General features: G+C 69.8%; 193 protein-coding genes, 1 tRNA gene, 5 pseudogenes and 2 riboswitches (1 of these 201 running past the window's edge). Of the genes and pseudogenes, 114 read left to right on the top strand and 85 right to left on the bottom strand.

Going from position 1 to position 197817, the window contains the following annotated elements:
* Positions 1–147 precede the first annotated feature (147 nt).
* Together aspS and V1460_RS36185 are read left to right on the top strand one after the other, a co-directional pair.
* Complete coding sequence (gene aspS, locus V1460_RS36190; RefSeq protein ID WP_338677826.1) at positions 148–1920, top strand: aspartate--tRNA ligase; 1773 nt, start codon at positions 148–150, stop codon at positions 1918–1920.
* A gap of 356 nt (positions 1921–2276) precedes the next feature.
* The gene (locus V1460_RS36185; RefSeq protein WP_338677825.1) at positions 2277–3059 is read left to right on the top strand and encodes a L,D-transpeptidase family protein; all 783 of its coding nucleotides are present in this window, start codon (positions 2277–2279) and stop codon (positions 3057–3059) included.
* 33 nt (positions 3060–3092) lie between these two features.
* Here the strand turns inward: V1460_RS36185 and metG are convergent, their stop codons facing one another.
* Positions 3093–4766: a methionine--tRNA ligase gene (metG, locus tag V1460_RS36180; RefSeq protein ID WP_338677824.1), complete on the bottom strand. Its 1674-nt coding sequence runs from the start codon at positions 4764–4766 to the stop codon at positions 3093–3095.
* 97 nt (positions 4767–4863) lie between these two features.
* Here metG and V1460_RS36175 point away from each other — a divergent pair.
* Positions 4864–5100: pseudogene (locus V1460_RS36175) on the top strand (winged helix-turn-helix domain-containing protein); the annotation flags it as partial.
* Positions 5101–5238: 138 nt separating this feature from the next.
* Here V1460_RS36175 and V1460_RS36170 read toward each other — a convergent pair.
* Positions 5239–6930 (bottom strand): VWA domain-containing protein, encoded by a 1692-nt coding sequence (locus V1460_RS36170; protein WP_338677823.1) that lies wholly within the window; start codon positions 6928–6930, stop codon positions 5239–5241.
* 273 nt (positions 6931–7203) lie between these two features.
* On the opposite strand from V1460_RS36170, the gene V1460_RS36165 reads away from it, so the two are divergent.
* The gene (locus V1460_RS36165) at positions 7204–9261 is read left to right on the top strand and encodes a PhoX family protein (RefSeq protein WP_338678372.1); all 2058 of its coding nucleotides are present in this window, start codon (positions 7204–7206) and stop codon (positions 9259–9261) included.
* Positions 9258–9740, top strand: coding sequence for an RNA-binding S4 domain-containing protein (locus V1460_RS36160; protein WP_407077656.1), 483 nt, complete (start codon positions 9258–9260; stop codon positions 9738–9740). Before V1460_RS36165 ends, V1460_RS36160 begins: the two co-directional genes overlap by 4 nt.
* Before the next feature lie 256 nt (positions 9741–9996).
* Here the strand turns inward: V1460_RS36160 and V1460_RS36155 are convergent, their stop codons facing one another.
* From V1460_RS36155 to V1460_RS36145, 3 genes are all read right to left on the bottom strand, one after another.
* Positions 9997–11991: an FUSC family protein gene (locus tag V1460_RS36155; protein WP_338677822.1), complete on the bottom strand. Its 1995-nt coding sequence runs from the start codon at positions 11989–11991 to the stop codon at positions 9997–9999.
* Between the two features lie 45 nt (positions 11992–12036).
* Positions 12037–12516 carry an FxLYD domain-containing protein gene (locus V1460_RS36150; protein WP_338677821.1) on the bottom strand — a complete coding sequence of 160 codons (480 nt, stop codon included), beginning with the start codon at positions 12514–12516 and terminating at the stop codon, positions 12037–12039.
* 479 nt (positions 12517–12995) lie between these two features.
* The gene (locus V1460_RS36145) at positions 12996–13664 is read right to left on the bottom strand and encodes a TetR/AcrR family transcriptional regulator C-terminal domain-containing protein (RefSeq protein ID WP_338677820.1); all 669 of its coding nucleotides are present in this window, start codon (positions 13662–13664) and stop codon (positions 12996–12998) included.
* Between the two features lie 265 nt (positions 13665–13929).
* Between V1460_RS36145 and V1460_RS36140 the strand changes: the two genes are divergently transcribed.
* Positions 13930–14757, top strand: coding sequence for an MBL fold metallo-hydrolase (locus tag V1460_RS36140; RefSeq protein WP_338677819.1), 828 nt, complete (start codon positions 13930–13932; stop codon positions 14755–14757).
* Between the two features lie 66 nt (positions 14758–14823).
* Here the strand turns inward: V1460_RS36140 and V1460_RS36135 are convergent, their stop codons facing one another.
* Complete coding sequence (locus V1460_RS36135) at positions 14824–15273, bottom strand: hypothetical protein (protein ID WP_338677818.1); 450 nt, start codon at positions 15271–15273, stop codon at positions 14824–14826.
* 186 nt (positions 15274–15459) lie between these two features.
* Here V1460_RS36135 and V1460_RS36130 point away from each other — a divergent pair, with 186 nt between their 5' ends.
* The gene (locus tag V1460_RS36130; protein WP_338677817.1) at positions 15460–15840 is read left to right on the top strand and encodes a hypothetical protein; all 381 of its coding nucleotides are present in this window, start codon (positions 15460–15462) and stop codon (positions 15838–15840) included.
* A gap of 259 nt (positions 15841–16099) precedes the next feature.
* On the opposite strand, the gene V1460_RS36125 is transcribed toward V1460_RS36130, so the two are convergent.
* Positions 16100–16306 carry a hypothetical protein gene (locus V1460_RS36125; protein ID WP_338677816.1) on the bottom strand — a complete coding sequence of 69 codons (207 nt, stop codon included), beginning with the start codon at positions 16304–16306 and terminating at the stop codon, positions 16100–16102.
* A gap of 170 nt (positions 16307–16476) precedes the next feature.
* Here V1460_RS36125 and V1460_RS36120 point away from each other — a divergent pair, with 170 nt between their 5' ends.
* The 7 genes from V1460_RS36120 (at position 16477) to V1460_RS36090 (ending at position 21554) form a co-directional block, all read left to right on the top strand.
* Positions 16477–17727: a helix-turn-helix transcriptional regulator gene (locus V1460_RS36120; RefSeq protein ID WP_338677815.1), complete on the top strand. Its 1251-nt coding sequence runs from the start codon at positions 16477–16479 to the stop codon at positions 17725–17727.
* A 56-nt stretch (positions 17728–17783) separates the two neighbouring features.
* Complete coding sequence (locus V1460_RS36115) at positions 17784–18137, top strand: DUF6415 family natural product biosynthesis protein (RefSeq protein WP_338677814.1); 354 nt, start codon at positions 17784–17786, stop codon at positions 18135–18137.
* A 125-nt stretch (positions 18138–18262) separates the two neighbouring features.
* Complete coding sequence (locus V1460_RS36110; protein WP_338678410.1) at positions 18263–18445, top strand: hypothetical protein; 183 nt, start codon at positions 18263–18265, stop codon at positions 18443–18445.
* 71 nt (positions 18446–18516) lie between these two features.
* Positions 18517–18897: a hypothetical protein gene (locus V1460_RS36105; protein ID WP_407077582.1), complete on the top strand. Its 381-nt coding sequence runs from the start codon at positions 18517–18519 to the stop codon at positions 18895–18897.
* Positions 18898–19177: 280 nt separating this feature from the next.
* Complete coding sequence (locus V1460_RS36100; protein ID WP_338677812.1) at positions 19178–20164, top strand: ATP-binding cassette domain-containing protein; 987 nt, start codon at positions 19178–19180, stop codon at positions 20162–20164.
* Positions 20161–21024 (top strand): ABC transporter permease, encoded by an 864-nt coding sequence (locus V1460_RS36095; RefSeq protein ID WP_338677811.1) that lies wholly within the window; start codon positions 20161–20163, stop codon positions 21022–21024. The genes V1460_RS36100 and V1460_RS36095 overlap by 4 nt, the downstream gene beginning before the upstream one ends.
* 401 nt (positions 21025–21425) lie before the next feature.
* Positions 21426–21554 (top strand): DUF6126 family protein, encoded by a 129-nt coding sequence (locus V1460_RS36090; RefSeq protein ID WP_338677810.1) that lies wholly within the window; start codon positions 21426–21428, stop codon positions 21552–21554.
* A gap of 13 nt (positions 21555–21567) precedes the next feature.
* Here V1460_RS36090 and V1460_RS36085 read toward each other — a convergent pair whose 3' ends face one another.
* Positions 21568–22125, bottom strand: a complete 558-nt coding sequence (locus V1460_RS36085; RefSeq protein WP_338677809.1) for a Uma2 family endonuclease — start codon at positions 22123–22125, stop codon at positions 21568–21570.
* A gap of 153 nt (positions 22126–22278) precedes the next feature.
* Between V1460_RS36085 and cbiE the strand changes: the two genes are divergently transcribed.
* Both cbiE and cobM read left to right on the top strand, forming a co-directional pair.
* Positions 22279–23550, top strand: a complete 1272-nt coding sequence (gene cbiE / locus V1460_RS36080; protein ID WP_338677808.1) for a precorrin-6y C5,15-methyltransferase (decarboxylating) subunit CbiE — start codon at positions 22279–22281, stop codon at positions 23548–23550.
* Positions 23547–24296, top strand: a complete 750-nt coding sequence (gene cobM, locus V1460_RS36075) for a precorrin-4 C(11)-methyltransferase (RefSeq protein WP_338677806.1) — start codon at positions 23547–23549, stop codon at positions 24294–24296. The genes cbiE and cobM overlap by 4 nt, the downstream gene beginning before the upstream one ends.
* Before the next feature lie 117 nt (positions 24297–24413).
* On the opposite strand, the gene V1460_RS36070 is transcribed toward cobM, so the two are convergent.
* On the bottom strand, positions 24414–25154 hold the full coding sequence (locus tag V1460_RS36070) for a cobalt-precorrin-6A reductase (protein WP_338677805.1): 741 nt from the start codon (positions 25152–25154) through the stop codon (positions 24414–24416).
* Positions 25155–25165: 11 nt separating this feature from the next.
* Here V1460_RS36070 and V1460_RS36065 point away from each other — a divergent pair, with 11 nt between their 5' ends.
* A complete protein-coding gene (locus V1460_RS36065; protein ID WP_338677804.1) occupies positions 25166–26302 on the top strand; it encodes a cobalt-precorrin-5B (C(1))-methyltransferase in 1137 nt (378 codons plus the stop codon).
* A gap of 8 nt (positions 26303–26310) precedes the next feature.
* Here V1460_RS36065 and V1460_RS36060 read toward each other — a convergent pair whose 3' ends face one another.
* The 4 genes from V1460_RS36060 to V1460_RS36045 form a co-directional block, all read right to left on the bottom strand.
* Positions 26311–26724: a VOC family protein gene (locus V1460_RS36060; protein ID WP_338677803.1), complete on the bottom strand. Its 414-nt coding sequence runs from the start codon at positions 26722–26724 to the stop codon at positions 26311–26313.
* Positions 26725–26850: 126 nt separating this feature from the next.
* Positions 26851–28371: a precorrin-2 C(20)-methyltransferase gene (locus tag V1460_RS36055; RefSeq protein ID WP_338677802.1), complete on the bottom strand. Its 1521-nt coding sequence runs from the start codon at positions 28369–28371 to the stop codon at positions 26851–26853.
* Positions 28368–29012: a precorrin-8X methylmutase gene (locus tag V1460_RS36050; RefSeq protein ID WP_338677801.1), complete on the bottom strand. Its 645-nt coding sequence runs from the start codon at positions 29010–29012 to the stop codon at positions 28368–28370. The genes V1460_RS36055 and V1460_RS36050 overlap by 4 nt, the downstream gene beginning before the upstream one ends.
* Complete coding sequence (locus V1460_RS36045) at positions 29009–30337, bottom strand: cobalamin biosynthesis protein CobG (protein WP_407077581.1); 1329 nt, start codon at positions 30335–30337, stop codon at positions 29009–29011. Before V1460_RS36045 ends, V1460_RS36050 begins: the two co-directional genes overlap by 4 nt.
* Before the next feature lie 46 nt (positions 30338–30383).
* A riboswitch (cobalamin riboswitch) is annotated at positions 30384–30522 on the top strand.
* 36 nt (positions 30523–30558) lie between these two features.
* Between V1460_RS36045 and cobN the strand changes: the two genes are divergently transcribed.
* The 6 genes from cobN (at position 30559) to V1460_RS36015 (ending at position 37845) form a co-directional block, all read left to right on the top strand.
* On the top strand, positions 30559–34335 hold the full coding sequence (gene cobN, locus V1460_RS36040; protein WP_338677799.1) for a cobaltochelatase subunit CobN: 3777 nt from the start codon (positions 30559–30561) through the stop codon (positions 34333–34335).
* A gap of 104 nt (positions 34336–34439) precedes the next feature.
* Complete coding sequence (locus V1460_RS36035; RefSeq protein ID WP_338677797.1) at positions 34440–35006, top strand: DM13 domain-containing protein; 567 nt, start codon at positions 34440–34442, stop codon at positions 35004–35006.
* 11 nt (positions 35007–35017) lie between these two features.
* A complete protein-coding gene (locus V1460_RS36030) occupies positions 35018–36244 on the top strand; it encodes a methyltransferase (protein WP_338677796.1) in 1227 nt (408 codons plus the stop codon).
* Positions 36245–36284: 40 nt separating this feature from the next.
* Positions 36285–36533 (top strand): hypothetical protein, encoded by a 249-nt coding sequence (locus V1460_RS36025; protein WP_338677795.1) that lies wholly within the window; start codon positions 36285–36287, stop codon positions 36531–36533.
* A gap of 298 nt (positions 36534–36831) precedes the next feature.
* Positions 36832–37065 carry a chaplin gene (locus V1460_RS36020; protein ID WP_338677794.1) on the top strand — a complete coding sequence of 78 codons (234 nt, stop codon included), beginning with the start codon at positions 36832–36834 and terminating at the stop codon, positions 37063–37065.
* Between the two features lie 120 nt (positions 37066–37185).
* Positions 37186–37845, top strand: coding sequence for a chaplin (locus V1460_RS36015; RefSeq protein WP_338677793.1), 660 nt, complete (start codon positions 37186–37188; stop codon positions 37843–37845).
* Between the two features lie 230 nt (positions 37846–38075).
* Here V1460_RS36015 and V1460_RS36010 read toward each other — a convergent pair whose 3' ends face one another.
* Complete coding sequence (locus V1460_RS36010; protein WP_338677792.1) at positions 38076–39173, bottom strand: glycosyltransferase; 1098 nt, start codon at positions 39171–39173, stop codon at positions 38076–38078.
* 332 nt (positions 39174–39505) lie between these two features.
* Here V1460_RS36010 and V1460_RS36005 point away from each other — a divergent pair, with 332 nt between their 5' ends.
* The 4 genes from V1460_RS36005 (at position 39506) to V1460_RS35990 (ending at position 41503) form a co-directional block, all read left to right on the top strand.
* On the top strand, positions 39506–39745 hold the full coding sequence (locus V1460_RS36005; RefSeq protein WP_338677791.1) for a chaplin: 240 nt from the start codon (positions 39506–39508) through the stop codon (positions 39743–39745).
* A 202-nt stretch (positions 39746–39947) separates the two neighbouring features.
* Positions 39948–40187 (top strand): chaplin, encoded by a 240-nt coding sequence (locus V1460_RS36000; RefSeq protein WP_338677790.1) that lies wholly within the window; start codon positions 39948–39950, stop codon positions 40185–40187.
* A 357-nt stretch (positions 40188–40544) separates the two neighbouring features.
* Positions 40545–40835, top strand: coding sequence for a hypothetical protein (locus V1460_RS35995; protein ID WP_338677789.1), 291 nt, complete (start codon positions 40545–40547; stop codon positions 40833–40835).
* A 149-nt stretch (positions 40836–40984) separates the two neighbouring features.
* Positions 40985–41503 carry a DUF5949 family protein gene (locus tag V1460_RS35990; RefSeq protein ID WP_338677788.1) on the top strand — a complete coding sequence of 173 codons (519 nt, stop codon included), beginning with the start codon at positions 40985–40987 and terminating at the stop codon, positions 41501–41503.
* An 89-nt stretch (positions 41504–41592) separates the two neighbouring features.
* On the opposite strand, the gene V1460_RS35985 is transcribed toward V1460_RS35990, so the two are convergent.
* Positions 41593–41730, bottom strand: a complete 138-nt coding sequence (locus tag V1460_RS35985) for a hypothetical protein (protein WP_338677787.1) — start codon at positions 41728–41730, stop codon at positions 41593–41595.
* Between the two features lie 211 nt (positions 41731–41941).
* On the opposite strand from V1460_RS35985, the gene V1460_RS35980 reads away from it, so the two are divergent.
* Together V1460_RS35980 and V1460_RS35975 are read left to right on the top strand one after the other, a co-directional pair.
* Complete coding sequence (locus tag V1460_RS35980) at positions 41942–42643, top strand: vitamin K epoxide reductase family protein (protein WP_407077580.1); 702 nt, start codon at positions 41942–41944, stop codon at positions 42641–42643.
* A 161-nt stretch (positions 42644–42804) separates the two neighbouring features.
* Positions 42805–44001, top strand: coding sequence for a thiolase family protein (locus tag V1460_RS35975; RefSeq protein ID WP_338677786.1), 1197 nt, complete (start codon positions 42805–42807; stop codon positions 43999–44001).
* Positions 44002–44031: 30 nt separating this feature from the next.
* Here the strand turns inward: V1460_RS35975 and V1460_RS35970 are convergent, their stop codons facing one another.
* Together V1460_RS35970 and V1460_RS35965 are read right to left on the bottom strand one after the other, a co-directional pair.
* Positions 44032–45360 (bottom strand): phosphoribosyltransferase, encoded by a 1329-nt coding sequence (locus V1460_RS35970; protein WP_338677785.1) that lies wholly within the window; start codon positions 45358–45360, stop codon positions 44032–44034.
* 5 nt (positions 45361–45365) lie between these two features.
* Complete coding sequence (locus V1460_RS35965) at positions 45366–46163, bottom strand: protein phosphatase 2C domain-containing protein (protein WP_338677784.1); 798 nt, start codon at positions 46161–46163, stop codon at positions 45366–45368.
* 186 nt (positions 46164–46349) lie between these two features.
* Here V1460_RS35965 and V1460_RS35960 point away from each other — a divergent pair, with 186 nt between their 5' ends.
* A complete protein-coding gene (locus V1460_RS35960; protein WP_407077579.1) occupies positions 46350–49490 on the top strand; it encodes a glycoside hydrolase family 3 protein in 3141 nt (1046 codons plus the stop codon).
* A gap of 175 nt (positions 49491–49665) precedes the next feature.
* On the opposite strand, the gene V1460_RS35955 is transcribed toward V1460_RS35960, so the two are convergent.
* Entirely contained in the window at positions 49666–50223 is a 558-nt protein-coding gene (locus V1460_RS35955; protein ID WP_338677782.1) for a DoxX family protein, read from the bottom strand.
* A 179-nt stretch (positions 50224–50402) separates the two neighbouring features.
* On the opposite strand from V1460_RS35955, the gene V1460_RS35950 reads away from it, so the two are divergent.
* Both V1460_RS35950 and V1460_RS35945 read left to right on the top strand, forming a co-directional pair.
* Positions 50403–51713, top strand: a complete 1311-nt coding sequence (locus V1460_RS35950; RefSeq protein ID WP_338677781.1) for a phytase — start codon at positions 50403–50405, stop codon at positions 51711–51713.
* A gap of 369 nt (positions 51714–52082) precedes the next feature.
* Positions 52083–52736 (top strand): hypothetical protein, encoded by a 654-nt coding sequence (locus tag V1460_RS35945; RefSeq protein ID WP_338677780.1) that lies wholly within the window; start codon positions 52083–52085, stop codon positions 52734–52736.
* Positions 52737–52740: 4 nt separating this feature from the next.
* Here V1460_RS35945 and V1460_RS35940 read toward each other — a convergent pair whose 3' ends face one another.
* The 3 genes and pseudogenes from V1460_RS35940 to ribA form a co-directional block, all read right to left on the bottom strand.
* The gene (locus tag V1460_RS35940; protein ID WP_338677779.1) at positions 52741–53700 is read right to left on the bottom strand and encodes a D-2-hydroxyacid dehydrogenase family protein; all 960 of its coding nucleotides are present in this window, start codon (positions 53698–53700) and stop codon (positions 52741–52743) included.
* Between the two features lie 136 nt (positions 53701–53836).
* Positions 53837–53950 (bottom strand): annotated as a pseudogene (locus V1460_RS35935) (sterol-binding protein); the annotation flags it as partial.
* Positions 53951–54187: 237 nt separating this feature from the next.
* Positions 54188–54865, bottom strand: coding sequence for a GTP cyclohydrolase II (gene ribA / locus V1460_RS35930; RefSeq protein WP_338677778.1), 678 nt, complete (start codon positions 54863–54865; stop codon positions 54188–54190).
* 111 nt (positions 54866–54976) lie between these two features.
* Here ribA and V1460_RS35925 point away from each other — a divergent pair, with 111 nt between their 5' ends.
* Positions 54977–55711: a creatininase family protein gene (locus V1460_RS35925; RefSeq protein WP_338677777.1), complete on the top strand. Its 735-nt coding sequence runs from the start codon at positions 54977–54979 to the stop codon at positions 55709–55711.
* Complete coding sequence (locus V1460_RS35920) at positions 55708–56622, top strand: RibD family protein (RefSeq protein ID WP_338678370.1); 915 nt, start codon at positions 55708–55710, stop codon at positions 56620–56622. Before V1460_RS35925 ends, V1460_RS35920 begins: the two co-directional genes overlap by 4 nt.
* Here V1460_RS35920 and V1460_RS35915 read toward each other — a convergent pair.
* From V1460_RS35915 to V1460_RS35895, 5 genes and pseudogenes are all read right to left on the bottom strand, one after another.
* A pseudogene (locus V1460_RS35915) lies at positions 56521–57465 on the bottom strand (YbhN family protein); the annotation flags it as partial. The gene V1460_RS35920 and the pseudogene V1460_RS35915 overlap by 102 nt on opposite strands.
* A complete protein-coding gene (locus tag V1460_RS35910; protein WP_407077578.1) occupies positions 57462–58502 on the bottom strand; it encodes a methyltransferase domain-containing protein in 1041 nt (346 codons plus the stop codon). The pseudogene V1460_RS35915 and the gene V1460_RS35910, both read right to left, overlap by 4 nt.
* Positions 58499–59593: a glycosyltransferase family 4 protein gene (locus V1460_RS35905; RefSeq protein ID WP_338678368.1), complete on the bottom strand. Its 1095-nt coding sequence runs from the start codon at positions 59591–59593 to the stop codon at positions 58499–58501. Before V1460_RS35905 ends, V1460_RS35910 begins: the two co-directional genes overlap by 4 nt.
* Before the next feature lie 32 nt (positions 59594–59625).
* Positions 59626–60024, bottom strand: coding sequence for a 6-carboxytetrahydropterin synthase (locus V1460_RS35900; protein ID WP_338678367.1), 399 nt, complete (start codon positions 60022–60024; stop codon positions 59626–59628).
* A gap of 123 nt (positions 60025–60147) precedes the next feature.
* A complete protein-coding gene (locus V1460_RS35895) occupies positions 60148–61200 on the bottom strand; it encodes a dehydrogenase (RefSeq protein ID WP_338677776.1) in 1053 nt (350 codons plus the stop codon).
* A 128-nt stretch (positions 61201–61328) separates the two neighbouring features.
* Between V1460_RS35895 and V1460_RS35890 the strand changes: the two genes are divergently transcribed.
* Complete coding sequence (locus V1460_RS35890; protein WP_338677775.1) at positions 61329–62162, top strand: CDP-alcohol phosphatidyltransferase family protein; 834 nt, start codon at positions 61329–61331, stop codon at positions 62160–62162.
* 112 nt (positions 62163–62274) lie between these two features.
* Here V1460_RS35890 and V1460_RS35885 read toward each other — a convergent pair whose 3' ends face one another.
* On the bottom strand, positions 62275–64017 hold the full coding sequence (locus tag V1460_RS35885; protein ID WP_338677774.1) for a sulfatase: 1743 nt from the start codon (positions 64015–64017) through the stop codon (positions 62275–62277).
* Positions 64018–64319: 302 nt separating this feature from the next.
* Between V1460_RS35885 and V1460_RS35880 the strand changes: the two genes are divergently transcribed.
* Complete coding sequence (locus tag V1460_RS35880; RefSeq protein ID WP_338677773.1) at positions 64320–65096, top strand: DUF1775 domain-containing protein; 777 nt, start codon at positions 64320–64322, stop codon at positions 65094–65096.
* A gap of 2 nt (positions 65097–65098) precedes the next feature.
* Here the strand turns inward: V1460_RS35880 and V1460_RS35875 are convergent, their stop codons facing one another.
* On the bottom strand, positions 65099–65701 hold the full coding sequence (locus tag V1460_RS35875) for a histidine phosphatase family protein (protein WP_338677772.1): 603 nt from the start codon (positions 65699–65701) through the stop codon (positions 65099–65101).
* 42 nt (positions 65702–65743) lie between these two features.
* A riboswitch (cobalamin riboswitch) is annotated at positions 65744–65913 on the top strand.
* 39 nt (positions 65914–65952) lie between these two features.
* Here V1460_RS35875 and V1460_RS35870 point away from each other — a divergent pair.
* Together V1460_RS35870 and V1460_RS35865 are read left to right on the top strand one after the other, a co-directional pair.
* A complete protein-coding gene (locus V1460_RS35870; RefSeq protein ID WP_338677771.1) occupies positions 65953–66180 on the top strand; it encodes a CbtB-domain containing protein in 228 nt (75 codons plus the stop codon).
* Positions 66181–66223: 43 nt separating this feature from the next.
* Positions 66224–67012, top strand: a complete 789-nt coding sequence (locus tag V1460_RS35865; protein WP_338677769.1) for a CbtA family protein — start codon at positions 66224–66226, stop codon at positions 67010–67012.
* Positions 67013–67166: 154 nt separating this feature from the next.
* On the opposite strand, the gene V1460_RS35860 is transcribed toward V1460_RS35865, so the two are convergent.
* Positions 67167–67742: an alpha/beta hydrolase gene (locus tag V1460_RS35860; protein WP_338677768.1), complete on the bottom strand. Its 576-nt coding sequence runs from the start codon at positions 67740–67742 to the stop codon at positions 67167–67169.
* Positions 67743–68010: 268 nt separating this feature from the next.
* Between V1460_RS35860 and V1460_RS35855 the strand changes: the two genes are divergently transcribed.
* The 5 genes from V1460_RS35855 (at position 68011) to V1460_RS35835 (ending at position 72896) form a co-directional block, all read left to right on the top strand.
* Complete coding sequence (locus V1460_RS35855; protein ID WP_338677767.1) at positions 68011–68730, top strand: response regulator transcription factor; 720 nt, start codon at positions 68011–68013, stop codon at positions 68728–68730.
* 14 nt (positions 68731–68744) lie between these two features.
* On the top strand, positions 68745–69893 hold the full coding sequence (locus V1460_RS35850; protein ID WP_338678366.1) for a histidine kinase: 1149 nt from the start codon (positions 68745–68747) through the stop codon (positions 69891–69893).
* Between the two features lie 235 nt (positions 69894–70128).
* Complete coding sequence (locus V1460_RS35845; RefSeq protein ID WP_338677766.1) at positions 70129–71205, top strand: NAD(+)/NADH kinase; 1077 nt, start codon at positions 70129–70131, stop codon at positions 71203–71205.
* A 440-nt stretch (positions 71206–71645) separates the two neighbouring features.
* Positions 71646–72584, top strand: a complete 939-nt coding sequence (locus V1460_RS35840) for a serine hydrolase (protein WP_338677765.1) — start codon at positions 71646–71648, stop codon at positions 72582–72584.
* A gap of 96 nt (positions 72585–72680) precedes the next feature.
* A complete protein-coding gene (locus V1460_RS35835; RefSeq protein ID WP_338677764.1) occupies positions 72681–72896 on the top strand; it encodes a hypothetical protein in 216 nt (71 codons plus the stop codon).
* A 49-nt stretch (positions 72897–72945) separates the two neighbouring features.
* On the opposite strand, the gene V1460_RS35830 is transcribed toward V1460_RS35835, so the two are convergent.
* The 4 genes from V1460_RS35830 to V1460_RS35815 form a co-directional block, all read right to left on the bottom strand.
* Entirely contained in the window at positions 72946–73221 is a 276-nt protein-coding gene (locus V1460_RS35830) for a DUF6223 family protein (protein WP_338677763.1), read from the bottom strand.
* A gap of 14 nt (positions 73222–73235) precedes the next feature.
* Positions 73236–73646 (bottom strand): hypothetical protein, encoded by a 411-nt coding sequence (locus V1460_RS35825; RefSeq protein ID WP_338677762.1) that lies wholly within the window; start codon positions 73644–73646, stop codon positions 73236–73238.
* 232 nt (positions 73647–73878) lie between these two features.
* Entirely contained in the window at positions 73879–74772 is an 894-nt protein-coding gene (locus V1460_RS35820; protein WP_338677761.1) for an RNA polymerase sigma-70 factor, read from the bottom strand.
* A 37-nt stretch (positions 74773–74809) separates the two neighbouring features.
* The gene (locus tag V1460_RS35815; protein ID WP_338677760.1) at positions 74810–76057 is read right to left on the bottom strand and encodes an FAD-dependent oxidoreductase; all 1248 of its coding nucleotides are present in this window, start codon (positions 76055–76057) and stop codon (positions 74810–74812) included.
* 66 nt (positions 76058–76123) lie between these two features.
* Here V1460_RS35815 and V1460_RS35810 point away from each other — a divergent pair, with 66 nt between their 5' ends.
* Positions 76124–76309: a hypothetical protein gene (locus V1460_RS35810; protein ID WP_338677759.1), complete on the top strand. Its 186-nt coding sequence runs from the start codon at positions 76124–76126 to the stop codon at positions 76307–76309.
* Between the two features lie 329 nt (positions 76310–76638).
* Here the strand turns inward: V1460_RS35810 and V1460_RS35805 are convergent, their stop codons facing one another.
* The 4 genes from V1460_RS35805 to V1460_RS35790 form a co-directional block, all read right to left on the bottom strand.
* Entirely contained in the window at positions 76639–77334 is a 696-nt protein-coding gene (locus V1460_RS35805; protein ID WP_338677758.1) for a response regulator transcription factor, read from the bottom strand.
* 4 nt (positions 77335–77338) lie between these two features.
* Complete coding sequence (locus V1460_RS35800) at positions 77339–78574, bottom strand: histidine kinase (protein ID WP_338677757.1); 1236 nt, start codon at positions 78572–78574, stop codon at positions 77339–77341.
* A gap of 17 nt (positions 78575–78591) precedes the next feature.
* Entirely contained in the window at positions 78592–79461 is an 870-nt protein-coding gene (locus tag V1460_RS35795; RefSeq protein WP_338677755.1) for a CPBP family intramembrane glutamic endopeptidase, read from the bottom strand.
* Positions 79462–80100: 639 nt separating this feature from the next.
* Positions 80101–80688, bottom strand: coding sequence for a TetR/AcrR family transcriptional regulator (locus V1460_RS35790; RefSeq protein WP_338677753.1), 588 nt, complete (start codon positions 80686–80688; stop codon positions 80101–80103).
* Between the two features lie 156 nt (positions 80689–80844).
* On the opposite strand from V1460_RS35790, the gene V1460_RS35785 reads away from it, so the two are divergent.
* Together V1460_RS35785 and V1460_RS35780 are read left to right on the top strand one after the other, a co-directional pair.
* A complete protein-coding gene (locus V1460_RS35785; protein ID WP_338677752.1) occupies positions 80845–81804 on the top strand; it encodes a chlorophyllase/cutinase-like alpha/beta fold protein in 960 nt (319 codons plus the stop codon).
* Between the two features lie 419 nt (positions 81805–82223).
* A complete protein-coding gene (locus V1460_RS35780; RefSeq protein ID WP_338677751.1) occupies positions 82224–82799 on the top strand; it encodes an SAM-dependent methyltransferase in 576 nt (191 codons plus the stop codon).
* Between the two features lie 673 nt (positions 82800–83472).
* On the opposite strand, the gene V1460_RS35775 is transcribed toward V1460_RS35780, so the two are convergent.
* From V1460_RS35775 to V1460_RS35765, 3 genes are all read right to left on the bottom strand, one after another.
* A complete protein-coding gene (locus V1460_RS35775; protein WP_338677749.1) occupies positions 83473–83973 on the bottom strand; it encodes a hypothetical protein in 501 nt (166 codons plus the stop codon).
* Between the two features lie 200 nt (positions 83974–84173).
* The gene (locus V1460_RS35770; protein WP_338677748.1) at positions 84174–84836 is read right to left on the bottom strand and encodes a response regulator transcription factor; all 663 of its coding nucleotides are present in this window, start codon (positions 84834–84836) and stop codon (positions 84174–84176) included.
* Complete coding sequence (locus V1460_RS35765) at positions 84833–85984, bottom strand: sensor histidine kinase (RefSeq protein ID WP_338677747.1); 1152 nt, start codon at positions 85982–85984, stop codon at positions 84833–84835. Before V1460_RS35765 ends, V1460_RS35770 begins: the two co-directional genes overlap by 4 nt.
* Positions 85985–86179: 195 nt before the next feature.
* On the opposite strand from V1460_RS35765, the gene V1460_RS35760 reads away from it, so the two are divergent.
* The gene (locus V1460_RS35760) at positions 86180–86518 is read left to right on the top strand and encodes a DUF6223 family protein (protein ID WP_338677746.1); all 339 of its coding nucleotides are present in this window, start codon (positions 86180–86182) and stop codon (positions 86516–86518) included.
* Between the two features lie 543 nt (positions 86519–87061).
* Here V1460_RS35760 and V1460_RS35755 read toward each other — a convergent pair.
* The 5 genes from V1460_RS35755 to V1460_RS35735 form a co-directional block, all read right to left on the bottom strand.
* Positions 87062–88411 carry an IS110 family transposase gene (locus V1460_RS35755; RefSeq protein ID WP_338671540.1) on the bottom strand — a complete coding sequence of 450 codons (1350 nt, stop codon included), beginning with the start codon at positions 88409–88411 and terminating at the stop codon, positions 87062–87064.
* A 325-nt stretch (positions 88412–88736) separates the two neighbouring features.
* Entirely contained in the window at positions 88737–90086 is a 1350-nt protein-coding gene (locus V1460_RS35750) for an IS110 family transposase (RefSeq protein WP_338671540.1), read from the bottom strand.
* 564 nt (positions 90087–90650) lie between these two features.
* Positions 90651–90971: a hypothetical protein gene (locus V1460_RS35745; RefSeq protein ID WP_338677745.1), complete on the bottom strand. Its 321-nt coding sequence runs from the start codon at positions 90969–90971 to the stop codon at positions 90651–90653.
* Positions 90968–91309, bottom strand: a complete 342-nt coding sequence (locus tag V1460_RS35740; RefSeq protein ID WP_338677744.1) for a hypothetical protein — start codon at positions 91307–91309, stop codon at positions 90968–90970. The genes V1460_RS35745 and V1460_RS35740 overlap by 4 nt, the downstream gene beginning before the upstream one ends.
* Positions 91306–91575, bottom strand: coding sequence for a hypothetical protein (locus V1460_RS35735; RefSeq protein WP_338677743.1), 270 nt, complete (start codon positions 91573–91575; stop codon positions 91306–91308). Before V1460_RS35735 ends, V1460_RS35740 begins: the two co-directional genes overlap by 4 nt.
* 1302 nt (positions 91576–92877) lie before the next feature.
* Between V1460_RS35735 and V1460_RS35730 the strand changes: the two genes are divergently transcribed.
* The 6 genes from V1460_RS35730 to V1460_RS35705 all read left to right on the top strand — a co-directional run bounded on the left by V1460_RS35730 (position 92878) and on the right by V1460_RS35705 (position 97268).
* The gene (locus V1460_RS35730; protein ID WP_338677741.1) at positions 92878–93363 is read left to right on the top strand and encodes a hypothetical protein; all 486 of its coding nucleotides are present in this window, start codon (positions 92878–92880) and stop codon (positions 93361–93363) included.
* A 192-nt stretch (positions 93364–93555) separates the two neighbouring features.
* Entirely contained in the window at positions 93556–93774 is a 219-nt protein-coding gene (locus V1460_RS35725; protein WP_338677740.1) for a hypothetical protein, read from the top strand.
* A 64-nt stretch (positions 93775–93838) separates the two neighbouring features.
* Positions 93839–94201: a hypothetical protein gene (locus V1460_RS35720; protein ID WP_338677739.1), complete on the top strand. Its 363-nt coding sequence runs from the start codon at positions 93839–93841 to the stop codon at positions 94199–94201.
* Between the two features lie 53 nt (positions 94202–94254).
* On the top strand, positions 94255–94818 hold the full coding sequence (locus tag V1460_RS35715) for an IS630 family transposase (protein WP_338677738.1): 564 nt from the start codon (positions 94255–94257) through the stop codon (positions 94816–94818).
* Positions 94819–95373: 555 nt separating this feature from the next.
* Positions 95374–96624, top strand: a complete 1251-nt coding sequence (gene ltrA, locus V1460_RS35710; protein WP_338677737.1) for a group II intron reverse transcriptase/maturase — start codon at positions 95374–95376, stop codon at positions 96622–96624.
* A 119-nt stretch (positions 96625–96743) separates the two neighbouring features.
* On the top strand, positions 96744–97268 hold the full coding sequence (locus tag V1460_RS35705) for an IS630 family transposase (RefSeq protein WP_338677736.1): 525 nt from the start codon (positions 96744–96746) through the stop codon (positions 97266–97268).
* 138 nt (positions 97269–97406) lie between these two features.
* Here the strand turns inward: V1460_RS35705 and V1460_RS35700 are convergent, their stop codons facing one another.
* A complete protein-coding gene (locus V1460_RS35700) occupies positions 97407–98231 on the bottom strand; it encodes a transposase family protein (RefSeq protein WP_338677735.1) in 825 nt (274 codons plus the stop codon).
* Positions 98232–98405: 174 nt separating this feature from the next.
* Here V1460_RS35700 and V1460_RS35695 point away from each other — a divergent pair, with 174 nt between their 5' ends.
* The 4 genes from V1460_RS35695 to V1460_RS35680 all read left to right on the top strand — a co-directional run bounded on the left by V1460_RS35695 (position 98406) and on the right by V1460_RS35680 (position 101065).
* Complete coding sequence (locus V1460_RS35695; protein ID WP_338677734.1) at positions 98406–98801, top strand: VOC family protein; 396 nt, start codon at positions 98406–98408, stop codon at positions 98799–98801.
* Between the two features lie 100 nt (positions 98802–98901).
* On the top strand, positions 98902–99066 hold the full coding sequence (locus V1460_RS35690; protein ID WP_338677733.1) for a hypothetical protein: 165 nt from the start codon (positions 98902–98904) through the stop codon (positions 99064–99066).
* 482 nt (positions 99067–99548) lie between these two features.
* Complete coding sequence (locus V1460_RS35685; protein ID WP_338677732.1) at positions 99549–100295, top strand: helix-turn-helix domain-containing protein; 747 nt, start codon at positions 99549–99551, stop codon at positions 100293–100295.
* Between the two features lie 2 nt (positions 100296–100297).
* Positions 100298–101065, top strand: a complete 768-nt coding sequence (locus V1460_RS35680; protein ID WP_338677731.1) for a hypothetical protein — start codon at positions 100298–100300, stop codon at positions 101063–101065.
* A gap of 296 nt (positions 101066–101361) precedes the next feature.
* Here V1460_RS35680 and V1460_RS35675 read toward each other — a convergent pair whose 3' ends face one another.
* The 3 genes from V1460_RS35675 to V1460_RS35665 all read right to left on the bottom strand — a co-directional run bounded on the left by V1460_RS35675 (position 101362) and on the right by V1460_RS35665 (position 104139).
* Positions 101362–102564: a PP2C family protein-serine/threonine phosphatase gene (locus tag V1460_RS35675; protein WP_338677730.1), complete on the bottom strand. Its 1203-nt coding sequence runs from the start codon at positions 102562–102564 to the stop codon at positions 101362–101364.
* A gap of 389 nt (positions 102565–102953) precedes the next feature.
* A complete protein-coding gene (locus tag V1460_RS35670; RefSeq protein WP_338678365.1) occupies positions 102954–103220 on the bottom strand; it encodes a hypothetical protein in 267 nt (88 codons plus the stop codon).
* A 307-nt stretch (positions 103221–103527) separates the two neighbouring features.
* On the bottom strand, positions 103528–104139 hold the full coding sequence (locus tag V1460_RS35665) for a DUF5994 family protein (RefSeq protein WP_338677729.1): 612 nt from the start codon (positions 104137–104139) through the stop codon (positions 103528–103530).
* Between the two features lie 285 nt (positions 104140–104424).
* Between V1460_RS35665 and V1460_RS35660 the strand changes: the two genes are divergently transcribed.
* The gene (locus V1460_RS35660; RefSeq protein WP_338677728.1) at positions 104425–104922 is read left to right on the top strand and encodes a DUF5994 family protein; all 498 of its coding nucleotides are present in this window, start codon (positions 104425–104427) and stop codon (positions 104920–104922) included.
* 29 nt (positions 104923–104951) lie between these two features.
* Here V1460_RS35660 and V1460_RS35655 read toward each other — a convergent pair whose 3' ends face one another.
* The 6 genes and pseudogenes from V1460_RS35655 to V1460_RS35625 all read right to left on the bottom strand — a co-directional run bounded on the left by V1460_RS35655 (position 104952) and on the right by V1460_RS35625 (position 110146).
* The gene (locus V1460_RS35655; protein ID WP_338677726.1) at positions 104952–105290 is read right to left on the bottom strand and encodes a MerR family transcriptional regulator; all 339 of its coding nucleotides are present in this window, start codon (positions 105288–105290) and stop codon (positions 104952–104954) included.
* A 614-nt stretch (positions 105291–105904) separates the two neighbouring features.
* The gene (locus V1460_RS35650; protein WP_338677725.1) at positions 105905–106213 is read right to left on the bottom strand and encodes an SCO5918 family protein; all 309 of its coding nucleotides are present in this window, start codon (positions 106211–106213) and stop codon (positions 105905–105907) included.
* Between the two features lie 155 nt (positions 106214–106368).
* Positions 106369–106659 carry a CBS domain-containing protein gene (locus tag V1460_RS35645; RefSeq protein ID WP_338677724.1) on the bottom strand — a complete coding sequence of 97 codons (291 nt, stop codon included), beginning with the start codon at positions 106657–106659 and terminating at the stop codon, positions 106369–106371.
* A pseudogene (locus V1460_RS35640) lies at positions 106656–107992 on the bottom strand (DEAD/DEAH box helicase). The gene V1460_RS35645 and the pseudogene V1460_RS35640 overlap by 4 nt, the downstream one beginning before the upstream one ends.
* A gap of 284 nt (positions 107993–108276) precedes the next feature.
* On the bottom strand, positions 108277–108480 hold the full coding sequence (locus V1460_RS35635) for a cold-shock protein (protein WP_338677723.1): 204 nt from the start codon (positions 108478–108480) through the stop codon (positions 108277–108279).
* Between the two features lie 940 nt (positions 108481–109420).
* Positions 109421–110146 (bottom strand): transposase, encoded by a 726-nt coding sequence (locus V1460_RS35625; protein WP_338677722.1) that lies wholly within the window; start codon positions 110144–110146, stop codon positions 109421–109423.
* Between the two features lie 295 nt (positions 110147–110441).
* Between V1460_RS35625 and V1460_RS35620 the strand changes: the two are divergent.
* Positions 110442–110978: pseudogene (locus V1460_RS35620) on the top strand (IS110 family transposase).
* Here V1460_RS35620 and V1460_RS35615 read toward each other — a convergent pair.
* The 9 genes from V1460_RS35615 to V1460_RS35575 all read right to left on the bottom strand — a co-directional run bounded on the left by V1460_RS35615 (position 110944) and on the right by V1460_RS35575 (position 119654).
* Positions 110944–111501 carry a hypothetical protein gene (locus V1460_RS35615; protein WP_338677721.1) on the bottom strand — a complete coding sequence of 186 codons (558 nt, stop codon included), beginning with the start codon at positions 111499–111501 and terminating at the stop codon, positions 110944–110946. The pseudogene V1460_RS35620 and the gene V1460_RS35615 sit on opposite strands and share 35 nt — an antisense overlap.
* Positions 111502–111616: 115 nt before the next feature.
* Positions 111617–111832: a hypothetical protein gene (locus V1460_RS35610; protein WP_338677720.1), complete on the bottom strand. Its 216-nt coding sequence runs from the start codon at positions 111830–111832 to the stop codon at positions 111617–111619.
* Positions 111829–112275, bottom strand: coding sequence for a hypothetical protein (locus tag V1460_RS35605; RefSeq protein WP_338677719.1), 447 nt, complete (start codon positions 112273–112275; stop codon positions 111829–111831). The genes V1460_RS35610 and V1460_RS35605 overlap by 4 nt, the downstream gene beginning before the upstream one ends.
* Positions 112276–112330: 55 nt before the next feature.
* Positions 112331–113560: a helix-turn-helix transcriptional regulator gene (locus tag V1460_RS35600; RefSeq protein WP_338677718.1), complete on the bottom strand. Its 1230-nt coding sequence runs from the start codon at positions 113558–113560 to the stop codon at positions 112331–112333.
* Positions 113561–113860: 300 nt separating this feature from the next.
* Positions 113861–114763, bottom strand: coding sequence for a ParB/RepB/Spo0J family partition protein (locus tag V1460_RS35595; protein WP_338677717.1), 903 nt, complete (start codon positions 114761–114763; stop codon positions 113861–113863).
* A 23-nt stretch (positions 114764–114786) separates the two neighbouring features.
* A complete protein-coding gene (locus V1460_RS35590) occupies positions 114787–116442 on the bottom strand; it encodes a relaxase/mobilization nuclease domain-containing protein (protein ID WP_338677715.1) in 1656 nt (551 codons plus the stop codon).
* Positions 116443–117060 (bottom strand): MobC family plasmid mobilization relaxosome protein, encoded by a 618-nt coding sequence (locus V1460_RS35585; protein WP_338677714.1) that lies wholly within the window; start codon positions 117058–117060, stop codon positions 116443–116445. It abuts the gene before it with no gap.
* A gap of 109 nt (positions 117061–117169) precedes the next feature.
* Positions 117170–118090, bottom strand: a complete 921-nt coding sequence (locus V1460_RS35580; RefSeq protein WP_338677713.1) for a DUF2637 domain-containing protein — start codon at positions 118088–118090, stop codon at positions 117170–117172.
* Positions 118091–118451: 361 nt separating this feature from the next.
* On the bottom strand, positions 118452–119654 hold the full coding sequence (locus V1460_RS35575; protein ID WP_338678364.1) for a DUF3631 domain-containing protein: 1203 nt from the start codon (positions 119652–119654) through the stop codon (positions 118452–118454).
* 272 nt (positions 119655–119926) lie between these two features.
* Between V1460_RS35575 and V1460_RS35570 the strand changes: the two genes are divergently transcribed.
* From V1460_RS35570 to V1460_RS35560, 3 genes are all read left to right on the top strand, one after another.
* Positions 119927–120421, top strand: coding sequence for a helix-turn-helix transcriptional regulator (locus V1460_RS35570; RefSeq protein ID WP_338677712.1), 495 nt, complete (start codon positions 119927–119929; stop codon positions 120419–120421).
* A gap of 183 nt (positions 120422–120604) precedes the next feature.
* Positions 120605–120820: a helix-turn-helix domain-containing protein gene (locus V1460_RS35565; RefSeq protein ID WP_338678362.1), complete on the top strand. Its 216-nt coding sequence runs from the start codon at positions 120605–120607 to the stop codon at positions 120818–120820.
* Position 120821: 1 nt separating this feature from the next.
* Positions 120822–122018, top strand: coding sequence for a site-specific integrase (locus tag V1460_RS35560; RefSeq protein ID WP_338677711.1), 1197 nt, complete (start codon positions 120822–120824; stop codon positions 122016–122018).
* Between the two features lie 235 nt (positions 122019–122253).
* Here the strand turns inward: V1460_RS35560 and V1460_RS35555 are convergent.
* A tRNA-Gly gene (locus V1460_RS35555) sits at positions 122254–122327 on the bottom strand.
* Positions 122328–122534: 207 nt separating this feature from the next.
* Here V1460_RS35555 and V1460_RS35550 point away from each other — a divergent pair.
* From V1460_RS35550 to V1460_RS35540, 3 genes are all read left to right on the top strand, one after another.
* On the top strand, positions 122535–122738 hold the full coding sequence (locus V1460_RS35550) for a hypothetical protein (RefSeq protein WP_338677710.1): 204 nt from the start codon (positions 122535–122537) through the stop codon (positions 122736–122738).
* Between the two features lie 72 nt (positions 122739–122810).
* Positions 122811–123386: a dCTP deaminase gene (gene dcd / locus V1460_RS35545; RefSeq protein WP_338678361.1), complete on the top strand. Its 576-nt coding sequence runs from the start codon at positions 122811–122813 to the stop codon at positions 123384–123386.
* Between the two features lie 5 nt (positions 123387–123391).
* Positions 123392–123901 carry a phosphoribosyltransferase gene (locus tag V1460_RS35540; RefSeq protein ID WP_338677709.1) on the top strand — a complete coding sequence of 170 codons (510 nt, stop codon included), beginning with the start codon at positions 123392–123394 and terminating at the stop codon, positions 123899–123901.
* Positions 123902–124025: 124 nt separating this feature from the next.
* On the opposite strand, the gene V1460_RS35535 is transcribed toward V1460_RS35540, so the two are convergent.
* Positions 124026–125132: a helix-turn-helix transcriptional regulator gene (locus V1460_RS35535; RefSeq protein WP_338677708.1), complete on the bottom strand. Its 1107-nt coding sequence runs from the start codon at positions 125130–125132 to the stop codon at positions 124026–124028.
* Between the two features lie 149 nt (positions 125133–125281).
* Here V1460_RS35535 and V1460_RS35530 point away from each other — a divergent pair, with 149 nt between their 5' ends.
* From V1460_RS35530 to V1460_RS35510, 5 genes are all read left to right on the top strand, one after another.
* The gene (locus V1460_RS35530) at positions 125282–125539 is read left to right on the top strand and encodes a hypothetical protein (RefSeq protein ID WP_338677707.1); all 258 of its coding nucleotides are present in this window, start codon (positions 125282–125284) and stop codon (positions 125537–125539) included.
* Positions 125540–125780: 241 nt separating this feature from the next.
* On the top strand, positions 125781–125990 hold the full coding sequence (tgmA, locus tag V1460_RS35525; RefSeq protein WP_338677706.1) for a putative ATP-grasp-modified RiPP: 210 nt from the start codon (positions 125781–125783) through the stop codon (positions 125988–125990).
* Positions 125991–125999: 9 nt separating this feature from the next.
* Positions 126000–126929, top strand: coding sequence for an ATP-grasp ribosomal peptide maturase (gene tgmB / locus V1460_RS35520; protein WP_338677705.1), 930 nt, complete (start codon positions 126000–126002; stop codon positions 126927–126929).
* A 614-nt stretch (positions 126930–127543) separates the two neighbouring features.
* The gene (ltrA, locus tag V1460_RS35515; RefSeq protein ID WP_338674673.1) at positions 127544–129328 is read left to right on the top strand and encodes a group II intron reverse transcriptase/maturase; all 1785 of its coding nucleotides are present in this window, start codon (positions 127544–127546) and stop codon (positions 129326–129328) included.
* Positions 129329–129462: 134 nt separating this feature from the next.
* Complete coding sequence (locus V1460_RS35510) at positions 129463–130653, top strand: methyltransferase (RefSeq protein ID WP_338677704.1); 1191 nt, start codon at positions 129463–129465, stop codon at positions 130651–130653.
* Here V1460_RS35510 and V1460_RS35505 read toward each other — a convergent pair.
* The 4 genes from V1460_RS35505 to V1460_RS35490 form a co-directional block, all read right to left on the bottom strand.
* A complete protein-coding gene (locus tag V1460_RS35505; RefSeq protein WP_338677703.1) occupies positions 130569–131459 on the bottom strand; it encodes a recombinase family protein in 891 nt (296 codons plus the stop codon). The two genes, V1460_RS35510 and V1460_RS35505, sit on opposite strands and share 85 nt — an antisense overlap.
* 195 nt (positions 131460–131654) lie before the next feature.
* Complete coding sequence (locus V1460_RS35500; protein WP_338677701.1) at positions 131655–132539, bottom strand: Yip1 family protein; 885 nt, start codon at positions 132537–132539, stop codon at positions 131655–131657.
* A 322-nt stretch (positions 132540–132861) separates the two neighbouring features.
* Positions 132862–135129, bottom strand: coding sequence for a (Fe-S)-binding protein (locus V1460_RS35495; RefSeq protein ID WP_338677700.1), 2268 nt, complete (start codon positions 135127–135129; stop codon positions 132862–132864).
* Positions 135130–135277: 148 nt separating this feature from the next.
* Positions 135278–135817, bottom strand: a complete 540-nt coding sequence (locus V1460_RS35490) for a sugar transferase (RefSeq protein WP_338677699.1) — start codon at positions 135815–135817, stop codon at positions 135278–135280.
* A gap of 376 nt (positions 135818–136193) precedes the next feature.
* On the opposite strand from V1460_RS35490, the gene dnaK reads away from it, so the two are divergent.
* Genes dnaK through V1460_RS35470 form a run of 4 tightly spaced genes read left to right on the top strand, consistent with a single transcriptional unit; the run spans position 136194 to position 140414 of the window.
* Positions 136194–138047 carry a molecular chaperone DnaK gene (gene dnaK, locus V1460_RS35485; protein ID WP_338677698.1) on the top strand — a complete coding sequence of 618 codons (1854 nt, stop codon included), beginning with the start codon at positions 136194–136196 and terminating at the stop codon, positions 138045–138047.
* Positions 138047–138712 (top strand): nucleotide exchange factor GrpE, encoded by a 666-nt coding sequence (gene grpE / locus V1460_RS35480; RefSeq protein ID WP_338677696.1) that lies wholly within the window; start codon positions 138047–138049, stop codon positions 138710–138712. Before dnaK ends, grpE begins: the two co-directional genes overlap by 1 nt.
* Before the next feature lie 45 nt (positions 138713–138757).
* Complete coding sequence (gene dnaJ / locus V1460_RS35475; protein WP_338677695.1) at positions 138758–139951, top strand: molecular chaperone DnaJ; 1194 nt, start codon at positions 138758–138760, stop codon at positions 139949–139951.
* Between the two features lie 4 nt (positions 139952–139955).
* Positions 139956–140414: a heat shock protein transcriptional repressor HspR gene (locus tag V1460_RS35470; RefSeq protein ID WP_338677694.1), complete on the top strand. Its 459-nt coding sequence runs from the start codon at positions 139956–139958 to the stop codon at positions 140412–140414.
* A 112-nt stretch (positions 140415–140526) separates the two neighbouring features.
* On the opposite strand, the gene V1460_RS35465 is transcribed toward V1460_RS35470, so the two are convergent.
* Positions 140527–140667: a hypothetical protein gene (locus tag V1460_RS35465; protein ID WP_338677693.1), complete on the bottom strand. Its 141-nt coding sequence runs from the start codon at positions 140665–140667 to the stop codon at positions 140527–140529.
* Positions 140668–140681: 14 nt separating this feature from the next.
* Positions 140682–141704: a helix-turn-helix transcriptional regulator gene (locus V1460_RS35460; protein ID WP_338677692.1), complete on the bottom strand. Its 1023-nt coding sequence runs from the start codon at positions 141702–141704 to the stop codon at positions 140682–140684.
* 128 nt (positions 141705–141832) lie between these two features.
* Here V1460_RS35460 and V1460_RS35455 point away from each other — a divergent pair, with 128 nt between their 5' ends.
* From V1460_RS35455 to V1460_RS35440, 4 genes are all read left to right on the top strand, one after another.
* A complete protein-coding gene (locus tag V1460_RS35455) occupies positions 141833–142150 on the top strand; it encodes a hypothetical protein (RefSeq protein ID WP_338677690.1) in 318 nt (105 codons plus the stop codon).
* A complete protein-coding gene (locus tag V1460_RS35450; RefSeq protein ID WP_338677689.1) occupies positions 142147–142464 on the top strand; it encodes a (2Fe-2S)-binding protein in 318 nt (105 codons plus the stop codon). The genes V1460_RS35455 and V1460_RS35450 overlap by 4 nt, the downstream gene beginning before the upstream one ends.
* A gap of 208 nt (positions 142465–142672) precedes the next feature.
* A complete protein-coding gene (gene clpB / locus V1460_RS35445) occupies positions 142673–145261 on the top strand; it encodes an ATP-dependent chaperone ClpB (RefSeq protein ID WP_338677688.1) in 2589 nt (862 codons plus the stop codon).
* Between the two features lie 220 nt (positions 145262–145481).
* On the top strand, positions 145482–146051 hold the full coding sequence (locus tag V1460_RS35440; RefSeq protein ID WP_338677687.1) for a YbjN domain-containing protein: 570 nt from the start codon (positions 145482–145484) through the stop codon (positions 146049–146051).
* A gap of 15 nt (positions 146052–146066) precedes the next feature.
* Here the strand turns inward: V1460_RS35440 and V1460_RS35435 are convergent, their stop codons facing one another.
* Entirely contained in the window at positions 146067–147149 is a 1083-nt protein-coding gene (locus tag V1460_RS35435) for a hypothetical protein (RefSeq protein ID WP_338677686.1), read from the bottom strand.
* Between the two features lie 375 nt (positions 147150–147524).
* On the opposite strand from V1460_RS35435, the gene V1460_RS35430 reads away from it, so the two are divergent.
* The 18 genes from V1460_RS35430 to V1460_RS35345 all read left to right on the top strand — a co-directional run bounded on the left by V1460_RS35430 (position 147525) and on the right by V1460_RS35345 (position 167977).
* Positions 147525–148682 carry an aminotransferase class I/II-fold pyridoxal phosphate-dependent enzyme gene (locus V1460_RS35430; protein WP_338677685.1) on the top strand — a complete coding sequence of 386 codons (1158 nt, stop codon included), beginning with the start codon at positions 147525–147527 and terminating at the stop codon, positions 148680–148682.
* Between the two features lie 750 nt (positions 148683–149432).
* The gene (locus tag V1460_RS35425) at positions 149433–149951 is read left to right on the top strand and encodes a DUF2617 family protein (protein WP_338677684.1); all 519 of its coding nucleotides are present in this window, start codon (positions 149433–149435) and stop codon (positions 149949–149951) included.
* Between the two features lie 85 nt (positions 149952–150036).
* Positions 150037–151773, top strand: a complete 1737-nt coding sequence (locus V1460_RS35420) for a fused MFS/spermidine synthase (RefSeq protein WP_338677683.1) — start codon at positions 150037–150039, stop codon at positions 151771–151773.
* A 50-nt stretch (positions 151774–151823) separates the two neighbouring features.
* On the top strand, positions 151824–152846 hold the full coding sequence (locus V1460_RS35415) for an SRPBCC family protein (RefSeq protein ID WP_338677682.1): 1023 nt from the start codon (positions 151824–151826) through the stop codon (positions 152844–152846).
* Between the two features lie 20 nt (positions 152847–152866).
* Positions 152867–153670, top strand: a complete 804-nt coding sequence (locus V1460_RS35410) for an aldose 1-epimerase (RefSeq protein WP_338677680.1) — start codon at positions 152867–152869, stop codon at positions 153668–153670.
* Positions 153671–153722: 52 nt separating this feature from the next.
* Positions 153723–154262 carry an orotate phosphoribosyltransferase gene (pyrE, locus tag V1460_RS35405; RefSeq protein ID WP_338677679.1) on the top strand — a complete coding sequence of 180 codons (540 nt, stop codon included), beginning with the start codon at positions 153723–153725 and terminating at the stop codon, positions 154260–154262.
* Positions 154263–154496: 234 nt separating this feature from the next.
* Positions 154497–155528, top strand: coding sequence for a class II fructose-bisphosphate aldolase (gene fbaA, locus V1460_RS35400; protein ID WP_338677678.1), 1032 nt, complete (start codon positions 154497–154499; stop codon positions 155526–155528).
* A gap of 91 nt (positions 155529–155619) precedes the next feature.
* Positions 155620–156777 carry a MalY/PatB family protein gene (locus V1460_RS35395; protein ID WP_338678360.1) on the top strand — a complete coding sequence of 386 codons (1158 nt, stop codon included), beginning with the start codon at positions 155620–155622 and terminating at the stop codon, positions 156775–156777.
* Positions 156778–156927: 150 nt separating this feature from the next.
* Positions 156928–158406 (top strand): MFS transporter, encoded by a 1479-nt coding sequence (locus tag V1460_RS35390; protein WP_338677677.1) that lies wholly within the window; start codon positions 156928–156930, stop codon positions 158404–158406.
* Between the two features lie 106 nt (positions 158407–158512).
* On the top strand, positions 158513–158926 hold the full coding sequence (locus V1460_RS35385; protein WP_338677676.1) for a DUF3151 domain-containing protein: 414 nt from the start codon (positions 158513–158515) through the stop codon (positions 158924–158926).
* Between the two features lie 204 nt (positions 158927–159130).
* Positions 159131–159976, top strand: coding sequence for a tryptophan 2,3-dioxygenase family protein (locus V1460_RS35380; RefSeq protein WP_338677675.1), 846 nt, complete (start codon positions 159131–159133; stop codon positions 159974–159976).
* Positions 159969–161189: a kynureninase gene (gene kynU / locus V1460_RS35375; RefSeq protein WP_338677673.1), complete on the top strand. Its 1221-nt coding sequence runs from the start codon at positions 159969–159971 to the stop codon at positions 161187–161189. The genes V1460_RS35380 and kynU overlap by 8 nt, the downstream gene beginning before the upstream one ends.
* Positions 161190–161623: 434 nt before the next feature.
* The gene (locus V1460_RS35370; protein WP_338677672.1) at positions 161624–162571 is read left to right on the top strand and encodes an alpha/beta hydrolase; all 948 of its coding nucleotides are present in this window, start codon (positions 161624–161626) and stop codon (positions 162569–162571) included.
* A gap of 169 nt (positions 162572–162740) precedes the next feature.
* Positions 162741–164108 carry a sensor histidine kinase gene (locus tag V1460_RS35365; protein WP_407077655.1) on the top strand — a complete coding sequence of 456 codons (1368 nt, stop codon included), beginning with the start codon at positions 162741–162743 and terminating at the stop codon, positions 164106–164108.
* Entirely contained in the window at positions 164105–164785 is a 681-nt protein-coding gene (locus V1460_RS35360; protein WP_338677670.1) for a response regulator transcription factor, read from the top strand. The genes V1460_RS35365 and V1460_RS35360 overlap by 4 nt, the downstream gene beginning before the upstream one ends.
* 96 nt (positions 164786–164881) lie before the next feature.
* The gene (locus V1460_RS35355; RefSeq protein ID WP_338677669.1) at positions 164882–166114 is read left to right on the top strand and encodes a cytochrome P450; all 1233 of its coding nucleotides are present in this window, start codon (positions 164882–164884) and stop codon (positions 166112–166114) included.
* 143 nt (positions 166115–166257) lie between these two features.
* On the top strand, positions 166258–166764 hold the full coding sequence (locus V1460_RS35350; protein ID WP_338677668.1) for a MarR family transcriptional regulator: 507 nt from the start codon (positions 166258–166260) through the stop codon (positions 166762–166764).
* A 61-nt stretch (positions 166765–166825) separates the two neighbouring features.
* Entirely contained in the window at positions 166826–167977 is a 1152-nt protein-coding gene (locus tag V1460_RS35345; protein ID WP_338677667.1) for a MerR family transcriptional regulator, read from the top strand.
* Positions 167978–168059: 82 nt separating this feature from the next.
* On the opposite strand, the gene V1460_RS35340 is transcribed toward V1460_RS35345, so the two are convergent.
* On the bottom strand, positions 168060–168887 hold the full coding sequence (locus V1460_RS35340) for a diacylglycerol kinase (protein WP_338677666.1): 828 nt from the start codon (positions 168885–168887) through the stop codon (positions 168060–168062).
* A 143-nt stretch (positions 168888–169030) separates the two neighbouring features.
* On the opposite strand from V1460_RS35340, the gene V1460_RS35335 reads away from it, so the two are divergent.
* The 6 genes from V1460_RS35335 to V1460_RS35310 all read left to right on the top strand — a co-directional run bounded on the left by V1460_RS35335 (position 169031) and on the right by V1460_RS35310 (position 175328).
* On the top strand, positions 169031–170314 hold the full coding sequence (locus V1460_RS35335; RefSeq protein ID WP_338677665.1) for an adenylosuccinate synthase: 1284 nt from the start codon (positions 169031–169033) through the stop codon (positions 170312–170314).
* A gap of 239 nt (positions 170315–170553) precedes the next feature.
* Positions 170554–170928, top strand: coding sequence for a hypothetical protein (locus V1460_RS35330; RefSeq protein ID WP_338677663.1), 375 nt, complete (start codon positions 170554–170556; stop codon positions 170926–170928).
* A 159-nt stretch (positions 170929–171087) separates the two neighbouring features.
* Positions 171088–171441, top strand: a complete 354-nt coding sequence (locus V1460_RS35325; protein ID WP_338677662.1) for a metalloregulator ArsR/SmtB family transcription factor — start codon at positions 171088–171090, stop codon at positions 171439–171441.
* A 286-nt stretch (positions 171442–171727) separates the two neighbouring features.
* Complete coding sequence (locus V1460_RS35320) at positions 171728–172153, top strand: hypothetical protein (protein WP_338677661.1); 426 nt, start codon at positions 171728–171730, stop codon at positions 172151–172153.
* A 31-nt stretch (positions 172154–172184) separates the two neighbouring features.
* Positions 172185–173612, top strand: a complete 1428-nt coding sequence (locus tag V1460_RS35315) for a right-handed parallel beta-helix repeat-containing protein (RefSeq protein ID WP_338677660.1) — start codon at positions 172185–172187, stop codon at positions 173610–173612.
* A 216-nt stretch (positions 173613–173828) separates the two neighbouring features.
* Entirely contained in the window at positions 173829–175328 is a 1500-nt protein-coding gene (locus tag V1460_RS35310) for a right-handed parallel beta-helix repeat-containing protein (RefSeq protein WP_338677659.1), read from the top strand.
* Positions 175329–175427: 99 nt separating this feature from the next.
* On the opposite strand, the gene V1460_RS35305 is transcribed toward V1460_RS35310, so the two are convergent.
* The 3 genes from V1460_RS35305 to V1460_RS35295 all read right to left on the bottom strand — a co-directional run bounded on the left by V1460_RS35305 (position 175428) and on the right by V1460_RS35295 (position 177488).
* Complete coding sequence (locus V1460_RS35305; protein ID WP_338677658.1) at positions 175428–176324, bottom strand: sigma-70 family RNA polymerase sigma factor; 897 nt, start codon at positions 176322–176324, stop codon at positions 175428–175430.
* A 94-nt stretch (positions 176325–176418) separates the two neighbouring features.
* Positions 176419–176655, bottom strand: coding sequence for a DUF397 domain-containing protein (locus tag V1460_RS35300; protein ID WP_338677657.1), 237 nt, complete (start codon positions 176653–176655; stop codon positions 176419–176421).
* On the bottom strand, positions 176652–177488 hold the full coding sequence (locus V1460_RS35295; RefSeq protein ID WP_338677656.1) for a helix-turn-helix transcriptional regulator: 837 nt from the start codon (positions 177486–177488) through the stop codon (positions 176652–176654). Before V1460_RS35295 ends, V1460_RS35300 begins: the two co-directional genes overlap by 4 nt.
* Positions 177489–177642: 154 nt before the next feature.
* Here V1460_RS35295 and V1460_RS35290 point away from each other — a divergent pair, with 154 nt between their 5' ends.
* Entirely contained in the window at positions 177643–178059 is a 417-nt protein-coding gene (locus V1460_RS35290) for a hypothetical protein (protein ID WP_338677655.1), read from the top strand.
* 60 nt (positions 178060–178119) lie between these two features.
* Complete coding sequence (locus tag V1460_RS35285) at positions 178120–179250, top strand: CapA family protein (protein WP_338677654.1); 1131 nt, start codon at positions 178120–178122, stop codon at positions 179248–179250.
* Between the two features lie 10 nt (positions 179251–179260).
* On the opposite strand, the gene V1460_RS35280 is transcribed toward V1460_RS35285, so the two are convergent.
* Positions 179261–179923: a GPP34 family phosphoprotein gene (locus tag V1460_RS35280; protein WP_338677652.1), complete on the bottom strand. Its 663-nt coding sequence runs from the start codon at positions 179921–179923 to the stop codon at positions 179261–179263.
* 104 nt (positions 179924–180027) lie between these two features.
* Here V1460_RS35280 and V1460_RS35275 point away from each other — a divergent pair, with 104 nt between their 5' ends.
* Positions 180028–180393: a hypothetical protein gene (locus V1460_RS35275; protein WP_338677651.1), complete on the top strand. Its 366-nt coding sequence runs from the start codon at positions 180028–180030 to the stop codon at positions 180391–180393.
* A 94-nt stretch (positions 180394–180487) separates the two neighbouring features.
* Here the strand turns inward: V1460_RS35275 and V1460_RS35270 are convergent, their stop codons facing one another.
* The 6 genes from V1460_RS35270 to V1460_RS35245 all read right to left on the bottom strand — a co-directional run bounded on the left by V1460_RS35270 (position 180488) and on the right by V1460_RS35245 (position 188772).
* Positions 180488–181954, bottom strand: coding sequence for a right-handed parallel beta-helix repeat-containing protein (locus V1460_RS35270; protein WP_338677650.1), 1467 nt, complete (start codon positions 181952–181954; stop codon positions 180488–180490).
* A 195-nt stretch (positions 181955–182149) separates the two neighbouring features.
* Positions 182150–183631, bottom strand: a complete 1482-nt coding sequence (locus V1460_RS35265) for a right-handed parallel beta-helix repeat-containing protein (protein ID WP_338677649.1) — start codon at positions 183629–183631, stop codon at positions 182150–182152.
* Between the two features lie 195 nt (positions 183632–183826).
* Positions 183827–185287: a right-handed parallel beta-helix repeat-containing protein gene (locus V1460_RS35260; protein ID WP_338677648.1), complete on the bottom strand. Its 1461-nt coding sequence runs from the start codon at positions 185285–185287 to the stop codon at positions 183827–183829.
* A gap of 220 nt (positions 185288–185507) precedes the next feature.
* On the bottom strand, positions 185508–187562 hold the full coding sequence (locus tag V1460_RS35255; RefSeq protein ID WP_338677647.1) for a right-handed parallel beta-helix repeat-containing protein: 2055 nt from the start codon (positions 187560–187562) through the stop codon (positions 185508–185510).
* A gap of 128 nt (positions 187563–187690) precedes the next feature.
* Positions 187691–188167: a MarR family winged helix-turn-helix transcriptional regulator gene (locus tag V1460_RS35250; RefSeq protein ID WP_338677646.1), complete on the bottom strand. Its 477-nt coding sequence runs from the start codon at positions 188165–188167 to the stop codon at positions 187691–187693.
* Positions 188164–188772 (bottom strand): DJ-1/PfpI family protein, encoded by a 609-nt coding sequence (locus tag V1460_RS35245; RefSeq protein WP_338677645.1) that lies wholly within the window; start codon positions 188770–188772, stop codon positions 188164–188166. Before V1460_RS35245 ends, V1460_RS35250 begins: the two co-directional genes overlap by 4 nt.
* A gap of 148 nt (positions 188773–188920) precedes the next feature.
* Between V1460_RS35245 and V1460_RS35240 the strand changes: the two genes are divergently transcribed.
* From V1460_RS35240 to V1460_RS35225, 4 genes are all read left to right on the top strand, one after another.
* The gene (locus V1460_RS35240) at positions 188921–190276 is read left to right on the top strand and encodes an aspartate aminotransferase family protein (RefSeq protein WP_338677644.1); all 1356 of its coding nucleotides are present in this window, start codon (positions 188921–188923) and stop codon (positions 190274–190276) included.
* A 306-nt stretch (positions 190277–190582) separates the two neighbouring features.
* Positions 190583–191401, top strand: a complete 819-nt coding sequence (locus V1460_RS35235) for a GntR family transcriptional regulator (RefSeq protein ID WP_338678359.1) — start codon at positions 190583–190585, stop codon at positions 191399–191401.
* Positions 191402–191545: 144 nt separating this feature from the next.
* Positions 191546–192196 (top strand): hypothetical protein, encoded by a 651-nt coding sequence (locus V1460_RS35230; RefSeq protein WP_338678358.1) that lies wholly within the window; start codon positions 191546–191548, stop codon positions 192194–192196.
* Between the two features lie 13 nt (positions 192197–192209).
* Positions 192210–192581, top strand: coding sequence for a hypothetical protein (locus V1460_RS35225; protein WP_338677643.1), 372 nt, complete (start codon positions 192210–192212; stop codon positions 192579–192581).
* On the opposite strand, the gene V1460_RS35220 is transcribed toward V1460_RS35225, so the two are convergent.
* Complete coding sequence (locus V1460_RS35220) at positions 192518–193222, bottom strand: SLATT domain-containing protein (protein WP_407077577.1); 705 nt, start codon at positions 193220–193222, stop codon at positions 192518–192520. The genes V1460_RS35225 and V1460_RS35220 overlap by 64 nt on opposite strands.
* Before the next feature lie 373 nt (positions 193223–193595).
* Between V1460_RS35220 and V1460_RS35215 the strand changes: the two genes are divergently transcribed.
* The 5 genes from V1460_RS35215 to V1460_RS35195 form a co-directional block, all read left to right on the top strand.
* A complete protein-coding gene (locus tag V1460_RS35215) occupies positions 193596–193940 on the top strand; it encodes a YbaB/EbfC family nucleoid-associated protein (RefSeq protein WP_338677642.1) in 345 nt (114 codons plus the stop codon).
* Between the two features lie 97 nt (positions 193941–194037).
* Complete coding sequence (recR, locus tag V1460_RS35210; protein ID WP_338677641.1) at positions 194038–194637, top strand: recombination mediator RecR; 600 nt, start codon at positions 194038–194040, stop codon at positions 194635–194637.
* The gene (locus tag V1460_RS35205) at positions 194630–195289 is read left to right on the top strand and encodes a DUF5063 domain-containing protein (protein WP_338677640.1); all 660 of its coding nucleotides are present in this window, start codon (positions 194630–194632) and stop codon (positions 195287–195289) included. The genes recR and V1460_RS35205 overlap by 8 nt, the downstream gene beginning before the upstream one ends.
* Positions 195290–195731: 442 nt before the next feature.
* The gene (locus tag V1460_RS35200; protein WP_338677639.1) at positions 195732–197012 is read left to right on the top strand and encodes an aspartate kinase; all 1281 of its coding nucleotides are present in this window, start codon (positions 195732–195734) and stop codon (positions 197010–197012) included.
* Between the two features lie 25 nt (positions 197013–197037).
* On the top strand, positions 197038–197817 hold the 5' portion of the coding sequence (locus tag V1460_RS35195; protein ID WP_338677638.1) for an aspartate-semialdehyde dehydrogenase. The gene runs 267 nt beyond the window's last position; only the first 780 of its 1047 coding nucleotides appear in the window; the start codon lies at positions 197038–197040; its stop codon lies off the right edge, out of view.

Below are 197817 nucleotides of genomic sequence, written 5' to 3'. Positions count from 1 at the left end.
TTTCCTACTGTATTCACGTTATGCGTGGAGTGGCCTGTGCTGATCCCGCATGGGCCGGTGCTGATCCCTCATGGGGGAGCACGGGCCGGACGGTAACCTGGGTGGGTCTGCCCACACCCCCTCGCGACGAAGACTGGATGAACGACGATGCATCGGTACAGGTCCCACACCTGCGGCGAGCTCCGCGCCTCTGACGTCGGCACCGACGTCCGGCTGAGCGGCTGGCTGCACAATCGCCGAGACCTGGGCGGCATCCTGTTCATCGATCTCCGTGACCACTACGGCATCACGCAGCTCGTCGCCCGCCCCGGCACCCCGGCCAACGAGGCCCTGAGCCACCTGACCAAGGAGTCGGTCGTCCGCGTCGACGGCAGGGTCTCCGCCCGCGGCGCCGAGAACGTCAACCCGGACCTGCCGACCGGTGAGGTCGAGATCGAGGTCACCGGTGTCGAGGTGCTCGGCGCTTCCGCCCAGGTGCCGTTCACGATCAACACGGATGACGGCGTCAACGAGGAGCGGCGCCTTGAGTACCGCTTCCTGGACCTGCGCCGCGAGCGGATGCACCGCAACATCATGCTGCGCACCGCCGTCATCGCCGCCATCCGGCAGAAGATGACCGCCCTCGGCTTCAACGAGATGGCCACCCCGATCCTCACCGCGACCTCGCCCGAGGGCGCCCGTGACTTCCTGGTGCCGTCCCGGCTGAACCCGGGCAAGTTCTACGCGCTGCCGCAGGCTCCGCAGCAGTTCAAGCAGCTGCTGATGATCGCGGGCTTCGACCGCTACTTCCAGATCGCGCCCTGCTTCCGCGACGAGGACGCCCGCGCGGACCGCTCGCCCGGCGAGTTCTACCAGCTCGACGTGGAGATGAGCTTCGTCGAGCAGGAGGACGTCTTCCAGCCGATCGAGCGGCTGATGACGGAGCTGTTCGAGGAGTTCGGCGGCGGCCGCCATGTCACGTCGCCGTTCCAGCGGATCCCGTTCCGCGAGTCGATGCTGAAGTACGGCAACGACAAGCCGGACCTGCGGGCCCAGCTGGAGCTGGTCGACATCACCGATGTCTTCGACGGCTCCGAGTTCAAGGCCTTCGCGGGCAAGCACGTACGCGCGCTGCCCGTCCCCGCCGTCCAGGACCAGCCCCGCAAGTTCTTCGACCAGCTGGGCGACTACGCGGTCGAGCAGGGCGCCAAGGGCCTGGCCTGGGTGCGCGTCGGCGAGGACGGGTCGCTGTCCGGTCCGATCGCCAAGTTCCTCACCGAGGAGAACGTCAAGGTCCTCACCGAGCGTCTGGGCCTTGCCCCGGGGCACGCGGTGTTCTTCGGCGCGGGCGAGTTCGACGAAGTCTCCAGGATCATGGGCGCGGTGCGGGTCGAGGCCGCGCGCCGCTCGGGCCACTTCGAGGAGAACGTCTTCCGGTTCTGCTGGATCGTGGACTTCCCGATGTACGAGAAGGACCCGGACACGGGAAAGATCGACTTCTCGCACAACCCGTTCTCCATGCCGCAGGGCGGCCTCGAGGCCCTGGAGAACCAGGACCCGCTGGACATCCTCGGCTGGCAGTACGACATCGTCTGCAACGGCGTCGAGCTGTCCTCCGGCGCGATCCGCAACCATGAGCCCGACATCATGTTCAAGGCCTTCGAGATCGCCGGCTACGACCGGGAGACCGTGGAGCGCGAGTTCGCCGGAATGCTGCGCGCCTTCCAGTACGGCGCCCCGCCGCACGGCGGCATCGCGCCGGGCGTCGACCGCATCGTGATGCTGCTGGCCGACGAGCCCAACATCCGCGAGACCATCGCCTTCCCGCTCAACCAGAACGCCCAGGACCTGCTGATGGGAGCGCCCGCCGAGGTCGAGGAGGCGCGGCTGCGCGAGCTGAACATCGCGCTGCGCAAGCCCCCGGCTAAGTCGGGCGAGTGACACGCGAAGTGCCGCGCGACTAGCGGCTGATACGGCAGGGGCCCGGAACCGACACGGTTCCGGGCCCCTGCCACGTTCCGACACACGCGCAAGTCCTGCGCCGCCTTCTCGCCTAATTCACGTACCTTCCGTGTCGTTCGCGGCATGGCGTCCGGCGCCCGCGCGCCGAACGGGAAGAGAGGGCCAGGGAAGGCAGGGCCGGTGACGCACCACCGGTGACGCAGCACCGGAGAGGACACCGCGTCGTGCTCAGCACCGTACGGACGAGACTGACGACCAGAACGACCACATCGGTCAGCACGACCGCGCCGGCCGCGTCGGCCGGGGAGGCGGCCCCGACCGGGAGGGCCCCGGCCGTGACCGGGCCCGTCGCAGCCCGGGCGGCCCTCCCGGCGCTCCTCGCCGGATTCCTCGCCGTACTGCTCGTCGCCGTGCTCGGAGGCTGCACGCGGGCCGCGCCCCCGACCCAGGCCGTGGCCGCCCCGCCCCGCCCGGCGGGCGGACCGGGCGGCAGTGTGGCGGCCGATGTGGCACCGCCCGCGGACATCCCCGGGATCGGCACGCAGACCCGCGAGCTCATCCCGCAGGACGCCACCCAGGCCGTGGTGGTCGCCGGCGAGGACCGGAACGCCCCGTACTCCACGGTCAAGCTGTATGAGTGGTCCGCGGCCAAGGGCTGGCAGAGCGTCTCCGACACCTGGCCCTCCCACAACGGTCTGAAGGGCTGGACCGACGAGCACTGGGCGGGGGACAAGCGCTCACCGATCGGGGTCTTCGGACTCACCGACTCGGGCGGCCGACTGCCCGATCCGGGCACCAGACTGCCGTACCACCGCAGCCCCCTGTTCAACGCGCCAGGCCGCGGCTTCCTCGGGGAGCCGCTCGCCGGGTCCTTCGACTACGTGGTCGCGATCAACTACAACCGCCACGAGGGCCGCAGTCCGCTGGAGGACGGGGTGGTCCAGCGGCCCATGGGCTCGGAGCGGGGCGGCGGGGTCTGGTTCCACGTCGACCACGGCGGCCCCACCCAGGCATGCGTGTCGCTGGACCAGCAGCACATGCGGGAGCTGCTGCGCTGGCTGGACCCGGAGCGGAAGCCGGTGGTGGTGATGGGGGACATCGACGCGCTGGCGCGCTGAACACCCCCCCGTCGGGGCCGCCGGACCCTGGAGCTACTGCCCGGGCTTCTCCGCCCTGCCGTCGTCCAGCCTCGGGAACAGCACCGCTCCCTTGGTGACCGTGGAGCCGGCCGGGAGCCCGCCCCACCGCGCCGCATCCCGCACCCGCTGCTCCGCCAGCGCCCCGAGCGACGCCTCGGCGCCCAGCGAGTCCCACAGCATCCGCGAGGTGTCCGGCATCACCGGGTTCAACAGCACCGCGACGGCGCGCAGCGACTCGGCGGCCGTGTAGAGGATGGTCGCGAGCCTGGCTCTGCCCTCCTCGCGCACCACCGCGTCCGCGTCGTCGTCGAACGCGGTCTTGGCGACCTTCCACGGCTCCTGTTCCGTGATGTAGCCGTTGACCTGCTTCACGAAGTCGAAGACCGCCAGGATGCCGCCCTGGAAGTCCAGTTCGTCACCGATCCGGCGGTCCGCCTCGGCCACCGCCTTCGCCAGTCCGTCCCGGACCGCCTGCTCGGCCGTGCCGTTCGCCGCCGCCTCGGGCAGGGACCCGCCGAAGTACTTGCCGACCATCGCGGCGACCCGGGACGCCAGATTGCCGTAGTCGTTCGCGAGCTCGCTGGTGTAGCGGGCGGTGAAGTCCTCCCAGGAGAACGAGCCGTCCTGGCCGAACGCGATCGCCCGCAGGAAGTACCAGCGGTACGCGTCCACACCGAACTGCGAGGTCAGGTCCTGGGGCTTGATACCGGTCAGATTGGACTTCGACATCTTCTCGCCGCCGACCATCAGCCAGCCGTTGGCCGCGACCCGCCCCGGGACCGGAAGACCCTGGGCCATCAGCATCGCGGGCCAGATGACAGCGTGGAAACGCAGGATGTCCTTGCCGATCAGATGCACGTCCGCCGGGAAGGTCGAGTCGAACTTCGCCGGGTTCTCGTTGTAGCCGACGGCCGTCGCGTAGTTCAGCAGGGCGTCGATCCACACGTAGATCACGTGCTTCTCGTCCCAGGGCACCTTGACGCCCCAGTCGAACGTGGAGCGTGAGATGGAAAGGTCCTGCATGCCCTGCCTGACGAAGTTCACGACTTCGTTGCGGGCAGACGCGGGCTGGATGAAGCCGGGGTGGGCCTCGTAGAAGTCGAGCAGCCGCGGGCCGTACTCACTGAGCTTGAAGAAGTAGTTCTCCTCCTTGAGGATCTCCACCGGCTTCTTGTGCACAGGACACAGCTTCTGGCCCGCGTACGGTCCCTGGGCCTCTCCGTCGATCAGCTCGCCGGGGAGCTTGAACTCCTCGCAGCCCACGCAGTACGGGCCCTCGTACCCACCCTTGTAGATCTCGCCCTTGTCGTACAGGTCCTGCACGAACTCCTGGACTCGGTCGGTGTGCCGCTTCTCCGTCGTACGGATGAAGTCGTCGTTGGCGATCCCCAGGTGCTCCCAGAGGGGCTTCCACGCCTCCTCCACGAGCTTGTCGCACCACTGCTGCGGGGTGACGCCGTTCGCCTCGGCGGTGCGCATGACCTTCTGGCCGTGCTCGTCCGTGCCGGTGAGGAACCACACCCTCTCGCCGCGCTGGCGGTGCCAGCGGGTGAGCACGTCGCCCGCGACGGTCGTGTAGGCGTGGCCCAGGTGAGGAGCGTCGTTGACGTAGTAGATGGGGGTCGTGACGTAGTAGGCCCGCGCGCCTTCGCCCGTCCCGTGCTTCTCGGATCCAGTGGCCGCCATGGCCGGAATCCTATCGACCTGCCGAAGATCGACAGACCGCCGTCGGTGATGCTGGAGGGGGTCTGAAGGCAGCCTGGCAGGAGGGGAACGGGCCGTGCGGGTACTGGAACTGTCCCCGAAGGAGTTCACGGTGCTCCAGGTGCTCCAGGTGCTCCAGGTGCTCCTTGAGGCGGACGGGGCGGTGGTCTCGGCGGAGGAACTCCTGGAGCGCGCGTGGGACGCGCACGCCGACCCGTTCACCGGGGCGGTTCGGGTGTGCATGAGCAAGCTGCGGGCCAAGCTGGGGGGGCCGGGGCTGATCCGTACGGTGCAGGGTGTGGGGTACGTGCTGTGACGGCGGCCCTCATCGGACCGGGCTCGACCTCCGCACCCGTATCGCGATGGTCCACGGCGACGGCCGAAGCGGGCCCGGAGGGCGGGCTCGTGGTGCTGGTGAGCCTGCCCTCCGGGCCCGCGTACCGCTGATCGTCGATCAGCCCTGGCGGTTCTTCAGCCACTCGGGGAAGCGGCCGAGCAGACCCTGGTAGAGCTCGCCGTCGGTGAGCTCGCGGGGGTCGGGACCGGCGTGGAAGAAGCCGGCGTCGTCCACCGACTCGTCCGCGTCCAGCTTGCGCAGGAAGTCAAAGCCCTTGGACTCGTACTCGCCGAACGCCACGAACTGCCAGAAGAACGGCTTCCCCGCGACCTCGGCCAGCGCCTGCTTGGCGGGCTGCCTGGCGTCCGGGGGACCGTCGGTCTGGAACACCACGAGCGCCGGGAGGCCTGCTTCCTCGGACTTCTCGTGGTGCGCCACGACCTCTTCGACGGCCCGGTGGTAGCTGGTGCGGCCCATGCGTCCGAGCCCGGCGTGGAGGTCGTCCACCCGGCCCTCGTACTCGCTGAGCGTCAGCTCCCCGGTGCCGTCGATGTCGGTCGAGAAGAACACGACATGGACGGAGGCCGCCTCGTCGAGGTGCGCTGCGAGCGCGAGCGTCTGCTCGCCGAGATGCTGGGCGCTGCCGTCCTTGTAGTACGGCCGCATCGACCCGGACCGGTCGAGCACCAGGTACACCTTGGCCCGCGCCCCGGTGGCCCCGGCGCTCCTGAGCGCGGATCCGGCCGCCTTGTAGGCGCCCGCGAGATCTGCGGCCTGCGACTTGAGGCGGGCGATGGAGACGGCGGGAGCGGCCTTGCCGGAGCCGGTGGCGCCGGTGGCGCTGGTGGCGGGGGCTGCGGCGGGCACTTCGGCAGTGGCGGCGACGATCGCGGGTTCGGGCTCGGGCTCGGCTTCCGCCTCGGTCGCGGCGGTCTCCTCGGCGGTGACCGCCGCGGTCTCCTCGGCGAGGTTCTCCCGAACAGGAGCCGCCTCCGTGCGCTCGGCGTCGGTGGCGTCTTCGGCCTCCGTGGTGCCTTCGGCCTCGGCGGTCGCGGCGGCCTCCTCGGCGGGGACCACGTCGGCCGCGGGCGAACCGGTGGCATCGGCGCGGCTCTGGGCGGTGGCCTGCGCGGGGATCACGGCGTTGGCCGCGGGGGCCTCTGCCTCGGGGGCCGCGTCCGCATCAGCGGCGACCGTCTCGTCCGCGACGGCTCCAGTCCCGGGGCCGTCGGCGTCGTCCGCCACACTGGCGACGGCCGGCTCCGCACCGCTCTCCGGTGCGGCCGGTGCCGGCACGGGGGATTCGGTGCCCGAGGCGGTCTCGGCAGGAGCCTCGGATGCCGGCTTCGTGCCGGCTTCGGCGGGCTCGGTGGTTTCGGTGGTTTCGGTGGGCTCGTCGGCTTTAGCGGCAGGAGCTACGTCCGCGGCCGTCTCGGGTGCCGCGGCGACGGCCTCGACGGCCCCGGGGGCCACGTCGGTACCGACGGCCTCGGCGGTTTCCGCGGCCTCGGTGGTCTCGGTGGCCGCTGCGGTCCCGGGTTCCGCCGCCTCCGCCCCGTCCGTGTTGGTACGGGCCGACGGGATCGTCGGCCGCGGCGCCGGTGCGACGCCGTCGAAGGACGCCGCCACCAGATCGGCGGCGCGTTCGTCGGGAGTCGCCGATCCGGCAGGGGGTTCGGCCTGGGCCGGCACGCCGCTCGGGGTGGTGGCCGGGGCAATCGTGGCCGACGGGGCCGACAGGGGTGATGGGTACGACGATTCCGTGCGTTCGCGTCCAAACACCTTGCGCAGCAAGCTCCGAATGCCCATGGGCGAGGCCTTTCGCGTGAATTGGGGCGATCCATTCCCGACCAGGCGGCGCGGCAGCCCGCATCCCTGGCCATGGCGGACACGTAAGGTTAGCCCCCGCCCGATTCGCAAGTGGGCAACCCCCTCCGGTGTCAAGAGCGCCTCAGTCCGTCCCCATTCATCCCCTGTTCACCTCGACGCCGCCCGCGTGAACGCGTGTACGCCTAGCGTCACGGCCGGACACATTCCGACACGATGTCGGCGCAGGATGCGCCGAAGGGGATTGGGGAAGAAGTGCGCAAACTGCTGCCGCTGCTGAGCTCGGGTCACGCGGGCGGCCGGTCCGCTCTCACCTGTCGTTACCGCTGTGGTGACGCCTGCTTCCAAGAAGTGCCGAACACCAGCGACAACGAGTACGCCGGTGACATCATCGCGGGCGCGCTCTCCCGCCGTTCCGTGATGCGCACCGCCGCGGTCGTGACCGTGGCCACCGCCACGGCCGGTGCCGTCGTCGCACAGGGCGCCACCGAGGCCCACGCGGCCACCGCTGGTGCGACGCCCAAGGGGCGGGGCGCTGCCCGCGGCGGTGCGGCGCGCGGTCTCCGTTTCACGCCCGTCGAGCCCAACACCGTCGACCAGGTGACGGTTCCCTCCGGATATGCCCAGAACGTCGTCATCCGCTGGGGTGAGCCCATTCTGCGCGGCGCACCCGTCTTCGACCCCGATCGCCAGAGCGCGCGGGCGCAGGCCGGCCAGTTCGGCTACAACAACGACTTCCTGAGCCTGCTGCCGCTGCGCGAGCACGGCCGCCAGGTGCTCGTGGCCAACCACGAGTACACCGACGAAGTCCTGATGTTCAAGGGCTACGACCCGGCCAACCCCACCCGCGAACAGGTCGAGATCGCCTGGGCCGCGCACGGCCTGTCCGTCGTCGTGGTCCAGGAGGAGCGCAGGAGCGGCAAGCTCACGCCCGTCACCCGGCACCACCTCAACCGCCGTCTCACCGCGACCTCGGAATTCCGCCTGACCGGCCCGGCCGCCGGCAGCGACCTGCTGAAGACCTCCGCCGACCCGACCGGCACCAAGGTGCTCGGCACCCTCAACAACTGCGCGGGCGGCACCACCCCCTGGGGCACCACGCTGCACGGCGAGGAGAACTTCAACCAGTACTTCGCCAACGGCTCCAGCGCGACCGACAAACGCTACGGCATCGGCGCCTCCGCCACCGAGCGCAAGTGGGAGCGGTTCGACAAGCGTTTCGACGTAGCCCAGGAGCCCAACGAGTCCCATCGATTCGGCTGGGTCGTGGAACTCGACCCGTACGACCCGGACTCGACGCCCCGCAAGCGCACCGCGCTCGGCCGCTTCAAGCACGAGGCCGCCCAGCCGCGCCTCACCCGCGACGGCCGCCCCGTCGTCTACATGGGCGATGACGAGCGCTTCGACTACTTCTACAAGTTCGTCTCCTCGAAGCGGATGAGGAAGGGCGGTTCACGGGCCGCCCACCGGCACAACCTGACGCTGCTGGACGAGGGCACCCTGTATGTGGCCAAGCTCAGCGGCGACAGCCCGGCCGCTGAGATCGACGGCACCGGAAAGCTCCCGAACGACGGCGAGTTCGACGGCAGCGGCGTGTGGATCCCGCTGGCCACCGGGGATGTCTCGCATGTCGAGGGCATGACCGCGGAAGAGGTCTACGTCTTCACCCGGCTCGCCGCCGACAAGGTCGGCGCGACCAAGATGGACCGCCCCGAGGACGTGGAGCCCAGCCCCCGCACCGGCCGGGTCTACGTGGCGCTCACCAACAACTCCGACCGCGGCAAGACGGGCAAGCCGGGCGCGGACGAGGCCAACCCGCGCAACCTCAACAAGCACGGCCAGATCCTGGAACTCGCCGAGCACTGGGACGACCCGGCGGGCGACGGCTTCGCCTGGCGCCTCTTCCTGGTCGCGGGCGACCCGGAGGACCCGGCCACGTACTTCGCGGGCTACCCGAAGGACGCGGTCAGCCCGATCTCCTGCCCGGACAACGTGGCCTTCGACCCGCACGGCAACCTGTGGATCTCCACCGACGGCAACCAACTCGGCTCCCACGACGGCCTGTTCGGCGTGGCCACGAGGGGCGAGCGGCGCGGTGAGCTGAAGCAGTTCCTCACGGTGCCGAGGGGCGCGGAGACCTGCGGCCCGATCATCCAGGACCGCCGTGTCATCGTCGCCGTCCAGCACCCCGGCGAGATCGACGGCGCGACGGTCGAGAAGCCCGGGTCGGTGTGGCCGGACGGACCGGGCAAGCTGGTCCGCCCGGCGGTCGTCGCGGTGTACCGCAGGGACGGCCGCGACATCGGCGTCTGACCCCACCACCCCAAGGACCCAGGGGCCCGGCAGCTCCCGCCGGGCCCCTGGCCCACGCCTTCCGACGGCGTAGAGTCGGACGCATGGCTGACGACGACGGGACCGGTGGCGGCGGCGCGGTACGGGTGGACAGCTGGATCTGGTCCGTACGGCTCACCAAGACCCGTTCACAGGCGGCGACCGCCTGCCGCGGTGGCCATGTCCGGGTGAACGGCGAACGCGTCAAACCGGCGCAGAGCCTGCGGCCCGGCGACGAGGTGCGGCTGTTCCACGCCGGCCACGAGCGGATCGTGGTCGTCTCCCGACTGATCCGCAAGCGCGTCGGCGCTCCGGCGGCGGTGCAGTGCTACGTGGACAACACCCCGCCGCCCCCGCCGCGCGAGTTCGCGGCCCCGACGGGCGTACGGGACCGGGGCGCGGGCCGCCCGACGAAGCGGGACCGGCGCGAGATGGACCGGTTGCAGGGCCGCCAGGGGTAGGTGCCGTCAGACACTGAGACGGGTTGCCTGTTCCAGGAGTTCTCGGGCTCCGCCATGCCGTCGAAGCGCACTGGCCATGGGGCGCGCCGACGCGGTGAGCGAATGCCGGTACACCGGGGACGGCGCGTTCATGCCGACCAGGTTGGCCGCCATCGTCTGGACCGAGCCGCGACGGGTCCGGTGCCGCGATGCCATCCGCCCTCCGGGGCGGCCACCGACCTCCCGACGGAGGGCCACTGATGCCCACCCAGGTGGATCAGGTCCGCGGCGAGGTGATGGCGCGGGCCGCCGTCACCTCGTGCCTGAGCGGCGAGAGCACGCTCTGCTCGCAGCCGCGCAGATTGGCCCTGACCTCGTGCAGTTCGTCGCTGGCCCGCAGGCCCGCCGCCAGTTCCCGCAGCTCGTGCACGATGGGCGTGACCTCGTCGGGCGCCGGGGCCGTGGCGCCGTGGCGCACCCGTACCCTGGCGGCCGTCGTCGCGTCGGCGACCCGCTCCACGGCGACCGCAAGCGGCCACCAGGCGGCGGCGCGGGTGCCGGTCGGCGGGGGTTCGGTGAGGGCGCGTTGGAACTCGCAGCGGACATCCGACAGATCGCGGTACAGGCAGCGCCGTGAGCGTTCCTGCGCGCCCGGATCGGCTGCGGGCGCGAACGACTGCTCCACATAGTGCGCCGCTTGGTCGACCGCGTCCGCGAGCCGGTCGCCGACCCGGGTGTGCCAGCTCTCCGGCCACAGCAGGTATCCCGCCAGCAGCGCTATCGCGCAGCCGATCAGGCTGTCCACCAGGCGGGGCACCAGCAGACGGGTGCCTTCGTGGTTGAGCAGGTCGGACACCAGCAGGATGGCGGGGGTGATCGCCGCGGTCTGGAAGGCGTAGCCCTTGACCGTGAACGCGGGGATCAGCGCGGCCAGCACCATCATCACCGGCACATACGCCCAGCCGCGAGGTACCTCGGCGAGCACCAGCGTCGCGACCACGAGGCCTGCCGCGGTGCCCACCGCGCGCAGCACCGCGCGCGAGAAGACCGAGCCGAAGTCCGGTTTGAGGACGAAGGTGACGGTGAGCGCCACCCAGTACGAGCGGTCCAGCGCCACCAGGGAGACCAGGGCCTGGGCCAGGCCGATGCAGAGCGCGAGCCGCAGACCGTAGCGCCAGGAGGCATCCGACAGCAGCATGTAGCGGGTGGCACGCCTGGCCCGGACCCCGAGGGCGGCGGGACGGCCCAGCCGGTCGAGGTTCCCGAGGTGCTGCTCGGCCCGGGACGGATCGATGTCGGCCTCGTGCACGACCACGGCCGCGTGCCGTACGGCGTCGTCGACGGCACGCTCGGACGGGGTGTGCGGAGGCGGCAGTTCAAGGGGCAGGGCGCCGGTCCGGCGGCCCCGTTCGACGTCGTCCGCGAGGGAGCGTACGGCGGCGGGTACCTCGGCGGGCAACGGGTGCCCCGCGAAACGGGCCGCCGGGGCGGCTTCGACCACCGGGATCAGCGCGTTGAGCTGGGCTAGCAGCCGCACCAGCGACGGATTGTGCCCGTGGTCGCGCGTACGGCGGCCGAGCACGAGGTCGTACGAGGTGTTGAGCGCGTTGGTCACCGCGTGCCGCCGGGCGTCGTATGCGTCGTCGCCCGCGGGGTCGCCCGAGGCGGCGAGCTGGTCGGCCGCGGCGCGATAGGCACCGGCCACCGCGGCGCGCTCCGGCACCCCGCCGCGCAGCGGCCAGCCGAGCAGGGCGAGTGCGAGGACGAACAGACCGCCGACGCTCAGCAGCAGCGGCGCCGTCCACCACGGGCTGGGCAGCGGGAGCCCGGCGCCGATCACGGCGTCGAGCAGGAGCAGCAGTCCGGATACGGAGGCGACCGCGCCGATCGAGGAGACCATCCCGGACACCAACGCGACCAGGGTGAGCACGCCGACCGCGAGCCAGCCCCGGCCGTACACCAGGGTGCCGACGGTGACGCCGACCGCGCCGAACACCTGCGGCACGGCGATGTTGAACACCCGCATCCGGTACGCGTCGGCGGTGTCGCCGATCACCCCGGACAGCGCGCCCATCGCCACCAGCGCCCCGTACGCCACCTGCCCGGTGGCGAAACCGATCGCGAGCGGGGCGGACATCCCGATGGAGGCGCGCCCCACGGCGGCCCAGGGGATGGGCGTGGGCTGCGGTCGCAGGCTGCGCACCAGCCAAGGGGGCGGGGCCAGCCGCCGTGGGGTCGGACGCGGGCTCGGTCGCTTGTGGGGCGCCACCATCGGTCAGCTGCCGTGGTGTTGCGGGCCTGGGCCTGGGATCCGGCGTCAGTGCCGCACGGCGCGGGCGATCTCGGCCACCGGGGTGCCCGACAGATCGCGGTTGCTGCGCGCGTCGGCCGACTTGGTGCCGCCTGCCGGGACATCGTCGATGTTCACGACCACGGCGTCGAGCAGATTGCCGTCGGAGTCCCTGAAGTTCACCTGGACCGTGAAGTCCGCGGTACTGCTGGAGCTGTTGGTCGCGGTGATCTCGGCGACGGCCCGGCCGCCCTCGTTCTTGGTGCTGCCGGCCTTCACATCGCCCGTGACGTCGAAGCCGCCCTGGATGTCGGACAGCTTGGCGGTGGCGGACGCGATGAGGTCGCTCGCCTTGGATGCCGCTGACGCGGGGGTCTCACCGTTGTCTGACGAGCAGCCGGTGAGCACGCCGGCGATGAGGGCGGCGGCGACGAGTGCGTTGCGGATGAGTGCGTTGCGGGGGCTACGGGTGTCTTGGGGGTCACGAGTGCCACGAGACGTTCTCATACGGCCCAGAGTGCGCCGGTGCCGTGCATTCGGCCACTTGGCGCATTGGCGCGGACCTGGCAGGGCTCTGTGAGGCCGGCTGGCAAAGCACCGCCAGGACTGCCTGACCACGCCCTAGGAGCGGGTGGCGGTCCTGCAGCCGTTGCCCGCGGCCGTCGCCTCGTCGCCCGTTTCGATCGGCTTGCTGCGGTCGTACGGCGGGTGCCGACGCCGACGACAGCTCGTGGCCCGACGTCCCTGGCCGCTCGGCTGCACGCCGACGTCCCCAGAGCCGTCCGCGTGATCGCATGAGCGGACGACAGGCTTGTCGCTCCGCCGCTGTCGAATCCCCGCCGAGGGCGGGGTACTTCGCCGTTGAGGCGGAGTGGGCCAGGGCCTGTCCGGCATGATCCGCCGGCACCTCGTCGCCTGGACCGGCACTGTCCGCCCCGCAGGCGAACGGTGCCCTGGCGTAACCGCGTACCGCAGTCTGCGGAGCCCTACCGGGAGGTGTGCGCGCCCGCCGTGCCCTGGGCGGGTGCCAGCCTCCGCAGGGCGTCGATCAGTAGTTCGACTCCGAACGCGAACTCCGCGTCGTGGTCGTTGACCGCGAGGATCGGCGCGACCTTGGCGACCGCGGGGAACCCGGCCTCCGCGAAGTAGGCGGTCCTTGCTCGCTCGACCTCGGCGAGGTCGCGGTCCTGGCCGGGGCTCTGGGCGGGGGGCGCCGTATGGATCTCCCGCAGCAGTGAGCCGACCTGGAACGAGACGAACAGCCGCAGTACATGCACGGCGGTGCCCTCGTCGAAGCCGTGGTCGAGCAGCATCGCGAGCATGGTGTCGACCGGTGCCAGCGCGGTAGGGGTGGAGAGCTGGCGGGTCAGGGCCAGCTCGCCGGCGCGCGGGTGGCGCATCGCCGCCTTGCGGAACGCGTGCGAGAGGGTGCGCACGCCCTCCTCCCAGCCGCCGCTCATCCGGGTCGGCATACGCATCCGGTCCGTGATGTATTCGGTGACGCCGTCGAGGATGTCGGCCTTGCCCTGCACATGGTTGTAGAGCGACATCGCCTGTACCCCGAGCCTGGCCGCGATGCGCCGCATGGACAGACCGTCCACGCCCTCCTCGTCGATGATCACCAGCGCGGCCGCGACGATTCTCTCCCGTGTCAACGGTTCTCGGTGGGGCGGGAGTTCACGTCGAGGTTCCTGCGCCATGGCGGTCACTCTCTTTCGGGTGGCTACGCGCGGTAACGCTTGACGGCTTACAGCGTAGGTGCTTCGCTCCTGTCACGTACTTACGGTGTAAGCCGCCGTAGCGGTTCACCCGCACGTCGTATCCGTACGGTCACCATCCTCCCTTCCCGCCGTCGCCTCCCCGCCGTTTTCTCCCAGCCCGGCCCCTCGCCGGGTCTCCCCCTGGCCGCAGGAGACCCATATGTCCGTGAGCACCACCACCCTTCGGCAGCGGCGCTCGTCCCTGACCGTGCACCATCTCGACTGCGGACCCATGCGCCCCATCGGCGGCATCCCCCTCGTCTCGCACTGCCTGCTGATAGCCACCGGCAGCGGTCTGGTGCTGGTCGACACCGGCCTCGGCGCGGCCGAGGTGTCGGACCCACGGCGGCTCGGCGGGCTGTTCCGCCACACGATGCGTCCCGAGCTCGACCTGTCGCGCACGGCGGTCCACCAGGTGCGGGCGCTCGGCTACGACCCGTACGACGTCCAGGACATCGTGCTGACCCACCTCGATCCGGACCACGCCGGGGGGCTCGCCGACTTCCCGCACGCCAGGGTGCACGTCATGGCCGACGAGTACCGCTCGGCGATGCGCCGCGACACCAGGCTTGAGGCCGGGCGGTACGTTCCGGACCAGTGGGCCCATGGCGTCGACTGGGTCATCCACGACACCGCCGACTCGATGTGGTTCGGCTTCCCCGCGTCCAGGGTGATGCGTGCCCCGGACATCCTGCTGGTGCCGCTGCCCGGCCACACCCGCGGCCACTGCGCCGTGGCGGTCCAGCAGCAGAACCGCTGGCTGCTGCACGCGGGCGATGCTTACGCCTTCCACGGCGAGATCGACCTCAGGCGCCGGCGCTGCCCGCGCCCGCTGGCTCTGCATCAGCGGATGATGGCGGACGACCATCGGCTGAGGCTCGACCAGATGGATCGGCTGATCGCGTTGCGCAGGGCGCATCCGCGGCAGATCCGTATCTTCTCGTCCCGTGACGCACAGGAGTTCGATCTGCTGTCGGATCGGGCATAGGGCACGCGCCCGCCCCGGCCGTACGGGGGTACGACCGGGGCGGGTGTGGTGTTCACGGCAGCGGGGTCAGGTGGTTGCCGTCGTGTGCGACCTTTCGTGTGCCAGCGCCCAGATCACGAAGACCGAGATGGCCATGGAGACGATCGCCCAGACCGGCTGGTACGGCAGGAACAGGAACTGCGCGATGATGTTCAGCGACGCCAGAGCGATGCCGGTGACCTTGGCCCACTCGGCGTTCTTGAGGATTCCCCAGCCCGTCACGGCGAGGATGATTCCGAGGATCAGATGGATCCAGCCCCAGCCCGTGAGGTTGAAGGAGTAGATGTAGCCGCCGACGCGGGCGTAGACGGTGTCCTCGGCTATCGCGGCGATGCCCTCGATGATGCCGATGATGCCGAGCACCGAGAGCAGCACGCCGGCGAACAGTGTGCCGCCGCCTGACCAGGCTTCCTTGGTGGTGCCCGGCCTGGGGTTCCGGGGGGAGGTCTCGTTCTGGGGTGCAGTGTTCTGGCTCATGGCGCCAGCATGCGGCGAAAGGGGTATATCTGCGACATGCGGGGCATTCAGGTTGAGCCATTCGGGGGATGCGCTGTTCCACTTGCCGCTCCGGTCGTGCGGGCAGACGGTAGTGGGGACAAGGGGATACGGCGGGAATCGAACAAGAGACCGGGGGCGGGACCGGGGAGCGGAAGGAGTTCGGCCATGGCCGCACACGCAGCGGTGCCGGCGCGGCACCACCACAGCACTCTCGGATGGGCGCTGCCTCTCACTCTCGGCGTCGCCTACGGCTTCTACACGTCCTTCATGGCGCGCGAGGCGGGTGAGTCCGTCGGCGGCCAGCTGGTGATCGGCTTCGTCTCGGGCGCGGTGTTCGCCGCACTGTGCTTCCTGCTGGGCCGCTACCAGTCCGCCCTGCCGCGCGAGCTCCGCGCGGCTGCGTACGCGGCACTCGTGGGGATCTCGGTCGGCTATCTGTACAGCCTGAGCGGGCGCAGCGTCCTCACCGTGACGGTGCTGTCCCTGGCGCTGGCGGTCGGCACGCTCATCGTCACGTTCTACTTCTTCTACACGCACGAGGACTGAGCCCGCACCGCGCCGATGCCCCCTCGCCCGGATCCGGGCGCCTTCGGCAGGGACGGGCCCGGCGTGAAGACGGCCGTGCGACCCCGGTGGGTTGTGCAGGCCGTCATCGTGCTGCTGGGCTCACCGGGCGGATTCGACCAACACGAAAGCCTTCAGAGAACAGGTCGGTCGGGAATCCTTGTTGGCGTCGGCGGGTACTGCGCTCTCCGCGAGTGTGCCGTTTGTCGATCGGTAGTCCGTCTGTGTGCTGTTGTTGGTGTCAGACGTCGCTGTCAGAGATCTCGGCAGCCTTGGCTTGGGCCCGCTTCGCCATCTCCCACCCGTACTGGAAGGCTCCGAGTGCGAGCGCCGAAGCCAGAAGCCCGCGAATGATCGCGTCGTCTTCCACGACCACATAGATCAACAACGGAACGACAAGGAGCAGACGCCATCGCGGGTCATTCCATCCGTCGGGCTTTTTCGTCATCGCGCCCCCTCGGTCCGCAGACTAGCGCGCATCCCGGGCAAGCTGGTCACGCACCTGGCCTTCGGTCGGAGGGCCATTCCGTCATGCCCGTGAGGATGGTGAACCCACTCACATGACAAGGGCCTCGCCCATACCCTGTCAGTGACAAGCTGCAAGGAAGGGGCAAGGCCGTGTCACCCGACGCTACCCCGGACCCGTACGCCGACCCGATTCGCTTCGGGCAAAGGGCCAAGATCCTTCGGTCCCGACGCGGCATGACCCGCGAGGCTTTCGGCGGGCTCATGGGCAAGTCGGCATCGTGGGTCCGCGCAATCGAGGAAGGCCGACTGAAAGTTCCGCGCCTTGAGGTCGTGTTGCGGATGGCCGAGATCCTGCGTGTCCGGGACCTTGCCGACCTCACGGGGGACCAGTCCGCGCACGTCAGCCTCTTCACCGGCCCTGGACACCCGCGGCTCGCCGCTGTCCAGGACGCTGTGAACACATTCCCTCTGACCGGGGTGCGGGAGGCTCCGTCGGCGGAGCACCTCCAGGCGCGTCTGGCCCGAGCATGGGCGGCCCGGCACTCCGCGCCGAACCACAGGGAAGTGGTCGGCGCGCTGCTGCCTGATCTGATCCGGGACGCGCAGCTCGCCGTACGGCAGGCTGACAGTGCGGGCGACCGCCGTGCTTCGCAGTCCGCGCTCGCCGAGGTGTACTCGCTGTCGCAGTTCTTCGTGGCCTACCAACCGGACGCGGCGCTGCTGTGGCGCGTCGCCGAGCGGGGCATGGTCGCCGCGCAGGAGTCCGAGGACCCGCATGCCATCGGCGTGGCCGCGTGGCTGGTGACGCAGGCTCACCGTGACTCTGGGCCTGCGCGCTTCGACGCTGCCGACGCCGTCAACCTGGAGACCCTTGCGTATCTTGAGCCGCTACTGCCCGAAGCGAGCGACGATGTCCTCGCCGTTGCCGGCGCGCTCACCTTCGAGGCCGGGTACACGGCCGCCCGCCGAGGAGACACAGGGGCGGCGTGGCGTTACTGGGACACCGCCGGGGATATGGCCGGACGGTTGCCCGTGGACTACTACCACCCGATCACGAGCTTCTCACGGGCCATCATCGGCGCCCACGCGGTGACGGTGGCTGTGGAACTGCATGCGGGTGGGGAGTCGGTGCGACAGGCTGCGCGGGCGGACGCGTCGACTATCCCGTCCCGGCCGCGCCGTGCCCGGCACCGGATCGAAGAGGCGCGCGGTTATCAGCTGGACGGGCAGCCGGACGTGGCGCTGGCGACGCTCGCGCAGGCGCATGAGGCGGCCCCGGAGACCATCAAGTACAACGGGTACGCGAAGCGCATCGTGCTGGAGGAGACGCAGGCGAAGAGCCCCGCACGGCGCCGCCGGGCGTCTGACCTGGCAGTGAAACTGGGGCTACTCGCCGCCTGACGAGGCTGCACATTTTGTGCGCCCGACCCTCTTCCATTCCTTCTACCGTCGGTGACATGGAAGTCACCACGAGTGCAGAGTCTGCGCCGCCGGACCTCGTCACCATGCGGGACATCGCCCGCCAGGTGATGGCCGACGAGGAGACCACATCCGCGGAACTCGTCCCTGCGATGTGCGGGTTCGTGTATCTCATGGTCCCCGAGGTGCAGGCGTTGATCCGCCGTGCCCCATTGGGTGACGTGCCCGCGCAGGTGGCGCAAACCGCCGTGGACGGGGCGTGCGTGCGGGTGACCACGCCGCCCGGGATCGGGCCCGCGGCTGTGCGTCGGCACGCGCGGAAGGTCGCGACGTCCGTGCTGGCGCTGTGCGACCACTACGAGAGCCTCTGCGCCGCCGCGGACGGGACATGAGCGGCGTCGGCAACCCCTGAGATTCCCGCCTGCCGCCCACCGACGGCGGGAGCGGCGGCAGACGGGCCACAGACGCCGCCCCGGTCGGGCATCCAGCCAGAGACCGACCGGGACGGAGCGGGCCAGTGAGCCCGCGAGTGCATGACGGCACGGGGGTCGGCACGCGCACCCACGGCCTGATGGCCGACGTCACCAGGCGGATCCGCGACGCCGGGTTCGAGGTCGACGAGCGCCTCTGGGGTACGGCCGCCGACTGCAACGGCGCCCCCAACCCGCCGACATGCTGCGGTGACGGCCCCTGCTGCTGACCGAACCACCCAGGGCGGGCCGTCCTCGTCCGGGCGGCCCGCCCACACCACACCGAACGGGAGACATGCCGGTGCCCACCACACAGCTCAAGGCCCGCAGCCGGGTCACGCTCTTCCCCCTCGAAGACCTCACCGTCGCGTACACCACCCAGTCCGGCGACCCTCGCGGCCTCGGGGACATCGCCGTCATCGCCGTCACCGGCTCGGACAGCGCCCGGGGCGACGACCTGTGGATCCTGGCCCGGAGTATGTGGGGCCGCGTGTCGAACGGGCAGGAGCAGGCCCGGTGGATCCTCACCCAGGCCGTCCGGGCGCGTCTCGTCGGATGCGACGCGTACGCGGATCTCCCGGATGCCGAGTGGGCTGCCGACCTGGACCGCACGGTCCGGCTGGAAGGGCTGTTCGCCAACCACGAGACGCTGTGCACCGGTCGGTTCCTGCTGCTGGCGTAGAGACGGCCCCGGCCGGCGCCCGTACGCCTCGTCGCGCCGGGGCGCACCTTCGTACAAGCTCGGCGCGGCGTGTGGCCACTCGCTCCCCCCATGATCATTTGTAACGTTATGTGAGAGACATGGTTCCGGCGTGTCTCTCGTGATGGAGTGTCGGCATTCGTCCGCTCCCCGTCGCTCCCCTGCCCACCGGCGATGAGTTTTCGGGGCGGCACCGGTCTGTATCCGGCACACGCGAGCCACCGCAGGGATCGCAGGGACGGCAATGACAAAGGAACGACGAATGACCACAGATCTGGCGATCGAGACGACGGGCCTGGTGAAGACGTTCGGGGAGAACCGGGCCGTCGACGGTGTCGACCTCCGGGTGCCCGCCGGGACGGTCTACGGACTGCTCGGGCCGAACGGCGCGGGCAAGACCACCACCGTGAAGGTGCTGGCCACCCTGCTCAGACCGGACGGGGGGCAGGCCCGGGTGTTCGGCAGGGACGTGCTGACGGAAGCGGACGCGGTACGCAGCCGGGTCAGCCTCACCGGGCAGTACGCTTCCGTGGACGAGGACCTCACCGGCACCGAGAACCTGCTGCTGCTCGGCAGGCTGCTGGGACACGGCAAGGCCGCCGCCCGTGAGCGGGCCGCGCAGCTGCTGGAGGCATTCGGGCTCGCCGAGGCGGCGGGACGGCAGGTGAAGCAGTACTCGGGCGGTATGCGGCGCAGGATCGACATCGCCGCGTCCCTCCTCAACACCCCGGACCTGCTGTTCCTCGACGAGCCGACCACCGGCCTCGACCCCCGCAGCCGCAACCAGGTGTGGGACATCGTCAGGGCCGTCGTCTCGCAGGGCACCACGGTGCTGTTGACCACGCAGTACCTGGACGAGGCCGACCATCTGGCGTCCAGGATCGCCGTCATCGACCATGGCAGGGTGATCGCCGAAGGCACCAAGGGGGAGCTCAAGGCGTCCGTCGGCTCCGGCGCCGTGCACCTGCGACTGCGCGACGCCGGCCAGCGCGGGGATGCCGGGCGCATCCTCGCTCTCGCGCTCGACGCGCCCGTACAGCTCGATCCGGACCCGCTCGCCCTCACGGCAAGAGTCGCCGGGCACGGTACGGAGCAGGGCGCGGCGGAGCAGGCGGCCCGAGCGCTTTCGGAGCTGGCCAGGGCGGGGATCACGGTGGACACCTTCGCGCTGGGCCAGCCCAGCCTGGACGAGGTCTTCCTCGCCCTCACCGGCACGGACAGCACCGGCAGCAAGGAGGCCGTCGCATGAGTACCGTCGCCGCCAAGGCCCCCAAGGACTCCGACGACCTCACCTTCGCCGCCCCCAGGACCGAGGACCTTGCCGCCCTCCTCGTAGGCAGGGAGCGTCCCGCTCGGCCGAGCGCGCTCTCGGCCTCGCTCACCTTCGGCTGGCGAGCCATGCTCAAGATCAAGCATGTCCCTGAGCAGCTGTTCGACGTCACCGCGTTCCCGATCATGATGGTGCTGATGTACACATACCTCTTCGGAGGGGCGCTGGCCGGTTCGGCGGATGCGTACATCCAGTTCCTGCTGCCGGGAATCCTGGTGATGAGCGTCGTGATGATCACGATGTACACCGGCGTCGCGGTCAACGCCGACATCGAGAAGGGTGTCTTCGACCGCTTCCGCACCCTGCCGATCTGGCGGCCGGCCCCCATGGTCGGCTATCTGCTGGGCGATCTCGTGCGCTACTTCATCGCCTCGGTGGTGATGCTCAGTGTCGGCATGCTCATCGGCTACCGGCCGGACGGCGGTCCGGTGGGAGTGCTGCTCGGCGTCGCGCTGCTGATGCTGTTCTCGTTCGCCTTCTCCTGGATCTGGACGATGTTCGGGCTGCTGCTGCGCACCGAGAAGTCGGTGATGGGCGTCAGCATGATGGTGATCTTCCCGCTGACGTTCCTCAGCAATGTGTTCGTGGACCCGCGGACCATGCCGGGCTGGTTGCAGGCGTTCGTCAACAACAGCCCGGTCACGCACCTCGCCACTGCGGTACGGGAGCTGATGGCGGGTGAGTGGCCGGCGGCGGAGATCGGCTGGACGCTGGGCTGGTCGGCGGTGTTCGTGACCGTCTTCGGTGCGGTCACGATGCGTCTGTACAACCGCAAGTAGCCGGGAGCGGGCGGCTGGTCGGTCGAGGCGGCCGGTCAGCCGAAGCGCAGTCCGGCGATCTGCCGCTCGAACTCGGCCAGTTCGGCGTCGGCGTGGGATTCCGACGCCGAGGGCGCTGCCGCGTCGTCGGCGTCCCGGGGCGGGCGGGCGGCCGGCAGCCCGGCCGGCTCACTGCCCGGTCACCGTCGCCTTGATCCGCTCGTGCTCGCTCGGGGTGCGGCCGTTGGTGGGATCGGTGGTGACGTCACCGACGGTGAAGATCCCGAACTGCATCGCGTTCGCCTCCAGTGGTCCGGCATCGACAGTTTGTTGAATTTTAAACTGTCGGCTAGGGTGGCAGGGCCCCGGTTCTGTTCCGCCGTATTCTGAAGCGTCCCGTCTCTTGCCTTGAGGAGGCCCCGATGAGCGACATCGAACGCTGGAAGGAGCGCGGTGTCGCCCTGCGCGTCTTCGTCTACGTCTTCGCGACGCACCTCTTCGCCGGGTTCGTGTGGCTCCTCTTCTACGTCGGGGAGCACGCGAGGAAGTGAGCGCGGGCGAGGGTCAGAGACCGTCGGTGTCCAGTTCCAGATCGAAGGGCGCGGGCAGACGCAACGGTGTGCCGAAAGGGTGCGGTCCCTCGACCCGGGTGTAGCCGAGGCGTCCGGGCTCCGAGAAGAGGGTCACGCTGTGCTCGACCCGGTCGACGAGGAGGTAGAGCGGCGCGCCGTATTCGGCATACCGGCGGCGCTTGACGACACGGTCGGTCTCGGCGTTCGACTTCGAGGTGATCTCGACAATCAGCAGCGTTTGGTCGGGCACGAGCGCGCCGCCACTCTTGGCGAGCTCTTCCGGCACCACGGCGATGTCGGGGATGTACCAGTTCTGCGAACCCGGCAGGTCCAGATTCCCGGAGCCCTCGACGCAGCCGAGTTCGTCGACGCGGTCCTCGATCTGCCGGCGTACGAGCTTCGCGACTCGTTCGTGGTCCCAGCTGGGTGACACGTGCTCGATGATCCCTTCGATGATCTGCGCGCGGTCGCCTTTGAGCTTCTGGATGGCGTACTTCAGGGCGCGCTCGGGATCGATGCCGTCGGTGTAGTCAGCAGGCGCGGCGGTCATGCGCCACGCTCCCTCCGGGTCGGGGCTCCCTCATACCCTCACATTCCCATACCCGGTCCCGGTGCGGGCCTGTCAGCCGGCAAAGGCCTTCGCCCGAGTGTGGGTGGGAACACCCGTACGGAGCCCCGAGCCCGGAACAGTAGAGTCCCGTCCGTGAGCTCCGACCCCGGCCCCCGCCTTCACCAGCGCCGCCCCACCGCCGAAGTCGCGGTCGCCGGTATCGGCGCCGACGGCTGGGGCGGGCTTCCCGAGGCGACCCGGGCGGCCCTGCGTGAAGCCGAGGTGCTGATCGGGGGCGAGCGCCAGCTCGCGCTGCTGCCCGCCGAGTGCGGCGGGGAGCGCGTGCCGTGGCCTTCGCCGCTGCGCCCCGCCGTGCCTGGACTGCTCGCCGCGCACGCCGGGCGCCGGATCACGGTGCTCGCCAGCGGCGACCCGATGTTCTACGGGATCGGCCGGGCGCTCGCCGAAGAGCTCGGCGCGGACGCCCTGCGCGTACTGCCGCATCCTTCATCCGTGTCGTACGCCTGCGCCCGGCTCGGCTGGCCGCTGGAAGACACCGAGACCGTGACCCTGGTCGGCCGACCCCTGGCCTCGCTCGCCGCCGCACTGCACCACGGGCGGCGGCTGCTGGTGCTCAGCGCAGGGGCCGCGACTCCCGCCGACGTCGCCGGGCTGCTGCGCGAACGCGGCTACGGACCCAGCCGGATGCGGGTGCTGGAACAACTGGGTTCCCCGCGCGAGGCCCAGGTCAGCGGCTCCGCCGACGGCTGGGAACACCCGCCGGGCGACCCGCTCAACATCGTCGCCGTCGAGTGCGTACGCGCGCCCGGCGTGCTGCGGCTGTCGGCCGCGCCCGGACTGCCGGACGAGGCGTATGAGAACGACGGTCAGCTCACCAAGCGCCATGTGCGCGCCGCGACCCTGGCGGCGCTCGCGCCCGCGCCAGGGGAGCTGCTCTGGGACATCGGCGGCGGCTCCGGCTCGATCGCCGTCGAGTGGATGCGTACGCACCGCGGCTGCCGGGCGATCACGGTCGAACGCGACCCGGTGCGGGCCACCCGTATCGGCCGCAACGCCGAGGCGCTCGGCGTGCCGGGACTGCGGGTGGTCAACGCCTCCGCGCCCTCCGGGCTGGCCGGGCTGCCGGCCCCCGACGCGGTGTTCATCGGCGGCGGGCTCACCGCCCCCGGGCTGCTGGAAGCCTGCTGGGACGCGCTCCCGGCGGGCGGCAGGCTGGTCGCCAACACCGTGACGCTGGAGTCCGAGGCGCTGCTCGCCGACTGGTACCGGCGCCACGGGGGCGAGTTGGTGCGACTCGCTGTGGCGCACGCCGTGCCCGTCGGCACGTTCACCGGCTGGCGCCAGGCGATGCCCGTCACCCAGTGGTCCGTCACCGTCACCAAGCCAGGAGCTGAACCCTCATGACCGTCCACTTCATCGGCGCGGGCCCCGGCGCGGCCGACCTGATCACGCTCCGCGGCGCACGGACACTCGCCGCCTGCCGGGTCTGCCTGTACGCCGGCTCCCTGGTGCCCGGCGAGCTGCTGGCCGAGTGCCCCCCGGACGCCCGCCTGGTCGACACCGCCCAGCTCGACCTGGACCGGATCATCGCCGAGATCGTCCGCGCCCACGAGCAGGGCCACGACGTGGCGCGACTGCACTCGGGAGACCCCTCGGTCTTCAGCGCCGTCGCCGAACAGATGCGCCGGCTCGACGCACTGGGCATCCCGTACGAGGTCGTCCCCGGCGTCCCCGCCTTCGCCGCGGCCGCCGCCGCGCTGAAGCGCGAACTGACCGTGCCGACCGTCGGCCAGACCGTGATCCTTACCCGCATCGCCCAGCAGGCCACGCCCATGCCTCCGGGCGAGGACCTCGCCACCCTCGGCCGCAGCGGCGCCCTCCTCGTGCTGCACCTGGCGGCCCGCTATGTCGACCGGGTCGTGGCGGAGCTGCTGCCGCACTACGGCGCCGACTGCCCCGCGGCGGTCGTCGCGATGGCGAGCCGCCCCGACGAGGTGGTGCTGCGCGGCACGCTGGAGGACATCGCGGAGCAGACGAAGGAGGCGGGCATCACCAAGACGGCGGTGATCATCGTGGGCCGCACCCTGGGGGCTTCCCAGTTCCGCGACAGCCACCTGTACGACCCGGCCCGCGAACGCCACGTCTGCTGAGGTCCGGTGCCGGGTGCGGCGACGCCGCGTTCAGGCGCTCCGGCCGGGACTGGCCGGGCCGGGACTCGTACGGCCAGGACCTGTAGCGACATGACCGGTCGCACGACCGGCGCCCTCTCACCCGAGCCCGCCCGAACACACCCGGCTCACCGCCTCCTCCACCGTCGTCGCCACCGGCACCCCATCGGGGGCCGGTGGACGGCGGACCAGCACCACCGGGATGCCCGCCGCGCGGGCCGCGGTCAGCTTGGGGGCCGTCGCCGCCGCGCCGCTGTCCTTGGTGACCAGGACGTCGATGCCGTGGCGGTCCAGCAGCTCCCGCTCGGACTCCAGGGTGAACGGGCCCCGGTCCAGCAGCACCTCCATCCGGGCGGGGAACGGGGGCTCAGGGGCGTCCACCGAGCGCATCAGGAACCACAAGGTGTCCAGGTGGGCGAAGGAGGCGAGGCCCATACGCCCCGTGGTGAGGAAGACCCGCTCACCCAGTCCGGGCAGCGCGTCCGCTGCCTGCGTGAGCGAGTCCACCGGGTGCCAGTCGTCGCCCTCGCCGGGGACCCAGCCGGGGCGGCGCAGCGCGAGCAGGGGAACATGGGCCTGGCCGGCGGCTCGCGCCGCGTTGAAACTGATGGTCCCGGCGAAAGGATGGGTGGCGTCGATGAGCACCTCCACCCGCTGCTGCCGCAGCCACGCGGCGAGGCCCTCCGCCCCGCCGAATCCGCCGATCCGCACCTCGCCCCTGGGCAGCCGGGGAGCCGCGACACGGCCCGCGAGCGAGGTGGTCACCCGCTCCCCGCGCGCGTGCAGCGACTCGGCGAGGGCACGCGCCTCCGTCGTACCGCCGAGGATCAGGACGTGCACGGGGGACCTCCATGAGTGAACCCGCGCCCGTGGGAGGGCGCAGCGCCCAACTCAAGCACACCGGTCTGCGGCCCGGCTGGACCACCGGTGCCTGTGCGACCGCCGCCACGACCGCCGCGTACTCCGCGCTGCTGACCGGTGACTTCCCCGACCCGGTGACGATCACGCTGCCGAAGGGCCAGTCCCCGGCGTTCGCACTCGCCGCCGAGGAGCTCGTGGACGGGCGCGCCATGGCGGGAGTCGTGAAGGACGCGGGGGACGACCCCGACGTCACCCACGGCGCCCTGGTCCGCGCGACCGTGCGCGTCCTGCCGCCGGGCTCCGGGGTGGTCTTCCGCGCCGGACCCGGCGTGGGCACCGTCACCCGCCCCGGGTTGCCCCTCGATGTCGGTGAGCCCGCGATCAACCCCGTGCCACGTCGGATGATGCGCGAGCACATCGCGCTCGTCGCCGCCCGGTACGGCGGCACCGGTGACGTCGAGGTCACCGTCTCCGTCGACCACGGCGAGGAGATCGCCCGCTCCACCTGGAACCCGCGCCTCGGCATCCTGGGCGGGCTGTCCATCCTGGGCACCACGGGGATCGTCGTGCCGTACTCCTGCTCGGCGTGGATCGACTCGATCCGCCGTGGTGTGGACGTGGCGCGAGCGGCGGGCCGCACGCACCTGGCGGGCTGCACGGGCTCCACGTCCGAGAAGACCGTGGTCTCGCTGTACGACCTCCCCGAGGACGCCCTGCTCGACATGGGGGACTTCGCGGGCGCCGTGCTCAAGTACGTACGCCGTCACCCTGTCGAACGGCTGACCGTCTGCGGGGGCTTCGCCAAGCTGTCGAAGCTGGCGGCAGGCCATCTCGATCTGCACTCCGCCCGCTCCCAGGTCGACAAGGCATTCCTGGCCGAGCTGGCCGGGGCCGCCGGAGCCGACGAGGAGCTCGCGGCGCGGGTGGCGTCCGCCAACACCGGACTCGCCGCGCTCCAACTGTGCGCGGCGCAGGGTGTCCCGCTGGGCGACCTGGTGGCGGCGACCGCCCGTGACCAGGCCCTCGGGGTGCTGCGGGGCGCCCCGGTCACGGTCGACGTGGTGTGCATCGACCGCGCCGGGACGGTGGTGGGGCGTTGCTCCCCCAAGGGCCCGCGAGATGTCTGACGGGTGCGTCAGCCCTCGCTGATGTTGACCATCCACGGGATGCCGAACCGGTCCGTGCACATGCCGAACACATCGCCCCACATCTGCTTCTCCAGCGGTACCGCCACCGAGCCGGCGCCGGACAGCTTCTCCCAGTAGCCGCGCAGCTCGGCGGCGTCGTCGCCGCTCAGGCTCACCGAGAAGTTGTTGCCCGCCGTGTGCGGCATCCCGGGCGGGGCGTCGGCGCCCATCAGTGTGAAGCCGCTCGGGGTCTCGAGCATGGCGTGCATGATGTTGTCGCCCTGCGGTGTGCCGGGCTCGCCGCCTCCGGACTCACCATAGGTGTGCATCACCAGCGTGCCGCCGAGCACCTCCTTGTAGAACTCCATCGCCTGCCGGGCGTCGCCGTTGAAGCTGAGATACGGATTGAGGCGCGAGGCCATCGGAACCAACCTCCGGAAGTGGAGCACCAGTCGATGTCGGCAGACTAGCCGCAGGCACTGACAACGCCCCGGACCCCGCGCCGCGCCCCTGGGGTGCCCGTACCGCAACCCCTGGTGGGGCGGCCGCTACCCGGGGTAGGTGCGCGGCGTCCAGGCGATCCGCCCGCCCGAGCCCGGTACGGCCCGCTCCACCACCTTCGTCTGCGAGGAACCCACCAGCAGCAGCGTCCGCATGTCGACCACCGCCGGATCCAGGTCCACCAGCCGTACGATCGTCACGCTCTCCTCCGGTCCGCCCACATCGCGTGCCACGACCACAGGGGTGTCCGGCGCCCGGTGCCCGAGCAGCAGTTCACGGGCCTTCGCCACCTGCCATGTGCGGCTGCGCGAACCCGGGTTGTACAGGGCCAGTACGAGGTCCGCGTCCGCCGCTGCGCGCAGCCGCCCCGCGATGACCTCCCAGGGCTTGAGCCGGTCGGACAGCGAGATGGTCGCGTAGTCGTGCCCCAGCGGCGCGCCCGCCAGAGCCGCAGCCGCGTTGGCCGCGGTCACCCCGGGCAGCACCCGGACCGGCACGTCCGCGTACGCCTCCTGGGACGCCGCCTCCAGCACCGCTGTGGCCATGGCGAAGACCCCCGGGTCGCCGCCCGAGACCACCGCCACCCGGCGCCCGCGCCGGGCGAGGTCCAGCGCGAACTCGGCCCGCTCGGCCTCCACCTTGTTGTCGGAGCCGTGCCGCCGCTGGCCGGGGCGCACCGGCACCCGGTCCAGATAGGTCGTGTAGCCCACCAGGTCGTCGGCCGACGCCAGCGCCCCCCGGCTCTCCGGCGTCAGCCACAGCGGTCCGGCGGGACCAGTGCCCACCACCACGACCTCGCCCTCGCCCCGCGGCCGGTCCTCCGGAGGCCGCTGGTCGATACGGCTCGGCAGCACCGCCACCGAGAAGTACGGCACCGTCTCCGGGTCCACGTCGGCCAGCCGCTCCGTGCGCTCGCCCTCCATGGTGGCCCGCTCGACATACCGCGCGTCGTCGAGGCGCCCCGCGCGCCGCAGCGCCCGCCGCACCGCAGGGAACGTACGTCCCAGCTTCATCACCACCGCGGAGTCGGTGGCGGCGAGCCGGGCCGTCAGCTCCTCCTCGGGCAGCGTGCCCGGGATGATCGTCAGGACTTCCTCGGCTTCGCACAGCGGCTCCCCGAGCCGGGCCGCCGCCGCGCTCACCGAGGTGATGCCGGGGACGACCTCGGTCGGATAGCGGTGCGCGAGCCGCTTGTGCATGTGCTGGTACGAGCCGTAGAACAGCGGGTCGCCCTCGGCGAGCACGGCCACGGTGCGGCCGGCGTCGAGATGGGCCGCCAGCCGCGCCGCCGCCTCCTCGTAGAAGTCGTCCAGTGCGCCCCGGTAGCCGCCGGGGTGGTCGGTGGTCTCCGTGGTGATCGGGTACATCAGGCGCTCCTCGACATGGTCGGAGCGCAGGTGCTTCGCCACGATCGAGCGGGCGATGGAGCGCCCGTGCCGGGCGCAGTGGTACGCGACGACATCCGCCTCCGCGATGACCTCGACGGCCCGGAGGGTCATCAGCGAGGGGTCGCCGGGGCCGAGCCCGACCCCGTACAGCCGCCCGGTGCCCTGTGTCTGCGCGCTCACTCCGCCTCACTCGCCATCGCGTTGATCGCCGCGGCGGCCATGGCGCTGCCGCCCCGCCGCCCGCGTACCACCAGATGTTCCAGCCCCGAAGGATGCGCGGCAAGCGCGTCCTTGGACTCGGCCGCGCCTATGAAGCCCACCGGGATGCCGATCACGGCGGCCGGGCGGGGCGTCCCCTCCTCGATCATCTCCAGGAGCCGGAACAGCGCGGTGGGCGCGTTGCCGACGGCGACGACCGCGCCGTCCAGGCGGTCGCGCCACAGTTCGAGCGCGGCCGCGCTGCGGGTGGTGCCGAGCTCGGCGGCGAGCGCCGGGACCTTCGGGTCGGAGAGTGTGCAGACCACGTCGTTGCCGGCGGGCAGCCGCTTGCGGGTGACGCCGCTGGCGACCATCTGCGCGTCGCACAGGATCGGCGCACCGGCGCGCAGCGCCTCGCGGGCGCGGGCCACCACGCCGGGTGAGTAGGCGAGATCGCGGACGAGGTCGACCATGCCGCAGGCGTGGATCATCCGCACCGCGACCTGGCTGACGTCGGCGGGGAGCGCGGCGAGGTCGGCCTCGGCGCGGATGGTGGCAAAGGACTGGCGGTAGATCTCCGCCCCGTCCTTCTCGTAGTCGAACACGGTCTTCTTCTCGCTCATCTCGGTGGACAGGTACGGGAATCGGTACGGGCTGCGGCGACGGCGCCGGCGAGCCGCGCACCGGGCGATACGGATACGGATACGGGGCTGCCGTGGACGCTCACCCGGTAGGTGCCGTCCGGGGAGGCCAGGACATCCACGTAGTCCCCCCGCGGATGGCCGCAGCGGCGCTCGCAGCCGGACCAGTACACGGGGATGCCCTGGCCGTCGACCGGGGTGGCCTCGGCGTCGGCCCTGACGTCGGCGAGGGACTTGGCGCATCCGGGCCGCCCGGTGCAGGCGCCGACCCCGTACCGGGGCGAGTCGGTGCCGACGACGAACCCGGCCCGCCCGAGTGCGTCCAGCCGCGCTCGGGCGGCGGCGGCATCCGTGAACCCCGGCACCACGACCCCGCGCCACGGAGTGAGCCGGACGCCCTCGGCGGGCGCGGGCAGCAGCGCCCGCGCCTGGGCGGAGCTGAGCCGCCCGAGCGGCGCGACCGCGGACACCGCCCAGCCGCGCGGGCCCGCCACGATCCCGGGCAACGGACCTGGGACGTACCCGGGCAACGGACCCGGGTACGAGGGCCCGGCCGGAGGGACCGGCAGAGCTTCCGCCGCCACCCCCGCCCGCTCAAGCCGCTCGCCCACCGCGAGGTGCAGCCCGGCCGGCAACTCGCGTACGCGCCAGGCGCCCGTACCCGCTTCGGCCGACGCCGCCAGGAATGCCCGCGCCGCCGCGAGCGCCGCGCGCGGCGCGTCGGAGCCGGCCACACGGAAGGCGTGGCGGGCGATCCGCAGCACCGCTGCGCCGCCTTCGCCTGCGAGCAACGTCACATCGGCGCCGAGCCCCGCCACATCGCCCCGCCCGTCGTCCAGGGCGAACAGGAAACGGCCCGAAAGAGCCGCCGTCCACTCGCTGCCGCACAGCAGTGCGTCCAGTTCGCGGGTCCACAACTGCACGTCGGCGAAGCCCAGTCCGTCCAGTCCGGCAAGCGGCGATGCCACCACGTTGCGAACCCGCTCATGCGTTTCGGACGGCAGCAGTCCGGCATCCCGCAGCAGGGCCGCGAGCGGTGCCCCGCAGGCGTCCGAGAGCCCGCGCAGCTCCAGATTGCCCCGGGAGGTGATGCTGAGCGATCCATCGCCCAGCCCATCCGAAGCCGCGGCCAGCACAGTAAGCTGATGTTCCGTCAAAAAGCCGCCAGGTAGGCGCAGTCGGGCCAGCCGTCCATCATCGGCCGAGTGCAGCCGCAACGCTCCGGGGCAGGCGTCGCCCCGGTCCCGTATGCGAGGTTCGCCCGGGTCCGCGGGGCTTGTGGGTGTGGGCGGCATGGCGGCGAGCATACCCACGTCGTTCCGGGCAGCCGCTGTGTGTTCCGGGGGCAGCCTCTACTATTCAGGCGGCATGGGGTCTCAGGGCCCCGGGGAGGAAGCCCGGTGTGATTCCGGCGCGGTCCCGCCACTGTGAGCCGGGCCGGTGACGAACGGCGGCCTGGTGAGTCAGGAACTCCCGCCGACCACGACCACCCGGGGCGCGGAAACCCCGAGGAAGGCCTGCGCACGCGATGACGCAAGCGAAGACGACTACGCACGCGAACCCGGCGGACGCGCCGACGATCCTGCTGCTGTCGACCTCCGACACCGACCTGCTCAGCGCCCGCGCCTCGGAAGGCCCGGTCGCGTATCGCTTCGCGAACCCCTCCCGGCTCCCGGTCGGGGGCACCTCCCAGGCCGAAGGCTCCGGGGGAGGCATACTCGGCATGCTGCTGGAGGGCACCAGCCTGGTCGTCGTACGGCTGCTCGGCGGTATCCGCGCCTGGCAGGAGGGTCTGGACGTGCTGCTCGCACAGGACCGGCCGGTGGTCGTCCTCAGCGGTGAACAGGCCCCCGACGCACAGCTGATGGAGACCTCGACCGTTCCGATCGGCATCGCCGCCGAGGCCCACGCCTACCTCGCCCACGGCGGCCCGGACAACCTGGCGCAGCTCGCCCGCTTCCTGTCCGACACCGTGCTGCTCACCGGCCACGGTTTCGAGCCCCCGGCACCCGCGCCCACCTGGGGCCCGCTGGAGCGCGAGGCGAAGGCCGCAGGCAGCGCCGACGGCCCCACCGTCGCCGTGCTCTACTACCGCGCCCACCACATGAGCGGCAACACCGCCTTCGTCGGCACCCTCTGCGACGCCATCGAGGACGCGGGCGGCCGAGCGCTGCCCCTGTATGTGGCGTCCCTGCGTGCTCCCGAGACCGAGCTGCTCGACCGGCTGCGCGGCGCGGACGCCATCGTCACCACGGTGCTCGCCGCGGGCGGCACCAAGCCCGCCGAGGCCCAGGCGGCTGAAATGAATCTCGCGGCGCGAAGTGCCTCGGACAAGGGTGGTGGTGGGCTACGGGCGGGCGACGAGGCCTGGGACGCGGGCGCGCTCGCCGCGCTCGACGTGCCGGTGCTCCAGGCGCTGTGCCTGACCGGTTCGCGCAGTGCCTGGGAGGAGAACGACGAGGGCCTGTCTCCGCTGGACGCCGCGAGCCAGGTCGCGGTCCCCGAGTTCGACGGGCGCCTGATCACCGTCCCGTTCTCCTTCAAGGAGATCGACCAGGACGGCCTCCCGGCCTATGTCGCCGACCCCGAGCGCGCCGCCCGTGTCGCCGGGATCGCCGTACGCCACGCACGGCTGCGCCACATCCCCAACGCCGACAAGCGCCTCGCGCTCGTCCTCTCCGCCTACCCCACCAAGCACTCCCGCATCGGCAACGCGGTGGGCCTCGACACCCCGGCGTCGGCCGTCGCCCTGCTGCGCCGACTCGCCGCCGAGGGCTACGACTTCGGTGCGGAGGACATCCCGGGCCTCGAGTCGGGCGACGGCGACGAGCTGATCCGCGCGCTGATCGAGGCCGGTGGCCACGACCAGGACTGGCTCACCGAGGAGCAGCTGGCCCGCAATCCGGTCCGCATCCCGGCCGCCGACTACAAGCGCTGGTACGCCACCCTCCCCGCCGAGCTCCGCGAGCAGGTCGAGCGGCACTGGGGCCCGGCGCCCGGCGCGATGTTCCTCGACCGCAGCCGCAACCCCGAAGGCGACATCGTGCTCGCCGCGCTGCGCCGCGGGAACCTGCTGATCGTCATCCAGCCGCCGCGCGGCTTCGGTGAGAACCCGATCGCGATCTACCACGACCCCGATCTGCCGCCCTCGCACCACTACCTGGCCGCCTACCGCTGGATCGCCGCCCGCCAGACGACTGGGGGTGCCTCCCAGGCCGAAGGCTCTGGGGGAGGCTTCGGCGCCGACGCGATGATCCACCTCGGCAAGCACGGCAACCTGGAATGGCTGCCCGGCAAGAACGCGGGCCTGTCAGCCGCCTGCGCCCCCGACGCCGCACTCGGCGACCTGCCGCTGGTCTACCCCTTCCTGGTCAACGACCCGGGCGAGGGCACCCAGGCCAAGCGCCGCGTCCACGCCACACTCGTCGACCACCTCGTGCCGCCGATGGCCCGTGCCGACTCGTACGGCGACATCGCGCGCCTGGAGCAGTTGCTGGACGAGTACGCGCAGATCTCCTCCATGGACCCGGCGAAGCTCCCCGCCATCCGCGCCCAGATCTGGACGTTGATCCAGGCCGCCAAGCTCGACCACGACCTGGGCATGGAGGAGCGGCCGGACGACGACGGCTTCGACGACTTCCTGCTGCATGTCGACGGCTGGCTGTGCGAGGTCAAGGACGCGCAGATCCGCGACGGTCTGCATGTACTCGGCGGCGCGCCCACCGGCCCCGAGCGGGTCAACCTGGTGCTGTCGATCCTGCGCGCCCGGCAGATCTGGGGCGGTACCACCGCTCTGCCCGGACTGCGGGAAGCGCTGGGCCTGGACGAGTCCGCCGCCACCCGCAGGACCGCCGACGAGGCCGAGGCCGCGGCCCGCGCCTTGGTCGAGGCCATGGAGGAGGCCGGCTGGGACCCGGCAGCCGTCGCATCCGTCGCCGATGGCCACGGCCGGGCGGTGGCCGACATCCTCGACTTCGCCGCCCGCGAGGTCGTGCCGCGCCTCGACGCCACCACCGACGAACTCGACCACACCGTCCACGCCCTGAACGGCGGCTTCGTCCCGGCGGGCCCGTCCGGATCCCCGCTGCGCGGCCTGGTCAACGTGCTGCCGACCGGCCGCAACTTCTACTCCGTCGACCCCAAGGCCGTGCCCTCCCGCCTCGCCTGGGAGACCGGCCAGGCCCTCGCCGACTCGCTGCTCACCCGCTACCGCACCGACAACGGCGAATGGCCCACATCGGTCGGCCTCTCCCTCTGGGGCACGAGCGCGATGCGCACCGCGGGCGACGATGTCGCCGAGGCCCTGGCGCTGCTCGGGGTGCGCCCCCTCTGGGACGAGGCATCGCGCCGGGTCAACGGCATCGAGCCGATCCCGGCCGCCGAGCTCGGCCGCCCCAGGGTCGATGTCACCCTGCGTATCTCCGGGTTCTTCCGGGACGCCTTCCCGCACGTCATCGGGCTGCTCGACGACGCGGTACGGCTGGTCGCCTCGCTGGACGAGCCCGCCGACGTCAACTACGTCCGGGCACACACCCAGGCGGACCTGGCCGAACACGGTGACGAGCGTCGCGCCACCACCCGTATCTTCGGCTCCCGGCCCGGCACCTACGGCGCCGGTCTGCTCCAGCTGATCGACTCACGAGACTGGCGCACCGACGCCGACCTCGCGGAGGTGTACACGGTGTGGGGCGGTTACGCGTACGGGCGGGGGCTCGAAGGGCGCGCGGCGCGCGAGGAGATGGAGACGGCGTACCAGCGGATCGCGGTCGCGGCCAAGAACACCGACACCCGCGAGCACGACATCGCCGACTCCGACGACTACTTCCAGTACCACGGCGGCATGGTGGCCACCGTCCGAGCCCTGCGCGGCACGGCCCCCGAGGCGTACATCGGCGACTCGACCCGACCCGAGACGGTCCGCACCCGCACCCTGGTGGAGGAGACCTCGCGGGTGTTCCGCGCACGGGTCGTCAATCCCAAGTGGATCGAGGCGATGCGCCGCCACGGATACAAGGGTGCGTTCGAGCTCGCGGCGACGGTGGACTACCTGTTCGGGTACGACGCCACCACCGGGGTCGTCGCCGACTGGATGTACGACAAGCTCACCGAGACCTATGTGCTGGACCCGGAGAACCGGGAGTTCCTCCAGCAGGCCAACCCCTGGGCGCTGCACGGCATCGCCGAGCGGCTGCTGGAGGCGGAGTCCCGGGGCATGTGGGAGAAGCCCGACCCGGCGGTCATCGAGGCGCTGCGCCAGGTGTTCCTGGAGACGGAGAGCGACCTGGAAGGCGAGAACGACGAGTAGCCTCACGCACGCTCCCGACCGGGCACAGGCTCTCGACCGGACGTAAGGGTTTCGTCATCGGCTGACACCCCCATTGCCGCCCCGCACCAGGCTTCAATAGGGGCATGAGAACGTCTGTGCTGAAGAAGCCGGTGGTCAGGGTCGTACTGGTGGTCGTCGCCGTGGCTCTGGCCGTCGGGGTGTACTGGTTCCAGCCGTGGAAGCTGTTCGTCGACGAGACCGTACGGGAAGAGCTCCCGCAGGCCGTGCCGTCGGCGCCGGCGTCGGCGGACGGGACGACCGGGTCCGGCATGCCGTCCGAGCCCGCCCAGCCCCGGGTGCTCGCCACGGGCACCTTCATCAGTCATGAGCACGCCACCGAGGGCAAGGTGAAGATCGTCGGACTCGCCGACGGCAGCCGGGTGCTCCGCATCGAGGGACTGAACACCAGCAACGGCCCCGATCTGAGGGTCTGGCTGACCGACGCTCCGGTCAAGGAGGGCACCGCGGGCTGGCGGGTCTTCGATGACGGCGCGCATGTCAGCCTCGGCAAGCTCAAGGGCAACAAGGGCGACCAGAACTACAACGTGCCAGCCGATGTCGATCTGTCGAAGTACACGAGCGTGAGCATCTGGTGCGACCGCTTCGATGTCTCCTTCGGCGCCGCGGAGCTCGCCCGACAGGCCGCGTAGCCTGGAGGACGATGAACACGTTCACCACGTCATGGGGCGACCTCGGGCTCACCCGCTACCCCGAGGACCCCCGTGACCAGCTCCGTGCCTGGGACGCTGCCGACGAGTACCTGCTGCGGCACCTCGGCGAACTCGCGGAACGCGCCGGCCCCGCCGCCATCGGCGGCACCGTTGTCGTCCTCGGCGACCGATGGGGCGCCCTCACCACCGCGCTCGCCGGGCACGGACCGGCGCAGATCACCGACTCGTACCTCACCCAGCAGGCCACCCGAGCCAATCTCGCCCGCAACCGGCCCGCCGCGCGGCTTGCGGGGGTACGGCTGCTGACGACGCAGGACGCGCCACCGGACCGTGTCGACGTGCTGCTCGTGCGGGTACCGAAGAGCCTCGCCCTTCTGGAGGACCAGCTCCAGCGGCTCGCCCCGCGGCTGCACGCGCAGACCCTCGTGGTCGGTACGGGCATGGTGACCGAGATCCACACCTCCACGCTGAAGCTGTTCGAACGGATCATCGGACCGACCAGGACCTCGCTCGCGGTGAAGAAGGCGCGGCTGATCTTCACCACTCCCGATCCGGCCCTGCTCGCCTCCGCGGCCCCGATCCCGGGTGCGGACCCGGATTCGGACCCGGGTTCGGACCCGGCGGCCGGCCTGTCCTGGCCGCGCCGCTACGAGCTGCCCCCTGACATCGGCGTCATGTCCGGCCGCCCCGTCACCAACCATGCGGGCATCTTCTGCGCCGACCGCCTCGACATCGGCACCCGGTTCTTCCTCCAGCACCTTCCGGAACGCCGGGGGCCGGTCCGTGTCGTGGACCTGGGCTGCGGAAACGGCGTGGTGGGCACGGCGGTGGCGGTCGCCAACCCCGAGGCCCGTGTGGTGTTCACGGACGAGTCGTTCCAGGCCGTGGCATCCGCCGAGGCCACCTTCCGGGCGAACACCGGCCCGGGCGCGAAGGCCGAGTTCCTCGTGGGCGACGGGCTCGCGGACATCGAGCGCGCCTCGGCCGACCTGGTGCTGAACAACCCGCCGTTCCACACCCACCGAGCCCTCACTGACAGCACGTCCTGGCGCATGTTCACCGGCGCGCGGGCCGCGCTGCGCCCCGGCGGTGAACTGTGGGTGGTCGGCAATCGCCACCTCGGCTACCACACCAGGCTGCGCCGGCTCTTCGGCAACTGCGAGGCCGTCGCCGGGAATCCCAAGTTCGTCGTACTGCGTGCGGTGAAACGCCGCTGATTTCACTCCACCGAATCTTCCGGTACGGGATATTGGGTGCATGACGGAGCAGAAGGGCCGTTGGGAACGGCAAGGGCTGATTCCGGCGAGCCGCAGGGAACCGGGGGCGGGAGCGGGGGCGGCGAGAGCAGGCGTGAGACCGGGCACGGGACCGGGCGTGGCGGAGCGGGGCGAGGAGCCCATCTACGCGTCGCTGCTGGCCCAGTGGTCCGCCCAGGGCAAGACCGTCCCAGGACCCGACCATGAGTGGACGGCGATCGTCTCGCGCTCCTGCTGGCCGCGCTGGTAGCGGTTCCCGTACGGCCGTCGCGCCCGTGCTCCATGCCGCGCCTTCCGGCCATTCGGGTGAATTCAGGAAACCTGAACCCGAATGCGCGCGTTGATTCAGTACGCGGAACAAGTTCATGGGTAGCGGAGGATGGAGCTCCTGGCGTCAATCAGCCGAGCGGAAGTATTACCGCCGGGGCAGACGTGTGGAATCGATGGGTCGAGGGTTTCTTCACCGGTAGCCGCTCGTTGGCATTGCGTTGACGGCTTGACCGTCGGTTTTCGCTCGATCCATTGGCTGAGAATCCAAAGGAATCCACATGAAGTACATGAAGACGGCCGCACTCTTCGCCGGTGCTGTGCTGGCCATGGGAATGGCTTCGCCCGCCATCGCCGACTCGGGTGCGACCGGAGTCTCCTCCGCCTCCCCGGGTGTGCTGTCCGGGAACGTGCTCCAGGTGCCCGTGCACGTGCCGGTCGGCGTGTGTGGCAACTCGGTGGGCCTCGTCGGCCTGATGAACCAGGCCGCGGGCAACGCCTGCATGAACGGCTGACGAAAGAGCTCGTCACGCGGACAAGCGGCCCTGAAGGGCCCTGATCCGCCGGTCCTGGGGCGCACCAGCCCGGTGCGTCCCAGGACCGGCCTTCGAACCAACAGCGGGAAAGACAACGAGATGCGACAGCGACAGGTCATCACCAAGGGAATCCTGACGGCCGCGGCGGCCACCAGCATTCTGTCCCTGAACAGCGCGTACGCCAGCGCCTCCCAGGCCGACGGGGACGCCCAGGGCTCTCCAGGGGTGCTGTCGGGCAACAACGTCCAGGTGCCCGTGGACGTCCCCGTCAATGTCTGCGGCAACTCCGTGAGCGTCATCGGCGCCCTCAACCCGGCCTTCGGCAGCGCCTGCGCCAACCGCTCGGCGCGGGGGCTGTCCGGTTCCGAGGCATCGGGCGACACCGTGGGCTCCCCGGGAGTGCTGTCGGGCAACAACGTCAAGGCCCCGGTACACGCCCCCGTCAACGTCTGCGGCAACACCATCGATGTCGTCGGATTGCTGAACCCGGTGACCGGCGGGTCCTGCGCCAACGGCGCGGAGCCGGGCGCTGTGCCTCCCGGCGAGGTCCCGAACACACCGCTGACGCCGGTGGTCGCAGTCCTGCCGCAGCCCGGTGGGCCGGCGGACCACAGTGAGGTGGCGGGTGCCGTCCACTCCCCGCAGCTGGCCGAGACCGGCATGGGCGCGGGTTCGCTCGCCGCCGGGGCCGCCGCCATGGCCCTGCTGGTCGGCGGTGGTGTGCTGTACCGGCGCGGCGTGGTCGGCGCCCGCCGCTGAGCCGGGACCGGGCCCAGGTCCTCGTGACCGCCTGCTCTCCCCGCTTCCTCCATCCCGCCCCACTCCGTTCGTCCTCTTCACTCGCCTTCCTCCTCGTGTGACTCCCGGCCGGGAGAGTCCCCCTCGACTCTCCCGGCCGGTGATCGTTCCAGGGACTGAAGGGAGTCAAGGGCCTCAAGGGCGCGAGAGCGGCAGGGCGTCAGGGCGGCGCGGGGACATCGTGCCGGCGGTCAGGGCACCAGCTCGCGGTAGACGTCCGTGACGGCCTCCGCGGTGACTTTGGCGTTGTGGCTGGACAGGACGTGCAGATGGCCCTGGCGCCCCAGGGTGGTCCGCAACGGTGTGTTCAGCAGCAGGTCAGCCACCGCGGTGGCCAGTGCGTAAGGATCCTGGGGCGGTGTCAGACAGAACAGCGCGTGGCCCGGTGGCAGGCTCTCGCGCGCTCCGCCGACGTCCGTGACGACCACGGGACGGGCACAGGCCATCGCCTCCAGCGGGGTCAGCGCCATGTCGTCCCGGCGGGACGGCACCACGACCAGATCGGCCGCCCGGTACCAGGGCACCGGGTCCGCCACGGCACCGGCGAAGCGCACCGACGCGGGGGCGGACAGCCGCAGCCACTCGGCCTCAGGGCCGTCGCCGACCAGGACCAGACAGGCGTTGGGCAGCCTGCGCAGCACCTGCTGCCAGGCCGTGAGCAGCACGTCCTGGCCCTTCTGAAGGCACAGCCTGCCCACACACACCACCAGCGGTGCCGACGCTGGCAGGTCCGAGACCAGCGGGGGCAGCACCCGCGGTCTGCCGTCGGGTGTGGGCCGGAAGTGCTCGGTGTCCACCCCGTTGGGAATCACGGTCCAGCTGGCCCGTACGCCGGCACGCTCCGCGGTGCGCAGCTCCGCTTCGCTGCCGCACACCACACGGTCCGTCCAGCGGGTTCCGTACCGCTCCCAGCGCCGGGCGAGACCTGCCGTTACGCCGTCGGCCGCCTCGAACGACCAGGCGTGGGGCTGGAAGACGGTGGGGATACGGCCCCGTACCGCGAGCCGCGTGGCCAGTCCCGCCTTTCCGCTGTGCGCGTGCACGATGTGCGGGCGTACCCGAGCCACCAGCCGTGCCAGCCGGCCGACTTCAGGCAGCAGCAGCGGACCGGGCCCGCTGCCCGCCCGCCAGCGGTGGACCTCGGCTCCGAGCCCGCGCGCGGCGCGGGCGAGCCCGTCGCCGTCGGGGCAAGCCACAGCCACTTGCATGCCACTGCGGACCTGGTCGGCCACCAGCCCCGCGACCACCCGCGCGGCTCCACCGTCGGCGGCCTGCACGACATGGAGCACGGCCGCCGGTCCGCGGCCGGGCCGACCCGGTGGAGGTGATGACGACAGCACGGGATCTCCGATCCGAGCATATGACCAATGTCGGATGGTGAATGCCGGATGTCCCGAAAGGGCGGCCCGGTATTTCACGTATTTACGTATTCACGCTCGGGCCGGTTGTCGGGCGCATGGGTGATTCTAACGGAATTCTCACTCCGAACGGCGCAGGAAGCGCTGCGCCGCATGGGGAAGGTCGACCAGATTAGCCCATTCGTGGCTCTCCCGTATCCGTCAGAAGATGCCGTCGTTGAGTGAATTGCCCTCATCGGTTACCCCGAAAGGAAATCAGGAAAATGAAGCGAATCGCCACGTCGGTCATGCTGGCAGGCACCGGGGCCGCGCTGGTCTTCGGTGGCGCGGGAGTGGCCTCCGCCGACAGCGGTGCGACCGGCGCCGCCGAGGGTTCGCCCGGCGTCCTGTCCGGCAACACGGCCCAGGTTCCGGTGCACGTTCCGGTCGGTGTCTGCGGCAACACCGTGAGCGTCGTCGGCCTGCTCAACCCGGTCTCCGGCGCCGTCTGCCAGAACGCCTGACGCGGTTTCAGCGGTCCCGGCAGCCGTCCCTCGGCCCCTGCGGGCCTGGGGAGGCCCCATAGCTGCCGGGCGCTGAATTCGTATCGGCCCACCGGTTTTCACTCTCATGGCCGCACAACCTGGCGGCCATCGCTTCCGTTGAAGCAACTGGTCGGGCAGTCACGTCCGACCACTGAAACACCTGATCAAGGAGTGCTTCTCCATGTCGCGTACCGCGAAGGCTCTTGTCCTCTCCACCGTTGCTGCCGCCGCCGTTGCGGGTTCTGCCGGTATCGCCGCCGCCGACAGCGGTGCGCAGGGTGCCGCCGCCGGTTCGCCCGGCATCCTGTCCGGCAACGTGGCCCAGGTCCCGGTGCACGTTCCGGTCGGCGCCTGCGGCAACACCGCGAGCGTTATCGGTCTGCTGAACCCGGCCATGGGCAGCGTCTGTGTGAACGGCTGATCGCCTTTCACCGTCTTCCCAAGGGACCGCCCTTCCTGGCATGGCGTCACATCGCCATGACCGGAGGGGCGGTCGCTTTGTCTGCGGTCGCCTCGTTCTCGACGTGCGTATCCGTTTCCCTTGCTTCCGGTCGCAGGGCGCCCGAGCACACGCGTCCGACCGGCCCGTGCATCCGTTCCCATGCGTCGCGCTTGTGTTCCGAGAATTCCTCGGCTGCGGAGTTTCCCTGGCAGCAGGGGCTCGTTACACAACACGGAGCACTACGGCAGGCGTACGGCGGCCGTAAACAACCGCAATATGCCCGAATCCGTATGACACTTGCGCCGCGACACGCGTGGCCGAAGGAGAGATTCACTGATGAAGCCCATGAAGGTCGTCGCCATCGTCGCCGGTTCCCTGGTGGCCGCGGGGGCCGCCTCGCCGGCGTTCGCCATCGACTACCCGCCCGCGACCAGCCTCGGCGGCGGTATCAACACCCTCACCACCCAGTCCAAGTCCGCCGCGGAGCCGCTGACGGGCGAGACCCTGGACTCGGAGAAGGCGGGAACGCTGCTCAACGAGGTCAAGGGTGCGACCACCGAGTTGAACAAGGCCAAGCAGGCCGCTCCCGCCAAGCTGATCGGCGGGCTCCCGGTCAACGGCCACTGAGCCGCGGGGGTCGTACCAGCTTCCTGGCGCGCCCCGGGGCGGGCGACGCCCCCGGGGTCGACTACCCCTTCGGAGTAATCGACCCCGGGGGCGCCCGCTCCGGTGGGGCGACTGCCCGAGAAATCCCGATACATCGCTAAGGTCCGAGAGTGACCTCAACCTTCAGCGCCCTAAGCGCGCTCTGCCCGGCCCAGTTGGGCACGCTCGTCGTCATCGCCTGGAAGGGCGACCACCCCGACGACGAACGCGACATGCCGTTTCTGCTGGCGTACTCGCTCGGGGACGGCGAAGGCGGCCCCGAAGCGGCGACGGTCGCGGCCCGGCAGCTCATCGAGGAGTCGGGCCTGCCGATCGGCAGCGAGTACGTGGATGTGGTGGAAGCGGTGCGGGACGGCGAGTCGTCGGTCGCTCTGACCATCGAGGACTCCGGCCGGACAGCTGTACTGACGATGCCTCATCTCAGTGCTCGGTGCGCCGTTTCGCCCGAGTGGCTGACCGCGGTGCGAGGGCAGGAGCATGTGTACTTCCTCTTCGCCACTCGCCCCTGGCCGAAGGCGGCGCCCGGGGTACCGGTCAGTGAGGGGGAGCTGCGGGACTTCGTGGGCGACGAGGCGGTGCTGTCGACCGCAGCCCACTGCCTGCTGCCGGTGCGTCAGCTCCAGGTCTGAGGCAGGGGGAGCGGAAGCGGCCGGAGCACGTCAAAGGGCCCGGAGGCGGTGGAATGCCCGCCTGCCGGGCCGGGATTAGGCCATGCGGATTACAGATGGCGATCGGTCGAGCTCGCCGGGCAGGTGACTGCGTGGGGTACGCGCACCCGGGTGACCCCGGCGAGCCCGAGTGGTATCTCGCCGGCAGGGGCGGCTTGGGCCCCCGTACGGCGAAGCGTCAGCTTCATGATCGAGCTCCTTGTCACAAGGGTCTGGACACTTGCGACGCTAATCGGAATCTGACGATCCGTCGCGTCGAGCGGGGCAGTGACTACTGCGTGCGCGCATCGGCCCAGGTGGGGGAGTGCGGGAAGGCGAGGCGTGGGCGAGCGTCGGGGGCTCGGGGCACGGGGACACCGGATTTTCAGGACTGCCAGGACCGTCAGGACTTCGGACATCATGCGGACAACGGACTCAGCCAACTCAGCCACGTCGGCCAACCCGGAAGGCGCACAAGTGCGCACGCACAGACGCATCCCGCGTCCTGCCGGCGGCTACGGCGACGATCCGTCAGATTCCACGGGCGCTTCCGGCGCCTCCCGTGGCCTCGCCTGGCTGCTGGTGGTGACGGGCGCGGCGGGACTGCTGGCGTCCTGGGTGATCACGATCGACAAGTTCCACCTCCTGGAGGACCCCGGCTTCACCCCCGGATGCAGCCTCAACCCGGTTGTCTCCTGTGGCAGTGTCATGGAGAGCGAACAGGCGGCGGCCTTCGGCTTCCCCAATCCGATGCTGGGACTCGTCAGCTACGCTGCCGTGATCGCGATCGGTGCCGGTCTGCTCGCCGGAGCCCGCTACCACCGCTGGTTCTGGCTGGGGCTCAACGCGGGCGCCCTGTTCGGGGTGGGCTTTTGCACCTGGCTCCAGTTCCAGTCGCTGTACCGGATCAGCGCGCTGTGCCTGTGGTGCTCACTGGCCTGGGTCGCGACCATCGTGCTCTTCTGCGCCGTCACCCGGCACACCGTCGTCCACCGGATGCTTCCGGCCCCACCCGGGGTGCGGACCGTGCTGCGCGAGTTCGGCTGGATGCCGCCGGTGCTGTGGACGGGTGTCATCGGGATGCTGATCCTGACCCGCTGGTGGACGTTCTGGGCCGGCTGAGCGCTGCGCGCCGTCGACGCTGGGGCGTGGCGTGCGGAGGCGTGTGCGCAGGGGCGGCATGGCGTTGACATGGGTGTCGGGTACACGCAGACTCGTCACGCGCTGCCGGGACGGCGCCCTGGGTGGGACACGGCCACCGCCACGGCCATGAAGGAGCTGACATGACCGATCGCCTGCGTGACGTGTACATCGTTGATGCCGTCCGCACGCCCATCGGCAAATACGGCGGCGCGCTGTCCGGCGTCCGCCCGGACGACCTTGCCGCCGGTGTGCTGAGCGCCCTTGTCTCCCGTACGCCCGAGCTCGACCCTGCCCGTATCGACGACGTCTTCTTCGGGGACACCAACGGTGCGGGCGAGGACAACCGCGATGTCGCGCGCATGGCCGTGCTGCTCGCGGGCCTTCCGGTCACCGTGCCCGGCACCACAGTGAACCGGCTCTGCGGCTCCGGGATGGAAGCGGTCATCCAGGCGGCTCGTGCCATCGCCGTCGGCGATGCGTCGATCGCGGTCGCCGGCGGTGTCGAGTCGATGAGTCGTGCTCCCTGGGTGATGGGGAAGCCGGAGCGCGGCTTCCCGGTGGGCCACCAGCAGATGTACTCGACCACGCTGGGCTGGCGGATGGTCAATCCGCGGATGCCCGGTGAATGGACCGTCGGCCTCGGCGAGGGCGCCGAGCTGCTGGCCGAGAAGTACGGCATCGGGCGGGCCGAACAGGACGCGTTCGCGCTGGCCAGCCACCGCAACGCGGCCCGGGCGTGGGCGGAGGGCCTGTACGACGGAGAGGTCGTGCCCGTCGAAGGAGTCGAGCTCACACGTGACGAGTGCGTCCGCGACAGCACGTCGACGGAGGCGCTGGCCAAGCTGAAGCCGGTCTTCCGCAAGGACGGCAACGGGACCGTGACCGCCGGCAACTCCTCCCCGCTCAACGACGGGGCCGCAGCGCTGCTGCTGGTGGACGAGGACGGCCTGCGCGCCACCGGCCGCGAGCCGTTGGCCCGCGTCGGCGCGTCCGCCGTCACCGGGATCGAGCCCCAGTACTTCGGCTCGGGTCCGGTCGAAGCCGTGCGCCGTGCCCTGAAGAAGGCGGGCCGTGAGTTCGCCGATCTGCGTACGGTCGAACTCAACGAGGCCTTCGCCGCGCAGTCGCTGGCCTGTCTGCGGCAGTGGCCGGGACTCGATCCGGAGATCGTCAACCCGCGCGGCGGCGCCATCGCCATCGGGCATCCACTGGGTGCGTCCGGCGCCCGGCTCACCGGCGCCGTCGCCCACCAGCTCGCGGCGGCGGGGTCCGGTACGGGCCTGGCCACGCTGTGCATCGGCGTGGGGCAAGGGCTGGCACTGGTCCTGGAGCGCTGAACGTCCGCAGCTCCCCCCGCCCCGGCATGGTCACTCGGTCAGCTGCCGGATGAACCAGTCCTCGGCGAGAGCGGCGACCTCGTCCAGCGCGCCCGGCTCCTCGAACAGGTGCGTTGCCCCGGGCACGATCTCCAGCCGGTTCTCGCAGCGCAGCTCGCTCTGGGCCTGCCGGTTGAGCTCGATCACGGTGGTGTCCAGGCCCCCGACGATCAGCAGCGTCGGCGCCCGTACCCCCGCCAGCCGGGAACCGGCCAGGTCCGGACGCCCACCCCGGGACACCACGGCGCCCACGTCCGTGCCCGCCGTCGCGGCGGCCCACAGTGCCGCCGCGGCTCCGGTGGATGCCCCGAAGTAGCCGATCGGCGCCGGGGTGCGGGTGCGCAGCCAGTGGGTGGCGTCCGTGAGCCTGCGGGCGAGGATCTCGATGTCGAAGACATTGGCGCGGTCTGCCGCTTCGGGCTCGGTGAGCAGGTCGAACAGCAGGGTGCCGAGACCGACCCGGTTCAGTGCCCGCGCCACTGAGCGGTTGCGGGGGCTGTGCCTGCTGCTCCCCGAACCATGGGCGAACACCACCACGCCGGCCGTGTCGCCGGGCAGGGTGAGCTCACCGGCCAGCCGCACGACTCCGGCGTCCACCTCCACCTCGCCGGTCTCCTCGGCCTTCTCCGCTGTCTCGGGCTTCGCCTCCTCAGCCTTGTCAGCGTCCTGGGCGTTCTCGGTAGGTGCGGTCGCCGCCCGTTTCAGCAGCGCGACGACCTCCTCGTCAGGGGTCTGCGAGAAGTCCTCGTACCACTCGCCGACCGCCGTGAAGGCGCGCGGCGTCGACAGGCACACCACCTCGTCCGCGGCCCCCTGCAGCCAGGCCACCGCGTCCGGCGGTGCCACCGGCGCGGCCAGCACCACCCGGGCCGCGCCCTGCGCCCGTACGACCTCGCAGGCCGCCGCCGCCGTGGCTCCGGTGGCGATGCCGTCGTCCACCAGGACCACGGTCCGCCCCGCGATGCCGACGCGTTCCCGGTCGGCTCTGAACGCGCGTGCCTGCCGGTTCAGTTCGGCCTTCTCCGCGTGCTCGACCGACTCGATCTCCTGCCGGGACACATGGCCGCGGGCCACGATGTCGTCATTGACGATCCGTACCCCGCCCTCCCCGATCGCCCCGAACGCGAGCTCCCGGTGGTACGGCACCCCCAGTTTCCGCACCACGATCACATCCAGCGGCGCTCCGAGCGCCCGCGCCACCTCGTATGCCACCGGCACCCCGCCGCGCGGCAGCCCGAGTACGACCGGATCGGCGGCCCGCACGTGCTGCAGCGCTTCGGCGAGCTGCCGGCCCGCGTCGGTGCGACCGGTGAAGTGCATGCCACTCACCCCGTTCCCGCTCCGATTCGGATCAGCGCCAACGTGATGTTGTCGGGGCCGCCGGATTCGATCGCGGCCTTCCACAGCTCGTACGCGGCCCGGCCACCGTCGTGCCCGCTCAGGAGGTCGTCGAGCTCCTCGTCCGGCACCGGGTCGGTCAGCCCGTCCGAGCAGATCAGCCATCGGTCGCCGACCGCGAGCGGCGAGCGGGACACATGCGCGATGATCGGGCTGCGGGAGAGCGAGCCGCCCAGGGTCTGGGTCACCGCCGATGTGGTGCGCCTGCCGGGTGCGGGCAATGGGCTGTCGTCCACGCTCACCTGCCGCAGCCGGCGCTCCCCGGCGTCTCCTCGCTCGCCCCGCGGGCCCGGCTCCCCGTCTGCCGCGCCTACCTCGTACACCTTGCTGTCGCCCACGTTGAAGACCAGAACGGAATCCGGGAGCACGACCGCGCCCGCGATCGTCGTCCCCATGGCGGTCAGCTTCGGGTCCGCTTCCGCCGCCGCGTACACCGAGTGGTTGCACAGGTCCAGTGCGTCACGTACCGCCTGCTCCCCACCGAGTCCCGGGCCGAGTGCGGCGAGCCTGTGTACCACCAGCGCACTGGCCACCTCACCGGCCGGCTGTCCGCCGAGTCCGTCGGCGACCGCGACGACCAGCGGGGTGCCGAGAGGGAACAGCAGGGTCTGGGGGTTCTCGGTCACGGTCGCGCACAAGGTCCAGGGTCCGGCCACGAGGCTGTCCTCGTTGTGCTCGCGGACCAGGCCGATATCGCTCAGGGCGGTCACCGCTATGTACGGCACGTCTCCATTGTCACGCGGTCGGCCGACTCCTGCCCGTGTTCAGAGGGTGAACGCACAACTGCCTCACAAAGCAGCAGAGTTGGCTGCCGCCCAGGTTTGGTGTGAAGTCTTGACGGCAACGGTCTGCGGCAGTTGACTCACGGCCGGTGAACCACAGCCGGCGCCGTCGTCAGCGGAGGAAGCCTTATGCACCAGGCAAGATCCCGGCTCAGCAGTCCGAGAGGACTTTCCGGATTCACAACTCGTACGGCACTCGGCAGAACCGCCGCGCTCGTGTCCGCGTGTCTGCTCAGTGCCCTGCTCCCCCTCAGCTCCGCCACCGCCACCAGTGCCGTGGTGAAGGACTTCCCGTCTGTCCTGATCGACCGGTTCGAAGGCGAGGTGCCCTTCGCCGGTCCGCCCGCCGACGGCATCTTCGCCTGGGGCAGCGATGCGGACGACCATCCGCGGCTCGCTCTCGTGGCGCGCTCCGACGCCCCCGAGGGCGGCAAGGTGCTCCAGGGCTCGTACGACATCAGCGGGTGGGGCGGTTTCACGCACAACTTCGCCTTCGACGACCCCGCACAGGACTGGACCGTGCACCGGGGTGTCCGCTTCTGGTGGTACGGCCAGAACTCCGCCCCCCTGCCCGCCGGTACGGGAAAGCGCATCCGCTTCGAGATCAAGGACGGCGGGGCCGACGGCGAGGCGTCCGAGCTCTGGACGGCGTCCTTCACCGACGACTGGCAGGGCTGGCACCAGGTCGAGATTCCCTTCTCCCAGCTGGAGTACCGCACCGACTACCAGCCCGTCGGGGGCATCGACCGCGTACTCGGACTGACCGAGATGTGGGGCTACGCCTTTACCTTCCCGGTCGGTGTGCGGGGCGACTTCGCCATCGACGGACTGGAGTTGTACGGCAGTCCCGACCCGTCGCGCACCGCGCAGCTCGCCGTGGACAGTCCGCTGGTCCAGGTGCGGGAAGGCGGTTCGGCCGCGTACCGGGTGACTCTCAGGACGTCAGGGAACGTGCCGATCGAGCAACCGGTGACCGTCGCCTACGCCACCGAGGGCGGTGATGCGAGCGCCGGTACGGACTACACGCCGGTTTCCGGCACGGTCGTGTTCCCCGCGGGCACCGCTTCGGGTGCCTCCCGCACGATCGCCGTGCCCACCCGTTCGGACGGGGTGGCCGAGACCGCCGAGACCGTGGGCATGAAGCTGACCGTCACCGGAGCGAAGGCGCCCGCCGAGGTGCCGAAGATCGTGATCGACGCGCATGGGATGCCGTATCTCGACGCCGGCCTTCCCGTGCGCACCCGGGTCGCCGACCTGGTCTCGCGGATGACCCTGGAGGAGAAGGCCGGTCAGATGACCCAGGCCGAGCGGGGCGCGCTCGCGACGCAGGAAGACATCACGACGTACGTCCTCGGCTCGCTGCTCTCCGGCGGTGGCTCGGGGCCCACCCCCAACACCCCCGCGGCCTGGGCGAAGATGGTGGACTCCTACCAGGCACGTGCCATGGCGGGCCGCTTCCAGATTCCACTGATCTACGGTGCCGACGCCGTGCACGGGCACAACAACGTCTCCGGCGCCACGATCATGCCGCACAACATCGGCATCGGCGCGGGGCGGGACACGGCCCTCGCGGAGCGCACCGGAGAGGTCACGGCTGCCGAGGTGCGGTCCACCGGGATCCCGTGGGACTTCGCACCGTGCCTGTGTGTGACCCGCGACGAGCGCTGGGGGCGGTCGTACGAGGCGTTCGGTGAGGACCCGGCGCTGGTGACGGCCATGGAGACGGTGATCCGCGGCATGCAGGGCGCGGCGGACGGCAGCGATCTCGACCGCTCGGACAAGGTGTTGGCCACCGCCAAGCACTTCGTGGGCGACGGCGGGACCGGCTACGGCACGTCCACGACGGGCACGTACACCATCGACCAGGGTGTCACCCGGGTCACGCCCGCCGAGTTGGAGGCGGTGCATCTGGCTCCGTTCACGGAGGCGGTGAAGTACGGGGTCGGCACGGTCATGCCGTCGTACTCGTCCGTCGACCACATCGGCGACGGCCTGGGCGCGGTGAAGATGCACGCGAGCACCGAGCTGATCAGCACGGTGCTCAAGGGTCGGATGGGCTTCAAGGGCTTTGTGATCAGTGACTGGCAGGCCATCGACCAGATCCCGGGCGACTATGCGAGTGATGTGCGCACCTCGGTCAACGCCGGAGTTGACATGATCATGGTGCCCTATGCGTACCAGGACTTCCGGCGCACCCTGGTCCAGGAGGTCCAGGCGGGGCGGATCTCCCAGTCCCGGGTGGACGACGCCGTCTCGCGCATCCTGGAGCAGAAGTTCCGCCTCGGGCTGTTCGAGAAGCCGTTCGCCGACACCGCCGGCCTCGCACAGGTCGGTTCGGCCGCCCACCGGGCCGTGGCGAGGGAGGCCGCGGCCAAGTCCCAGGTGCTGCTGAAGAACGCGGACGGCGTGCTCCCGCTGCGCACCTCACAGAAGGTGTATCTGGCCGGGTCCAACGCGGATGACCTGGGCAACCAGGCGGGCGGCTGGACCATCAGCTGGCAGGGCTCGTCGGGCGCCGTCACCACGGGCACCACGATCCGCCAGGCGATGGAGAATGCGGCGCCCGGCACCGTCACCTACTCCAAGGACGCGTCAGCGCCGACGACGGGCCATGACGTGGGCGTCGTGGTGGTCGGCGAGACTCCGTACGCGGAAGGCGTCGGGGATGTCGGCAACGGCCATGACCTGGAGCTCTCGACCGCCGACAGGAGCGCCGTCGACCGGGTGTGCGGGGCGATGGAGTGCGCCGTCCTGATCGTCTCGGGCCGCCCGCAGCTCATCGGCGACCGGCTCGGCGGTATCGAGGCGCTGGTGGCCTCCTGGCTGCCGGGCACGGAAGGCGACGGTGTGGCGGACGTGCTGTACGGGAAGCGGGCGTTCAGCGGGCAACTGCCCGTCACCTGGCCGAAGTCGCAGGCGCAGCTGCCGATCAACGTCGGCGACGCGGTATACGATCCGCAGTTCCCGTACGGCTGGGGTCTGACGACGTTGAGCGCGGTGCCGGCGGGCGGTGAGGTCACGCTGAAGGCGCTGGCGGCCGCGGCGCAGGCGCTGCAGAGCGCGCAGGGCCCGGCAGCCGCGAAGTCGGCCGGGGGCCGAGCCATCGCGGCGAAGGCCCGGGCGATCGTGCAGCAGCGGATCGGGCAGCAGATGACCGCGGCGGTGGCGAAGCCGTTCGCCTGGGCCGACCATCTGCTGCTGGCCGGGGATCTGAAGGGCGCGGTCACGGCGCTGACCACGTCCTACCGGGCGGTGAGCGGCACGGGCTGACGGCCCGGGAGTACATGCGCAGGCCCGAGCCCGCTTCGGTGGCGCCCGGGCCTGTGCCATGCGGGCCCTGCTGGTGCGGCCGCCGTCATGGCGGTCTCGGGTGCCGGTCGTGTCACGGCTGGTCGTGTCTCGGGTGCCGGTCGTGTCTCGTGTGCGGTGCCGGTCGTACCGGCCGTCACACCGGGCTGCCCTTGAGCGCGAGCACGAGCACCGCCCCGATCCCGCCCGCGAGCAGGGCGAAGGCGAAGGCTCCCCAGCCGCCGTCACGCCACGGGAAGAACCGGTCGACCGCCAGGCTGCCGGGGCCCACGGCGGCCACCGTGACTGCGGCCACGGCGATGATCATCGGGAAGGCGATGCCCGTGGCAGCCCACAGGTCCAGCTTCTCGGCGACGGAGATCGCGTTGATCATCACGCCGACGGCGGCGGCGGCGGCGAGCGGGGTGAGCAGCCCGATGGCCAGCCCGATCCCGCCCAGGAACTCGGACGTCCCCGCCAGGCCCGCGTAGACGGAGCCGGGCCGGTAGCCGAGATCGGCGAACCACTTTCCGGTGCCGTCGATGCCGGATCCGCCCAGCACCCCGAACAGCTTCTGGGCGCCGAAACCGGCCAGGATCACACCCGTGGCCAGCCGCAGGAGCAGCAGTCCGGCGTCGGCGGCGCCGACAGCGAACGGGGCCGGTCCTGCACCATGGGCAGGGGAGTGCCTGGCACCCTCGGTGGACGTGTTCATAGTGGAGTCACCTCCGTATCGATAGTGCGCCCTCGCCGACGGGACCGTCCAGGAGAGTCCCGGAGCGGCCCTGTTCATGACGTGCACATGCGGGCAATTTGCGGAGGTCGCCGGGATGTCACCTCCCGCTCCGAGCCTCAGCGGGTAGCCGTTCCGTCACTGCGACAGAGGAGTACGACGTGAGCTTGAGGACGACCACCGCGGCCGCTCTGGGTACGGTCCTCGCGGCGCTCGCCGCAGCAGCCCCCTCCGCAGCAGCCCCCTCCCCGTCGGCGCTGCCCGCCGTCACCCCGCGCGCCGAGACGCCCACGCTGTACGACGACGAGGCGGGCGGCAACGCCGACGCGGACGACCCGGCGATCTGGCGCAACGCCGCCGACCCGGACCGCAGTCTGGTGATCGCCACGGCCAAGGAGGGCGGGCTTCGGGTCTACGACCTGGATGCACGGCAGATCCAGTCGATCGCGGCGCCTGCCGCGGAGCGCCCGGACGACGCCCCTGGCCGGTTCAACAACGTTGACCTGGTGCAGGGGCTGCGCCTGACGGACGGCAGCCGGGCGGATCTCGCCGTGACCACGGACCGCGGCCACGACCGGCTGCGCTTCTACCGCATCAGCGGTGACAGTCGCCGCTCCGGACACCGCTCTGGCCCACTGACCGACGTCACCGACCCCGCGGCGCCCCCGGTCTTCTCCAAGGACCGGGACGAGATCAACGACCAGCGGACCGCATACGGGCTCGCCACCTGGACCGACCGGACGAGCGGCCGGTCCTACGCCCTGGTGAGCCGGCGCAACCACACCGGCGTCGCCCTGCTCGAAATAGGTCCCACCGCCGCGGGTACGGTCACCTACCGCATGATCCGCAGCCTGACACTGCCTTCCGCCTTCCGCCTTCCGAACGGGACTTCCTGGACCCCGTGCGCCGAGCCGGGCGAACTGCCCCAGGTCGAGGGCATGGTGGTGGACCCTGCCAGCGGGATGCTCTACGCGGGCCAGGAGGACGTGGGTATCTGGCGGGTCCGGGCGGACCTGAAGGGCACCCCGAAGCTCATCGACAAGGTCCGTGAGTACGGTGTCCCCGGCACGTACGACGAGCAGACCGAGGAGTGCGTCCCCGGCGCCGACCCCGGCTACGGCGGCTCCCGGCTGGCGGCCGATGTCGAGGGCATGACGCTGCTGACCGAGCCGGACGGCGACGGATACCTGCTTGCGTCCAGCCAGGGCGACAACACCTTCGCCCTGTACGACCGGGAGTTGGGCGACCACAACGAGTACGAGGGCGGCTTCCGCGTCACCGCCGCATCGGCTGCCCTGGACGGCGCCGAGGAGTGCGACGGTGCAGCCGTACTCAACGCGCCCTTGGGCAGGCGCTATCCGCGCGGGCTGCTGGTGGTCCAGGACGGCCGTGCCACCCCGGTGGAAGGCGACCGTGAGGCGACCGGCTTCAAGTTCGTGGATCTCGGCCAGGTGATGAAGCGGCTCCGGTAGGGCTTGGTCCTCGTTCGGGCCGGTGGCCCCGGACCTGTGATCCCGGACCCGTGCCCCGGACCTGTGCCCCCGGTCCACCCGCCCTTCACGAAAGGGCGGTTGCCCTTTCGTGAAAGCGGTTGCCCGCGGGCCTGCCCCGACAACTCCTCCGGAGGCGAACGCACGCCGTCAGAACGGGCATCGAGCGGTGGGACTGCCGGGCTCGGCCGAGTCCTGTCCGACCCCGGCCACGGAGACCACGGGGACGGAGCCGGTCGCGTGCGCGCACACCACCCAGGCCCTGCGGCGGGTCACCGCGGTGCCTGGGTGGCGGCCCCTTTCGTCCTGATGGATGCTGAATATCCAGGGGAGCCGAGAGGGAGGCGCGCCATGACCCGTACCGCTGAGGCACCCCGCCACATCAGTGGCCTGAGGGGGACGCGCTACGGCGAGATCCTGCTGATCTCGCCCGACGGGCCCGACGGGCTCAAGGCGGCCGTGTACAACACGCTCGGGCTCAACGACTGCCCGGAGAGCTGGTGGAACGGGCTCGACCCCGGCTCGCTGGCGGCGGAGTTCAAGGTGCCCATGGTGCTGCTCAACGGTCCGCGCTACTGGGCGATCGACGAGCTCACGGCCTTCGCGGTCGGCGGGGTGAGCACCTTCGACGGTGTCGAGGCGCGGCTGGTGGCCGAGGTGAACATCCCCCCGGAGACCGACCCGACCGGGGCCACCCCGAGGAAGCCCTACGTCGACATCACGGTCAAGCGGGACACGGAGTACATCCTGGCCCGGGGCAAGCCGATCCACATGCTGCACGACAGCGATGGCCGCGCCTACGTCCTCCAGGCCTACGCGCACATCGTGGACGACAGCCTGACGCTGGACTCACTCCCCGAGCTCGGCGGTCGGCTGAGCCTGCCGGACGGCTGGTCGTTCGAGGTGCGGACACCCCAGGATGATCTGCACGTGCGGACGGTGGACGGCGAGGCGCATGTGGTCCAGGACGAGCTCCAGAACACGTACATGTACCTCCCCCGCTGATCGGCTATCCGAGCCGGCGGACCGGTGCCCCGTCCAGATACGCCCGGATGTCCTCGACGGCCTGCCCGTAGTACGTCTCGTAGTTGGCCCGTGAGACATAGCCGAGGTGCGGGGTGGCCAGCAGACGCGGTGTGCTGCGCATCGGGTGGTCGGCCGGGAGCGGCTCGATGTCGAAGACATCGACGCCCGCGCCGGCGATGGCACCCGCCCGCAGGGCGGCGATCAGTGCGTCCTGGTCCACGATCGCGGCCCGCGAGGTGTTGACCAGATAGCTTCCGGGCCGCATCAGCGACAGTTCCGACGCACCCACCAGACCCCGGGTGCGGTCGCTGAGAGCCAGGTGCACGGAGACGAAGTCGCTGCTCTCCAGGAGCTGTTCCTTGGACGCGGCAAGGGTGACGCCGACCTCGTCGGCGCGTTCCCCGGTGAGGTTCCGGCTCCATGCCATGACCTCCATCCCGAAGGCGAGCCCGACCCGTGCCACCCGGCTCCCGATCTTGCCCAGTCCCAGCAGCCCGAGCCGCCGCCCGTGCAGGTCCGCCCCGAGTGTGGACTGCCAGGGCCCGCCATCGCGCAGGGCGGTCGCCTCGTCCACGATGCCCCGCGCGAGGCCAAGGAGCAGTGCCCAGGTGAGTTCCACCGGCGGGGTCGATGAGCTGGCGGTGCCGCAGACGGTGACACCGTGCCGCTCCGCGGCCGCGAAGTCGATGGCGGAGTTGCGCATACCGGAGGCGATCAGCAGCTTCAGCTGAGGGAGTCGGCCGATCAGGGCGGCCGGGAAGAAGACCCGCTCGCGCAGGGTCACGACGATGTCGAAGTCACGCAGCGCGGTGACGAGTTCGTCCTCCGAGGCGAAGTGCTCGCCGAAGCAGACGACTTCCACCTCGTCGGTGACGGAAGACCAGTCGGTGATCGTGGTCGCGACGGACTGGAAGTCATCGAGCACTGCGCAGCGCAGCTTCATGTCAGCGGTCTCCCCTGGGCGTTCTGTGGTGCGGGACTGCGTCCATCATCGCTGTACGGGGGATCTCACCGCTGTCGGCCTGATCCGCGGCGACAGGCCCTACCGCGTGCGCGGACTCGTTGGCCGGACCGTGCCCTCAGGGCGCCGTGAACAGGGTCGGGAAGCGCGGCGCGAGCCAGGGCTTCCGGCCCCAGGCGATTACGCCACCGCGTGCCATGGCCCCCCAGGGGCCATGACGGCCCAGGGCCACGCCGCGCCCTCCCCTGCCCCGCCGTGTGTCCGCGTACCCAGTCAGGCAGCGGAGCCGGCGGTAAGGGGCAGGCGGCCGGGAGCGCCGGGTCCGGCCGTGGACCGGTGGCGTCGACCATGGTCCGGCCGGACCATGGTGGCTCTTCAGCCCTCTCGGCTCAGCCTGTTCCCGCTCGGCTGTCCCGGCTCGGCGGCCTCGGCCCGGTCGTTTCAGCCCAGCCCGATCAGCCGAGTCGTTTCAGCCCTGGCCCGAGGCCTGGTCCAGGCGGTCCAGGTGGGGCAGCAGATGCCCCATCCGCTCCCGCTTGGTCCGCAGGTAGGCGATGTTCTCCTCGCGCGGTGCCGTCAGCAGCGGTACCTGCTCGGCGATCTCGATGCCGTGCTTGAGGAGGTCCTCGCGCTTTCTCGGGTTGTTGGACATCAGGCGCACGGATCGCACCCCGAGGTCGTGCAGCATGTCCGCCGCGACCTGGAAGTCCCGTGCGTCGGCCGGGAGTCCGAGCGCGAGATTCGCCTCGACGGTGTCCAGGCCCTCGGCCTGGAGCTGCATCGCCTGGAGCTTGGCCAGCAGACCGATCCCGCGGCCCTCGTGACCCGTGAGGTACAGAAGCACCCCGCGTCCCTCGCGCACGATCGCGCGCAGCGCGGCGTCCAGTTGGTCGCCGCACTCGCAGTGCTTGGAGCCGAAGGCGTCTCCGGTCAGGCACTCCGAATGCACACGGGTGAGGGCGCCCTCACCCTCGATGTCGCCGTAAACCAAAGCGATTTGTTCGTCGCCGCGAATGCGGTCCAGGTAGCCGACGGCGAGGAAATCGCCGTGTACGGTCGACAGTCGGACATTTGCCCTGCGTTCGACGCAGGATGCACGTACCGTGTCCACCTTCGAGCCGACGTGTGAGCCATCGGTATCTATCATGGCCAGATCATATCGGGTAACCTCAAGCGATGGGCCAGGAATCGGCGAGAAGTTTTCAACTGATCGCTGAAACGGCCGGTATGAAGAGGAAGAGTGAAAGGGTCGGGAAAGATGAGTGGCCCGCTGGACACGACAACGGACGACGTAAGGGATGGACGGGCCACCGTGGCCCTTCTGCCCATCGGCAGTTTTGAACAACACGGGCCGTTCCTGCCGCTGATGACGGACACGGTGGTGGCCTGCGCCATCGCCGCGGAGATCGCCGCCGCCTACCCTGTCCACTGCCTCCCACCTGTGACGATCTCTTGCTCACACGAGCATGCGGACTGGCCGGGGACCGTCAGCATCTCCGCTGCCACGCTCTACGCGGTCGTACGGGACATCGCCGAATCGCTCCGCCGCTCCGGTATCAGGGACCTCGTGCTGGTCAATGGGCACGGCGGAAACTATGTGTTGCGCAACGTCGTTCAGGAGTCGGCCGGCACGGGTACGCGTATGGCGTTGTTCCCCGGCTCCGCCGACTGGAGTGCGGCGCGGGAGCGTGCGGGGGTGCGCACATCGTCGCACAGCGATATGCATGCGGGTGAAGTCGAGACCTCGATCCTGCTGCACGATCATCCCGAACTTGTCCGGCCCGGTTATGAGACATCCGATTTCGTTGCCGACGACCGGCGGCATCTGCTCACTCTCGGCATGAATGCCTATACGGAATCGGGTGTCGTGGGACGGCCTTCAATGGCATCTGCGGAAAAGGGAAAACAATTGCTTGCCGGTCTCGTCGAATCGTTCGGTGACTATTTCTCACTTCTCACCGAGCCCGTCGACACTCTGGGGGAGACGCGATGAACGGACCGCTTGACGCGGCCGGAGCCTGGCAGCGGCTGCTCACCGTGCGCACCGGGGCGGACGCGTCCGCCGCCGGGCTTGTCAGCGACGAGCACGGGCGGTGGCACTGGGCGGTACCCGCCCTGCCCGAGGCGGATGACCTCGCCGACCGCTATCTGTCGCTGTGCCTGGCCGGACCCCGCTTCACCTTCGCCCAACTCGGGCAGAGCCTCGACGGGTTCATCGCCAGCCGCACCGGCGACGCCGACTATGTCACCGGCGAGGAGGACCGCTGCCATCTGCACCGGCTGCGCGCCCTCGCCGACGCGGTGCTCGTCGGAGCCGGTACCGCCGTCGCAGACGATCCCCAGCTCACGGTGCGCGCCTGCGCCGGTGCCAACCCGGTGCGCGTCGTGCTCGACCCGCACGGCCGAGTGCCGCTGGGCCACAGGCTGTTCACCGACGGAGCCGCCCCGACCGTGTGGGTGCTGGGTGCCGGCAGCGAGCACGTCGCGTCCCGGCGAGTCGAGGGCGTCGACACCCTCGTGCTGCCTGACCGTGCCGCGTTCAGCCCGCGCAGTCTGGTGCACGAGCTCGCGGGCCGCGGTCTCGGCCGACTGCTCGTGGAGGGCGGTGGCGTCACAGTCTCCCGCTTCCTCCACACTGGCGCGCTCGACCGGCTGTATGTGACCGTGGCGCCCGTGCTGCTCGGTGACGGTGTACCCGGGCTCGCCTTCCCCGGCCCCGCGCGGATGCGCGATGCCCTGCGGCCCCCCGTACGACGGGCGACCCTCGGGGAGGACACCCTCTTCGAGCTCGATCTTCGGGCGGCGCGGTCCGGTGAGCCACTGGACGGCGAGGACGGCGAAACCGGGCAGGCTGGCGACAAAGGCCAGCAGCCCGTAGACCACGGCGACGCTCAGCCCCTGTGAGGCGCTGAGTCCGGCGGTGCCGAAGGCCCAGGCGGTGACACCCTCCCTGGGCCCCCAGCCGCCGATGTTCAGCGGGAGGGCCATCGCCAGCAGCGCGAGCACCATCAGCGGCAGCAGTTCGGCCGCCGGGGCGGTCGCCCCGGCGGCCCTGGCGGCGACCAGGAACATGCCGAGGTGGCCGGCGAGTACGGTGACCGACGAGAACAGCACCCCCGGCCAGCTGCCGCGGGCGAACAGACCGCTGCGCGCCTCGGCCAGCGTGGTCCGCAGGGTACGCCCCCAGCGTGAGGCCGGCCTGGCCCTCACACTGCGCAGGGCGAGGGCCACCGACCCGCAGCCCAAGGCGAGTACGGCCAGCACACCGGGCGAGGTGATCAGGTCGCCGACGGCCCGGCCCGCTTCGCCCAGCGCGAGGGTGGGGCGTCCGACCAGCAGCAGCACGCCGACCGTGATCAGCACCGCCTGACCGGCGACGCGTTCCAGGACCACCGCCCGTACACCCCGGCCGATGTCTCCCTCGCTGCGCCCGTGCCGCACCGCGCGGTGCACATCGCCGAGCACCCCGCCGGGCAGCGCCGCGTTCAGGAACAGGGCACGGTAGTAGTCGGCGACCGCCCGCCCGAGCGGCAGCCGGATGCCGAGCCCTCGAGCCACCAGGCACCAACGCCAGGCGCTGAGCACGGTGGTGAGCAGACCGAGACCGAGGGCGGCCAGCACGACAGGGAGGTCGACTCCGCGCAGGCCCGCGACGAACGCGCCGGTGCCCTGCCACCACACCATCCCCACCAGGATGGCCGCCCCGGCGAGTATCCCGGCGCGTGCCCTGACCGCCCGCAGGATCATGAGGCGCCGGCCCCCGCTCCACCGCCCGTACCGCCACACACCGTCCCGGGCAGTGCCAGTACGTCGCTGTGGTGCAGCGTCACGCTCAACTCACCCGCCGCACAGGCCGTCAGGCGGCGGTTCAGATAGGCGCCGGCCTCCGCCGCGAGGTCCGGCCGCTGCTCGCAGGCGGCGCCGACCCAGCCGCGCAGCCACTCGGCGGCGAGCGGACCGGTCCCCGTACTGTCGCCCAACCGCCATGGACTCGGCTGCACCCGCACCGTCATCCCGTAGCGGGCGAAGGCCACCGACGCCGCCGCGACCGCGTCCGGGCCGAGCAGCCGGCGTCCGTCGTCCAGCCGGCGCTGATGCGCGTTGAATGCCTCGGTGATCTCGGCGTCCAGTGCATCGGCCGGTTCGATGTCCACCCGGCCCACCACCGACAGCGCCAGCAGAACCGGGCTGCGGGCTTCGGCACACGCCGCCGCGAGGGCGTCGAGCTCCTCGCGGGTGAGCAGGTCGAGCAGGGCGGAAGCCGTCACCAGAGAGGTGCCGTCGAGGGCCGCCGTGTCCAGCAGGGCGATGTCGCCGCACCGGGTCGACACGGTGACGGAGCTGCCGTCGGCGGCCGTGCGCGGCAGCCGGGAGGCGGCGAGCGCCAGCAGATCGGGGTCGTGGTCGTGCAGGATCCAGTGCTGGGGGCCGTTGAGCCGAGGTGCCAGCCAGCGCCCCATCGAACCGGTACCGCAGCCGAGGTCGCGGATCACCAGCGGGGCATCCGTCCTCGTCGCCGCCATGTACCGGCTCAGTGGATCGAGGAGTTCGGGCGCGCGGGCGGCGGCGTCCGCGCTCTCGCGCAGCGTCAGCCACTCGGGGGCGAAGCGTGGGCGGTCCATGGTGTCTGCCGCACCTGCCCTGTCCGTGGTGTCCATCGCGTTCCTCGCGTTCGCCGTGTCCGCTGTACCCGCCGTGTCTGCCCTGTTCGGTGTGACTGCCGTGTCCGCTGTGTCCGCGGTATCGCTCGTGGCCGCCGCGGCCATCGTGTTCACCGTGGTCATGCGGCCTCCCGGGAGTCTTCGCCGAGCCGGTCCAGCGCCGCGGCCACTCCGCGAGCCGTGGCGTCCCAGCCGGTCAGCGCGGCTCGTCGGCCGTGTGCGGCGGACCTGGCGCGGTGGCGTTCACCGGGGTCGCCGAGCCAGTGGCGCAGCGCCGCTGTCAGAGCGGTCCGGTCGTCCGGCGGTACGAGAACCCCCGGTACGTCACCGTCGGGCGCCCGTCCGACGGCTTCCGGCAGTCCGCCGACCGCGGTGGCCAGCACCGGGATACCGCGGGCCAGAGCCTCGGTGGCGACCATGCCGTAGGTCTCCGCGTGCGAGGCGAGCACCAGCAGGTCGGCGCTGTCGTAGTACGCGTCCAGTTCGGGTCCGGGAGGACGCGGGCCCACCAGCCGGACCCGGTCGGTGAGTCCGAGCTCCGCGATCAGCGCCCTGAGCCGGGAGACATACGCCGGATCCTGGCCAAGACCGCCGACACAGTCGCAGCCCCATGGCAGATCGGCGACCGCCGCGAGCGCCTCCACCAGTTCGTACTGGCCCTTGCGCGGGGTCACCGACGCCACGCACACCAGGCGCGGAGCGGCTTCCGTCGCCGTGCCCGCGCTGCCTCGGGACGGCGGAGCCGGATCGGCCCCGGGCGTCGCGACATGGACTCGCCGGCGGTCGAGACCGTGGTGTCCCACCAGTCGTTCCGCCGCCCAGCCACTGGTGGCCACCACTGCGGGGACCGCCCGCAGTGTCCTGCGTTCGGCGGCGTCGAGGGCGGCGGCATCGGCCGGGTCGAGACCCGTCTCGTCGGCCAGCGGCAGATGGACCAGCACCGCGAGGCGCAGCCGCCCGGATTCGGCTTCCGGGACGATCACCTCGGGCGCGGCGCAGGCGACCAGACCGTCCATCAGCACGAGGCTTCCATCCGGCGACTCCCGAAGGACCCGGGCCAGCTCCGCCAGTGCGGCGGCGTCCGGCCGCGGCCAGTCGCCGGCCACGGTCCGCTCGTCCACCCGCAGGCCGAGCCGGGGCAGCTCGGCGCACACCCGGCGGTCGTAGGCGTTTCCGCCGCTCGGAGTGGCGGGATCGTGGACGCCGGCCGGCATCACGATCCGCACCGGGGAGGTGGGAGCGCCGGTCACAGGGCCCGCTCGTAGCTCGCCCAGGCGATGTGCGACTCGTGCAGCGTGACGCCGATCCCGGTCAGCCCGCGAGCGCCCTCGCCGAGCGCTCCGGCCTGCACGAGGTCGGCCAGCCGGTCGGCGATCACCTTGGCGAGGAACTCGGTGGAGGTGTTGACCCCGGCGAACCGGGGCTCGTCGTCCAGATTGCGGTAGTTGTACTCGCCGACGATCTTGCCCAGCTCGGTGGTGGCGAGGCCGATGTCCACGACGATGTTGTCCTCGTCCAGCTCAGGCCTGCGGAAGGTGGCGTCGACCAGGAAGGTCGCGCCGTGCAGACGCTGTGCCGGTCCGAAGACCTCCCCGCGGAAGCTGTGGGCGATCATGAGGTGTTCGCGGACTGTGACGCTGAACAACGGCTGTGCCTCCGGTCGGTGCTCCTGGCCGCTGCGGCGGCCCCTGTCCTTCAGTACGGCCGGAGCGTACGCCGCGTTCAAGGGCCCGTTTCGTGCCGGTCGAACCGGCCATCGGGCCAGGTGTCACTCGTAGCGCACCCGGAGGCACATCCCCGGCATTTCCCCGGACGTGATGCGGGCCAGCACCGACGGCAGCTCGGTGAAGGCGCACTCGCCGGTGACGAGCGCGTCGAAGGCCGGATCGGCGAGCAGTTCCAGCGAGAGCGCGAGCCGGTCGGCGTACGTACGGCTGGAGCGCCGCGCCGGGGACACGCGTCCCACCTGGCTGCCGCGCAGCACCAGACGCCCCGAGTGGAAGGCCTCTCCGAGCGGCAGGCTGATCCGCCGGTCGCCGTACCAGCTCAGCTCCAGGACCGTGCCCTCCGGGGCGAGCAGTTCGAGCGAGCGGGCCAGCCCGGCTTCAGTGGCGCTGGCGTGTACGACGAGGTCGCAGCCGCCGATGCCGTCGGCGGGCAGCGCGAAGTCGACGCCGAGTGCCTCGGCGACGGCGGCACGCGCCGGGTCGGCGTCGACCAGCTGGACCCGTACGCCGGGGAAGCGTGCCAGCAGCCGGGCCACGGAACAGCCGATCATGCCCGCGCCGACGACGGCGATACGGTCGCCGACGAGAGGCGCGGCGTCCCACAGGGCGTTGACGGCGGTCTCCACCGTCCCGGCCAGGATCGCCCGTTCGGCGGGCACGCCGTCCGGCACCGGGGTCACGGCGCTCGCCGGGACGACAAAGCGGGTCTGGTGCGGGTAGAGCGAGAAGACCGTGCGGCCGACGAGGTCCCGGGGGCCCTCTTCCACCACGCCGACGTTCAGATAGCCGTACTTGACCGGCCCGGGGAAGTCCCCTTCCTGGAAGGGCGCCCGCATCTCGGCGTACTGGCTTTCGGGGACGCCACCGCGGAACACCAGGCTTTCCGTGCCCCGGCTGACCCCGGAGTACAGCGTCCGGACCAGGACTTCCCCGTCGGCAGGGGCCGGCAGTGTGGATTCGCGTATCTCGCCGCTACCTGGGGAGACGAGCCAGAAAGCGAGCGCGGCGTGCTTCGCCGACTCGGCCGAAGGGGCGGCCCGGTGACCGGCCGGTGCCTGGGCCGATGTGCCGGCCGACGGTTCTGCGGATTCCATCGCGAACTCCATTGAGGACCTCCCGCTGAACACTCGGGTTCCGGTTTACGTTCTGAAAATCATGAGGGCCGCTCACACGGAATGCGGCGTTCATCGACTCTGTCACACAGCCGGAGGGTGGTTGCGCAGTGGCCCTGAGCGGCACTTTCGACACGAGACTGGTGCGCCCCGAGACGACGGCGGGGGTGGGCGCCCAGGCTCTTCTGCTCGTCCTGCTCGGCACCGTGCTCGGCCTGGGGCCGGCCGGCTGGCTGGCGGGCCTCGTCTTCACTTTCGCCACCTGGGCGGTGCTCACGCGGGCACTGCGCCGGTCCTGGCCCGGGCGGATGTCCTTCGGGCCGGCCAACGGTGTGACCCTGGCGCGGACGGTACTGGTCGGGGGCGTGACCGCGCTCGTCGCGGACTCGTTCGTCAACGGGACTCCGCTGTCCGGCGTCTCTCTCGTCAGCGAGCCACCGCTGGCGGTCATGGTCGCGCTGACCGCGGTGGCGCTGGTCCTGGACTGCGTGGACGGCCAGGTGGCCCGGCGCACCGGTTCGGAGTCGCCCCTCGGTGCGCGCTTCGACATGGAGGTGGACGCGTTCCTCATCCTGGTGCTCAGCATCCATGTGGCGACGTTCCTGGGGCCGTGGGTGCTGCTGATCGGTGCGATGCGGTACGCCTTCGTCGGGGCGGCACGGTTTCTGCCGTGGCTGAACGGCCCGCTGCCCCCGAGCATGGCGCGCAAGACCGTCGCCGCGCTCCAGGGGATCGTGCTTCTGGTCGCGGGCGCCGGGATCATGCCGCTCGCTGTCGCCGCGGTCATGGTCGCGGCGGCGCTGGCGGCGCTGGTCTGGTCCTTCGCGCGGGACATCGGGGGGCTTTGGCGTTCGGGGAGCCGAGTGGGCGACGGCGGCAACGGCGGCAGCAGCGGTGCCGACGGCGCGGTCGTGGTGCGCGAGACCTCCCATGCCGGTGTGTGAAAGCCCGGGGAACCAGGGGAACCAGGTAGACACTGATGGCGGCGCCCCGCACATGGTGCGGGGCGCCGCCATCAGTGTCCGTGCCGTCCGTGCCGTCCGTGCCGTGGGTGCCTCAGCGGGACGAGGGGGCCGGGGAAGCGGAGGAGAATGTGCCGAGGAAGCGGTCCCGGAAGCTGTCCATCCGCCAGACCGGCGCCTTGGGGCCGGGGCTCAGCCCCTCCTCCCAGCCCCAGCCGGAGATCCGGTCCAGCACCGACTGATCGTGGGCGACGATCGCCACGGGGACGTCGCGCCCCAGATCGCCCCGGGTGACGGTCGTGACGGGCTGGTGGTCACCGAGGAAGACCAGCACCGTGTCCTTGCCGGCGTACTTCTCGACGTACGAGATCAGACTGCCGAGGGAGTACTCGACGGCGCGCCGGTACTCGTTGCGCACCTGGTCGGGGTCCTTCCAGACCTCCTGGGGGCTCTTGCCCTCCTCCTTGATGGAGTTGTAGACCGAGCCGTCGCCGACCTCGTCCCAGCCGATCATCCTGGGTATCGGCGCCCAGGGGTTGTGGCTGGAGGCGAGGATGATCTCCGCCATCATCGGCTCACGGCCGGCCTTGCCGTGTTCGAGTCGCTCGAACGCCGCCAGGCTGTACTGGTCGGGCACGGGCGTCCAGCTGAACTTCGGGCCCTGGTAGCCGAGCCTGGTCGAGTCGTACACATGGTCGAGCCCGTAGAACTTCCCTTCGGGCCAGGCCCGCGTGACACCCGGCATGATGCCGACCGTGCGCCAGGCCCCCGTACGCCGGAAAGCGCTGGTGAGGGTCATCCGGTCGCCGCTGGTGAGGCTGAGGTAGCGCTGCTGGTTCTTGATCCACAGGCCCGAGTTGAACGTCGAGTGCGCCAGCCAGCTCCCCCCGCCGTACGTCGGAGAGGTGAGGAAGGCGCTGCGCGAGGCGAAGCCCGCGGCCCGCAGCCGCTTCGTACCGTCCGCGAGCACGGCGTCGACCTGCGCGGCCATCGCCGGGTCCTGCACGGCGCTGCGGCCGTAGCTCTCGATGAAGGTGAAGATGACGTCCTTGCCGCGCAGCGCGCTCAGCAGCTGGTCGGGGGGCGTGGCACGGAAGGCGTCGACGCGGGACTCCCTGGCGAACCGGCCCTCGTCACCGAGCCCGGCACGCACCTGGTGCACCCGCTGCTGAGCGAGATCGGCCGTGGTCCCGGAAGCGAACGGAAGTCCCGCCGACGTCTGCGGCCCGAGCAGTGCCAGCACCATCCACAGGGAACCGAGCGCGAAGGTGCCCTGGGTGGCCACGGCGCTGTGCCGCACCACCAGGTGGCTCACCCGGACGACCGCCAGGGATGTGAGCACCAGCAGGGCGAGTACGAGAAGCACCACGCCGACCTCGGCGGCGATGGCGCCGCCCGGGCCGATGGAGTCTTCCAGGAACGACGCGGCGTCGTCGAACAGGATCCAGTCCAGTACGAGGTCGAACGGCCGGTCGAGTGTCGAGAAGAACCCCATGTCGAGGAACTTCAGGATCGTCAGCAGCCCCAGCAGGGCCCCGCCGACCGCCGCTGCGACCCACCTCGCCCGCGCCCGCAGCGCCTGGAGTGCGAGCAGGAGCGCAACGCCGAACAGCCCTTCCACCGGTATGCGGACGAATGCCGCGGGTGTGAGGTGGTCGGGTTTGTTCGGTGCGAGGAGAGCCAGGAACACGAGCAGTACGGCGAGGCCGGTGGTGGTACGCCGGACGGCGCGCGCCGCACCTGGACGCCGTCCGCGCCAGCCGCGAGCGGCGCTGGTGGCGACGGGAGTTTCGGGAGCGGCTTCCGTCGTGCCGGGGATGTCCGCGACACCCGGCATGTCGGGCTGGGTTGTGGCCTGTCTCGGCAGCCGGCCCCTTGTCGGCTGCTCTGCCTGGTCCCGCTGCTCCTGCGGTTCTTTCGGTTCCTGCGGTTCTTTCAGTTGCTGCGGTTGCTGCGGTTCTTGGCGAGAGCGCGTCCAGAGCGGCACCCGAACATCCTTCCGTGCTGGCCCGGTGAGCACGACGGCCCGGACCCGGGAGGCCCGGGGTCGCCGATATCAGTACGGTTCGGCGATGCCATCAGTTCAAGCCGCTGCCCGTGCCCCATGATGGGGCAGCACATTCACTCCGGGAGCCACCCGTGTCTCACATCACCAAGGCGCGCACCGCACGCCGCCTTTCCGTACTCGCCGGCCTCAGCGGTGCCTCGCTCGCGGCCTCGCTCGCCTTCGCCGTCCCCGCGGCGGCGCATGTGGAGGTCGAGGCGGAGGGCGCCGCGGCCCTCGCCCAGAACGTCACGCTGGACTTCAGCGCCGAGTCCGAGTCCGACAGCGCGGGCATCAGCAGGATGGAGGTCATCCTCCCCGAGGGCATCCTCCCGTCCGATGTCACCTTCAAGCAGGGACCGGACGGCTGGAAGTTCGCGACCACCCCGCGCGGTTACACCGTCTCCGGCCCCGCGGTCGGCGTCGGTGACGACGTGGAGTACTCGGTGACCGTGCGGCAGTTGCCCGATGCCGAGTCGCTGGCATTCAAGACCCTCCAGACGTACGGCGACGGGCGCGTCGACCGCTGGATCGAGCTGGAGGAGTCCGGCGGCGGGGAGGGCGACGGCCACAGCCATGGGCACGGCAATCCGGCACCACAACTCGCCCTGAAGCCCGCCGCTCCCGGGGCGAAGCCGGTGGCGCCCAGCCCGAGCGCCGTCGCACCGGAGCAATCTCCGGCGAAGTCGCCGGAGAAGTCCACGGGGAACGCGTCCGGCAAACCCGCGACCGGTAACCAGGGGCCTGAGAGCGCCCAGGACGCCGGGGAAGGCGGCTCGTCGCCCGTACCCGCGCTGGTCATCGGTGCGGTGGTGCTCGCTGCCGTCGCCGGGGGCGGCTACTGGTGGAAGCGCCGGGGCGCCGCTTCCTGAGGTCAGGCGGTGGGCGCCGTGGCGACCAGCCGCAGATTCCACCTTCCGCCGTGCCAGGTGAGGCCGATACCGGACAGCGGTGGCACGTCGAGCCGCCAGAACGCGGGCAGCGGCGCGCCGAGCGCGTACACGCCCGCCGCCCGTACGACCGAGGGCTCGACCACGGCCAGTACGCGCCGTCCGGTGTCCTGGGGCAGATCCCCTGGAAGGGAGTCCAGCCAGCCGCCGATCCGCAGGCACAGTTCCCGCACGGACTCACCGCCATGCGGTGCGGCCGCCGGGTCGGTGGTCCACTGCCGGACCGCTTCGGGGCCCGCTTCGGGCCCCACGCCGGCCAGCACTTCGGTGAGTGAACGGCCCTGCCAGGAGCCGTGGTCCAGGTCGCGCAGCCGGGGTTCGACCGATGCGTCGAGCCCCAGCGCGTCCGCCGTCTGCCCGCACCGTACGGACGGCGCCCGGAGTACGACCGGGGCGGCGGGGAGTGCGGACCGCGCAGCTTCTGCCTCGTGTACGGCCCGTTCGTCGAGCGAACCGCCGCCGAAGCGAGCCTCGCCGCGTACCGAGGGACCCGCTGCGGCGCACAGCAGCGTCAGTCTGACCGACATGCGGACTTCCTTCCGTGTGATGAAGATCGCTGGTCACAGGCCCTATTGGCGGCGGGTTCACGGACCGCTACCCTCTCATCCGAAAGGATGACGGCAGACACGGAAGACCGGTGAGAAACCGGCACGGTCGCGCCACTGTGTGCCAGGCGGTCAGAGTCCCCCCAGGGACGGGGCCGTCGGGTGAGTCAGACCCGTGACCGTCATCGCGTGCACCACCGAAAGCGGGACGCGTGTTCCCGAGGAGGTCCGGTATGGCCCAGTCCGCCATCACACCCGTCGAAATCCCCGTTGGCCAGCCCGTGCTGGTGAAGCTCCCGGTCCGCGTCGTCGCACCCTGGGCCGCCTTCTTCGGGCTGCTGATGCTCGTCATGCTGTACTTCGTCGGCGCCGAACAGGGTGCGTTCTCCGTGTTCTCCGGTGAGGGCGTGCACGAGTGGGTCCACGACGGCCGTCATCTGCTCGGCTTCCCGTGCCACTGACCCGTACTGCTGAACCCATACGTACGGGACAGGACAACCGCACATGAATTCCGCAACTGTAAGGGCCCTGCTCGTCCGCGGCATGCTCGCGGGCGTGCTCGCCGGGCTGCTCTCCTACGGACTGGCCTACCTCATCGGTGAACCGCAGATCGACGCCGCCATCGCGGTCGAGGAGGCGGGCGCGGCCCACCACGGCCACGGCGGTGGCGGTGGCGAGCCGGAGGAGGAACTGGTCAGCCGCGCGGTGCAGGCGACCGCCGGTCTGAGCACGGCTGTTCTGGTCTACGGCACGGCGCTCGGTGGCATCACCGCGCTGGCGCTGTGCTTCGCGCTCGGCCGGTTGGGGGCCTTCGGCGCCCGTGCCACGGCCGCGCTCGTCGCGGCGGGCGGCTTCGTCGCCGTCGCGTTCGTACCGTTCCTCAAGTACCCGGCCAACCCGCCGGCCGTCGGTGACCCGGGGACACTCAACCAGCGCACCGCGATGTTCTTCCTGATGATCGTGTTCAGCGTGCTGCTGCTGATCGGTGCGGTGCTGATCGGCAAGAAGCTGGCACCACGCTGGGGCAACTGGAACGCGACGGTCGCCGCGGGCGCCGTCTTCACCGTGGTGGTGGGTGTCGCGCTGGCCTTTCTGCCGGCGGGCGACGCGACCCCGGAGCACTTCCCGGCCGATGTCCTGTGGCAGTTCAGGCTGGCGTCGCTCGGCGTCCAGGCGCTGCTCTGGGCAGCGCTCGGGCTGATCCTCGGCGAGTTCGCCCAGCGGGTGCTCGAGCCCAAGGCCGCCGCGTCGCAGGGGCCGCGCGAGTCGGCAGCCCCGGTGGCCGTGAACTGACGGTACCGGCAGGCGATCACGACGATGGACCCCGCCCGGGGGCGCGCCGGGGCGGGGTCCTTCTCGTTGGTCATGTCATTCGTCGGACGTCGGTCGAGTCATATGAGAGGACCCGTCATATGAGAGGACCCGCGCGCCGTACGAGGACCGCGTGTCACACGAGGACCCGCGCGGGCCGCCGTGTGAGATGCGTGGTGAGGAAGGCCCATACCGCGGGTGCCATCCACTGGGCCGGGTCCTCGTCGCCGCACGGACTCAGGTTCGCGAGCTTCCCCTGAGGGAGTGCGCGGGCCAGCTCCCCGGCGGTGCCCGGGATGACAAGGGTGGGTACGCGGACGGTGGAGAGGTCGATGCCGTCGGGGGCGTCGATGCCCTCACCGACGGCGCCGAGCACCTCGTCGGCGTCGATGACGACCGCGGCCCCGAACGGCTCGGGATGGTCGGCCGCCGCTCGCAGCGCGACGACGGCTCCCCTGCCGGTGCCGCCGACGGCGGCGTTGCCCAGCCCCAGATGCTCGGCGAGCGCGGCGGCATCGTCGGCGTCCCGCGCCTCGGACACGATGACGGTGTAGCTGTCGGTGAGCCGCCGGGCCAGTGGGAGCAGACCACCGCCGTGGTCGTGGCCCGCGCCTGAGCCCGATTCGTGCAGGAGGACCAGGGTTGGTCCGGTGCCGAGCCGGGTGGCCCGCAGCGGGCGACCGTCACCGGCGGGATAGCTGAACGTGTCCATGCCTCGCCCTCCGTTGCACGTCTTGCGTCGTATGCTCAAGAGTCGAGGAAGTCGCCCGTCGTAACCATCCGGCAGTCGTCCGGAATCGCCCCGCCGAGTGGCTGACGTCTCCCCGCCGTCCGGCCAGGACGCCGCCTGTGTGGCACGTGAGCCTGCCATCGCCGACCGCGCCGATGTCGCTCGGCGTGGTCGCTGTAGGTCGGCATCACCTGGAATGGTACGAAACGGTGCTGATCGGGTAAGTGCTCGGAAGGCGAGTGGAGCACACGTGATCCGGGTACTGGTGGTCGATGACGAAGCCCTGATCCGTACGGGCTTCCAGCACATCCTCGACGCGGCGGACGACATCGAGGTCGTCGCGGCGGTCCCAGGCGGCGATGCGGTCAGGACCGCCCAGGAACTGCGCCCCGACGTGGTTCTGCTCGACATCCGGATGCCGGACGTGGACGGGCTCACCGTACTGGCAGCGCTGCGCAGACTCCCGCAGCCACCGGTGGTAGCCATGCTCACGACCTTCGACATGGACGAGTACGTGGCCACGGCACTGCGCTCCGGCGCCGCCGGGTTCCTGCTCAAGGACACCGACCCCGAGGCGTTGCCGTACCTGGTGCGGACTCTGGCCGACGGGGGTGCCGTGCTGTCGTCCAAGATCACCCGCACGGTCGTGGACCGCTACCTCGAAACGGGCGCGGGCTGCCGGGAGAGCGCGGCACGAGGCCTCGGGCTGCTGACCGAGCGGGAGCGGGATGTGCTCGTCCTGGTCGCCGACGGGCTGTCCAACGGAGAGATCGCGGCGCGCATGCATCTGAGCACCGGCACGGTCAAGGACCATGTCAGCGCGATCCTCACCAAGCTGGACGTCGCCAGCCGGGTCCAGGCGGCGCTGCTCGCCGAGCGGGCCGGAATGCTCAGGCCGCCGACGCGTACGGCGGACGACCGCCCGGCGGGTGAGCACGCAGGCGATCACACAGGGGAGGCGGCGCCGTGATCCCGCGCGGAATCATGCACGGCACGGTGGTCGACCACACGGTGGCCGACCACGGCACCCTGCCCCGGCGGCTGCCCACCCCCCTGGTCAACGCCGCCCTCGTCGCGTTCTCGATCCTCGACGCCTGGATCCAGGTCGGCAGCCATGACCCCGTGCTGCTGGCCTTCGCGCTGGTCGCCGCCGTGTCACTGCTGCTGCGCCATCGGCTGCCGCTGCTCACCTTCATCGTCACGCTGCCCGCCGTCATGGTCTCCGACGCCATCTTCGCCGCACTGGTCGCGCTGTACACGCTGGCCTCGCTCACCCGCCACCGGATGCTGCTGGGCGTCTGCGCGCTGGCCTTCACCGTCTGCGACAGCATCAAGTGGCCGTCCGCCTCCATCGACCTGTCCAGCACCCAGGGCTTCGTCTCACTCGGCTACTCCGCGGCCACCGCGGCCGCCCCCGTCTTCCTCGGCCAGCTCGTCCAGACCCGGCGCGATCTGTCGCTGCGCCTCGCCGAGATCTCAGAGGCGCGCGACCACGAGCGTCTGCTGACCGCCCAGAGCATGCTGTCCCAGGAGCGCGCCCAGCTCGCCCGCGAGATGCACGACGTGGTCTCCCACCAGGTGAGCCTGATCGCCGTACGGGCCGGGGCGCTTCAGGTGGGCACCCGCGACGCCGAGGTACGGGAGGCCGCCGCCACCATCCGGCGCCTCAGCGTGCAGACGCTGGACGAGCTGCGGCACATGGTCAGCGTGCTGCGCGCCTCCGGGGGCCGCCCGACGGAGCTCACGCCGCAGCCGTCCGTGGCCGACCTTCGCCGGCTGGTCGACAGCAGCGGCATCGACGTGGAGATGCGCACGGAACTGCCCGACGGCCTCCCAGCGACCGTGCAACGCGCGATCTACCGCACCGTCCAGGAAGCACTGACCAATGTGCGCAAGCACGCGCCGGGTGCCACGGCGACCGTACGGATCCGCCACGCGGAGGGCGCGGTACGCGTCACCGTCACCAACACCGCACCGACTCGCCCGGCCCTCCCTCTGCCCAGCGCGCATTACGGTCTCGTCGGTCTGCGCCAGCGCGCCGCGCTGCTCGGTGGCACGGTCACGTCGGGGCCCACGGCGGACGGCGGCTACGAACTGCGCCTCGTACTACCGGCAGCGGACGGTGTGAACTGACCGCCCGCGTCGAGCGCCCGGAGGCACGGCAGCACACCGCGGGTGCCCTGGGCGGTCGACCGCGTCGGCTACTCGGCGCGCGAGGTCCACCCGGGATCCCGGTTCCACCCGCAGCGGCTTGATGAAGTCGGCGACGTCCATCGCCCCGTTCTGGTGCACGGTCCCCGGCACGGCTGGCGATCAGGAGCACCCCGGTGTGAGCTGAGTCTGTGTGCGGACGGCCGAGGAGGAAGACATGGCAGTGGCACGAGTCGGACTCGTCGTCCACAGCGGGCGCCCTGAGGCGGTCGCCGCCGCCCGCGTCGTCCGCGACTGGTGCCGAGGCCACGGCATCCGCTGCACGGACATCGACGTCTGGGATGACGGTGAACCACGTCACAGCACGCGCGAGGAGCTCGCAGCGGCGGGGGATCCCGACCTCATCGTCACCCTGGGCGGCGACGGCACCTTCCTGCGCGGCGCCCGGCTGGCCGCCGAGAACGACGCGCTCGTACTCGGTGTCGACCTCGGACGGGTGGGTTTCCTGACCGAGGTGCCCGTCGAGGACGTGTCCATGGCACTGGACGCGGTCCACGAGGAGCGGGTCACCGCCGAGCCGCGGATGATGCTCGCGATGCGCGCCTCCTGCTCCCTGGAACTGCCCGATGGCATGGAGTTCCTGCTCCGTTACGGCCGAGGCCCGCTGCTGCCCCCGACTTGCGCCCGCCCGGACTGCGCGGTCGGCGGCGGCTGGGGCATCGCCCTGGAGGCGACCGCGCTCAACGACGTCGTGCTGGAGAAACTGGCCAGGGACCACCAGGTGTCCGCCGGGGTCTATGTCGCCGGCCGACTGCTGGCCTCCTACTCCGCCGACGCCCTCATGGTCGCCACCCCCACGGGCTCGACCGCGTACAGCTTCGCCGCCGGAGGCCCGGTCATCTCGCCCCGCGCCGAAGCACTGGTCTTCACTCCGGTCGCCCCCCACATGGCCTTCAACCGGTCCGTCATCGCCGCCCCCGACGAACCCATCGCGCTGCGCCTGCTCGAACGCTCAGGTCTCGCTGTGGTGAGTATCGACGGCCAGGTGCGCGGCATCCTCCACCCAGGCGAATGGATCGGCGTCTACGCGGCGCCACGTCCGCTGCGGGCCGTACGCCTCGGGCCCACCGACTTCTACGGCCGCCTGCGGGAACGCATGCGCCTGACCGACGCCCCCGCCGCGACCGCCGACGGCGAGGCCGCCCCGCTCTGGCCCCTGTCCACCCCGGCGCCGCCGGACCTGGCGCATCTGAGCCTGCCACCGGTGCGGACGGACGCCTATCCGCTGCGCTGAGCCTGACTCCCCGCCCGGTCGGCGGGCCGCGTCGGCTCCCGTACGGGCGACGGGCAGAGGTCGGCGGTGGCGGGTCGTGCTCGTCGGCGCGCCGAGGTCGCAGACCAAGGCCCGGGATCCGACCCGATGGCGCCCACCACGTCTTCGACCGCTTCCGCCGCGCCACGGTGCTGGGCACACTCGTAGAACCGGGGCCCGGCCCCTGGACTCGCTGTCGCCTATCGGGGTGGATCCCGGCGCCGCCGCGCACGGTTGACCGCCTCGGACTCGACGACCGTCCGGGACGAGGCCGCACGTTCCGCCTCGTCCCGAGGGAAGGAACGCCGTGCGTACGGAGGGTCGGGCGACGAGAACGGAGGCGAGGTGTATCCGGGCACCTTCACAGCAGATCCTGAGGTGCCGCAAACGCCATTCCCACGCGGGGTTCCTAGCTTCGCCCCATGGCACGCCACAGGCACCACTCCGCGTCCCGGACGCCCCGCTACCTCGCGATCGGAGCGGTGGCCGCGCTCAGCGGCGCGTTCGGCGTCATCTACGCCGGTTCGGAGCCGCAGGGGAGCCGGGGGCCGGCGTCGGCCGTCTCCGCGGTGACCGCGTTGCCCGGCACTCCGGCGACAGCCTCCGCCCAGGCTGACGTCGAGGCCGCCGTACAAGAGGTCGTGGCGGAAGCCGACGGCAACGCGGCCGTGGCGGTGTTGGACCTGTCCTCCGGCGCGAGCGCGTCCGCGGGCACCGCTGCCGCGGACGGCCACGGGTTCGCCACCGCCAGCATCGTCAAGGTCGGTATTCTCGCGGCCCTGCTGCTGCAGGCGAACGACGAGGGACGCTCCCTGACCGCGCAGGAACGGCAGTGGGCCACTGCCATGATCGAGAGCAGCGACAACGCCGCGGCGAACGCTCTCTGGGACGTCATCGGCGGCGGACAGGGGCTGACGAACGCCAACTCCCGCCTGGGCCTTACGGAGACGGTCTCCGGCGAAGGGGGCTACTGGGGACTCACCCGGACCACACCGGAGGACCAACTGCGCCTTCTCCGAGCGGTGTTCAGCGACGAATCAGCCCTCTCCGAAGAGGCCAGGGCTTATCTGCGCGGCCTCATGGGCTCGGTGGCAGCCGACCAGGACTGGGGCATATCGGCGGCCGCGGACGATCCCGGGTCCGCACAGCTCAAGAACGGCTGGCTCGCGCGCAGCGGAACGGGGCTGTGGGTGACCAACAGCATCGGCCGGGTGGAGGCCTCCGGGCACACACTGCTGCTGGCCGTGCTGTGCGACGACCAGCCGTCGAAGGAGACCGGCGTCGCCCTCATAGAAGACCTGGCGGTGGCGGCCGTCCGGCCGTTCACCGCGACAGCGGAAGGTGCCCGCGCCGGCGAGTGACAGGGCCGGTTGAACGGCCCGGCATGCCGTGTCGCCCGGATGAACATTAAGCTGAGAAACGTCCCAAACCGAGGCAATCCGTGAAAGGCGGACCAAATGCGCATTCGACGAATCCTCACCGCCGTCATCGCCACGGCAGCCCTCGCCGGACTCGGCCTCACAGGCGCAGCCGCCGCCACCGCCGCCACCACCCCGACCGCCGCCACCGTCGCCGCCCCCACCCCGGGTGAGTGCGAGCGGGGCGGCGGAATGGTCGATTGGGAGACCAACCTCTGCATGGGCGGTATGCACCACGGGCGGATGGTCGACTGAACCCCACCAGGCGTCCGCAGTACGCGCTACGGGGCTCTCCCGCACGAGTTCATGGGCGGGACTGGCCGTTGTGGCGTTCCCTGCCGTTCTGGTCCTGTTGGGCTTCGCTCTCACACGGCAGGAGCAGGGCGAAGCAGGCTCCGCCGAGTCCGCTGCCGGTGCCGAGGCCGCCCTTGGCGATGGCCGTGACCGTGGCGCGGACGGCCGTGGCGATCGGGCACGTCACGAGGGCGGTGACCGCTCCGTTCCACCTGACCCAGGTAGCGCGCGACCCCTGCCCGCGGCGCCCAGGTCGGGCCTGCCAGGCGAGTTCGCCGCAGTTCACGTCTCCTCGGGCGGCTACGAACCGGTGGCCGGGCGGCGTAGCGGCGAGCGGGGGGAGAGCGCGTGGACGAGGGCGAGGGTGCTGAGGGCGAACATCAGCACGCCCAGGGGGACGTGCAGCGATGCCACGTGGGCGATGCCGAGTGCGACCTGTGCTGAGGCGAGGAGGAGGAAGCCGGTGGAGTACAGGATGGGACGGGGGGATCCGCCGCCCGGGCGCCAGGCCAGGATCGTGGCGAGCACGTACAGCATGGCGGCCCCGTACATCACCTTCGATCCGTAGTCGTGCAACGCGTAGGCGTGGGACGAGGTCAGCAGCAGGCCGGCGGTGGATGCCTGGAAGAACAGGGCCAGGGTCTGCAGGACTGCCGCGGCTCTGAGCAAGGTGCCGCCGCGAGCCGTGGTGGTGGTCGCCCGTCTGGGCATGTGCGGCTTTCCTTTCGTCGTGTGCTGCGGTCGGCGAGGCGCCGGGGTGTTCGTTCTAGGGCGTGTTGCGAAAGTAGCTCCGTCCGCCCGCAGGGCGGGGCCTGCGGCGTCTGGTGCGTGCGATCGCAAGGCGGAGGATCATCCTCGTACTGGACGTACTTGGATGACTCCGGCAACGCAGCGAGCGTGCGTGCCAGGCGTCGCGGGTCAGGAGGGACTTTCGCAACCCGCCCTAGCGGGTGAGCGTGGTCTCGGAGTCGAGGTGGGTGAGCTTTTCGGGGTTGCGGACGAAGTACAGGCCGGTGATGCGCGTGCTCTCTACGCGGACGGCCATGACGCCGTCGAGTGCTCCGTCCACGTAGGCGGCGAGCGCGGGGCTGCCGTTGACGACGGTGGGTTCCCAGGTGACGGCGGCCTGGAGCTTGGTGGTGCCGGCGAGGTAGAAGCGGACGATCTTCTCGGCGCCGACGATCGGGTGCAGGGCCGCCCTCTTGAGGCCGCCCCCGTCGCTGAGCAGTACGACGTCGGGGGCGAGGACGTCGAGTAGGTCCTGTGGGTTGCCGGTCTCGATGGCGCGCCGGAACGACTCCAAGGCTGCCTGGGCCTCGCTGAGCGATGCCGTGGCGCGGGGGCGGCGGGCTCTGACGTGCTTGCGGGCGCGGTGCGCGATCTGGCGGACCGTGGCGGGGCTCTTGTCGACGGCCTCCGCGATCTCGTCATAGCCGATCTCGAAGACCTCGCGCAGCACGAACACCGCCCGCTCGGTCGGAGCAAGGCTTTCCAGGACGAGCATCATCGCCATCGACATGCTCTCGGCGAGTTCGACGTCCTCGGTCACGTCCGATGTGGTGATCAGCGGCTCGGGCAGCCACTGGCCGACGTAGGCCTCGCGGCGTCGCTTCACGGTGCGCAGCCGGTTGAGCGCCTGCCGCGTCGTGATCCGTACCAGGTACGCCCGCTGGTCGCTCACCCGCCCGAGGTCTACGGTGGCCCAGCGCAGCCAGGTCTCTTGAAGTACGTCCTCGGCATCGGCCGCGGAGCCGAGCATCTCGTAGGCGACGGTGAACAGCAGGTTCCGGTGGGCGATGAACGCCTCCGTCGCCAGGCCGGTGGTGTCGTCGGTCATCTCAGGGCCTCACTTCTGGCATGGACGGCAGGACGGCTCAGCCACGGGCGGCTTCTCCGCTTCCGACCGGGCGGGTCGCTGTCTCGTTGCCCGATTCCGGTGTGTCGGTCAGGCGTTGCCTTCGAGTGGGCAGGCCGAAGGTGGGGTGGGAGGTGGTCCACAGCGACATGCTGAGGATGCCGGCCTTGATCCGCGCGGCTTTCCGGCCACCCAGGTACTTCGGCTTCGCCTGGGCGTCATGGCCGACCATCTGCAGGATGCCGTCGCGCCGCCCGAGGCTGATGTGGTTGCCCACGTACTCCAGCCCGGTCTGCTTGATCTTGCCGCCGGTCAGGCGGGCCACGATCGCGGCCGTCGCCTGTCGTCCGGTGTAGCCGGCCGAGGCGCAGGACATCGGCAGGGGAAGGCCGTTGTCGCCGAGGGTGTGGGCGCTGTCGCCGACGGCGTACACGTTCGGGTGTGATACCGAGCGCATGGTGCGGTCGACGACGATCCGGCCGCCGTCGGTGACCTCGAGGCCGGCGTCGGCGGCGATCGGGGCGACCGCGAACCCGGCCGTCCACACGGTCGCGTCGGACGGCAGGGCGGTGCCGTCCGCGCAGAGCACCCGCTTCGCTTCGACGCTTTCCACGCCGGCGTGCTCCAGGACGGTGATGCCGAACCGGTCGCAGGCCTGACGCAGGTGGTCGCGGGCCCCGGCGGAGAGCGGAGTGGCCAATGCGCCTCGGGCGATCAGCGTCACCGACAAGCCGGGCCGGGACTCGGCGACCTCGGCGGCGGTCTCGATCCCGGTCAGCCCGTCGCCGACGACCACCACCTTCCCGCCCTCGCCCCGCGCCTCCAGATCGTCCAGGCGGTCACGCAGCCGCAGTGCGGAGGGACGGCCTGCGACGTCGAAGGCGTGCTCGGCGACACCGGGGACACCGCGGTCGTCGCCGTGGCTGCCCAACGCGTAGACGAGCGTGTCGTAGCCGACCTCACCGCCACCGTCGGTGCCGGCTACGGCGACGACCCGGCGCTCGGGTTCGATGTCGGTGACCTGGGCCAGCCGCAGCCGGATCCCGGTTCCCGTGAAGACGTCGGCGAGCCGTGGGGCCTCGATCTCCTGGCCGGCTGCGAGCTGGTGCAGCCGCAGCCGCTGTACGAAGTCCGGCTCGGCGTTCACCACGGTGATCTCGGCATCCGACGGGGCCAGCCGCCGAGCCAGGGTCCCGGCGACGTAGGCACCGGCGTAACCGGCGCCGAGTACGACGATGCGGTGCTTCGTGCCGTTCCTGTCAGACATGGCTTCCTCCTCTGTCTGGGGGTGGTCGGACACAAGACACCGGACCATCGCCCCCTGTGACAGGAAGTGACCCGGATCACCTTCCGGAGGGGCCAGGCGAGGCGCGGAAGCGAGGGCAAGCGCTTCCAGGAGATCGACGCTGTGCCCGCTGCCCCGACCGCTGTCACCGAACTCGTCTCCTCCCACTCGCCGTTCCCGTCACGGCCCTCCGAGCTCGCCGACCTGATCGCCAAGGCGGCCGCCGGAGCGTAGTGCATCCGCGCCGCGGCGATGCCCACGGCATCGGGTTCGGTTCGTGCCCGGTGCCCGATGGCGTACTGACATGCCACCGTGGTGGCATCCGCGTGATGAGCGGGCAGGCGCCCGGGAATGCCGCCCGGCGGGCGACGGCAGGACGAACGGACCGGTGATGCGGCTACCGGTTCACCCGTGTTCCGAGGTGTCGCGGCCGGGCGTGCCCCGCGGTCCTCGCGGTGGAGCGCCGGAACCGGCCCGGACCCGGGCTGGTCGGGACAGGCCGCGGTGGCACACCGGTCACCGGCGGGCCGCGCAGCGGGTCAAGCCGTGGGTCAAGCCGTGGGTCAATCCGTGCCGGACGCCAGGCCGACGCGGTAGGCGAGGACGACGGCCTGGACCCGGTCGCGCAGGCCCAGTTTGGCCAGGATGCGGGAGACGTAGGTCTTGACCGTCTCGGGGGTGATGAACAGCTCCGCGGCGATCTCCGCGTTCGACAGGCCCCCGGCGATCTGCCGAAGCACCTCCAGTTCGCGCGGGGTCAGGGCCTTGACGACCTCCTCGCGGGCCGGACGGGCGCTGTCGGTGGGGCGGAGATGTCCGGCGAAGTGGCCGATGAGGTGGCGGGTGACGGCGGGCGCGAGCAGCGCCTCGCCCCGGGCGACCGTGCGGATACCGGCCACCAGCTGGGCGGGCGGGGTGTCCTTGAGGAGGAAGCCGCTGGCGCCGGCCTTGAGGGCGTCGTACACGTACGCGTCGACGTTGAAGGTGGTGACGACCAGTACCTTCGGTGGGTCCTCGGCATCGGGACCGGCCAGTTGCCGGGTGGCTTGGATGCCGTCGAGCAGCGGCATGCGGATGTCCATCACGACCACGTCGGGGCGCAGCCGCCGCGCGGTCTGGACCGCCTCGTGCCCGTTCTCGGCCTCGCCTACGACCTCCATGTCGGGCTGAGAGGAGAAGATGGTGACGTAGCCGGTCCGCACCAGTGCCTGGTCGTCACAGACGAGGACACGGATGTGCCTCGGGTCAACGTAGCTCACTTGCTCACTCCTGGAATTCCTTTACCGGCTTGGGCGGGATGCTCGCACGGACCTCGAACCCGCCGTCGGGCCGGGGTCCGGCCTCCAGGTCACCATCGAGCATCCGTACCCGTGCGCGCAGCCCGGCCAGCCCCCTGCCGCCGCCCGTGGCCGGTTCCCGTACCGCCGCCGGGGGGCTGTCGGATCCGGCGGTGGTCACGGTGAGCTCGATGCGCTCCTCTCCGTACCGGACCCGGACCCGGGTCGGCTGCCCGGCCGCGTACTTCATGGCGTTGGTGAGTGCTTCCTGCACCACGCGGTAGGCGGCGAGTTCCACGTCCACGGCCTGCGGGCGCCGTTCGCCCTCTTCGGCGAACTCGACGTGCTGGCCCGACCTGCGGGCCTGGGCCACCAGGTCCCCCAGCCGTCCCAGGGTGGGCACCCGGTCCGCGTCGCGCGTCGATCCGGTGGACGGGGAATCGCCGGTTGCCTCCAGTACGCCGAGGAGGTAGCGCAGTTCGGTCAGGGCTCGTCGGCCGGTGTCGCTGACCGCCACCAGTCCCTCGCCGGCCCGGTCCGGCGCGGAAGTGAGCAGGAACTGCGCGGCGTCGGCCTGGACCACCATGGCCGTGACGTGGTGGGTGACCACGTCGTGCAGCTCGCGGGCGATCCGGGCTCGCTCGGCCGCTGTGGCCACCTCGGCGGCCAGCCTCCGCCGCTTCGCTTCTTCCGCCCGCCGCATGCGTACCGTGCTGCCCACCAGCCAGACCGCGGCCAGCGTCAGATAGAAGGTGGAAAAGACCGTGACGCCCTGCGGTGAGCCGAGATGGTGCAGGACGACGGCCAGGGCGGCGTAGCCCGCGCTCGCCGCAGCCACCAGGGCGGGGCGGAAGCGGATCTGGTGGGCCCCGGCCGAGTACAGGGCCGCGTACAGGCCCAGGCTGGCGAACGTGGTGGCATAGCCCAGCGCCTGGTGCGTGGCGAACGCGCCCGCGACGACGGCCAGGGTGGCGGCGGGCCATCGGCGGCGGAAGGCCAGTGGCAGGGTCTGGGCCAGGATCAGCAGGACGCCGACCGCGTCCGCCGGCCGCTGGGGCAGATCGCCGATCTGTGCCCCGAGGTTCGACAGGGCCGACACGAAGGCGAGCAAGGCCAGCGCCAGGGCGAGGACACCGTCCTTGAAGGAGGCGCCCCGCCCCTTCCACCAACCGATCGGCGCCCGGAGTCGCGGAAGGCTCCAGGTCACCTGACGGGACATCATTTGCGTATTCTCCGGTCTCAGCGCCGGGCTCGCCGCCGGGGGAACAGGCCGCCGGCCCGGCGGGCGAGGACGAACATCGGGATGGTGATCAGCACGCTGAGGAGCACGGGTACCATCGACGCCTCAAGTCCGAAGATACCGCCGGTCAGCAGCGTGGAGCCGTGGGCCTCGACCGTGAACAGGCCGTCGGGGGTGTGCCCGGACAGCGGAATGCCGGCGAGCTGCTGAACGGTGTTCCAGGCGAAGTGCAGGCCCGCGACGAACCAGATGCTGCGCCTCCACATGTACGCGAAACCGAGCATCACGCCCGCCTGGAGGGCTATCGCCAGCGCGCTCCACAGGCTCGCCCCCGCCCCGCCCAGGTGAGCGGCGCCGAAGAACACCGCGGTGACCGCGATCGCGATCCGGCTGCCCCACCGCTGCTCCAGGCCCTGCAGGAGAAGACCGCGGAACATCAGCTCCTCAGTGACCGCGGTGCCGATCTGCACCATCACCGCGGAGCCGGCCACCGCGAACAGTCCCCTCCCGGCCCAGGAGATGGAATAGCCCCCCAACAGGGCGATCAGTACCAGGGATGTGAGGATGAAGCCCAGGCCGATCGCCCCGCCCCGCAGCGCCTCGCGCACGGCACCGGGCCGGGCGATCTCCGAGGTGTCACGCCCCGCGAGCCGGCGCATCACCAGCGCGTACACCGCCACCGCGGCGGCAGCACCCAGTACCGGCACCGGACCCGGACCCGTAGCGGTGAGACTCGCCACCAGACCGACCCCGACCAGCCCGGTCGCCGTCCAGCCGAGCGGGGAGCGCAGGAACCGGCCGCCCCGGCCGACCGGCCCGGTGCCCGGAGCGGGTTCCGCTTCGTGCCGGGCAGTGAATGTCGTGCTCATGGCGACCTCCCCTTGTGGCGGTGGTCGCACCGGCGGCGACCTGACAACCACGCTAGGAATCCGCCGACGTCCGCGGATCACCCGCCGATGGACAGCCCGGTTCGCTCTCACGGGGGATGCGCCACTCCTGCCCGCCCGCTCCGGCCCATGTCGCTACGGCGCGCAGCCGCGGCACGAACAGGTTCAAGCGTCCCAGGAAGGTCAGGCACCACAGCCGCTTGCGTCGCGCGCCCAGCTTCGCGTGGTCAGTGTGCCGATTCGGGCGCCGTACGGGAATGAGCTGTGCCGCGTCCTCGGGTGATTGCGTGCCGACTCACGATGCGTTCCGCATCCCGGCTGCGGCCCTCGTGTTGAGCGGGGCTCAGTTGCCCAGGTGGGCGGAGACGGGGTTGGGGGTCCCTGGCGGTGAGGTAAGCGGCGCTCGGGATGTGGTCGGTGTTGCCGTGCAGCGCGATGGAGGTTGGGCCCTGGAGGCCGTCGGCGGCGGTCAGGACGGTGGTGCGGGTGCCGTCGGGCCGGATCAGGGCGATCCGGTTGACGGCGCGTCCGCGGGTTCGGGCAGGGTGGCCGGGATCCGTACCGCTTCCGGCGCGGGAGACTGCGGCAACCTGGCGAGCCTTGGCAAGGGTGCCGGTTCGTTCATGAGGGCCGCAACCCCTGAAGGAGCGGCTCGATCAGCCTTCGAGGGTCGTAGCGCGGGTCGCTGTCGCGTCCGATGCAGAGGTTGCCGATGCCGCGCATGAGTTCGTAGGGCTGTATGCCGGGACTGATCTCGCCGGCGGCGACGGCGGCGTCGAGCAGCTGGGCGCAGACGGGCATCAGCCGGTCGAGGAAGTGGGTGTGCAGCGTGGCGAAGCGGTCACGGTCGGACTGGAGGGCGTCGGCGAGTCCGTGCTTGGTGACCAGGAAGTCGGTGAAGAGGTCGACCCACTGGCGCAGCGCGTCGAACGGGGAGACGGCGTCGGCCAGCAGCTTCGGGCCGGCTTCGGCGCATGCCTCGATCTGGTGGTGATATACGGCGGTGACCAGGTCCGCCCGAGTGGGAAAGTGGCGGTAGAGCGTCCCCAGCCCGACGCCCGCCCGGGCGGCGATTTGGCGGATCGGTGCGTCGATCCCCGAAGTGACGAACACCTCCGCTGCGGCGTCGAGAAGCGTCTGCTGGTTGCGTACCGCGTCCGCTCGCTTGCTGCGGGCTGACGCTCCTCCGGCCGGGCCTGCTGTGGGCACCACGCTCTCCTTCCGGCGACCATTGACGAAACGGATCAGCGTTCCATATCTTAAATGGAACAACGATCCGCTTTCAGGCTAGCTGACTGCGGGCACTCCGCCACACCCGCCGCCGTCCGCAGACGGCGGCAGGCGTCATCGAAGGGCATGCTCCTCATGAGCGAATCCGCTCACACAGCCGACACCCTCCACTCACCCACCCCTGTGTTTTCGGTCAGCCCGGTGGTGCTGCCGGCCCCCGGCCGCGCCGTGGACCTCCAGGTGCGCATCTCCGCGCCGGTGACCGGGAGCGAGCTGCCGGTCATCCTCCTCTCGCACGGTCTCGGCTTCTCCAACAACCTCTCCTCGCTGAACGGCTACGCCCCGCTCGCGAACTTCTGGGCTGCCCGCGGCTTCGTCGTGATCCAGCCCACCCACCTGGACTCCAGGACGCTGAGCCTGGAGCCCGACGCCCTCGGGGCCGTCGCACACTGGCGTACCCGGGCCCAGGACATGACGCGTGTCCTCGACCAGCTCGACATGATCGAGGATGCCGTCCCGCAGCTCGCCGGCCGCCTCGACCGGAGCCGGGTCGCCGTCGCCGGACACTCCATGGGCGGGCACACCGCGAGCCTGCTTCTCGGCGCCCGCCTCACCGATCCCCACGACGGAACGACGGTGAACCTGGCCGACCCCCGGATCAGGGCGGGCATCTTGCTTGCCGCGCCCGGCCGGGGCGGCGACGCCCTCACCCAGTTCACCGTCGAGAACTACTCCTTCTTCCTGACCACCGACTTCTCCACGATGACAACGCCCGCGCTCGTGGTCGCCGGAGACAAGGACGACTCCGCCTTCCTGACGGTCAAAGGCCCGGACTGGCACACCGACCCCTACGTCCTCTCCCCCGGCCCCAAGTCCCTGCTCACCCTGTTCGACGCGGAGCACGGGCTCGGAGGGGTCTCCGGATACGACGTCGCCGAAACAACGGACGAGAACCCCGAGCGGGTCGCCGCCCTCGCCACGCTCGCCTGGGCCTACCTGCGCAGCGAGCTCTACCCCGGGGACTCCGCCTGGCAGGCAGTCTGCGACGAAGTGACGGCCGGTCCCAACCCGCTCGGACGGGTCGAATCCAAGTAGGTCCGTGCAGGCCGGCTCCATGAGACGGCTCCGCATTCGGGTTCCCCGTGAGGTCTGGGACGGGCTGCCGCCCGCCTCGCCTGATCAGGCGGCTTGGCCGTAGCCGACCGGGGCGGGTGAGACTGAGGCACGCGCCAGGCATGCCGGAACTCCGCAGCGCGGACAGTCACGACCCCGGCACGTGGCGGCGCATCCGCTGTGTCAGCGGCGAAACTCAGCAGGCGCTGGGTTTCGGAAACGGCCACGGCGATGGGGTGGCTCTTACGCCCGGCAGCAGGGTTTCCGGATCATCCAGCCGCGGACCTCAGCGACCTGATCAACCAGCCGGACATCGCGGATTCAACCTGAGTGATGCCCGACGCGTATACGGAATTGCGGTACGGGCCGTGGTTTTTCGCGCAGGGTGTTAGCGTGTTTATATGACCGCCTCGCTCTTGTTTCTTCGTGAGTTCATCAGGTCGCCTCTGATGACGGGAGCGGTGATGCCCAGTTCTCCGGAACTCGCCAGGCAGATGACTCTTTCCGTGCCCGAGCGTGGCAACCCTGTTGTCGTTGAACTCGGGCCAGGCACGGGCCCCGTCACCGACGCTATCCAGCGGCGGTTGTCCGGGCGGGGAAAACACCTGGCCATCGAGATGAACCCGCACCTCGCCGAGGTCGTCGCGCGACGGTTCCCAGAGGTGGACGTTATTCTGGGAGACGCGACCTCGCTGCCCCGCCAACTCGCTGTGCGGGGGTTGACCGCCGCCGACGTGATCGTGAGTTCGCTGCCCTGGACGGCCTGCAGAGGGAAATTTCTCTCCGCGGTCTGCCAATCGCTTGATTCTGCTGGGGTGTTCACTCAATTTTCGTACGTCTGGACTTGGTGGGCTGCACCGTCAAAGCGCAGGCTGAACGATATACAGAACGCATTCGAAGAGGTTGTGGTCAGTCGCACTGTCTGGAGAAATGTGCCTCCAGCTTTGATCTACATAGCTCGCCGAAAGCGAATGTGATAAGCGGCAAATGGTAGGCGGGGCGGAAAAAGACGAGTGTCAGTCGGCTGAGACCGGAATCCGCCGGTCCGGATCAGGTTGACGGTGGGAGGGGTGGCTTGGTTCTCCATCATCCAGATGCCTGTGACCGACCTGATCGTTCGGCTGTGCTGGTCTTCCCAGGGACGAGCACGGGCGGCGCTTCGTGCGGGACGCTCGCCTTGCCGTCGCCGGGCAGGCCACCGGCCAACCGGCGGGCCGAGAAGCAGCTGGCGCAGGGTGAGCATGCGGTTGCCGCGGGCGGCGGTGGTGCACTGGCCGCAGCAACAGAGGCGGCGGCGGCCGCCAAAGCAGCCCGCCGGAGGTGATGCACAGCGGACACGGCACCGCCACGTGTCGGGTCCGGGCCGAGACCACCACCACCGCGTCGCCGCCGTCCGCCATGTCCTCGATGACCAGCGCCGATAGCCCAAAAAACACCTTCCCCATAAGGGAGTTGACATCCATCACGAGATCATGACCAATGGAGGCCACTCGGCGTCACCACCGACTACGGGCCAGAGCCGATCGTTTGACAGACCCCATCCTGGACATCACCAGCAACCCGGACACTCACGGAACTTGATCAAGCCCTGACGGAGACCACGGCCGGGCAGGACGTCCTGCCCGGCCGTGGCGGCTACCCTCAAAGTCGTCAGTACTTCACGTTCCGCAGGTGGAAAACCACGCGGTAGGACGAGTCGTTCAACCGGCTGAAATCGGCGTAGCCCGTCACATAGGCGTAGAGGCCCGTGCCGCCGGTGACCGCTTCCGTGAATTCGTCCGGCTGCTGATTCTCCGGGTCCGTCTTGATCCCCTGCACGGTGATCTGCCCACGCGGCGTGTCGAAGGTCTCGATGCACTGCGATACGGAGTCCGGCGTTTCGACGGCCATGATCAGGCACTGCACCCCGAAGGTCCCGAACGGCTTCCCCGTGCCGTAGAGGGAGTTCTTGCCCGTGAATCCGAACTGTGTGCCGGCCACAGCGTCCGGTGGTACACCGAACGTCCCGGTTGTCTCGCTCACGATGTCCAGAACCTTCCCGCCGCGGGGGGTGGCTTCCTTGGTAGCCATGGCGGTGGTAGTCGTCAGCATCGCGGCGGACAGTGCCAGCGCGCCCACTGCGAGCGTGCCCTTGGGCCTCAAGAGGTTCATGTGCGTCCTTCCAGTAGAGAGAGACCTAGACCTAGCCCAACCTGCAACGTGGGCTTGGGTGGCGCCAGCGCAGATCCCTGCCCCTGGTCTGTCCGGGTCTGCAATGCCGCGCAATGGCGTAGTCGAGCGTGGGCTGTGTCGCTGCGCGAGCCGTAGCGTTGGCGAGACGGCTCACTCCTCGCCGTGCTGCTGAGTGAAAGTCAGGCGTTGCGTGGAGTCACCAGACCGGACTCGTAGGCCAGGATCACGAGTTGGGCGCGGTCGCGGGAGTGGAGCTTGGTCATGGCCCGGTTGATGTGGGTCTTCGCGGTCATCCGGGTGATCACCATCCGGTCGGCGATCTCGTCGTTGGACAGGCCCTGCGCGACCAGGGCGACGGCCTCGCGTTCCCGGTTGGTCAGCTCCTCCAGCCCCGTGCAGGTAGGGGTGTCGAGGGGCTGGGCGACGTACCGGTTGATCAGCTTGCGGGTGATCGACGGCGCGAGCAGGGCGTCGCCGCGCGCGGCGACGCGTACGGCGTGGAGGAAGTCTTCCGGCAGGACGTCCTTGACGAGGAATCCGGTCGCTCCCGCGCGCAGTGCGTCGAAGACGTACTCGTCGAAGCCGTAGTTGGTGAGGATGACGACGTGCACTCCGGCCAGGGCCGGGTCGGCGGCGATGCGCCGCGTCGTCTCGATGCCGTCCATGACGGGCATCTGGACGTCGATGAGCGCGATATCGGGCAGGTGTTCCTCGACCAGCGCCAGGCCGTCCCTCCCGTCGCCGGCCTCGGCCACCACCTCGATGTCCTTCTCCAGGTCGAGGAGGGCGCGGAATCCGCTGCGGATGAGCGGCTGGTCGTCCACCAGCACGACACGGATCACGAGGTTCGCTCCACGGGGAGTTCGGCCTGGACGGTGAAGCCGCCTCCTGGGCGCGGTTCGGCGCGCAGCCGGCCGCCGAGGGCGGTGACCCGCTCACGCATGCCGAGCAGCCCGAAGCCAGGGGTGGGGACCGTGTCCGGCGAGGCCGTGCCGTCGTCGTCAACGCGTATCGCGACGGCGTCCGGGCGCAAGTCGATTCCGACCGATGCCGTGGCGGCGTGGGCGTGCCGGGCGATGTTGGTGAGTGCCTCCTGAACGACCCGGTAGACGGTCCGGTCCACCGCGGCCGGCACATCGTGCGGCCGTCCCTCGACCTTCAGCGCGACGTTCAAGCCGATCTTGCGCGCCTGTGCCACGAGGTCCGGGACGTCGTCGAGCCCGCGTGGCGGGGCGGTTCCATCGTCGCGCAGAGCCTCCAGGGTCGCGTGCAGTTCCCGGCTCGCCTCGCGTCCGGCCGTCTGGATCGCCAGCAGGGCCTCCGGTACCTGTTCACCCCTCTTGCGGGCCACGTGCACGGCGACTTCGGCCTGCACCTTGATGACCGAGATCTGGTGGGTGAGCGAATCGTGGAGCTCTCGCGCTATGCGTAGCCGCTCCTCGTCGGCACGCCGCCGCGCGGTCTCCTCCCGGGTGCGTTCGGCCTCGTCCGCGCGCCGCTCGGCCTGCCGCAGTGCCTCGCCGGCGGCCCCGGCGGCGATCAGCCAGGCGATCTCCAGGGCGCCCCGTGACTGCGCGAGCGCGCCGCCCAGGTCGCTCATGCCGGAGACCAGGGCGGCGAGGGGGAGGGCGGCGAGCATGGCGACGCCGGCTGCGATCGTGAGCGTACGGTGGCCGGCCCGTACGGCCGCGTACACGGCGAACAGGTAGGCGACGGCGGGCACGTCGAAGCCGGCCGCCTGGTACCCGACCGCGCACAGGCCGGTGACGGCCAGGACGGTGACCGGGGCACGGCGGCGCGCGACGAGAACGAGGCCGCCGACGGCGAGGAGCGCGTAGCCAAGCAGGCTGACCGGGTCGAGGCCGGTGGTGAAGCGTTGCCTGGAGAGGCCCGTGATCAGCAGCGCCGCACCTACGCCGATGGCGATCGCGATGTCCACGATGGCCGCTCGTGACTCGGCTCGCGGACCGGACCGTGCTGTGCTGCTCATGCGCGCAACCTACCCAAGTAGCGCTTCTGGCGAGTCCGTCCGACGGACGAGAGGACGGCTACCGCGCGCGCAGTACCTCCGCTTTGCCTGCCGCGTCCGTGGCAGTGCGAAGTGTCTGCGTCTGTCGGACGACCAGAGGCAGGCCCGGCGGACATGCTCGGAAGGCATTCATCGCAGGAGGAGAAGGAGCACGTCATGTCCGTCCGATACGCGCTTGCCGAGGTCCAGCCGGTCGCTGCCAGTGTCTTCCATGTGAGCGCCGGGCGGGCGGGCGCCACCACGGCCGCGGTGCTCGGGCTGATCGGTGTGGCCGCCGGCTGGCGGGCTCTCCGCCGCTCCTGGCGGCCCGGGGCAGCCGTGGCTCTCTCGGCTGGGCTGATCGCCATGGCTCTTGGCGGGCTCGTCGCGGCCACCGCGTCCGGTGGCCTCGGTACTGGCAACGGCCTGGGCGGAGCCTATGTCGGCCTGTTGGTGGGGCTGATCGCGACCGCCCTGGGTGGGCGGGCTCTGGCTCGCTTCCGGACGACCGGCTGACCGCTGGGCCCGGCTGACCGCTGCGCCTGGGAAGGGGGGCCAACCCCGCTTTGGGAAGGCGAACTCGCCCTGCAGGCGGTCGTGTCCCGCGACGTGGTGTAGGGGATCAAGATCTGTGCGTTCCGGTACGCGGCCCGTGGTGATCTCCATCGGCGCAGCAGCCCACCAAGCCTGCCGGTGAGGCAGGTTGGGCGCCCGGCAGGGCGGAGCCGCCGTCCCTGGCCTGCGGATTCCGGCGCCTTGATCCTCTACACCACTTGGCGGGACGCCATCCTGCAGGCGGCAACTGTATGCCAGGTCATGCGAAAAGGGTCTCGTGATGTGAGACGTCGCCCCGCACGGGTGTTGCTGGCCGCACTGGAAAGGCCCTCTGGTCAGGGTATTCCTGCGAGTTGGAGCACGGGGAGGGCACGGCAAGGGCTGAGAGGTCTAGACAGCAAACAAGCCCCAGGTCGCTGACCGGAAAACTCGGGGGTTCGACGGGCATGGCGATGTGGCCCCTGGGGCTGTGCCGACGGGGTTGAGGGGCGGTGCGGTGGTGTGTCAGGCGCCTGCCGGGGTGAGGGTGACGTCGTGGCCGAGGGCGGTGAGCTGGCGGACGAGGTCGCGGGTCTTGCGGGCGGGATCGAGGTTCTTGGTGTGCCAGTCGGGGCCGAGGTCGCGGTAGCGGGCGGTGGGGTCGTTCAGGAGGTGCCAGACCGTGACCAGGATGGAGCGGGCGACGGCGACCAGTGCTTTGAGGTGGCCTCGGCGTTTGACGATGCGGCGGTAGCGGGCGCCGAGGAAGGTGTCGGTGCGGGCGGCGGAGATGGCGGCTTCGCCGAGTGCTCCGCGCAGCCAGGGGTTGCCTTTGCCGGCGGGTCCGGAGGTGTTCTTCGGGCCGGACTGGAAGGTGCGTGGGGATAGGCGGGCCCAGGAGGCCAGGTGGTCGGCGGTGGGGAACACGCTCATGTCGGTGCCGATCTCGGCGAGGATGACCTGGGCGGTGGCCGGTCCCACCCCGGGGATCTCGTCCAGGCGCTCGACGTCGGTCAGCGGCATCAGCATGCCCTGACCGGGCCGGTCGTCGTCCCTGTCACCGTCCCTGTCGTCGTGGGTCGTGGACAGCTCGGTGAGACGGGTGGTGATGCGGGCGGTGAGCTTGTCGATCTGCATGGTGAGGTAGTCGACGGTGTCCAGCAGCATCCGCAGCATGAACGCGTGGTGTTCCTCGAACCCGCCCGCCAGTGCCTCTTGAAGGGCCTGGGGGCTGGCTTTGATGGTGCCGTGTGCCAGGTCGGCCAGGGCCCTGGGGCTGCGTTCGCCCGCGATCAGCGCCTCGAGCATCGCGCGGCCGGAGACGCCGAAGATGTCGGAGATCACCGAGGACAGCTTGATCTGCGCGTCCTCCAGGAGCTTCTCCGCGCGCTGCTTGTGCCGGGTGCGCTCGTGGGTGAGGACCGCGCGGGAACGGGTCAGGTCCCGCAGCTCCCGCACCGGCTTTGGCGGCACGAACGAGGCTCTGAGCATGCCGCGTTCGGCGAGCTTGGCCAGCCACACCGCATCGAGCCTGTCGGTCTTCGGGCGGCCAGGCACGTTCTTCACGTCACGCGCGTTGACCAGCCAGCATTCAAGCCCCCGCGCCTCCAGGAGAAAGAAGAACGGCTTCCAGTACGTCGAGGTCGCTTCCATGACCACCCGGGTGACGCCCTGGCATATCAGGTGGTCCGCGAGATCCAGGATGGCGCCGCTGGTCGCGGCCACGTGCCACACACGCTGTACTCTCCGGCCGGGCTTGTCCTCGTGCGGCACCCGGGTGCACACCATCCCGGATGCCTTGGCGATATCGATCGCCGCGACCCGCTCCACCAGCTCCGGTCCCTGCTCGCTCTCCTCGGCATCCGTCTCCGCCACGGGCGCGTGCCCCTTCCCCCTCGTTCCGTTCGTACAGGCGGCGCCCGCCCCAAGGGGCCACGGGGAAGACGAAATCTGACCGGCGTGCTCTACGGCAACAAGGCAAGGCCCCGCAGCGGCCCCTGCACCAGACTGACCTACGGGCTTGGTGTCCCAACGAGCAACCGGAGTCGGCGAGCGGGCGCCGCGATCATGTTTTCACGCCGGCAAGGCGTTCCCCGACAGGGACCAGAAGGGCTGACCGGAAAACTCGGGGGTTCGACGGGCATGGCGATGTGGCCCCTGGGGCTGTGCCGACGGGGTTGAGGGGCGGTGCGGTGGTGTGTCAGGCGCCTGCCGGGGTGAGGGTGACGTCGTGGCCGAGGGCGGTGAGCTGGCGGACGAGGTCGCGGGTCTTGCGGGCGGGATCGAGGTTCTTGGTGTGCCAGTCGGGGCCGAGGTCGCGGTAGCGGGCGGTGGGGTCGTTCAGGAGGTGCCAGACCGTGACCAGGATGGAGCGGGCGACGGCGACCAGTGCTTTGAGGTGGCCTCGGCGTTTGACGATGCGGCGGTAGCGGGCGCCGAGGAAGGTGTCGGTGCGGGCGGCGGAGATGGCGGCTTCGCCGAGTGCTCCGCGCAGCCAGGGGTTGCCTTTGCCGGCGGGTCCGGAGGTGTTCTTCGGGCCGGACTGGAAGGTGCGTGGGGATAGGCGGGCCCAGGAGGCCAGGTGGTCGGCGGTGGGGAACACGCTCATGTCGGTGCCGATCTCGGCGAGGATGACCTGGGCGGTGGCCGGTCCCACCCCGGGGATCTCGTCCAGGCGCTCGACGTCGGTCAGCGGCATCAGCATGCCCTGACCGGGCCGGTCGTCGTCCCTGTCACCGTCCCTGTCGTCGTGGGTCGTGGACAGCTCGGTGAGACGGGTGGTGATGCGGGCGGTGAGCTTGTCGATCTGCATGGTGAGGTAGTCGACGGTGTCCAGCAGCATCCGCAGCATGAACGCGTGGTGTTCCTCGAACCCGCCCGCCAGTGCCTCTTGAAGGGCCTGGGGGCTGGCTTTGATGGTGCCGTGTGCCAGGTCGGCCAGGGCCCTGGGGCTGCGTTCGCCCGCGATCAGCGCCTCGAGCATCGCGCGGCCGGAGACGCCGAAGATGTCGGAGATCACCGAGGACAGCTTGATCTGCGCGTCCTCCAGGAGCTTCTCCGCGCGCTGCTTGTGCCGGGTGCGCTCGTGGGTGAGGACCGCGCGGGAACGGGTCAGGTCCCGCAGCTCCCGCACCGGCTTTGGCGGCACGAACGAGGCTCTGAGCATGCCGCGTTCGGCGAGCTTGGCCAGCCACACCGCATCGAGCCTGTCGGTCTTCGGGCGGCCAGGCACGTTCTTCACGTCACGCGCGTTGACCAGCCAGCATTCAAGCCCCCGCGCCTCCAGGAGAAAGAAGAACGGCTTCCAGTACGTCGAGGTCGCTTCCATGACCACCCGGGTGACGCCCTGGCATATCAGGTGGTCCGCGAGATCCAGGATGGCGCCGCTGGTCGCGGCCACGTGCCACACACGCTGTACTCTCCGGCCGGGCTTGTCCTCGTGCGGCACCCGGGTGCACACCATCCCGGATGCCTTGGCGATATCGATCGCCGCGACCCGCTCCACCAGCTCCGGTCCCTGCTCGCTCTCCTCGGCATCCGTCTCCGCCACGGGCGCGTGCCCCTTCCCCCTCGTTCCGTTCGTACAGGCGGCGCCCGCCCCAAGGGGCCACGGGGAAGACGAAATCTGACCGGCGTGCTCTACGGCAACAAGGCAAGGCCCCGCAGCGGCCCCTGCACCAGACTGACCTACGGGCTTGGTGTCCCAACGAGCAACCGGAGTCGGCGAGCGGGCGCCGCGATCATGTTTTCACGCCGGCAAGGCGTTCCCCGACAGGGACCAGAAGGGCTGACCTGCATAAACGTGCGACGATGGTTGCGGCTTGGTTGCTTCCGCGCCCCCTTGTTGACCGCTGTTTACCGCCCCTACTGGCACGTTATGGCGCGCGCCTCCCGGCGGGAGCGTCGAGGTGGACGCCTCCGTGTGCGGGGTTGAGGGGTGCCGGGGCCAAGCCCCGAAGGCGGTCACGACGATCCAGGGCTCGGCGTGTCGGCGTGTGAGGGTGTCGACAAGTCGGGTTCGTCCGTCGGACTCGTCCATGTTGTGCGGGTCATGCTCGGCGTGCACACCGAAGGGTGACGCCCGTGGCAAGCAGGTGCACGGGTAGGTGGCGGGTCACTGCCAGAACACCTCCTCGACGATGATCTGCGGGTCGGCGGTGCGGCGGGTGAACGTGTAGTGGATCCAGCCTCGGCCGTGATCGAAGTAGCAGACGTACAGCCCGTTCGGCGCCGTCGACCGAAGCGGCGCGATACGGCAGCCGGGAGGGAGGTCCGGAACGTTGTCGATGCCGCGGAAATAAGGGTCCTCGGCGGTGACAAGTTCGGCTCGGATGCCGTCGATCAGGTCGCGTACCGGCTTGGGTAGGGAGTCGCGCGTGGTCCGGGCAGTATCGACCCAGTCCATCTGCCAGGGCGGCCCCATGAAGTCGCTCACTGGCCGGGCTCCGCCTTCCCCGCCTCGCGCCGAAGGTGAGCGGCCTGCGTGAGCAGCTGCGTGGCTTCGGCGTTCGTCGTCGCGTCGGTTGCCCGATGCTCCAGGTCGTGGATGTGCCGGTCGAGCGCAGGATCGCGGGCGATGGCGAACTCGGCCCACCACTGGGCGAGGAACGCCGGAACCGGGGCGATGTCGTGTGCGTCGCCGATGGCCCACTTCCAGTGGGCGTCGAAGTCGGCGAGGAGCTGCGGTGTGTGCTCGGCGATCGCGGCGCGCAGCGCCTTCGTGTTCCGCTCGGGCATCGGCGGGATGCCGGACGGCCTGGGGGCGGTCGTCATGCCGCCACCTCCTCCGTCTCGCTGCCCTCGGCGGCCTGCTTGGCCTTGTAGGCGGCGGCGAGGGTGGACGCGTACTGGGGTGTCCACTCCATGTGCCTGGCGACGGCCGGCGCTCCGCCGCGGCCGAGGTCTACGGCGATACGCCCCGCGGTCTCACGGAAGTGTGCGACGGCGTCGTCGGCAGCCTTCCTCGCCCGGTCCAGTTCGTGCTTCTGCGCGTCGGTCAGGGCGGCCTGCGGGGCTCGGGTGCGGGGCTTATGGGTCATGGGAGGAGTGTGTACCCCACGCCGGTAAACCGCAATGAAGGCTTGATGTTAAGAGAGTCGCTCGAAAGAGCCGATCTTGGATCGCTGCATAAACAACAGCAGGCCGGGCGGGGCGTGAGCCGCCTCTCTGGGCGCCTCGCGCTGATCGTGAGAGCAGTTGTCGGCCGACCGGTGCTGATCGCCGGCTGCCTCGTCGAGGACGACACCACTCCCGCCTGCTGGCGCGCGCTGCCTGCCGATCCTTCCACTCCGGCGAGGTCAAGCGACACTCGGAGCAGAGGAGTTGGTGGCATGCGAAAGGCACTCTGGGCGGGGCATTCCTGCGAGTTGGGGCACGCGGAGGGCGCGGCGGGCCCGAAGAGATCTAGACGACAGCGAAGGCCCTGGTCTGCGACCAGGGCCTTCGCTCAAGAGCGGGTGACGAGAATCGAACTCGCGCTCTGAGCTTGGGAATCACCCGGCACCTGGACCGTATATGTCGCCTGACCTGCAGGAACGTGCGATGACGGCTACGGCGTGGTTGCTTCGACGGCCCCCTTGTTGACCGCTGTTTACCGCCCCTACTGGCACGTTGTGGCACGCGCTCTCGTGGGGCATCAGGCGGCGATGCCGATGGGGTGGATCCCCGGTCGTTCGGTTGTCGACTCGGCGTGCCGCCGCCTGCGCATACGTTTCGAGGGATCTCGCCGGACCGGTGGCCGGCAGAGCAGCGGCGTGCGACGGCCTCGCTCCAGCAAGGGCGAGGTCAAGGCCCTGCGCATGTCGGCCTCGATCCGTCGGGCCCATTTGGATCGCCTGAGCCTCCTCGCCGCCCTGGCTCCCTGAATCACTCAGCTGTCGGACCAGGCGCGACGGGCCATGAGCTGCTTTAGGGCGAGGTCATCGGCATCGCGCGGAGGGCTGTAACCGTCAAGCTGTCGGCACTCTGCACATTCACCGCTGCCGCGCCGGTGTGTTCGCCCGGGTCTCTGCAAGCGGTCCCGAGTGAAACACGAAATAGACGATGGAGTTCTGGCGGCCGGACGCCACTTGTCGAATTCGCGGTTCCGCTTTGCGTAGCAGCGAATATATCGCTGCCCACAACTCGTTATCGATGCCTCAAGGCTTAGGCTGGGCCGTCCACATTTACCGGAACAAGAGGCTCCAGCCGCCTTGTCCTACTGTGCGAGTCTGTCTGAAAACCTCTCACGCCTAACGGCAGCTCATGAGTAGCATTCTTGCTGTCCTGATCGCGATGAAAGGACGTCGATGAAAGATTCTAAGAAAGTGGGTGTGAATTGGGCTAGTAGGGCAGGAGGAGCCTTGCTCGCCCTGCTAGCCGCGATGCTGCTCATGGTTGCAACCGCGACCAGCGCACAGGCGCACGTCGTCTACGAGCGTGACGAGGTCTGGGCCAACACCGACTCGACGAAGTGCCTCTATACCTACGCCGAGGTGTCTCACGGCGGCAGAGGGGGCTACGTCAAGTCCGAGGGGCTGTCCTCCTCCGGAATCCCGGCGGCCCAAGCGTGCATCCTGGTGTGGAACCGTCCAGCCGGTTACCTTGCGACGGGCTACAGGTACTGGAAGTGGAACGGCTCGCAATGGACCGTGTGTAGGGAGTACATGTCGGGCATCTACAACACCACGACGACCTCACGGGTGACTGGTTCGTACAACTTCGGGGTCGTCCCGCCATGCGGCGGCGGATACTACGCAACCACGGGCTACAGCGGGGTACTCTACGGCGGTCAATGGCTCGGAAAGAACGTCGGCGTGTGGTCTGGCCAGCACTTCATCGAACCGTAGAGCATCTCGATCAACGGGAGGAAGCGAATGGCGAGAAGAAGCAAAGCGGCGGCCGTCGCGGCTGCTGCGGCTTTACTGCTCGGTGGGATTATGTCGATCTCAGCGGCGGCATCAGGGCCGGATTCAGGGACCTCCGAACCTCCGCCCCGTCCACCGTGGGTCAACGCCGACGGAACCGTCGACGACAGCAAGATGCCCGACACCGTGCCCGTCGTGGGGCCGGACGGGAAGCCGCTCAAGGACGCCAAGGGCAAGGCGGTGCGCGTCGACCCGCGTTCCTTCGAGCCGGGGAAGGCTCCTTCGGAAAGGCGGGCCGCTCCCGGTGAGAGGCGCTGGACCGAGACAGACAAGAACGGGCGAATGGTTGAGCACGTAGAGGTCGAACCGACCGTGCCGGCCGCTGTCAACTGATCCGATCGGCGCGTGTCCGGTACAACGTTCGTTGTACCGGACACGCGCGTGGGGAGATTTCGCGATGTTCGTGGTGCCGTTGCTCGCAGGTGTCTGGATTCTCTTGATAGCAGTCGGCGTGATTGTCGATGCGGTTTACAGCAGCGTGTTCACCGTTGTTCTGTCTTTCGTGGGGATCGCGCTGATCGTCGCGGGAGTCCGAATGGCAGCGGGCAAGGCGTCAGCGGTGCGGTTGGCGCGTCGCAGTGCGGTACTGGGGCTGGCCGTTGTGGCGTTCCCTGCCGTTCTGGTCCTGTTGGGCTTCGCTTTTACGCGGGATGTGCAACGTCTGTTGCTTGCTTCCGACGTCCTGTGGTGGAGCGCTGCTGGAACGGTCCCGGCTCTGGTCGTCTTGCTGATGTGCCGGGAGAGGCGGGCGAGCGACTAGTGTCTCGTGATTCCGTTAGCATTACTTGATCTTGTGTGGCAGGGTGGCTTGGTATGGAGCTCTCCGTGGAACAGGTCGCCGAGTTGCGGGAGTTGGTGAACAGCAGGGACGTGCCTGCGGATGTCGCCACGCGGGGCCGGATCGTGCTGTGGTCGGGTGAGGGGCGCCGACGCAAGGACATTGCCGAGTTGCTCGGGGTGTCGCTGCCCACCGTGGACCGCTGGAAGACCCGTTATGCCGAGCAGGGCCTGGCGGGGCTGGACGGGGAGCGTCCCGGTGGTGCATGGGAGCAGGTACCGGCCCGGGTACGGGCCCGCGTGATCGCGCTGACGCGTATGACACCGCCGGACGGCACGGGGCTTTCGCACTGGTCCACACGGGAGTTGGCGAAGTACCTGGAGCGGACCGAGAACGTCACCGTGTCCTGGCACTACATCGCGCGCGTCTGGCGCGAGGAGAGCCTCAAGCCGCACCGCAGCGGCACCTTCAAGATTTCGAAGGACCCGGCGTTCGCGGAGAAGGTGGCCGACGTGATCGGCCTCTACCTCGCCCCGCCGGGCGGCGCGGTGGTCCTCTCGATCGACGAGAAGACGCAGATCGTGTGCCACGAACGCTGAAGGAGGCGTTGAGGTAGCTGCTTCTGGAAGCGGTGCTGTGTGAGAGATGGAGGTAGGTCCTCCGGGGTCGCCCTGCAGGGGGAGATCCCAAACCACCGCAGGCTGCGCCGGTTAAGTGCCGGGGTGGTGAGCGCTGCGGCAAAAGGCGCGACAGCGATCGCGTCAGGTATGGGTCAGAAAGGCGAGCGTGAGCGAACCGCTGATGACGTGTCGTAAATTTTCTCAGTGGCGTCGAAACCGGGGCATGATCTGGGCTCTGGGACAAGTCCGGGGGGAGCCTGCTGACTGCCCGGATGGCGTCCGGCATGGAGGCGGCGCGAGTCTGGCCCGGGCTCTTGCATGGAACGTGGGAACCTGTCGCCCCGATACTGCCGCCGGCCCGTTGGGCCGGAGGCGAGAGGGAGAACCCCAAGCGGACAAAACCGCGAGGAGTCGAGTACCGATGCGGGGCACGGGGGCGGACCGTCTCGTAGTAGCGATGAGGCCCGGTAATGCGGGCGGAGCGAAGGGGACGGATCGTCCGGATCTGCTTGGTGGCCAACCGGAGTGCCCGGGATGAACCAGACGAGCGGATCGAAGTCGTTCGAGATCTCGAAACACCTGGTGCTCGAGGCGTACTTGAGGGTCAAGGCCAACAAGGGCGCGGCGGGCGTCGACGGCGAGTCGATCGAGCAGTTCGAGGCTGACCTGCGGGGCAACCTCTACAAGCTGTGGAATCGCATGTCGTCGGGCTGCTACTTCCCGCCGCCGGTACGGATGGTGGAGATCGACAAGCCGGGAGGACGCGGGGTCAGGGTCCTCGGCGTGCCGACGGTCGCGGACAGAATCGCGCAGACGGTGGTGGCGATGGTGCTGGAGCCGCTGGTGGAGCCTGTGTTCCACCCGGATTCCTATGGCTATCGACCCCGGCGTAGCGCACTGGACGCGGTCGAGGCGTGCCGGGAACGGTGCTGGAGAACGGACTGGGTGATCGATATGGACATCCGGGGCTTCTTCGACAACCTCGATCATGATCTCGTCCTCAAGGCGGTCGCCCACCACACCGACCAGCGGTGGGTCCTGCTGTATGTGGAGCGGTGGCTGAAGGCCCCGCTCCAGCGGCCGGACGGCAGCCTGCTCGCCCGGGACCGCGGCAGCCCGCAGGGCTCAGCGGTCTCACCCGTGTTGTCCAACCTGTTCATGCACTACACGTTCGATGCCTGGATGGCCCGGGAGCACCCGGGCATCCAGTTCGAGCGGTACTGCGATGACGTGGTGGTCCACTGCCGCAACGAGGTCCAGGCGCATCGGGTGCGTCAGGCCATCGCCGAGCGGCTGGCCGAATGCGGGGGTCTGGAGCTGCATCCCCAGAAGACCCGCATTGTGTACTGCAAGGACAGGAACAGGCGTGGCTCAGCTGAGCACACCTCGTTCACGTTCCTGGGGTACGGGTTTCGCGTGCGCAGGCTCCGGACGAAGCGCGGGGAATACTTCTTCGGCTTCAATCCGGGGGTCAGTGACGAGGCCGCCAAGCTGATCCGGGTGCAGATCCGCCGTTGGCGGCTGCACCTGCGCAGTGACACGACCCTGGAGCAGCTCGCCCGGGAGATCAACCCGGTCGTGCGGGGCTGGATCAACTACTTCGGCCGGTTCCATCCGACCGCGTTGCGTTCCAGCCTCAACCGCATCAACGACTATCTGGTGCGGTGGCTCGTCCGCAAGTACAAGCGGTTCCGGCACAAGCGAGCGCGGGCGCGAGAGGCGCTGGGCCGTCACGCGCGACGGTTCCCAGGACTCTTTGCCCACTGGAAGCTCGTCACGCCGTAACCGTGCACGACTGGACGATGGGAGCCGTGTAAGCCGAGAGGTTTACGCACGGTTCTGAGAGCGGCGGCGGGTGAAATCCCCGCCGCCGACTCACCCAGGCGCTGGACCGAACCCAGCCGGTGCTGCCCGTCGCGTTCGCGGCGAGCGAGAAGCGCACCGCCGACTACGTCCGGCACGGCACCACGAACCTGTTCGCCGCCCTGAACGTGACCACCGGCGAAGTGCTCGGCGAGTGCAGGCCGACCCGGAACGGCAAGGACTTCCTGACCTTCTTGAAGAAGGCGGTGAAACCACACGCCGGAAAGGACATCCACGTCGTCCTGGACAACCTCTCCACGCACACCACCCCAGAGGTCAAGGAGTGGCTGGCCAAGAACCCGCACGTCCACTTCCATTTCACTCCCGTCGGCTCCTCGTGGCTGAACCAGATCGAGATCTGGTTTGGAATCCTGACCCGGCAGTCCATCCGCCGCGGCACGTTCTCCAGCGTCAACGTCCTGATCAAGCAGATCCGCGACTACATCGACTCCTGGAACGAGAACGCGAAACCGTTCACCTGGACCGCGACCGCCGGCGAGGTCCTCGCCAAAGTCCGACTCGTCGCGACCAACGTGAAGAAACTCGTCAATAACAACTCGAACTGACATGAACAGGATCACGAGACACTAGCCTCGGCGCTCCGGTTGAGGGTTTACACCGAAGCACCAGGTAGGCCACCAAAGCCACCGAGGTGGCCATTGAACCCTTCTCGGTAACGTCTCGTGACGGTTCGTGATCTTCGGTCAGGTGGTGCACCCGTGTTCCATCTGGAGCAGGACGAGGGCGGCTCGGGCGATCCGGGTGATGCCGCTGGGGTCGAGGCTGACCCGGCGCAGGGCCTTGAAGGTGACCTTGAGTAGGGCGTTGGCCCGCTCGGCGACCGCGTGGACGCCTCGGATGACTGAGTTGAACGCCTGCTGCCCGTCGTCGAGTTCGCCGCCTTTGGGCTTCTTGACCGGATGGCGGAAGCCGTCGCCGGCGCTTTCGTAGCCGAGGTCGGTCAGGGTGGGAATGTCAAGGGTGGAGGCGAGCCGGTTGAGGGCGTCGACCAGGCCGTGGGTGCGGGAGCAGGTGGTGTCATGTTCGCGGCCGGGGCGGACCGGGGAGACCCAGATCGGCCAGCCGTCGGGGGCGGAGATGACCTGGACGTTGCCGCCGTGGTGCTTGTGCTTCCCGGACCACCAGAGGTCGGCGCCGTTGGGGCCGGGGGCGGCGACGCGGTCGGTACGGATGACGGTGCCGTCCAGGTTGAGATGGGTGTAGCCGGCGGCCGCCGCCCGTTCCAGCGCGGTGGACAGATCCGGGGCGTGGTCGGCGAGCACGGTCAGCCCTTCGTGCGAGTAGCGGTACGCGGTGGGCACCGAAACCCCGTTGTCCCGGGCGAGTTGGGCCAGCCGCGTCCCGTCGACGAACCACCGCGGCACCAGGACACCCTGCTTGAGGACGCCCAGAGCGCGGGTCCCGTTGCGAGTGCCGAGCCGTTCGCGGTGCTCGCGCAAGAGTCGGGTGAGAGACTCGGCGGTCTCCCTACCGACGTCGAGTGTTGCGGTATAGGTGATACTGGTCAACGCGTGAAGCCTCTGGGTTCCGGAACGTGATCTTCGCAGACCTGTTCCTACCAGGGGCTTCTCGCATACCTGATGCCGGGTCAGTCCGTCTGGGCCAGTCAGGAAGATCGCGGATCTGTCGGACGGGCGACCTGGCCAGTACTCTGAGCCCCGTCCGCACTATCTGGGAGAGTCATGACAAGTAGGTTCACCGAGTTGGTCGTTGACTGCCGTGATCCGGAGAGGCTCGCGGCCTTCTGGTGCGAGGTCCTGGACTTCAAGGTGATCGACCGGAGCGCGGGCAGGGTCGAGATCGGTTCCTGGGTGCCGACCGTCGAGGATGTTCGGGGTCGTCAGATGCCACCCACCCTGCTGTTCATCCAGGTACCCGAGGGCAAGGCCGTGAAGAACCGGCTTCACCTCGACGTCAGCCCGATCGACGGCAGCACCGAGGACGAGGTGACCAGATTGATCGGCCTCGGCGCTACCAAGACGGATGTGGGCCAGGGTTCAGACCGAAACTGGGTGGTCATGGCAGACCCCGAGGGCAACGAGTTCGACGTCCTACGCACCCTGGCACCGCAGAGCTAGGCTGCGAGCGGGCACCCGCACCCGTCACACACCGCAACCGTCACGTTGCCGAGAAGACCTCATTGCCCGGCATCCGGAGACCGCTGCCCGACCTCACGCCTTGGAGACCCGCGCCGGAGAGGTCACCGATCTCGCCGAGGCTCGCGCCATCGCCGCTGAGACCAGCCGCATCCGCAACGTCGCCACGGGCCGAGGAGGGCATCCGTACCGTCGGCAGCGCACCTCGGTGACCGGCGAGCGTTGGGTACCGCCGCACTTTCTCTGACACGGGAGATCGCTGCCACCAGGCACGCAACGGGCATGCGATGCCTGATCCGGTCTGGACAACAACAAAGCCCCGGGCCTTTGGCCTGGGGCTTTCTACTGGAGCGGGTGACGAGAATCGAACTCGCGCTCTGAGCTTGGGAATCGCTCCGCACTTGGGTGCCTGTATAGCCGCTGACCTGTGGGAACGTCCTTGCGGGGAATCGTTCGGCGGGTCGCCGGGGGAGCCCCTGTTGACCGCTGTTCACCGCCGCTACTGGCACGTTGTGGCACGCGCTACGGGATGGTCGGGGTGAGGGTGAAATCCCCGCCTGCGAGTCCGCTGACTTCCCTGGCTGAGGCGCTTGCCCCGCTCAGTGCCTGGATTGCCCGATAGACGATTGCGCCTTGCCTCCCGATATCGTGAGGGTTGACGCAAGAAGATCGGGGCTGCATACTGAATTGCGGGTTCTCTCCTGGCATCGGGAGAGGAGGCGCAAGGGGATGATCATGGAATTGCTGTCGGTGAAGCAGGCTGCAGCCCTGCTCGGGGTGGACGACTCCCGTGTTCGCCAGCTGCTGTATGACGGAACGCTCCAAGGGCAGAGAGTCGGTGGTCGTTGGCTGGTTGTCGGGGGCAGTGTCCGGGATCGTAAGGACCGTGGCACGCGCTCGCGGAGACCGCTGTCGCCCCGTAACGCGTGGGGCGTTCTCGCGCTGCTGGATGGCCGTCCGCCGGTGGATCTGTCCGACGCCGAGAAGTCCAGGGTGAGAGCGCGGCTGCGGAGCCTCATCGCCCACGAGCGGTTGGCCCCGGCGCTGCTCCGGGAACTTCTTGCCGCCCGGGCTGAGGTGCGCTCGTACCGCGTTCATTCAGGCGTCCTGCCGACGTTGCTGGCCGCTCCGGATGTGGTGAGGGGTGGTGCGAGCGCCGCAGCGCACGTGGGGGCGGACTACGTCGCTCTCGGGCGTGCAGAGATCTACGTGCATCCCGAGAAGGTGCAGGAGTTGGAAGCCGAGTTCGGGTTGGTCCGTGACGAGGAGCGGGGCAATGTCTTGCTTCGCATCCCACCGGCGGAACTCTGGTCGTTCCTGACTCAGTCGCCCGGAACGGCCGGGCAGGGCCACGACGCTCCGGCCTCGGTAGTGGCGGCCGACTTGCTGGACCTCCACGAGGGTCGAGCCGACGCCGCGGCGTCCAGGTTGCTTGCGTCCCTCCTGGCTCGCCACGTACAACCACGGAGGGCGTGATCATGGAGGCTGAGGCGCCCGGCGTGCGACTGGAGTCGGACCTGTTCTCCGGTCCGCTGGTGGAGCTGTGGGGCGTGCTCTTCGACCTGTCGGAGCAGGTGCCGGATGCCTGGTCGCTGATCGGTGGGCAGATGGTGCTTCTGCACGGTCTGGAGTACGGCCGGACGCCACCGGCGGCGAGCGCCGACCTTGATGTCCTCGCCGATGTGCAATCGGACCAGCGGAGCTTGCGCCGATTGGTTGCAGCGCTGGAACGGTTCGGATTCTCCCCCGCCGGCATGTCGCCACAGGGCAACCTGTTGCACCGCTACCAGCGCGGGGTTGAGCCGCGGCGGCTGGTGGTGGATCTGCTGGCCCCCGACAACCTCGGCCCCCGTGCAGACCTCACAACGACGCCGCCCGGCCGCACTCTGGAGGTTCCAGGCGGCCGGCAGGCTGCGCAGCGAACCGAGGCTGTGATCGTTCAATTGGGGCAGCGAACGGGCCGCATCCGCCGCCCCAGTCTGCTTGGGGCGATCGTGGCGAAGGCTGCAGCGGTCGGCATCAAGACTGCTTCACCGGAGAGGCACTACCGAGATCTGGCGTTCCTGCTCTCGCTGCCCGCCAATCCGCTGCGACTGAGGGCCGAGCTTGACAAGGGTGACCGCAAGAAGCTCGCGTTGGCGAAGGCTCTGCACGATCCTCAGCATGCCGCTTGGCGCCAACTGGCCGACGAGGGTGCCCGGGTGGACGGTCGGGCGATGTATGCGTTCTTGTCTCCGTCTGCGTGACGTGAGGACGGCCAACGGCCCGTGCTCTGATCGCCGTCGAGGTGGTGCGCAGGTGGTGCGCGACGCCCAGATAGTTCTAGACAACAAGAAAGCCCCGAGCCGATGGCCTGGGGCTTCTGTCTGGAGCGGGTGACGAGAATCGACTCGCGCTCCAGGCTTGGGAATCACCTGGCAATCGGGCCGAAAGCGGTCTGACCTGGGAGAACGACGTCTTGAGACCCCGTGCGATGGTCTCCTTCGCACCCTTGTTCGTCGCTGCGCACCAGCCCTTCTGGCACGTTGTGGTACGACGGAGGTCAGCCACGCCACTCGGCCAAGAGGAGTGTGGCGTCGTCGGAGGTGGTCTCGCCGCGAGCCCGCCTGAGTGTGTGGGACAGGTCGCGTGCCACCGCGCGAACTCCTCGTTCGACCGGGTCCAGCTGCTGGATCCAGGCGATCAACTGGTCCTCTCCGAACTGTTCCCGGCCGCTCTCGTGCTCCTCCACCAGGCCGTCGGTGAAGCAGAGAATGCGATCCCCTTGAAGGAGTGTCACTTCGCTGACCTGCGGCTGCGCTCCTCCGAAGCCGACGGGCAGGGTGGTGGGGCTGTCCAAGCGGCCCACCACGCGGTGCCCGCGGATCAGCATGGGCGCGGGGTGCCCGGCGTTGACCCACTGGAGGCGGCCGGTGTTCGTGTCCAGCCGCATCATCTGTGCGGTGACGAAGTGGTCGGGGGCGAACTGCTCGGACACGGCACGGTCCATGAACAGGTAGATCTCGGACAGCTCGACGCTGATTCGACGGGCGTGCCGGTAGGCGCCGATGGCTACGGTGGCCATGGTGGCCGCGTTCAGGCCGTGGCCCATGGCATCGATCATGCAGAGGTGGAGCGCGTCTCCGTTCAGGGCGTAGTCGAAGCTGTCGCCGGCCACGTCGTAGGCGGGCTCCAGAACTCCGGCGACAGCGACGCGGGGCATGGTCATGGCCAGTGGTGGCAGGAGAGACCACTGGACCTCGGCGGCGACGCTCATGGGTTCCCTACGTCGGGTGCGGAAGAAGAGGTCGGTGTAGCTGTTCTTGGACTGCAGCAACTGGGCGGTCAGGCCGGCGATTCTGCGCAGGAGGCGGCGGTCGTCGTCGTCGACCGCGTCCAGGGTGACGGCGAGGACCCCGGCCTGCTCCCCTCCGTCCAGCAGAGGGACATGGACGCGCACCCCGCCTGCCGGCACGTCCTCCTCGACGCGGTACGAGGTGAGGAAACACCGGCCCGCCGCTGAGCGGTCGATGGGGTGTGGTCCGCCGTCCGTCAGACCTTCGCCGACCAGGGGAACCAGCTTCTGCTGACCGTAGTCCTGGAGAAGGATCTGCGGGTCACGGCCCCCCAGACGGGCCACGGTGCCGGCGACGACGGACCCGACCAGATGGGGCGGCAGCTCGTGCGCGCGGTCCAGGAACGTGCCGAGGAGCCCCTCGCCGAAGCTCTCCGACCGATCCGGATCACCGAGCTGTCCCACGGGCATCCGTTGCCTCCAACCGGAAGACGCGGGCCTCGCCCGTCGTTGCCGCGCGGGTCGGCCTCCGGGGCCCTGCGGCGGCAGGTACCGGCGTGGCCCACCAGCGGTGTGGCCTCCAGGATGCTCCTCGGAGCGAGACCACGCCACACAGCCGCCACCGGCGCAGGGGGACCGGATGACCGGTGACCAGGCCCTCGGTCATGAGGTGGCGGTCGCGGGCGGAGGCGGGGTGCTGCACCGGGATGCGGCGGTCGGGCCCGTATGCCGCCCCGGTGACGCCGGCCGCCTGCCCGGCGCCTCGGGGAACCCGCGACCTGTCGGCGGTACCGCCCCTGCCGGTGCGGGTCGCCCCGGCCCGTGTCGTTCACGCCCCGCGCGGTGTCGTTCGCAGCCGGTCAGGGCTCCTCGGCGTGCGGGCCGGTACCGGTGGGCGGTCGGCTGGTGGCCAGCCAGGAGCGGGCGGGGCCGGCGGCGGTCTCCGTGTCGACGGTGAGGTGGAGCCGCGTGCCGCCGCCCGGCGCCGGGTAGCTGCGCTGTTCCGTCCCGGCGAAGCACCGGCGGATCACTTCGGCGACCATGCGGGCGGCATCGGGGGTGGCGGCGACGATACGGATCTCCGCGAGCCCTGACTGTGGCAGAGGCTCGTTTTCGGCGGGACTCAGAACGGGGCGCAAGACGGCGTGTTCCCTTCGGAGCGAAGCGAGAGGTCGGCGGGTGGGGTTCTCCGGGATGCCGGGTCGCCCCACCCCGCCGCCCTTCGAGCGGAGGAATGGTCCGGGGTCAGGATCGGGTGTCCGTGGGCGGCCGTTCGCCCGGCGGGCCCGGGACGGCTGCGTCCGGGTGGACGGCGGAGGGCGGGGAAGCGGTCGCTGAGGTGGTGGGCGGCGATGCGCGCGTCGCGCGCGGCATTGAGTCGGTGGATCAGAAGCACGCCGAGCGCGACCAGGAGGGCGCCCACCGCGAGCGTGATCAGGAACTCCATGGCGTCAACTCCGCATGTACCTCGGCAGGGTGGATCATCCGCGCGCCGACGACGGCGTGCGCCACCGGGCCTCGGAGGCGCCCGAGGACGGCCCCGCCGTCGGCCTCCCAGAGCTCCTCGCCGCTTCGGTCCTCCCGCTCGCGGTGGGCGGTCGCGGCCTCGTCGGACAGCAGCACACCCGGAGTGAGGACGCTGCCGGGGACAGCGGCGGCGGACATCAGGCGGGCCGCGGAGGCGGGTTGGGCCTCGGGCGGAACCACGAGCAGGTCGCAGCGGCTGACCGCGTAGGACAGCAGGATGATCTTGTCCGGATCCAGCTCGGTGAACCAGCCCACGTGCAGGGCGTGGCCGGAAGAGGAGACCCGGCGCGGCACGGCGCGCCAGCGACCCGGGTTCACCGCGATCCGGGTGATGCGGCCCCAGCGGGCTTCGAGGGCGTCGGTCAGCGACGGCAGCTCGGCCGCCAGGTCACGGGAACGGGGCCACCAGGCGCCGTCGAGCGCGCTCGCGGCCGACCCGGTCTTCGGGGTGAGCGACAGCCGGCTTGCACGTCCTGGGATGGGGGCGCGGTTCGCCGTCCTGTCGAGGATGGTGGTCATGGTGCGAACCTGCCCCCGAGCCGCCGTCGGCAGCCCGGTTTCTCGTGTTCCCCGGGAATGACACCTGCACGGGTGCCGGTGTGCGAAGTACTCCCGGTCCCTCCAGGGTACGTCCGAGCACCTCGTACGTGAGACGACACAGAGGAGGCTTTCCGTTCGCGGACAGCGTGGGTGGCGGCCGGGGACGCGAGAGCCTGAGTTACCGTGAAGTGACGGCACACTCCACCCGTCCGCGGCCCGTCACACGCGACGGCCACGTCCCCTCCTTGAGACGGGCGGACCCCCATGGCCGACTCGGACATCCCGCACTCGCCCCCGTTGGTCCTACCGGACGCGATCCACGAGAGGGTGCGTCCCGGCACGGCCCTGCTCCGGCTGGAGACGACGCATTCACGGCAGGGCGTCCTCGACGGTGCGTGGTGGCCGCGCACCCGGGACGTGGCGCGGGAGATCCCCGCGCTCGTATCCGCCCTGGCCGAGCATCTCGGACCCATCACCCGGGTCGGGCTGGATGCCGTGGCGTGGAACGCCATCCCGACCCGACTGGTCGTGGACGACCGGGTCGTCCACCTCGACTCGTTCCCCGTCGGCGACGACACCGTCCTGATCACTCGCGGTGAGCGGGACCACTTCGCGCTGATGGTGGTGCCCCCGGACACGGAGCCCGATGCCGCGCGTACGGCCATGGCCCGCGCGGTCCGGGCCGACAACGTCACGCAGGCCGCCGAGATCCTCGTCACCGCAGTGGCCGCACCGGTGCCCGGGACGGAGGAACCTGGATGAGCGGGACCGCGTAGCACCGCAGGCCCTGCTCAGTCCCCGTCCCGAGGGCGTGGTTCGGACGCCGCGCGGCGGTACTCGGCGTTGATGCGCCGTGCCTCCTCGAGCTGGTCCTCGAGGATGATGATGCGGCAGGCGGCCTCGATGGGAGTGCCCTGGTCGACGAGTTCCCGGGCGCGGGCGGCGATGCGCAGCTGGTAGCGGGAGTAGCGTCGGTGGCCGCCCTCGGAGCGGAGCGGAGTGATCAGCCGGGCTTCCCCGAGGGCGCGCAGGAACCCGGGAGTCGTGCCCAGCATGTCGGCCGCCCGTCCCATGGTGTAGGCGGGGTAGTCGTCATCGTCGAGACGACCAGTCGAATCGTCTGCTGTCATTCTCACCTCTCTGGGGACGGGGCCGAAGAGCGTCGTGTCTGGTGTCCTCGGACGTCAGGGAACCGGAGGTGTACGCGAGTCGCGCCGGCTCGCGTACCGCGCAACGCGCGTCGGCAGGCGCTCCAGCCCGTGCCACACCTGCTCGGCTCGGAACCTCTCCGTCGAACCTCCCAGTCCGCGCGCCGGCGGTCCGGCGCGTTCGCTGAGCGTCATGCTCCCATCCCCCCTGCCGGTCCGGCGTCACCGTGCCGTTGTCCCCGGGGTGGCCTGTGGCGCGGAAGTCGTCCGTCCGTCTTCCGCGGGGTGCACGACGCTCACCGCGACGGAGCCCCGAAGCACTGTGGGGCGAAGGAGGGAGGTCCTGCCCGGTCGACCTGCGTGGGCGAGCTCGACGACGTCTTCCACGGGGCGTCCCCGGACGGAGTGCCGCTGCCGGATCATTCAGGGCACGCGGAGGGTCCCGCAGAAGGGCGGTACGGACCGCGCGTCGACCGGCGGCCGGTGACCGGACAGAGCGGGAGGCGTCGACGGCTGAGCCGCCGCGCGACGCGGTGGTGCCCGACCGGTGCGCACCGGCCGGGCACCACCTTCAGGCGAGACATGCGCCTGTCAAGTCAGAGCGCCGTGGGCGTCCCGAGCCGGGCAGACGCCTGCTGGAGCGGGTTGAGGGCGGCCGGGGGCTCAGCCTCCGGGCGGGTACGGCAGACGAAGCCGAGCCGGACCATGGCCCGGACGACCTCGCCGGCGCTGAAATCGCGACGGTCCTGGCGCGTGATGACCGCGCCGACCTGCTTGGCGGGGTACTCACGGCGTCCGATGACCACGGACTCGCCGGCGACGGGTTCGGGCTTGACGCCCTTCATCGCTTCCAGGACACCGTTCCTCGTCAACTCGAAGGGGAAGCGGGCGATGACGCAACGCATGGGACCTCGCAGAGGACGGCGGGAAACGGACCGGGCCGCCATGTGGCAGCGCGGCGGCGGACTCGGGAGGTCCGGATGCGGCGGCGTCTGTCGGAGTCCAGGCCGTGTGGTGGGCCTGTCGATGGGCATCGTGCGCTCGGCGGTGGCTCTCGTGGTCACGAGCGGGACGGAGAGCCCGCGGTGCGCAAGTCGCGAAGCTGTACCCGGTCGGTGTAGTCGGGAGTGGCACGGAAGCCGATGAGCTGGGCCAGGGTCACCAGGCCGGTGCGCCGGCCGTCTGCGTCACGGACGATCAGGCGCTCGGTGCGGGCGCCGCGCATGACCGCCATAGCCACCTCGACGGTCATGTCGGCCCAGGCATGCGGTTCTGTCTCGTCGGCGTGGGATACGGGCCGGTCGGTGGGGGCGGGCCGCGCGGTGTGCGTCGGCGTCTGGATCGGTGTCATACGCGACTCCTACGGGGAGTTTGAAGGGGCGTAGGCCCCGGGGCGGAAGGCTCCAGGAGGCCCGGACGGGCGGGGAGCGCCACGGAGCGGTCCGGCGTTCCATCGGTGAGGGGTGGCCGCGCCGGGTGGGCGGGGCCGTACCCGCGTGCGGGGCGGTCGCGCGGCTCCGTGCCGTGGACGGGGATGCCCGCCGGGGTCCGTGCACCGGTGATCCGGTGCAGCTCGGGCGCGCCGGGGCGGATGCGGGTGGTCCGCGGGTGGTTCCCCGCCTCGGCCATGAGGCGGGTCGTCGAGCGGCGCTGGTTCGGGGTGACGACGATGACGACGCTGCCGGTCCCTCCCGCCCGGGCGTTACGGCCGCCGTGGTGCAGGTATTCCTTTTGGCAGGCGGGCTGGCCGACGTTGACGACGAGGTCGAGCCCATCGACGTGGATACCGCGGGCGGCGACGCTCGTGGCGACGAGCACGGGTGTCCGCCCGCTCCTGAACCGCGCCGGCGCCCTGCGGCTGGTCAGCCGGTCGGCTGCATGCTTGGTGACCAGGAACATGATCACACGGCCGTCGCGGCCTGTTTGTCGTCGGAGTGTACGTGCAGCATCGACACGGCGCCGCTCGCCGGATCCGCGCAGTGGACGACGGGGTCGGACAGGTAGCGGCTGACCAGCCGCCCGATCGTGCGGTCCAGCGTGGCCGAGAAGAGCATCCGCTGTCCCCCGGGGCCCACCTGGTCGAGCAACTCGGTGATCTGGGGGGCGAAACCCATGTCGGTCATCTGGTCGGCCTCGTCCAGGACGGTGACGGCGACCCGGTCCAGTCGGCAGCTGCCGCGGGCGACGAGGTCCCTGAGCCGGATCGGAGTGGCGACGACGATCTCGGCGCCCCCGCGGAGGACGTCGGCCTGCCTGCCGATGGGCCTCCCGCCGACGACCGTCGCGAGGCGCAGTTCGACGGCGCGGGCGTACGGCGTGAGGGCGTCGGCCACCCGGTCCGCCATCTCACGTGTGGGGACCAGGACCAGGGCGAGCGGCTGACGGGGCTCGGCTCGCGCCCCCGCCGTACGGGCGACCAGGGCGAGGCCGAAGGCCAGCGTCTTACCGGAGCCCGTACGGCCACGGCCCAGGACGTCACGGCCGGCAAGCGTGTTCGGCAGGGTCGCGCTCTGGATCGGGAAGGGGACGGTGACGCCCTCGGCGACGAGCGCGGCGAGCAGCCGCTCCGGCATGCCGAGATCGGCGAACGCCTCCACTGCGGGGAGCGCGGGGGTGACCGACGCGGGCAGGGCGAACTCCCCTCGGGTGTCCGGAAGATGATCGGTCGTGTGCGTGCCGTTCATGTGCAACCTTCCTCGATGCAGTGCCCATCACGGAATTCACCCCGGCGTTGTGCCGGTCGGAGATTTTCGAGACGACCTCGAATGGGGAGTAAAATCCGTGCTGGCGGAATCCGGAACTGCCGATCGTCGGCGGAGAATGAGGGCCGGAAATGATTATGTGACCCAGGTCGTCCGTCACGTGGGTCGCGGAGGCGGATCCGGTGGAGTTGTGCTGCGGAAAACGCATGCAGCTGGGGCCCGCACCCCGAAGGATGCGGGCCCCAGCTACGTCGTACGCGCCGCTGTCAGGCAGGAACGATGTTCTCGGCCGTCGGGCCCTTCTGGCCCTGCGCGATGTCGAAGTTCACCTTCTGGCCCTCCTGCAGCTCACGGAAGCCCTGTGCGGAGATGTTCGAGTAGTGGGCGAACACGTCGGGGCCGCCGCCGTCCTGCTCGATGAAGCCGAAGCCCTTTTCCGCGTTGAACCACTTCACGATACCAGTGGACATGACATATCTCCTTCGGGAATCATCGGCATCCGCACTGTGCGGATGCCGTGTCGCCGCGATGATTACCCCGCCGGAGAAGAACCGGAGGTGAAAAGTGACCCCGGAGGCCCCTCTGGGCGACTGGATGCACGTGAATTTCTGGAACCACTACTGCAACTGAATCCGAGGCTAGCACGCCGTCAAGCTCGATGCGGCTGAATTGCCGCTGCTCCTTTTATGCGGTAGAAATCCTTACGCCACGAACCCGCACATTCTCATCTCGCCGACGCAGATGACGACGGGCCCGGGTGTGCCTCCCGAGGTGCCGGCGCCGAGGCACACGCCGACGAGGTGGTGGAGACACGGCCGTGGCCCGCCTCGGGCGCGGGGCGGCCTGACGGAAGGGCAGGCTCACCACCCGGCGCGGACGGATCTGGTCCAAGGGTGAGCCTGTGATGCGGGTCCCCCTGCTCTCCTCCACCGATCCACGGACTGCTCGCTGACCCGCAGCGCGGCAGCGATCTCCGGGTCTTTCCGTTCTGTGGTTGTTTTCGTCGTGGGGTGCGTCGTTGTCGGGCCTTCCCGAGGCCGCTCTCGTGGCGCTGCTCCCTTGGTCGTGATTGGGGGCGGTAATCGCGGTCAACGGAGGGAAGGTTCCTACGCCAGGTCAGCTGTTGACCGACTTGATCATCCCCCGCGCCTACCTGCTCGGCTGCGCGAGTCGTCAGGTCTGAGAGAGGGACACCCCTGTGGCCGACCGCGCGGTACCGTCCCCCAAGAGACCAATCGCGTAAGGGCGGATGCCGGATGTCGGACAGTACTGCCACGCCGGACGGGCACGAGCAGCGCGGCCTGATCCTCGACTTTGCCGGGGTGCTACCGCCAGTCCCAACGCCGTACACCGCGCCTGGTGTGCGTCCGAGGGGCTGGAACCGGGGGCGTGGCGCAGCACCCTCAACGATCATCCCGAAGGGAGGCGTCTGTACGCGCGCTGGAGATCGGAGAGATCCCCACAGGGGCAGGACGGCACGGCAGCCCCATTCCAGCGTCGCCGGATCGTCGTGGGCATCCGATGCGACAAGAGACGCGGCGGAGTCATGAGGGCGGCGGCTTTCTCCGCGGACAGGTGGGTGGGGGCACCGCCGGGCAGCAGGTCTCGCAGCACGGCATGGAGGCGGTTGATGATGCGGGTGCGTTCGTTTACCAGATCATCGTGCCGCTCGGTCAGCAGCCGCAGGATCATCGACTGGTCTTCCGGCTCGACCTTGCGCAGGTCGTGCCGGAAGAGGGCGACCTGAGCGACGTGCAGGGCGTCGGCCGCATCGGTCTTGCGGTCCCCGCCGGTGGCCAGGAGCCGGGCCCGGGCGGAGAGGGTGGAGGGCACGTCCACCACATGCTCGCCGGCGGAGGCCAGCTGCTGGGCGAGGCTGCGGCCGAGTCCTTTGGCGCCCTCGACGGCGAAGCGGCGCTCGGGCCACCGCTCGCACCAGCGCATCAGCTGCCGGACGGTCCCTGCGTTGACGACGAAGCGCCGCTGGGCGAGCTGGTGTCCTGCGGCGTCGACGGCGACAGCGGTGTGGGACAACTTGTGGGGATCGATACCGATAGTGATCACGTGCACATTGCCCAGGTCGAACGGGATGGGAGGGGTGCGGTGGGCACTCTGACTTGAAGTCTCAGCGTCCATTGGTCACGCCTCTGTCGAGCCACACCGCGCGGGTGCCGACCGGCGGCGGCAAACTCATCATGAGCCAGCCCGAGTTGGGGCGGCATGAGGTCACGCGAGCCCGTACCGGTCGGCACCCTGGGCGCTACGGCTGCATACCGTGCGTCTGGGTCCGATTCAACAAGTCAGAGGTCCGACCACCACCTGACCGGGCGCAATGCCCGGCCGTTGGCGGGCGGCAGGTCTGCATAACGTGGATACGTGAGAACGGCCCCGACACCCAGGCCAGCACCGGTATCGAGCAAGTGGGGGCACAGTGATCGACACCAGCGGCGTGGGCGTCTTCCTCGTCCTGGACGTCGGCAAGAGCACACACCACGGCCACGGACTCACCCCGGCCGGAAAGAAGGTCTTCGACAAACCGCTGCCCAACAGCGAGCCCAAGCTGCGGGCCGTCTTCGACAAGTTGCGCGACAAGTTCGGCACCGTGCTGGTGGTCGTGGACCAGCCTGCCTCCATCGGCGCCCTGCCGCTGACCGTCGCCCGCGATGCGGGCTGCCAGGTCGCCTAACTGCCCGGACTCGCGATGCGACGGATTGCCGACCTCTACCCCGGCGAGGCCAAGACCGACGCGAAAGACGCGGCGGTCGTCGCGGACGCCGCCCGCACCATGCCGCACACCCTGCGCTCGCTGGAGCTGACCGACGAGATCACCGCCGAGCTCACTGTCAGGTGGGCGGCACGGGCGGTGGCGGCGGCCTGCGTGGCCCAGCCCCTGACCCTGCGGACTCCGTCGGGGCCGAGCGGCCCAGGGCCGGTCACCGTGCCTCTCCCTGCTCGTCGGCCGGGGTGAGCCGCCCCAGCTGCCGTACGAAGTGGGTGGCGACCATCCACGGCATCCGCGGGTCGCTGAAGCGCAGCATCCGCTCGACCGGGGAGGCCAGGAGCCTCGGCGCCGGGTGGAGCGTTCCGTGGACTCCGACGATCTCGGCCTCGGCGGCGAAGAAGGCCCGGTATCCGATGCCCGACCGGGGCGGGGCGGAGTGCCGGAGGCACACGGGCGGCTCGGTGGCCATGGCGCCCTCGGGCCAGCTGTCCCACCGGTGATCGCTCGTCGGGAGCGGCAGTCGCCACAGGACGCCCGCACCGGTCCGCACGGCCGGTGCCGAGCAGACCTGGCACAGCAGCCGCTCCATCGCTGTCCGTTGGGATACGGCCCCGGCGTCGGCCCGGCTCAGGAGTACGCCCTCGACCGAGCGGTCCTCGTCGCGCTCGTCGGCGTAGGCGAGACCGCGCGGGGTGCGCAGGAGGAGTGGCTGCGCCAGGCGCCTGTCCGGCCCTCGGCCGGTAGTGGTCGGTTCTAGGGAAGTGGTCACTACCTTCACCGTTCGCGTGTCGGAGGTACGAGGACGAGTGCGGGGCTGGTCGCCCTCCGCCGAGTGGTGCGGGAGCGGTGCGGGGAGGCTCCGGGTCTCCTCGGCGGAGGGCCGTTCAGTGGCCGGTGGCGAGGGACGGCGGCACGGCGTCCGGCGTGGTCACGGCCACTCGGTGGCCAGCGGTGTCGAGAAGCTGGTCGGCGTGGGTACGCAGTGCCCAGGCGGGACCGACCAGACCGGCGAAGGTGAGGAACGTCAGGGCGATCCGGCCGCTGCGGTCCGCCCGTACGAAGGGCGTGGGGCGCGGGAAGCGATGGCGGGCCTTGCTCACGAGTCCTCGCCGAGGACGTTCTCGTGCCTGTCGAGGAGGCGGCAGGTCTGCGCGTACAGCCGCTCGAGGTCGACCGCGGTGAGGACGAGCGCCCCCTCGCGGGTGGATCCGTCCTCCAGGTGGAACTCCACGGGCACCGAGCCCTGGCGGGCGCGCGGGTCGTAGACCGCGTCCCGGCCGGGCAGCAGCGTGGCGTGGGTGACCTGCGCCGGCACCGGGCGCAGTGTCGTGCCGTCCGCCGGCGCGGACCAGGCGGGGCCGCCGCCGGGCGGTCGCAGGTGATAGGTGGTGGCGGAGTCCTCGCCGGGGAGGGTGACCACGACGCCGACCCGGCCGCTGCGGGCGGTGTCGGCGGCGAGGTCCCCGAGCTGAGGAAAGAAGGGAGCCGCAGTTCCTAACTCGGCTCCCTGGGAGGGGAGATGGGGAAGGCGTCGTCCGGTCATGCTCCGAAGTTAGGGACGGCCGTGCCTCTGAATATGAGCCGGAGGAATACGACCCCTATCCGTCCAGGTGGAAGCGGTCGGACATGCGCCGCAACTTCTCACGTGTGGCTGCCCGTTCGGCGTAGACGATGCTGCGGAGCGTGGAGCGGGCGATGGGGTGATTCCTTACGAGCTGGGGTGCGATCCGCTCGGCGGTCTCCAGCTCGACGAGAGCCTGGCCCCGGTTGCCGTCCCACAGCCACGCCCGCGCGATGTCCATGTGGTGGTGCCCCTGACGGGAGTTGGGCAAGGCGCCGACCAGCTCCGGGCTCGTGCGGCGGTTTATCTCCAGAGCCTTGCTCTGCTGGCCCATCTCCAGGGCCACGCTGATCGCGTGGATCTGCACGTTCCCGGCGGAGAACGTCAGTGAGTGCCGGTCGTACACCGGAGCCCCGACGTAGGCGTCCATCCGCTCGGCGGCATCCTTCGCGTACCCGATCCGGTCCTCAGCCTCGGACGCACGGCTCGCGCGGGCGGCCGAGACCGCTGCCCGTAGCTGGAGCGTGCCCCAGGCCCGTACAGCCAGCGGGTCACCGTCCTCGTACGCCTGCTGCACCGACCCGATCGCCTTGTCCGAGAGCGTCAGCGCGTCTGCCCAGTCCGCCGTGGCCCACATGTCCCACACCCGCATCCAGTCCGCGACCGCCGGCAGCACCGGGTCCCCGGACAGACGGGCCGACCACGCCGCCCGCTCGCAGGCCATCGTGACCAGCTCGGGGTGGCCGAGCGAGTGGGCGGCGGTGTGGGCGAACTTGCAGCACACGGCGTAGGTCGCGTACGCCTCCTCCCGCTCGTGCCCCTCCGAGACCTCCGCCAGCGCCCGCGCCTCGCGGAACAGGTCCGGCAGGACGCGGAGGATCGCCACGTTGGCGGCGGTGTCCCGGAGGCGGTGGAGCCGGGTCACCTCTCGCCACAACTGAGAGGCCGGCCGCGGCGTCCCGTCGAAGACCGGGGTGAGGTCGTAGCGGCGCAGTTCGCGCAGGATCGACGAGGCGGCGACCTGCCACTGGTTGTCATCGGGCGAGCTGCTGTACGGGCGCCCGATCAGGTCGTTCGGGTGGACGTGGAGCTCGGCGGCGACCTGGTTGAGCAGCCCGACCCGGTCCAGCTCGATCAGACCCCGCTCCATCTTCGACACCCAGCCTTGCGACTTGCCCAGCGCCGTCGCGAGGTCCGCCTGTGGCATCCCGAGGCGCAGCCTCGCCCTGCGGACACGTCGGCCGATCTCCTCGGCTTCCTCCAGCATCAGGACACCTCCCCAACCATCGGACTTCCGCGCGGGGTGCGCCGGTCTGTCCGTACAGAGTTCGACATGAGCACGGTACCCAGGACACCGCGTACGCGTGCGCGAGTTGCCAGGCGGGCCGCGCTTCCGACTCACCGGTGCGGCCTTGTTCCCTCGGGGAACGAGGCAGATGTCCAGTGAGGGAATGCCGTCGCTGTTCACTCTCGGGACACGACGTGCGGCGGAGCTCTCCTCCGCAGGCTGATGACTACGCGGATCGGGCCCAGACCTCCTGGACCTGGGCCCGAGGGGCGCTTCGTGTCAGCTGAGTGGGGTGAGGTGGGCGGTCAGTTCCTGGGCTTCGGGTGAGAGGCCGGCGTGGACTTCGCGGGCGAAGGCTGTGTCAGGGCGGGTGATGGGGGGCCGGATCGTGGTCCAGTGCTGGGCGGCCTGTTCGATGGCCTGCTGGGTGTGGTGGATCGCGGACCGGCGGTGGGTGACGTACTGCTCGGCCTGCTGATGAGCCTTGTGCCAGGTGATGTCTCCCTGCTTCGCAAGCTGGGTCAGAGGCGGGGTGGTGTGGCCGTCGGCGAGACGGAGTTCGTCGGCCTCGGCGATCTGATTGCGGATCCGCTCCTGTTCCTGTCGTTCCTCCAGCGTGGCGATGGCGTCGTCGAGGGTGAGGTGGCTTTCGGAGACCTGCTTGACGAGGTCGGGGGCGTGCTCGCTGAGGCGGTCGAGCTTCTCCAGTTCGGCTGCGGTCTTTGCCTTGTGTTCGAGGGCGATCTCGTAGGCGGCGTCGAGGGGGAAGGCCCCGACGCGGACCTGTTCGGCAAGGTCGGCGGCGTACGTGAGGACGACGTTGGCGGCGGAGAGGCGGGTGCGGCTGAGGCCGTGCGTCTTGGCCAGGCCGCGCGGTGAGTGTCCCGAAACGGAACAGGCCATGGCGGTGATCATGGCCTGCTGGCCCTTGCTGATGTGCAGGCGGACGACGTTGTGGGAGAAGATCAGCGCCCGGGGGTTGTCGCCGGTGTAGGTGGTGAAGCGGGGTTCGACGCCGGCTATCTCGCAGGCGGCGAGGCGGTTGCGGCCGTCGAGGAGGACACCGTCCGTGTCGAGGACGATCTCCTCGTACAGGCCGTCGGTCTTGATCGACTCGGCGAGGTCGAGCAGCTCGTCAGGGTCGAGCATCGGGAAGGCGTCGGCGAAGGGGTGGATCTTCACGGGGTGCTCCTTGAGGGTGGGGTTCAGCGCGTGCGGCGCTGCTGGCTGGGGGCGGTGTTGGTCGGGCGGTAGGCGGCCGAGGTGGGCACTGGGGCACTGCTGGTGGTGCTGGTGGTCAGGTCGGCGATGCGGTGGAGTCGCCATGTGAGGACTTCGCTGACGCTGGTTGCGGTGTCGGTTTCGCGTCGGGCGGTGGCCTCGGTGAGGAGGGCGGCGGGGTTGTGGCCGACGGCTTCGGCTCGGTCGAGGGTGGCAGCGAGAGCGGGCCAGCCGGGCTCCGCGAGGATCTGCGCGGCCATCTCGGGAAGAGCCCGGCGCAGGGCGAACTCCTGACGGCGGCGCAGTGAGTCGGCCAGCCGTGTCCCTCGCTGCCGGAGCACGGACAGTGGCTCGGTGGCCGCGGCCTGGTAGGCGGCGCGAAGGTGGTCGGCGGTCTGCCGGGCGGCCTCCGCCTGTTGGGTGTGGCCGCGGGTGCGGTGCCAGTGCTGCGCGGCTACGGCCGCCAGCAGAACGGCGTCGAGGAGGACTGCGAGGAGGGCTCCGTCCTTCGGGGCGGGTTCACGCAGGATCGCCTTGACTGCCCGGCGTGTGGCCTGAGCCTGTTGGTGCTGGGCGCGGATGCGTGAGCGGCTGGCCCGCTCGAAGGCGGTGGCTGCCTGCAGGAGTTCGGTCCGCAGACCCGGAGGGGCGGCGAGGGGCAGGACGTCGAGGGTTTCCGCGAGGACGGCGATGTGTGCCTGCCCGGCTTCGTCCTCGCTGTGGTCGAGGAGGTCGGGCACCCGGTCGGTGGCACGGGCGAGGCGATGCCAGGCACGGGGCTCCGGCGGTGCCGCTGGACTGGTGTCGGTGGCGGCGAGGCGTTCGTTGATCTTGGGGTAGGAGAGGTCGGGGGCGAGGGTGGAGCCGGAGAACCAGACGGGTTGGCCGTCCTTGTTGGTGTCGTCGGCAAGGGCGACCTTGTAGCCGCGGATGTCGCCTGAGGGGAATCGCTGGATCTCCACGAGTACCCCGGAGCCGTCGAGGAGGCGGAAAAACTCCTCTGGTGTTGTGGCTGCTGCGAGGAGGGTGCGGGCGGTGGTGCGCAGGCGTTCGCGGGCGGTTGTGGCTCGGCCGGTGCGCTGGGCCTTCTCCTGTTCGGCTCGGGTGGGGCGCTTGGCGGCGGTGCGATCTCCACGCGGGACCTGCCGGAGCCCGTATTCCTTCTCGATGGCGACGAGTTCCTTGTCCGCGCGCAGGAAGTCGTTCCAGTTGCGGGGCGGGCGGAGGTCACCTCGGACCTTGGTGGCGACGATGTGGATGTGGTCGTCGGCGTGGCGGACGGCGACCCAGCGGCAGGCGTCGGCGTCGCCGGCCGGAGCGATGCCGGTGGCGTCGAGGACGCGGCGGGCGATGGCGGCCCACTCGTCGTCGGTCAGGTGGCGGTCCTTGGGTGCGGCACGGATCGAGCAGTGCCAGACGTGGTTCTTCGGCGCCTTGCGGCCGGCCTGCTTGACCCGGAGGTCGAGGACGGCGGCGAGCTGGGCGAGGGTGACTGTGGGGTTGCGGCCGGGGTCGGGCACGAAGTCGTCGAAGGAGGCGACGAGGTGCGGGTCGGTGTGCTCGTTGGCGCGGCCGGGCCCGTATAGGTAGTTCAGAACGCCCCTGGTCTTGTGGCCGGCCTTGACGATGTTGGCGATCAATCAGGCCGCCCTGGGGGTTGTGGCGGCCACATCGGCGACGGTGTCGACAGCCGTGACCGTTTGTTCCACCGCTGCCACAAGCTGGCGGGCCTCGGCGAGTACCGCGGTGTCCACAGGGTGTGTATCGCCGCCGGCGTTGAGGCGGTGGGCGATCTGGTTCGCGTTCGTGCCGATCCTGGAGAGCTGGGTACGTAGCGCGGCGTACTCGTCGATCAGGTCGTCGGTGGCGGTTCGCTGGCCGGGCAGGGCGAGGTCGCCGTTCAGGTGTGCCATGACGAGGGCGCCGACGAGATGGGCGCCAGCCAGACCGAGTCGGCGAGCTGCGGCGAGGATCTCGGTCTTCTCGTCGGTGCTGTAGCGGACGTCGACGCGCTCCTTGCGCTGCACCTTCTGGCGGGCGCGGCGGCGGGCGACGCGGTGCAGCGTGGCCTCGTCGGCGGCGCGTACACCCCCTGTTCCCGGTGCGCCCTCGCGCCGGGGTTCTGCCTCCGCCACCCCCGGGGCGGAGGCTGCGTTGGACCGGCCCTTGGACGGTCCAACGTCATACCTTGCTGGGCTGTTGAGGCCGGTGGTCATCTTCTGCTGAAGGGTGGGGAGTTCGTGGTTCGGGCCGTGCATGGATCGGTTCTCCGGGGGGTGCTGGGTGCTTGGCTGTGCGCGGCCCCCGTGTCCCCGTGCACGGGGACACGGGATGCGCCGGAAGGACGGGGCGGTGCCTTTGCGGGGGTCAGACGGCGCCGGCGAGGGAGGCGGCTTCGTCGAATTCCTCGGGTGGCCCGACCTCGAAGCGGTCGTCCGCGACAGGCTGGGCCTGGCTGGCGCGCTCGGCCTGCAGTTGGTCGCGCAGGATGCGGGCCGGTTTCTGGCCGATCCGCAGTTCGGTGCGCAGACGCACGGCGGTGAGCTGGTCGTCGCTCCAGTCGGCGGTCAGGAGTCGGGCCTTGTCGAGGACTTCGGCGTCTGTGCGGGTGCGGTCGGCGGTCGACTTGGCGGCGGCGGGGACCCGACCGGTCGCCCGCCGAGGGGCGGCTCCGGTCGTCTTCGCCACTGTGGCCGATTGGGGCGGTCGGGTGGTGGGGGCCGCTTCGGGTGCCTCGGTGACCTTCACGGGAGTCGACTCGGTCAGCTGCTCGGGAGTTGCTTCGGCCCGGTCAGGCGTCGACTGTGGGACCTGCCCGCCAGCCGACTGGGCAGAGGCCATTGCGGGGGAGTCGGTCAGCTCGGGATTGTGGTGCAGCACCTTCGCCACGAGGTCCGACCCGAAGTAGATCGACCCGACCGGGAGCGAGGTCGCCAGCAGTACAAGAGCCCAGTTCGCGTAGTCCAAGTCGGTCAGTCGACCCCACTGGATCGAGTCGGTGTGCAGGGCCGGTACGAGGCCGTGCACGTAGTTCAGCAGGAGGCTGGCGACCGTGTAGGTCGCCAGGACCCGCAGAGCGAACTTCCGGTCGGCGCCGGGCAGCACGAGCGTGGCGATCAGCGCGAGGGCCATCAGCCCGTCGACCACGATCGGGTAGAGCAGGGCTGCGGTGGAGTCGGCGCCGATGGCGCGGGCAACGTCGGACAGCGCGTTCCACGAGACCCGGAAGGCCATGAGGACGACGGCCACCAGGCCGATCACGAGGACGATGCGTCCCGTGCGGTTCACGCGACGACTCCCAGCGGATGTGGGGGGTCGGCGAGCGTCGCCAGAGCCACCACGCTGGTTGAGTCCCTTCTTCTTGGCGTCGGAGGTGAGATGTGAGGTTCCAGCGCGGATGGCTGCTGGTGTGCTTGGGGCAGGGGAGCGCAAGGAAGTCTCCATGGTGGGGAAAGCGGAGCTTGTGGCAGGGCCGCATGCAGCCGCCGTGGCGTGGGCGGCTGCGGGGCCGCTGGGACTCGTCCCACTCGTCCCGCCGCTGGTCAGGGCAGGTACGGGTGGGGCGGTGATGTCGAGTCGACTCGTTGCGGGTCGGTGACTCGTCCCTGCGCTGACCTGCGCGGGGACGAGTGGGACGACTCGGGGAGGGTCAGGCGCCGGGCTCGACGGGTAGGGTGGCGGCTGCCTCGGGCGTGCAGTAGCGGGTCCAGGCGTCGGTGAACTGGGCGCGGGTGAAGCCCTTGGCCTGGTGGCCGCCGGGGAAGCGGCGGTTGGCCGACTTGATGCCGTAGTCCTGGAGCAGGATCTGCAGGCCGCGCGGGGTGAGCCCGTTGGGGCTGTGCTCGGCCCAAGGCGCCTCGGTATCCGCGTTGAGGATGTCCAGGAGGCGGCCGGTGCGGAGTGCCGGCTGGTCGCCTTCGGAGGCGAAGGCGCGGCGGATGTCGGTGAGGATGCGGATCCTGAGTCCGCCGTCCTCGTCGCGCCCGGCCTCGTAGTCGGTCATAGCGGTGCACGCGGTGCGGGCAAGGACGGGCCAGTGTCCGCCCGCGATGTCGGCGACGCTGATCAGCGGTGCCCAGGTGTCGGCGGCGCGGTCGTCGACCGGCAGCTTCGGCTCCAGCGCGAGAGCCTCCTCGCGTACGGAGGTCAGCCAGGCTGACAGTCGTGTGCGGAGCTCGCGTACCGCCAGGTCGTCGCGGCCGTAGCGCCAGGCGCTGACCTTCTCGGTCTCGGATCGGCGGCGCATGCGGATGACAACCGACCGGTCCATGATCGTGTCGGGGAGGTCGCCGATGCCGGCGAGGGCGGCCATGGCGAAGGTGGGGAACTTGACCACCTCGTGGTTGGGGCCGGAGACGCGAAGGGTGGGCCGGTTGCGCTGGTGGCCTGCGTTGAGCAGGCCGCGCATCTCCTCGTTCTTCTCCGCGACCTTCGCGCTGCCGAAGATCGTGTCGACCTCGTCCACCAAGAGCGTGGGCGGGTCTGCCTCGCCGATCGACCGGAAGATCGCGGCGGCGGAGGCGTTGACCGTGATCAGCGGCTCATGGACCGCCTCGATCAGTACTTCAAGGAGCCGCGACTTCCCGCACCGTTTAGCCGGTCCGACCACTGCGAGGCGCGGCGCGTGCTGCCACACCGTCTGCAGGTGGGTCGCCGCAGCCCACAGCGTGGTCGCGGTCAGGGCCTCCTCGCTCGGCATCACGACGTAGCGACGGATCGTGTCCCGGAGCAGGTCCAGGACCTCTACGCCCTCGGGGTCCGCGGCGGGCGACGGGGCGGTCGGCTGGCCAGGGATCGCTGTCGGCGGCCACTCGACGGGAAGCGATGGCGTGTTCGGGGTGGCTTCGTCCATACTGGACATCGAGCTCCTCAATCTGCGGGCCATACGGGACGGCAATCCCGGCCTTGCAGCTAGTCGTTCAGGGATGGGCGGCGTGAGGTTTGCGCTTTGAGCCCCTCGGTGTCGCAAGCACTGGGGGGCTTTTTGCATGCCGGATCGCAGGGACCCGGCGCATCTATCACTATGCCTCATGTATAGCTGCTTTGCAAGGGGCAGAGAATGATGTACTGTTTTAACTGGCCCTGCGGACTGCAGCGGCATGCTGCGACAGGAAGGAGGGTCTGATGTCGGACGACGAGCGAGACGAGGCACCAGAGGGCGTCCTGCTCAAGGGCGAGGAGAACGCCGCCAAGCGGATCAAGGTCGAGCGCGAGCAGCGGGGCTGGAGCACCACCACGCTCTCTGACCGCCTCAACGAGGCTGGCTACGAGATGAACCCGTCGGGGGTGTGGCGGATCGAGAACGGCAAGCGCCGCATCAACCTGGACGAGGCCATCGGCTTCGCCGAGGTGTTCGGGGTGTCCCTGTCCAACCTCGTTGGCCCGCCGGCCCTGGCCGCTGCCGGCCGCGCAATGGAGCTGATCGACACCGTCGTGGCCGCCAACCTGGCCGCCCAGCGCGCCCAGCACGCGTGGCGCCGGGCGACCAACGATCTGACCGCCTACCTCGACGAGCACCCGGACATCCGCGAGGAAGCCGACGTGATGGTCAGCAACGCCATCGCCGAGAACACCATGAAGATCAACCAGGAGGAGTTCGGGCCCCCGCCCCAGCCGTAGCCCGCTCCTCCGGTCGCCCCTGGACCGCAAACCCCAGGGCCCGGCCACACCGCCTGCCCATCCCATCCTGAACGACACCGGCCCGGCCGGGGTTGCCGCCCCACCAGCCGAGCCACGAGAGGACCCCGCTTGCGCCACACGGCGATACCCCACGCCTCTGCCCAGCCCCGCACGGCGAAGGAGGTGAACAACAACGACCGCCTGCTCACGGTCGCCGAGGCCGCCGAACGCCTCGGCACCGGCGTGCGCTTCATCCGACGCCTCATCTCCGAGCGCCGCATCCGCTACGTCAAGCTCGGCAAGCACGTCCGGATCTCGGAGAGCGTGCTGGCCGCCTATGTCGAGGAGCGGACAGTCGAACCCGTCCGCAGCCGACGCCACTTGGGGCTGGCGGCCTGAAATGACGCGATCTCGCAGGAAGGCCCCGCGTCGCAGCTTCGGCGCGATCCGCAAGCTGCCCTCGGGCCGCTACCAGGCCCGCTTTCCCGGAGCCGACGGCATACTGCGCGCGGCGCCGCAGACGTACGAGACCAAGCGTGAAGCCGAGCTGTTCCTCGCCCAGATCCAAGCCGACCAGGCCCGCGGCGACTGGATCGACCCGACTGCGGGCGAGGTGCTGTTCGCCGAGTACGCCACGCGCTGGATCGACGAGCGCGGCGTCGCGGCCACGACCGACGAGCTGTACCGGCGGCTGCTCCGCCTCCACCTGGAGTCGACCTTCGGCGACCAGTACGTCAACGCCATCAGCCCCGCCAAGGTCAGGACCTGGCGCGCGGAACGGCGGAAGGCGACCGGCGCCACCACGACCGCCAAGTCCTACCGTCTGTTGAAGGCCATCATGCAGACGGCGGTTGAGGATGACCTGATCCGGCGGAACCCCTGCTCCATCCGTGGTGCGGGGCGCGAGGACGCGGACGAGCGACCGGTGGCCACCGTCGAGCAGGTCTTCGCGCTCGCCGAGGCCATCGGGATCCGCTGGCGGCTGATGGTCCTCCTCGGTGCCTTCGCCTCCATGCGGCCGGAGGAACTGGCCGAATTGCGCCAAGCCGACATCGACCTCGACACCGGCTCGGTCCGGGTACGCCGTGCGGCCCCGGAACTGAACACCGGCCGCAGGGTAATCGGGGACCTCAAGTCCCGCGCTGGTAAACGGGAGATCATGCTGCCCGGCTTCGTCCTCCTCGACGTTCGTCGGCACCTGGAATGGTTCGCCAAGGACGGGCCCGACGGGCTCGTCTTCGTCGGGGAGAGGGGAGCCGCCCTGCGCGGCACCACCTTCGGCCGGAAGTGGCGTAAGGCCCGCGACGCGGTCGGCATGCCGAAGGAGTTCCGCTTCTACGACCTCCGGCACACCGGCAACACCCTCGCCGCCGACACCGGTGCCAAGCTGAAGGATCTGATGGTCCGCGCCGGCCAGTCCTCGGAGCGCGCCCAGCTCATTTACCAGCACTCCACCAAGGCGCACCAGCGCAAGCTCGCCGACGACATCGACGCCAATGTCCGCAGCCAGAGCACGTCGGTGGACCGGGGGTCGGGTGCCGCGCCCAGGATCGTTCCTTCGCTCGCGCCTCCTGCCCGAGCGGCTCGGCGCAAGTGACGTACAGGGGTGCGGCCCCGGTAGCCAGCCGAGGCCGCACCCCTGCTGCGTGTGGTGCAGGTCACTCGAAATGGATCTCGGGATTCGAGACGACTCGGTGCCCGGTGGCCACGGGTGATGAATCCCCGCCCAATCTGACGCCCCGTTACGGCACTTATGGCACGCGAATGGCACGCGGGCCCCGATAGGTCTAGACAACAAAGAAGCCCCAGGTCGTTGACCTAGGGCTTTGTCGTGGAGCGGGTGACGGGAATCGAACCCGCGCTCTGAGCTTGGGAAGCTCATGTTCTACCATTAAACTACACCCGCGAATCGGACCGATTGATCGGCCTTCGCATCGTTGCACACTGTACCCCATGCGAGCCCCTCGGTGCATGGAGCCGGGGTGCTTTCATGTGAGAGGCGGCCGCGGAGGGCGTACCTTTGGGTAGCGGTGCGGCGCGTGGAGCGGTGTCCTGTTGATCCCCTAATGTGGCTATTTCGTCCACGTGTTGGGGAAGGGACTTGATGGACCCGATGGACTCGATCGATCGCACCGTCGTCCGCTGTGCCGAGGGGCATGTGTTCACTACCTCGTCGTTCCCGATGCAGCAGCTCGGCGCCGACCGGATCGGGCCCGGTCGGCTCATCCGGTGTCCCCGGTGTGCTCGGCTGCGGCATGCGGTGCCGGTCGAGCTGCGCGGGCCGCTGGGGCTTGTGGAGCAGCGCCGGGCGCAGTGAGGCGGTGACGGCGGGAGCGCGCGGTTGCCGCCCGGTTGGGGTGGGGCCGTGCGCTCTGCGTATCCTCGGGGGGTGCTTCTCTCAGACAAGGATATTCGGGCCGAGATCGACGCCGGTCGGGTACGCATTGACCCGTTCGATGAATCGATGGTTCAGCCTTCGAGTATCGACGTGCGGCTCGACCGCTATTTCCGGGTGTTCGAGAACCACCGCTATCCGCACATCGACCCCGCGGCCGAGCAGGCGGATCTGACGCGGCTGGTCGAGCCGGAGGGCGACGAGGCGTTCATCCTGCATCCCGGTGAGTTCGTGCTGGCGTCGACGTACGAGGTCATCACGCTGCCGGACGATCTGGCGTCCCGGCTGGAAGGCAAGAGCTCGCTCGGGCGGCTCGGTCTGGTCACGCATTCGACAGCGGGCTTCATCGACCCCGGGTTCTCGGGGCATGTGACGCTTGAGCTGTCGAACCTGGCCACGCTGCCCATCAAGCTGTGGCCGGGCATGAAGATCGGCCAGCTGTGCATGTTCCGGCTGAGCTCGCCCGCGGAGCACTCCTACGGTTCCGAGAAGTACGGGTCCCGCTATCAGGGGCAGCGGGGGCCGACGGCCTCCCGGTCGTTTGTGAATTTCCATCGGACACAAGTGTGACGGGCATGACGCAGATACGGGAAAACCTGACGTACGAGAAGTTCGGCGGAGCGATTCGCGAGCTGGCGCAGACCATCGCCGATGACGGTTACGAGCCGGATGTCGTGCTGTCGATCGCCCGTGGCGGTGTGTTCGTCGCCGGTGGTCTGGCATACGCGCTGGACTGCAAGAACATCCACCTCGTGAACGTGGAGTTCTACACCGGTGTGGGCACCACGCTTGAGATGCCCGTGATGCTGGCGCCGGTGCCGAACGCGATCGACTTCTCGAACAAGAAGGTCCTGATCGCGGATGACGTCGCCGACACCGGCAAGACGCTGAAGCTGGTGCACGACTTCTGCCTCGAGCACGTGGCCGAGGTGCGCAGCGCTGTGATCTACGAGAAGTCGCACAGCCTCGTGAAGTGCGAGTACGTCTGGAAGCGCACCGACGACTGGATCAACTTCCCCTGGTCTGTGTTGCCTCCATGTCGTAAGTCTGGCACACCGATCACTCCGTCGAAGGACGCCCTGTAAGAGGCCGCCTGACCTGCGGAAGCTGTGCACCATGGGCGTAAGCCCGGACGGCAGATTGTTCATCGTCCGCCAGCGAGCGGGGAGAGCAGAAGGGCTGCGCCCCAGGGCGGTCGCAGCCCTTCTCTCACGTCTGCTCGATCTCTGCCATCAGGAGTCGGAGGGTGAGCGAGTGCTTCTCCGCAGGTAGGGCCGCCATCGCGGTTCGGGCGTATGCGACTCCTCCACGTGGGTCACCGCTGCGGGCGATCATCAAGCCCCGATGCATTTCAAGGTGCGTCGCAAATCGAGGCAGGGTCTCGGGCAGCTCTCGTACGGCCTGATCCTGGGCCTCCACCGCGCCCTTCTCGTCTCCGAGTCGTGCGAGCAGAAGGGAGAGAAACACGTTCATGCGCCACCACGGGACGGCATAGTCCGACATCTGCTCATGTGAGCCTGCGTGATCAAAGACGCGACGCCCTTCCTCGGCCAGGGACAAGGCTGTGGCGCGGTCGCCGCGGATCGCGGCTGCGTGCGCCTTCCCCATGATCGCGTTCAACAGGCCAAGAGACGGCTTTCTGCTGATCGCGATGGCTTGGTCGGCGAGAACGTCTGCGATGCCGAGCGATGCACCTTCGTACCCGAGAGCGATTGCTGCCCTTCCTCGGACCCAGACGCGGGCGTCGTCGTCGCCCGATTGGTCGGCGGCCTGGGCGGCCATCCGGTACCAGTGCACGGCCTTGGCCCCATCTGAGCCGGGGAAGGTCTTGGCGTACAAGGTCATCAGGCGGGCCGCGACGGACCAGAGTCGAGGCTGTTCTAGCTGCTGCTGGATGACGACCAGTTCGCCGGCAACTCGGCGCTGAATGTCTGCTGCGCCCATGGACATGTACTGAGTGCCGTAGGTGGCGAGCTTTGCTCCCCAAGCGTCCGTGGTCGGGCCGCCTTGGAGGCGGGCGGAGAAGCCCATGGACAGCAGGTCGGAGGCGACGACTGGAGCCACTGCGGCTCCGGCAACGTCGGTCAGAAAGGTTCTGCGCTTCACATCGTCCTCAAGTACGGCTAGGGGCACATCCAGCACGGCGGAGAGGGCGCGGAGGTAGAAACCTCCTGGCTGGATCTTGGAACACTCCCAGTTACTGACGTACTCCCGAGACAGGGCGGAGCCGTAAGCGTCGTTGATCTCTGACGCCAACCGTCCCTGCGACCATCCCCGTGCTTTACGCAGTTCTCTGATCAGCTCGCCGATCCTCATGCCGCCCATCCTCCTCCCGAAAGTGCCATGCCGGGATCCAAGTGCCCAAGCCCTGAGAGAACTTCACACTAGGGATCACACTAGTTCGATCCTGTGATCGCCCCGATACTTTCTGTGATGACAATGGCTTACCAGGCAGGGGCATAGCGATGACCACACGCAAAGCAGCGCCCTTATCGGGCGTAGAACATCCCGAGTCGCGACCCGGCATCGGTGACGTGGCGGAGGACGCCGACACCGGACGGGTCGGGCTCGTGATGGGGCAGCTGGGGGGACGTGTGCAGATGCGGCCGATCCATGGCGGCGTCGAGTGGGACGCCATGCCCGAGAAGGTCACGACACCCACGGCCCGGGAGGAACTGAGCGTGCTCCCGGCCGTGAACAGCAACAGCCGGGCCCGCCTGTGATGCGCGTCGTCGGCCGGTACGCCGGGGTCCTGTTCATCATCTGCATCAGCGGCTCGTGCGGGTTGGCGCTCGGGATGGCCGTCGGTACCAGCCGGTAGACCGACTGGCCCTGGACGGGTGTCGACTACGGCTACCCCGTCCCCGTCCGGGCTGGTCATCCAAGCCCGCTCCCCGGCCGTCTATGCGCCGAGCTCGGCGGCCTCATACGGGCGACCACCCAAGCAATCGAGAGGAGCACGACATGAGCGCTGTCGAGAAGATCCCGTTCGGTATGCGGTTCGCCGCTGGTCAGACCAGCGCCCCGGCTGACCCCACCGGTGTCGTCTACAGCACTGAGTTGCAGATCGCTGTCACGGTGGACGGCAATCCGTGGGCGTCCATGGTCGGCAACGACACCAGCACGAACACCAACTCCGACAGTCAGAACGACGAGGGCACCGACCTCTGGTAGGGAGTGGTAGTGACGGAACTTGACGGCGGGGCGGTGCTGGTTCTGACGAACCGGCTCGACCCCACGGCGGACCTGGTGGTGACGCACCTGAACACGCGGGGTGTCCCGGTGTTCAGGTGCGATACCGCCGACTTCCCGACGGAAGTGACGATGACCGCCACTCTCACTGACGGGTGGGGCGGGGTGCTCGATGACGGGCATCGCCGACTCAGCCTGTCCGAGGTGCGATCTGTGTACTTTCGCAGGCCCGAAGAGTTCCTGTTACCCGATGGCATGTCCGAGGCTGGGCGGCGGTTCGCTGCCGCCCAGTCCCGGGCTGGCTTCCTCGGCGTGACCGCTTCTCTGCCCTGCCTGTGGATCAACCATCCCGCGCGGGACGCGAATGCCAACTACAAACCGTGGCAACTGGCGGTCGCGCACCGGCTGGGACTGAACCCACCACGCACGCTCATCACCAACGATCCCTACGCCGCACGCAAGTTCGCCGCTGATCTCGGCGCTCCGATGATCACCAAGAGCCTCGGGGCTCCTGTCGAGACCGTGATCGTTGATCCTGCCGACCTGGACGGTTCCGTCGAGCTGTGCGCGCACCTCTTCCAAGAGTGGATGGACAAGGCGTACGAGGTGCGGCTGACAGTGGTCGGGGACCAGTTCTTCCCTGTGGAGATCCACGCGGGATCGGATGCCGCGCGGATCGACTGGCGCACGGACTACGCGTCGCTGACCTACAAGCCGACCACCGCGCCGCGAGAGGTGCGCGAACGGCTGACCGCGTTCATGAGGCATTTCGGGCTCGTCTTCGCGGCGTTCGACTTCATCGTGACACCGGACGGCGAGTGGCGGTTCCTGGAAGTGAATCCGAACGGCCAATGGTCGTGGATCGGTGCGACACGAAGTCGCGCATTACGAGTGAACTCGCAGATTGGAGGCCGGTTATAGACCGGATGCGAAGTTCCTGATCAGTGTTCGAGATCAGTCCCCGCCCTGGCGTGCGCTCGCAGGTCCTGCCTGTGAGGGTGCGAAGCCCAGGGAAGAAGCTCAAGGGCCCCCGCTCCGTCTGGGGGAGCAACCGGGCGAGGGGAAGGCCGGACGGGCGAACGCAAGTGAACCCCCGATGATGCCTCGTTAGCCCAAGCCTTGGGAGACGGGACGAGGACCAGGGTGCAGGGCCTGGCCGCTGGAGGAGGCGGCGAGCGGCGGCTGGTGACGATCTACCGGCCGTGGGAACACCGCTGGCCCCGGGGTGTAGGGGGCGCCCACCCCGGCCGTATCTCGTATGCGCGGAACGTGGAAACCCCGTCGGGGTCCGAGCCCTTCGGCTCGGTAGGCCGATCGTAAGAGGGGCGGAACCCCTCGGCGGGACAGGAAGCCCAAGAAGCGGATGCCGGCGGCCGAAAGGCAGCGGGACTCGGGACATGTGGCCGCCCCTCCAGGCGGCTGTCACGGGGAACCGGCCGGATGCCGGTCCTGGCGACCGGTTCCGAAAGGGAGCTGACGTGGGCTGGTGAGCCTTTGAAATCCGAGGCCGAGGGCCTCCCGAACCGAGGGACAAGTTGGACACCACGGTGAACGGACCCAAGGACGCTTCCGACTGGGAGGACGTCGCGTGGCGTCACCACGAGGACAACGTAGCGAGGCTGCGGCAGAGGATCTTCAAGGCGACGCGGGAACAGGACTGGGCTGTGGTCCGGTCCTTGCAGAAGTTGATGCTGAGGTCATGGTCGAACACGCTGATCAGCGTGCGGCAGGTGACCCAGCGCAACGCGGGGCGTCGGACGGCCGGGATCGACGGGGAGACTGCCCTGTCACCCGAGGCCAGGATGAATGTGGCGGTGCGTGTGCACCGCACGCGCTCGTCCTGGAATCCGCTGCCGGTCCGGCGCGTGTACATTCCGAAAGCCAATGGAAAGCAAAGGCCGCTTGGTATCCCCGTGATTATGGACCGGTGCCATCAGGCGCGTGTCCGCAACGCGTTGGAGCCCGAGTGGGAAGCGCGGTTCGAGCCGAGATCCTACGGGTTTCGACCGGGCCGCAGTTGCGCGGACGCCATCGGCGCTCTCTTTTCCGCGCTGAATGGCTCCCGGGCCAGGAGGCTATGGATTCTGGACGCCGACTTGTCCGCCGCGTTCGACAGGATCGGCCACGAACCACTGCTGGAAGCAATCGGGTCATTCCCCGCCAGGGAAATGATTCGGGGATGGCTGAAATCGGGAGTGGTCGAGAACGGCCTGCTCACGCCGACCGAAGAGGGTTCCCCTCAAGGCGGTGTGATCAGTCCGTTGCTGATGAACGTCGCGCTCCATGGGCTGGAGGAAGCTGGCGGAGTCCGTTACCTGACAACTGGCCGTAGTGCCGGGGAGACGGTGCGAGGGGCTCCGGTACTGGTGCGATACGCCGACGACATGGTCGCCTGCTGCCATTCCCGGCAGCAGGCCGAGCAGGTCAAGGCGCAGCTTGCGGAGTGGCTGGCACCCAGGGGCCTGACCTTCAACGAGGAGAAGACGCGCATTGTGCGTCTCTCCGAAGGTTTCGACTTCCTGGGGTTCACTCTCCGCCGTTTTCACGACTCCAAGCTGATCATCACGCCGAGCAAGAAGGCGGTCATGCGGTTACGGAAGAGGCTCACGGACGAGATGCGGAACCTTCGTGGATCGAACGTGGTGGCGGTCATCGCCAAGCTCAACCCGATTATTCGTGGATGGGCGGCCTACTACCGCGGGGTGGTGTCCAGCCGGATCTTCTCGAGTCTGGACTCTCACGTATGGCGGCTCACCTACAAGTGGGCCAGACGCTCGCACCCCAACAAGCCGAAGAAGTGGATCGTGCGCCGCTACTACGGCAAATTCAACAAGTTCAGGAACGACTACTGGGTGTTCGGCGATCGTAGCTGTATCAGCGAAAGCGGCGGCACTTATCACGTGGTCAAGTTCTCCTGGACGAATATCGTCCGGCACCAACTGGTCACTGGCAGGGCATCACCTGACGATCCCGACCTACGTGATTACTGGGCCAAAAGGCGGAGGAAGGTCAAACCCCCGCTGGACAACTACAACCTGAACCTGCTCGCCAGGCAGGAAGGCCGATGTCCACTCTGCGGGGACTACATCCTCACCACCCATCAGCCACCGCAATCCCCGCACGAATGGGAGCGCTGGTGGCTGAACACCGTCCGCCGAGCGGTAGCCGCCAGCTACCTCACTCACCACGGGCGGCATGGCGCGCCGGACGGACCGCAGACACGTCTCGTACACGCCTCCTGCCAACGCAGCCTTCGGGCCAGAACGCGCAGGAGGACCGCAGTTTTTGCATCACCGCGAACGCCCTTGGGGCTTGCTTGAGCCGTGTGCTTGGAAAGCGGGCACGCACGGTTCTGAGGGGGCGGGGACGCAGCAATGCGTCCCCGCTACCCGACAGCACGAGACAGGCGTGCCCATCTCACGTGCCATCGCGGACCTGCTGGAGAAGGGCGAGCATGTCTGACCTGATCGAAGAGCGGGCCCGTGTGCTGCGGGCGCGCCTGGCGGACGAGCTGGAACGTGACGGTTCGCTGCGCTCGCCTGAGTGGCGGCGGGCAGTGGAGCGGGTGCCTCGGCATCCCTTCCTTCCCCGCTTCTACCGGGATGCTCCCGGCCCTGACGGTGTCACCCGCTATACGCCCGTCAGCCCTGAGCGCGACGCCGATGAGTGGCTGACGCTGATCTACCGCAACAAGACCTGGGTGACCCAGCTCGACAACGGCGCCACATCGACGGACGGCGCACCCGTCACGGGAATCCCCACGAGTTCGTCCACGCTGCCCGGTGCCGTGGTGAGGATGCTGGAGGACCTCGACGTTCCCGGCAAGGCACCCACGTTCCAGGCCGGTGGGGGCAGCGACTACTCGACGGGCTTGATGTGCGAACGGCTCGGGGACGAGTTCGTGACCCGCTCCGAGTACGACCCGGTGCTGTCCGCCGAAGGGCGCGAGCGGCTGGCCTCGCTCGGCTACCGGCCACGTCTGGTGACCGGAGACGCGGCGCAGGGCTGCCCGGAAGGCGCACCGTACAGCCGGATCATCGCCACCTACTCACCTGCACGTGTACCGGCCGCATGGCTGGAGCAGTCGGCCCCCGGTGGGCTCATCCTCGTGTCGCTCGTGGGCAGCCTCGACGCCTACGGCTACATCAAGCTGGAGAAGAGCTCCGCCACGGAAGCCCGCGGCCGGTTCATCAACGGCGACGTGTCCTTCATGCCGTCCCGCGAGATCGCACGGCCCGAGCTCGGCCCTCTCATGCGGGCGGCCCTCGACGGCCGGAAGCACTCACAGGCTGTGGACACCGTTCTTCATCCGCAGATGCTGGACGACCAAGGGCTGATGTGGGCGGCCCAACTCGCACTGCCCGGCACCAAACGCGTCGGCCTGACCGTGGACGACTGTTCCGGGCGCTGGTTTCTCCACCCTGACGGCTCCTGGGCGGTGCTGGAGACCCACCCTGACGGCTCCGTCCGGGCCTTCGAGGGCGGCACCCGACCGCTGTGGTCGGAGCTGGAGAAGGCCGCCACACGATGGCTGTCGGCCGACCGCCCCGGCCTGGAGCGCTACGGCCTGATCGCGACCGCCAACGCGAACCTGGTCTGGCTCGACCACCCCGACAACATCGTGGCCACCCTCACGGACGCCTGATCCCACGAACCTCCGCCTGCGGCCCGTACCTCACCGGCACGGGCCGCTTCTCCGTGCTCGGCTCCCTGTCCGCACGGCCTGCCGGAGTGGCTTTGGTCGGTGTCCTGTTCGGGTTGGGGTCGGGCATGTTCAGGGGGCCGTACGCTGCCGGGCAACTCGGGCGGGCTTGCCTCCTGCCCGCGCTCAGCGATGGCGGCGCAAACGGCCTCCCACTCCTCGACGGTGTTGATCACCTCCCACTCGCCCATGACCGGCTCCCCGTTCGCGCCGTACAACACGACACCGTGATAGGTGCGGTACCCGACGAGCCTGGGATTGGTGAGGATGTGTTCCACGCGGTGGTGCGCCATGCGCTTCGTACCTTCGCGGGGGTTGCCGTGACCCTCCTCCTGCCACTTCGTGCGGATGGTGCCGATGCGCACTCCGGCGAGAACGTCTTTCTGCGCGGCGCGGATGACGCCGGCTGCGTCGGGATCGACCTTGTTCCGGTCGTCCTTGCACCACCCGTAGGGCGCCGGACCGCCGTTGCTCTTGCCCTGCTGGGCCAACTCAAGGTGCTTGCGCTTGATTCGGCGTGACGTGTCGTGGGACGACTTGTCGGCGAACGCCACCATGACGCGCGCTATGGTCCGGCCATCGGCGCTGCCGAGATTCACGTCGTTGGTGACGGTGGCGAACTCCAGCTTCGGCCGCTCGTCGAAGATCTCGATCAGGCGCTCACAGTCGGTGCGCTGACGCGCTACGCCGAGCGCTTCGCCCTCGTCGTCCCGGGAGATCCGGGTGTAAATCCCCACCTTGCGTGCCATGATCGAGCCCTACCCGGCCGGTGCATTGCCCCGGCGATGCCAGAAGAGGCTACTACTGTCATCGGGTCCACTTCCTGTGGAGTGCCGAGCCGCCCCTCGTGCGGCGTGAGGGCCAGGTTCTCGACGCCTGAGCGTCACGCGTACATGGGTGCGAACAGGTGTGAGGGCCCCGCTTCGGCGGGGCCCTCGTGTCTTTCAGATCGTGCCCAGCTTGATGATCGCCAGCAGTGCGATCAGCTGGATGGCCGACGCTCCCAGCGCCTTCGTCCATGGCAGGTCATGAGACTTGCTCACCATGGATGTGAACAGCGCACCCGCCGCCAGCCAGGTCGCCCAGCCCACCACCTGCACCAGCGGGTTGTCACCGCCCAGGAACATCGCGAAGACCAGCCGCGGGGCGTCCGTCAGGGACATGATCAGCATGGAGAGGCCGACCGTCGGCTGCCAGGCGCCGTCGCCGCCGAGCTGGCGGGCCAGGGTGTGGGTGACCGCGCCCAGGATCAGGCCGCCGATGACGAAGAACACGCCCGTGATGAGCACGGAGGTGAGCGCCGTCGTGAACGGCGCCTTGATGGCTTCCTCGCGGGACTGGTCGAAGCCGAAGATCGCGAGCAGCCCGTAGAGGAACGAGACGGTGAGCGCCGGGCCCCACACCGGGTAGTCCCGCATCTGGTGGAAGGTCGAGCCTGGGCGCAGCACGATGCCGCGGAGCAGTTCCTTCCAGTGCAGGCGCGGGCCCGCGGGCGCGGAGCCGGCGTGATAGGTGGCCGCGTCCCCGTAGGGGTCGTCGTTGATGCTGAAAGCCCTCGTGTGGCCGGGGTTGTTGGCGTACGGGTCATCGGCGGGGTGAGGGTCGCCGAAGTACTCCGGTTCGCCGTGCGGGGCCCGCCCCTGCTGAGGGTGGCCGCCGCCCTGCTGGGGCCACTGCTGCCGCGGGGGGTAGGCGGGCGCGCCCTGGGAGCCTCCGTACTGGCCCTGCGGCGGGCCGTACGGCGGCGGGGGCGCCTGCTGCGGGCGCTGCTGCTGTTGCTGAGGGCGGTTGTCGCTGCCCCGTCCTCGTCCGATCCTGAATCCAGCCACGTATTCGAACGTACCTGGTCCTGCGTGGTCCGGTGGCCTTGGTCGGGGTACGGAGGGTGTTTGCTGCGGAGCTGTGACATCCCCTACGTGGTGTCCCTGAGGGGCCCTTGGAGGAAGACTGCTGTGCTGAACGTGGCCGCGGGATGTGAGCCGTCACCGCTCGCCGGGTAGAACGCGATCACATCCGCGCTCTCGCCCCGGTGAGCGCGCGTCACCACGTCGGGCCGCTTGTCGCCGGCGAACGCGGAAGCGGCCGGTCCTGCCCCCGAGGCAGGTCCGGCCGCTTCCGTGCTGCGGCGCTACGGGACGTAGGACGCCGTGGTCACTTCACCGGTTCCGGCTCGGGCGCGTTCTCCGTCTCGTCTGCGCCGGCCGGGTCCACCGGCGTCCTGACGGAGTCGAGGAGCAGCTGTGCCACATCCACGACCTGGAGGCTCTCCTTGGCCTTGCCGTCGTTCTTCTTGCCGTTCACCGAGTCCGTGAGCATGACGAGGCAGAACGGGCAGGCGGTGGACACGATGTCCGGGTTCAGCGACAGCGCCTCGTCCACCCGCTCGGTGTTGATGCGCTTGCCGATCCGCTCCTCCATCCACATCCGGGCACCGCCGGCGCCACAGCAGAAGCCGCGCTCCTTGTGGCGGTGCATCTCCTCGTTCCGCAGGCCGGGCACCTTGGCGATGATCTCGCGCGGCGGGGTGTAGACCTTGTTGTGGCGGCCCAGGTAGCAGGGGTCGTGATACGTGATCAGACCCTGGACCGGGGTGACCGGGATCAGCTTGCCCTCGTCGATGAGGTGCTGGAGCAGCTGCGTGTGGTGGATGACCTCGTACTCGCCGCCGAGCTGCGGGTACTCGTTCGCGATGGTGTTGAAGCAGTGCGGGCAGGTCGCGACGATCTTCTTCGCCGACTTCGGCTTCTTCGTCGACTCGTCCTCGTCGTCCTCGCCGAACGCCATGTTCAGCATGGCGACGTTCTCCGCGCCGAGCTGCTGGAACAGGAACTCGTTGCCGAGGCGGCGCGGCGAGTCGCCGGTGCACTTCTCCTCGCCGCCCATGATCGCGAACTTGACGCCCGCGATGTGCAGGAGTTCGGCGAAGGCCTTGGTGGTCTTCTTGGCGCGGTCCTCCAGGGCGCCGGCGCAGCCGACCCAGTACAGGTAGTCGACCTCGGTGAGGTCCTCGACGTCCTTGCCCACGACCGGGACCTCGAAGTCGACCTCCTTGGTCCACTCAAGGCGCTGCTTCTTGGCCAGACCCCAGGGGTTGCCCTTCTTCTCCAGGTTCTTGAGCATCGTGCCCGCCTCGGACGGGAAGGCGCTCTCGATCATCACCTGGTAGCGGCGCATGTCGACGATGTGGTCGATGTGCTCGATGTCGACCGGGCACTGCTCCACGCACGCACCGCAGGTGGTGCAGGACCACAGTACGTCCGGGTCGATGACGCCGTTCTCTTCGGCCGTTCCGATCAGCGGGCGTTCGGCCTCGGCCAGCGCCGCGGCGGGCACCGACGCGAGCTGCTCATCGGTGGCCTTCTCCTCGCCCTCCATGGTCTTGCCGCCGCCCGCGCGCAGATACGGGGCCTTGGCGTGCGCGTGGTCGCGCAGCGACATGATGAGCAGCTTCGGGGAGAGCGGCTTGCCGGTGTTCCAGGCGGGGCACTGCGACTGGCAGCGACCGCACTCGGTGCAGGTCGAGAAGTCGAGGATGCCCTTCCAGGAGAACTGCTCCACCTGGCTGACGCCGAAGGTGTCGTCCTCGCCCGGATCCTCGAAGTCGATCGGCTTGCCGCCCGAGGTCATCGGCAGCAGCGCGCCCAGGGAGGTCTCACCGGTGGCGTTGCGCTTGAACCAGATGTTCGGGAAGCCGAGGAAGCGGTGCCAGGCCACGCCCATGTCGGTCTTCAGGGAGACCGTGATCATCCAGATGAAGGAGGTCGCGATCTTCAGGCCCGCGAAGAAGTAGGTGAGGTTCTGGAGCGTGGAGACGTCCATGCCCTCCAGCCACGCCACCACCGGGTACGAGATGAAGAACGATGCCTCGTAGCTGTCCACATGGTGCTGGGCGCCCTCGAGCGCGTGCAGCATGAAGATGCAGACGCCGACGATGAGGATGACCGTCTCGACGAAGTACGCCTGGCCGAAGTTGGAGCCGGCGAAGCGGGACTTGCGGCCCGGCTTGTCCGGCCTGCTCAGCTGCCGGACCACGATCAGTACGAGGATGCCGAGCACCGTCATGGTGCCCATGAACTCGACGTAGACGTTGTACGGCGCCCATTCGCCGATGATCGGCAGGAGCCAGTCGGCCTGGAAGAGCTGGCCGATGGCGTTGACGATCGTCAGCAGCAGAGTGAGGAAGCCCACCGCCACGAACCAGTGCGCGACACCGACGACGCCCCAGCGGTTCATCCGGGTGTGGCCGACGAACTCACGGACCAGCGTGACGGTGCGCTGGTAGGGGTTGTCGGTGCGGGTGCCCGCGGGCACGTTCTGGCCGAGCCGCAGGAATGTGTAGATCTGGAGGATGGCGCGGCCGAACAGGGCCACGCCTACCACGATCAGAACCAGCGACACGATGATCGCGGCGAGTTGCATGTGGGGCTCCTCGGGCCTGCGAGGTGGGGAATCCGGCGCTTACCAGACAGCGATGCCTACTAAGCGGTAACTTATTCAGTCCGTGCTGAGACTACCCACATATTCCGCCGCACTGTAGTTGCACAAGCGGTGATCTGCGTCGCTCAGGTCACCCTGAGCGGGTGGCGGCGGAGCGTGGGCGTGAGCGCCGCCGGAGACGCCGACGCCGTCCAGGATGCACCCGCCCGCGTCGGCGCATCGCGCCAGGGGTGCGCAACAGGATCGCCAGGTCCAGCCGCAGTCCGTGGTGCTCCACATAGTGCTGGTCCAGTAGTGCCGCCTCGTACCAGGGCATCGTGGAATGCCTGGCGAGCTGTGCGAGTCCCGTCAGGCCCGGTTTGACGCTCTGCCGCCAGGGTGCCGCCGCCCGCGGGTCGTCCGGCGCCAATGCGGCGGGGCCGACCAGGGACAGTTCTCCGCGCACCACGTGCGGCAGCCGGGACAGCAGGTCGAGGCGGAGACGGCGGGTGCGCAGGGAGCGGATGACGACGGCCTGCCCGTGCAGTCCCGTCCTGGTCTCCCGGGTGTACGCGCCGCCGTGGCGTCGTGCCTTCACCGCCGACCAGGTCGCGGCGGTGGCCAGCAGGGGTGCGGTGACGAGCAGCAGGGCGGTGCCGGCGACCAGGTCGAGCAGGCGCTTCGCTCGCATGGGCCACCCTGCTCGCATGGGCCGCGGCGCAGGTGTGGATCGCGGCGCGGGCACGGACCGCGCCGCCGGCGGCATGGGACGCACGCGGCGTGTCGGCTTTCGTGTCGGCTGCACCGGGCGCCTGAGCTGCACCGCGCGCATGGCTCTCACCTGGCTCACCTGTCCGTTCTGTCATCTTTTCGGGTGCTTTTGTGAGAACCATGGCACGGTGAAGGGGGAGGTGCGCGCAGGCCGCGCCCGGGGTGGTCGGAGAGGGTCATGCGCAGCTGCGGTGCGCGCACCATAGTTGAGTCAGGTCGACTCAGGTCTGTTGACTCTCCAGGGGGAGTGGTGCATCCTTGAGTCAGTTGCACTCAAGTCCTATGGAGGAATCGAAATGGCACGTGCGGTCGGCATCGACCTGGGCACGACTAACTCCGTCGTCAGCGTTCTGGAGGGCGGCGAGCCCACCGTCATCACCAACGCAGAGGGCGCCAGGACCACGCCGTCCGTCGTCGCCTTCGCCAAGAACGGCGAGGTGCTGGTCGGCGAGGTCGCGAAGCGCCAGGCGGTCACCAACGTGGACCGGACCATCAGGTCCGTGAAGCGCCACATGGGCACGGACTGGAAGATCGAGCTCGACGGGAAGAACTTCAACCCGCAGCAGATGTCCGCGTTCATCCTGCAGAAGCTGAAGCGCGACGCCGAGTCCTACCTGGGCGAGAAGGTCACCGACGCGGTGATCACCGTCCCGGCGTACTTCAACGACTCCGAGCGCCAGGCCACCAAGGAGGCCGGTGAGATCGCGGGCCTCAACGTCCTGCGCATCGTCAACGAGCCGACCGCCGCCGCGCTCGCCTACGGCCTCGACAAGGACGACCAGACCATCCTGGTCTTCGACCTCGGTGGCGGTACCTTCGACGTCTCGCTGCTGGAGATCGGCGACGGTGTCGTCGAGGTGAAGGCCACCAACGGTGACAATCACCTCGGTGGTGACGACTGGGACCAGCGCGTCGTCGACTACCTGGTGAAGCAGTTCGCCAACGGCCACGGAGTCGACCTGTCCAAGGACAAGATGGCGCTCCAGCGTCTGCGCGAGGCTGCCGAGAAGGCGAAGATCGAGCTGTCGTCCTCCACCGAGACGACGATCAACCTGCCCTACATCACGGCGTCCGCCGAGGGCCCGCTGCACCTGGACGAGAAGCTCACGCGCGCCCAGTTCCAGCAGCTCACCGCCGACCTCCTGGAGCGCTGCAAGACCCCGTTCCACAACGTGATCAAGGACGCCGGCATCCAGCTCTCCGAGATCGACCACGTGGTCCTCGTCGGTGGCTCCACCCGTATGCCGGCCGTCGCCGAGCTCGTGAAGGAGCTGACCGGCGGCAAGGAGGCCAACAAGGGCGTGAACCCGGACGAGGTCGTCGCCATCGGCGCCACCCTCCAGGCCGGTGTCCTCAAGGGTGAGGTCAAGGACGTCCTGCTCCTCGACGTGACCCCGCTGTCCCTCGGCATCGAGACCAAGGGCGGCATCATGACCAAGCTGATCGAGCGCAACACCACGATCCCGACCAAGCGCTCCGAGATCTTCACCACGGCCGAGGACAACCAGCCGTCCGTGCAGATCCAGGTCTACCAGGGCGAGCGCGAGATCGCGGCGTACAACAAGAAGCTCGGCATGTTCGAGCTCACCGGCCTCCCGCCGGCCCCGCGCAGCGTCCCGCAGATCGAGGTCTCCTTCGACATCGACGCCAACGGCATCATGCACGTGACCGCGAAGGACCTGGGCACGGGCAAGGAGCAGAAGATGACCGTCACCGGCGGCTCCTCGCTCGCCAAGGACGAGGTCGACCGGATGCGCCAGGAGGCCGAGCAGTACGCGGAGGAGGACCACCGCCGCCGCGAGGCCGCCGAGACCCGCAACCAGGCCGAGCAGCTCGTCTACCAGACCGAGAAGTTCCTCAAGGACAACGAGGAGAAGGTCCCGGGCGAGGTCAAGACCGAGGTCGAGACCGCGCTCACCGAGCTCAAGGACAAGCTCAAGGGCGAGGACACCGCGGAGATCCGCACCGCCACCGAGAAGGTCGCGGCCGTCTCCCAGAAGCTGGGCCAGGCCATGTACGCCGACGCGCAGGCGGCGGGCGCTGCAGGTGACGCCGGTGCCGGACAGGCGAAGTCCGACGCCGACGCCGATGACGTGGTCGACGCCGAGATCGTCGACGACGAGAAGGACCGGAAGGGCGGCGCTGCCTGATGTCTGAGGAGACCCCGGGTTTCGAGGAGAAGCCCGACGTCCCCTCCGGCGCCAATCCCGAAGACGCGGCGCAGGCCGCCGCCCCCTCCACCGCGGAGGAGGGGGCGGCCCCGGCCGGGGACGCAGCACAGAACAGCACCGCCCAGGCAGGCCTGACGGCCCAGCTGGACCAGGTCCGCACCGCGCTCAACGAGCGCACCCTGGACCTCCAGCGGCTCCAGGCCGAATACCAGAACTACCGCCGCCGGGTGGAGCGGGACCGGATCACCGTCAAGGAGATCGCCGTCGCGCAGCTGCTCACCGAGCTGCTGCCGGTGCTCGACGACATCGGCCGCGCCCGTGAGCACAGCGAGCTGGTCGGCGGCTTCAAGTCGGTGGCCGAGTCCCTGGAGACGGTCGCCGCCAAGATGGGGCTCCAGCAGTTCGGCAAGGAGGGCGAGCCCTTCGACCCGACGGTCCACGAGGCGCTGATGCACTCGTACGCACCGGACGTCACCGAGACGACCTGTGTGGCGATCCTGCAGCCGGGTTACCGGATCGGGGAGCGGACCATCCGTCCGGCCCGGGTCGCGGTGGCCGAGCCCCAGCCGGGTGCGGCGCCGGCGGCGGGAGCGAAGGAAGAGCAGTCGGCCGACGAGGAGAGCGGTGGCCCGGACGAGGGCTGACGTGGTCGATGACGCACGAGGACGGGTCCGGAAGGAGGGACGTCGATGAGCACGAAGGACTTCGTGGAGAAGGACTACTACAAGGTTCTCGGCGTCCCCAAGGACGCCACCGATGCCGAGATCAAGAAGGCGTACCGGAAGCTCGCCCGCGAGTTCCACCCGGACGCCAACAAGGGCGACGCCAAGGCGGAGGAGCGCTTCAAGGAGATCTCCGAGGCCAATGACGTGCTCGGCGACGCCAAGCGGCGCAAGGAGTACGACGAGGCCCGCGCCCTCTTCGGCAACGGTGGCTTCCGGGCCGGCGGCCCTGGCGCCGGCGGCACCTTCAACTTCGACCTGAGCGACCTCTTCGGGGGTGCCCAGGGCGGGGGCGGCGGTGCCGCGGGCGGCTTCGGCGGCGGAGGCGGCGGCGGGCTCGGCGATGTCTTCGGCGGTCTCTTCAACCGCGGCGCGGGCGCGGGCACGCGTACCCAGCCGCGCCGCGGCCAGGACATCGAGTCCGAGGTGACGCTCAGCTTCACCGAGGCCGTGGACGGGGCCACGGTCCCGCTGCGGATGTCCAGCCAGCAGCCCTGCAAGGCGTGCTCGGGCACCGGCGACAAGAACGGCACCCCCAGGGTGTGCCCGACCTGCGTCGGCACCGGGCAGGTCTCGCGCGGCGGCAGCGGCTCGTTCTCGCTGACCGACCCCTGTGTGGACTGCAAGGGCCGCGGCCTGATCGCCGAGAACCCGTGCGAGATCTGCCACGGCAGTGGTCGCGCCAAGTCCTCGCGCACCATGCAGGTCCGCATCCCGGCGGGGGTGTCAGACGGGCAGCGCATCCGGCTGCGCGGCAAGGGCACCCCGGGCGAGCGCGGCGGGCCGGCCGGCGACCTGTACGTCGTCGTCCATGTCGACGCTCACCCGGTGTTCGGCCGCAAGGGCGACAACCTCACCGTCACCGTGCCGGTCAGTTTCCCGGAAGCGGCCATCGGCGGAGAGGTGAAGGTCCCGACGCTCGGAGGCCCCCCGGTCACGCTGAAACTGCCCGCCGGTACGCCCAACGGACGTACGATGCGGGCCCGCGGCAAGGGCGCCGTACGCAAGGACGGCACCCGCGGCGATCTGCTGGTCACCGTGGAGGTCGCGGTGCCGACGGAGCTCGGTGACGAGGCACGGGAGGCCCTGGAGGCCTACCGGAAGGCGACTGCGGACGAGGACCCGCGGGCAGAACTGTTCCAGGCTGCGAAGGGAGCGTGACCTCATGGAGAGGGACGGCCGACGCCGTAATCCGTACCAGCTGACGGACGAGACACCGGTGTACGTCATCTCGGTGGCGGCCCAGCTCTCCGGTCTGCACCCGCAGACCCTGCGACAGTACGACCGGCTCGGCCTGGTCTCCCCGGACCGCACGGCGGGCCGGGGCAGGCGCTACTCGGCACGTGACATCGAACTGCTCCGCCAGGTGCAGGCGCTGTCCCAGGACGAGGGCATCAACCTCGCCGGGATCAAGCGCATCATCGAGCTGGAGCACCAGGTCGCGGCGCTCCAGGCGAGGGTCGCCGAGCTGGCGGCGGCGGTCGACGGCGCGGCGGCGGCTATGCGGCAGCGTGAGGCGCAGGTGCACGCGTCCTACCGGCGCGACCTGGTGCCGTACCAGGACGTGCAGCAGACGAGCGCGTTGGTGGTGTGGCGGCCGAAGCAGCCGAAGCGGGACACCTGAGCCCCGGGTCTGAGGGCAGAGCCTACGAGGGCGGAGTCCCCGGGGACAGGGGACATGCGAAGGGGCCGGGAGGGCCGCAAGGTCCTCCCGGCCCCTTCGCGCTGTCGTGCCGTCAGGGCGCGGCATGCTCGATCGTGAGGCGTCGGTCGCTGCCGACGCCGTCGTGCGCCGCCTCGGGTACGGACTTGCCGCCTCGTGCGGACTCGGTGCCGTCGGCCGGCACCTGGAAGCCCGCCGCGCGATGACCGCACACCGGTGTGATCGCTGTCAGGCGTGGTCGACTTGCTGTTCGGCGGGCTCCACGGATTCGGTCTGCTCCAGGATCCCCGAGCGGGCGATGAGGAAGCCGAGTTGCGCGCGCGAACCACTGCCGAGTGTGGACGCCAGCTTCGCGATATGGGCGCGGCAGGTGCGGACGTTCATCCCGAGGCGACGGGCGATGGCCTCGTCGACATGCCCCTCGACGAGGAGCTTGGCTATGGAGTGCTGCACACCGCTGATGCCGTCCAGCTTCCGGACGTACGAGGCGACCTGGTCGTTCCAGGGGGTGCCGTGCAGCCAGAACTGCTCGAAGACACCGACGAGATACTGCACCAGGCCCTCGTGGCGCAGTTCCAGGGCGACCCGGCGGTCGCTGCGTGCCGGAATGAACGCGACTTTCCGGTCCACGATGATGAGCCGGTCGATGATCTCCTCAAGGGTGCGGACCTCGGCGCCGTACGGGGCGACCAGCTCGACATAGGCCATCGTGGAGGGGTTGTGGCGCGATGTGTGCTGGTAGAGCGTACGCATCCGGACGCCTCTGTCGATGATCGTCTCGACTCGCCGCAGCCCCTCCCGGAGCGTCGCGGGAGGCCGGCCACTGCCGGGTTGTACGGTCAGCAGTTCATCGGTGCATTCGTCGATGGCGCGGTCAAGCGCGGTATTGATCACACTCAGGCCGTCGAGCACCGTGATGGCGTGTGTGGTCGACGCGTCGTTCGGGCTCAGTGTCATGAATGGCTCGAAGGCGTCCGTCAGTGACATCGTGAGGCGTCTTCGCTCTTGGATCTCCCGCTCGATGGGGTGTATGAGCTGGTGCAGAGCGACGGACGGCGGAATCGGACGGAGCCATTTCGCGTCGTCCGGGTCCGGGCGCAGCATGGCGAGTTCGATGAGACAGGGCGTGTCGATCACTTCGGAGCGGGCTATGCGGCCGTTGCGCAGAGCGGACGCATAGAGACTTCTCCCCGCCTCACACAGCTCGTTGTGACTGTGCCCGTCTCCCGATTCGCCCCTTTTCGCATCCATGTGCACCCCCCTCAGGGTCCTGAATTACAGGAACATGATGCCTGCACTCGCTGGTGGAAGGGTTCGGACTGAGCCATCGTCGTAGTCGCGGGGGAGGAGGTAATGATTGAAAGAGGTGGAGATCGGCGATGACCAGGATGGTTCGTGCACTTTGCGCTATAGCCGTTGCGGCCGCACTCGGTGGTCTCGCGGCCAGCGGCGAGCCCACGTGGGATACCGCGCCGGTGTCCGTCGTCGCGGTCAAGGGTGAGCCCACCTGGGATACCGCGCCCGTGTCGGTCAAGGGTGAGCCCACCTGGGACGCCGCGCCCGTGTCGGTCAAGGGTGAGCCCACCTGGGATACCGCGCCCGTGTCGGTCAAGGGTGAGCCCACCTGGGATACCGCGCCCGTGTCGGCAGAGGGTGAGCCGACCTGGGACAGCGCCCCGGCAGGCGTCGACGCATGAGTATTTCTCCGGACGATCGCGTCTTCCGCCGTGAGATGGCGACCGCGTACCGATCAGGCTGGCACTTCATCGATCTGGTCACGGCAGTACCAGGCCGTGGTGACTCGTTGAAGGTCACGCTCTTCGGAGAGCCGATCGTGGTTGCCCGCGGCGACGACGAGGATGTCCGAGCCTACCGTTGCCTGCGGCGGCCCCGAGGGGCTCCGCAACCCGTTCGCTGTGCCATCCGGTACGGCATGATTTTCGTCAATCTCGATCAGCGCGACCACCAGCTGGTCGGATCGCAGACCACCGCCACCCCCCGCAGTGCCTGAGCGGTTCCCCCGTCGTTCAAAGATCGCTCAGGTGCTCCCCCACACAGCGGCGCCATCGTGGACCTGAAACACGATGGCGCCGCTGTGCTTTTCGCGTTTCCCGCACTCTCCGAGCCGCATCCTGTCATCCTTGAGTGGAATCGACTCAACTTTGTGTACCCTGGACAAGTCATAGGTATCAGGGTCGCCAAAGGAGGAGAAACCGCACGTGGACGCCGAGCTGACCAACAGGAGCCGGGACGCGCTCAATGCCGCTTCCAGCCGAGCCGTGTCCGAGGGCCACCCCGATCTGACCCCTGCGCATCTCCTGCTCGCACTCCTCGCGGGTCAGGACAACGAGAACATCACCGATCTGCTCGCCGCCGTGGACGCGGACCAGGCAGCCGTACGGGCCGGGGCCGAGCGGGTGCTCGCCGATCTGCCCAGCGTCACCGGGTCCACCGTCGCACCGCCGCAGCCCAACCGCGAGCTGCTCGCGGTCATCGCCGACGCGGACCGCCGCGCCAAGGAACTCGGCGACGAGTACCTGTCGACCGAGCACCTGCTGATCGGCATCGCCGACAAGGGCGGCCGCAGCGCCGAGGTGCTGAACGGGCAGGGCGCCACGGCGAAGAAGCTGCTGGCCGCCTTCCAGGAGTCCCGGGGTTCGCGGCGCGTGACCACCGCCGACCCGGAGGGCCAGTACAAGGCGCTGGAGAAGTTCGGTACGGACTTCACGGCCGCGGCCCGCGAGGGCAAGCTCGACCCGGTCATCGGGCGTGACCATGAGATCCGCCGGGTCGTGCAGGTGCTGTCCCGCCGCACCAAGAACAACCCCGTGCTGATCGGTGAGCCCGGCGTCGGCAAGACCGCCGTGGTGGAGGGCCTGGCCCAGCGCATCGTCAAGGGCGACGTGCCCGAGTCGCTGCGCGACAAGCGGCTGGTCTCCCTGGACCTGGGCGCGATGGTCGCGGGTGCGAAGTACCGAGGCGAGTTCGAGGAGCGGCTGAAGACCGTGCTCTCCGAGATCAAGGAGAGCGACGGCCAGATCATCACCTTCATCGATGAGCTGCACACCGTCGTCGGCGCGGGCGCAGGCGGCGACTCCGCGATGGACGCGGGCAACATGCTGAAGCCCATGCTGGCGCGTGGCGAGCTGCGCATGGTCGGCGCCACCACGCTGGACGAGTACCGCGAGCGGATCGAGAAGGACCCGGCACTGGAGCGGCGCTTCCAGCAGGTGCTGGTCGCCGAGCCGACCGTCGAGGACACCATCGCGATCCTGCGCGGGCTCAAGGGCCGCTACGAGGCCCACCACAAGGTGCAGATCGCGGACAGTGCCCTCGTCGCCGCCGCGACCCTCTCCGACCGCTACATCACGTCCCGCTTCCTGCCCGACAAGGCCATCGACCTGGTGGACGAGTCGGCGTCCCGGCTGCGGATGGAGATCGACTCGTCCCCGGTCGAGATCGACGAGCTCCAGCGCTCCGTCGACCGGCTGCGGATGGAGGAGCTGGCGCTCAAGAACGAGACCGACGAGGCGAGCAAGCAACGTCTGGAGAAGCTGCGCCGCGACCTTGCCGACCGCGAGGAGGAGCTGCGCGGTCTCACCGCACGCTGGGAGAAGGAGAAGGAGTCCCTCAACCGGGTCGGTGAATTGAAGGAGCGGCTCGACAGTCTGCGCGGGCAGGCCGAGCGCGCCCAGCGCGACGGTGACTTCGACAGCGCCTCCAAGCTGCTCTACGGAGAGATCCCGGCACTGGAGCGCGAGCTGGAGGAGGCCACAGAGGCGGAGGCACAGGCGGAGGCCGCCAAGGACACCATGGTCAAGGAGGAGGTCGGCCCCGACGACATCGCGGACGTGGTGTCCGCGTGGACCGGCATCCCGGCCGGACGGCTGCTCGAAGGGGAGACCCAGAAGCTGCTGCGCATGGAGGACGAGCTGGGCCGGCGTCTGATCGGTCAGACCGAGGCGGTGCGGGCGGTCTCCGACGCGGTACGCCGCTCGCGGGCGGGCATCGCGGACCCGGACCGGCCCGCCGGGTCGTTCCTCTTCCTCGGTCCGACCGGTGTCGGCAAGACCGAGCTGGCGAAGGCGCTCGCGGACTTCCTGTTCGACGACGAGCGAGCCATGGTCCGTATCGACATGTCCGAATACAGCGAGAAGCACTCCGTCGCCCGGCTGGTCGGGGCGCCTCCCGGTTATGTCGGCTACGAGGAGGGCGGGCAGCTCACCGAGGCGGTGCGGCGCCGTCCGTACACCGTGGTCCTGCTGGACGAGGTGGAGAAGGCGCACCCGGAGGTCTTCGACATCCTGCTCCAGGTCCTGGACGACGGTCGGCTCACGGACGGGCAGGGCCGTACGGTCGACTTCCGCAACACCATCCTGATCCTCACCTCCAACCTGGGCAGCCAGTACCTGATGGAGCCGCTGACCAGCGAGGAGGAGAAGAAGCAGCAGGTCCTGGAGGTCGTGCGGGCCTCGTTCAAGCCGGAGTTCCTCAACCGGCTGGACGATCTGGTGGTGTTCTCCGCCCTGTCGAAGGACGAGTTGGCGAGGATCGCCGAACTCCAGATCGACGGGCTCGCCAGGCGCCTCGCCGAGCGCAGGCTCACCCTTGAGGTCACCCCGGCGGCGCTCGAGTGGCTGGCGGAGGAGGGTAACGACCCCGCGTACGGCGCCCGGCCGCTGCGCAGGCTCGTCCAGACCGCTATCGGAGACCGGCTGGCCAGGCAGATCCTCGCGGGCGAGATCAAGGACGGGGACAGTGTCCGCGTCGACCTGGTCGGGGACGGGCTGGTCGTCGGCACGGCGTGACGGTGCCGTGGCCGGGTGGCCGGGTGGCCGGGTGGCCGGGTGGCCGGGTGGCCGGGTGGCCGGGTGGTCGGGCGGCGTCGTGGCCGGGTGGTCGGGCCATGGGCGGCCCGGCTGTCCGGACATGGGACAGGACACGAATGGATCAAGCCCCGGTAGGGGTTGCCAGCCACCGCCCGGCATGAGGGAGGATGGCCGTTATCCGTATGAAGGGAATCACCCCGTGAGCATCGACCCGTCCTCGATTCCGAATTTCGGGGGCCAGCCCCAGCCGCAGCCCGGACCGGCGCCGGGCCCCGTGGTGCCCGACCAGGACCTGGTCAAGCAGCTTCTGGACCAGATGGAGCTGAAGTACGTCACGGACGACGAGGGTGACCTCGCGGCGCCGTGGGAGGACTTCCGCACGTACTTCATGTTCCGCGGCGAGGACGAGCAGCAGGTCTTCTCGGTACGCACGTTCTACGACCGCCCGTTCGACGTCGCGGACCGGGCGACGATCCTGGACGCGATCGACGACTGGAACCGCCGCACGCTGTGGCCGAAGGTCTACACGCACACGCACGAGGGCGACGAAGGCGGTGAGGGCGCGGAGGCGGACAAGCCGACGCTCCGTCTCATCGGTGAGGCGCAGATGCTGATCGGCACCGGCGTCAGCCTGGAGCACTTCGTGTCGTCCACGGTCAGCTGGGTGCGGGCCTCGATCGAGTTCGACAAGTGGCTCGTGGAGCAGCTCGGGCTGGAGCCCGCGGCGGCGGACGGCGGCGAGGACGAGAAGCCGGCCGACGAGAGCTGACCTCGGAGCACCGCGTCACAGCGCCAGTGGGGCCAGCGTCAGCAGATAGGTCCCATAGGCGAACGACATGCCGGCAAGGGCGGCGATCACCGTGATCGCCGCCCTTGGCCGTGCCCGGGTCAGGGCCAGTGCCAGCGGGAGCAGCAGCGGGAACGCGGGCAGCAGGAAACGCGGTTTGGACTCGAAGAAGCCCGAGCCGCCGACCGTGATCAGCACCAGCACCGCGGTGTAGACGACCAGCGGCAGCGCGGGCCGCTCCAGCAGGAACAGCACCAACAGCAGTACCCCGGCGCAGGTGATGACCAGTGCCATCGGGAAGCCGAAGAACGTGGGTGCGGTCACCATCGACCGCACCACCTGCAGCGCCCCTGCCCCCAGGTCGAAGCGCGACGTCCAGCCGCTCTGCACGGTGAAGTAGCCGCCGACCGGGTCGCCCGTGCGCAGTCCCACCCACAGCAGATAGCCCATCCAGCCGGCCGGGGCCAGTGCCGCCCCGGCCCACAGCCGCCAGACAGCCCCCCCACCCATGCCGCTGCTTCCGCCGTCCGCGCGCCTTCCGTGGGTGAACAGCCGGTACGCGACCACCGCGCACACCGCCGCCCCGACCGCGATTCCGTTCGGGCGGGTCAGCCCAGCCAGCGCGGCCAGCGAGCCCGCCCACAGCGGACGCCCCGTCACCAGGGCGTAGAGCGACCAGGCGGCGAACGCGGCAAGCAGCGGCTCGGTGTACGCCATGGTCAGCACGATCGAGTGCGGCAGCAGGCCCCACAGCACCACGACCAGGGTCGCCAGCCGTCGGTCGTAGAGCCGTTCGATCAGGGCGTACACACCCCAGGCCGCGGCTCCGGCAGCCGTCCAGGACAGCATCAGCCCCGCCGTGCCCCCGGACACCGGCAGCACGGCGGTCAGGGACCGAATCAGCCCGGGATAGAGCGGGAAGAACGCCAGATCGGACTGCACGGCGCCGTCTGGCCAGTGCAGCGTGCGGCCATAGCCGTGGGCGGCGATCCTGCTGTACCAGTCGGAGTCCCAGGAGGTGGCCAGCAACAACCTCGGAGACTTGCCGATGTGCCACGCCCACAGGGCCATCAGACCCATGCCCGTCAGTCGTGCCGCCGCGAACAGCCCCAGCGCGGGAGCGGCCCTGTGCAGCGCCGCGCGTCGGCGGGGAGCAGTCCGGGCGGTGGCACGGGCAGGCGCCGCGGGCTGGGCATCGACTGACGCGTCTGACGCCTCGTCGAACGTCTCGGCGGACAGGGGACACCTCCGTGCGCGCGTGATCGGCCAGTCACCCCGACCCTCAGCGGCGCAGGGGCTGTGCGCGAGCCCGGAGCACCCATCCGGGTGGCGGCCCGGTGACGTCTTACGGGACAGCCCTTAGGCTGGTGGGCCGCTGGACTCGGCCGGCCTTACTGGTCTTGATCGACGGGGGTGCGTACGGTGCGTGGGGATCCCGCGGCGCGGGTGCGGGGCATGGGGACGTCGGTCTTCACCGAGATGACGGAGCTGGCGCGGCGCACCGGCGCCGTGAACCTCGGCCAGGGGGTCCCGGAGCTGGACAGCCCCGCCGAACTGCTCAAGGACGTGTCGGACGCGGTGCTGGCGGGCAGCAACCAGTACCCGCCCGCCGTCGGTTTCCCGGCCCTGCGCGAGGCCGTAGCCACCCATCAGCTGCGGCGTTACGGTCTCGACTACCGGCCCGACGGCGAGGTGCTCGTGACGACCGGTGCCACCGAAGCACTCGCCGCCGCGCTGCTCGCGCTGTGCGACCCGGGAGACGAGGTCATTGCCTTCGACCCCTGCTACGACGCCTACGCGGCGGACGCGCGGCTGGCCGGCGCCAGGCTGGTCCCTGTCCCGCTGACCCTGGACGGAGGCGGGGACGGGGGCGGTTTCGCGCTCGACCCGGATGCCCTGCGCGCCGCCGTGACGGACCGGACCAGGGTGCTGCTGCTGAACAGCCCGCACAACCCGACGGGCAAGGTGTTCACGGACGACGAGTTGGAGGCGATCGCCGCGCTGTGCGTCGAGCGCTCGCTGACCGTCGTCACGGACGAGGTGTACGAGCACTTGGTGTACGCCGATGGGGCGCGGCATCGGCCCATCGCGGCGCTGCCCGGTATGCGCGAGCGCACGCTGGTGGTCTCGTCCGCGGGCAAGACGTTCAACGTGACCGGTTGGAAGGTCGGTTGGGTCTGCGGGCCGGCGCCCCTGGTCACGGCGGTGAATTCGGCCAAGCAGTTCCTGACGTACGCCTCGGGCACCCCGTACCAGGAGGCCATCGCGAGGGCGCTGGGCTCGGTGGAGGGCTGGGCGGCGGGCCTGCGCGAGTCCCTGCGGGGGAACCGCGATCTGCTCGGCGCCGGTCTGACCCGCGCCGGGTTGCGTCCGCTGCGCGCGGAGGCCGGCTACTTCGTGCAGGCGGACGTGCGGCCGTGGGGCTACGACGACGGTGTCCGCTTCTGCCGGGAACTGCCGGAGCGCGCCGGAGTGGTGGCTATCCCGACCTCGGCGTTCTATGTCGGAGCCGATGCCCCGTCATGGCTGGTGCGGTTCTCGTTCTGCAGAAGCGAGACGTCGATCCGGCAGGCCGTGGAACGGCTGGTGGAGGCGGGCGGCCGACTCCGCTGAGACGCGCTCGGACCTGTTCTGAGACGTCTGAGACGTGCTGAGGCGCGCCGTGTGCCTGAGGAACTGCTGAGAGCTGCTGAGACGGGGAACCTCTGGACTTCCTCAAGTCTGCTTTGGCTGCCTGGGGCCGGGGGCATCCCCCTGTCACGTACAGAGCAAGCAGGAGCGAGGAAGCAACGGGGAGGTGACGATGTTGACGGTAGTCATCGTTCTCATCGGGATTTTCGTGGTGTTCGTCGTCGTGGCGGCATCCCGCTCGAGGGCGGGCCGTGGTGGGAGCGGCGCGCGTCGTGGCCGCGGTGGCGGCAGCGGCTCCGGTTCCTGGTGGGCGTCGAGCGACGGTGGTGGCTCTTCGTGCGGCGGGGGTTCGTCCTGCGGTTCCTCGTCGTCCTGTGGCGGTGGCGGTGGCTGCGGCGGAGGCGGCAGCTGAGCGGCACATGCGGATGACATGGATGCGCGGAACATGCGTCCGGGTGAGGTTCAATCCCACCCGGGCGTCGTCACATTGACGTTCGGGATGCAATTCGGTTGAACAGTTGAACAGTAAGGCCCCCGGGGGGATGGAATCCGGGCCCGGTTGGGTAAAAGCCCTGTGACCGGCGCGCACCTCATGCTTCCCTCGCTGTGGAGAACCTCCAGCCCTCGAGCCCTGAAGCGGGGCGCCGAGCAGGCGGTCCCTTACCCCTGTGCCTGCTCCGGGGCGTCCAGGACCGCCCGTCAACCCGTTACGCGTGTCTGCGGAGCCGACCCATGCTCACGACCCTGAAGACGTCCTACACCGACACCCGCGCAGCCGATCTGGCGTGGGCGCTGGGTCGGGAACCGCTGCCCGCCCTCGCCGTGCTGGATCTCGAACTGGCGGGTGCGAAGATGCAGTTACGGCTGCTCGGTGCCTCGCACCAGGTGCTGCTCGAAGAGGAGCAGGGTGTCTGCTCCGAGACCGTGGCCTGCATCCCCGGCAGCAGCACCCCGCTGCCGCTCGGCGTGGCCAAACGGATCGGCGGGTGGGAGTACCAGTTCGCGGCACATGTCGAGACCCTGTCGCAGGGCTCGTTCGCGGGCCGCGCACAGGAGTTGCTTTCGCTGGTCGCCGACCATCCGAACGGTCTTGCGGGTACGTTCCCCGGCTCACCGCACGCCTTCACCGCGATGGTGGCGCAGCGGCTCGACGGGCAGGTGCGATGGCGTACCTGGCACGCATATCCCCAGGAGGGGCAGTTGGTGGTGACGCGTACCAGGGTGGGCGCACGCGTGCCCGCCGCACTCTGATTTCACCCACCGGAGCGGCATTTTGCGGCAATTGCATCCGTGTGGGTGACAAGATGTACATATCGATGTGACGTAGCGTTACGCCATGACCGACCCGCCGTCGCCAGCGCCGCCCGCCGTACTGCCGCACAGCGGCGAGCGATCGCTCGGGGGCGGGGCGGGACCGCCGCTCGGTGGGCCGCTGAAGCCGCACGGCGCGGCGCCGGCACGCGGGTCCGTCCGTACCGGTCCCGGCCGGTTCCCGGTTCTCCTCGTGGTCTTCGTCTGCGCCGCCTGCGGGCTGGTGTACGAACTCGAACTGGTCGCGCTCGCCTCGTATGTGGGCGGTGACTCGGTCACCCAGGCATCCGTGGTCCTGTCCGTGATGGTCTTCGCGATGGGCCTCGGTTCGCTGCTCGCCAAGCGGCTGCGCTGCCATGCGGCGGTCGGCTTCGCCCTGGTGGAGGCGGCGCTGGCGTTGATCGGCGGCAGCTCTGCCCTGGTGCTGTACGGGGCGTTCGCCTGGTTCGGTGAGGCACGGCCCGCGCTGGTGGTTTTCTCGCTGGCGATCGGGGTGCTGATCGGGGCCGAGATCCCGCTGCTGATGTCGCTGATCCAGCGGGCTTCCCGGCACGCCACCTGCCATGACCGACACGACCGACACGACCGACACGAGCAGCACGCACAGCAGGAGCGGGCCGAGCGGGCAGAACAGGCCGACCAGGATGCGGTGGGCACGGTCGCCGACCTGTTCGCCGCCGACTATGTGGGCGCCCTGGTCGGCGGTCTCGCCTTCCCCTTCCTCCTCCTGCCCTGGCTCGGGCAGCTCACCGGCGCCCTGCTGACCGGCGCGGTCAACGTGGTGGCGGGCGGGGTGCTGGTGCTGTGGCTGTTCCGAAACGACCTGTCGGTACGCGCCCGCGGCTGGGTGCTGGTGACCAATGCGACGGTGCTGGTGCTGCTCGCCACGACCACCGCGCTCGCCGGGGAGTTCGAGTCGGCTGCACGCCGGGCGTTCTACGGGGAGCCGGTGCGGGTCGCCGTGCGCACCGGTATGCAGGAGGTCGTGCTGACCGGCACGCCCAAGGGCCCGCCGGACCTGTTCCTGGACGGGCATCTGCGGGCGAGCGGCCGGGACGCGGGGCGCTATCAGCAGGCTCTGGTGCGCGAGGCGATGCGTGGCCCGCACGCGCGGGTGCTGGTCCTCGGCGGCGGCGACGGGCTGGTGGCCCGCGAACTGCTGCGGTACGCGGGGGTGCGCACGGTGACCCTGGTGGAGCGGGACCCCGGGATGATCCGGCTGGCCCGTACGAATCCGGCGCTCAGTGCGCTGAACGGGCACGTGTACCGCGATCAGCGGCTGCGGGTGGCGTGTGCGGACGCCTTCGACTGGCTGCGTACCGCGCGGACCGGTGCGTACGACGTGGTCGTCGCGGACCTGCCGGCGCCGCTGACCACAGTCGGCACGAAGCTGTATTCGCAGGAGTTCTACGGGCTCGCGTCCGCAGCGCTGGCCGCGGGCGGGCGGATGGCGGTGAACGCCGGACCGCTCGCGGACGGCTCCCGTACGTACTGGACGGTGGAGGCCACCATGCGCTCGGCGGGTCTCGCGACGGTGCCGTACCGGGTGCGGGGGCTGCCGGGACGCGGTCTTGTGCTGGCGGCGGCGACCGATGCTCCGCCTACGGCGTCGGCGTCGGCGCTGGCGTCGGCGGGGGACGGTGCGGCGGGGAGCCCGGTGGCGGGGCGGCCGGTGCTCGGGCCGGGCACGGTGAGCCTGGTCGGGGAGCGGCCTGACGGCGTCCTGCCGTCGACACTGCTGCACCCCCGCTACACGGATTGACGACGCGAGAACGGCGACCTGCGGGCCAGGGCTGAGTAGGCTCGGTTTCCATGGAGCATGAGGTGTTCGTACCGGTTCCGGCAGAGGCCCTCCGTCAGACGCTGGCCGACCCGGCACGCGTCGCGCGCTGTGTGCCCGGTCTGCAACGTGACGCCGACGCTTCGGCGGGCCCCCTCACGGGCCGTCTGCGGGTCCGGGTGGGCAGCCACACGATCACCTATCGCGGGGAGTTGCGGATCGCCGAGCGGTCGGGCGGCGACTTCGCCATCGAGGGCGAGGGTATCGAGGCACGCGGCTCCGGTGCCGTGAAGCTCGTGCTCACCCTGCGGCTCACCCCGGTCGAGGGCGGTACGACCCTCGGCTTCAGTGGCACCTCGCACGCGGAGGGCCGCCTGGCCGGGTTGCCGCGGGAGGCGACCGCGCAGACGGCGATTCGTCTGCTGGAGCGTTTCGCCTCGGGGCTCACGCTGCTGGCGCGCGGCGGCCCGTCTTCCGCGGCGGCCGATGCGGCGGCGGAACCTACCGGGCCGACGGACGGGGACGGGGCCCAGGACACCGCCGATGAGGGCCTGTGGGCCGAGGGCGCGGCCGGCGCCGACGAGGCGAGTGGCGCCGAGAACGGCGTGAACGGCGTGAACGGGGCGAAGGGCGGCAGCGGTGCGAGCGACGGCAGCGATACGAATGGCGGCACCGGTACGAACGGCGTGAACGGGGCGAAGGGCGGCAGCGGTGCGAGCGACGGCAGCGATACGAATGGCGGCACCGGTACGAACGGCGTGAACGGCAGTTCCCTCTTCGACGCCGAGGTACCTCCCTCGGCCCTGGACCCCCTGGCGCAGGACGAGTTCGCGGTCGTCGGTGAACCCCCCGCAGAGGCGGCCCACGCCCGGCGCACGATGATCGGGCGCAGCGCGGAGGAGGTCGACCACGCACCCCCGCGCGGCCGTTACGCGCCCATGCCCCCGCCCCAGTCCGCGGCATCGGCCGGGGCGCTGCGCTGGATCGCACCCGCGGCGGCAATCGCCATCGCATCGGCGGTGGTTGTCGGACGCGCCCTGCGGCGCAGGCGGTAGCAGGCCAGTAGTGTCGGGGTGTGAGTAGTGAAGAGCACGTCCGGCTCAGCGCCGGAGATGTCGAGCTGACCGTGGCCCCCCTGAACGGCTGCCGGATCAGCAGTCTGCGGATCGCGGGGACCGAGCTTCTCCGGCAGGGCGAGCGCTATGGCTGCTTCCCCATGGTGCCGTTCTGCGGCAGGACGAGGGACGGCCGGTTCCGCAACGGTGCGACCGTCCATCAGTTGCCGCTGAATTCCCCGCCGCACGCCATCCACGGCACCGGCCGCGACTCGGTCTGGCGCCTCGCGCCGGGAGTGACGCCCACCACCGCCGCGTTCACCTACGACCTCGCCGAGCCCTGGCCGTACACCGGACGGGTCACCCAGATCTTCGAGCTGGCCGAGGACTCCCTCACGCTTCGGCTCGGTGTGGAGACCTACGACGACTCGTTCCCCGCCCAGGCCGGCTGGCACCCCTGGTTCCTGCGCAACCCGTTTCCCGACGGCAAGGACGCGCAGCTCACGTTCACCCCCGATTGGCAGGAGGAGCGTGGCGACGACCATCTGCCCACCGGCCGCAGGATCGGACCCGCCCCCGGGCCGTGGGACGACTGCTTCGGTATGACCGACGGCGTCGATGTCACGATCACCTGGCCCGAGCGCCTTGAACTCAAGGTCACCAGCAGGTCGCCGTGGGTCGTGGTCTACGACGAGCAGCCTGAGGCCGTCTGTGTGGAGCCCCAGTCCGGCCCCCCGAACGGGCTGAACACCGATCCCCGTCTCGTCACGCCCGTCGACCCGCTGGAGATGTCCGCGACCTGGGCATGGCGGAGGCTCGGGTAGGCCTCCGACGGAGCCCGGCAAGATCCAAACGAGAGGCCCTAAGCTCGTGACCATGACTGACGTACGTGCTGAGCTGCTCCGGCAGATCAAGGACAAGGCCGTGGTGCACGGCAAGGTGACCCTTTCGTCGGGTCGTGAGGCCGACTACTACATCGACCTTCGCCGGATCACGCTGGACGGCGAGGCCGCGCCGATGGTCGGTCAGGTGATGCTCGATCTGACCAAGGAGCTGGACTACGACTGTGTCGGCGGTCTGACCCTGGGCGCCGACCCGGTGGCGACCTCGATGCTGCACGCCTCGGCCGCGCGCGGTGGGCGGCTGGACGCCTTCGTCGTACGGAAGGCCCAGAAGACCCACGGTATGCAGCGCCGTATCGAGGGCGCCGACGTCAAGGGCCGCCGCTGCCTGGTGGTCGAGGACACCTCCACCACCGGTGGCTCCCCGCTCACCGCCGTCGAGGCTGTCCGTGAGGCAGGTGGCGAGGTGGTCGCGGTGGCCACGATCGTGGACCGGGGTGCGGCCGGAGCCATCGCGGAGGCCGGGCTGCCCTATCTGACCGGTTTCCAGCTGACTGACCTCGGCCTGGGCTGATGTGCCGATGGGCGGGCGCTTCACGGGGCTCCGCGCGGTTCCGCATGGTTCCGCGGGATTCCGCATGGTTCCGCGAGGTCCATCGGTTCCGGGAGGTTTCACGTGAAACGCCTGCCCCTTCTCCGCAGGACCCTGGGACTCCCCGTGGGCGTCTGGAAAGATAGGTGCGACGATGACGTCGCCCCCCAGGTCAGGGCCTAGCAACGCACACCGCACATCACAAGGAGCGGACAGATGCCCATCGCAACCCCCGAGGTCTACAACGAGATGCTCGACCGGGCGAAGGCAGGCAAGTTCGCCTACCCGGCCATCAACGTCACCTCGTCCCAGACCCTGCACGCTGCGCTGCGCGGTTTCGCTGAGGCCGAGAGCGACGGCATCGTCCAGATTTCCACCGGTGGCGCGGAGTTCCTCGGCGGCCAGCACAACAAGGACATGGTGACCGGCGCCGTCGCCCTCGCCGAGTTCGCCCACATCGTCGCCGCGAAGTACGACGTCAACATCGCGCTGCACACCGACCACTGCCCCAAGGACAAGCTGGACAGCTATGTCCGTCCGCTGCTTGCCATCTCCGAGCAGCGCGTCGCCAACGGGCAGGCTCCGCTGTTCCAGTCCCACATGTGGGACGGTTCCGCCGAGACCCTGGCCGACAACCTGGCCATCGCCCAGGAGCTGCTGCCCCGGGCGGCAGCCGCCAAGATCATCCTTGAGGTCGAGATCACCCCGACCGGCGGAGAGGAGGACGGCGTCACCCACGAGATCAACGACGAGCTCTACACCACCGTCGAGGACGCCATCCGCACCGCCGAAGCCCTGGGTCTGGGTGAGCAGGGCCGCTACCTGCTGGCCGCGTCCTTCGGAAACGTCCACGGTGTCTACAAGCCGGGCAACGTGGTGCTCCGCCCCGAGCTGCTCAAGGACCTCCAGGCCGGTGTGGCGGCGAAGTTCGGCAAGCCGGCCGACTCTGCCCCGTTCGACTTCGTCTTCCACGGCGGCTCCGGCTCCACGGTCGAGGAGATCGCCACCGCGCTGGAGAACGGTGTGGTGAAGATGAACCTGGACACCGACACCCAGTACGCCTTCACCCGTCCCGTCGCTGACCACATGTTCAAGAACTACGACGGTGTGCTGAAGGTCGACGGCGAGGTCGGCTCGAAGAAGACCTACGACCCGCGCAGCTGGGGCAAGGCGGCCGAGGCCGGCATGGCCGCGCGTGTCGTGGAGGCCTGCCAGGCGCTGCGCTCCGCGGGCACGAAGCTCAAGTAGGCAGTGGGAGAGGCCCGGCACCGTTCGCAGGGACGGTGCCGGGCCTTCGCCCTGTCCGGGGAAGACGGGGAATCAGGGAGGGGCCATGACGATGGCGACGACATACGACTTCGACACGCCGATCGACCGCCGGGGCACCGCATGCGTCCAGTGGGACGGCGTCGCCGACCGCTTCGGTGCGGACGGGTTGCTGCCGTTCACGATCTCCGACATGGACTTTCCGTCAGCGCCGCCCGTGCTGGACGCACTGAGGGAACGGCTCGCGCACGGGGTGTTCGGCTACACGGACTGGCGTCTCAGCGAGTTCCGCGAGGCGATACGGGACTGGTACGAGATCCGCCACGGCACCGTGATCGACCCGGAGCGGATCGTGTACGGGCCCTCCGTGCTCAACCAGCTGTCCCAGTTGCTGCGGATGTGGACGCGACCCGGCGACGGGGTGGTCGTGCACACCCCGACATATGACGGCTTCCGCAAGGCGGTGACAGGGCTCGGCCGGGAGCTCCGCGGGGTGCCGCTGGGGGATGCCGTGGCGCTGGAGCGGGAACTGGGACGCCCCGACACGAAAGTGCTGGTCCTGTGCTCGCCCCACAATCCGACCGGCCTGGTGTGGACGGAGTCCGAGCTGGTGGAGACGGCCCGGCTGGCGGCGGCCCACGGAGTCGCCGTGATCAGCGACGAGATCCACGCCGACTTCGTCCATGACGGGCACCGGCATCTGCCATGGACGCGGTTCGCCGGGGGCGACGGGCGCTGGGCGCTGATCAGCTCCGCCTCCAAGGCGTTCAACTTCCCGGCACTGAACGGCTCGTACGGGGTCATCGGCGACCCCGGGGAGCGCGCGGCGTTCACCAGCCGCATGGAGGGCGGGGAGGGGCTGGCCTCCCCGTCGGTGCTCTCGCTCACGGCGCATGTCGCGGCCTACCGGCAGGGCGGGCCGTGGCTGGACGCGGCACGCGACTATGTCGCCGGGAACCTGAGCCTGCTCGCCGAGCGGCTGAGCGATGCCTTCCCGGTGCTGCGCTGGACTCCGCCGCAGGCCGGCTATCTGGCGTGGATCGACCTGCGGGCGCTGGGAGTGAGCGATGAGATCCTCCAACGCGAGCTGATAGAGCGAGAGGGCGTGGCGATGATGCGGGGGGCGGTGTACGGGGCGGACGGCTTCCTCCGCATCAATGTGGGATGCCCGCGGAGCAAGGTGGAGTCCGGCGCGGACGCGCTGGTCAGGGCTCTGACCAGGCTGACCTGAGGCTTCCGGGCGCTCTGTGGCGGCGGCACCGCGGGTGCGGCACACGGGGGACTCGTATCCGCCGCGGTACCCGGGTTCGCATTGGGGGCGCGTGCCGTGTGCGGGTACCTCTGCCCGAGGCCCATCGTGCCGGGCCCTTAGGCTTGCCACATGGACATCCGGCTCAGCACGGCCACCGGCCGCTGGGTGGTCCTGACGACCGTCCTCGGGTCCAGCATGGCGATGCTGGACTCCACCGTCGTGAATGTCGCGCTCCCGCACATCGGTGACGACCTCGGTGCCGACCTGGCCGGGCTCCAGTGGACGGTCAACGCCTACATGCTGACCCTCGCCGGACTGATCCTGCTGGGCGGGGCGCTCGGGGACCGCTACGGCAGGCGGCGGGTGTTCGTGATCGGCGTGGCGTGGTTCGCGCTCGCCTCGCTGATGTGCGGGCTCGCGCCGAACGCCACGCTGCTGATCGTCGCGCGGGCCCTCCAGGGCGTCGGCGGCGCTCTGCTCACCCCGGGGTCGCTGGCGCTGATCCAGGCCAGTTTCCACCCGGACGACCGGGCCCGCGCCGTCGGCCTGTGGTCAGGTTTCGGCGGGGTCGGCGCGGCCGTGGGGCCGTTCGTCGGCGGCTGGCTGGTCGACGGCCCCGGCTGGCGCTGGGTGTTCCTGCTGAACGTCCCGCTGGCCGCCGTATGCCTGCCCGTCGCGCTGCGGCATGTCCCCGAGTCGAGGGACCCGGGAGCCCACGGCCGGTTCGATGTGCTCGGGGCGGTGCTCGGTGCGCTCAGCCTCGCGCTGGTGACGTACGGGCTCATCGACATGTCCTGGTGGGCGGGTGCGGCCGGAGTGATGGCCGGGGTCGCCTTCGTGGCCGTGGAGCGGCGCCGTGCCGAGCCGATGCTGCCGCTGTCGATCTTCTCCTCGCGTCAGTTCACCGCAGTCAACCTGGTCACCCTGTGCGTGTACGCGGCCTTCAGCGGCTTCTTCTTCCTGGCGGCCCTCCAGCTTCAGGTCGTCGCGGGTTACTCGGCACTCGCCGCCGGTACCGCGCTGCTCCCCACCACCCTGCTGATGCTCACCCTCTCCGCCCGCTCGGGCGCGCTGGGCGAACGCATCGGCCCCCGTATTCCGCTCACGGTCGGCCCGCTGGTCTGCGCTGCCGGCGTGCTGCTGATGCTGCGGGTCGGCCCGGCCGCCTCGTATCCCACGGACGTGCTGCCGGCCACGCTGGTGCTGGGCCTCGGCATGGTCACCCTGGTGGCTCCGCTGACCGCGACGGTGCTGGCTTCCGTGGACACCGCACGCGCCGGGATCGCGAGTGGCATCAACAACGCCGCCGCCCGCGCCGCGGGCCTGCTGGCGGTGGCCGCGCTGCCACTGCTGGTCGGCATGGGGCCGGAGGCGTACCGCGTACCGGAGGAGTTCGCGGCGACCTTCCGCCGGGCGATGCCGTTGTGCGCGGGTGTGCTGGTGCTGGGCGCGCTGCTCGCCTTCACGCTGGTGCGCCGCCCGGCACTGCCGTGCTGCCATCCCGAGTGCCGGGTGCAGTGCGGGGTCGGGGCGCCCACTCTGGAGAGCCCTGTGGTGGGTCCGGTGGAGCGCGGCCGGGTGCGGGGGACCGCTGACGAGCAGGACTGACGCGGGCTGCCGACGAGCAGGGCTGACGCGGCCGCCGACGAGCAGGGCTGGGGGCTGCTGAGCAGGGCCGGCGCGGACCGGTCCCCGGTTCTGTGACACTGAAGCCATGTCCATCCACGAAAACCTGCTCGGGGGACCGCCCCCCACCCTGCTTCCCGACGACCCGGAGCCCAGGGAGCTGCTCGCCGCGGGCACCGCGCCCACCGATGTCGCCGCGAAGTACCCGGCGTCCTCGCTCGCCTGGGCGCAGCTCGCCGATGACGCGTTCGAGGCGGGGCGGCCCGTCGAGTCCTACGCCTATGCCCGCACCGGCTACCACCGGGGTCTCGACGCCCTGCGCCGCAACGGCTGGAAGGGGCACGGCCCTGTGCCGTGGGAGCACGATCCGAACCGCGGGTTCCTGCGTGCCCTGCACGCGCTTGCCCGTGCCGCCCAGGCCGTAGGCGAGCAGGAGGAGTACGAGCGCTGCTCCACGTTCCTGCGTGAGTCCTCCGAGACCGCGGCGCAGACGCTGGGCTGACCCGGGACCGGCCTGTCGGCGAGGCCACCTGGCTGACCAGCGGGTTCGTACCAGCGGGTAGTGAACGGGGCGGGCACCTTCGAGGTGCTCGCCCCTCGCGTTACCCCTGGGACCCGTGTTTATGATGCCCGCAGGGGACCGGGGCTCCGAGACCACCGAGGAAGGGGCGGACCGCTACCCGGACACATGTGTCAGGAGACAGCGATGTCGCAGTATCCCGATGCCTCCGGAGCCGGTTCGGTCACCCCGAATCTCGACTTCGCGGGCACCACCCCCTATGAGGACTACGTCCAGGCCGATGTCCTCACCCACCTCCAGCACCTTCGGTCCGACGACCCGGGCGAGATGGTCTTCCTGGTTACCACGCAGGTGATGGAGTTGTGGTTCACCGTCATCGTCCACGAGTGGGAGACCGCGACCCACGCCCTGCGTCGCGACGACCTGCCCGTCGCGATGGACGCGCTCAAGCGGTCCGTGCGCGAGTTGGACGCGCTGAACGCGTCCTGGCGCCCGCTCGCCCAGCTCACCCCCGTGCAGTTCAACGCCTACCGCAGCGCCCTCGGCGAGGGTTCGGGCTTCCAGTCGGCGATGTACCGGCGCATGGAGTTCCTGCTCGGCGAGAAGTCGGCCTCGATGCTGGTCCCGCACCGCGGCGCCCCGCGTGTGCACGCCGAGCTGGAGAAGGCACTGCACGAGCCGAGCCTGTATGACGAGGTGCTGCGGCTGCTGGCGCGCCGCGGACTGCCCGTGCCGCGGGATGTGCTCGACCGGGACCTCGCGCTGCGCTACGAGTCGTCGCCCGAGGTCGAGCGGGTGTGGGCGTCCGTGTACGAAGGCGCGGACCAGAACGACGAGCTGGTACGCCTCGGTGAGGCGCTGACCGATGTCGGCGAGCTGGTGTGGCGATGGCGCAACGACCACCTCGTGGCCACGCGCAGGGCCATGGGTGCCAAGGCGGGGACCGGTGGTTCTGCCGGGGTCGCCTGGCTGGAGAAGCGCGCGGCCAAGAGTGTGTTCCCTGAGCTGTGGACGGCGCGCAGCCATGTCTGAGGCGACGTTCATGGACAAGGCCGCCGAGCTGGACGCGGCGGACGAACTGGCCGAGCGGCGAAAGCTGTTCGCCCTCGACGACGGCACGGTCTACCTGGACGGGAACTCGTTGGGCGCCCTGCCCCGTCATGTACCCGCCCGGCTGGCCGATGTCATCAGCCGCGAGTGGGGAGAGCTGCGCATCCGCTCCTGGGAAGAGAGCGGCTGGTGGACGGCGCCCGAGCGGATCGGCGACCGGATCGCCCCGCTCGTCGGCGCGGCGCCAGGCCGGATCGTGGTGGGTGACTCCACCAGCGTCAACGTCTTCAAGGCCGTGGTCGCGGCGGTGCGGATGGTCGCGGACGACGCCCGCGACGAGATCGTGGTCGATGCCACCACCTTCCCCACGGACGGCTATATCGCCGAGTCCGCCGCCCGGCTGACCGGGCGTCGGCTGGTACCGGTGTCCCCGACCGAGCTGCCCGCCGCGCTCGGGCCCCGTACGGCGGCGGCGCTCATCAACCACGTGGACTTCCGCACCGGCCGGCTGCACGATCTGCCGTCCCTCACGGCAGCCGTCCACGACGCGGGCGCGCTGGCGGTCTGGGATCTGTGCCACAGCGCGGGCGCGCTGCCCGTCGGGCTGGACGAGCACGGCGTGGACCTCGCGGTCGGCTGCACCTACAAGTACCTCAACGGCGGGCCCGGCTCGCCCGCGTATCTGTATGTCGCCGAGCGGCACCAGGCGCGCTTCGACTCCCCGCTGCCCGGCTGGAACTCGCACGCCGACCCGTTCGCCATGGCCGCCGGCTACACGGCGGCTGACGGCGCGCCGCGCGGCCGGGTCGGCACGCCGGACATCCTCTCGATGCTGGCGCTGGAGTCGGCGCTCGACGTCTGGGACGGGGTCCGGGTGGCGGCGGTGCGGGCCAAGTCGCTGGCCCTGACCGACTTCTTCCTGGAGTGCGTCGAGGCGTACGCGCCCGATGGCAGGGTCACTTCGCTGACTCCGCGCGCCCATGCGGAGCGGGGCAGCCAGGTCGCGCTGTCCTGTGCGGAGGCCCCCGCCGTGATGAAGGCACTGATCGAACGCGGCGTGGTCGGCGATCTGCGCCGTCCTGATGTGCTGCGCTTCGGCTTCACCCCGCTGTACGTCGGCTTCGCGGACGTCGAGCGGGCGGCGCGGGTGCTGGCGGACGTGCTGGCGGAGGTCCCGGCGGCGCCGCGCGACTGAGGGGTGCGGGCTCGCACCGTTCGAGCGGTGCGGGCCCGCCCTGCCCGGCGCGGCCGGTGCGGGGTGAGCCCGTATCGGGGTGGGCCATGTGCTGGTGGGCCATGCGCTGGGGGCCGTGTACAGGGGCCTGCCCCGGTACACGGTCGGCCACGTACCGGGGCAGGCAACGTACCGCGGCCCGTGCGGCGCACTCCCCGGCCTGGTGTGTCGCCGCGGGCTTCGCCGGCGGTGCCGCGTCGGTGCCCGGGCGACGGCGTTGCCTGAGCCCTCCGAACACGCCGGTGACGAGGGCCGAACCCCGCCGTTGGGCGACCACGTGTCCGGTGGGGGCACGGACCCCGCGAAGATCGCCGGGACGGGACCCCGGTCCGGCGGACTGGTACCGTCCCGGCTGGCCGACTCGGTTCGGCCCCGTACCGAAAGGTTGGAGCGCCATGCCGGACCCCGCCCCGGACGACGCCGGACGCGACGCGACTCCCCGCGACAAGGCCGCCCGTGAGGCCGCCGCCCGTGACGCCGCCGAGGAGAGCTCGGCCCTGTCGCATCCGGCCGTCGCTCCCGACGCCACCGCCGCGTACGGCGAGCACCCGGACCAGAAGGTCGACTTCTACTCCCCCCGCGACGGCCGGGATCTGGCGCCCCTGGTCGTGGTGCTGCACGGTGGGGCGTGGCGGGCGCCGTACGACCGGCAGCATGCGACCCCGTTCGCCGACTTCCTCGCCCGGCGCGGCTTCGCCGTCGCCAACGTCGAGTACCGCAGAGGCGCCGCCCTGCCCCAGCAGCGCGATGTCGACGCCGCCGCCGGCGGGCCGGTGGCCGGACGCTGGCCGGACACGTTCGGCGACATCGCCGCGGCGCTGGATGCGCTGCCCCGCATGGTCGCCGCCGCGCTGCCGCAGGCGGACCCGCGGCGGACCGTCATCACCGGCCACTCCGCGGGCGGCCATCTGGCGCTGTGGGCCGCCGCTCGGCATGTGCTGCCCGGCGGAGCACCGGCCGGCTGGCGGCTCGCGGGGCCGCCCGAACTGCGCGGAGTCGTTGCGCTCGCGCCCATCGCGGATCTGCGGCGGGCGGCCGAGCTCGACGTCTGCGGCGGGGCCGTGCAGCAGCTCCTGGGCCCGGGCGAGCACTTCGAAGAGCGGCTGACCTGCGCGGATCCGGCAGCACTGCTGCCCACCGGGATCGCGACGACCATCGTCCAGGGCCGTACGGACACCGTCGTCCCACCTGCCGTCGCCGAGGCGTATGCCGACGCCGCGGCGAAGGCAGGCGAGACGGTCGGCTTCACGCTCCTCGAAGAGGTCGGGCACTTCCCGCTGATCGACCCGGCGTCGGACGCGTGCGCCGTGGTCGCGGAGGAGATCGCCCAGCTCGCGTGGTAGTCCGCCCATCGGCACGCCTCCCGGGGCACTGGTGGAACGGCCCGGTGGGGCGCCGGTGGAACGGCCTGGTGGACGGTTCGTGATCCGGTCGGTCCGCCGCGTAGTACCTGGGACGGACGCGAAAGGATCCGCATCGCAGGTGACGACCCCGCCCGCGTGTCCCCGTACCTTGGCGGACGTGACCGATTCGCAGACCACCCAGCGCCTCCCGCGCCCCGAGGCCGAGAGCGCCGGAGACCGCAGCCCCGAGATACGCCTGGCCAAGGGCCTGCTCCAGGGGCTGCGCGAGGACCTCGCCCATGACGTCCTCGCCTACCGGCCCCTGCCACCGCTCGGCAGGAACGGCCCGGTGATCCGCCGCCTCCCCGGTAAGCGGTTGGGCGACTGGGCGGTCTGGATCAGGCACGCCCTGGTGGCCTTCGCCGCGTTCCTCGTGGTGACCGGCGGCTACGGCGTGGCCGCGGACCCGTACGAGGACCGCGGTGACCTGAACGTACTCGTGCTCCTCATACCCGCGGCAGCCGTGCTGCTGACGCTGATCAGGCCGGTGGCCGCCTTCTGGCTGTCGCTCGCCTCCACCCCGTTCGTCTCCCTGGTCGTCTCGGGCTGGGGCGACTGGCCCTGGTCGATACCGTCGTTCATCGCTCATCTGACGGTGATCACGGTCGTCGCCTTCAGGACCCGGCCGCGCACCGCCGCCTGGATGTGGTTGCTCACGGGTGTGTACGGCACGTTCGCCAGTGCGGTGCTGAGCCCGGGCGGCTACTACGGGGCCAACACCGTGCCGATGATGTTCGTCTCCGCGATGTCCCTGCTCGTCGTGACCTTGTGGCACGTGCGGCGTCAGGCCCGCGAGGAGGTCGCCGTACAGCAGAGCGTGACCGCCGTCGAACGTGACCGGCGCACCCTGCTGGAGGAGCGCACCACCATCGCCCGCGAGCTGCACGACGTGGTGGCGCACCATATGTCGGTGGTCGCCATCCAGGCGGAGGCGGCGCCCTACCGGGTGGAGAACCCGCCCCCGGAGCTTGAGCAGGCTTTCGCCACCATTCGCGAGAACGCGGTGGCCGCGCTCACCGAGCTGCGCCGCGTACTCGGCGTCGTACGGGCCGAGGACTACGAGGCTCCGGACGCCCCGCAGCCGACGCTCGCCGACCTCGGTGGTCTGATCGGCAACGTCCGTGAAGCGGGCCTCGAAGTGGGGCTCGCGATCACCGGCGCGGTGCGCGAGCTGCCGCAGGGCGTGGAGCTCTCCGCGTACCGGATCATCCAGGAGGCGCTGAGCAACGTGCTCCGGCACGCGCCCGGTGCCTCGGCCAAGGTCGAGGTCTCGTATGTGCTGGGAGGTCTGGGCGTGCGCGTCGTCAACGGCCCCGCCGACCGGCTGGGCAAGCCCTCGCCTGGCTCGGGCCACGGTCTCACCGGGATGCGGGAGCGGGTCACGATGCTGAACGGCGAGATGACCGCAGGTCCCGCCGACGACGGCGGCTACGAAGTCGCTGCGTACCTCCCCGTCGCGAAGGACGAGTCCGCATGAACAGCACCACTGCCGGGACAGGGATCCGCGTACTGATCGTGGACGACCAGGCGATGGTCCGCGAGGGCTTCTCGGTGCTGCTGAACGCGATGCCGGACATCGAGGTCATCGGCGAGGCGGTCAACGGCCGCGAGGCGGTCGCACAGGTCGCGGCCCTGCGCCCGGACGTCGTTCTGATGGACATCCGTATGCCGGAGCTCAACGGCATCGAGGCCACCCGCGAGATCGTGGCGGCGGACTCCGACGCGAAGGTGCTGGTCCTCACCACATTCGACCTGGACGAGTACGTCTACCAGGCCCTGCGTGCCGGAGCCTCCGGTTTCCTGCTCAAGGACGCGTCGGCACGGCAGCTCGCGGACGGGGTACGGGTCGTGGCGGCGGGTGAGGCACTGCTCGCGCCGACCGTCACCCGCCGTCTGATCACGGAGTTCTCCCGGATCTCCACCTCGCCCCGGCTTCCGGCGATGGCTCGGATCGGCGATCTGACGGAGCGCGAGACGGAGGTGCTGGTGCTGATCGCCCAGGGCCTGTCGAACGCCGAGATCGCCTCGCACCTGGTGGTCGCCGAGTCCACGATCAAGACGCATGTCAGCCGGATCCTGGTGAAGCTGGGGCTCCGGGACCGCACACAGGCGGCGGTGTTCGCGTACGAGGCGAGGCTGGTCACGCCGGGGTAAGGGCTGTCCCGTAATCCTTGCGCACCTCGCCCGGTGGGCAGCACGCTCGACACCGAGGTCTTGAAGAACCACGTCCGCTGACCCTAGCGTCCCTCCATGGACGCCCCCGCCTCTTCACCGCACGCCACCTCCGGCTTCGCCCCCTGGTCCCCCGCCTTCGCGGCCGACCCCTACCCGGCGTACGCGGAGCTTCGAGCCGCCGGGCGGGTGCACTGGTTCGAGCCGACACGGCAGTGGCTGGTGCCGCACTACGCGGACGTCTCGGCGCTGCTGCGTGACCGGCGCCTCGGGCGGACGTATCTGCACCGCTTCACCCACGAGGAGTTCGGTCGTCCCGTTCCGCCGGCCGCCCATGAGCCGTTCCATACGCTGAACGACCACGGGCTGCTGGATCTGGAGGCCCCCGACCACACCCGGATCCGACGTCTGGTGACCAAGGCGTTCACACCCAGGACGGTGCAGGCGCTGGAGCCCACGGTGCGGCGGCTCGCCGCCGAGTTGGTGGGACGACTGGTGAAGCAGGGTGGTGGCGATCTGCTCGCCGAGGTCGCGGAGCCGCTGCCGGTGGCGGTCATCGCGGAGATGCTGGGAATCCCGGAGTCGGATCGCCCCCTACTGAGGCCCTGGTCGGCGGATATCTGCGGGATGTACGAGCTGAATCCGACGGACGAGACGGCGGCGCGCGCCGTCAGGGCCTCGGTCGAGTTCTCCGGCTATCTGCGGGGGCTGATCGCCGAGCGGCGCAAGGCCCCGGGCGACGACCTGATCTCGGCGCTGATCGCGGCGTACGACGAAGGCGACCGGCTCAGCGAACAGGAGATGGTCTCCACCTGTGTGCTGCTGCTGAACGCGGGGCACGAGGCCACCGTCAACACCACCGCGAACGGCTGGTGGACCCTCTTCCGCCACCCGGAGCAGCTGGCCGGACTCCGCGCCGACCACTCGCGGCTGTCCACAGCCGTGGAGGAGCTGATGCGGTACGACACCCCGCTGCAGCTCTTCGAACGCTGGGTGCTCGACGACATCGAGATCGACGGGACCACCATTCCCCGTGGTTCCGAACTGGCTCTGCTCTTCGGTTCGGCCAATCGCGACCCGGCGCGTTTCGAGCGAGCCGATGAGCTGGACCTCACCCGGCCGGACAACTCGCATGTCTCGTTCGGCGCCGGTATCCACTACTGCCTGGGCGCTCCGCTCGCCCGGATCGAACTGTCCGCGTCCTTCCGGGAGCTGCTGCGCGAGGCGCCGGGGATGCGGATGGCGGCTGAGCCGGAATGGAAGCCGGGGTTCGTGATCAGGGGGGTACGGGAGCTGCTGGTCGAGCTCTGAGCCGGCCGCCGTCCGATGGTTTCACAAAATTGTGAAGTTAAGGAAGCATATAAACTTGGCGCAGCTGTGGTGAGGCGGTGAGCAGGGGAGTTGATCCGGTGGTGACCGACCGAAGCGACCGAAGCGGTCAGACATCCGACTGGATGGGCCGGACTGACCCGGCCGATCCACGGGCACACGACCGGCAGGTGGTGTCCGACTTCGTCGAGCGCTTCGCCGCGCAGCTGGTCGAGGCGGGCATGACCCGGATGCCCGCCCGGGTCTTCGCGGCGATCCTCTCCAGCGACGCGGGCGTGCTGACCTCGGCCGAGCTGAGCGAGCAGCTGAAAGTCAGCCCCGCTGCGGTCTCCGGAGCGATCCGCTACCTCTCCCAGGTCAACATGGTCTCCCGGGAACGCGAACCGGGCTCCCGCCGTGACCGCTACCGCGTGCACAGCAACCAGTGGTACGAGGCGCTGGCCAACCGGGACAACGTGCTCAAGCGCTGGGAGCACACCTTCCGCGACGGCGTCGCCGACTTCGGTGCGACCACTCCGGCCGGGCGCAGGCTCGCCGAGACGCTGGAGTTCTTCGAGTTCATGGAGGGCGAGCTGGCCGGGATGATGCGCCGCTGGCGCGAACACCGCGAGCGCGTCTTCGGTGCGTCCTGACTCGTCCGGCCCCGCTGGTCCCGTTGACCCTGCACCTTGTCGAGGGCCCAGAGTTCCGGGTGTGGAGAACGAGATGCGCAGCATCGGCGAACTGGCGCGGGACAGCGGTCTGACCGTCAGCGCCCTGCGGTTCTACGACCGCTCGGGGGTGCTGGTCCCGGCACAGGTGGACCCGTTCAGCGGCTACCGGTGGTACGACCCCGGCCAGCTGGACGAGGCCCGGCTGCTTGCCCGCCTGCGCGGGGCGGGGATGCCGCTGACGGACATCCGGCTGGTCCTGGCCGCCTGGGCCGGCGGGGACCACGGACTGGTGCGTGGGCTGCTCGAAGGGCATCTGCGCCGTCTGGAACGGGGCTTGTCCGATGCCCGCCGCGAGTTCTCCACGGTCCGAGATCTGATCGACATCGAGGAGAGTCCGATGACCACCTCTGTACACAACACCGCGGCCGGCATCTCCGTCGCCGCCGCCGAGCTGGCGGCGGCGTTGGACGCCGTACGGTTCGCGGCCGGTACCGATCCGGCGCTGCCGATGCTCGCCGGAGTGCTGTTCGACATCGACGGGGGCGAGCTGCGGGTCGTCGCGACCGACCGCTACCGCCTGGCGGTTTCGTGTGCCGCGGGCGACGGCGGTGGCGCTGCCCGAGCCCATGCCATCGTCCCGTCCGCGTTGGTGGACGCGATGCGAGCGCTGCTCGGCGACAGCGGTGATGGCGACGGCGCCGGTGGTGACAGTGCCGCAACCGCCCGGCTCACCATCGACGGCGAGGGGATCACCCTGGAGACCGCCGACCGCCAGACGAGTGGCCGGAGCCTCGGCCAGGACTTCCCCGATTACCGCCGCCTGGTTCGCCTGCCTGCCGGACGCCGTGTCGAGACCGACACCACCGCACTGCGGGCGGCGGTCGAGGGCGGACCGGTCCGCGCCGGCGAGGTGCGTGCACAGGACGGAGTGTCCTTCGACCTCACCGTTCTCTCGCTGACGGCTGAGGGTGCTCTCGCTGTGTCCGGGGAGGGCGAGGACGCCGGGCAGCGGCCCGCCCACCACATCGGGGTCAACCGCGACTTCCTGCTTCAGGCGCTGGCTGCCGGGGACCGGGACCGTCTGGTCCTGGAGCTGGGTGGTCCGACCGCGCCCCTGGCGATCCGCCGCCCCGACACGGAGCACACGTTCTCACTGCTGATGCCGGTGCGCATCGAAGAGGACGTCGCCTGACCGTCCCACTGCGGCACTGCGGCACTGCGGCACTGCGGCACTGCGGCACTGCGGTGCGCCGGTGCCGCTCGGCCGCGCCGCCTCACTGCGCCGGAAGCGTCAGCGCCCACGCGCCGGCCCGTACCGTCCAGGTCCGCTTGCGCACCGGCCCCGTGATCCTTGTGTCGGCGCGATAGCGGAAGTCCGGACCGGAAACCGTCACCACCTCGGCGAGGACCCGCATCGGGTCCTCGCCCACGGTGCCGCGGACGATGACCTCGGCAGCGCCGTCCCCGGCCCGTACCCTTACGTCCTCGACCGGCTCGTCCAGATCGTGCAGCAGCACCCCGTCCGCCTCGACCCGCAGCCGTCCGACGCTCGGTCTCGGCGATGGCAGGGGCAGCGGTGCGGGCCGGACGAGGGTGCGCACCAGAGAGCGGCAGGCGTCCCAGACCGACGCCGAGCCGGGAATGCCCGCGGTGGGGGAGATGCGCGACATCGTGGCAGGGATGCGTACCGCCCCGAGCACGACACCGTCGCTGTCGTCCACCAGCAGGTCCAGCTCACGTGCCGTGCCGTCCAGCACCGCGCGGGCCGCCGCCACCGGTCCCATCGGCACTCCCAGTGAACGCGCCAGCTCCACCGACGCCCTGTCCCCGACCGGTACCACCGACAGCGCCTCGTCCGCGAGCCCGCGTGCTCGGTGCAGGGCCGACACGGCGCGCATCAGCGCGCGGTCGTCACCGACCACGACAGACCGCCGGGCGCCCCTGCGTTCCAGGTTGCGGGCGAAGTCACCGGGCCCGTCCGGAAGGCAGATCTTCACGTCTGCGCCCGCGCACAGCACATCTTTCACGATACGAACGGACTCGCCGTCAAAACGGCGGGCGACCGGGTCGATGACCACCAAGAGCTGGTCGTGAGCCGACACCTCGGTCCTTCCTCGGGTAGCATCTTTGTGCAAGAGCCCCTTGCGCTATTGCGCCAGGGGCTTCGTCTATTCCGGGGCAAACACCGGTCGGCGGCTCAGGCCCCCGACTCTGGACATGCCCCGCCCGGAAGGGGTGTACGCCTGTGCCCGCACTTGTGCTGCTCGGTGCTCAGTGGGGTGACGAAGGCAAGGGAAAGGCCACCGACCTCCTCGGTGGATCCGTGGACTATGTGGTGCGTTACCAGGGTGGTAACAACGCCGGCCACACTGTGGTGGTCGGCGACCAGAAGTATGCGCTCCACCTCCTCCCTTCCGGAATCCTTTCGCCGGGATGTACCCCGGTCATCGGCAACGGTGTCGTGGTCGACCCCGCTGTCCTGCTCTCCGAGCTGAGCGGGCTGAACGAGCGCGGCGTCGACACGTCCAAGCTCCTGATCAGCGGTAACGCCCATCTCATCACCTCGTACAACGTCACCGTCGACAAGGTGACGGAACGGTTCCTCGGGAAGCGGAAGATCGGCACGACCGGCCGTGGCATCGGCCCCACCTACGCTGACAAGATCAACCGCGTCGGTATCCGGGTCCAGGACCTGTACGACGAGTCGATCCTGATGCAGAAGGTCGAGGCGGCGCTCGAGCAGAAGAACCAGCTGCTCGCCAAGGTCTTCAACCGCCGCGCCATCGAGGCGGAGCGCGTGGTCGAGGAACTGCTCGACTACGCCGACAAGATCAGGCCGTATGTCGCCGACACCACGCTGATCCTGAACAACGCGCTGGACGACGGCAAGGTCGTGCTCTTCGAGGGCGGCCAGGGCACCCTGCTCGACGTCGACCACGGCACGTACCCCTTCGTCACCTCGTCCAACCCGACGGCGGGGGGTGCCTGCACCGGCGCGGGTGTGGGACCGACCAAGATCAGCCGGGTCATCGGCATCCTCAAGGCGTACACGACCCGTGTCGGCGCCGGTCCGTTCCCGACCGAGCTCTTCGACGAGGACGGCGAGGCGCTGCGCCGTATCGGTGGCGAGCGCGGTGTGACCACCGGTCGTGACCGGCGTTGCGGCTGGTTCGACGCGGTGATCGCGCGCTACGCGACCCGGGTCAACGGCCTCACCGACTTCTTCCTCACCAAGCTGGACGTGCTCACCGGCTGGGAGCAGATCCCGGTGTGTGTGGCGTACGAGATCGACGGTCGGCGCGTCGAGGAGCTGCCGTACTCCCAGACGGACTTCCACCACGCGAAGCCGGTGTACGAGTACCTCCCGGGCTGGTCCGAGGACATCACCAAGGCCAAGTCCTTCGCGGATCTGCCGAAGAACGCGCAGGCCTATGTGAAGGCGCTGGAGGAGATGTCCGGCGCCCCGATCTCGGCGATCGGCGTCGGCCCCGGCCGTACCGAGACCATCGAGATCAACTCGTTCCTGTAGGGGGCCGAGACGCGACGGGCAGGTGAGTGTGCCCCGGGACCCAAGGGTTCCGGGGCACTTTCGTGTGCGGGCCGGGGTGTGGGCGGCGGATTCTATCCCGCGCCCTCGGGTTCCGGACGGGTAATCGCTGTTCTTCTCCACAGCCCGCGCACAGTGCGTAGCTTCGTCGTGACGGAGCGGGCACGGATGTGCGATGCCCGAGCACCACTGTGACGAGGATGACGAGGAGCAGGACCGGAATGGCAAACGTTGAGGTCTCCCTCAAGGAGACGATGACGATGATCGAGGGCGCCTTAGGGGTTGCTCTCGTCGACTACACCAGCGGAATGGCGCTGGGCACCCTGGGCGGAGGCAAGGATCTGGACCTGGCGGTGGCGGCGGCGGGCAACACCGATGTGATCCGCGCCAAGGTCCGCACCATGGAGCACCTCGGTCTCAACGACGACATCGAGGACGTCCTGATCACCCTCGGCGGCCAGTACCACCTCATCCGGCTGCTCAGGGGGCGCGGAGGCAACGGCCTCTTCCTCTATCTGGTGCTGGACAAGGGCAATTCCAACCTGGCCATGGCCCGACACCAGCTCAGGCGCATCGAAGCCGAACTCGAGATCTAGCAGAGCCCCTCTCCTCCCGGCCCCCGCATGCCCATGATGTGAAAATTTCTTCAAGTCGCCACATGGGCACATCCATATCAGGGCAAACCCCTGAGTGCGCGGGGCCGGGAGGCTGGAGGATGGTGCGCACGACACGCCCCGCCCAGGAGTGATTTCGACATGCAGGTCCCGCTCTACCAGGCCAAGGCCGAGTTCTTTCGCATGCTTGGGCACCCGGTGCGCATTCGGGTCCTGGAGCTCCTTCAGCACGGTCCCGTCCCCGTACGCGACCTGCTGGACGACATCGAGATCGAGCCGTCCAGCCTGTCCCAGCAGCTGGCCGTGCTGCGCCGCTCCGGGATCGTCGTCTCCATCCGGGACGGTGCCACCGTGAGCTACGCCTTGGCCGGCGGGGATGTGGCCGAGCTGCTGCGGGCGGCCCGCAGAATCCTCACCGAACTGCTCGCGGGTCAGACCGAGCTGCTGGAGGAGCTCCGTCAGGCCGACGTCGTGGGTCCGGCCAGGTCGTCCTGACGGGGGAGTCTGGTTCTGGCGAAGGACTGCGCCTACACGCTGACGGCGTATCTGGATGGCAGTGGGTTGCCGAGGATCACCCAGCCGATTTCGATCTTCGGGCAGGGTGCGACGATCGAGCGGGCTGCGAACGCGGAGCAGTTCCGCCTCTTCGACGTCGCAACGCCGGTGAGGACGGTGCTGCCGTCTACGGCGACGGTGGCAGGGCCGAGATCGAGAACGGCGAGACCACCGGCAACACGGCTGACCTGACGACGGATTCGCCGCTCTGCACAACGACGGGAGCATGAAGGTCCGCAGAAGCCCGGTCGGCGACAACACCGGTGAAGACGGCGGTGGTGCGCACAACGACGGCGTGCTGGAAATCGAGGAGAGCACCTTCGCCCGCGACTTCGCGGCCGATGAGGGCGGTGGCATCGAGAGCAACCCCAGCAGCTCGCTCTATCTGCGCGACAGCCTCATCGAGGGCAACACCGCAGGTGACAACGGCGGCGGTCTCGACCTGACAGAGCCGGCTTCGATCGTGGGCACCAGGACCATCGACAATGCCGTCACCGGGGGCGAAGCGACCGGCGGTGGGGTCAACGTGGACCTGGACTCCGACGAAGCGGCGGTGACGTCGCTCAACACTCTATGGATAGCTTATTGTCCTATATTTGTGTTTTCATGTGATTCGATGTGCTCACTTTCACCCCGAAGGTCCGGGGCATGACGGCCTGTCACACAGAAGGAGAGCTACATCGATGTCCCAATCACACGTGGCGGCGATGCTGAGCCGTCACTGGAAGTTGGCCGTACTCGCGGCGGCCGGTTGCGCCACCGTGACGGCCGCCACGACGATCGCCGCGGTCGCGCACTCCGGGCAGCCCGATGCGGGGTCGGTTGCGACTGCTGCGGACGGCAAAGGCATGCCTGCCGGTGACGGAGGGGGTAAGGGTGAGGGTGTCGAAGGCAAGCGCGATCACGACAGGGGTGGCAAGGGTGGCCACGCCAAAGGCGACGGCGAATACGGCGGTCACCACGGCGGCGCCGACGCCACGCATGTGGAGTGTGATCCGAACGACCTGATCGCCAACCTGGTGGATCTGAATGCGGAGCGGGGTGGGGAGCTGGTGCTGGCGAAGGACTGCCTCTACACGCTGACCGCGAACCAGGACGACAACGGTCTGCCGGAGATCACTCAGCCGATCGCCATTCACGGCAACGGTGCCACCATCCAGCGCGCCGCCAACGGGGACGACTTCCGGGTCTTCGAGGTCGGCGTGGGTGGCGATCTGAAGCTCAGCCACCTCACGATCACCCGCGGCAAGCTCGGCGACGGGGGCGAGGGTGGCGGTATCAGGGTGGCCGCGGCGGGTCGTCTCGACCTCGACCACGTCACCCTCGACCGCAACTCCACCGACCTCGAGAACTCGGACGGCGGTGCCGTCTACAACGAGGGCGTCACCACCATCCGCGACAGCACCCTCAACAAGAACACGAGCGAGGACGGTGCCGCCGTCTACAACCAAGCAGGCAAGCTGGAGATCAGCGACTCCAAGATCACCGGCAACATCAACGACCCCGACCTCGGCTACCCCGCCCTCTACAACGAGAACGGAACGACCAAGGTCAAGAAGAGCCTGCTCTCCTACAACTACGGCTACTACGGCGGCGGCCTCTACAACAGAGAGGGCGTGGCCGAGGTCGAGAAGAGCGCCTTCACGTACAACTTCGGCTACTACGGCGGTGGCATCTATGTCGACGACCCGGTATACGTGCGCGACAGCACCGTGGCCCACAACACCGTGGCTGCCGATGGCGGCGGCCTCATCCTGAACGATGCCGCGGTGATCGAGAACACCAGGATCTACGGCAATGTCGCGATCGACAGCGAGGGCGGTGGTGCCCACGTCGCCAACGCCGGCAACACCGTGGTGTTCCGGAACAGCGAGATCCACGACAACCAGGCACCCGGCAACGGGTTGTCGGGTGGCGGTATCTCCATCAGTAGCGGTGGCAGGGTCAATCTGACCGACACCAAGGTGACCGGCAACATCTCCGACCGGGAGGCCGGCGGCGTCCAGAACAACGGCACCGTCACCACCAACGGCAAGGTCAGAATCATCGACAACGTCCCCACCAACTGCCAGGCCACCGGGACCAACCCCGTCCCCGACTGCTTCGGCTGACCGCAGCCACCACGCACGGCCTCGGACTGCGTCCGCCCCCGGCTCCCCACGCCGGGGGCGGACGCATGTTCGGATGCGCTGACTCCGAAGAGGTGACACGGCGAAACGCCGACAGCTGATTGTCCTATTTTTGGCTTTTCGTGTGATTTGATCTGGCTTACTTCCCCTATTCAGAAGCAACTGACGGCTTGTCACACAGAAGGAGAGCTACGTCGTATGTCTGAAGCACAGGACACAGGCGCCGACGCGAGCGCGGACGAGTCGCGCCGGTCAGTGACGGCGGTGCTGAGCCGTCACTGGAAGTTGGCCGTACTCGCGGCGGCCGGTTTCGCGACGGTCGCGGCCACCACCACGTTCGCCGCTGTCAGCCACCGTGAGACGGCGGCCGGGGCGCGGCAGGCCACCGCGCCCGTGGACGGCAAGGGACTGCCGGCCGGCGGGGGCGACAGCGGAGGCAAGGGAGGCGAGGGCAAGGGCGACCACGGCAAGGGCGGAAAGGGCGGCCACGACAAGGGTGGCAAGGGCGATGGCAAGAAACACGGACAGAAGTACGGCCACCACGGCGATGCCGACGCCACGCATGTGGAATGCGACCCGAACGACCTGATCGCCAACCTGGTGGATCTGAATGCGGAGCGGGGTGGGGAGCTGGTCCTGGCGAAGGACTGCCTCTACACGCTGACGGCGAACCAGGACGACAACGGTCTGCCGGAGATCACCCAGCCGATCACGATCCACGGCAACGGTGCCACCATCCAGCGCGCCGCCAACGGGGACGACTTCCGGATCTTCGAGGTCGGAGTCGGTGGCGATCTGAAGCTCAGCCACCTCACGATCACCCGCGGCAAACTCAGCTCTCAAGGGAGCGAGGGCGGCGGTATCAGGGTGGCCGCGGCGGGCCGTCTCGACCTCGACCACGTCACCCTCGACCGCAACTCCACCAACCTCGAGAACTCGGACGGCGGTGCCATCTACAACCAGGGCATCACCACCATCCGCCACAGCACCCTCAGCAAGAACACGGGCGAGGACGGCGCCGCCGTCTACAACGAAGAGGGCAAGCTGGAGATCACCGACTCCAAGATCACCGGCAACATCAGCGACCCCAACGACGGCTACGCCGCCCTCTTCAACGACGGCGGCACGATCAAGGTCAAGAAGAGCCTGCTCTCCTACAACTACGGCAACGCGGGAGGCGCCCTCTACAACGCCTCCGGCGTCTCCGAGGTCGAGAAGAGCGCCGTCGTGCACAACTTCGCCTACGGCGGCGGTGGTATCTACACCGATGACTCGCTGTACGTCCGCGACAGCACGATCGCGTACAACACCGCGAGCAGCGGCGGCGGTGGCGGCCTCGGCCTGAACAACGCGGCGGTGATCGACAACACCAAGATCTACGGCAATGTCGCGACCGATAGCGACGGCGGCGGTGTCTACGTGTTCACCAGCGACGACAACCCCGTCGTGTTCCGGAACAGCAAGATCCACGACAACCAGGCACCCGGCAACGGCCAAAGCGGAGGCGGCATCTACATCGACAACGGCACGGTCAACCTGACCGACACCAAGGTGACCGGCAACATCTCCGACGAGGAGGCCGGCGGCGTCCACAACGAGGGCACCGTCACCACCAACGGCAAGGTCAGGATCATCGACAACGTCCCCACCAACTGCCAGGCCACCGGGACCAACCCCGTCCCCAACTGCTTCGGCTGATCCCACCCACCGGCAGGGGCTGCCCACCGGCCGCCCCGGCCCCCGAACCGCCCGCCCCCGGCTCCCCTCACCGGGGGCGGGCGCATGTCCGAGTGCAGCTCAGGTGTCCAGCAGTGTCACATCGATGCCCGTCAGCCGGTCGGGGTCGGCAAGGATGTCCAGCCGGACCACCTTGCCGTGCGGACCGACGGTGAAGGCCATCACGGCGGCCGCGGTGCCGCCCTCGGGCACCGTGACCAGCCCCGGGGCGCCGTTGACGAGCGCGAGCCGGGCGAACGGCGAGAAGCTGCGGTACATGAACGCCTGGCTGGCCACCGCGTGCGCCCCGCGCACCAGCTTCGAGGTGCCCTCGGGGGCCGGCATCGCACCGCCGTCCACGCGCAGCTCGATGTCCGGGTCGAGCAGGGACAGCAGGGCGTCGAAGTCACCACCGCGTGAGGCGGTGAGGAAGGCGTCCACGACTTCACGCTGACGGGTGAGGTCGGCGTCAGGGGCCGGGGCCGCACCCTGGACGCGCCGCCGGGCGCGGCTGGCGAGCTGGCGCGCTGCGGCGGGGGTGCGGCCCACCATCGGCGCGATCTCGTCGAAGGGCACGGCGAACATGTCGTGCAGCACGAACGCCAGCCGCTCGGCGGGTGGCAGCGCCTCCAGCACGACGAGCAGGGCCAGCCCGACCGAGTCGGCGACCAGGGCCTGCTGCTCGGGGTCGGTGCCCTCGATGCTGCTGACCACGGGGTCGGGCAGATACACGTCGAGCGGGTCTTCCCGCCGGGAGGTGCGGGAGCGCAGCATGTCCAGGCACACCCGGCCGACCACGGTGGTCAGCCAGCCGCCGAGGTTCGCGACCTCGCTGGTGTCCGAGCGGCTGAGCTTCAGCCAGGCCTCCTGGACGGCGTCCTCGGCCTCGCTGAGCGAGCCGAGCATCCGGTAGGCCACCGCCCGCAGCTGGCTCCGATGGGCCTCGAAGCGCTCCGCCAGGTACTCGCCGTCGTTCATCGCGCACACTCTCCCCGTCCGTTCCACTGGTACTCCTCTGACGGAACGGACGAGGCGGCTGTGACGAGCCCGGGCGGTCGGCTCAGCTCTCGGCTCAGCTCTGCCAGGAGAGGAAGGCCGACCAGGCCGAGGTGTCCACGGAGAAGACGGGGCCGTCGCTGACCTTGGAGTCGCGGACACGCACGGAGTGGGGGCAGGCGGCGACCTCGACGCAGTTACCGCCGCTGGAGTCGCTGTAGGAGGACGTGCGCCAGTCGAAGGCCACCTCGACGCATTCGCCGCCGCCGCTGCCGCTGTAGCTGGACTTGAACCAGTGCAGGCTGTCGTTCATCTCTGCTCTCCTGCCAACTGCTCGATAAGGCCCAGCGATTCACGAGGGCCCAGGGCCTGTGCCCGGATCTTCGCATATCGCTGGGCGAACGTACTGACCTTTGCGGGGTCGTTGATCAGCAGGCTCTCGAACTGGATCTCCAGATAGACCAGGTGGTCATGCTCCGGGGTCTCCAGCAGGTTCAGATCGCCGTTGTCGCCCGCGTGCTCGCCGCCGATCCCCGCGTCCAGCGGCAGCACCTGCAGGGTCACATTGCGCCGCCGGGCGCACTTCGCCAGGAACAGCAGCTGGTCGCGCATGATCCCCGCGCCGCCGATGGTGCGCCGTAACACCGACTCCTCAAGGACCAGCTCGATCAGGGGCACCGGCTGCCGGTCGAACAGCACCTGCCGTGCCGTCCGCGCCTCGACCAGCTCCTCCACCCGCTGCTCCGGCAGCGGTGGAAAACCCCCGCCGATCAGCGCCCGAGCGTACTCCGGGGTCTGGAACAACCCGTGCACGACCAGAGTCGAGTACAGATGCAGCCCGACCGCCTTCTGCTCAAGACCCGAATAGTCCTGGAACTGCTTCGGATACTTCTCCCGCCGGACATGCTCCCGCGCCTCCTCGAAGAAGCCGAGGCCGTCCCCGATCTCGCGCTCCAGCCCCACCAGCATCTCGTCGCTCGGGGCCTGAGCGCAGGTCTCCGCCGCGCTGATCGCTGCCCCCGAATACCCGATCCGCTCGCCGAGCTGCGGCTGGGTGAGCTTGGCCCGCAGCCGCAGCTTGCGCATCATCTCGGCGACCAGACGTGTCGCCGAACCCGCCGTTTCCTTGTTCTCCGCGCGTGCCATACCGATCACCGTTCGCCTCGACCGGACTCAACCGGTCACTACCGGGCCACGCCGAATTCGACCCGAATCAAGGCGTGTTTGCGCTGTTCAACCAACTCACCACACCTCGGCCGTGTCACGGAAAACGCTAACGGGGAAGCGTCAGACTGGATACGTGATTGCAGAAACTCGCCACATCCGGATCGGCTGGGTCCCCGAACGCGGATTCCAGCTGCGAAAAGCAGGCGTCCAATTCGACGCGGTGCGCGTCGACGGGGACCAGGGCCGCGATCTCGCCGACCTCGTCGGGGAGCTGACGGGCGGCGACCCTGGCCCGGTGGTCATGGAGGCCAACGGGCGGCAGGGCGTCTACTTCCTGCTCCCCGTGGGCAGCACGTCGCACCGGGTCTGGCCGCGCGGGGTGACCCGCTTCAACTCGGCGCCCGGCTGCATCAGTTTCGTGCCGGTGCCGGCTCTCAAAGGCCACACCTGGCCGCTGTCATGGCGCTTTCCCCCGGCCGAAGCGCACCGGTTCGTGCATCCGCTGCTGCTGCGGTCGGCGGCGTCCGAAGTGCTGAGACCGCTTTCCTGAATCGATCGAGCCGTATTTCCCATCCGGCGGGAAAATGATGATGGTGCGAAAATATGCACCATGGCCCTGGCTGCCCCCGTCACGCTGTTCCTCAGCGGCGACGTCATGTCGGGCCGGGGCGTCGACCAGATACTGCCGCACCCCGGAGATCCCGCCCTGCGCGAGGAACGCATACGCGACGCCCGCGACTACGTGGCCCTCGCGGAGGCCGTCAACGGCGGAATTCCCCAGCCCGTGGACTACTCCTGGCCCTGGGGAGACGCCCTGGAGATCCTCGATGCCGTGCGCCCCGACGTACGCGTCATCGACCTGGAGAGCAGCGTCACCACCAGCGACGACTTCGCGCCCGGCAAGGCCGTCGCCTACCGCATGCACCCCGACAACCTCCCGCTGCTCGCCACCGTCCGGCCGGATGTCTGCGCCCTGGCGAACAACCACGTCCTCGACTTCGGGCGCCGCGGCCTGGAGGAGACCGTGGACGTGCTCAGCCGCGCCGGTCTCGGCCCGGCGGGAGCCGGACGGGACGCGGCGGCGGCACGCCGCCCCGCCGCCGCCGACACGGGTGACGGCCGCGGCCGGGTGCTCGTACTGTCCTGCGCGATGGCGTCGGCCGGGGTCCCGTCCCGCTGGGCGGCGGGGGAGGACAGACCGGGAGTCGACTTCGTGCCCGACCTCTCCGCCCGCAGCGCCGACGCCCTCGCGCGGCGCCTTGAGGCCGTGCGCGAGGACGGCGATCTGACCGTGGTCTCGATCCACTGGGGATCGAACTGGGGCTTCGGGGTCTCGGGGAGCCAGGCCGCGTTCGCCCGCCGACTGGTGGACGGCGGCGTGGACCTCGTCCACGGCCACTCGTCCCACCATCCCAGGCCCATCCAGGTGTACCGGGGCAAGCTGATCCTCTACGGCTGCGGCGACCTGGTCGACGACTACGAGGGCATCCCCGGCTACGAGCGCTACCGCGCCGACCTTCGGCTGATGTACTTCCCCGTGCTCGCCCCGGACACCGGCGAGCTGACCGAGCTGCGCATCGCGCCCCTGCGCGCCCGGCGGATGCGGCTGGAGCACGCCTCCGCCGCCGACCGCGCCTGGCTGTGCGAGGTGCTCAGCCGGGCCGGGCGCGCCTACGGGACACAGGTGGAGCCGGATCCGAGGCAGGCCGGGTATCTGACCCTGCGCTGGTGGCGTCGCTGACCCGGCGGCGTCAGGTCAGCGCGGTCACCACGACCGTCGTCGTGATCGCCACCATCGCCGCCTGCATGTTGCGGATGGCCTCGCGCAGGCTGTCCCCCGCCCACTGGCCGGACGCGATCTCCGTCATCCGCGGCCCGACCTGCTTCTTCGGCACTCCGGGGAAGGAGATCCCGTGCAGTTCGGCGCCCTGGAGCAATGCGATCAGACCCGAGGTGCGGGCATCGGGCACGGCTCCCTGGAGCACCACGTCCGCCAGTCGCGCCCGCAGCTCCCGCTCGACCGTGCCGTCCGCCTCCGGATAGCGGCGCACCGGGAAGATCCCGAGCGCCTTGCGTCGCTCCTCGACCACCAGACCCCGGGCGCACAGGCTCTCGATCGTGGCGGACACGGCCTTCGACTGGTCCTTGGTCAGCCAGTCGGCGACCCGGCGCCTGCCACCCCGGTTCGCCCAGGTGGCGAGCAGCTCCAACCGCCCGTCGAGCAGCGGGACACCGGTCGGGGTCGTGTCGGTGACACTGAGCCGCCCGTCCGCGACCGCGATGCGTCCCGCCATGACCAGCTCCAGCAGCAGCGCACCGGCCACCGCCCAGCCCGCGGACTGGCGGCTTCTCGCCTCGCCGGACTCGTCGTCCAGCGAGAGCAGTGCTATCTCCTCGGCGAGCGTGACGTTCATACGTGGTCCCCCTCTTCTGCGAACGCGGGAAACGAGGACAGGAGTTGACCCGTATCCGGCCTGCTGTCGTTCTCGCTGCCTTCCCCTGACACAAGGAGACGATCATGGCCGTCCAACCGGTTCCCGAGGGATACAGCACCGTCACACCGTGGATCATCTGCAAGGACACGGCAGGCCTCACCGACTACGTCCAGCCCGCTTTCGGCGCTGAGGAGCCGGGGCGCTTCGAGACGCCGGACGGTGCGATCGGCCATGTCGAACTGCGTATCGGCGAGGCCAAGGTGATGGGCTTCGACAGCCCGAAGGGCCGGCCGGCGACGCCCGCCTTCCTGCAGCTCTACGTGGCAGTGGACGGGTCCGAGGCGGAACGCCGGCTGCGCGAAACGCGGTTCACGCAGGCGCTGGAGTACGCCATGGGGTCGCTGGTGGAGGCCGGGCCGAGGCTCCGGGCGGACACGGCCGGCGCATAGGCCCGGACATGCGCCCGCCCCCGGTGAGGGGAGCCGGGGGCGGGCGGTTCGGGGGCCGGGGCGGCCGGTGGGCCGCCCCTGCCGGTGGATGGGGTCAGCCGAAGCAGTTGGGGACGGGGTTGGTCCCGGTGGCCTGGCAGTTGGTGGGGACGTTGTCGATGATTCTGACCTTGCCGTTGGTGGTGACGGTGCCCTCGTTGTGGACGCCGCCGGCCTCCTCGTCGGAGATGTTGCCGGTCACCTTGGTGTCGGTCAGGTTGACCGTGCCGTCGCTGATGTAGATGCCGCCTCCGCTTTGGCCGTTGCCGGGTGCCTGGTTGTCGTGGATCTTGCTGTTCCGGAACACGACGGGGTTGTCGTCGTCGGTGAACACGTAGACACCACCGCCGTCGTTATCGGTCGCGACATTGCCGTAGATCTTGGTGTTGTCGATCACCGCCGCGTTGTTCAGGCCGAGGCCGCCACCGCCGCCGCTGCTCGCGGTGTTGTACGCGATCGTGCTGTCGCGGACGTACAGCGGGTCATAGCTGTGGATGCCACCGCCGTAGTAGGCGAAGTTGTGCACGACGGCGCTCTTCTCGACCTCGGAGACGCCGGAGCTGTTGTAGAGGGCGCCTCCCACGTAGCCGTAGTTGTAGGAGAGCAGGCTCTTCTTGACCTTGATCGTGCCGCCGTCGTTGAAGAGGGCGGTGTAGCCGTCGTTGGGGTCGCTGATGTTGCCGGTGATCTTGGAGTCGGTGATCTCCAGCTTGCCTGCTTCGTTGTAGACGGCGGCGCCGTCCTCGCCCGTGTTCTTGCTGAGGGTGCTGTGGCGGATGGTGGTGATGCCCTCGTTGTAGATGGCACCGCCGTTCGAGAGCTCGAGGTTGGTGGAGTTGCGGTCGAGGGTGACGTGGTCGAGGTCGAGACGGCCCGCCGCGGCCACCCTGATACCGCCGCCCTCGCCGAACTGGCCGAGTTTGCCGCGGGTGATCGTGAGGTGGCTGAGCTTCAGATCGCCACCGACTCCGACGTCGAAGATCCGGAAGTCGTCCCCGTTGGCGGCGCGCTGGATGGTGGCACCGTTGCCGTGGATGGTGATCGGCTGGGTGATCTCCGGCAGACCGTTGTCGTCCTGGTTCGCGGTCAGCGTGTAGAGGCAGTCCTTCGCCAGGACCAGCTCCCCACCCCGCTTCGCATTCAGGCCGACCAGCGCCGCGACCAGGGCATTCGGATCACACTCCACATAAGTGGCGTCATGGGAGGGGCGACTGTGCTTGCCGCTGCCGTGACCATCCCTGTCACGGCCACTCGTGCGGCCTTTCCCGTGGCCGTCCTTGCCGCCTCGGTCGCCCTTGTCCCCGGTCCGCCCGCCCTCACCGCTCACCGCGGCACCTTTGGCGTCTGCGGCAGCGGACGTCGACCGTGCGTCATGGACGACCGCCATCGTCGTGGTGGCCGCCACCGTGGCGAAGCCCGCCGCCAGAACCGTCACCTTCCAGTGACGGCTCAGCGCCGCCGTCAACGACTGGCGCGGCTCGCCCGCGCCGCCGTCCGCGCCCGTGCTCTGTGATTCAGACATCCGACCCGGCTCTCCTTCTGTGTGGCAGACCGTCACACCCCCACATCGCAAAGAGGGTGATAGCTGATCAAATCAAAACACATGAAAAGCCAAAAATCGGACAATCGGATCTGGGTGTTTCGAAGTGTCGCGCTCCGTACCCGGACATGGCCCTGCCCCCGGCGTGGACGCCGGGGGCAGGGTGATCGGGTGGGGTCAGCCGAAGCAGTTGGGGACGGGGTTGGTCCCGGTGGCCTGGCAGTTGGTGGGGACGTTGTCGATGATTCTGACCTTGCCGTTGGTGGTGACGGTGCCCTCGTTGTGGACGCCGCCGGCTTCATCGTCGGAGATGTTGCCGGTCACCTTGGTGTCGGTCAGATTGACCGTGCCATTGCCGATGTAGATGCCGCCTCCGCTGTAGCCGTTGCCGGGTGCCTGGTTGTCATGGATCTTGCTGTTCCGGAACACGACGGGGTTGGCGTCGTTGGTCGCCACGTAGACACCGCCGCCGTAGAAGTCGGTGACGGCGTTGCCGTAGATCTTGGTGTTGTCGATCACCGCCGCGTCATTCAGGTTGAGGCCGCCACCGCCGTCGGTGCTCGCGGTGTTGTACGCGATCGTGCTGTCGCGGACGTACAGCGGGTCATCGGTGTAGATGCCGCCGCCGTAGTAGGCGAAGTTGTACGTGAGGGCGCTCTTCTCGACCTCGGAGACGCCGGAGGCGTTGTAGAGGGCGCCTCCGAAGTAGCCGTAGTTGTAGGAGAGCAGGCTCTTCTTGACCTTGATCGTGCCGCCGTCGTTGAAGAGGGCTGCGTAGCCGTCGTTGGGGTCGTTGATGTTGCCGGTGATCTTGGAGTCGGTGATCTCCAGCTTGCCCTCTTGGTTGTAGACGGCAGCGCCGTCTTCGCTCGTGTTCTTGTTGAGGGTGCTGTGGCGGATGGTGGTGATGCCCTCGTTGTAGACGGCACCGCCGTCCGAGTTCCCGAGGTCGGTGGAGTTGCGGTCGAGGGTGACGTGGTCGAGGTCGAGACGACCCGCCGCGGCCACCCTGATACCGCCGCCCTCGCCGTTGCCGAGTTTGCCGCGGGTGATGGTGAGGTGGCTGAGCTTCAGATCGCCACCGACTCCGACGTCGAAGATCCGGAAGTCGTCCCCGTTGGCGGCGCGCTGGATGGTGGCACCGTTGCCGTGGATGGTGATCGGCTGGGTGATCTCCGGCAGACCGTTGTCGTCCTGGTTCGCGGTCAGCGTGTAGAGGCAGTCCTTCGCCAGGACCAGCTCCCCACCCCGCTTCGCATTCAGGCCGACCAGCGCCGCGACCAGGGCATTCGGATCACACTCCACGTGGGTTCCATCGCGGTCACCATGGCGGCCGTACTTGTGTCCGTGTTTCTTGTCATCGCCCTTGCCACCCTTGTCGTGGCCACCCTTTCCGCCCTTGCCGTGGTCGCCCTTGCCCTCGCCTCCCTTGCCTCCGCTGTCGCCCCCGCCGGCCGGCAGTCCCTTGCCGTCCACGGGCGCGGTGGCCTGCCGCGCCCCGGCCGCCGTCTCACGGTGGCTGACAGCGGCGAACGTGGTGGTGGCCGCGACCGTCGCGAAACCGGCCGCCGCGAGTACCGCCAACTTCCAGTGACGGCTCAGCACCGCCGTCACTGACCGGCGCGACTCGTCCGCGCCCGTGCTCTGTGATTCAGACATCCGACCCGGCTCTCCTTCTGTGTGGCAGACCGTCACACCCCCACATCGCAAAGAGGGTGATAGCTGATCAAATCAAAACACATGAAAAGCCAAAAATCGGACAATCGGATCTGGGTGTTTCGAAGTGTCGCGCTCCGTACCCGGACATGGCCCTGCCCCCGGCGTGGACGCCGGGGGCAGGGTGATCGGGTGGGGTCAGCCGAAGCAGTTGGGGACGGGGTTGGTCCCGGTGGCCTGGCAGTTGGTGGGGACGTTGTCGATGATCCTGACCTTGCCGTTGGTGGTGACGGTGCCCTCGTTGTGGACGCCGCCGGCCTCCTCGTCGGAGATGTTGCCGGTCACCTTGGTGTCGGTCAGGTTGACCGTGCCGTCGCTGATGTAGATGCCGCCTCCGCTTTGGCCGTTGCCGGGTGCCTGGTTGTCGTGGATCTTGCTGTTCCGGAACACGACGGGGTTGTCGTCGTCGGTGGACACGTTGGCGCCGCCGCCGCTGCCGTTGGTGACGGCGTTGCCGTAGATCTTGGTGCGGTCGAAGGCCGCGGCCCAGTGGAGACCGGAGCCGCCGCCGCCGTCGGTCGCGGTGTTGTACGCGATCGTGCTGTCGCGGACGTACAGCGAGTCGTCACTGTGGATGGCGCCGTAGTAGTAGCCGAAGTTGTACGTGAGGGCGCTCTTCTCGACCTCGGAGACGCCGGAGCTGTTGTAGAGGGCGCCTCCCGAGTTGCCGTAGTTGTAGGAGAGCAGGCTCTTCTTGACCTTGATCGTTCCGCCTTCGTTGAAGAGGGCGGCGTAGCCGTCGTCGGGGTCGTTGATGTTGCCGGTGATCTTGGAGTCGGTGATCTCCAGCTTGCCCTCTTGGTTGTAGACGGCGGCGCCGTCCTCGCTCGTGTTCTTGTTGAGGGTGCTGTGGCGGATGGTGGTGATGCCCTCGTTGTAGACGGCACCGCCGTCCGAGTTCTCGAGGTCGGTGGAGTTGCGGTCGAGGGTGACGTGGTCGAGGTCGAGACGGCCCGCCGCGGCCACCCTGATACCGCCGCCCTCGCTGCCGTCGCCGAGTTTGCCGCGGGTGATGGTGAGGTGGCTGAGCTTCAGATCGCCACCGACTCCGACCTCGAAGATCCGGAAGTCGTCCCCGTTGGCGGCGCGCTGGATGGTGGCACCGTTGCCGTGGATCGTGATCGGCTGGGTGATCTCCGGCAGACCGTTGTCGTCCTGGTTCGCGGTCAGCGTGTAGAGGCAGTCCTTCGCCAGGACCAGCTCCCCACCCCGCTTCGCATTCAGGCCGACCAGCGCCGCGACCAGGGCATTCGGATCACACTCCACGTGGGTTCCATCGCGGTCACCATGGCGGCCGCCGTACTCGTCAAGGCGGCCCTTGTCGCCCTCGCCGCTCCTGCTTCCCGTGCCATCGTGGTCTGCCTTGCGGTTGCCCTTGCCGTGTCCGCCCTCGTCTGCCTTGCCGGTGTGCCCCTCGGTCGTGGCGGCGGGAGTCCCGGGTGAGCCCTCGGACTTGAGGTTTCCGGCCTCGGTGGCTCCGGCGGTCGTCGCGGTGCCGACGATGGTGGTGAGTCCGGCCGCGATGAGGGCGGTCAGCTTCCGGTGACGGCTCGGCGGCGCCGTCTTGAGGCGGGTTCGGGCGCCCTGTGGTGCAGGCATTCGGCGTGCTCGCTTTCTGTGTGATGTGCGGTCGTATCCCTGTATGGAAGAAGTGGAGCTAAGTGCAGTAGATCATGCGAAAAGAGATAAATAGGATAATTAATACGGCGTTTCACGGGTATGCGCCCGCCCCCGGCGCGGATGCCGGGGGCGGGGAGAGAGGGGATCGCGGGTGGCCGCTCGGGTCACCCGGTCCGGTTGTGGGTGTCGTGACGGTGGATCAGCCGAAGCAGTTCGGCACCGGGTTGCCGCTGTCTTCGCAGTTGGTCGGGACGTTGTCGATGATCCGGATCTTGCCCTGGGTCGTGACCTCGCCGTCGTTCTGGATGCCGCCGGCTTCCTCGTCGGAGATGTTCCGGGTCACCTTGACGTCGGTGAGGTCGAGGACGCTGAGTTCGTTTACGAGGATGCCGCCGCCCTGGGCGTCGTTGGCCGGTGCCTGGTTGCCGTCGACCTTCACACGCCGCAGGGCGACCTTGTCGACATTTTCCGCGATGGCGAGACCGCCTCCACCACCGACGTTGACGAGGGTGCCGTCCCCGGTGGAGACGTTGTCGGTGATCTTGCTGTCCTCGAAGACCGCCTCGTCCGACAGCTGGGCGCCGCCGCCCTCGCCGGTCGCTGTGTTGTCGTGGATGTAGGAACCGCGTACGAGGAGTCCGCCGTCCTCGTGGTCGATGCCGGCGCCGCTTCCGTCGTCCTCGGTGTTGTAGGCGATCCGGGACTTCTCGATCTCCGTCACGCCGCCGTCGGACTCGACACCACCGCCGATGTTGTGGCTGATGTCGGACTTGGTGATCGTCGCGGTACCGCCCTCGGTTTCGATGGAGCCGTCCGTGCCGATATTGCGGTAGGTCTTGCTGTCGTCCATCACGAGCTCGGCGTCATCGGTGAAGATGGCTGAGCCTTCTTCGGCGGAGTTGCCCTCGAAGGTGGTCTTCTTGACCCTGGTGATGCCCTCGTTGAGGATGGCGCCACCGTTGTCGCTGCCGATGTTGTCGACGGTGTTGTTGACGAAGGCGACCATCTCCGTTTCGAGGAGCCCTCCCGACCGGACCCAGACGGCGCCGCCGCCCTCTCCCTCGACGGTCTTGCCGCGGGTGAGGATGAGGTGGCTGAGTTTGAGCTCGCCGCCGGACCCGATGTCGAAGAGGCGGAACGGGTCGGCATTGGCGGCGCGCTGGATGGTGGATCCGTTGCCGTGAATGCTGATCGGCTGGATGATCTGCGGCAGGCCGCTGCCGTCCGTGCTGGCGGTCAGGGTGTAGGTGCAGTTCGGGGCGAGGCGCAGCGAACCACCGGTGTTGTTGTTGAGGTCGACGAGTGCCGCGATCAGGGCGTTCGGGTCGCAGTCCACCTTGCGCTCGTACCAACCGCGCTTGTCCTGCTTCTTGCCGTGGCCGGCCTTGTCGCCCTTGTCATAACCGCCCTTGCCGCCCTTGTCGCCGTAGCTGTCGCCCTTGCCTCCCTTCTCCTTGCCTTCGTTGCCCTTGGAGGCGCTGCGGCCTTCGCCCTTGTCGCCGTAGCCGCCGTAGTCGTCGTCCTTGTCGGACTTGCCGCCCCAGTCGCCGCCCTTGTCGTGGTCGTTGCCTCCGTAGTCCTTGTCGCCGTAGCCCCCCTTGTCGTAGCCGCCCTTGTCGTAGCCGCCCTTGTCGCCGTAGCCCCCCTTGTCGTAGCCCCCCTTGTCTCCCTTGTCGGAGTAGTCGTCCTTGCCTTCGTTGCCCTTGGACTGGCCGCCGTTCTCCTTGCCTTCGTTGCCCTTGCCTTCGTTCCCCTTGCCTTCGTTGCCCTTGGAGGCGCCGCCCTTGTCCTGGTCGTTGCCTCCGTAGTCCTTGTCGCCGTAGCCCCCCTTGTCGCCGTAGCCGCCCTTGTCTCCCTTGTCGCCGTAGCCCCCCTTGTCTCCCTTGCCGCCGTAGCCGCCCTTGTCTCCCGAGTCGTTGTTGCCCCAGGAGTGGGAGTAGTCGTCGCCCTTGCCTCCCCCGCCCTCGCCGGAGTGGTCGGGATTGCCGGCGTTGGCCCAGTAGTCGCCTTGCTCGCCGTCGTTCGGCATGCCGTCGGCCGGGGCGGCGTCGGGCGCCGTCCTGGCCTTGACGGGCGTGGCCTGCGTGGCTGCTCCGGCGTCCTGGATTCCGACGATGGTGGTGGTGGCCGCCATGGTGGCGAACCCGGCCGCGGCGAGAACGGCAACCTTCCAGTGACGGCTCAGCGCCGCCGTCTTCGGACGGTGCGAGGTGCTCTTACCGGCACCCGCACCCGTGCCCACTGATTCAGACATCCGACGTAGCTCTCCTTCTTGTGTGACGGGCCGTCACGCCCCTAGTCCGGAAGGGGCGGAAGTGCGACACATCAAATCACAAGAAAAGCCATAAATAGGACAATAGGAGCGTGTCGTGGTGTCGAGAGTCAGATTCCCTCGGACGGGTCAGTGGGGTGGCGTGTCAGCGTGTCCATGGCCTCGCTCAGTCGCTCCAGTACGCGCACGGTCTCCGTGAAGGTCGCATCACCGAGCTCGGCGGCGAGGCGGGTCGCGAGGTCCGCGTGTCCGGGGTCGATCCGCTCGATGGCGGCCCGGCCCTCGGCGGTCGGGAGGAGCAGCTTGGCGCGCCGGTGTGCGGGGTTGGGCAGGTACTCGGCGAGCCCGTTGGTGACCAGGAGGTCCGCGATCCGCTGCACGCTCTGGCGAGTGATGCCCATGGTGCGGGCGATGCCGGACACGGGCAGAGGCTCGTCCAGTACGGCGCCGAGTACCTGCCACCAGGCGGCGGTCAGTCCGACGGGGCGGGCCAGTTCGTCGGCGACGGCGAGGAACTGCCCGTTCAGCCGGAAGACGCTCAGCGCGGTGGCGCTGAGCAACTGCTGGCGCCTGTGCTCGCCGCTCATGCGTTGAGCTCGGCGAACGCGGCGGGATCGGAGTCGTGGAACAGCCGGAACCAGGCGTCCAGCCTGGCCGCGTCGAAAGCGCCCAGCCTGCCGAGGATCTCGCGGGCGAAGGCGACCGGCTCGGTGGGGCCTGCGGTGATCAGGTCTCCGTCGGTCACGGCGTCGATCTCGGCGTACCTCTCGCCGCCCCCGTACCCGGTGGCCGCGAGATAGAACGAGACCGCGCTCGTGTGCCGGCGGTCGTCGAGCAGCCCCTCGCGGGCGAGTCCCGCAGTCGCCCCGCAGATGGCGGCGACGGGTGTCCCGGCTTCCAGGAACTCCCTCGCCTTCCGGGCGAACGGCGCGAGCCCGCCGCCTGAGGCGTCGTCAGCGTCCCACAGGTCGGCCCCGGGCAGTATCAGCAGCGCGCTGTCCTCGGGCCGCAGGTCCGCGAGTGCCAGGTCGGGCAGGACGCGTAGCCCTCCGATGCTGTTCACCGGCTGTCCGGTGGCAGGGCCCACGGTGCGGACGGTGAAGCCCGTGCGGGCCAGCCAGGCGGTGGCGTGCCCCGTCTCCCAGTCGGCGAAGGTGTCGTACACGGCGAGATGGACGGTCTTGGTCTCCATGGCAGCAGCCTGTCATTTCGACAGCGTGCTGTCAATTACGGTCGAGGGGTGCCGCCCCGGGGAACACGACACCCTGCCGATGAAAGTGGCCGAGGCCATACAGGGTGGCCATGTCCGCGGGCCTGAACCGCTCCATACGCTGTCCGCTATGACCCCTCATGCCGATCCGCAGGCAGGCGCGGCCGTGAAGGCCGCCGACCGTGCCCACGTGTTCCACTCCTGGTCCGCACAGGGCCTGATCGACCCGCTCGCCGTCGCCGGCGCCGAGGGTTCGTACTTCTGGGACTACGACGGGAACCGCTACCTCGACTTCACCAGCGGCCTCGTCTACACCAACATCGGGTACCAGCACCCGAAGGTGGTCGCCGCGATCCAGGAGCAGGCCGGGAAGCTGGCGACCTTCGCGCCCGCCTTCGCCGTCGACGTGCGTTCCGAGGCCGCGCGCCTGATCGCCGAGCGCACACCGGGCGACCTGGACAAGATCTTCTTCACCAACGGCGGCGCCGAGGCCGTCGAGAACGCCGTCCGCATGGCCCGGCTGCACACCGGCCGCGCCAAGGTGCTCTCCGCCTACCGCTCCTACCACGGCGCCACGTCCACCGCGATCAACCTGACCGGTGACCCGCGCCGCTGGGCCTCCGACACCGCCTCCGCCGGTGTCGTCCACTTCTGGGCGCCGTTCCTCTACCGCTCGCCCTTCTACGCCGGCACGGAGGAGGAGGAGTGCGCGCGGGCCCTCCAGCACCTGGAGGACACGATCGCGTTCGAGGGTCCCGGGACCATCGCCGCGATCATCCTGGAGACCATCCCCGGCACGGCCGGGATCATGATCCCGCCGACGGGCTACCTGGCGGGCGTACGGGAGATCTGCGACCGCTACGGCATCGTCTTCATCCTTGACGAGGTGATGGCGGGCTTCGGGCGCACCGGCAAATGGTTCGCCGCCGAGCATTTCGACGTCGTACCCGACCTGATGACCTTCGCCAAGGGCGTGAACTCGGGCTATGTGCCGCTGGGCGGCGTCGCGATCTCCGCCGAGATCGCCGAGACCTTCGACAAGCGCCCGTACCCGGGTGGGCTCACCTACTCGGGCCACCCGCTGGCCTGCGCCGCCGCCGTCGCGACCATCCAGGTGATGGAGGACGAGCGGGTCGTGCAGCGCGCCGCCGAACTGGGCGAGACCGTACTCGGCCCCGGCCTGCGGGATCTGGCTGCCCGCCACCCATCGGTGGGCGAGGTGCGCGGTGTGGGCGCCTTCTGGGCCCTGGACCTCGTACGCGACCAGGAGGCGCACGAGCCGCTGGTGCCGTACAACGCGGCGGGCGAGGCGAACGCGCCGATGGCGGCCTTCGGCGCGGCCTGCAAGAAGAACGGCCTGTGGCCCTTCATCAACATGAACCGCACCCACGCCGTCCCCGCCTGCAACATCAGCGACGCCGAGGCCAAGGAGGGCCTCGCCGCCCTCGACGCGGCCCTCTCGGTGGCGGACGAGCACACGGTGTAGCCCCCGCCCCGGTGCCCGCGGAGTGCCCCGCACCCCGTGGGCATCGGGGCTTCTCGGGGCGAGGCGGGCCGGGCTGCCGAGCCCCTGTCCTTCGTACGCGTGAGGGACGACGGTGGACACACCCAGGGACGCGCGGCGCACGGCCCGGCACGCGTGCCGCACGGCCCGCACGGCCCGGCACCCGACGGCCCCGCCCGGCACCGGTGCGCGCTTCGCCACGCGTGCCGCACACGTGGCGAAGCACACCGGATGGGTTCCCTCCGGCTGGCTTAAGGTGTCGTGAACCAACCCGAGGGGACCCAGGACATGCCCGCGAGCGCAGCTGTGACGCGCAGCACCCTGCGCCAGCAGATCGCGGATGCGCTCCGTGACGAGGTGCTCGCGGGGCGCCTCCGGCCCGGGCAGGAGTTCACGGTCAAGGAGATCGCCGCCACCTACGAGGTGTCGGCGACGCCGGTCAGAGAGGCGCTCGTCGACCTCACCGCGCAGGGGCTGCTCGACTCCATCCAGCACCGCGGTTTCCAGGTGCACCGCTTCTCGGTCGAGGACTTCCGCGGCATGGTCGAGGCGCGCTCGCTCATCGTGGACGGCATCTTCCGCCGGGACGGGGCCCCCCGCGTCGATCTGGGGCCGGGACCGGCCCTCGGCTCCGTGAGGCGCCGGGCCGAGGAGGCCGCGCGGGCCGCCCGCGCCGCCGACGTGGACATCCTCATCGGCTACGACGTGCGCTTCTGGCGCGAGCTCGGCGCCCTCGTGAGCAATGTCTACATCGCCGACTTCCTGCACAGGCTGCGCGTACAGGCCTGGGTGTTCGCCGTGCCGCACCTGCGTGCCGAGAGCGACCTGAGGACCTGGCTGTGGAGCGGGCACGACGAGCTCGCGGACGCCGTCGGCAGCGGCGACGCACGGAGGGCCCGCGACCTGATCATGGCTCACAACGCACACGCCCAGGCCTGGGCCGACCGCCTGGAACGCCGCGCGGGGCACGGCCTGCGGACGCCCCCCGGCGACGGCGGCCAGGGACACGGCGGATACCCCGGTGTACACGGGGTGCCCGGGCAGCGCAGGGACCCCGGCCGTCCCGGGGAACGCAGTGCCTCCGGTCGGCCCCTGACTCCCCAGTGACCGCGCACCTTCGGCCAACGCCGCTGGCCAGTGGTGCGCGCTGACTGTGCGGGTCGGCCCCGTGGCACTACGCTGTCCCGACCAGCGCATAAAGACCATCGCACAAACCGCACACCGAACGATCCGATGGAGAGCGAGCTCGTCTTGGCCTGTGACCTCTGGCTGGTCCCCCTTGTCGATGTGCTGTGCCACAGCCCCGACAACCCCTTCGCCGAAGAGATCGCGTCCTACGACAAGGCCCTCACCGCCGCGGGTCTGCCCACGATTCCCGTCTTCGCCTACATGCCAGGACTCTCAGGCGATGTCGCGCCCGTCGCGGGCTTCGACTACGACGCCCTGCACTTCCTGCGCCGCGCCTATCTGCTCCAGCTGTGCGGACTCGCGGTGACCCCGGTCGACGAGCTCGGTGGAGACTACGAGCAACTACTGGAGATGTTCGAGGGAACGGCACAGCAGTCCCACCTCGTCTGGCACTACGACCACGCGGGCGCGTACGTCCCCGTCGACTTCGACGCGCCGCTCTCCAACGAGGAACTCCTCGCCGCAGGCGGCCCGCTCGGCTCGTCTCAGGGCCTGCTGCGGGAACTCGAGCTGGTGGCCCCCTCCATCGGCATCGACCCCGCCAACCCCCCGTCCGCTCCCGCCCCGCCGACCCGCCCCACCTCACTGGAGGAGCCCGCGGGCCCGATCCCGTACGACGAGAGCCCCTTCGCCCGCGAGCGGCACGTCTGGCTCGGCCTGCACGCGGCGGCGACCCGCAGCCTCGGCCAGGGCTCCATGATTATCTTCAGCTGAACCCCGGACGGGTGTGCGACGTGAACTGCCCCGCGCGGGCAGCCACACGCCGAAGGTCGTCAACAACGGCTGGGGCACCGCCCGTGCCCAGAGTACGGCGATCACCGGGGGGACCGAGTCGCCGCTGGTCCTGAGGACCGCGCAGCGCGGCAAGAAGATCACGGTCAAGGTGAAGGCGGTCCGCACCGGGCACAGCAACGGCTACGCGGTCAGCAAGCCCACCGGAGCCGTCGCGCGCCGACCCCAGGCCCTGTTCCTTCTCCTTCCCCATCGTGAGCCTCCGGCCGGTCACCCGCTTTCCAGGGTGACCGGCCGGAGGCGTCACCGGGGCTCGGGCGGGCGCTGCCGCGGCATGTTCGGCCGGGTCGACGGTGAGAGCGGGTAACGGCCCGCGGTCTGTCCGGCGCCCGTGCCCGTGTCCTGGCGGGACGCCGGGGACGCCGCGACGGCCTGCATCATCAGCGGGGCGGGGCCCGAGCGGAACGCGATCATCCAGTCCGCCGTCTCGGCCCGCACCAACTCGGTGATGTCCTCGGAGAAGCGCCGCAGCACTCCGAGGCACCGCTCGGCCGCCTCGCTCGCCGTCCCCTCGGTGGGGCCGAGCACCTCGCGGACGCTCTCCGCCGCCCAGTCGAACTGCAGGGCCTGGAGCCTGCGCTGCACGGCATGGGCGGTGGCCATGGAGCGCATCCAGCCGGAGGTCAGCCCGAAGTAGCGGTCGCAGGCCAGACAGGTCGCGGCCAGCAGCAGCGACAGACAGCCCCAGGTCGCCGCCCCGGTGAGCACATCGGTGAGGTGGAGCAGGGGGAGCGCGGCGCCCGCGAACCCCCCGAGTGCCGTGCCGATGCGCAAAACGCGTGCCCAGCGGCGCTTGCGCGTACGGTCGCGCAGATACCAGTCGGCGGTGCGCAGGGCGTTCGCCTCGACCCAGCGGTACAGCTCGTCCAGACGCTCCGCGGGCTCCCCCCAGTCCCCGAGCGGGAAGGGCCGGGCCGTCAGGTCGGGCTGCATCTCCGGCTGGCTCACCGGGGCACTCCTCTGCGCTCTGCGTGACTACAGGTGACTACGCGTCACTACGGGACGGGACGTGACCCAGCTAACCGTGCGTGACGCAAGTCGTACGAGGACGCTGTGGGGTGCCGCGGGGTGTAGTGCCCAGAGCCTTCCTATCGCCGAATGACGGGTTGTGGGGCCGGGACGCCGGTAATTCCGCTCACACGAGGGGGCCGCCCCGGTGGAGCGGGGACGCTCGTTCCGGCACGAACTCACTCGAAAGAGTTGGCGCGGACGGCGGAGCCGAACGGGTGCCCACTGGGTGGGGCGAGCCGACCCGTGACCACGTAGGCTCGGTTTACCGAAACATCCGAAACATTCGTCGTCGAGAAGCCAGGAGTGACCCGTGATTCCCGGTGGTGGTCAGCCCAACATGCAGCAGCTGCTCCAGCAGGCCCAGAAGATGCAGCAGGACCTCGCGCGGGCTCAGGAGGAGCTCGCGCAGACCGAGGTCGACGGGCAGGCGGGCGGCGGGCTGGTCAAGGCCACCGTCACCGGCTCGGGAGAGTTGCGCGCCCTGGTGATCGACCCCAAGGCCGTCGACCCGGAGGACACCGAGACCCTCGCCGACCTCGTCGTGGCGGCGGTCCAGGCGGCGAACGAGAACGCGCAGCTGCTCCAGCAGCAGAAGCTCGGCCCGCTCGCCCAGGGCCTCGGCGGTGGCGGCGGCATCCCGGGTCTGCCGTTCTAGCGCTCCAGGTTCTCGCGAGGCTCTCACGAGCCTTCTAAGCCGGACGCGGACCAACTACCGTAACCATCGAAGCGATTCAGTCAGGAGAGGCGTTCCGTTGTACGAAGGCGTTGTTCAGGACCTCATCGACGAACTGGGCAGGCTGCCCGGCGTCGGTCCCAAGAGCGCGCAGCGGATCGCCTTCCACATCCTCCAGGCGGAACCGACCGATGTCCGGCGCCTCGCGCAGGCACTCCTCGAAGTCAAGGACAAGGTCAGGTTCTGCGCCGTGTGCGGCAATGTCGCGCAGCAGGAGCAGTGCAGCATCTGCCGGGACGCGCGTCGCGACCCGGCTGTCATCTGCGTGGTCGAGGAGCCCAAGGACGTGGTGGCGGTCGAGCGTACGCGCGAGTTCCGCGGCCGCTACCACGTGCTGGGCGGCGCGATCAGCCCGATCGAAGGCGTCGGCCCGGACGACCTGCGGATCCGCGAGCTGCTGGCGCGGCTCGCGGACGGCACGGTCACCGAGCTGATCCTGGCGACCGACCCCAATCTCGAGGGCGAGGCCACCGCCACCTATCTGGCGCGCATGATCAAGCCCATGGGGCTGAAGGTGACGCGTCTCGCCAGCGGACTGCCCGTTGGCGGCGATCTGGAATACGCCGACGAGGTCACGCTGGGGCGTGCCTTCGAGGGGAGACGACTTCTCGATGTCTGACGCAACGCTCCACTCCACCACGCAGGACCCGGCGGACTTCGCGGTCCAGATCGCCGACTCGATCGAGAGCTTCATCGTGGCCGTCACGGAAGTGGCGAAGGGCGACGAGCCCGACAGCGCGGTGCCCTTCCTGCTGCTGGAGGTGTCCCAGTTGCTGCTCGCCGGGGGCAGGCTCGGTGCGCACGAGGACATCCTCCCCGAGGAGCGCTACGAGGCGGACACCGGACCGGATCTCGAGGTCGACGAGCTGCGGGAGCGGTTCGCGGTGCTGCTGGACCCGGTCGACGTGTTCTCGGAGGTCTTCGACCCGTACGAGCCGCGCAAGGCACCGGTGCCCTGCCGTATCTCGGACAACCTCGCCGACATCGTCACCGACCTCGGCCACGGCCTTGCCCACTACCGCGCGGGACGGACCACCGAGGCGCTGTGGTGGTGGCAGTTCTCGTACTTCTCAAACTGGGGTCCGACCGCTTCGGCGACTCTGCGTGCCCTCCAGTCCCTGGTCTCCCATGTCCGTCTCGATCAGCCGCTGCAGGAGCTGGACGGGCTCGACACGGACGAGGACCTGGCGGAGGACGACCTCGCGGAGGAGGCGGGCCGCGTGATGGCCCAGGAGATCGCCGGTCCGCTGGGCCTGCGCACCGCCCCCTGACCACCGTCCGCCACCGTCCCCTGGCCACTGCCCCCTGACCACCGCCCCCTGACCACTGCGCCCGGTCGGGTCCTCCTCCGTGGTCCTCCGCATTCCTCCGCGCGTCTCCGCATTCCTCCGCGCGTCTCCGCGCGTCTCCTCAATCACTCAGTGCTCACTCGGCTCCCGTGGGTCTCCACCGCCTCCCTGGCGTGAGGGGCGCCACATTCGGGCGTGCTCTGCCCGACCTCGGGAAGAAACGCTCTGAGCGGCCTGGAGCGCCCCGCCCGCGGGATCGTGGGACATCCGTGGGTTGTCGCCGGGATAGGCCGGGCTATCGCCCGGATATCGCCCCGTGAGCGGGACATCTCACGATGCGATACACAGGGGGCGTTCCCGGGCCGCTCGTTAGACTGAGCCGACCGCAGTGAAGACTGCGGCACAGACTGAGCGAGGAGCGCACGTGGGCCTTGTCGTGCAGAAGTACGGAGGCTCCTCCGTTGCCGATGCCGAAGGCATCAAGCGCGTCGCCAAGCGGATCGTCGATGCCAAGAAGAACGGCCACCAGGTGGTCGTCGTGGTCTCGGCGATGGGCGACACGACGGACGAGTTGATCGATCTCGCCGAGCAGGTATCCCCGATTCCTGCCGGGCGTGAGTTCGACATGCTGCTGACCGCCGGAGAGCGGATCTCCATGGCCCTGCTGGCGATGGCGATCAAAAACCTGGGCCACGAGGCCCAGTCGTTCACAGGCAGCCAAGCCGGCGTCATCACCGACTCGGTCCACAACAAGGCGCGCATCATCGATGTCACGCCGGGCCGGATCCGCACCGCGCTGGACGAGGGCAACATCGCCATCGTCGCCGGCTTCCAGGGTGTGTCCCAGGACAAGAAGGACATCACCACGCTGGGCCGCGGCGGGTCCGACACGACCGCCGTCGCGCTGGCCGCCGCGCTGGACGCTGAGGTGTGCGAGATCTACACCGATGTCGACGGTGTCTTCACCGCCGACCCGCGGGTGGTGAAGAAGGCCCGCAAGATCGACTGGATCTCCTTCGAGGACATGCTGGAGCTCGCCAGCTCCGGCTCCAAGGTGCTGCTGCACCGCTGCGTCGAGTACGCACGCCGCTACAACATCCCGATCCACGTCCGCTCGTCCTTCTCGGGGTTGAGGGGCACCTGGGTCAGCAACGAACCACACGCCGAGCAAGGAGCCCGCAAGGTGGAGCAGGCCATCATCTCCGGTGTCGCCCATGACACCTCCGAGGCGAAGATCACCGTCGTCGGTGTGCCGGACAAGCCGGGTGAGGCCGCCGCGATCTTCCGCGCCATCGCGGACAGCGAGATCAACATCGACATGGTGGTGCAGAACGTCTCCGCCGCGTCCACCGGTCTGACCGACATCTCCTTCACCCTCCCGAAGACCGAGGGGCGCAAGGCGATCGACGCCCTGGAGCGCACCAAGGCGGCCATCGGCTTCGAGTCGCTGCGCTATGACGACCAGATCGCCAAGATCTCGCTGGTCGGCGCCGGGATGAAGACCAACCCGGGCGTCACGGCGTCGTTCTTCGAGGCGCTCTCGGACGCCGGTGTGAACATCGAGCTGATCTCGACCTCCGAGATCCGCATTTCGGTCGTGACCCGGGCCGACGATGTCAACGAGGCCGTCCGTGCGGTGCACACCGCCTTCGGTCTCGACAGCGACTCCGACGAGGCGGTCGTCTACGGTGGCACCGGGCGTTGATCCCGGCGGGCCGGGCGAACCGCCCGTGAACCACAAGCCGTCGCTGGCGGTCATCGGTGCGACCGGGGCCGTCGGCGCGGTGATGCTCCAGATCCTGTCGCAGCACGCGGATGTCTGGGGCGAGATACGGCTGGTGGCCTCCCCCCGCTCGGCCGGCCGCAAGCTGGCCGTGCGGGGTGCGGAGTCCGAGGTCGTCGCGCTCTCCGATGAGGCGCTGACGGGGATCGACGTGGCGCTGTTCCTGGTGCCGGCCGATGTGGCCGCCCGCTGGGCGCCGGTCGCCGTCGCCAAGGGCGCGGTGGTCGTGGACAATTCGGCGGTCTTCCGGCAGGACCCGGACGTACCGCTCGTGGTGCCCGAGATCAACCCGCACGCCCTGCGGACGCGTCCCCGCGGCATCGTCGCGAGCCCCGGCTGCGGCACGCTGGCGATGATCGTCGCGGTCGGTGCGCTGCACGCCGAATTCTGCGTGGACGAACTGGCGGTGACGACCTTCCAGGCCGTAAGCGGTGCCGGGCTGAACGGCGTCGACGCACTGCGCACCCAGCTGGCGCTGGTCGCCGGCACGGAGCTGGGCACCCATCCCGGGGACGTGCGCCGCGCGGTCGGTGACGGCACGGGCCCCTTCCCCGGCCCGATGGCCCTCAACGTGGTGCCCTGGGCGGGGGAACTCGCCGAGGGCGGCTGGTCATCCGAGGAACTGGCCATCCGTGCCGAGACCCGCAAGGTCTTGGGACTGCCCGAGTTGAGGGTCTCCGCGACCTGTGTGCGGGTGCCGGTGGTCACCGTGCATTCGATCTCCGTG

Origin of the sequence: Streptomyces sp. SCSIO 30461 (genome assembly GCF_037023745.1) — a bacterium.
GTDB lineage: Bacteria > Actinomycetota > Actinomycetes > Streptomycetales > Streptomycetaceae > Streptomyces.
Note: the sequence above shows the minus strand (reverse complement) of the source record. Positions and strands in the feature narration are given on the sequence as shown.

Coding starts and splice junctions, on each gene's coding strand:
- dnaK (WP_338677698.1), top strand. CDS start 136,194: ATGGCACGTGCGGTCGGCATCGACCTGGGCACGACTAACTCCGTCGTC.
- tgmA (WP_338677706.1), top strand. CDS start 125,781: ATGAGCGCTGTCGAGAAGATCCCGTTCGGTATGCGGTTCGCCGCTGGT.
- V1460_RS35785 (WP_338677752.1), top strand. CDS start 80,845: ATGAGCGAATCCGCTCACACAGCCGACACCCTCCACTCACCCACCCCT.
- V1460_RS35320 (WP_338677661.1), top strand. CDS start 171,728: ATGAAGGTCCGCAGAAGCCCGGTCGGCGACAACACCGGTGAAGACGGC.
- V1460_RS35260 (WP_338677648.1), bottom strand. CDS start 185,287: ATGCCTGCACCACAGGGCGCCCGAACCCGCCTCAAGACGGCGCCGCCG.
- V1460_RS35955 (WP_338677782.1), bottom strand. CDS start 50,223: ATGAACACGTCCACCGAGGGTGCCAGGCACTCCCCTGCCCATGGTGCA.
- V1460_RS35330 (WP_338677663.1), top strand. CDS start 170,554: ATGGCAAACGTTGAGGTCTCCCTCAAGGAGACGATGACGATGATCGAG.
- V1460_RS35875 (WP_338677772.1), bottom strand. CDS start 65,701: ATGTCGGTCAGACTGACGCTGCTGTGCGCCGCAGCGGGTCCCTCGGTA.
- V1460_RS35775 (WP_338677749.1), bottom strand. CDS start 83,973: ATGAACCTCTTGAGGCCCAAGGGCACGCTCGCAGTGGGCGCGCTGGCA.
- V1460_RS36140 (WP_338677819.1), top strand. CDS start 13,930: ATGTCCGTGAGCACCACCACCCTTCGGCAGCGGCGCTCGTCCCTGACC.
- pyrE (WP_338677679.1), top strand. CDS start 153,723: ATGACTGACGTACGTGCTGAGCTGCTCCGGCAGATCAAGGACAAGGCC.
- V1460_RS35655 (WP_338677726.1), bottom strand. CDS start 105,290: ATGACAGCAGACGATTCGACTGGTCGTCTCGACGATGACGACTACCCC.
- V1460_RS35720 (WP_338677739.1), top strand. CDS start 93,839: ATGTTCGTGGTGCCGTTGCTCGCAGGTGTCTGGATTCTCTTGATAGCA.
- V1460_RS35270 (WP_338677650.1), bottom strand. CDS start 181,954: ATGTCTGAATCACAGAGCACGGGCGCGGACGGCGGCGCGGGCGAGCCG.
- V1460_RS35460 (WP_338677692.1), bottom strand. CDS start 141,704: ATGGATGCGAAAAGGGGCGAATCGGGAGACGGGCACAGTCACAACGAG.
- V1460_RS35430 (WP_338677685.1), top strand. CDS start 147,525: ATGGGGACGTCGGTCTTCACCGAGATGACGGAGCTGGCGCGGCGCACC.
- V1460_RS35680 (WP_338677731.1), top strand. CDS start 100,298: ATGGAGGCTGAGGCGCCCGGCGTGCGACTGGAGTCGGACCTGTTCTCC.
- V1460_RS35585 (WP_338677714.1), bottom strand. CDS start 117,060: ATGCACGGCCCGAACCACGAACTCCCCACCCTTCAGCAGAAGATGACC.
- ribA (WP_338677778.1), bottom strand. CDS start 54,865: ATGATAGATACCGATGGCTCACACGTCGGCTCGAAGGTGGACACGGTA.
- V1460_RS35820 (WP_338677761.1), bottom strand. CDS start 74,772: ATGACCGACGACACCACCGGCCTGGCGACGGAGGCGTTCATCGCCCAC.
- V1460_RS35535 (WP_338677708.1), bottom strand. CDS start 125,132: ATGAGGATCGGCGAGCTGATCAGAGAACTGCGTAAAGCACGGGGATGG.
- V1460_RS35350 (WP_338677668.1), top strand. CDS start 166,258: ATGGGCCGGACTGACCCGGCCGATCCACGGGCACACGACCGGCAGGTG.
- V1460_RS35295 (WP_338677656.1), bottom strand. CDS start 177,488: ATGGCACGCGCGGAGAACAAGGAAACGGCGGGTTCGGCGACACGTCTG.
- V1460_RS36020 (WP_338677794.1), top strand. CDS start 36,832: ATGAAGTACATGAAGACGGCCGCACTCTTCGCCGGTGCTGTGCTGGCC.
- V1460_RS35960 (WP_407077579.1), top strand. CDS start 46,350: ATGCACCAGGCAAGATCCCGGCTCAGCAGTCCGAGAGGACTTTCCGGA.
- V1460_RS35245 (WP_338677645.1), bottom strand. CDS start 188,772: ATGGAGACCAAGACCGTCCATCTCGCCGTGTACGACACCTTCGCCGAC.
- V1460_RS35625 (WP_338677722.1), bottom strand. CDS start 110,146: ATGGACGCTGAGACTTCAAGTCAGAGTGCCCACCGCACCCCTCCCATC.
- V1460_RS35505 (WP_338677703.1), bottom strand. CDS start 131,459: ATGGCACGCAAGGTGGGGATTTACACCCGGATCTCCCGGGACGACGAG.
- V1460_RS36000 (WP_338677790.1), top strand. CDS start 39,948: ATGTCGCGTACCGCGAAGGCTCTTGTCCTCTCCACCGTTGCTGCCGCC.
- V1460_RS35850 (WP_338678366.1), top strand. CDS start 68,745: ATGCACGGCACGGTGGTCGACCACACGGTGGCCGACCACGGCACCCTG.
- V1460_RS35310 (WP_338677659.1), top strand. CDS start 173,829: ATGTCTGAAGCACAGGACACAGGCGCCGACGCGAGCGCGGACGAGTCG.
- V1460_RS35795 (WP_338677755.1), bottom strand. CDS start 79,461: ATGAGCACGACATTCACTGCCCGGCACGAAGCGGAACCCGCTCCGGGC.
- V1460_RS35735 (WP_338677743.1), bottom strand. CDS start 91,575: ATGACCCATAAGCCCCGCACCCGAGCCCCGCAGGCCGCCCTGACCGAC.
- V1460_RS35865 (WP_338677769.1), top strand. CDS start 66,224: ATGAATTCCGCAACTGTAAGGGCCCTGCTCGTCCGCGGCATGCTCGCG.
- V1460_RS35765 (WP_338677747.1), bottom strand. CDS start 85,984: ATGAGCAGCACAGCACGGTCCGGTCCGCGAGCCGAGTCACGAGCGGCC.
- V1460_RS36025 (WP_338677795.1), top strand. CDS start 36,285: ATGACGGAGCAGAAGGGCCGTTGGGAACGGCAAGGGCTGATTCCGGCG.
- V1460_RS35650 (WP_338677725.1), bottom strand. CDS start 106,213: ATGCGTTGCGTCATCGCCCGCTTCCCCTTCGAGTTGACGAGGAACGGT.
- V1460_RS35530 (WP_338677707.1), top strand. CDS start 125,282: ATGACCACACGCAAAGCAGCGCCCTTATCGGGCGTAGAACATCCCGAG.
- dnaJ (WP_338677695.1), top strand. CDS start 138,758: ATGAGCACGAAGGACTTCGTGGAGAAGGACTACTACAAGGTTCTCGGC.
- V1460_RS35420 (WP_338677683.1), top strand. CDS start 150,037: ATGACCGACCCGCCGTCGCCAGCGCCGCCCGCCGTACTGCCGCACAGC.
- V1460_RS35645 (WP_338677724.1), bottom strand. CDS start 106,659: ATGACACCGATCCAGACGCCGACGCACACCGCGCGGCCCGCCCCCACC.
- V1460_RS35740 (WP_338677744.1), bottom strand. CDS start 91,309: ATGACGACCGCCCCCAGGCCGTCCGGCATCCCGCCGATGCCCGAGCGG.
- V1460_RS35265 (WP_338677649.1), bottom strand. CDS start 183,631: ATGTCTGAATCACAGAGCACGGGCGCGGACGAGTCGCGCCGGTCAGTG.
- V1460_RS35415 (WP_338677682.1), top strand. CDS start 151,824: ATGGAGCATGAGGTGTTCGTACCGGTTCCGGCAGAGGCCCTCCGTCAG.
- V1460_RS35510 (WP_338677704.1), top strand. CDS start 129,463: ATGTCTGACCTGATCGAAGAGCGGGCCCGTGTGCTGCGGGCGCGCCTG.
- V1460_RS35235 (WP_338678359.1), top strand. CDS start 190,583: ATGCCCGCGAGCGCAGCTGTGACGCGCAGCACCCTGCGCCAGCAGATC.
- V1460_RS35985 (WP_338677787.1), bottom strand. CDS start 41,730: ATGAAGCTGACGCTTCGCCGTACGGGGGCCCAAGCCGCCCCTGCCGGC.
- V1460_RS36150 (WP_338677821.1), bottom strand. CDS start 12,516: ATGAGAACGTCTCGTGGCACTCGTGACCCCCAAGACACCCGTAGCCCC.
- V1460_RS36170 (WP_338677823.1), bottom strand. CDS start 6,930: ATGGGCATTCGGAGCTTGCTGCGCAAGGTGTTTGGACGCGAACGCACG.
- V1460_RS36005 (WP_338677791.1), top strand. CDS start 39,506: ATGAAGCGAATCGCCACGTCGGTCATGCTGGCAGGCACCGGGGCCGCG.
- V1460_RS35800 (WP_338677757.1), bottom strand. CDS start 78,574: ATGATGTCCCGTCAGGTGACCTGGAGCCTTCCGCGACTCCGGGCGCCG.
- cobN (WP_338677799.1), top strand. CDS start 30,559: ATGACGCAAGCGAAGACGACTACGCACGCGAACCCGGCGGACGCGCCG.
- V1460_RS36155 (WP_338677822.1), bottom strand. CDS start 11,991: ATGGTGGCGCCCCACAAGCGACCGAGCCCGCGTCCGACCCCACGGCGG.
- V1460_RS35360 (WP_338677670.1), top strand. CDS start 164,105: ATGAACAGCACCACTGCCGGGACAGGGATCCGCGTACTGATCGTGGAC.
- V1460_RS36100 (WP_338677812.1), top strand. CDS start 19,178: ATGACCACAGATCTGGCGATCGAGACGACGGGCCTGGTGAAGACGTTC.
- V1460_RS35995 (WP_338677789.1), top strand. CDS start 40,545: ATGAAGCCCATGAAGGTCGTCGCCATCGTCGCCGGTTCCCTGGTGGCC.
- V1460_RS35895 (WP_338677776.1), bottom strand. CDS start 61,200: ATGGAATCCGCAGAACCGTCGGCCGGCACATCGGCCCAGGCACCGGCC.
- V1460_RS36045 (WP_407077581.1), bottom strand. CDS start 30,337: ATGCTCGCCGCCATGCCGCCCACACCCACAAGCCCCGCGGACCCGGGC.
- V1460_RS35325 (WP_338677662.1), top strand. CDS start 171,088: ATGCAGGTCCCGCTCTACCAGGCCAAGGCCGAGTTCTTTCGCATGCTT.
- V1460_RS35455 (WP_338677690.1), top strand. CDS start 141,833: ATGACCAGGATGGTTCGTGCACTTTGCGCTATAGCCGTTGCGGCCGCA.
- V1460_RS35315 (WP_338677660.1), top strand. CDS start 172,185: ATGTCCCAATCACACGTGGCGGCGATGCTGAGCCGTCACTGGAAGTTG.
- V1460_RS35695 (WP_338677734.1), top strand. CDS start 98,406: ATGACAAGTAGGTTCACCGAGTTGGTCGTTGACTGCCGTGATCCGGAG.
- V1460_RS35450 (WP_338677689.1), top strand. CDS start 142,147: ATGAGTATTTCTCCGGACGATCGCGTCTTCCGCCGTGAGATGGCGACC.
- V1460_RS35835 (WP_338677764.1), top strand. CDS start 72,681: ATGCGCATTCGACGAATCCTCACCGCCGTCATCGCCACGGCAGCCCTC.
- V1460_RS35715 (WP_338677738.1), top strand. CDS start 94,255: ATGGAGCTCTCCGTGGAACAGGTCGCCGAGTTGCGGGAGTTGGTGAAC.
- V1460_RS35860 (WP_338677768.1), bottom strand. CDS start 67,742: ATGGACACGTTCAGCTATCCCGCCGGTGACGGTCGCCCGCTGCGGGCC.
- V1460_RS36050 (WP_338677801.1), bottom strand. CDS start 29,012: ATGAGCGAGAAGAAGACCGTGTTCGACTACGAGAAGGACGGGGCGGAG.
- V1460_RS35600 (WP_338677718.1), bottom strand. CDS start 113,560: ATGCTGGAGGAAGCCGAGGAGATCGGCCGACGTGTCCGCAGGGCGAGG.
- V1460_RS35665 (WP_338677729.1), bottom strand. CDS start 104,139: ATGACCACCATCCTCGACAGGACGGCGAACCGCGCCCCCATCCCAGGA.
- V1460_RS35975 (WP_338677786.1), top strand. CDS start 42,805: ATGACCGATCGCCTGCGTGACGTGTACATCGTTGATGCCGTCCGCACG.
- V1460_RS35250 (WP_338677646.1), bottom strand. CDS start 188,167: ATGAGCGGCGAGCACAGGCGCCAGCAGTTGCTCAGCGCCACCGCGCTG.
- V1460_RS35605 (WP_338677719.1), bottom strand. CDS start 112,275: ATGACCGGACGACGCCTTCCCCATCTCCCCTCCCAGGGAGCCGAGTTA.
- V1460_RS35675 (WP_338677730.1), bottom strand. CDS start 102,564: ATGCCCGTGGGACAGCTCGGTGATCCGGATCGGTCGGAGAGCTTCGGC.
- aspS (WP_338677826.1), top strand. CDS start 148: ATGCATCGGTACAGGTCCCACACCTGCGGCGAGCTCCGCGCCTCTGAC.
- V1460_RS35635 (WP_338677723.1), bottom strand. CDS start 108,480: ATGTCCACTGGTATCGTGAAGTGGTTCAACGCGGAAAAGGGCTTCGGC.
- V1460_RS36090 (WP_338677810.1), top strand. CDS start 21,426: ATGAGCGACATCGAACGCTGGAAGGAGCGCGGTGTCGCCCTGCGCGTC.
- kynU (WP_338677673.1), top strand. CDS start 159,969: ATGTCTGAGGCGACGTTCATGGACAAGGCCGCCGAGCTGGACGCGGCG.
- V1460_RS35395 (WP_338678360.1), top strand. CDS start 155,620: ATGGCGACGACATACGACTTCGACACGCCGATCGACCGCCGGGGCACC.
- V1460_RS35685 (WP_338677732.1), top strand. CDS start 99,549: ATGATCATGGAATTGCTGTCGGTGAAGCAGGCTGCAGCCCTGCTCGGG.
- V1460_RS36035 (WP_338677797.1), top strand. CDS start 34,440: ATGAGAACGTCTGTGCTGAAGAAGCCGGTGGTCAGGGTCGTACTGGTG.
- V1460_RS36030 (WP_338677796.1), top strand. CDS start 35,018: ATGAACACGTTCACCACGTCATGGGGCGACCTCGGGCTCACCCGCTAC.
- V1460_RS35305 (WP_338677658.1), bottom strand. CDS start 176,324: ATGAACGACGGCGAGTACCTGGCGGAGCGCTTCGAGGCCCATCGGAGC.
- V1460_RS35660 (WP_338677728.1), top strand. CDS start 104,425: ATGGCCGACTCGGACATCCCGCACTCGCCCCCGTTGGTCCTACCGGAC.
- V1460_RS35815 (WP_338677760.1), bottom strand. CDS start 76,057: ATGTCTGACAGGAACGGCACGAAGCACCGCATCGTCGTACTCGGCGCC.
- V1460_RS35390 (WP_338677677.1), top strand. CDS start 156,928: ATGGACATCCGGCTCAGCACGGCCACCGGCCGCTGGGTGGTCCTGACG.
- V1460_RS35575 (WP_338678364.1), bottom strand. CDS start 119,654: ATGGACGAAGCCACCCCGAACACGCCATCGCTTCCCGTCGAGTGGCCG.
- V1460_RS36015 (WP_338677793.1), top strand. CDS start 37,186: ATGCGACAGCGACAGGTCATCACCAAGGGAATCCTGACGGCCGCGGCG.
- V1460_RS35275 (WP_338677651.1), top strand. CDS start 180,028: ATGGCCGTCCAACCGGTTCCCGAGGGATACAGCACCGTCACACCGTGG.
- V1460_RS36135 (WP_338677818.1), bottom strand. CDS start 15,273: ATGAGCCAGAACACTGCACCCCAGAACGAGACCTCCCCCCGGAACCCC.
- V1460_RS35845 (WP_338677766.1), top strand. CDS start 70,129: ATGGCAGTGGCACGAGTCGGACTCGTCGTCCACAGCGGGCGCCCTGAG.
- V1460_RS35885 (WP_338677774.1), bottom strand. CDS start 64,017: ATGCCGGGTGTCGCGGACATCCCCGGCACGACGGAAGCCGCTCCCGAA.
- V1460_RS35425 (WP_338677684.1), top strand. CDS start 149,433: ATGCTCACGACCCTGAAGACGTCCTACACCGACACCCGCGCAGCCGAT.
- V1460_RS35370 (WP_338677672.1), top strand. CDS start 161,624: ATGCCGGACCCCGCCCCGGACGACGCCGGACGCGACGCGACTCCCCGC.
- V1460_RS35495 (WP_338677700.1), bottom strand. CDS start 135,129: ATGCAACTCGCCGCGATCATCGTGTCGCTGGTTCTGATCGTGGTAGGC.
- cobM (WP_338677806.1), top strand. CDS start 23,547: ATGACCGTCCACTTCATCGGCGCGGGCCCCGGCGCGGCCGACCTGATC.
- V1460_RS35205 (WP_338677640.1), top strand. CDS start 194,630: ATGTCTGACGCAACGCTCCACTCCACCACGCAGGACCCGGCGGACTTC.
- V1460_RS35550 (WP_338677710.1), top strand. CDS start 122,535: ATGGACTCGATCGATCGCACCGTCGTCCGCTGTGCCGAGGGGCATGTG.
- V1460_RS36085 (WP_338677809.1), bottom strand. CDS start 22,125: ATGACCGCCGCGCCTGCTGACTACACCGACGGCATCGATCCCGAGCGC.
- V1460_RS35285 (WP_338677654.1), top strand. CDS start 178,120: ATGGCCCTGGCTGCCCCCGTCACGCTGTTCCTCAGCGGCGACGTCATG.
- V1460_RS35725 (WP_338677740.1), top strand. CDS start 93,556: ATGCCCGACACCGTGCCCGTCGTGGGGCCGGACGGGAAGCCGCTCAAG.
- V1460_RS35470 (WP_338677694.1), top strand. CDS start 139,956: ATGGAGAGGGACGGCCGACGCCGTAATCCGTACCAGCTGACGGACGAG.
- V1460_RS35780 (WP_338677751.1), top strand. CDS start 82,224: ATGACCGCCTCGCTCTTGTTTCTTCGTGAGTTCATCAGGTCGCCTCTG.
- V1460_RS35540 (WP_338677709.1), top strand. CDS start 123,392: ATGACGCAGATACGGGAAAACCTGACGTACGAGAAGTTCGGCGGAGCG.
- V1460_RS35825 (WP_338677762.1), bottom strand. CDS start 73,646: ATGCCCAGACGGGCGACCACCACCACGGCTCGCGGCGGCACCTTGCTC.
- ltrA (WP_338677737.1), top strand. CDS start 95,374: ATGAACCAGACGAGCGGATCGAAGTCGTTCGAGATCTCGAAACACCTG.
- V1460_RS36115 (WP_338677814.1), top strand. CDS start 17,784: ATGGAAGTCACCACGAGTGCAGAGTCTGCGCCGCCGGACCTCGTCACC.
- V1460_RS35490 (WP_338677699.1), bottom strand. CDS start 135,817: ATGCGAGCGAAGCGCCTGCTCGACCTGGTCGCCGGCACCGCCCTGCTG.
- V1460_RS35300 (WP_338677657.1), bottom strand. CDS start 176,655: ATGAACGACAGCCTGCACTGGTTCAAGTCCAGCTACAGCGGCAGCGGC.
- V1460_RS35435 (WP_338677686.1), bottom strand. CDS start 147,149: ATGGGTCTGATGGCCCTGTGGGCGTGGCACATCGGCAAGTCTCCGAGG.
- V1460_RS36060 (WP_338677803.1), bottom strand. CDS start 26,724: ATGGCCTCGCGCCTCAATCCGTATCTCAGCTTCAACGGCGACGCCCGG.
- V1460_RS35910 (WP_407077578.1), bottom strand. CDS start 58,502: ATGACCACGGTGAACACGATGGCCGCGGCGGCCACGAGCGATACCGCG.
- V1460_RS35840 (WP_338677765.1), top strand. CDS start 71,646: ATGGCACGCCACAGGCACCACTCCGCGTCCCGGACGCCCCGCTACCTC.
- V1460_RS35570 (WP_338677712.1), top strand. CDS start 119,927: ATGTCGGACGACGAGCGAGACGAGGCACCAGAGGGCGTCCTGCTCAAG.
- V1460_RS36125 (WP_338677816.1), bottom strand. CDS start 16,306: ATGACGAAAAAGCCCGACGGATGGAATGACCCGCGATGGCGTCTGCTC.
- V1460_RS36095 (WP_338677811.1), top strand. CDS start 20,161: ATGAGTACCGTCGCCGCCAAGGCCCCCAAGGACTCCGACGACCTCACC.
- V1460_RS35280 (WP_338677652.1), bottom strand. CDS start 179,923: ATGAACGTCACGCTCGCCGAGGAGATAGCACTGCTCTCGCTGGACGAC.
- V1460_RS35760 (WP_338677746.1), top strand. CDS start 86,180: ATGTCCGTCCGATACGCGCTTGCCGAGGTCCAGCCGGTCGCTGCCAGT.
- V1460_RS35380 (WP_338677675.1), top strand. CDS start 159,131: ATGTCGCAGTATCCCGATGCCTCCGGAGCCGGTTCGGTCACCCCGAAT.
- V1460_RS35920 (WP_338678370.1), top strand. CDS start 55,708: ATGAACGGACCGCTTGACGCGGCCGGAGCCTGGCAGCGGCTGCTCACC.
- V1460_RS36065 (WP_338677804.1), top strand. CDS start 25,166: ATGAGTGAACCCGCGCCCGTGGGAGGGCGCAGCGCCCAACTCAAGCAC.
- V1460_RS35870 (WP_338677771.1), top strand. CDS start 65,953: ATGGCCCAGTCCGCCATCACACCCGTCGAAATCCCCGTTGGCCAGCCC.
- V1460_RS35560 (WP_338677711.1), top strand. CDS start 120,822: ATGACGCGATCTCGCAGGAAGGCCCCGCGTCGCAGCTTCGGCGCGATC.
- fbaA (WP_338677678.1), top strand. CDS start 154,497: ATGCCCATCGCAACCCCCGAGGTCTACAACGAGATGCTCGACCGGGCG.
- V1460_RS35945 (WP_338677780.1), top strand. CDS start 52,083: ATGACCCGTACCGCTGAGGCACCCCGCCACATCAGTGGCCTGAGGGGG.
- V1460_RS36130 (WP_338677817.1), top strand. CDS start 15,460: ATGGCCGCACACGCAGCGGTGCCGGCGCGGCACCACCACAGCACTCTC.
- V1460_RS35905 (WP_338678368.1), bottom strand. CDS start 59,593: ATGCCGGCCGGCGTCCACGATCCCGCCACTCCGAGCGGCGGAAACGCC.
- V1460_RS35980 (WP_407077580.1), top strand. CDS start 41,942: ATGCGGACAACGGACTCAGCCAACTCAGCCACGTCGGCCAACCCGGAA.
- V1460_RS35355 (WP_338677669.1), top strand. CDS start 164,882: ATGGACGCCCCCGCCTCTTCACCGCACGCCACCTCCGGCTTCGCCCCC.
- V1460_RS35940 (WP_338677779.1), bottom strand. CDS start 53,700: ATGAAGCTGCGCTGCGCAGTGCTCGATGACTTCCAGTCCGTCGCGACC.
- V1460_RS35240 (WP_338677644.1), top strand. CDS start 188,921: ATGACCCCTCATGCCGATCCGCAGGCAGGCGCGGCCGTGAAGGCCGCC.
- V1460_RS35970 (WP_338677785.1), bottom strand. CDS start 45,360: ATGCACTTCACCGGTCGCACCGACGCGGGCCGGCAGCTCGCCGAAGCG.
- metG (WP_338677824.1), bottom strand. CDS start 4,766: ATGGCGGCCACTGGATCCGAGAAGCACGGGACGGGCGAAGGCGCGCGG.
- V1460_RS35385 (WP_338677676.1), top strand. CDS start 158,513: ATGTCCATCCACGAAAACCTGCTCGGGGGACCGCCCCCCACCCTGCTT.
- V1460_RS35255 (WP_338677647.1), bottom strand. CDS start 187,562: ATGTCTGAATCAGTGGGCACGGGTGCGGGTGCCGGTAAGAGCACCTCG.
- grpE (WP_338677696.1), top strand. CDS start 138,047: ATGTCTGAGGAGACCCCGGGTTTCGAGGAGAAGCCCGACGTCCCCTCC.
- V1460_RS35925 (WP_338677777.1), top strand. CDS start 54,977: ATGAGTGGCCCGCTGGACACGACAACGGACGACGTAAGGGATGGACGG.